The sequence below is a fragment of the Mesorhizobium sp. M0037 genome (assembly GCF_040323635.1).
GTDB lineage: Bacteria > Pseudomonadota > Alphaproteobacteria > Rhizobiales > Rhizobiaceae > Mesorhizobium.
The window spans coordinates 1-174,072 of sequence record NZ_JAMYVB010000014.1 but is presented as its reverse complement, the minus strand read 5'-3'; the positions used below and the strand labels follow the sequence as shown (position 1 = coordinate 174,072).

165 protein-coding genes, 3 tRNA genes and 1 pseudogene are annotated in these 174,072 nt (G+C 63.1%); 69 read left to right on the top strand and 100 right to left on the bottom strand.

All coding sequences use genetic code 11. From position 1 onward, the window contains the following. Positions 1–263: 263 nt before the first annotated feature. From NKJ78_RS21410 to NKJ78_RS21400, 3 genes are all read right to left on the bottom strand, one after another. A complete protein-coding gene (locus tag NKJ78_RS21410; RefSeq protein ID WP_023688243.1) occupies positions 264–932 on the bottom strand; it encodes a DUF2161 domain-containing phosphodiesterase in 669 nt (222 codons plus the stop codon). A 332-nt stretch (positions 933–1,264) separates the two neighbouring features. Continuing rightward, positions 1,265–1,540, bottom strand: coding sequence for a DUF6074 family protein (locus NKJ78_RS21405; RefSeq protein WP_023681621.1), 276 nt, complete (start codon positions 1,538–1,540; stop codon positions 1,265–1,267). A gap of 136 nt (positions 1,541–1,676) precedes the next feature. Further along, positions 1,677–1,973: a DUF982 domain-containing protein gene (locus NKJ78_RS21400; protein WP_023681622.1), complete on the bottom strand. Its 297-nt coding sequence runs from the start codon at positions 1,971–1,973 to the stop codon at positions 1,677–1,679. A gap of 279 nt (positions 1,974–2,252) precedes the next feature. Here NKJ78_RS21400 and map point away from each other — a divergent pair, with 279 nt between their 5' ends. The 4 genes from map (at position 2,253) to NKJ78_RS21380 (ending at position 5,357) form a co-directional block, all read left to right on the top strand. Beyond that, complete coding sequence (gene map / locus NKJ78_RS21395; RefSeq protein ID WP_023695465.1) at positions 2,253–3,086, top strand: type I methionyl aminopeptidase; 834 nt, start codon at positions 2,253–2,255, stop codon at positions 3,084–3,086. 114 nt (positions 3,087–3,200) lie between these two features. Continuing rightward, on the top strand, positions 3,201–3,968 hold the full coding sequence (radC, locus tag NKJ78_RS21390) for a RadC family protein (protein ID WP_023688238.1): 768 nt from the start codon (positions 3,201–3,203) through the stop codon (positions 3,966–3,968). Positions 3,969–4,165: 197 nt separating this feature from the next. Further along, positions 4,166–4,564, top strand: a complete 399-nt coding sequence (locus NKJ78_RS21385; protein WP_023667656.1) for a RidA family protein — start codon at positions 4,166–4,168, stop codon at positions 4,562–4,564. A gap of 172 nt (positions 4,565–4,736) precedes the next feature. Then, on the top strand, positions 4,737–5,357 hold the full coding sequence (locus NKJ78_RS21380) for an isochorismatase family protein (RefSeq protein ID WP_023739001.1): 621 nt from the start codon (positions 4,737–4,739) through the stop codon (positions 5,355–5,357). Between the two features lie 25 nt (positions 5,358–5,382). Here NKJ78_RS21380 and NKJ78_RS21375 read toward each other — a convergent pair whose 3' ends face one another. After that, the gene (locus NKJ78_RS21375) at positions 5,383–6,297 is read right to left on the bottom strand and encodes a LysR family transcriptional regulator (RefSeq protein ID WP_023667658.1); all 915 of its coding nucleotides are present in this window, start codon (positions 6,295–6,297) and stop codon (positions 5,383–5,385) included. A gap of 160 nt (positions 6,298–6,457) precedes the next feature. Here NKJ78_RS21375 and NKJ78_RS21370 point away from each other — a divergent pair, with 160 nt between their 5' ends. The 7 genes from NKJ78_RS21370 (at position 6,458) to NKJ78_RS21340 (ending at position 12,908) form a co-directional block, all read left to right on the top strand. Next, positions 6,458–7,099 carry a glutathione S-transferase family protein gene (locus NKJ78_RS21370; RefSeq protein ID WP_031201796.1) on the top strand — a complete coding sequence of 214 codons (642 nt, stop codon included), beginning with the start codon at positions 6,458–6,460 and terminating at the stop codon, positions 7,097–7,099. A 132-nt stretch (positions 7,100–7,231) separates the two neighbouring features. Then, entirely contained in the window at positions 7,232–8,158 is a 927-nt protein-coding gene (locus NKJ78_RS21365; RefSeq protein WP_023705987.1) for a DMT family transporter, read from the top strand. Between the two features lie 228 nt (positions 8,159–8,386). Then, positions 8,387–9,271 carry a cytochrome c oxidase subunit II gene (locus NKJ78_RS21360; protein ID WP_023667661.1) on the top strand — a complete coding sequence of 295 codons (885 nt, stop codon included), beginning with the start codon at positions 8,387–8,389 and terminating at the stop codon, positions 9,269–9,271. Between the two features lie 22 nt (positions 9,272–9,293). Then, entirely contained in the window at positions 9,294–11,063 is a 1,770-nt protein-coding gene (gene ctaD / locus NKJ78_RS21355; RefSeq protein ID WP_023681631.1) for a cytochrome c oxidase subunit I, read from the top strand. Next, on the top strand, positions 11,060–11,764 hold the full coding sequence (locus tag NKJ78_RS21350) for a cytochrome c oxidase subunit 3 (RefSeq protein WP_023688233.1): 705 nt from the start codon (positions 11,060–11,062) through the stop codon (positions 11,762–11,764). The genes ctaD and NKJ78_RS21350 overlap by 4 nt, the downstream gene beginning before the upstream one ends. A gap of 13 nt (positions 11,765–11,777) precedes the next feature. Then, positions 11,778–12,500, top strand: a complete 723-nt coding sequence (locus tag NKJ78_RS21345; protein WP_023667664.1) for a heme-copper oxidase subunit III family protein — start codon at positions 11,778–11,780, stop codon at positions 12,498–12,500. A 9-nt stretch (positions 12,501–12,509) separates the two neighbouring features. Further along, positions 12,510–12,908 (top strand): cytochrome C oxidase subunit IV family protein, encoded by a 399-nt coding sequence (locus tag NKJ78_RS21340; RefSeq protein WP_023733688.1) that lies wholly within the window; start codon positions 12,510–12,512, stop codon positions 12,906–12,908. A 63-nt stretch (positions 12,909–12,971) separates the two neighbouring features. On the opposite strand, the gene NKJ78_RS21335 is transcribed toward NKJ78_RS21340, so the two are convergent. The 4 genes from NKJ78_RS21335 to tig form a co-directional block, all read right to left on the bottom strand. Next, positions 12,972–13,793: a DUF2189 domain-containing protein gene (locus NKJ78_RS21335; protein WP_023741491.1), complete on the bottom strand. Its 822-nt coding sequence runs from the start codon at positions 13,791–13,793 to the stop codon at positions 12,972–12,974. Positions 13,794–13,972: 179 nt separating this feature from the next. Continuing rightward, entirely contained in the window at positions 13,973–14,905 is a 933-nt protein-coding gene (locus tag NKJ78_RS21330; RefSeq protein ID WP_023688232.1) for a heme o synthase, read from the bottom strand. Between the two features lie 153 nt (positions 14,906–15,058). Beyond that, on the bottom strand, positions 15,059–15,439 hold the full coding sequence (locus NKJ78_RS21325) for a c-type cytochrome (RefSeq protein ID WP_023667668.1): 381 nt from the start codon (positions 15,437–15,439) through the stop codon (positions 15,059–15,061). A 256-nt stretch (positions 15,440–15,695) separates the two neighbouring features. After that, on the bottom strand, positions 15,696–17,168 hold the full coding sequence (gene tig, locus NKJ78_RS21320) for a trigger factor (RefSeq protein ID WP_352444120.1): 1,473 nt from the start codon (positions 17,166–17,168) through the stop codon (positions 15,696–15,698). A gap of 352 nt (positions 17,169–17,520) precedes the next feature. On the opposite strand from tig, the gene NKJ78_RS21315 reads away from it, so the two are divergent. Further along, positions 17,521–17,605, top strand: a tRNA-Leu gene (locus tag NKJ78_RS21315). 101 nt (positions 17,606–17,706) lie between these two features. On the opposite strand, the gene NKJ78_RS21310 is transcribed toward NKJ78_RS21315, so the two are convergent. The 3 genes from NKJ78_RS21310 to NKJ78_RS21300 all read right to left on the bottom strand — a co-directional run bounded on the left by NKJ78_RS21310 (position 17,707) and on the right by NKJ78_RS21300 (position 20,921). Further along, a complete protein-coding gene (locus NKJ78_RS21310) occupies positions 17,707–19,155 on the bottom strand; it encodes an aromatic amino acid lyase (protein WP_352459106.1) in 1,449 nt (482 codons plus the stop codon). Positions 19,156–19,230: 75 nt separating this feature from the next. Further along, positions 19,231–19,812, bottom strand: a complete 582-nt coding sequence (locus NKJ78_RS21305; RefSeq protein ID WP_023697610.1) for a GDYXXLXY domain-containing protein — start codon at positions 19,810–19,812, stop codon at positions 19,231–19,233. Next, positions 19,809–20,921 carry a DUF2157 domain-containing protein gene (locus tag NKJ78_RS21300; protein WP_352562626.1) on the bottom strand — a complete coding sequence of 371 codons (1,113 nt, stop codon included), beginning with the start codon at positions 20,919–20,921 and terminating at the stop codon, positions 19,809–19,811. Before NKJ78_RS21300 ends, NKJ78_RS21305 begins: the two co-directional genes overlap by 4 nt. 235 nt (positions 20,922–21,156) lie before the next feature. Here NKJ78_RS21300 and NKJ78_RS21295 point away from each other — a divergent pair, with 235 nt between their 5' ends. The 3 genes from NKJ78_RS21295 to trmFO all read left to right on the top strand — a co-directional run bounded on the left by NKJ78_RS21295 (position 21,157) and on the right by trmFO (position 23,396). Beyond that, a complete protein-coding gene (locus NKJ78_RS21295; protein WP_006335194.1) occupies positions 21,157–21,297 on the top strand; it encodes a DUF1127 domain-containing protein in 141 nt (46 codons plus the stop codon). 51 nt (positions 21,298–21,348) lie between these two features. Further along, on the top strand, positions 21,349–21,492 hold the full coding sequence (locus NKJ78_RS21290) for a DUF1127 domain-containing protein (RefSeq protein ID WP_023667673.1): 144 nt from the start codon (positions 21,349–21,351) through the stop codon (positions 21,490–21,492). Between the two features lie 491 nt (positions 21,493–21,983). Beyond that, complete coding sequence (trmFO, locus tag NKJ78_RS21285) at positions 21,984–23,396, top strand: methylenetetrahydrofolate--tRNA-(uracil(54)-C(5))-methyltransferase (FADH(2)-oxidizing) TrmFO (protein WP_023739009.1); 1,413 nt, start codon at positions 21,984–21,986, stop codon at positions 23,394–23,396. A gap of 36 nt (positions 23,397–23,432) precedes the next feature. On the opposite strand, the gene NKJ78_RS21280 is transcribed toward trmFO, so the two are convergent. From NKJ78_RS21280 to yajC, 5 genes are all read right to left on the bottom strand, one after another. Further along, a complete protein-coding gene (locus NKJ78_RS21280; RefSeq protein WP_502901610.1) occupies positions 23,433–24,251 on the bottom strand; it encodes a phytoene/squalene synthase family protein in 819 nt (272 codons plus the stop codon). A gap of 25 nt (positions 24,252–24,276) precedes the next feature. After that, positions 24,277–24,666, bottom strand: a complete 390-nt coding sequence (locus NKJ78_RS21275; RefSeq protein WP_023667676.1) for an Mth938-like domain-containing protein — start codon at positions 24,664–24,666, stop codon at positions 24,277–24,279. Between the two features lie 11 nt (positions 24,667–24,677). Then, positions 24,678–27,230 carry a protein translocase subunit SecDF gene (gene secDF, locus NKJ78_RS21270; RefSeq protein ID WP_023667677.1) on the bottom strand — a complete coding sequence of 851 codons (2,553 nt, stop codon included), beginning with the start codon at positions 27,228–27,230 and terminating at the stop codon, positions 24,678–24,680. Between the two features lie 217 nt (positions 27,231–27,447). Next, positions 27,448–28,443, bottom strand: a complete 996-nt coding sequence (locus NKJ78_RS21265; protein ID WP_352459109.1) for a SecDF P1 head subdomain-containing protein — start codon at positions 28,441–28,443, stop codon at positions 27,448–27,450. Positions 28,444–28,497: 54 nt separating this feature from the next. Next, positions 28,498–28,845 carry a preprotein translocase subunit YajC gene (yajC, locus tag NKJ78_RS21260; RefSeq protein ID WP_023667680.1) on the bottom strand — a complete coding sequence of 116 codons (348 nt, stop codon included), beginning with the start codon at positions 28,843–28,845 and terminating at the stop codon, positions 28,498–28,500. 285 nt (positions 28,846–29,130) lie between these two features. Between yajC and NKJ78_RS21255 the strand changes: the two genes are divergently transcribed. Next, complete coding sequence (locus NKJ78_RS21255) at positions 29,131–30,006, top strand: ATP-binding protein (RefSeq protein ID WP_352459110.1); 876 nt, start codon at positions 29,131–29,133, stop codon at positions 30,004–30,006. A 100-nt stretch (positions 30,007–30,106) separates the two neighbouring features. Here the strand turns inward: NKJ78_RS21255 and NKJ78_RS21250 are convergent, their stop codons facing one another. The 13 genes from NKJ78_RS21250 to NKJ78_RS21190 all read right to left on the bottom strand — a co-directional run bounded on the left by NKJ78_RS21250 (position 30,107) and on the right by NKJ78_RS21190 (position 46,333). Continuing rightward, positions 30,107–31,606: a peptidoglycan DD-metalloendopeptidase family protein gene (locus NKJ78_RS21250; protein ID WP_352459111.1), complete on the bottom strand. Its 1,500-nt coding sequence runs from the start codon at positions 31,604–31,606 to the stop codon at positions 30,107–30,109. Positions 31,607–31,962: 356 nt separating this feature from the next. Then, a complete protein-coding gene (locus NKJ78_RS21245) occupies positions 31,963–32,616 on the bottom strand; it encodes a protein-L-isoaspartate(D-aspartate) O-methyltransferase (protein ID WP_023697616.1) in 654 nt (217 codons plus the stop codon). Between the two features lie 26 nt (positions 32,617–32,642). Beyond that, complete coding sequence (surE, locus tag NKJ78_RS21240) at positions 32,643–33,404, bottom strand: 5'/3'-nucleotidase SurE (protein ID WP_023688221.1); 762 nt, start codon at positions 33,402–33,404, stop codon at positions 32,643–32,645. Then, the gene (gene serS, locus NKJ78_RS21235; RefSeq protein WP_352562625.1) at positions 33,404–34,708 is read right to left on the bottom strand and encodes a serine--tRNA ligase; all 1,305 of its coding nucleotides are present in this window, start codon (positions 34,706–34,708) and stop codon (positions 33,404–33,406) included. The genes surE and serS overlap by 1 nt, the downstream gene beginning before the upstream one ends. A gap of 116 nt (positions 34,709–34,824) precedes the next feature. Next, entirely contained in the window at positions 34,825–35,700 is an 876-nt protein-coding gene (gene tatC / locus NKJ78_RS21230) for a twin-arginine translocase subunit TatC (RefSeq protein ID WP_023667686.1), read from the bottom strand. After that, positions 35,697–36,437, bottom strand: coding sequence for a Sec-independent protein translocase protein TatB (gene tatB / locus NKJ78_RS21225; protein ID WP_023688218.1), 741 nt, complete (start codon positions 36,435–36,437; stop codon positions 35,697–35,699). Before tatB ends, tatC begins: the two co-directional genes overlap by 4 nt. A gap of 86 nt (positions 36,438–36,523) precedes the next feature. Continuing rightward, positions 36,524–36,745: a twin-arginine translocase TatA/TatE family subunit gene (locus tag NKJ78_RS21220; RefSeq protein WP_023681650.1), complete on the bottom strand. Its 222-nt coding sequence runs from the start codon at positions 36,743–36,745 to the stop codon at positions 36,524–36,526. Positions 36,746–36,925: 180 nt separating this feature from the next. Then, positions 36,926–37,693 (bottom strand): SMC-Scp complex subunit ScpB, encoded by a 768-nt coding sequence (scpB, locus tag NKJ78_RS21215; RefSeq protein WP_023667689.1) that lies wholly within the window; start codon positions 37,691–37,693, stop codon positions 36,926–36,928. After that, the gene (locus tag NKJ78_RS21210; RefSeq protein WP_023667690.1) at positions 37,690–38,490 is read right to left on the bottom strand and encodes a segregation and condensation protein A; all 801 of its coding nucleotides are present in this window, start codon (positions 38,488–38,490) and stop codon (positions 37,690–37,692) included. The genes scpB and NKJ78_RS21210 overlap by 4 nt, the downstream gene beginning before the upstream one ends. Positions 38,491–38,664: 174 nt before the next feature. Beyond that, positions 38,665–39,684 carry a beta-N-acetylhexosaminidase gene (gene nagZ, locus NKJ78_RS21205; protein ID WP_023681654.1) on the bottom strand — a complete coding sequence of 340 codons (1,020 nt, stop codon included), beginning with the start codon at positions 39,682–39,684 and terminating at the stop codon, positions 38,665–38,667. A gap of 133 nt (positions 39,685–39,817) precedes the next feature. Continuing rightward, positions 39,818–43,189, bottom strand: a complete 3,372-nt coding sequence (locus NKJ78_RS21200; protein ID WP_352459113.1) for an SPOR domain-containing protein — start codon at positions 43,187–43,189, stop codon at positions 39,818–39,820. Between the two features lie 103 nt (positions 43,190–43,292). Next, a complete protein-coding gene (gene argS / locus NKJ78_RS21195) occupies positions 43,293–45,056 on the bottom strand; it encodes an arginine--tRNA ligase (protein WP_352459114.1) in 1,764 nt (587 codons plus the stop codon). 62 nt (positions 45,057–45,118) lie between these two features. Further along, the gene (locus NKJ78_RS21190) at positions 45,119–46,333 is read right to left on the bottom strand and encodes a deoxyguanosinetriphosphate triphosphohydrolase (protein ID WP_023716245.1); all 1,215 of its coding nucleotides are present in this window, start codon (positions 46,331–46,333) and stop codon (positions 45,119–45,121) included. A 76-nt stretch (positions 46,334–46,409) separates the two neighbouring features. Here NKJ78_RS21190 and erpA point away from each other — a divergent pair, with 76 nt between their 5' ends. From erpA to NKJ78_RS21170, 4 genes are all read left to right on the top strand, one after another. Beyond that, positions 46,410–46,757, top strand: coding sequence for an iron-sulfur cluster insertion protein ErpA (gene erpA / locus NKJ78_RS21185; RefSeq protein WP_352459115.1), 348 nt, complete (start codon positions 46,410–46,412; stop codon positions 46,755–46,757). A 4-nt stretch (positions 46,758–46,761) separates the two neighbouring features. Beyond that, positions 46,762–47,154 carry a VOC family protein gene (locus NKJ78_RS21180; protein WP_352459116.1) on the top strand — a complete coding sequence of 131 codons (393 nt, stop codon included), beginning with the start codon at positions 46,762–46,764 and terminating at the stop codon, positions 47,152–47,154. An 8-nt stretch (positions 47,155–47,162) separates the two neighbouring features. Next, positions 47,163–47,957 (top strand): exodeoxyribonuclease III, encoded by a 795-nt coding sequence (gene xth, locus NKJ78_RS21175; protein ID WP_352459117.1) that lies wholly within the window; start codon positions 47,163–47,165, stop codon positions 47,955–47,957. Between the two features lie 71 nt (positions 47,958–48,028). Next, positions 48,029–48,328 (top strand): hypothetical protein, encoded by a 300-nt coding sequence (locus NKJ78_RS21170; protein ID WP_352459118.1) that lies wholly within the window; start codon positions 48,029–48,031, stop codon positions 48,326–48,328. Between the two features lie 201 nt (positions 48,329–48,529). On the opposite strand, the gene NKJ78_RS21165 is transcribed toward NKJ78_RS21170, so the two are convergent. The 5 genes from NKJ78_RS21165 to NKJ78_RS21145 all read right to left on the bottom strand — a co-directional run bounded on the left by NKJ78_RS21165 (position 48,530) and on the right by NKJ78_RS21145 (position 56,861). Beyond that, entirely contained in the window at positions 48,530–49,354 is an 825-nt protein-coding gene (locus tag NKJ78_RS21165) for a tetratricopeptide repeat protein (protein ID WP_023714413.1), read from the bottom strand. After that, complete coding sequence (ilvD, locus tag NKJ78_RS21160; protein WP_352459119.1) at positions 49,341–51,065, bottom strand: dihydroxy-acid dehydratase; 1,725 nt, start codon at positions 51,063–51,065, stop codon at positions 49,341–49,343. The genes NKJ78_RS21165 and ilvD overlap by 14 nt, the downstream gene beginning before the upstream one ends. Positions 51,066–51,354: 289 nt before the next feature. After that, entirely contained in the window at positions 51,355–52,569 is a 1,215-nt protein-coding gene (locus NKJ78_RS21155; protein WP_023701680.1) for an OmpP1/FadL family transporter, read from the bottom strand. A gap of 360 nt (positions 52,570–52,929) precedes the next feature. Continuing rightward, on the bottom strand, positions 52,930–55,713 hold the full coding sequence (locus tag NKJ78_RS21150; protein WP_352459120.1) for a valine--tRNA ligase: 2,784 nt from the start codon (positions 55,711–55,713) through the stop codon (positions 52,930–52,932). Positions 55,714–55,979: 266 nt separating this feature from the next. Next, positions 55,980–56,861 (bottom strand): PopZ family protein, encoded by an 882-nt coding sequence (locus NKJ78_RS21145; protein WP_023833794.1) that lies wholly within the window; start codon positions 56,859–56,861, stop codon positions 55,980–55,982. On the opposite strand from NKJ78_RS21145, the gene NKJ78_RS21140 reads away from it, so the two are divergent. Continuing rightward, entirely contained in the window at positions 56,803–57,042 is a 240-nt protein-coding gene (locus NKJ78_RS21140) for a hypothetical protein (RefSeq protein ID WP_196814986.1), read from the top strand. The genes NKJ78_RS21145 and NKJ78_RS21140 overlap by 59 nt on opposite strands. Before the next feature lie 146 nt (positions 57,043–57,188). Here NKJ78_RS21140 and NKJ78_RS21135 read toward each other — a convergent pair whose 3' ends face one another. The 4 genes from NKJ78_RS21135 to NKJ78_RS21120 form a co-directional block, all read right to left on the bottom strand. Beyond that, positions 57,189–58,574 (bottom strand): TolC family outer membrane protein, encoded by a 1,386-nt coding sequence (locus tag NKJ78_RS21135; protein ID WP_023667706.1) that lies wholly within the window; start codon positions 58,572–58,574, stop codon positions 57,189–57,191. A gap of 184 nt (positions 58,575–58,758) precedes the next feature. Further along, on the bottom strand, positions 58,759–59,433 hold the full coding sequence (locus NKJ78_RS21130) for a protein-L-isoaspartate O-methyltransferase family protein (RefSeq protein ID WP_023744773.1): 675 nt from the start codon (positions 59,431–59,433) through the stop codon (positions 58,759–58,761). 110 nt (positions 59,434–59,543) lie between these two features. Next, positions 59,544–59,617: transfer RNA gene (locus tag NKJ78_RS21125), tRNA-Cys, on the bottom strand. A 334-nt stretch (positions 59,618–59,951) separates the two neighbouring features. After that, complete coding sequence (locus tag NKJ78_RS21120) at positions 59,952–60,212, bottom strand: PGPGW domain-containing protein (protein ID WP_031203994.1); 261 nt, start codon at positions 60,210–60,212, stop codon at positions 59,952–59,954. Positions 60,213–60,443: 231 nt separating this feature from the next. On the opposite strand from NKJ78_RS21120, the gene NKJ78_RS21115 reads away from it, so the two are divergent. From NKJ78_RS21115 to NKJ78_RS21095, 5 genes are all read left to right on the top strand, one after another. Then, a tRNA-Asn gene (locus tag NKJ78_RS21115) sits at positions 60,444–60,518 on the top strand. Positions 60,519–60,689: 171 nt separating this feature from the next. Continuing rightward, the gene (locus NKJ78_RS21110; protein WP_023739022.1) at positions 60,690–61,016 is read left to right on the top strand and encodes a DUF6338 family protein; all 327 of its coding nucleotides are present in this window, start codon (positions 60,690–60,692) and stop codon (positions 61,014–61,016) included. Between the two features lie 20 nt (positions 61,017–61,036). Beyond that, entirely contained in the window at positions 61,037–61,306 is a 270-nt protein-coding gene (locus tag NKJ78_RS21105; protein WP_023739023.1) for a DUF6338 family protein, read from the top strand. Continuing rightward, the gene (locus tag NKJ78_RS21100) at positions 61,299–61,460 is read left to right on the top strand and encodes a hypothetical protein (RefSeq protein WP_023739024.1); all 162 of its coding nucleotides are present in this window, start codon (positions 61,299–61,301) and stop codon (positions 61,458–61,460) included. Before NKJ78_RS21105 ends, NKJ78_RS21100 begins: the two co-directional genes overlap by 8 nt. A gap of 108 nt (positions 61,461–61,568) precedes the next feature. Then, positions 61,569–62,123: a DUF8453 domain-containing protein gene (locus tag NKJ78_RS21095; RefSeq protein ID WP_023749168.1), complete on the top strand. Its 555-nt coding sequence runs from the start codon at positions 61,569–61,571 to the stop codon at positions 62,121–62,123. A 48-nt stretch (positions 62,124–62,171) separates the two neighbouring features. Here the strand turns inward: NKJ78_RS21095 and NKJ78_RS21090 are convergent, their stop codons facing one another. Then, on the bottom strand, positions 62,172–62,447 hold the full coding sequence (locus NKJ78_RS21090) for a hypothetical protein (RefSeq protein ID WP_023739026.1): 276 nt from the start codon (positions 62,445–62,447) through the stop codon (positions 62,172–62,174). A 384-nt stretch (positions 62,448–62,831) separates the two neighbouring features. On the opposite strand from NKJ78_RS21090, the gene NKJ78_RS21085 reads away from it, so the two are divergent. Both NKJ78_RS21085 and NKJ78_RS21080 read left to right on the top strand, forming a co-directional pair. Then, positions 62,832–63,146: a hypothetical protein gene (locus NKJ78_RS21085; RefSeq protein WP_023739027.1), complete on the top strand. Its 315-nt coding sequence runs from the start codon at positions 62,832–62,834 to the stop codon at positions 63,144–63,146. A gap of 29 nt (positions 63,147–63,175) precedes the next feature. Continuing rightward, positions 63,176–63,403: a hypothetical protein gene (locus NKJ78_RS21080; RefSeq protein WP_023739028.1), complete on the top strand. Its 228-nt coding sequence runs from the start codon at positions 63,176–63,178 to the stop codon at positions 63,401–63,403. A gap of 37 nt (positions 63,404–63,440) precedes the next feature. Here NKJ78_RS21080 and NKJ78_RS21075 read toward each other — a convergent pair whose 3' ends face one another. The 3 genes from NKJ78_RS21075 to NKJ78_RS21065 form a co-directional block, all read right to left on the bottom strand. Continuing rightward, entirely contained in the window at positions 63,441–64,508 is a 1,068-nt protein-coding gene (locus tag NKJ78_RS21075) for a glycosyltransferase family 2 protein (protein ID WP_023681671.1), read from the bottom strand. Further along, positions 64,502–65,047 carry a cupin domain-containing protein gene (locus NKJ78_RS21070; RefSeq protein ID WP_023681672.1) on the bottom strand — a complete coding sequence of 182 codons (546 nt, stop codon included), beginning with the start codon at positions 65,045–65,047 and terminating at the stop codon, positions 64,502–64,504. Before NKJ78_RS21070 ends, NKJ78_RS21075 begins: the two co-directional genes overlap by 7 nt. 202 nt (positions 65,048–65,249) lie before the next feature. Then, a complete protein-coding gene (locus NKJ78_RS21065) occupies positions 65,250–65,405 on the bottom strand; it encodes a glycosyl hydrolase 108 family protein (protein ID WP_023739029.1) in 156 nt (51 codons plus the stop codon). Positions 65,406–65,500: 95 nt separating this feature from the next. On the opposite strand from NKJ78_RS21065, the gene NKJ78_RS21060 reads away from it, so the two are divergent. Next, a complete protein-coding gene (locus tag NKJ78_RS21060; RefSeq protein WP_352459121.1) occupies positions 65,501–66,514 on the top strand; it encodes a class I SAM-dependent methyltransferase in 1,014 nt (337 codons plus the stop codon). A 49-nt stretch (positions 66,515–66,563) separates the two neighbouring features. Here NKJ78_RS21060 and NKJ78_RS21055 read toward each other — a convergent pair whose 3' ends face one another. The 4 genes from NKJ78_RS21055 to NKJ78_RS21040 all read right to left on the bottom strand — a co-directional run bounded on the left by NKJ78_RS21055 (position 66,564) and on the right by NKJ78_RS21040 (position 69,513). Then, a complete protein-coding gene (locus tag NKJ78_RS21055) occupies positions 66,564–66,806 on the bottom strand; it encodes a hypothetical protein (protein WP_023818106.1) in 243 nt (80 codons plus the stop codon). Between the two features lie 373 nt (positions 66,807–67,179). Next, positions 67,180–67,374 (bottom strand): helix-turn-helix transcriptional regulator, encoded by a 195-nt coding sequence (locus NKJ78_RS21050; protein ID WP_352562624.1) that lies wholly within the window; start codon positions 67,372–67,374, stop codon positions 67,180–67,182. 105 nt (positions 67,375–67,479) lie between these two features. After that, entirely contained in the window at positions 67,480–67,998 is a 519-nt protein-coding gene (locus tag NKJ78_RS21045; protein ID WP_023749166.1) for a hypothetical protein, read from the bottom strand. A gap of 210 nt (positions 67,999–68,208) precedes the next feature. Then, on the bottom strand, positions 68,209–69,513 hold the full coding sequence (locus NKJ78_RS21040; protein ID WP_023739034.1) for a site-specific integrase: 1,305 nt from the start codon (positions 69,511–69,513) through the stop codon (positions 68,209–68,211). A gap of 414 nt (positions 69,514–69,927) precedes the next feature. Here NKJ78_RS21040 and NKJ78_RS21035 point away from each other — a divergent pair, with 414 nt between their 5' ends. Both NKJ78_RS21035 and dhaL read left to right on the top strand, forming a co-directional pair. Beyond that, positions 69,928–70,935, top strand: a complete 1,008-nt coding sequence (locus NKJ78_RS21035) for a dihydroxyacetone kinase subunit DhaK (RefSeq protein WP_023667709.1) — start codon at positions 69,928–69,930, stop codon at positions 70,933–70,935. A gap of 26 nt (positions 70,936–70,961) precedes the next feature. Continuing rightward, positions 70,962–71,603 carry a dihydroxyacetone kinase subunit DhaL gene (dhaL, locus tag NKJ78_RS21030; RefSeq protein WP_023706016.1) on the top strand — a complete coding sequence of 214 codons (642 nt, stop codon included), beginning with the start codon at positions 70,962–70,964 and terminating at the stop codon, positions 71,601–71,603. Between the two features lie 15 nt (positions 71,604–71,618). On the opposite strand, the gene derI is transcribed toward dhaL, so the two are convergent. From derI to oiaX, 15 genes are all read right to left on the bottom strand, one after another. Next, a complete protein-coding gene (gene derI / locus NKJ78_RS21025; RefSeq protein WP_023672592.1) occupies positions 71,619–72,056 on the bottom strand; it encodes a D-erythrulose-4-phosphate isomerase in 438 nt (145 codons plus the stop codon). A gap of 26 nt (positions 72,057–72,082) precedes the next feature. After that, positions 72,083–72,850 carry a triose-phosphate isomerase gene (locus tag NKJ78_RS21020; protein WP_023701685.1) on the bottom strand — a complete coding sequence of 256 codons (768 nt, stop codon included), beginning with the start codon at positions 72,848–72,850 and terminating at the stop codon, positions 72,083–72,085. 75 nt (positions 72,851–72,925) lie between these two features. Next, entirely contained in the window at positions 72,926–73,864 is a 939-nt protein-coding gene (locus tag NKJ78_RS21015; protein ID WP_352459159.1) for a sugar phosphate isomerase/epimerase family protein, read from the bottom strand. Next, positions 73,864–75,381 carry a glycerol-3-phosphate dehydrogenase gene (locus tag NKJ78_RS21010; protein ID WP_023739038.1) on the bottom strand — a complete coding sequence of 506 codons (1,518 nt, stop codon included), beginning with the start codon at positions 75,379–75,381 and terminating at the stop codon, positions 73,864–73,866. Before NKJ78_RS21010 ends, NKJ78_RS21015 begins: the two co-directional genes overlap by 1 nt. Continuing rightward, a complete protein-coding gene (locus tag NKJ78_RS21005; protein WP_023739039.1) occupies positions 75,378–76,937 on the bottom strand; it encodes an FGGY-family carbohydrate kinase in 1,560 nt (519 codons plus the stop codon). Before NKJ78_RS21005 ends, NKJ78_RS21010 begins: the two co-directional genes overlap by 4 nt. Positions 76,938–77,046: 109 nt before the next feature. After that, on the bottom strand, positions 77,047–77,988 hold the full coding sequence (locus NKJ78_RS21000) for a D-ribose ABC transporter substrate-binding protein (protein ID WP_081725422.1): 942 nt from the start codon (positions 77,986–77,988) through the stop codon (positions 77,047–77,049). A 39-nt stretch (positions 77,989–78,027) separates the two neighbouring features. Continuing rightward, positions 78,028–79,161 (bottom strand): ABC transporter permease, encoded by a 1,134-nt coding sequence (locus NKJ78_RS20995; RefSeq protein ID WP_023739040.1) that lies wholly within the window; start codon positions 79,159–79,161, stop codon positions 78,028–78,030. Positions 79,162–79,184: 23 nt separating this feature from the next. After that, positions 79,185–80,723, bottom strand: coding sequence for a sugar ABC transporter ATP-binding protein (locus NKJ78_RS20990; RefSeq protein WP_023833798.1), 1,539 nt, complete (start codon positions 80,721–80,723; stop codon positions 79,185–79,187). Beyond that, positions 80,720–81,367 carry a DUF2291 domain-containing protein gene (locus NKJ78_RS20985; protein ID WP_023697633.1) on the bottom strand — a complete coding sequence of 216 codons (648 nt, stop codon included), beginning with the start codon at positions 81,365–81,367 and terminating at the stop codon, positions 80,720–80,722. Before NKJ78_RS20985 ends, NKJ78_RS20990 begins: the two co-directional genes overlap by 4 nt. A 33-nt stretch (positions 81,368–81,400) precedes the next feature. Then, a complete protein-coding gene (locus NKJ78_RS20980; protein ID WP_352562623.1) occupies positions 81,401–82,414 on the bottom strand; it encodes a sugar-binding transcriptional regulator in 1,014 nt (337 codons plus the stop codon). 317 nt (positions 82,415–82,731) lie between these two features. Beyond that, entirely contained in the window at positions 82,732–84,444 is a 1,713-nt protein-coding gene (locus tag NKJ78_RS20975) for a glycerol-3-phosphate dehydrogenase/oxidase (protein WP_023739043.1), read from the bottom strand. Beyond that, the gene (locus NKJ78_RS20970; protein ID WP_023672603.1) at positions 84,441–85,217 is read right to left on the bottom strand and encodes a DeoR/GlpR family DNA-binding transcription regulator; all 777 of its coding nucleotides are present in this window, start codon (positions 85,215–85,217) and stop codon (positions 84,441–84,443) included. Before NKJ78_RS20970 ends, NKJ78_RS20975 begins: the two co-directional genes overlap by 4 nt. Continuing rightward, positions 85,214–86,737 (bottom strand): FGGY-family carbohydrate kinase, encoded by a 1,524-nt coding sequence (locus NKJ78_RS20965; protein ID WP_352459123.1) that lies wholly within the window; start codon positions 86,735–86,737, stop codon positions 85,214–85,216. The genes NKJ78_RS20970 and NKJ78_RS20965 overlap by 4 nt, the downstream gene beginning before the upstream one ends. Positions 86,738–86,970: 233 nt before the next feature. Continuing rightward, complete coding sequence (locus NKJ78_RS20960) at positions 86,971–88,305, bottom strand: four-carbon acid sugar kinase family protein (RefSeq protein WP_352459124.1); 1,335 nt, start codon at positions 88,303–88,305, stop codon at positions 86,971–86,973. 4 nt (positions 88,306–88,309) lie between these two features. Further along, positions 88,310–89,560, bottom strand: coding sequence for a 3-oxo-isoapionate-4-phosphate decarboxylase OiaX (gene oiaX, locus NKJ78_RS20955; protein ID WP_023739046.1), 1,251 nt, complete (start codon positions 89,558–89,560; stop codon positions 88,310–88,312). A 186-nt stretch (positions 89,561–89,746) separates the two neighbouring features. Between oiaX and NKJ78_RS20950 the strand changes: the two genes are divergently transcribed. Next, positions 89,747–90,460 carry a transcriptional regulator NanR gene (locus NKJ78_RS20950; protein WP_023733710.1) on the top strand — a complete coding sequence of 238 codons (714 nt, stop codon included), beginning with the start codon at positions 89,747–89,749 and terminating at the stop codon, positions 90,458–90,460. A gap of 1 nt (position 90,461) precedes the next feature. Here the strand turns inward: NKJ78_RS20950 and apnL are convergent. The 8 genes and pseudogenes from apnL to NKJ78_RS20910 form a co-directional block, all read right to left on the bottom strand. Further along, positions 90,462–92,300, bottom strand: a pseudogene (gene apnL / locus NKJ78_RS20945) (D-apionate lactonase). Next, the gene (locus tag NKJ78_RS20940; protein WP_023739047.1) at positions 92,297–93,331 is read right to left on the bottom strand and encodes a Gfo/Idh/MocA family protein; all 1,035 of its coding nucleotides are present in this window, start codon (positions 93,329–93,331) and stop codon (positions 92,297–92,299) included. The pseudogene apnL and the gene NKJ78_RS20940 overlap by 4 nt, the downstream one beginning before the upstream one ends. Before the next feature lie 2 nt (positions 93,332–93,333). Next, a complete protein-coding gene (locus NKJ78_RS20935) occupies positions 93,334–94,398 on the bottom strand; it encodes an ABC transporter permease (protein ID WP_023739048.1) in 1,065 nt (354 codons plus the stop codon). Then, positions 94,395–95,942, bottom strand: coding sequence for a sugar ABC transporter ATP-binding protein (locus tag NKJ78_RS20930; RefSeq protein ID WP_023739049.1), 1,548 nt, complete (start codon positions 95,940–95,942; stop codon positions 94,395–94,397). The genes NKJ78_RS20935 and NKJ78_RS20930 overlap by 4 nt, the downstream gene beginning before the upstream one ends. After that, entirely contained in the window at positions 95,939–96,583 is a 645-nt protein-coding gene (locus tag NKJ78_RS20925; RefSeq protein ID WP_023739050.1) for a DUF2291 family protein, read from the bottom strand. Before NKJ78_RS20925 ends, NKJ78_RS20930 begins: the two co-directional genes overlap by 4 nt. Positions 96,584–96,674: 91 nt before the next feature. After that, the gene (locus NKJ78_RS20920) at positions 96,675–97,616 is read right to left on the bottom strand and encodes a D-ribose ABC transporter substrate-binding protein (RefSeq protein ID WP_023681704.1); all 942 of its coding nucleotides are present in this window, start codon (positions 97,614–97,616) and stop codon (positions 96,675–96,677) included. A gap of 324 nt (positions 97,617–97,940) precedes the next feature. Beyond that, positions 97,941–98,768, bottom strand: coding sequence for a phosphogluconate dehydrogenase C-terminal domain-containing protein (locus tag NKJ78_RS20915; protein WP_023706030.1), 828 nt, complete (start codon positions 98,766–98,768; stop codon positions 97,941–97,943). Between the two features lie 223 nt (positions 98,769–98,991). Beyond that, positions 98,992–99,219: a KTSC domain-containing protein gene (locus NKJ78_RS20910; RefSeq protein WP_023681706.1), complete on the bottom strand. Its 228-nt coding sequence runs from the start codon at positions 99,217–99,219 to the stop codon at positions 98,992–98,994. A 151-nt stretch (positions 99,220–99,370) separates the two neighbouring features. On the opposite strand from NKJ78_RS20910, the gene NKJ78_RS20905 reads away from it, so the two are divergent. From NKJ78_RS20905 to NKJ78_RS20885, 5 genes are all read left to right on the top strand, one after another. Next, entirely contained in the window at positions 99,371–99,967 is a 597-nt protein-coding gene (locus NKJ78_RS20905; RefSeq protein WP_352459126.1) for an alpha-ketoglutarate-dependent dioxygenase AlkB, read from the top strand. Positions 99,968–100,031: 64 nt separating this feature from the next. After that, complete coding sequence (locus NKJ78_RS20900; RefSeq protein WP_352459127.1) at positions 100,032–100,418, top strand: hypothetical protein; 387 nt, start codon at positions 100,032–100,034, stop codon at positions 100,416–100,418. A 77-nt stretch (positions 100,419–100,495) separates the two neighbouring features. Then, positions 100,496–100,930, top strand: a complete 435-nt coding sequence (locus NKJ78_RS20895) for a cupin domain-containing protein (protein ID WP_023739052.1) — start codon at positions 100,496–100,498, stop codon at positions 100,928–100,930. A 109-nt stretch (positions 100,931–101,039) separates the two neighbouring features. Then, entirely contained in the window at positions 101,040–101,810 is a 771-nt protein-coding gene (locus tag NKJ78_RS20890; RefSeq protein WP_031201829.1) for a copper homeostasis protein CutC, read from the top strand. Beyond that, positions 101,810–102,319 (top strand): GNAT family N-acetyltransferase, encoded by a 510-nt coding sequence (locus NKJ78_RS20885; RefSeq protein ID WP_352562627.1) that lies wholly within the window; start codon positions 101,810–101,812, stop codon positions 102,317–102,319. Before NKJ78_RS20890 ends, NKJ78_RS20885 begins: the two co-directional genes overlap by 1 nt. Positions 102,320–102,385: 66 nt before the next feature. On the opposite strand, the gene NKJ78_RS20880 is transcribed toward NKJ78_RS20885, so the two are convergent. The 4 genes from NKJ78_RS20880 to NKJ78_RS20865 all read right to left on the bottom strand — a co-directional run bounded on the left by NKJ78_RS20880 (position 102,386) and on the right by NKJ78_RS20865 (position 107,568). Continuing rightward, positions 102,386–103,408 (bottom strand): acyltransferase family protein, encoded by a 1,023-nt coding sequence (locus NKJ78_RS20880; RefSeq protein WP_023739055.1) that lies wholly within the window; start codon positions 103,406–103,408, stop codon positions 102,386–102,388. A 288-nt stretch (positions 103,409–103,696) separates the two neighbouring features. Beyond that, positions 103,697–104,494, bottom strand: coding sequence for an FAD binding domain-containing protein (locus tag NKJ78_RS20875; protein ID WP_023672622.1), 798 nt, complete (start codon positions 104,492–104,494; stop codon positions 103,697–103,699). Positions 104,495–104,598: 104 nt separating this feature from the next. Then, positions 104,599–106,944, bottom strand: coding sequence for a xanthine dehydrogenase family protein molybdopterin-binding subunit (locus NKJ78_RS20870; RefSeq protein ID WP_023688177.1), 2,346 nt, complete (start codon positions 106,942–106,944; stop codon positions 104,599–104,601). A gap of 123 nt (positions 106,945–107,067) precedes the next feature. Continuing rightward, positions 107,068–107,568: a (2Fe-2S)-binding protein gene (locus NKJ78_RS20865; RefSeq protein ID WP_023725653.1), complete on the bottom strand. Its 501-nt coding sequence runs from the start codon at positions 107,566–107,568 to the stop codon at positions 107,068–107,070. A 296-nt stretch (positions 107,569–107,864) separates the two neighbouring features. Between NKJ78_RS20865 and NKJ78_RS20860 the strand changes: the two genes are divergently transcribed. Then, the gene (locus NKJ78_RS20860) at positions 107,865–109,001 is read left to right on the top strand and encodes an FIST signal transduction protein (RefSeq protein ID WP_031200506.1); all 1,137 of its coding nucleotides are present in this window, start codon (positions 107,865–107,867) and stop codon (positions 108,999–109,001) included. Between the two features lie 3 nt (positions 109,002–109,004). Further along, positions 109,005–110,348, top strand: a complete 1,344-nt coding sequence (locus NKJ78_RS20855) for an ATP-binding response regulator (RefSeq protein ID WP_352459128.1) — start codon at positions 109,005–109,007, stop codon at positions 110,346–110,348. Between the two features lie 123 nt (positions 110,349–110,471). On the opposite strand, the gene NKJ78_RS20850 is transcribed toward NKJ78_RS20855, so the two are convergent. Continuing rightward, a complete protein-coding gene (locus NKJ78_RS20850) occupies positions 110,472–111,155 on the bottom strand; it encodes a response regulator (protein ID WP_023730729.1) in 684 nt (227 codons plus the stop codon). 208 nt (positions 111,156–111,363) lie between these two features. Here NKJ78_RS20850 and NKJ78_RS20845 point away from each other — a divergent pair, with 208 nt between their 5' ends. Genes NKJ78_RS20845 through NKJ78_RS20835 form a run of 3 tightly spaced genes read left to right on the top strand, consistent with a single transcriptional unit; the run spans position 111,364 to position 113,818 of the window. Further along, positions 111,364–112,086: a fumarylacetoacetate hydrolase family protein gene (locus NKJ78_RS20845; RefSeq protein ID WP_023701706.1), complete on the top strand. Its 723-nt coding sequence runs from the start codon at positions 111,364–111,366 to the stop codon at positions 112,084–112,086. 4 nt (positions 112,087–112,090) lie between these two features. Then, positions 112,091–112,741 (top strand): maleylacetoacetate isomerase, encoded by a 651-nt coding sequence (gene maiA / locus NKJ78_RS20840; protein WP_023672629.1) that lies wholly within the window; start codon positions 112,091–112,093, stop codon positions 112,739–112,741. 36 nt (positions 112,742–112,777) lie between these two features. After that, the gene (locus NKJ78_RS20835; RefSeq protein ID WP_023825747.1) at positions 112,778–113,818 is read left to right on the top strand and encodes a zinc-dependent alcohol dehydrogenase family protein; all 1,041 of its coding nucleotides are present in this window, start codon (positions 112,778–112,780) and stop codon (positions 113,816–113,818) included. Between the two features lie 28 nt (positions 113,819–113,846). Here the strand turns inward: NKJ78_RS20835 and NKJ78_RS20830 are convergent, their stop codons facing one another. Beyond that, positions 113,847–114,710 (bottom strand): DMT family transporter, encoded by an 864-nt coding sequence (locus NKJ78_RS20830; RefSeq protein WP_352459129.1) that lies wholly within the window; start codon positions 114,708–114,710, stop codon positions 113,847–113,849. A 106-nt stretch (positions 114,711–114,816) separates the two neighbouring features. Between NKJ78_RS20830 and NKJ78_RS20825 the strand changes: the two genes are divergently transcribed. Beyond that, positions 114,817–116,235: an aminotransferase-like domain-containing protein gene (locus NKJ78_RS20825; RefSeq protein WP_352459130.1), complete on the top strand. Its 1,419-nt coding sequence runs from the start codon at positions 114,817–114,819 to the stop codon at positions 116,233–116,235. A 4-nt stretch (positions 116,236–116,239) separates the two neighbouring features. On the opposite strand, the gene NKJ78_RS20820 is transcribed toward NKJ78_RS20825, so the two are convergent. Further along, positions 116,240–117,133 carry a LysR family transcriptional regulator gene (locus NKJ78_RS20820; RefSeq protein ID WP_352459131.1) on the bottom strand — a complete coding sequence of 298 codons (894 nt, stop codon included), beginning with the start codon at positions 117,131–117,133 and terminating at the stop codon, positions 116,240–116,242. Between the two features lie 121 nt (positions 117,134–117,254). On the opposite strand from NKJ78_RS20820, the gene NKJ78_RS20815 reads away from it, so the two are divergent. Then, on the top strand, positions 117,255–118,724 hold the full coding sequence (locus NKJ78_RS20815; protein WP_023739061.1) for an MFS transporter: 1,470 nt from the start codon (positions 117,255–117,257) through the stop codon (positions 118,722–118,724). Between the two features lie 15 nt (positions 118,725–118,739). On the opposite strand, the gene NKJ78_RS20810 is transcribed toward NKJ78_RS20815, so the two are convergent. The 3 genes from NKJ78_RS20810 to NKJ78_RS20800 form a co-directional block, all read right to left on the bottom strand. Further along, entirely contained in the window at positions 118,740–119,237 is a 498-nt protein-coding gene (locus NKJ78_RS20810) for a MaoC family dehydratase (RefSeq protein WP_023681725.1), read from the bottom strand. A 159-nt stretch (positions 119,238–119,396) separates the two neighbouring features. Next, positions 119,397–119,819 (bottom strand): phasin family protein, encoded by a 423-nt coding sequence (locus tag NKJ78_RS20805; protein WP_023672638.1) that lies wholly within the window; start codon positions 119,817–119,819, stop codon positions 119,397–119,399. Positions 119,820–119,927: 108 nt separating this feature from the next. Continuing rightward, entirely contained in the window at positions 119,928–121,223 is a 1,296-nt protein-coding gene (locus tag NKJ78_RS20800; protein ID WP_023739062.1) for a DUF445 domain-containing protein, read from the bottom strand. 295 nt (positions 121,224–121,518) lie between these two features. Here NKJ78_RS20800 and rirA point away from each other — a divergent pair, with 295 nt between their 5' ends. Further along, on the top strand, positions 121,519–121,980 hold the full coding sequence (gene rirA, locus NKJ78_RS20795; protein ID WP_352459132.1) for an iron-responsive transcriptional regulator RirA: 462 nt from the start codon (positions 121,519–121,521) through the stop codon (positions 121,978–121,980). Positions 121,981–122,089: 109 nt separating this feature from the next. Here the strand turns inward: rirA and NKJ78_RS20790 are convergent, their stop codons facing one another. The 5 genes from NKJ78_RS20790 to hemP are packed head-to-tail and all read right to left on the bottom strand — an operon-like array spanning position 122,090 to position 126,190. Then, complete coding sequence (locus tag NKJ78_RS20790) at positions 122,090–122,878, bottom strand: heme ABC transporter ATP-binding protein (protein ID WP_023681728.1); 789 nt, start codon at positions 122,876–122,878, stop codon at positions 122,090–122,092. Between the two features lie 6 nt (positions 122,879–122,884). Beyond that, positions 122,885–123,979 (bottom strand): FecCD family ABC transporter permease, encoded by a 1,095-nt coding sequence (locus tag NKJ78_RS20785; RefSeq protein WP_286461669.1) that lies wholly within the window; start codon positions 123,977–123,979, stop codon positions 122,885–122,887. 4 nt (positions 123,980–123,983) lie between these two features. Next, the gene (locus NKJ78_RS20780; RefSeq protein WP_031253349.1) at positions 123,984–124,865 is read right to left on the bottom strand and encodes a heme/hemin ABC transporter substrate-binding protein; all 882 of its coding nucleotides are present in this window, start codon (positions 124,863–124,865) and stop codon (positions 123,984–123,986) included. A 10-nt stretch (positions 124,866–124,875) separates the two neighbouring features. Beyond that, positions 124,876–125,934 (bottom strand): hemin-degrading factor, encoded by a 1,059-nt coding sequence (locus tag NKJ78_RS20775; protein WP_352459133.1) that lies wholly within the window; start codon positions 125,932–125,934, stop codon positions 124,876–124,878. Between the two features lie 49 nt (positions 125,935–125,983). Beyond that, positions 125,984–126,190, bottom strand: coding sequence for a hemin uptake protein HemP (gene hemP, locus NKJ78_RS20770; protein WP_023673860.1), 207 nt, complete (start codon positions 126,188–126,190; stop codon positions 125,984–125,986). 273 nt (positions 126,191–126,463) lie between these two features. Between hemP and NKJ78_RS20765 the strand changes: the two genes are divergently transcribed. The 4 genes from NKJ78_RS20765 (at position 126,464) to hmuQ (ending at position 130,490) form a co-directional block, all read left to right on the top strand. Then, a complete protein-coding gene (locus NKJ78_RS20765) occupies positions 126,464–128,593 on the top strand; it encodes a TonB-dependent hemoglobin/transferrin/lactoferrin family receptor (protein WP_352459134.1) in 2,130 nt (709 codons plus the stop codon). A gap of 5 nt (positions 128,594–128,598) precedes the next feature. Further along, entirely contained in the window at positions 128,599–129,033 is a 435-nt protein-coding gene (locus tag NKJ78_RS20760; protein WP_023739066.1) for a hypothetical protein, read from the top strand. A 127-nt stretch (positions 129,034–129,160) separates the two neighbouring features. Then, a complete protein-coding gene (locus tag NKJ78_RS20755) occupies positions 129,161–130,120 on the top strand; it encodes an energy transducer TonB family protein (protein WP_023681733.1) in 960 nt (319 codons plus the stop codon). Between the two features lie 55 nt (positions 130,121–130,175). Next, positions 130,176–130,490: a heme-degrading protein HmuQ gene (hmuQ, locus tag NKJ78_RS20750; RefSeq protein WP_023739067.1), complete on the top strand. Its 315-nt coding sequence runs from the start codon at positions 130,176–130,178 to the stop codon at positions 130,488–130,490. 45 nt (positions 130,491–130,535) lie between these two features. Here hmuQ and NKJ78_RS20745 read toward each other — a convergent pair whose 3' ends face one another. Continuing rightward, entirely contained in the window at positions 130,536–131,600 is a 1,065-nt protein-coding gene (locus NKJ78_RS20745; protein WP_023681735.1) for a glycosyltransferase, read from the bottom strand. A gap of 87 nt (positions 131,601–131,687) precedes the next feature. Then, complete coding sequence (putA, locus tag NKJ78_RS20740; RefSeq protein ID WP_352459137.1) at positions 131,688–135,296, bottom strand: bifunctional proline dehydrogenase/L-glutamate gamma-semialdehyde dehydrogenase PutA; 3,609 nt, start codon at positions 135,294–135,296, stop codon at positions 131,688–131,690. 165 nt (positions 135,297–135,461) lie between these two features. On the opposite strand from putA, the gene NKJ78_RS20735 reads away from it, so the two are divergent. After that, the gene (locus tag NKJ78_RS20735; protein ID WP_023818076.1) at positions 135,462–135,914 is read left to right on the top strand and encodes an Lrp/AsnC family transcriptional regulator; all 453 of its coding nucleotides are present in this window, start codon (positions 135,462–135,464) and stop codon (positions 135,912–135,914) included. Position 135,915: 1 nt separating this feature from the next. On the opposite strand, the gene NKJ78_RS20730 is transcribed toward NKJ78_RS20735, so the two are convergent. Together NKJ78_RS20730 and NKJ78_RS20725 are read right to left on the bottom strand one after the other, a co-directional pair. Next, positions 135,916–137,115, bottom strand: coding sequence for a cytochrome-c peroxidase (locus NKJ78_RS20730; protein WP_352459138.1), 1,200 nt, complete (start codon positions 137,113–137,115; stop codon positions 135,916–135,918). Between the two features lie 4 nt (positions 137,116–137,119). Next, positions 137,120–137,563 carry a FixH family protein gene (locus NKJ78_RS20725; protein ID WP_352459139.1) on the bottom strand — a complete coding sequence of 148 codons (444 nt, stop codon included), beginning with the start codon at positions 137,561–137,563 and terminating at the stop codon, positions 137,120–137,122. 154 nt (positions 137,564–137,717) lie between these two features. Here NKJ78_RS20725 and NKJ78_RS20720 point away from each other — a divergent pair, with 154 nt between their 5' ends. Continuing rightward, entirely contained in the window at positions 137,718–138,638 is a 921-nt protein-coding gene (locus NKJ78_RS20720) for a sugar kinase (RefSeq protein ID WP_023805444.1), read from the top strand. Positions 138,639–138,642: 4 nt separating this feature from the next. On the opposite strand, the gene NKJ78_RS20715 is transcribed toward NKJ78_RS20720, so the two are convergent. From NKJ78_RS20715 to NKJ78_RS20705, 3 genes are all read right to left on the bottom strand, one after another. Next, entirely contained in the window at positions 138,643–139,668 is a 1,026-nt protein-coding gene (locus NKJ78_RS20715; protein WP_023681740.1) for an aldose epimerase family protein, read from the bottom strand. Between the two features lie 193 nt (positions 139,669–139,861). Next, the gene (locus NKJ78_RS20710; protein ID WP_352459140.1) at positions 139,862–141,319 is read right to left on the bottom strand and encodes an NAD-dependent succinate-semialdehyde dehydrogenase; all 1,458 of its coding nucleotides are present in this window, start codon (positions 141,317–141,319) and stop codon (positions 139,862–139,864) included. Between the two features lie 235 nt (positions 141,320–141,554). Beyond that, entirely contained in the window at positions 141,555–142,508 is a 954-nt protein-coding gene (locus tag NKJ78_RS20705; protein ID WP_352459141.1) for an AEC family transporter, read from the bottom strand. A gap of 265 nt (positions 142,509–142,773) precedes the next feature. On the opposite strand from NKJ78_RS20705, the gene NKJ78_RS20700 reads away from it, so the two are divergent. The 7 genes from NKJ78_RS20700 to NKJ78_RS20670 all read left to right on the top strand — a co-directional run bounded on the left by NKJ78_RS20700 (position 142,774) and on the right by NKJ78_RS20670 (position 151,479). After that, positions 142,774–145,704, top strand: a complete 2,931-nt coding sequence (locus tag NKJ78_RS20700) for a caspase family protein (protein WP_352562622.1) — start codon at positions 142,774–142,776, stop codon at positions 145,702–145,704. A 98-nt stretch (positions 145,705–145,802) separates the two neighbouring features. Further along, the gene (locus NKJ78_RS20695; RefSeq protein ID WP_352459143.1) at positions 145,803–146,351 is read left to right on the top strand and encodes a histidine phosphatase family protein; all 549 of its coding nucleotides are present in this window, start codon (positions 145,803–145,805) and stop codon (positions 146,349–146,351) included. A 209-nt stretch (positions 146,352–146,560) separates the two neighbouring features. Continuing rightward, positions 146,561–146,842 carry an acyl carrier protein gene (locus NKJ78_RS20690; protein WP_010909964.1) on the top strand — a complete coding sequence of 94 codons (282 nt, stop codon included), beginning with the start codon at positions 146,561–146,563 and terminating at the stop codon, positions 146,840–146,842. Between the two features lie 55 nt (positions 146,843–146,897). Next, positions 146,898–148,088, top strand: a complete 1,191-nt coding sequence (locus tag NKJ78_RS20685; RefSeq protein WP_023823058.1) for a beta-ketoacyl-ACP synthase — start codon at positions 146,898–146,900, stop codon at positions 148,086–148,088. A gap of 42 nt (positions 148,089–148,130) precedes the next feature. After that, a complete protein-coding gene (locus NKJ78_RS20680) occupies positions 148,131–149,402 on the top strand; it encodes a beta-ketoacyl-ACP synthase (protein ID WP_352459144.1) in 1,272 nt (423 codons plus the stop codon). 36 nt (positions 149,403–149,438) lie between these two features. Next, the gene (locus tag NKJ78_RS20675; protein WP_023681745.1) at positions 149,439–150,467 is read left to right on the top strand and encodes a zinc-binding dehydrogenase; all 1,029 of its coding nucleotides are present in this window, start codon (positions 149,439–149,441) and stop codon (positions 150,465–150,467) included. 4 nt (positions 150,468–150,471) lie between these two features. Next, positions 150,472–151,479: a lipid A biosynthesis lauroyl acyltransferase gene (locus NKJ78_RS20670; protein WP_031203708.1), complete on the top strand. Its 1,008-nt coding sequence runs from the start codon at positions 150,472–150,474 to the stop codon at positions 151,477–151,479. A gap of 13 nt (positions 151,480–151,492) precedes the next feature. Here the strand turns inward: NKJ78_RS20670 and NKJ78_RS20665 are convergent, their stop codons facing one another. Then, complete coding sequence (locus NKJ78_RS20665) at positions 151,493–151,924, bottom strand: L,D-transpeptidase (protein ID WP_023681747.1); 432 nt, start codon at positions 151,922–151,924, stop codon at positions 151,493–151,495. A gap of 223 nt (positions 151,925–152,147) precedes the next feature. Between NKJ78_RS20665 and NKJ78_RS20660 the strand changes: the two genes are divergently transcribed. The 5 genes from NKJ78_RS20660 (at position 152,148) to NKJ78_RS20640 (ending at position 158,702) form a co-directional block, all read left to right on the top strand. Next, the gene (locus NKJ78_RS20660) at positions 152,148–153,428 is read left to right on the top strand and encodes an acetylornithine deacetylase/succinyl-diaminopimelate desuccinylase family protein (protein ID WP_023706064.1); all 1,281 of its coding nucleotides are present in this window, start codon (positions 152,148–152,150) and stop codon (positions 153,426–153,428) included. Between the two features lie 121 nt (positions 153,429–153,549). Continuing rightward, positions 153,550–155,025: an ABC transporter substrate-binding protein gene (locus NKJ78_RS20655; protein ID WP_023706065.1), complete on the top strand. Its 1,476-nt coding sequence runs from the start codon at positions 153,550–153,552 to the stop codon at positions 155,023–155,025. A gap of 244 nt (positions 155,026–155,269) precedes the next feature. Further along, positions 155,270–156,217 (top strand): ABC transporter permease, encoded by a 948-nt coding sequence (locus tag NKJ78_RS20650; RefSeq protein ID WP_023710755.1) that lies wholly within the window; start codon positions 155,270–155,272, stop codon positions 156,215–156,217. Further along, positions 156,214–157,083: an ABC transporter permease gene (locus NKJ78_RS20645; RefSeq protein WP_352562621.1), complete on the top strand. Its 870-nt coding sequence runs from the start codon at positions 156,214–156,216 to the stop codon at positions 157,081–157,083. The genes NKJ78_RS20650 and NKJ78_RS20645 overlap by 4 nt, the downstream gene beginning before the upstream one ends. Next, on the top strand, positions 157,080–158,702 hold the full coding sequence (locus NKJ78_RS20640; RefSeq protein ID WP_023670432.1) for an ABC transporter ATP-binding protein: 1,623 nt from the start codon (positions 157,080–157,082) through the stop codon (positions 158,700–158,702). Before NKJ78_RS20645 ends, NKJ78_RS20640 begins: the two co-directional genes overlap by 4 nt. Positions 158,703–158,817: 115 nt before the next feature. Here the strand turns inward: NKJ78_RS20640 and NKJ78_RS20635 are convergent, their stop codons facing one another. After that, the gene (locus tag NKJ78_RS20635) at positions 158,818–159,249 is read right to left on the bottom strand and encodes a TerB family tellurite resistance protein (protein WP_023688142.1); all 432 of its coding nucleotides are present in this window, start codon (positions 159,247–159,249) and stop codon (positions 158,818–158,820) included. A 196-nt stretch (positions 159,250–159,445) separates the two neighbouring features. Between NKJ78_RS20635 and NKJ78_RS20630 the strand changes: the two genes are divergently transcribed. Beyond that, complete coding sequence (locus tag NKJ78_RS20630) at positions 159,446–160,231, top strand: TSUP family transporter (protein WP_023707858.1); 786 nt, start codon at positions 159,446–159,448, stop codon at positions 160,229–160,231. A 52-nt stretch (positions 160,232–160,283) separates the two neighbouring features. Continuing rightward, positions 160,284–160,454, top strand: a complete 171-nt coding sequence (locus NKJ78_RS20625; protein ID WP_023670429.1) for a hypothetical protein — start codon at positions 160,284–160,286, stop codon at positions 160,452–160,454. Between the two features lie 148 nt (positions 160,455–160,602). On the opposite strand, the gene NKJ78_RS20620 is transcribed toward NKJ78_RS20625, so the two are convergent. Further along, positions 160,603–162,078: a cobyric acid synthase gene (locus NKJ78_RS20620; protein ID WP_352459146.1), complete on the bottom strand. Its 1,476-nt coding sequence runs from the start codon at positions 162,076–162,078 to the stop codon at positions 160,603–160,605. A 2-nt stretch (positions 162,079–162,080) separates the two neighbouring features. Beyond that, positions 162,081–162,689 carry a dimethylsulfonioproprionate lyase family protein gene (locus tag NKJ78_RS20615; RefSeq protein ID WP_352459147.1) on the bottom strand — a complete coding sequence of 203 codons (609 nt, stop codon included), beginning with the start codon at positions 162,687–162,689 and terminating at the stop codon, positions 162,081–162,083. Positions 162,690–162,837: 148 nt separating this feature from the next. On the opposite strand from NKJ78_RS20615, the gene NKJ78_RS20610 reads away from it, so the two are divergent. The 3 genes from NKJ78_RS20610 to mmsB all read left to right on the top strand — a co-directional run bounded on the left by NKJ78_RS20610 (position 162,838) and on the right by mmsB (position 165,380). Further along, positions 162,838–164,007, top strand: a complete 1,170-nt coding sequence (locus NKJ78_RS20610; RefSeq protein WP_023739077.1) for an isobutyryl-CoA dehydrogenase — start codon at positions 162,838–162,840, stop codon at positions 164,005–164,007. Between the two features lie 35 nt (positions 164,008–164,042). Continuing rightward, a complete protein-coding gene (locus NKJ78_RS20605; RefSeq protein WP_023691031.1) occupies positions 164,043–164,411 on the top strand; it encodes a four helix bundle protein in 369 nt (122 codons plus the stop codon). 84 nt (positions 164,412–164,495) lie between these two features. Continuing rightward, complete coding sequence (gene mmsB / locus NKJ78_RS20600; protein ID WP_023739078.1) at positions 164,496–165,380, top strand: 3-hydroxyisobutyrate dehydrogenase; 885 nt, start codon at positions 164,496–164,498, stop codon at positions 165,378–165,380. 425 nt (positions 165,381–165,805) lie between these two features. Here the strand turns inward: mmsB and NKJ78_RS20595 are convergent, their stop codons facing one another. From NKJ78_RS20595 to NKJ78_RS20575, 5 genes are all read right to left on the bottom strand, one after another. Beyond that, positions 165,806–167,185 carry an aspartate aminotransferase family protein gene (locus NKJ78_RS20595; RefSeq protein WP_023739079.1) on the bottom strand — a complete coding sequence of 460 codons (1,380 nt, stop codon included), beginning with the start codon at positions 167,183–167,185 and terminating at the stop codon, positions 165,806–165,808. Between the two features lie 52 nt (positions 167,186–167,237). Next, a complete protein-coding gene (locus tag NKJ78_RS20590) occupies positions 167,238–167,360 on the bottom strand; it encodes a hypothetical protein (RefSeq protein ID WP_023670422.1) in 123 nt (40 codons plus the stop codon). A 32-nt stretch (positions 167,361–167,392) separates the two neighbouring features. Next, positions 167,393–169,462 (bottom strand): prolyl oligopeptidase family serine peptidase, encoded by a 2,070-nt coding sequence (locus tag NKJ78_RS20585; RefSeq protein ID WP_352562620.1) that lies wholly within the window; start codon positions 169,460–169,462, stop codon positions 167,393–167,395. Positions 169,463–169,559: 97 nt separating this feature from the next. Further along, positions 169,560–170,717 carry an MFS transporter gene (locus tag NKJ78_RS20580; RefSeq protein WP_352445985.1) on the bottom strand — a complete coding sequence of 386 codons (1,158 nt, stop codon included), beginning with the start codon at positions 170,715–170,717 and terminating at the stop codon, positions 169,560–169,562. 147 nt (positions 170,718–170,864) lie between these two features. Continuing rightward, a complete protein-coding gene (locus NKJ78_RS20575; RefSeq protein ID WP_023739081.1) occupies positions 170,865–172,040 on the bottom strand; it encodes an MFS transporter in 1,176 nt (391 codons plus the stop codon). A 271-nt stretch (positions 172,041–172,311) separates the two neighbouring features. Here NKJ78_RS20575 and NKJ78_RS20570 point away from each other — a divergent pair, with 271 nt between their 5' ends. Next, positions 172,312–173,889 (top strand): trimethylamine methyltransferase family protein, encoded by a 1,578-nt coding sequence (locus tag NKJ78_RS20570; protein WP_023739082.1) that lies wholly within the window; start codon positions 172,312–172,314, stop codon positions 173,887–173,889. Positions 173,890–174,072: the final 183 nt, after the last annotated feature.

Below are 174,072 nucleotides of genomic sequence, written 5' to 3'. Positions count from 1 at the left end.
TTCCTTGCATGATAAGGCTTTGCCGAGGAAAATACGGGCTAGCGCAGGCTTCCAGAGATACCGAGAAACAGCGCTCTCACGGCGGTAACAGGGGTTCGATTCCCCTTGGGCGTACCAGATCTTTCAGGAAAACAGGAAGCCTCGCGGCAGCCGCCGAACTAGCAGCGGCTGGAAGGGTGGCGCGGCGCATCGGTTGAAACGGCGAACAGCGGCTGCCGTGCCGAGGTTTCCCTCGGCGCCTGCTCGCGGCAATCTCCGGCCACTCACCCTTGGTCGTGCGCTACCTGCGGCCAGCGCTGTAACGCCGCGTGGCCACCCTCGGTCAGCGCGTAGACGCCGCGCTCGGCCCTGGCGAACCAGCCATAGACATTGTCCAATAGGATGCTGGCCGCGCGCGGCGAAATCGCTTTCAGATCGCGCGGGCGTTTCGGCCCGTCGGTCATGGCTGCGGCGCAGGCCAGCGCATCCTGCCGGTAGGCCGTCATGATCGGGGCTCGCGAGCCACCGCCGACCACCGGATCGCCGCGCCGGCGCCGGTGTTCCTCCATCAGCCGCGAGCGCCGCTTTGGATCGCGACGCGGCGGCAGAGCGGCCGGGCTGAGCAGCAATTCGACCTCCCCCTTGCCGCTGACAGCCAGAAGCCCGAAGCCGAGCCGCCGGCACAGCGCGCGAAAACGGCGGTCGTGCTCGCGGCCTTTGCCACGCGCCGACATGCGCGCGGCCAGCCACACTTCGTCGCATGCCGCCGCGCGATCGACACCTTGCAGCACCAGTTCGAGGTTGAACTGCAATTTCAGTTCGCAGATGACCAGCACAGGCGGCTCGCCGTCGCGTACCGCCACGATATCGCAGTGCCCGACTTCGCCCTTGACCGTGAATTCCAGGCTCTCGAGAAACCGCTTCACCGGGATGTAGAGAGACGTTTCCTGCATCGCGCAGGCATAGCCGATTCGGATCGGGTCGGCACAGGGATCGCCGAGAGGCCGACGCCTTGCGCTAAGCCGCCTTGAAACCCACTGTTTGCAAAGGCGGCCGTCAGGCAGGTCTCCGGCATGATAGTCCCGCCATAGCGCTCGACGATTTCCTTGGCGATGACCGACGTCGCCAGGGCCGAGCGCGACCAGTATTTCATCGCCTGTCTCGCGTTCAACAAGGCGCTCGCCGTGGCTGGGACGGCACAATCGACAGCGTAGGACCCGAGATCCGTCGACGCCAAGACCGGTCCACGGTTGGCCACACAATGATGAACGCGTGTGTTTTGAGGCTAGGGGCGGGTGCGCGTCCGGCGCTGCCCTGGTGCGGCATCGTCCGCCTTGAAATGCATCTCGTCCTGGACCGCGGCAAAAAACCGGCGGACATCGTTGGCCGCCGAAGCCGCATCGCAGCCGGCCGCGACCGCCTTGTCGAGGAGTTCGCGCGCCGTGGCCTTCCAGAACGACGTGGCCGTGTCGCCGTGCAGTCTGCCCAGCCTTGCGGCGACCTCGCGCACCAGCACGGTCTGCCGATCTAGCGGGAAGGTACGCACATTGGCTGAAGACATGTTTAGCACCATGAAACCGACGCAACGAATCAGACGCTGCTCTATGGCTCATGCCTAGCTGTGAAGTCGGAAACGGAACCTTAACGCCCGCCGATTGGAACGAGTCGGTTGGCCGGCCTCCAGGGCAAGCAGAACTCTAGACCCTCAGGCCCCTCGCCTCGCCGGCGCGCTTGGCAGTAACCATCATATCCCTGGCCAGCAGGCCACTGACCCGGCAAAACGCCATGAAGGCGCGCCAGGCGTCCTCTGTCCTGACCACATCCACCGTGGCCCCGAAGCAGGCATTGAACGCCGCTTCATAGACCTTGCCCTGTCGCTTCCTTGGCCAGTCATGCAGGATATCCAGCGCCTGTTCGACGCTGTATATTTCCTCTACCGGCAGCCCGGGCGCGGGCGCGATGCGCACCGGCACCTCGAATTGCAATCTGTCCATTCTATATCTCCCGAACTGGCGTCGACCACAGCAACGCCGTTCGTCGTCAAAAGTTGCTTTGGCTGCTTTTGCGCGAAAATGTGTCGTCAGTGCGATCTCGGCATTCGGAGGAGATCGCGCACCTGGATGTCATCTGAGCGGCCGCGCAAGCCAGGAATATGGCCAGTATCAGTCCATTGCCGGCAGTTCTTCCTTGAACCTTGCGGCTTGCAGTGCCAAATCTGGGGAAATTTTCTAACGGGCTGGTATGCGCCGCCCGCTTACAGGCAAACGGACACTATGGTCACCTATCTCGACGCCGCCACGGCACCCCTCAGGAACACCGGCCAGATCCGCCTCTACGGCGAAGAAGGATTTGCCGGCATGCGCAAGGCCTGCGATCTCACCGCGCGCTGCCTCGATGAACTGGTGCCGATGGTCCAGCCGGGTGTCACCACCGAGACCATCGACCGTTTCGTCTTCGAATTCGGCATGGACCAAGGCGCGCTACCGGCGACGCTCAACTACCGCGGCTACACCAAAGCGTCCTGCACCTCGATCAACCACGTCGTCTGCCACGGCATTCCAGACAACAAGCCGTTGAAGGATGGCGACATCGTCAACATCGACGTCACCTACATCCTCGACGGCTGGCACGGCGATTCCTCGCGCATGTATCCCGTCGGCACCATCAAGCGCGCCGCCGAACGCCTGCTCGAAGTAACCCACGAGTGCCTGATGCGCGGCATCGCGGCGGTCCGGCCCGGCGCCCGCACCGGCGCCATCGGCGCCGCCATCCAGACCTATGCCGAGGCCGAGCGCTGCTCGGTGGTGCGCGATTTCTGCGGCCACGGCGTTGGCCAGCTGTTCCACGACGCACCCAACATCCTGCACTATGGCACCGCCTCGGAAGGCGTCGAGATGCGGCCGGGCATGATCTTCACCATCGAGCCCATGATCAATCTTGGCCGGCCGCATGTGAAAGTGCTGTCGGACGGCTGGACGGCGGTGACGCGCGACCGCTCGCTGTCGGCGCAGTACGAACACACGATCGGCGTCACCGAAACTGGCTGCGAGATTTTCACCCTGTCGCCAAACAAGCTCGACCGCCCCGGCCTGCCGCCGGTCAGCTGAAAACAAGATCGCCTCAAGCCGCAGCTTTGAGGCGCCGTCGCCGAAAAAACTCGACCGCGCGCTGCTTACCGCTCTAATCTGCCGTCGAAGCCTTCGGGGAGTGTGGGGGGGTCGATGGGGAAGAGTGGCGACGACGAACGGGGGTTCTTCTCCGAGCGGTGGCTTGAACCACCGGCGAAGGACAAGGCACCAAGAGACAAATCGACGGAGAAGCCACACTATCACGGCCATCGCGACCGTTTGCGCGAGCGCTTCGTTGCCGGCGGCGCGGACGCCCTGCCCGACTACGAACTTCTCGAACTGCTGCTGTTTCGCCTGATCCCGCGCGTCGACACCAAGCCGATCGCCAAGGCGCTTTTGGCGCGCTTCGGCACTTTTGGCGAAGTGCTTGGCGCACCGGTGGCGCTGCTGCAGGAGGTGAAGGGCATCGGCCCCGCCGTGGCCGTCGACCTGAAGGTGATTGCCGCTGCCGCGCAGCGCATGGCGCGGACCGAGGTTCGCGACCGCGAGGTGCTGTCCAACTGGACGCAGCTTCTTGCGTACTGCCGCTCGGCGATGGCGTTCGAGAACCGCGAACATTTCCGCATCCTGTTCCTCGACAAGAAGAACGTGCTGATCGCCGACGAGGTACAGCAGGTCGGCACCGTGGACCACACGCCGGTCTATCCGCGCGAAGTGATCAAGCGCGCGCTGGAACTGTCGGCCAGCGCCGTCATCCTGGTGCATAATCACCCATCAGGCGATCCGACACCATCGCGTGCGGACATCGAAATGACCAAGCAGATCATCGACAGCGCCAAGCCGCTCGGCATCGCCGTCCACGACCACATCATCATCGGCAAGAAAGGCAATGCCTCGATGAAGGGCCTGCTGCTGATCTGAGCCCGACGCTCGCCGGCGCCGTCAACCCAAACGCCACCGCTCGCGAGCCAATCAGCAACATTCCGCTTTGGCCCAAATGCCCACGGTTGCGGTGTAGAAGTGATATTGCGACGGAAGCGCCCGCTTCGGCGACAATGTGGTAGACCCGCGAATACGAAGCAGCCAGTTCCCGACAGCCATTGCAGGAGATCTATTCAATGACGCTCGAATGCATAAATCCAAATGACCTGCCGATTCCGGAAATGTACTCCCAGGTCGTCGTTGCGACAGGAAGCAAGCTGGTGTTCGTCTCGGGCCAGCAGCCAGAAGACATACACGGCAAGCTCGTTGGCCATGGTGATTTCGCAGTCCAGGCGCGCCTGGCGTTCGGGAATCTCGGCCGAGCGCTTGCTGCCGCCGGCGCTCGGCCCGAGCAAGTCTGCAAGATCACGATCTACATCGTCGATTACAAACGCGACGAACACGTGCCGATCATCGAAGCGGCCCAGGTCGAGCTGTTCGGCGATCACAAGCCGGCAAACGTAGTGGTCGGGATAGCAGTGATGTCTCCCGGCTACCTGATAGAGATCGATGCGATCGCGGTCATCGACCCGTAGGCCAAGCGAGGACGCGTCAAGTCGCCCAAACCAATCCCGGAGCTCGCTGCGAGATTGCCACGACTTTGATCTCTCCATCCATCCACGATCACATCGTCATCGGCAGGAATTGCGATGTCTCGATGAAGAGCCTGCTGCTCACCTGATCAGCGTCGGAAACAGGAAACACGCAATGCCCCAGCCCGGCGACGAACCATGGCCGTTCGACAAGCAACGCGCAGCCCTTCTGGTCATCGACATGCAAAGCGACTTTGTCGATGAGGGCGCCGTCATGGAAGTGGCCATGGCCCGCCATCGCATTCCGGCGATGCGGCAGGTGGTCGAGCTTTGCCGCGCGCAAGGCGTCCCGGTTATCTACACCCAGCATGTGCTCAGCGACCATTTCGATATCTCGCCGCTGGAAACCGGCTATCAGCCGAAGCTGAAAACCAAAGGAATGCGGGAAGGCAGCGCCGGCGCCGAAATCGTCGCCGCGCTTGCGCCCTTGCCTGGGGATGTCGTCATCAAGAAGCACCGCTACGATGCCTTCCACAACACGCAGCTCGAGACCGTGTTGCGCAACATCCGTGGCGCAGGCCGGGTCGACACGGTGATCATCATCGGCACCGTGACCAGCATCTGCTGCGAATCCACCGCGCGGAGCGCCTTCATGCGCGACTACAAGGTGGCTTTCATCAGCGACGCCAATGGCGGACTGGACGAGGCATCGCACAATGCAACCCTCGACATCATAGGCAAGGTGTTCGGGCGCGTGGTGACGGTTGCCGAGCTTGGGAACCTGTTGCGGAGTTGAACCCCAGCGTCAGCTGGCGTGCGTCTCAAGCTCCGGCGCCGAGCCTGCCCTCAAGAAGGTCGCGCCGCTGCTGCAATTCGCCGGAGACGAATTTGGTGAAGGCGTGGACGCGCGCCGTGCGGCGCAAATCGTCGTGCACCAGCACCCACAGCGCCGAGCCGATCTCCTCGATCAGCCCTCCGACCCTTACAAGCCCGGGCAGGCTGTCGCCGAGATAACAGGGCAGCGCCGCAACCCCGATTCCGGCGCCCGCCGCATGCGACATCGTCACCAGGGAATCGGCGCGCATGGCGATCTCGACATCGGGCAGCGACGACCGCATCCAGCGGGCGACGCCGGTGTTGGCTAGGCTGTCGTCGGGCGCGATCCAGCGCAGCGCACCCAATCTCGGCTCCGGGGGTAGCGTTTCGGCATAGGAACGTGTCGCGTAGGCGGCGAAGGCGACGCCCGAAATGCGCCGGCCGACCAGGATTTCCTGCGGTTGCGACACCGGCCTGATCGCCACGTCTGCATCCCTTTGCGTCAGGTTGGCGATGGAATTCTGCGTCATCGCCTCGACCCGTATGCCGGGATGGAGCTTATGAAACGCCGCCAGGATCGGCGGCAGCACCGACGCCATCAGCGTATCGGTGGTGGTGACCCGCAACCTGCCTTCGAACCTGAGATCCTGCCCCGACAGTTTGCGCGCCAGTTCATTGACCGTCTCGGCCATTGTGCGTGCCGCGCCCAGCAGTTCCTCGCCGCCCGCGGTGAGGGCATAGCCAGTCGGCAGCCGATCGAAAAGGCGGATACCCAGCCGCGCCTCGAAGGCGTTGACGCGCCGCAGCACAGTCGTGTGGTTCACGCCCAGGATCCGAGCCGCCGCCGCCAGCGAAGCGCCATCGGCGACGGCCAGCACCATGCGCAGATCTTCCCAGTCGATATCGCGTGAGCTGTGCATTCTTGCAGAAAGATAAAAGAAAGCGCTGCGCTCTGCGAGTCAAAATCACGCTTCGCTGTGCAAAAACGCAGAGCAAGCGGGCGAATCGGCATGTCGATCTGCGCATGCACGCGCGCCATATGGAGTCCGACGACAAAAGAAACAGTCGCGGAGAAGAGCCATGACGCCGATAGAACTCTACACCTGCCAGACACCCAACGGGCACAAGGCCTCGATCATGCTGGAAGAGGTCGGCCTGCCCTACTCGGTCCGCTTAGTCGACATCGAAAGGGGCGACCAGACCAAGCCTGATTTCCTGGCGCTCAATCCCAACAACAAGATCCCGGTGATCGTCGACCGGGACGCCGGCCGCACGGTCTTCGAATCCGGCGCCATCCTACACTACCTGGCGCGACGGTCGGGCAAGCTTCAGCCGGTGGGCGCGCAGGAGGCGGACGACACGCTGACCTGGACCTTGTTCCAGGCGGCCCATGTCGGCCCGACGCTTGGCCAATTGTGGAATTACAAAATCTTCGCGCCGGAAAAAATCCCTTACGTGATCGAGCGTTTTGAGCGCGAAACCGGACGTGTCTTCCGCGTTCTCGATAGCCGGCTCAAGAACCATGAGCACATCGTCGGCAAAAGCTACGGCATCGCCGATGTGATGACATGGCCATGGATCAACGCGGCCGTCACCAGGCTCGGCCTCAGCCTCGATGACGCGCCAGACCTGGCGCGTTGGTATGCCGCCATAGGCCGACGCTCCGCAGTTGTCAGAGGCATTGCCGTTCCCGCCCTGCCCGAAGCATCGGCTGCCGCTTAGATCATGATGAGATTTGGTTGAAATCTCATCATGATCTAACCCTTTGTTGGAGCATGATCTTTTCCAAAAACCGGCACCCACTTTTTGGGGTCATGCCCTAGCCGCCGCACCCCGCATTCAAGGAATACGATCGTGGAAATCCTCTTCATCCCTCTGGCGCTTGTCGCCGGTGGCCTGCTCGCAGTGCAGGCTGGCGCCAACGCCCAACTTTCAAAGGCGGTCGGCTCACCCTTTGCCGCGACCACGCTTCAGCTCGCGGTCGGCGCCATCGTGCTGTTGTCGATCACGGCCCTCACCGGAACGACACCGGCTCTGCTTGCCGTTCGGCAAGCCGAATGGTGGCATGCGATCGGCGGCATGGCTTCGGCCTTCTACGTCGTTTCGACCATTCTTCTGTTCCCTCGCCTTGGCGCCGTCGTGTCCGTCGGGCTCTTCATCGCTGGGCAGATGCTTGCATCCTTCGCCCTCGACACGTTCGGCTGGCTCGGGATCCCCGAAGCCGGACTGCGAGCCGGGCCTGCCTTCGGCATGCTCGTCTTGCTTGCCGGGGCTGCCCTCATCGTTCTGGGACAGAAGGGCGCGGCCGACAATACCGCATCCTCAAGACCAGGGTGGATCGGACTGGCGCTGCTGGCAGGCGCCGTGCTTCCGGTGCAAGGCGCTGTAAACGCCTTGCTTCGGCACGACCTTGGCGGCGCGCCGTTTGCGGTCGGCACCATCTCGTTCCTGGTGGCGATGCTGGCCATGGCCGCGGTGCTTCTGATCGCGCTTGCCCTGACGAAGACGCCCCGCCCTCGCCTCGCCGGCCTGTCGTCGATGCCCTGGTGGGGCTGGCTCGGAGGTTTTGCCGGCGCCACCTATGTCACGACCGTGTTCACCGCCATCCCCGTCATCGGAGCGGCAGCTGCCGTCAGCCTGACGGTGGCCGGCCAGCAGGTCGCCGGCATCTTCGTCGACACCTTCGGCTGGTTCCGCCTGCCGCAGCGGCTTGTCTCCGGCATGCGGCTCGCCGGCGTCGTGCTGCTTTTGGCCGGCTGCATCATCATCAAGGCGCTTTGATCCCGCTGGAACAAGGCAAGCCGAATCAAACCAGCCCCTGCCCTCCCTGATTTGGGGGGTCAGGTGTCGCTCCGGCGTCACCAACGAAGCAAGGTCCGGGCGCCGCAGAAGCAATTTTTCGCTCCTTCCACAACCGGCTCTAGAATTTCGATCGCAAATCACGCATGATGCACTTGGTATTTTCCCGGGACGGCTTCGCGCCCCCTGAAATACCGGGAGGAACGGGACATGCCCATAGTGGTTGTACTCGTTTTGATCGTCGTGGGCTCGGTGTTGTTCCACTTCCTGAGCCCATGGTGGTGGACTCCGATTGCCTCGAATTGGGACTATATCGACAACACCATCATCATCACCTTTTGGATCACCGGCGTCGTCTTCGCCGCGGTCGTCCTATTCATGGCCTATTGCGTTTTCCGCTTCCGTCACCGCGAAGGCAACCAGGCGGCCTACGAACCGGAGAACAAGCGGCTCGAATGGTGGCTGACGATCGTCACCGGAGTGGGTGTTACCGCCATGCTGGTTCCCGGCCTGTTTGTCTGGAGCCGGTTCGTCAACGTTCCAAGCGACGCAACCGTGGTCGAAGTCGTCGGCCAGCAATGGCAGTGGAGCTTCCGCCTGCCCGGCAAGGACGGCAAACTCGGCACATCCGACACCCGCGACGTCACCGCTGAAAATCCGCTGGGCGTGATCGCCAAGGATCCCAGCGGCCAGGACGACGTCGTGGTCGAAGCGGCCGACCTGCATCTGCCGGTCGGCAAGCCGGTCAAGATGCTGCTGCGCTCGATCGATGTGTTGCACGATTTCTACGTTCCGGAATTCCGCGCCAAGATGGACATGATACCGGGCTCGGTCACCTATTTCTGGTTCACCCCCACCAAGACCGGAACGTTCCAGGTTTTGTGCGCCGAACTGTGCGGCCAGGGGCATCCGATGATGCATGGCATCGTCATGGTCGATACCGAGCAGGACTATGTGGCCTGGCTCGACCAGCAGCAGACGTTCGCGCAATTGTCGGCGCCGCAGCAGACGGGCTCGGTGGAACAGGCGCCGGGCAACGCGACGGCGTCAGCTCTAGAAGTTGCGGCAAAACTCGAAACTGTCGGGTCCCGCTGAAGGGCACGGAGGTGCTCCGCCTATGGTCGATATCACGCCTGCAGATGCCGTCCCGCCCGCCGAAGTCGCGGAAATGGAGCTTTACCATCCGCACAGCTGGTGGACGAAGTATGTCTTCTCGCAGGACGCCAAGGTCATCGCCATCCAGTATTCGGCGACCGCAACGGCCATCGGCCTGGTCGCGCTGGTGCTGTCCTGGCTGATGCGGCTGCAGCTCGGCTTCCCCGGCACGTTCGATTTCATCACCCCCGAGGCCTACTACCAGTTCATCACCATGCACGGCATGATCATGGTGATCTATCTGCTCACGGCACTCTTCCTCGGCGGCTTCGGCAACTACCTGATCCCGCTGATGGTCGGCGCCCGCGACATGGTCTTTCCCTATGTCAACATGCTGAGCTACTGGATCTACCTCCTTGCCGTGCTGGTGCTGGTGTCGAGCTTCTTTGCGCCCGGCGGACCGACCGGCGCCGGCTGGACGCTCTATCCGCCGCAAGCCATCATGACCGGCACACCTGGTGGCCAGGAATGGGGCATCATCCTGATGCTCGTCTCGCTGATCCTTTTCATCATCGGCTTCACCATGGGCGGTCTGAACTATGTCGTGACGGTGCTGCAGGCCCGCACGCGCGGCATGACGATGATGCGCCTGCCGCTGACCGTCTGGGGCATCTTCACCGCCACCGTCATGGCGCTGCTCGCCTTTCCGGCGCTGTTCGTCGCCTGCGTGATGATGCTGCTTGACCGCGCGCTTGGAACCTCCTTTTTCATGCCCGCAGTCGTCGAGATGGGGGAACAGCTACAGCACAATGGCGGCAGCCCGATCCTGTTCCAGCATCTGTTCTGGTTCTTCGGCCACCCGGAAGTCTACATCGTGGCGCTGCCGGCCTTCGGCATCGTCTCCGATCTGATCAGCACGCATGCGCGCAAGAACATTTTTGGCTACCGAATGATGGTCTGGGCCATCGTTGGCATCGGCGCGCTGAGCTTCGTGGTCTGGGCGCACCACATGTATGTCAGCGGCATGCACCCCTATTTCGGCTTCTTCTTCGCCACCACGACACTGATCATCGCCATCCCGACGGCGATCAAGGTCTACAATTGGGTGCTGACGCTGTGGCGGGGCGACATCCATCTCACCATACCGATGCTGTTTGCCATGGCTTTCATTGTCACCTTCGTCAATGGCGGGTTGACCGGGCTGTTTCTCGGCAACGTCGTCGTCGACGTCCCGCTGTCGGACACGATGTTCGTCGTCGCCCACTTCCATATGGTCATGGGTGTTGCTCCGATCGTCGTCATCTTCGGCGCGATCTACCACTGGTACCCGAAGGTCACCGGCCGGATGCTGAACGAGACGCTCGGCCGGTTCCATTTCTGGGTCACATTTCTCGGCGCCTACCTGATCTTCTTTCCCATGCATTACATCGGCCTGATGGGCGTGCCGCGGCGCTATGCCGAACTGACCGACGTGACGGTCATGACGGAGTCGGCGCATCACCTGAACTCGTTCATCAGCATCATGGCGTTTATCGTCGGCTTCGCCCAGATCGTTTTCCTGTTCAATCTTATCTGGAGCATCCGCCATGGGCGCGAGGCCGGTGGCAATCCATGGCGAGCCACGACACTCGAATGGCAAACGCCGCAGACGCCACCGGCGCATGGCAATTTCGGCAAGGATCTGCCGATCGTCTATCGCTGGGCCTATGACTACAGCGTGCCGGGCGCCAAGGAGGACTTCATTCCGCAAAACATGCCGGGCACGTTCGGTCCCTCCAGGGAGCCGGCATGAGCGTCATCCTGGTCTTCCTTCTCGTGATCGCCGGCTTTGCCGGCTGGTGGCTCTCGCATCAGCGGCTGATGGCGAAACCATGGCTCGAGCAAGGTGTGGCAGGAGATTTTGTCGCCTTCGACCGATCGAGCCTGCCGACCGCCAAGATTGGCCTCGGTGTCTTCCTCGCCGTGGTCGGCTGCCTGTTTGCGCTGTTCACCAGCGCCTACTTCATGCGTATGGCGCTGTCGGACTGGCAGCCGCTGCCCATCCCACGCCTGCTCTGGCTCAACACCGGCATGCTGGTGCTGAGCAGCGTTGCGCTGCAATGCGCCTCGATCGCGGCGCGCAAGCGCCAGATGGACACGGTCAGGCTCGGCCTTGCCGCGGCTGGGCTCACCGCGATCGCCTTCCTCATCGGGCAGCTCATGGCATGGCGGGACCTGACCGCCGATGGCTATTTTCTGGCCTCCAATCCGGCCAACAGTTTTTTCTACCTGATAACCGGGATGCACGGCCTGCATATAGTGGGAGGGCTGGTGGGCCTGGGCAGGACAACCGCCGGCGCCTGGAACGGGGCACGGCCGGAACGGCTTCGCCTCAGCGTCGAATTATGCGCCATGTACTGGCATTTCCTGCTTTTCGTCTGGCTCGCCATCTTCGCTCTTTTAGCCGGCTGGGCCGCGACGTTCATCGATATTTGCCGGCAGTTGCTGACCTAGGAGGTCGAGGAGCATGGCAGAAACGACACTGACGCATACCGGCCAAACGGAGACGCGGCCCGCAGGCTGGCAAGGCATCGCCGCCGACTGGTCCTCGGATCAGCGCGCGTTCAAGAACGTGTCCTGGGGCAAGGCCATGATGTGGATCTTCCTGCTCAGCGACACCTTCATCTTCGGCTGCTTCCTGCTCTCCTACATGACCGCGCGCGTCTCCACACGTGTGCCGTGGCCCAATCCGAGCGAGGTCTTTGCGCTTCGCATCGGCGGTTCGGACATTCCACTGATCCTGATTGCCATCATGACCTTCGTGCTGATATCGAGCAGCGGAACGATGGCCATGGCGGTCAATTTTGGCTATCGCCGCGACCGCCGCAAAACCGCAATCCTCATGCTTCTGACGGCAGCGCTAGGAGCCACCTTCGTCGGCATGCAAGCCTTCGAATGGACCAAGCTGATTACCGAAGGCGTACGGCCGTGGGGCAATCCCTGGGGCGCGGCACAATTCGGTTCGACTTTCTTCATGATCACCGGCTTCCACGGCACGCATGTGACGATCGGCGTGATCTTCCTCATCATCGTGGCGCGAAAGGTCTGGCGTGGAGACTATGACGTCGGACGTCCCGGCTTCTTCACCAGCCGCAGGGGTCGCTACGAGAACGTCGAAATCATGGGGCTCTACTGGCATTTCGTCGACCTGGTCTGGGTGTTCATTTTCGCATTCTTCTATCTTTGGTGAGAGGCTGACATGGCTGAAGCAACCGCAAACGGCCTCGGGCAACACGCGCTGCACTCTGATCATGCGCATGAAGGGCCACCGACCGGCGTCGCGGAGGTTCATCAGGAACATCCGATCAAGCTCTATCTGGTGGTCTGGGCATGGCTGTTCATCCTCAGCGCCTGCTCCTACATGGTCGATTATCTCGGCATCCACGGCTATCTCAGATGGTCTCTGATCCTGATCTTCATGATCCTCAAGGCCGGGCTGATCGTCGCCGTGTTCATGCACATGGCCTGGGAGCGGCTGGCGCTGACCTATGCGATCATCCTGCCGCCACTTCTGATATTGGTGTTCGTGGCGATGATGCTCTTCGAAGCGGACTACACGCTTCTCACCCGGTTGTCCTTCTTCGGACCGGGGCCCTGACGCACAGTCTTCATCTCCGGTCAAAGACCGGAGATGAAGCTTCCCATCAGTTGATCTGCGGGGTCAGAGGCCGACCGTCCTCGCGGACGATGGCGGCTCCACAACCTTGCGGTAGACATGCCAGGTGGCGTGGCCCAGGATCGGCAGCACGACCGCCAGCCCGGCAAACACCGGCAGCGAGCCGATGATCAAGGCGACGGCGACAATCAGTCCCCAGACAGCCATGGGGATCGGGTTCGCCAGCACAACTCGCACCGAGGTGTGGATGGCTTCGTAGGCGCCGACGTCGCGGTCGAGCAACAATGGGAAGGCGACGACCGTCGTGCACAACACCACCACGGCGAAGACGAAGCCGATGGCGTGCCCCAGGACAATCAGAGACCAGCCGCGTCCGGTGGCAAATATTTCATTGATGAAGCCCGAAATCGATGCAGGCGGAGCCGGGCCGAAGAGATATTCGTAGAACACCTGCGCCGCCAAAAGCCAGGCGATGAAGATTGCAACCAGCATGATCCCGACTGCGGCGATGGCTGGCAGGGCCGGAGAATTCCTGACCTCGAACGCGTGCGTCCAGGAGGTGTCGAGCCCGGCTTCTCGTCTGCGGCTGATCTCGTAAAGGCCGATCGCCGCGAATGGACCGATAAGCGCAAAGCCGGACACCAGCGGAAACAACATCGGCAACGCATTGGCGCCCGAAGTCCAGGCAGCGAGCACCACGCCGACAAGCGGATAGATCAGGCAGAGAAAGACGATGTGCGACGGTTTGACCATAAAATCGTCAACACCGCGCTTGAGCGCATCGAAAAGATCGGAAACACTGATTTTTCGGATTTTGGTGTGTTCCAGCGTTTCGCTGGCGCCTGCAATCACGTGAAAACTTGTCATGCCCGTTCCTCCAGACCAGGTCCGGCAAGGTCGCGGTTTCACGGTGCTGCCGTTCTGCATGACTGGCCACGCGAACCGCGACCTGCACCGCAATCAATATACTCCATTGACTGGAGCTTGTCGCCCGTTCTTACAAAAGGCTCCCGGAAGGCGAGGTTTCCGAACACAGCGTCATGCCGTCACCCTCCGGCTGACATGAACGCGCGTATCGCTATGGTGTCGGCAAGCAGCACGGCAAAGATCGCGAAAAGATAGAAGATCGAATAGGCAAACAGCGCCTTGGCCGGCTTCATCTCCTTGTCGAGGATGACCAGGGCGTTCCAGGCATGCCAGATGAAACCCGCGCCCAATGCAGCCGAAACAATCCCATAGACCCCGCTCGTAAATCCGAACGCCCAGGGCAGCACTCCGATCGGTGCCAGGAGCAGTGAATAGGCGAAGATCTGCCTTCTGGTCGAGGCCTGGCCGGCCACGTTCGGCATCATCGGGATGCCGGCAGCGGCATAGTCGCCGGCCTTGAACAGTGCGAGCGCCCAGAAATGCGGCGGCGTCCACAGGAAAATGATCAGGAACAGGATGAGGCTTTCAATGCCGATGGCGCCGGTGGCCGCCGCCCAGCCGATCATCGGAGGAAGGGCACCCGCCGCGCCGCCGATGACGATGTTCTGCGGTGTCGAGCGCTTCAGCCACATCGTATAGATGACGACGTAGAAAAAGATGGTGAAGGCCAGCAGTGACGCGGCAAGCCAGCCCACCAGCACGCCGAGCGTCATGACCGAAAGTGCGGAAAGCACCAGGCCGAAGCCGAGCGCTTCGCCGGCCGTGACGCGGCCCGACGGAACTGGCCGCTTTGACGTGCGCGACATCAGCGCGTCGATGTCGGCGTCGTACCACATGTTGAGCGCGCCGGCCGCTCCCGCTCCAACCGCAATCGCACCTATGGCGATCACGGCGATGACCGGGTTCATCGCGCCGGGCGCCACCATCAGACCGACGAAGGCGGTAAAGACGGCAAGGGCCATGACCCGAGGCTTCAAGAGCGCAAAGAAATCACTGGCCGTCGCTTCCGAGAGGCGGACGCCGGTATCCTTAAGGCTTTCCTTGACCGACATTTGAGACGACCATCGATGGAAACCGGGCAGCCTAGAGCAATTCCAGAAAGAGCGTATGCGGTTTTCCGTCCGGAATTGCGTAAGAACAAAGAGATCGAGCGGATCGCCGTTTCCGTGAGACGGTGAAACGCTCTGGCCGGCCGACGAGCCAGGTTACGGGGAAAATTGCTTCAGATAGGCGATGACGTTGGCGACGTCCTCGTCCTTCTTGAGACCGGGAAACGCCATCTTCGTCCCTTTGACCATTGCCTTGGGGTCGTGAAGATACGTCGTCAGTGTCGGTTCATCCCATTTGACGCCGGATGTGCCGGCCGCGATCATGGCTTCGGAATATTTGAAATCCGGATGCGTGCCGGCCGTCCGGCCGATAACGCCATGCAACGAAGGGCCTATCTTGTTGGTATCTTGGTCTGCGACGTGGCAGACCTTGCATTTGGTGAAGACCTTCTCGCCCGCCGCGGCGTCCTGTGCCCGCGATGGATTGGCGATGAAAGTTGCAACGGAAACGACGGCGAAAAACGCAACCAAGCGCATGGCATTCCTCCCTGATCGTCAAATTTGCCTGAGACGGTCTGCACATGCCGGTAGCACCAGCATGCGCCCTGCACGGCAGAATAGATTCTCCGCTTCTCCCCAGTGGAATTGCGCCACCTGTGTACCACAGAATATCGCCGGCAGGTAGAACAGGTCGACCGTACAAAGGTTCAGGTCGTCTGCAGTGGCTCAAGAGACCGCCACAACGAAAAAGGCCGCCTCGAGGGCGGCCTTTTCTGATCTTGTCGTCAGGCGCTTATTCGGCGTCCTTGGCGGCCTTCTTCTTCGGGGCTGCCTTCTTCTTCGGCTCTTCCGCGTCGTCGGCCTTTTCAGCCTTGTCGGCCTTCTTGGCAGCGGCCTTCTTCGCCGGCTTGGCCTTGGCTGTATCCTCTTCGTCGTCAGCCATCAGCTCTTCCTTGCTGACCTTGACGTCGGTGACCGAGATCTGGCTGAGCAGATGGTCGACGACCTTCTCCTCGAACATCGGCGCGCGCAGCGTGTTCAGGGCTTCCGGATTGCTGCGATAGAACTCGAAGGCTTCCTGCTGCTGGTTGGCCGGGTAGCGGCGCACCTGCTCGAACAGGCCGCGCTGCAGTTCCTCGTCGGAAACGGTGACGCCGGCCTTCTCGCCGATCTCGGCCAAAACCAGGCCGAGACGCACGCGGCGCTCGGCAAGCCGCAGATATTCGGCGCGTGCCTCTTCTTCCGTCGTCTCCTCGTCGGCGAAGGTACGGCCGGCGGCTTCGAGATCGCGGTTGACCTGGGTCCAGATGTTGTTGAACTCGGCATCGACGAGCTTCGACGGCGCCTCGAACGAATAGGCCGCGTCAAGCTGGTCGAGCAGCTGGCGCTTGACCTTCTGGCGGGTCATCGAACCGAACTGGTTCTCGATCTGGCCGCGCACCACGTCGCGCAGGCGCTCCAGCGATTCCAGGCCGAGGTTCTTGGCCATCTCGTCGTTGATTTCCAGCGCGCCGGGCTTGGACACTTCCTTGACGGTGACGTCGAAGGTGGCTTCCTTGCCGGCCAGATGCGCTGCCTGGTAGTTTTCCGGGAAAGTGACCGTGACCTGCTTCTCGTCGCCGGCCTTGGCGCCGATCAGCTGGTCCTCGAAGCCCGGGATGAATTCCTTGGAACCCAGAACCAGCGGCTGGTCGGTGCCGGCGCCGCCGGAAAAGGCCTCGCCGTCGATCTTCCCGAGATAGTCGATCAAAACGCGGTCGCCTTCGGCGGCCTTGCCGGTCTTCGGCTCGAAGCTGCGCGCCGATTCGGCAACGCGCTGGACCTGCTCGTCGATCTCGCTGTCCGGCACTTCGAATACCTGGCGCGTCACCTTGATGTCGGAGAAATCCTTGATCTCGATCGCCGGGATGACCTCGTAGTTGAGGCGGAATTCGAAGTCGGCGCCGCCGGCCAGGATCTTCTCGGCCTCTTTCTCATCTTCCGTCATGATCACTTCAGGTTGCATGGCGGCCTTTTCGCCGCGCCCCGTGATGATCGAACGGGTCGAATCGTTGAGGATCTCATTGACCACTTCGGCCATGAACGACTTGCCGTAGACCTTGCGCAAATGCTGCACAGGCACCTTGCCGGGACGGAAGCCGTTGATGCGGACCTTGTTCCTGGCGTCGGACAGCCGCGCCATCAGCTTGGCTTCCATATCACCGGCCGGCACGGTGATCTTGATCTCGCGCTTGAGACCGGAGTTGAGCGTTTCGGTGACCTGCATCGTAAAACCTTTATCTTCACCAAAGAGGCTGCCACGGCGTCTTGCCGTTCACAGCCTGCCGGTACAATCTTGCCGGGAATGGCTTTTGGTACGGAACCTGGCGATTTGACCGAAATTACGGCTCAAATTGTTCCAAACTGCGTTCCAAGATGTGAATAAGTTCTTGTTTTTCCTACTTCTTATCACATTCTGCAGAAGCGGATCGGCGCGTCCCGTCACATTTGACACGCCTTTTGTCACAGGCGAGGCCAATTTTCAACCATCTTCGCGTTGCAGCGAATGACCGCCCCAACGGCAGACATTTTCGCCCCGACATTGACAGAATGATGGCTACATGGGATTGCCGACAAATGCGGATGTGGCGGAACTGGTAGACGCCCTGGATTTAGGTTCCAGTGCCGAAAGGCGTGGGGGTTCGAGTCCCTTCATCCGCACCACCCTTCGCTCTATCGAGCTTCGGGTGGCAGGCCACCCAGGAGCTTGATAAAGCGAAGGGTGTCCTCCGAAGCCGTGGCGTAGGAGGACTGGCGGCGACGGCCTACACTTCAAACACTTGACCGGTAAACCACTCCGCCAATTTCGCCAGCTCCGGCCCCAGCACCCGGTCGGCGTCGACCGGCGGCACGATCTTCCTGATATCCGCGACAAAATCCTGCAATGCCGGCGGCGCGGCGCGTTCAGTCACGTACAGGGCCTGCGAGGCGATCATCGCCAGCATCGCCATTGCCGCATCGAGGCAGCGGCCGGCCGTCGCTTCCTTGGTCCAGGCGAAGAATGCGGTGGTGGCGACGTCGTCCTGGCCGGCGCCGGCCGATTCGGTGCCCGGAATGAAGGTGCGCTGCGCCGCGAGTTTGGCCTGTTCGAGATAGCCGGTGATCGCCATCGGCACATAGCCGACATTGCCGTGCCCGTCGCTGTCGGCCCAATGCCGCCCGGTCATCAACAGGTCGGGCAGCAGCGACACCTTGCCGTTCAGCAGCTTTGAGGCGTGGCGGTCGCAGAGCAGGCAGAGATCGGCCCAGATCGCCGCCAGATCGTCGAGCGCCGGCGTCGCCATGGCATTGTGATAGCCGCCGGTCGAGATGCAGCGCCCCAGCGGGTGCGCCGCGTCGGGCGGGATATAGACTGGATTGTCCGAGATCGAGGCCAGCGATACGGTCGCCGCCTGCTCGGCGCCGGCCAGCGCCCGATGCGCATGGCCGAGCACACGCGGCACGATGCGGTAGCTGACCGGCGCCTGATAATTGCGCCGTCCATCCCCTGCGCCGACCAGAAACTGCCGCAACCCTTGCAAGGCGGCCGCTTCGTGTTCGTCGCCCCAGAGCCCGTCGAGCGCTGCATCATAATGCTCGAGCGGCGCACGAAACGCTTCGATCGACAGCGCGAACACCTTGTGCGCCATGGCGAGGCGACGACGCGCGGCAAGTGCTGCGTCCGCCACCAGTGCCGCCGCGCAGGGCGAGCCGTTGATCAGCGAACCGCGCTCCTTCACCTCAAGCTCAAGGCTGGCGGTAAGCGCAGCAAACAGCGGATAGAGCGCCAGGATCTCGCCGGCGCCACCCTGCCCTTGCGACGGCACCACCGGCATCGGGCCGCCGTCGAGCATCGCCGCGACCGCCCGTGCGATGCGCGGCGTGGTCGCGGCATTGCCATCGATAAAGTTGGTCAGCCGCGCCAACACGATCGCCCTTACGACGCGCTCAGGCAATGGCTCACCGAACGATGTGGCGGCAGCAAAAGCCTTGATGCGCGCATGGCGGTCGCGCTCGTCAAGTTCGAGCTTGCGGCTTGCCAGCTCGCCCATCGCGGTGGTGACGCCGTAGATGACCGGCGGCGGATCGGACTCAATGAGTTTCAGGAACGAGGCGCGGCATTCGGCAATGCGTTGCAAGGCCTTGTCGCCGATTTCGACCGTGTCGTTTCTCCAGGCGACGCGCAAAACGGCATCGAGATTGATATCTTCGCGCGTCGTCACCGTAATCGGCATTGTCTTCGCCCGTCTGGTTTGCATGAGGGCGAAGCGATCGATCGTTGCCGAAATCCATGCCCTGGGTAATGTCTTCTAGTAGAGCGGTTCCTCAAACAATGTCTTGTCGCCGTCCATCAGCGCCTTGATCTGTGCCTGGCCACTGGCGGCGAGCGCGATGCGCACGCCGAATGGCCGCACCCGCATGTCGTTCTGGATCGCCATGCCCTGGCCCTCAGGTAGGTAGAAGCGGTCGATGCCGTATTGCGGTGCGATCGTGGATTCAGGATCAAGCGTCCAGCCCGGCGCGACCTGGCCGACAATATCGGCTTCGTCGGCGGTCGCCGGCGTCGGAGCCTTGCCGAACCAGGCCGTGGTCGCATGCCAATAGCCGTCGGCACCCGGCTTCAGCCGGACCACGATCGGCGTGTTCTCGCTCACGAGCTGGCCGGCCGGGATGTTGGCGATCAGCTTCACCGGCAAGCGCGATATTTCATAGCCGAGGATAATATAGTCGCCGCGCAGCAGATCGCGCGGATCGACCGGCTCGACTTTCAGCAAGACCTCCTTGCCGTTGCGCAGGATCGCCGCGCGGCCGGCGATGATCCAGCTCAGGAAGCCGATCTGGACGAGCGCCAGGACCAGCGCCGAGATGACAAGTTTCTTTCCCGACATCATGCTGCCGCTCCTTCCGGGGCCTTCATGCGTTTTTCCACACGGATGATGACGAGAGCCAGGATGCCGAACAGCACTGCGGCAGCCAGGAAGAAGCCGGCCGTGCCGAGCATCGTCTGCAAGGTCACGACATAGATAATGGCGAGCTCGAAGGCAAAGCCGGCATAGGCAACCCAGCGCAGCCCCCTGCTCTCGCGCCCGCCCAGCATGATCGCCGCGGCAATGCCGGCCAGTGCGATGACCGACGCAATGGCAAAGCCGTTGCTGAAGGCGTTGTCATCGCCCAGTTCGATCTGCATCATCGCCAGCCCGGTGAGAAAGCCGATCAAGGCGTGCAAAGGCAACCGCCCGCCGAGCTGCAAGATCCGGTCGGCCGGCCCAGCGGCGAAGATCGAAACCGCAAACAGCAGCGCCGACACCACGACGAGAGGAATAGCCAGGGCGAGCGTGTTCTGGTGCAGGCCGCGCACCGCGATATAGAAAATGACCGAGAGAATGATCAGGTGGCGTGCCGGCTGGCTGCGCGTCCACAACGAGACGACAAAAAGCACCGGCGCCATGATAACGAAGAAATCCGGAAATACGGGGCGGTCATAAAAGTCGAACGCGCGCACGAACAGCCAGGCAACGGATATGCCGACGGCAGCGACCGTCAGCGGGTTCGAGCGCAACGCCACCGCGGCTAATGCCGTGCCGATGCCCCAAGTGACGATGGCCGAGGCTTCGTCACCCGTGAGATGGTACATCTGGCCGATCAGCGCGATCGATCCGCCGAAGGCCGCGGCGGCCACGATCCACAGCGCCTCGCCGATCGCCGCATGGTCGCGCATCTTCAACACCGCGCCGCCGACATAGCCGGCGAGAATGACGGCAAACAGCGCCGCGACCCGCACCAGCCGCGGGATCGCGTCCCAGTTGGCGGCGACGAAGAGCAGGATCGCGGCGCCGAACAGCAGCGCTGCCATCATGGCCAATATAGTGCCGAAGCTCAGCGATTTGCGCTCGTTTGCGTCGATGTCGCACTTAAGCGCATCGGCCGTCTTGGCGTCGATCAGGCCGGCCTGCAGCCACCGCCCGATATCGGCCCTCGCCCGTGACGAATAACTCGCCATGCCGCTTCTCCCCCAGCTTGGTCTTTCTGACAGCCGATCCGCCCAAATCGTTGACGCAACGTCATTTTCCGATTCGGGTTTCTTCATGACGAAGCCGTGAACGCGCGTTGATGGTGCATTGCACAATTTGCATTGCTGCCATGCGCCAACAGCACTTTTAAATCGATATTACCCAGCCTATTTACTGTTCGTACACAAACGGAATGATCCGAAGAAAGACGAAACGAGCACTACCATGAACCTGATCCGCAACTACCGCAACTGGCGCCGCTACCGGGACACCGTCTCCGAGCTGAGCCGCCTGTCGAACCGTGAACTGACCGACCTCGGCATCAGCCGCAGCGACATCCACTACGTCGCCCGCAAGGCGGTCTAATCCTCTTCGGATCGCAAATGATCCGAACCAGTTTTGAAAAAGAGAACGACAATGAACCTGATCCGCAACTATCGTAACTGGCGCGTTTACCGCGACACCGTTACCGAGCTGGGTCGCCTTTCGAACCGTCAGCTCCATGATCTCGGCATCGTCCGCGACGAGATCAAGATCATCGCCCGCAGGGCGACGATCTAACCAGAATTTCGCCAGGGTCGACCTCCTCCCCGACCCTGACGGATACGGTCAGCCTTCACCTCCTCCCGAGGGTTGACCACCAAAACGGCGCCCGCCGCACCTCCTCCCGCGGCGGGCGCTGTTTCCAAAGCGAACGCAGTTCGTCTCCAAAGTGAACGCAGGTCGTCTTCCAGGGATTTCGCCTCCCTCGATCCGGCGAAAAGAATTTCGTCAAAGCCGACCTCCTCCCCGGCAATGGCGAATACGGCCGATCCCCACCTCCTCCCGAGGATCGGCCCCAAAAACGACACCCGCCGCACCTCCTCCCGCGGCGGGTGTTGTTGTTTTTGGGCAGGCTTTTCAATTGCGCATGCAGTCGATCGAGGCGCTTTACGCCGCCATCAGACCGTCGCTGCGGACATAAGAAAGTCGAGCTCCGTCGTTGCACGACAATGACCCACGCTCGCACCGGCCAATTGCAAACGGCGCGCCAAGCGATTATTCCGGCGCTCATGAGCAAAAATCCTATCCACATCGTCGGCGGCGGCCTCGCCGGCTCCGAAGCCGCCTGGCAGGCAGCACAAGCCGGTGTTCCCGTCATTTTGCATGAGATGCGCCCGGTGCGCGGCACCGATGCGCACAAGACCGATGGGCTTGCCGAACTTGTCTGTTCCAATTCCTTCCGCTCCGACGATGCCGAGAACAACGCCGTCGGCCTGCTGCATGCCGAACTGCGGCTGGCCGGCTCGCTGATCATGAGTGCCGGCGACGCCAACCAGGTGCCGGCAGGCGGCGCGCTGGCCGTGGATCGCGACGGTTTCTCCGACGCGGTGACGAAAAAGCTTGAAGCGCACCCGCTGATCACCATCGAGCGCGAGGAAGTGCCGGGCCTGCCGCCGGCGGAGTGGGACCAGGCGATCATCGCCACGGGACCGCTGACCGCGCCGTCGCTCGCCCAGTCGATCGTCGAGGCAACCGGCGCCGATGCGCTGGCCTTCTTCGACGCGATTGCCCCGATCATCCATTTCGACACGATCGACATGGACATTTGCTGGTTCCAGTCGCGCTACGACAAGGTTGGGCCCGGCGGCACCGGCAAGGACTACATCAACTGCCCGATGGACAAGGACCAGTATCTCGCCTTCGTACAGGCGCTGGTCGACGGCCAGAAGACCGAATTCAAGCAGTGGGAAGGCACGCCCTATTTCGACGGCTGCCTGCCGATCGAAATCATGGCCGAGCGCGGCGTCGAGACGCTGCGCTACGGGCCGATGAAGCCGATGGGGCTGACCAATGCCCACAATCCGACGGTAAAAGCCTATGCCGTGGTGCAGCTGCGCCAGGACAATGCGCTGGGCACGCTCTACAACATGGTCGGTTTCCAGACCAAGCTGAAGCATGCCGAGCAGGTGCGCGTCTTCCGCACCATTCCGGGCCTGGAAAACGCCGAGTTCGCCCGTCTTGGCGGCCTGCACCGCAACACCTACATCAATTCGCCGACCTTGCTCGACGCCTCGCTGCAGCTGAAGTCGCGGCCGGGCCTGCGCTTTGCCGGCCAGATCACCGGCTGCGAGGGCTATGTCGAGAGCGCGGCGATCGGCCTGCTCGCCGGCCGCTTCGCCGCCGCCGAGCGGCTCGGCCACGCGCCATCGCTGCCACCGCTCACCACCGCCTTCGGCGCCTTGCTCAACCACATCACCGGCGGCCACATCGTTTCCGACGACGAGCCGGGCAAACGCTCGTTCCAGCCGATGAACGTCAATTTCGGCCTGTTCCCGCCGGTGGAAGCACCGAAGACCGAAGGCAAACGCCTGCGCGGCAAGGACAAGACGGTGGCCAAGCGCCACGCGATCACCTCACGCGCGCGGGCAGATTGTCGGGAGTGGCTAGGGCTGCCGGCGCAAACATCGGAAGCTGCTGAATAGCCAAGTCTCAGAGTCCTAACGCGATTGACGTTTACGTCAACTCGCTGGCCAACCCCGCGTTGCGCGCCTGAGCAACAGCCAATGCCGGCGCAGAGCCGAAAGCCGGGCTGCGCCACCAAGCGGCGAGCGGCCATTGGCCATCTTGCCGAGATAGGCGCTGGTCAGCGCCAGCGGCAGGAACGCCGGACGCAGCGTTTCCGGAAGTGCGGACGCCCCTTGCTCGAAAGCGCGGAGATGCTCCTGCGCCAATGCAATCATCGCAGCCACCGCGCGCTGAGCGCCGGGGCCGTCGTCGCCGCCGACGAACTCTTCCGGCGATGAGCCGGCCGCTGCAAGGATATCCGCCGGCACGAAGCATTGCCCGCGTCGGCGATGCAGCGGCAACAGCAGCAACAGGCCGGTCATCGCCTGGGCGCAGCCGGCCCTGCCCGCCAGTTCGGCAAAGCGCGGCGCCTGATTGGGATCGAGCACCATCGCCGCCAGCTGGATCAGCGCGGCCGCCGTCTCGCCGCAATATCCCTCGAGATCGGTGCGCGACGGCATCGGATCGTCATAGAGGTCGAAGATGCGGGCCTCGAGCATGTTGTCGAAGGCAGTTTTGGGCAGGCCATGGGCAGAAATCGTCGCCTTCAGCGCATCGGCGAGCGGGTTGCCTGTGGCTGCGGCTTCAGCAGCGATGACATCGCGCCACCATTGCAGCCTCACTTCGCCCGGCAATGCCTCGTGGATGCGGTCTCGGACAGACGCAATCTCGGCATTGAAGGCGTAAAGCGAAAACAGCGCCGCGCGCTTGTCGGCCGGTGCATAGAGTGCGCTGACATAGCGGTCATGGTCGCCGGCGCGCACCGCCTCCATGACGATGTCAGCTGTATCGGTCACGTCAGTCGACGGCGATCAGCGCCGCGGCCACGGCGCGGTCTTCGGCAAGCAGAACATTGTAGGTCCGCACCGCTGCCCCCGTCGACATCGGGTCGGAGCCAATGCCAGCCGCCTTCAGCGCCGCCCGAAGTGCTGCCGGCAAGGGCCGCAAATCCTTGCCTGTGCCGACCAGCAGGATCTCGACCTTGTCGGCCTCGGCCAGCAGCAGGTCGAAATCCGCCGCCGTCAGGGCCAGCGGATCGGCCGGCTCCCAGCCATGGATGCCGGAGGGCAGGCAAAGAAGCGAGCCGCGATGCGACATGTCGGCGAAGCGGAAGCCGCCATTGCCGTAGGCTTCGATCGGCGCCCGTCCGGGGAAATGCGCCTCGCGGATGACGATACCTTTTGCCACCAGCGCAGCCGTCAGGTCGCCATGGCCTTGCCGCCACCAACCGGCTTCTCCTCATCGGCGCTCGCTCCCTGCGGCCTGAGCCTGAACAGGATCAGCAAGGGCGCTGCGATGAAGATCGACGAATAGGTACCGAAGACGACGCCGAACAGCATCGCCATGGTGAACGAGCGGATCACCTCGCCGCCGAACAGCACCAGGGCCAGCAGCGCCAGGATGGTCGTCACCGAAGTCAGCGTCGTTCTCGACAGAGTCTCGTTGATGGCGTTGTTCAACAATTGCGGGAGCGGCATTCGTTTGTATTTTCGCAAATCTTCTCGAACACGGTCATAGACGACGATCGTGTCGTTGAGCGAATAGCCGATAATGGTCAGGATCGCCGCCAGCGAAGACTGGTTGAATTCGAGCCCGGTGATGACGAAGAAGCCCAGCGTCATCACCACATCGTGTACCGTCGCCACGATCGCGCCGACCGCGAACTGCCATTCGAAGCGGAACCAGACATAGACCAGGATGCCGATCAGCGCGATGATCATGGCGATCGTGCCTTGCTTGGCCAGTTCGCCCGAAACGGTGGGACCCACTACCTCCACGCGGCGGAAATCGTAATTGTCCTGGAGCTCGCCGCGCACCTTGTCGATGACGGTCTGCTCGGCGTTCTCACCGCCATCCTGGGTGCCGACGCGGATCAGCACGTCGTTCGGCGCGCCGAATTGCTGGACCTGCACTTCACCGATGTTTAGCTCCGACAGCCGGCTTCTGATATCGCCAATATCGGCGTCGCCTTGCTTGGACTGCACCTCGATGATCGAGCCGCCCTTGAAGTCGATGCCGTAGTTGATGTCGATGGTCAGGAATCCGATAACCGACGCGATCGACAGCAGGCTGGACAGTGCAAAGGTCCAGCGGCGGATGCCCATGAACGGGATTTTCGTGCCGGCCGGAACGAAGGTCACCGGCGCACGCGGCAATTCCTTCGGACGCGCGCGGCGCAGCCAGATCGACACCAGCAGACGGGTGAAGGTGAAGGCGGTGAACACCGTGGTCAGGATGCCGATGGCATAGGTGATGGCGAAGCCCTTCACCGGTCCGGTGCCGAGATAGAACAGCACGACCGTGGCAATCAGCGACGTCACGTTGGAATCCACGATGGTCGCCAACGCCTTGGTGAAGCCGGTGTCGATCGACTGGATGACCGAACGGCCGGCCCGTCGCTCCTCGCGGATGCGCTCATAGATCAGCACGTTGGAATCGACCGCCATGCCGATGGTCAGCACGATACCGGCAATGCCGGGCAAGGTCAGCGTCGCGCCAAGCAGCGACAAGACCCCGACGATCATCGCCACGTGCACGGCGAGCGCAATGTTGGCGAGGAAGCCGAGAAGTCCGTACGCGACGAACATGAAGGCGACGACGAGAATGGAGCCGATGATGCCGGCGACCTTGCCGGCATGGATCGAATCCTGGCCGAGGCCCGGGCCCACCGTGCGTTCTTCGATCACGGTCAGCTTTGCCGGCAGCGCACCGGCGCGCAGCAGCACGGCGAGGTCGTTGGCGCTTTCGGCGGTGAAATTGCCTGAAATCTGGCCGCTGCCGCCGAGGATCGGTTCGCGGATCACCGGCGCCGAAATCACCTGATTGTCGAGGATGATGGCGAACGGCTTGCCGACATTCTGCTGCGTCGCCTGGCCGAACCGTGTCGCACCGCGCGAGTTGAAGACGAACGAAACCACTGGCTCGTTGTTTCGGGAATCATAAGTTGCGGTGGCCTTGGCAAGATCCTCGCCGGACACGATGACGCGATTTTCCACCAGATACGGAACCGGCGGATCGTCCTGCGAATAAAGCACCGAGGAGCCTGCCGGCGGGCGGCCGTTCAGCGCATCCTGCACCGACATCGAGGTATCGACCATCTGGAAGGTCATCTTGGCGGTCTGGCCAATGATCTCCTTCAGCCTTTGCGGATCCTGCAGGCCCGGCACCTGGACGAGCACACGGTCGTCGCCCTGCCGCTGCACGATCGGCTCGGTGGTGCCGAGTTCGTTGACGCGACGCTCGACGACTTCGATCGACTGCGCCAATGCGGCTGAGGTGCGGTATTTGATGCCGGCGTCGGTGACGGTGAATTTGAGCAGCCCGGCTTCGGAATCATCCAGGGACATTTCCTGGATGGAGCCACCGGTGAACAGGCCGGCGGCGACCGGATCGGTCAGCGGCTTAAGCGCCGCCTTGGCGGCATCGATCTGGGTTGGATCGGTGATGCGCACTTGTACGGTCCTGCCGGTGCCGCCAAGGCCGGTATAGCCCACCTTGGCATCGCGCAGCAGCGTGCGGATCTCGTCTCGCGTCGTTTCCAGCTGCGCCTTGACGAGATCATTCTGGTCCATCTGCAAGAGGATGTGCGAACCGCCCTGCAGATCGAGACCAAGCGTCATCTGCCGCTTCGGCACCCAGTTGGGCAATTGCGCCAATGTGCTGGCCGGGAAGAGATTTGGCGCGGCAAGGATGAATGTGACGGCCACGGCGATCCAGATCAGGATCATCTTCAGGCGCGAAAAATACAGCATATGGCGTTGTCCGTCAGGGCGTACTGGCGGATCGTTCCGCCGACAATTCGGTTATTTCTTGGCGTTCTTATTTGCCACCGGCTCGCCCTTAACCCGCACTTCGCCGATTGTCGAGCGCGCTGAGGTCAATTTGGCGCTGCCGCCGGCAGCGGTTTCGGCGTCAATCGCCTCTGTCGGTTCCATTCTAATTCTGATCACCGCCGGGCGCTATCGTGCGCTACTCGACTATTTTCAATTGTGCAGGCATCGGTCCGGAACGCAAAAGCAAGGCCAGATCATCGGCGTTCTCCTTTGTAAGGTTGCCCGATATCTGGCCGCGGCCGTTAAGAATTGGCTCGCGGACGACTGGCACCGAAAGCACTTGGTTGTCGAGGATCATCGCAAATAGCTTGCCGACATTCTGCGAGGTCGCCTGCGCAACGCGTGCCGTTGCCCTGGAATCGAAGGTGAACGAAACCGCCGGCTCATTTGTGACGGAGTTGGGAGTCGCCTGAGCATTGACAATGTCGTCACTGGAAACGATCGTTCGGCTCTCAACCAGATAGGGAACCGGTGGATCGTCCTTCGAATAAACCACCACCGAGCCAGCGGGCGTCCGGCCATTGATCGCATCAGCGACCGGCATCGACTCATCAACCCACTGAAAAGTCAGCATTCCGGTTCGGGTGAGAATTCTCCTCAGCCTTTGCAAATCCGCAACGCCCGAGGTCCGGACCAGCATACCGTCTTCGCCCTCTGGCCGCACTACTGGGTCGGCTACACCAAGATCACGCAGGCGATTCTTAATGACCACGATCGACTGCGCAAGCGCGATCGACATCCGATACTTGATACCTGTGTCTGTTACCGTGAACCTGAGCAACGCTGCTCCGGTATCATCCAGGATCACTTCCTGGACCGGACCAGCGCTGCCAAGGACAGGATCAGTCACCGCCTCCAATGCCATCTTGGCCGCGCCGACCTGAGCGGCGTCGGTGATATGCACCTGAACGGCCCGACCCGACTTAGCAAGACCAGTATAGCCGATCCTTGCATCGCGCAGCAGCGTCCTGATTTCGTCACGCGTCGCCTCCAACCGGCGATCGATCACATCGGTCGCGTCCAATCGAAGCAGCACGTCCGCGCCGGCAGCGTGAAGACTGGGCGCGTCGACGAGCATTGTGGCCATAGCAAGCCAGATCAGGATCATTTTCAGGCGCGAAAAATGGACCATACGCCGTCTTTTGTCAGAGCTCTGCCCGCGGATCGCTCCGCTTGGGAAACTGGCTTACTTCTTGGCGTTCTGGTTGGCCACCGGCTCGCCCTTGACCCGCACATCGGCGATCGTCGAGCGCAGCGCCGTCACCTTGGTGCCGCCGCCGAGGTCGATCTCAAGCTCATTGTCGTCGATCACCTTGGTCACCTTGCCGACGAAGCCGCCGCCGGTGATGACCGTGTCGCCCCGGCGCACAGCCGAGATCATCTCCTGGCGCTTCTTCAGCTGCGCGCGCTGCGGCCGGATGATGAGAAAATACATGATCACGAAGATCAGCACGAACGGCAGGATCATGCCGATGTCCCCGAACGGACCAAGTGGAGTTCCGGTAGCTTGGGCATATGCCGGTGTGACGAACATCAAGAACTCCTGGGATATGAACTGGGATACGAAAAAGGGCCACGAGACGGCCCCGCCAAATTTGGCCGGAATATAGTGGGTAAAGTTGCCAATGCAACTGCGAGGCCTGGCTTTCGGCTGCTTTTCCGGCCGGTTGACCCGTGTTAGAGCATGCTCCCGGAAAGCCGGCGTGGTTTTCGCAAAAGATCATGCTCAAACAAAAGCTTGGAAGCGGTTTTCATGCAGCTTCCACCAGGACGATTTCCGCCCCTACGCACGTTCGTGCAGAAACATAAAAGACGAGACATGACCGACAGCACCATCGAGGCCCTGAACCAAAAGCTCGACCGCCTGATCGAGGCGGTCACCCGCCTCGCCCCGCCGCCGGTGCCGCAGACCGATCTTGCCGTGGCCGATTGCTTCGTCTGGCAGGCCGACCCCGGCTATCTCGAGGCGGTGCGCAAGGTCAATCGCGTCGACATCGGCCTGATCCGCGGCGTCGACCGCGTGCGCGACATTCTGGTCGAAAACACCGAGCGCTTCGCCGCCGGCCACGCCGCCAACAACGTGTTGCTGTGGGGTGCGCGCGGCATGGGCAAATCCTCGCTGGTCAAGGCCGTGCATGCGCAGATCAACGCCCAGGCCAAATCCGACCTGCCGCTCAAACTGATCGAGATCCACCGCGAGGATATCGACACGCTGCCCAGGCTGATGGGCCTGCTGAAGGCGGCGCCGTTTCGCTTCATCCTGTTTTGCGACGACCTCTCCTTCGACCATGACGACACCTCCTACAAGTCGCTGAAGGCAGCCCTTGAAGGCGGCGTCGAGGGCCGCCCGGCCAATGTCATCTTCTACGCCACGTCGAACCGCCGGCACCTGTTGCCGCGGGACATGATCGACAATGAGCGCTCGACCGCCATCAACCCGTCCGAGGCGGTCGAGGAAAAGGTTTCGCTGTCCGACCGCTTCGGCCTGTGGCTCGGCTTCCACAAATGTTCGCAGGACGAATATCTCGATATGGTCAACGGCTATGCCACCCATCATGGACTGAAGATCGACCCGGAGCAGCTGCGCGCCGACGCCCTGGAATGGGCAACGACGCGCGGCAGCCGCTCGGGCCGCGTCGCCTGGCAGTTCACCCAGGATCTGGCCGGCCGGCTCGGCAAGCCGCTGAACGACTGATTGATTTGCGTCAGGTCACTGAAAAAGCCCGCCCCTTGCGGAGCGGGCTGAGCCGGCGGGCCGGACTGGAGGTCAGACGGCCTGCAAAACGTTTATTGTTCTATTCGAGATAGCCAGAGGGGTCGACCGGGGCCGAGTTCTTGCGCACTTCGAAGTGCAGTTTCGGCGAGTCGGTGGTCCCGCTCATGCCCGACAGCGCGATTTCCTGGCCGCGCTTGACCTTCTGGCCGCGCTGCACTTCGATCGACCTGGCGTGACCATAGACGGTGACCAGCCCGTTTTCGTGGCGCACCAGAACCGTATTGCCGAATTCCTTGAGGCCGTCGCCGGCATAGATGACCACGCCGTTTTCGGCCGCCTTGACCGGCGTCCCCTCAGGCACGGCGATGTCGACACCATCCTTGCCGCCACCAAAATTGGAGATGACGCGGCCACGCACCGGCCAACGCATCTTGCCGATGCCGGTGGCATCGGGCGCAACAGCGTCGTCGTCCTCGGCCTGCTGGATAACCTTGGCGTCCTTCTTCGGCGGCGTGTAGGTGGCGAGCGTCTCCGTCAGCTTTGCCGCCGGTTGGGTGGTCGCGGTCGTCACCGGATCAACTTTGGCCGGCTTGGCGCTGGCGACCGTTGCGGTGCCACCTGCCGGAACCTTCAGCGTCTGGCCGATCTTGAGCAGGCCGTCTTGCATGCCGTTCGCCTGCTTCAGCGCCACGATGCCAACGCCGGTCTTCATGGCGATGGAGGACAGGCTGTCGCCCGACTGGACCGTGTAGGTGCCCGCGCCGGCTTTTGGCGCGGCCGAGGCAGTCTGCGCCGGCTTGTCGGTCTTCGGCTTGTTCGCTGCCGAAGCGTCAACCTGCGCGGCGGACTTGCCGTCCTTGAGTTTCGGCTGCTGCGGCAGTACGGCGATCTTCTCCGGCGCCGGCGCCTTGGGGCTGTTTGCCGGCTTGCCGTCGGCAAGTTTCGGCTCTGTCCCCTTGCTTGAATAGGCATAGGCCGGGATGACCAGTTTCTGACCGGTCTTCAGCCCCTTGGTGGCGCTCAAGCCGTTGACCTTCATGATCACGTCGGCGGGCACATGATAGCGATGAGCGATGCCGGAAATGGTCTCGCCGTCGCTGACCACGATCTCGGTCGCATGCGGCGTACCAGCCGCAACTGGTTTCGGATCGGAGTCACCGGCATTCTTGAACGGCCTCGCCGGCTGGACGGTGCCGGTAGTCGTTCTGTCGACATGCGGTGCCGGTGCAAGCGCCGGCGCGGAAGCGGTGCGCATCGGAGCAGCTTTGGGCGCGCTCGGCGGCGGCAGCTGCTGGACGGTGACTGGCTCCAGGCTGGAGCGGCTGACCGACTCGTTATGGCTGCCATCGACAGGTGCCGCAGCGATCGGCTCGGCCGCCACATCGCCCGGATAGGGCTGCGCAGTGCTCTGCTTGTCGATGATGGCGCGCTGATTGTTGGTCGAGGAGGTGAAGACGTCGTCGACACCATTGAACCGCGAGACTTGGGAGCTACACCCCGCCGCCACTCCGGCTAGCATGAGGACAGCGCAGCCCCGCGACAGAGTACGCCCGTTTGCCTTCAAAACACTGAATTGCATCGCACTAACCCGCACAGACCCGGTACACACTGGTCATGATTAAAGCGCGTTAATGTTACTGGCGGGTTAACCCCATAGAATCAGACGCAAATTTTCTTAAAACATTTTGTAAGGCGCCTTCACCAACGTCGTCATCCCTGGGCGAAGCAGGCGCGAAGCGCCGTCGCGGAGACCCTGGGATCCATTCCGTGACATTGGCCGAAGAATGCAGCAGAGCAGAATTCTGCGCCGTAGCAACGCCTTGATGGCGCGGCATGGATCCTCGGGTCTGCGCTACGTCGCTACGCTCCTTGCTTCGCCCGTGATGACGAAACGATCGGCTTCGGCTTACCTTCGAAGCGCGTGACAGGCAGAATTCAGATAACCGCCGCGACGCTGCGCAGGATCGGCTGCAGGCGCACGGTGCCGATATCCTCGCGCTCGAAGCGGCTGCCGACCTTGGTCAGCTTGGCCAGCACCTGCTCGCCCTCCTCCGGCCCGATCGGGGCAATGACGATGCCGCCGCTCGACAATTGGTCGAGCAGGAAGCGCGGCAGGCTGTCGAAAGCCGCCCAGGCTACGATGCGGTCGAACGGCGCTTCGTTGGCAAGGCCGGTGGAACCATCGGCCTGGCGCACGATGACATTGCCGATGCCGAGCGCCTCGAAGCGTTGCCTGGCCTGCTCGGCCAGCGTCTTGTAGCGGTCGACGCTGACGATGCGAGCCGCGAGCCGCGACATCACCGCTGCCGTGTAGCCCGAGCCGGTGCCGATCTCGAGCACCCGGTTGCCGGGCTCTATTGCCAGGGCCGCAATCACCGCCGCCTGCAGGTCGGCGCCCTCGATCGCCTCGCCGCACTCGATCGGCAGCATCCCGTCCGACCAGGCGATCGAATGGAACTGGCCGTTGAGGAAGCCGCGCCGCGGCGTCGCCTCGAAGGCTGCGATCAGCGCCTTCGGCACCGCGCCTTGGCCGCGCAGGCGCAGCAGGAAAGCGGCAAAACCCTCGCGATCGTCGAGCGGCATGTTCATGCAGAAACCTTGTTCATGCCAAAACCTTAATCAGACAGCGCTTTGGTCAGTTGGTCACGGATTTCATGCGCGGTGAGGTCGAGCTGCAGCGGCGTCACCGACACCAGCCGGTTGTGCAGAGCATGGAGATCGGTGCCTTGCTTGCCCTCGACCGGCTCGCGGCCGAAGCGCAGCCAGTAATAAGGCAGGCCGCGCCCATCGCGGCGCTCGTCGACCCAAAGGCTGTGCACCAGCTTGCCCTGCGACGTCACGACGGTGCCGGCAACCTCGTCAGGCAGGCAGTTGGGAAAGTTGGCGTTGAGCAGCACGCCGTCCGGCAGCGGCATGGCGACGAGCTTTTTCAGCAACGCCGGCGCCAGCGCCTCGGTGGTCTCATAGGGAACGACGCGGTCCTCGCCGACATAGGAATAACCCTGGCTGAGTGCGATCGAGCGGATGCCGAGCAGCGCGCCTTCCATGGCGCCGGCGACGGTGCCGGAATAGGTGACGTCGTCAGCGATGTTGGCGCCGGAATTGACACCGGACAGGATCAGGTCCGGCGCGCCAGGCAGGATCTTCTTGACGCCCATGATGACGCAGTCGGTCGGCGTGCCGCGCACGGCGTAGTGTTTCTCGCCGATCTTGCGCAGCCGGAGCGGCTCCGAGATCGACAGCGAGTGCGCGTAGCCGGACTGGTCCTGCTCCGGCGCCACGACCCAGACATCGTCCGACAGCGTGCGGGCGATGCGTTCGAGCGACGCCAGGCCCTCGGCATGGATGCCGTCATCATTGGTCAGAAGGATGCGCATTACTTCGATTCGATCTTCGCCAGACCGCCCATATAAGGCCGCAGCACTTCAGGAATGGTTACGCTGCCATCCTCATTCTGGTAGTTTTCGATGACGGCAATCAGCGCACGGCCGACAGCGGTGCCCGAACCGTTCAGCGTGTGCACAAAGCGGTTGCCCTTGCCATCCCGGTCCTTGTAGCGGGCATCCATGCGCCTGGCCTGGAAGTCGCCGCAGACCGAGCAGGACGAGATTTCGCGATAGGCGTTCTGGCCGGGCAGCCAGACCTCGATGTCGTAGGTCTTGCGCGCGCCAAACCCCATGTCGCCCGTGCACAGGACCATGGTGCGGAACGGCAGCTCCAGTCGCTTCAGCACCTCTTCCGCGCACTGCGTCATCCGCTCGTGCTCGGCGAGCGAAGACTCCTGGTCGATGACCGAGACCAGCTCGACCTTGTAGAACTGGTGCTGGCGCAACATGCCGCGCGTGTCGCGGCCGGCGGAGCCCGCTTCCGAGCGGAAACACGGCGTCAGCGCCGTATAGCGCAGCGGCAGCTTTTCATGGGCCGTGATTTCTTCGCGCACCAGGTTGGTGAGCGGGACCTCGGCGGTTGGAATCAACCCGAGCCGGCCATCGCCATGCTGCACGAAGAACAGGTCGTCCTCGAATTTCGGCAGCTGGTTGGTCCCGAAAAGCACTTCGTCGCGCACCATCAGTGGCGGGATGACTTCTTCATAGCCATGCTCGGTCGTGTGCAGATCGAGCATGAACTGGCCGATGGCGCGCTCCATCCGCGCCAGCCCGCTCTTCAGCACGGTGAAGCGTGATCCCGACAGCTTTGCCGCCCGCTCGAAATCCATCATGCCGAGCGCTTCGCCGATCTCGAAATGCTCCTTCACCCAGTTCGGCCGAGTCGGCACCTCGCCGACGATATGCTTGACGACATTGTCGTGCTCGTCCTTGCCGACCGGCACGTCGTCGAGCGGCACATTCGGCAGCACCGCCAGCGCATCGTTCAGCGTCTTGTCGAGCTCGCGCTCGCGCGCCTCGCCATTCTGGATGAAGGTCTTGATATCGCCGACTTCGGCCTTGAGCTTTTCGGCAAGTGCCGTGTCGCCCGAACGCATGGCGTTGCCGATCTCCTTCGAGGCGGCGTTGCGGCGTTCCTGCTTGGTCTGCAGCTCGGTGACGTGCTCGCGCCGCGCTTCGTCCTTCTTGATCAGCTCATCGACCGTGGACTGCGCCTCGTCAACCGACCACGAGCGCTTGGCCAGCGCCTCGACAAGGGCCTTCGGGTTGTCGCGAATCCATTTGATATCAAGCATGGTTGGTTCGTCCTCAGAATAAGGCTGAGGGGGTAAACCGCATCCTTCATCGATGCAAGATGAGGGTCAGCGGCTGTCGCGTTTTTCCGCTAACGCGGATACCCGAACGCGACAGCCTATGAACGAGCCTGCTTTGAGGACGCGTCCGCCGCCTTTTCGGCCACGGCTTCGGCGGCTTCCTGCTTCTCGCGCGCCAGCTTCTGCTTGACCTGATCGCGCTCGATCAGCCGGGCCGCCCAGATCGACACCTCGTAGAGCAGGATGGTCGGGATGGCCAAACCGATCTGGCTCATCGGATCAGGCGGCGTCAGCACCGCCGCGACGACGAAGGCGATGACGATCGCCCATTTGCGCTTCTCGGCCAGCGCCTTCGACGACAGCATGCCGACGCGCGTCATCAGGCTGGTCACCACCGGCAGCTGGAACACCAGGCCGAAAGAGAAGATCAGCGTCATGATCAGGCTGAGATATTCCGACACTTTCGGCAGCAGCGAAATCTGCACCTGGTCGTCGGTGCCGGCCTGCTGCATGGCGAGGAAGAACCACATCACCATCGGCGTGAAGAAGAAATAGACCAGCGACGCTCCCATCAGGAACAGGATCGGCGATGCGATCAGGAACGGCAGGAAGGCGTTGCGTTCGTTCTTGTAGAGGCCTGGCGCGATGAATTTGTAGATCTGCGTGGCGATCAGCGGAAAGGCGATGACCATGCCGCCGAACATGGCGAGCTTGACTTGGGTGAAGAAGAATTCCTGCGGCGCCGTATAGATCAGCTCGACCTTGTGCGGATCGAGCCCGGCCCACTGCGTGGCCCATTTGAACGGAACGACCAAAAGATTGAACAGCTTCTTGGCAAAGAAGAAGCAGACGAGGAAGGCGACGAAGAAACCGCCGATCGACCAGATCAGCCGCCGGCGCAGTTCGATCAGATGCTCCATCAGCGGAGCCGACGACTTCTCGATCTCGTCCTTTTCGCTGTCCGTAATGCTCACTTGGCGGCCCCCGCCGTCTTCTTGGACGCGGGCTTCGTGGCCGGCGCAGGCTTCGGCTCAGCCTTTGTGACTGCCTTCGGTGCAGCAGCCGGCTTGGTGGCGGCTTTTCCGGGTGCAGCCTTGGCGGGCGCCGCTGACGGCTTGGCCGCAACCTTCGCCGCAGGCGCCGGCTTTGCCGGTGCTGCCTTGGCTGCCGCTGTTTTGGTTGCCGGGGCCTTTGATATCGCAGCCCCCTTGGCGCGCGCGTTTCGTGGCGCTGCTGTTGCTGCAGCCGGTGTCACCACCGCCTCGTCGGTCATCGCCGGAAGGATCGGCGCCGCCGGCGCTGTTTCCGGTCCGTTGACGCCGGGCATCACCGTCGCGCCGTTCTTGAGCGGCTCGGCCGCCTGTGGTGTTTCTGCCGCCGGCGTTGCGGGGTCGACGGCGGGCTTCGGCTTCATCACCGCATCGACGCCGGAGCGAACCTCGGCTGCCGCCTGTTCGAACGGATTGAGCTGCTTGCGGATTTCGGCCGCCGGATTGAGGCCGCGCAGCGTATCGACAGACTTCTTGACGTCGTCGAGCTCGGCTTCCTTCAACGCCTCGTTGAACTGCTTCTGGAAGTCGGAGGCCATGGCACGCAGCTTCGCCGTCGTGCGGCCGAAGGTGCGCAGCATATTGGGCAAATCCTTGGGTCCGACGACCACGATCATGACGATCGCGATCACCAGCATTTCGGTCCAGCCGACTTCAAACATGGCAATCAGTTCCGACTAGTGCTTGTCGCCCAAAAGTGCGAAGCGGTTTTGGGACAACGACTTGCACAAAAGCAACAACCTTCGGCTCAGCTCTTGCTGGCCTTTTCCTTCACTGCCGAAACGGTCTCGTCCGGGCGGTGCTCGACGGTGCGCTTGTCTTCGGCGGTATCGTCGTCGGCCATGCCCTTCTTGAAGCTCTTGATGCCCTTGGCCATGTCGCCCATCAGCTCGGGTATCTTGCCGCGGCCGAACACCAGCAGCACGATCACCAGCACGATCATCCAGTGCCAAATCGAAAATGAACCCATTGTAACTCTCTCTCGAATGTTTTCCCTGGCGATGATCTATGCGTTTTCGCGTTGGGATTCAAACACAACAGCGACAAAGTTTATGAAGGCGCGGCTTATGTCACGCATTTTCGGCAAAGCTGCCCGCTACCAATCGGCGCATCTACCGCAGCAATGCAGCTTTTTGACAGCGGCTTGCGGTCAATCTTCCGTGACGCGCGGCGTCAGCAGGCCGAGTTCCTCGAGATCGATGTCGGTCAACGCATCCTCGTCCTCGGTCAGCGCGTCCGGATCGGCCGGCGGCAACGGGATGGCGAAATTCGACGGCATGCGGCCGGAGAGCAGCCCTGCCCCCTTCAGTTCGTCCATCCCAGGAAGATCGCGGATCTCCTCCAGTGCGAAATGGTCGAGGAAAGTGTCTGTCGTGCCGTAGGTGACGGGACGGCCGGGCGTGCGGCGGCGGCCGCGCATGCGCACCCATTCCGTTTCGAGCAGCGTATCCAGCGTGCCCTTCGAGGTCTCGACGCCTCTGATGTCCTCGATCTCGGCGCGCGTCACCGGCTGGTGGTAGGCGATGATCGCCAGCACTTCGAGCGCGGCGCGCGACAGCTTGCGCTGCTGCACCGTGTCGCGGCTCATCAGGAAGGCGAGATCGCCGGCGGTACGGAAAGCCCAGGCATCGCCGACCCGAACCAGATTGACGCCGCGCCGCGCATAGATCTGCTGCAGCTCAGCCATGGCAGCGGCAATGCTGATGCCATCGGGCAATCTGGCTGCGAGCTGCTTTTCGCTGACCGGCTCGGCGCTGGCGAACACGATCGCCTCGGCCATGCGTATGGCTTCGGCCATATGCAGCCGTTCGCCAGGATTCAGAAGCAGGGTATCAGTCGGGTCCTGGGCGATAATGCCCTCCTCGGTCTCTTCTTCGACCTTGAACGGAATGACCGAAGCGTTGGCGCGTTCGCTCATGATGCCACCTCGACTGCCTTGATTGGTTGCGCGCGGCCGCGCAGATAGAGCGGCGCGAACACCTGGTCCTGTCGCATCTCGATGCTGCCTTCGCGCACCAGTTCCAGCGACGCCGCAAACGAGCTGGCAATCGCGGTACGCCGTTCGTCCGGGCTGGTCAGGTAATTGATCAGATAGCTGTCCAGCGCCGTCCAGTCGCGCAGCGAGCCGATCAGCCGGGTCAGGATATCGCGCGCATCCTTGAGCGACCACACGCCACGCCGGGCAATTGTCACATTGGTGATCGCCTGTTTCTGGCGCTGCTGCGCATAGGCGGTGAGCAAATCGTAGAGCGAGGCCGAATAGGCGTTACGCTTCTCGACGATGACCATCTCAGGCATGCCGCGTGCAAACACGTCGCGGCCGAGCCGGTTGCGGTTGACCAGCCTTGCCGAGGCGTCGCGCATGGCCTCCAGACGCTTCAGCCGGAACTGCAGCACCGCGGCCAGTTCCTCGCCGCTTTCGCCTTCCTCGCCGGGCTGCTTGGGGATGAGGAGCTTCGACTTGAGGAAGGCCAGCCACGCCGCCATCACCAGGTAGTCGGCGGCAAGCTCAAGCCTCAGCGCCCTCGCCGTCTCGACGAAGGTCAGATATTGCTCGACCAGCGCCAAGATGGAAATCCGCGACAGATCGACCTTTTGGTTGCGGGCGAGATGCAGCAAGAGGTCGAGCGGACCTTCGAACCCGGCGACGTCGACGACAAGCGACGGGTCGCCGGTGACCCGTGAATCGTCGTTCTCGGCCCACAGACGGTCCATCGGTGCGGCCTTCGCAGCCTTGCTGTCCAATGTTTCCGCCACTTGTTCCTTTACCTCTGGTTAGAGCATGATGCCGAAAAGTGTGAAGCGGTTTTCGGACGACATCATGCTCTCTCTATCTAATTTAGAGACGGATTCAGATTTCAGGTCGAGCAGACCTGAAATCATCCGTCTCTAGGCCACCGCATCGAAATAGGTGGCAAACTCGGCGCGTATCTCGGTTTCGTCGGCCCGGTCGCGATCCCTTATATAGGTCAGCGCCCGCTTGGCGCGCTCCAGCGATGTCCCTTCAAGTCCCGTGGTTCGCGATGCGATGCCCGCCATCTCCTCGAAAACGCCATTGCAGTGAAGGACCAGATCGCAGCCCGCCGCAAGGATCGAGGCCGCCTTTGTCGGGAAATCCCCAGAAAGTGCCTTCATCGAGGTGTCGTCGCTCATCAACAGCCCGTCGAAGCCGATCTCGCGGCGGATGATCTCGTCGATGACCTTGCCTGAGGTGGTCGCTGGGTTGTTCGGATCGATGGCGCTGTAGACGACATGCGCCGTCATCGCCATCGGCAGATGGCTAAGCTCGCGGAACGGGGCGAAATCATGCCGCTGCAGGTCGCTCAGCGAGGCATCGACCACAGGCAGTTCGAAATGCGTGTCGGCAAAGGCGCGCCCGTGACCCGGAATGTGCTTCATGACCGGCAGCACGCCGCCCGACATCAGCCCTTCCGCCGCCGCGCGGCCGAGTTCGATGACCGGGCGCGGCTCCTTGCCATAGGCGCGCGCGCCGATGACGTCGCTGGCGCCCTCGATCGGCACGTCCAGCACCGGCAGGCAATCGGCAGAGATACCGTAGCGTAACAGGTCGAAGGCGTGCAGCCGCGCCATCAGCCAGGCAGCGCGGGTGCCGGCATCATGGTCCTTGCGCCACAATGCACCGAGCGCGCCGCCGGCGGGATAGTTCGGCGCCAGCGGGGGCCGCAGGCGCTGCACCCGGCCACCTTCCTGGTCGATGAACACCAGCGCATCGGGGCGCCCGATACAGTCGCGCATTTCGGCGACCAGATCGCGGATCTGCTCGGTTTCGCCGATGTTGCGCGCAAACAGGATGAAGCCCCACGGGCATTCATTGCGATAGAAACGGATTTCTTCGCGGGTCAGCGATTTCCCGGCACAGCCGAGGATCATGGATTTTGATTCGGTCATTCCACCAGTTTAGGGCTTCGCGCCGGCAAAGGGAATCTCCCCGGACGGCAAGCGCCTCAACCTCTCGCCCATCCACATGAAAAAGCCGGCGCGACCCTTGGGAACGCACCGGCTCTGATAATTGGATCCGGCCTTACCGAGACACGAAGCAGTTGCCGCCGGCAGCCTTGTAGCTGGTGCACAGATTGATCGCATCGTTGCGCGATTGCGCAGGCACCCGGACACGGTAGAAGGTGCCCTTGCCGGCGATCTCCGCCTTGACGATGTTGGCGGTGCGACCGGCGAGCACATTTCCATAGCGGCGCTGCAGGTCGGCGTAGTTGGCCTGGGCGCTTTCGACCGTCGGCTGCGAAGCGATCTGCATCGACCACGAACCGCCCGATGTCGAAGCCGTCGCCGGGATGGAGGCAACCTGGTCGGGCTTGACCTCGCCGACCACGTCGACCGGCTGGTCGGACGGGCGCTGCGGCGCTACGGCAACCGTCTGCGGCGTGTTGGCGGACTGGGTCTCAGCCTTCGGCGTGGCCGCCGGCTTCACCGGCTTGACCGGCTTGGCGGTCTCGGCACTTGCCTGGTCGCTATTTGCCTGATCGGCAGGCGCCACGGTGCCGGTCTGCTCGGCATCGGCCGAAGGGGCGACGTGCTGCGGCGCCGGGTCAAGCGGCTCAGTCGCCGCAACCTGTGGCGCGGCCGGCGTCGAGTCCTCGCGGGCCACCAACGAGCCGTCGGGCTTGACCACCATGGTCCGCACCTTGCGCGGGGCAACGGCGACCGTATCGGAGTTCTTGTCGGCTTCCTGCAGCACCTGAGCGATGCGGTCCTCGGACTTTGGCGCCGGCGCGACAGCCGCGTCGGGGTTGACGGCAGCTTCGGGGTTGCCGGCAGCGTCGGGGCCTGGGGCAGCGTCGGTATCGTCGGGCGACAGATCGACGACGCGGCTTTCAGGCTCCTGCGCCTTCACATCGACCGGCTCTTCGGTGTTGGTGACCAGCTTCTCCTGAACCGGCTCGGCCGGCTTGGTGCCCTTGGCGACCGCATCATAAACCTTGTTGTCCTGGTTCGGCACCACGGCGCCGCCCGGATTTTCGGGCTTGACCTTGATCGGCCTGTTGTCGGCTTTGACAATGACCGGCCCATCGCTGCCGCCCTTTCCGCCGAACGACAAGGCGAAGGCGCCAAGGCCGCCGGCAATCGCAACCGCAGCAACGACCCCCGCGACCAGCAGGCCGCTCCTGCGCGGCCGTGCGGCTTCCTGCTCGGCGAGGCCCGGCACCGCCATTGCCTCGTCCAGATCCGGATCGTAGTCGAGTTCGTCGACCGCGAAATCGTCGGCCTGCGAAACCGGCTGGCTGCCGGGCAGATCGTCCAGGTCGAAGCCGCCGGCGGCATCGGCGTGGTGAGCTTGCGTGGCTGCAAGCACTTCGGCTGGCCGCGCCGCATAGGCGCGCTGGTCGAGCTCGTGGCCCGAACTGAAGCCGGAACTGTAGGAATCGTCATCATAGCCGGCACTGCGTGCGGCAGTGGGCGGCGCCACTTCCACCGCGTTCATCTCGTTGAGCATGCCGGCGAATTCGGCGTCGATGTCGTCATAGGCGGCCGGCTCGTCTTGCTCGAAGCTGAGTTCTGGAATGTCGAGGTCGTCGGCAATCGCCACCACACGCTCCGGCACATCGACCGTCTCGACATCCGGCATCTCGTCATAGGCCTGAGGCGGCGCCTGGCGCGATGGCGTCGGCGCCACATAGGCAGCAGCTGCAACCGGCTGGTCGCGATAGCTTGGCGCTGCCGCCGGCGGCATGGACGGCTTTTCTGCAAAAGAAGGTTGCGGCTGCGCTGCAAAGGAAGGCTGGGCCGGGGTGGGAGTCACGCGGCTCCACGAACGCGCCGGCTCCGGCGGCGTCGAGCGCCAATCGCCAGCGACCGGTGCTGCCGTGTCATTACCGAGATCGATGCCCTTGGCGAGCGCCGCATCGAAGGCATGATCATCGAACTCGATCTCGGGCTCATGGCCCTCGAGTTCGCCGGCAAGCAGATCGTCGAAATCGGCATCGTCCGCCCGGGCCTCCTGAGGAGCCGGCGCGTGTTCGTCCAGGTCCCAGTCGAGATTATCGACCGGAGCGACCGGCGTCGCGACGGACCGCTGCACCGGGGCAACCGGCTCATAAGTCCTGGTGGGCTCGATGGCGGCAGCCCTGGTGGGCTCGGTGACCACCGGAATCGGGGCGACTGGCGCCGGGCGTGGTGTGGTCATGGCGCCAAGCAACGCGTTGAGTTCATCTTCCAACGTCCGTTCGTCAGCGACCGGAGCGGCCGGGGTCGCCATATTGGTAGGCGCCACATAGGCTGGTGCGACCGGAGTTGGCTGAACCGGAGCGGGTGCGGTCTCGGCCACCGGCTCGTGATCGGCAAGCGCATCATCGATGCTCAGATCGAAATCGTCGAATGCTTCGTGCGCAGTCTCATGAGAGGGGCTGGCCTCCACGGTCCAGGCCGGCGTCTCGTCCACTTCCGGCGCATCCATCTCAACCGGCGCGCTGACCTGCAGATCGCTGACATCCAGATCGCGCTCTTCCGGATCCTCGGCCTCAACAGGCTGAGCCTCGAAAGCCTGAGGCTCGAAATGCTCGGCTGCAAAATCCTGAGCTGCAAATTCCATGTCGACATCGGCCATCGCGTCATCGAAATGAACCGCAAAATCCTCGTCGGCAACAGCGTGGTCGGCGGCGCCGACGACCGGCGCCTCGGCTACTGGCGCGGCATACTGGTCCTGCGCCGGCGCAGGACCGTCCAGCGTCAGCTCGTCTTCCAGCGACATCGAGACGGCATTGTCGAAATCATCGTCGAACGCGAGATCGTCGGCAGGCGCAGCAGCAACCTGCGCGACATCTGCGGCATGGGCGACGGTCGCGCCGTCATCGAGCAGCAACCCCTGCTCGAGCGAAGCGGCAAGGTCGTCATCCATCGGCAGGTCGTCTTCGAGCGGCGACACGTTTTCCAGCGAGCTGGCGACGGCATTGTCGAAATCATCGTCGAATGCAGCTTCGTCGAATGCGGGCTCGGCAAACGAAGGTTCGGCAAACGAGGGTTCAACGGGAGCAGCCGCAGCCTGCGGGGCAGCGCCGAAATCCAGATCGGCGGCATCGTCGAAGACGAAATCATATTCCAGCGAAGCAGCCAGCGCATCGTCCATCGCGGCATCGGTGGTTTCGAAAGCCGGCTCGCGAATCTCGGCAGCAGGTTCGTAGGGTTCAGCGGCAGGCTGGTGAACCTCGGGAGCTGGCTGGCTGGCCTCCATGGAACCGACTTCATCGCCGAATTCGCCCATCAACTCCTTCTCGAGGTCGATGTCGAAATCGCCCTCGTCCGCAGCCGTCTCGACGGCTGGCGCCTGCGGCTTGACCGGCTGGCGCGGATCGAAACCCATGATCCTGGTCAGTTCAGCGAACGGATCATCTTCGGCGATGTCGTTGTTGTCGGCTACTCTCAGCTGGGTTCTGTCTGCCATTATTGTTCCCGAACTCGCACTCATTCGGACGCCATGGACGTCGCGTAGGGTTGGCCCTTACCAGCGCAATGTGGGCAAATGGTGACAGGTGTTTTAGTTAAACCTAACGCATCTCAGTGGGCGCATCAGCCCCAATCAGCGTCAGGCCGGAGGTCAAAACATCCGAAACAGCCTGCACCAGCCCTAGTCTGGCATGAGTCAATTGTCGGTCGTTAACCTTAACAAAACGTAAGTCGGCATTCTCGGTGCCCCGATTCCAGTGTCCATGGAAGCTGGAAGCCAGATCATAGAGGTAGAATGCCAGCCGGTGCGGCTCCAGCGCAAGGGCCGCAGATTCGACCAGCCGGGGATATTCAGCCAGCTTCCGGATCAGGCCGATCTCGCCCTCATCGGTGAGCGACGCCGAGGCCGCGGCCAGGCTGTTGCGGTCGAAATTGGCCTCGCCCAGTTGCTCGCTCGCCTGCCGGAACACCGAATGACAGCGCGCCGAAGCGTACTGCACGTAGAACACGGGATTGTCCTTGGACTGTTCGGTGACCTTGGCGAAATCGAAGTCGAGCGGCGCGTCGCTCTTGCGGTAGAGCATCATGAAGCGGATCGCATCGCGGCCCACCTCCTCCACCGCTTCGCGCAAGGTCACGAAGTCGCCCGACCGCTTCGACATCCGAACCGGTTCGCCATCGCGAAACAGCTTCACCAGATTGCACAGCAGCACCGTGAGTTGCAGCTTCAGATCATCGCCTGCAATCGCCCGCGCCAGCGCTTCCAGCCGCTTGACGTAGCCGCCATGGTCGGCGCCCAGCACATAGATCAGGCCGACGAAACCGCGGTCGACCTTGTCCTTGAGATAGGCGACGTCGGCGGCGAAATAGGTGAACGAGCCGTCGGACTTGACCAGCGCCCGGTCCATGTCGTCGCCGACCGCCGTCGAGCGAAACAGCGTCTGCTCGCGGTCTTCCCAGTCGTCCGGCTTCTCGCCCTTGGGCGGCGGTAGCTTGCCCTTGTAGATATGGCCTTTCAGCGTCAGATCGTTGATCGCCGAGCGGATTTTTTTGGCATTGTCGGCATGCAGCGTGCGCTCGGAGAAGAAAACGTCGTGATGCACATTGAGCAACGCCAGATCCTTGCGGATCATCACCATCATGGCGTCGATCGTGCGGTCCTTGACGATTGCCAGCGACTCATCGTCGGGCATCTGCAAGAGCTTGCGGCCAAATTCGGCAGCCAGCGCCTGACCGACCGGCACAAGGTAATCGCCGGGATAGAGGCCGGCCGGTATCTCGCCAATGTCGTCGCCCAGCGCTTCGCGGTAGCGCAGGAAGGCCGAACGCCCGAGCACGTCGATCTGCGCGCCGGCGTCGTTGATGATGTATTCCTTGGTGACGTCATAGCCGGCGAAGGCCATCAGATTGGCGAGCGTGTCGCCGACAACCGCGCCCCGGCAATGGCCGACATGCATCGGCCCGGTCGGATTGGCCGAGACATATTCGACATTGGTCTTCTTGCCGCCACCAATGGTCGAGCGGCCGTAGTTTTGCCCCTCGCCGAGCAGCGCAGTCAGATGTGCCTGCCAGAAAGCGTCCTTGAGCCGGAGATTGACGAAGCCGGGACCGGCGACGTCGGCTTCGGCAACATCGGCGTCGCTGCGCAGCACTTCCACCAGCCGCTCGGCCAGCGCGCGCGGGTTCTGCCCGGTGGGCTTGGCCAGTACCATCGCCGCATTGGTGGCGAGATCGCCATGGCTGGCGTCGCGCGGCGGCTCGACGGCGATGCGCGACAGGTCGGGCGAAACGCCATTACTGTCTTTCAAATCAAGCGCTTCGACGGCTTTTGTGATTCGCGCGCTGAAATCGGCGAAGATGTTCATGGGTCTTGCTCTGGCGGACTGTGCAGGGGAACCGGCTCATTGGCCGGCAAATCGCGCCCGCCCTAGCTTAAATCGGGCGTATGGTCAAACAGACGGCGGTGTTCCTTCAAGGCGTAGGTATCCGTCATCCCCGCCAGGAAATCGGCGACGCTGCGCGCCTTGATGCGGTCCTCCGCCCGGTCGAGCCCCTCCCGCCAGCCGTCCGGCATGGCGCGCGGATCGGCGAAATAGACATCGAACAGGTCGCGCACGATCTGCTCGGCCTCAGTGCGAACGCGCATCACCTCGTCATGCCGGTAGAGATGCTTGTAGAGAAAGGTCTTCAATTCCTTCTCGGTCGCCGCCACGTCAGCGGAAAAGGTCACCATCGTTTCGCCCGCCGCCCGCACCGCTTCGGCGCTGTCAGGCTTGATGCGCTCAAGATTGGCGGTGGTGGAAACAATGACGTCCTCGACCATCATCGTGATCTGCCGGCGCATCAGCTCATGGCCGGTGCGCACATCGTCCAGGCCCGGATAGCGCGCGCGCACGCTTGCCAGGATCGATCCCGGCAGCGCCACCGTTTCCAGCATGTCCAAGGTCAGGAAGCCGGAGCGCAGGCCGTCGTCGATGTCATGGGTGTTGTAGGCGATATCGTCGGCGATCGCAGCACATTGCGCCTCGATGCCGGCGAAATGGTCGAGTTCGAGGTCGTGCAGCTCGGAATAGTCGCGGATCGCCTGCGGCACCGGGCCTTTGAGCCCTTTTCCCTTGGCATCTGTCAGCGGCCCATTGTGCTTGACCAGCCCTTCCAGCGTTTCCCAGGTCAGGTTTAGCCCGTCGAACTCGGCATAGCGCCGCTCCAGCCGCGTCACCACGCGCAGCGACTGCGCATTGTGGTCGAAGCCGCCCCATTGGGCCATCCGCTCGTTCAGCGCGTCCTCGCCGGTATGGCCGAACGGCGTGTGACCGAAATCGTGCACCAAGGCGACCGCCTCGGCCAGATCCTCGTCGCCGCGCAGCGCTCGCGCCAGAGCCCGCGCAATCTGCGCGACCTCGATCGAATGCGTCAGCCGGGTGCGATAGTGGTCGCCTTCATGGGCGACGAACACCTGCGTCTTGTGCTTCAGGCGGCGGAAGGCGGTGGAATGGATGATGCGGTCGCGGTCGCGCTGGAATGGCGTGCGAGTCGGGCTCTCGACCTCGTCATAGAGCCGCCCGCGCGACCTGGCTGGGTCGCTGGCATAGGCCGCGCGCGGCCGATAGCCGAACCCAATGTCGCCAAGCTCATTTGTCATGGCTGATGCCGCCGCAGTTGACTTGCCCCTTCCCGCTTCATACCTATCATGTGAAACCGAAAGCAAGGTGACGCCCATGTGCGCTGATGCCAAGACTGCCATGAAAGTCGAGATGACCGAGTCCGCCGCCAGGCGGATCGCGAAAATCGTCTCTGGCGAGGCCGGCAAGACGGCGCTGCGCGTCTCCGTCGAAGGCGGCGGCTGCTCCGGCTTTTCCTACAAGTTCGACCTGGTCGATACGCGCAACGACGACGACGTCGCCATCGAAAAGGACGGCGCCACCGTGCTGATCGACGATTTGTCGCTGGTCTATATGGGCGGCTCGGTGATCGACTTCGTCGACGATCTGATGGGCCAGTCGTTCCAGATCCGCAACCCCAATGCAGTCGCCTCCTGCGGCTGCGGCACCAGTTTCTCCATCTAGGCAGATGTCCGGCGTCGGCGCGGTCCGTCAGGTCGCACTGTCGGCCGGGCGCGACCTCGACGTCACGCTGGCCTTCTGGCACGATGTGCTCGGCCTCAGCGTTCATGCCCGCTACGATCCGCCGGGCATCGCCTTCATCATGGCCGGTGATATCAGGTTGCTGTTCACCGATGGCGTTCCGGCCGGCACCGTCTATCTCGATATAGCCGGGCTCGAAGCCTTCCACGCCGAGGCGAAAGCGTCCGGCATCCCCTTCACCGCACCGCCGGCGCTCGTCCACAACGACACCGAAGGCACGTTCGGAACGGCGGGGGAAAGCGAGTGGATGGCCTTTCTAAAGGACCCGGCAGGCAATACGATCGGGCTTGTCGAACGTCTTTCGCCCGAACATCCCTGAGGCCGCCCATGAAAATCGTCACCTGGAACATAAACGGCATTCGCGCCCGCATCGGCAACCTCAACCACTGGCTGAGCGAAAGCCAGCCCGACATCGTCTGCCTGCAGGAGATCAAATCGGTCGACGAGCAGTTCCCGCGCGCCGAGATCGAGGCGCTTGGCTACAACGTGGAAACCCATGGCCAGAAGGGCTTTAACGGCGTCGCCCTGCTGTCGAAACTTCCGTTCGACGAGGTTATCAGAGGCCTGCCAGGCGACGAGACTGATGAGCAGGCGCGCTTCATCGAGGGCGTGTTCTCGACCGACCAGGGCGCGCTGCGCGTCGCCTCGCTCTATCTGCCCAACGGCAACCCGGTCGATGACGAGAAGAAGTTTCCCTACAAGCTGGCCTGGATGGAACGGCTGCATCGCTGGGCCGAGCAGCGGCTGCTTCTGGAGGAGGCGCTGGTGCTGGCCGGCGACTACAATGTCATCCCCGAGCCGGTCGATGCGCGCTTCCCCGAGAACTGGCTTGGCGATGCGCTGTTCCAGCCGCAGACCCGGCAGGCCTTCCGGCGGCTGAAGAATCTCGGCTTTACAGAGGCGGTGCGCGCCGTCACCGATGCGGCCGACGTCTACACCTTCTGGGACTACCAGGCCGGCGCCTGGCAGAAGAACAACGGCATCCGCATCGACCATCTGCTGTTGTCGCCCGAAGCGGCCAACCGCTTTTCCTCGGCCTCGATCGAAAAGCATGTGCGCGCCTGGGAAAAACCTTCCGACCACGTGCCGGTGGCGATCGATCTGGCGCTGCTGCCGGCCTGATATCAGCCGAAACCCTGATATCGCCACAATCGCGCCATTCAGTCAGAGATCAGCATGGCGGCTGGGGTTCCATGGCACTACGATTCCTCCTTTGCCCGATCGGCCTGGCATTTGCCATGGCCTCCCCTGCAGCGGCACTTGCCGACCAGCAGTGCCTGGCCAATGGCAAGTCCTACCAGGTCGGCCAGGTCACCTGCCTGACGGTTTCAGACCAGAGCCATATGGCCCGCTGCGACCTGGTGCTCAACAACACCTCATGGACCAAGATCGACGACAGCTGCCCCGACACCACGATTAAGCCGCATCTGCACGTCACGCCGATCTCGATGCCGGTGTACAGAGCGGTGCCGGCGGAACTCACCGAGAACTGATGGATGTGAGCTAATCTCCCCCCTTGAGGGGGAGATGGCCGGCAGGCCAGAGGGGGGCGCGAAGAAAGGCGACCTTTCGGTCAAACAAGCTCACCCTTTCAGTCCAACCCGGGCAAACTTTAGTCAACTGAAATGCCAGCGGGACAGCGCCCCCCTCTGCCCTGCCGGGCATCCCCCCCTCAAGGGGGGAGATTGGCAATTTCACTGGTCGTCACCACCCTTGGTGAGAAGATCGTCGGCAAGCGAAATCGCCGTGCGGCGGTCGGCTTCGCCGGCGGCGGCAAATGCCTCTTCCTGCATGCCGCGGATCCACGGCTGGTCGCTCGGCGAGGCGCGTTCGAGCGCGGCGGTCATCATGGCCAGCCCGCGCACGATCTTGCCGCTCTGGAACAGAAGATTGCCGAGCGTCGCCTGGGCGCCGGCATGGCCTTTTTCGGCGGCGAGTTGGAACCAGCGGCCGGCCTGCTTGACGCTGGCCTTGACGCCGCCCTCGCCCTTCAAAAACATCTGGCCCATCTCGAACTGGGCGTTCGGGTTGCGGTAGTTGGCGGCCGCGCGCATGTAATATTCCTGCGCCGCGACCTCGTTTTCCTCGACCGGGCTGCCGGGGATACCTGTCCGGAGATAGTCGCCCAGCGCCACCAGCGCGTCGGAGACATAGCTTTCCTCCGGCGATCCCGGCTCGACATCCTGATCGACGATCTCGGAGAAGAATTTGAAGGCCGCATAGTCGTCGCGCGTCACGCCGTCGCCTTCGGCGTACATGCGCGCGAGCTTCCAGGTGGCGCCGATCTGGCCGTTCTCGGCGGCGTATTTATAGGCCTCGACCGCCTGTTCCTTGTGGCCGCTCTTGTAAGCGGAGAAGCCGAACTGGAACACGGCCCATGGGCTCGATTGCGGCTTCACGCCGGTCTTGTCGTCGAACACCTTGTCGTCGAAGGCCATGGCCTGGCCCACGGCGCCAAAGATCGCAACAGCGACCAGTGCCGGAAGGACAGACGACCTCAACAACTCAGATATCCGCATAGCAATGTGTTTCTTTGGCACCGCCCGGATGGGTGACCGCGCCGTCGCGGGCAGGCCCTACCGTTTGTGCGTATTTCCAGATCGCGCCCGACTGATAGTCGGTCGTGCGCGCCTTCCAGGCCTTCGCCCGCGTTGCCAGTTCGGCCTCGGACAGGTCGACCTCGATCGTGCCTTTGGTTGCATCGATCGAAATCACATCGCCGTCTTTCAAGAGCCCGATCGGGCCGCCAACGGCAGCTTCGGGCCCGACATGACCGATGCAGAAACCGCGCGTCGCGCCCGAGAAACGACCGTCGGTGATGAGAGCGACCTTGCCGCCCATGCCCTGGCCGTAGAGCGCCGCCGTCGTCGACAGCATCTCGCGCATGCCCGGGCCGCCGCGCGGACCTTCGTAACGGATGACGAGAACCTCGCCTTCCCGGTAGTTGCGGTGCGTGACCGCCTCGAAACATTCCTCTTCCGAATCGAAACACCGTGCCGGACCTGAGAATTTCAGCTCCGTCATGCCCGCGACCTTCACGATCGCGCCTTCGGGGGCAAGGTTGCCCTTCAAGCCCACGACACCGCCGGTTTGGGTGATTGGTAGGTTGGCGGGACGGACCACATCCTGGCTATCATTCCAGGCAACATGCTCCATGTTTTCGGCCAAAGTACGGCCAGTCACGGTCATGCAGTCGCCATGGAGATAGCCGTGGTCGAGCAGCGTCTTCATCAACAGCGGAATGCCGCCGGCCTCGAACATGTCCTTGGCGACATATTTGCCGCCCGGCTTGAGGTCGGCGATGTAGGGCGTCTTCTCGAAAATCGCGGCAACGTCGAACAGGTCGAACTTGATGCCTGCCTCATGCGCGATCGCCGGCAGGTGCAAAGCCGCATTGGTCGAGCCGCCGGTGGCCGAGACCACGGTCGCCGCATTCTCCAGCGCCTTCAGCGTGACGACGTCGCGCGGCCGGATGTTCTTGGCGATCAGCTCCATGATCTTTTCGCCGGAGGCGAAATTGAAGCGGTCGCGCATCTCGTAGGGCGCCGGCGCGCCGCAGGAGTACGGCAGCGCCAGGCCGATCGCCTCGGCGACGGTGGCCATAGTGTTGGCTGTGAACTGGGCCCCGCAGGAGCCGGCGGACGGACACGCCGCCTGCTCGATCTCGAGCAGTTCGGCATCGCTGACCGTGCCGACCGAATGCTGGCCGACCGCCTCGAACACGTCCTGCACGGTGATCTGGCGGCCGCGATAGGAGCCCGGCAGGATCGAGCCGCCATAGATGAAGATCGACGGCACGTTGAGCCGCACCATGGCCATCATCATGCCGGGCAGCGACTTGTCGCAGCCGGCAAGGCCGACCAGCGCATCGTAGCAATGTCCGCGCATGGTGAGTTCGACCGAATCGGCGATGACATCGCGCGACACCAGCGACGACTTCATGCCCTGGTGGCCCATGGCGATGCCGTCGGTGACGGTGATGGTGCAGAATTCGCGCGGCGTGCCGTTGGCGGCCGCGACGCCTTTCTTGACCACTTGCGCCTGGCGCATCAGCGAGATGTTGCAAGGCGCCGCCTCGTTCCAGCAGGAGGCAACGCCGACCAGCGGCTGCGCGATCTCGGCGGCAGACAGGCCCATGGCATAGAGATACGAACGGTGCGGCGCACGCGCCGGACCGACGGTCACATGGCGGCTAGGCAGCTTGGCCTTGGAAATGACTTTGGCGTCCATTCTCTTCCTTGCCGCGGGCGGTGCGGCCTGCCTCATCGCCGAGCCTTGTGGCGCGTGTCCCGAGACGAATTCGAGGTGCGCCGGGTTTATGGCGGGAAATGGGCAATTTCTTCGGGCGAGGCTGTAGCGCGGGGGTTGGTCGGGAACTGTTGCCAAAACGTCACAATTGCGAGAGGTGAAAGTGATGCGACGGATTTGCAACACCAAGTTTTCCGTCATCGCTCGATGGTCCACCCACAAAACAAAAAGGCCGGGCTATACCCGGCCTTTCGTTATAATTTTCAGAGCCTTAGAACTTGATCTTGACGCCGCCCGAAATTGCCGTGACCAGATCGTTGCCGAAGTCGTAGCTGACGTCGGTACCGGCCTCATAGCCATTCTCGTCAGTCAACGTGCCTGAGTGACCACTGGTCAGTACACCAACCGCGCCGGCCAACCGCACTTCGATGTTGGCGGTTGGCGTGTAAGCGACGCCGCCACCGAGCGTCCAGGTATCGGTCTGCGAGCCAACACCGTGCGACGTGCCGCGATCCCAAGATAGCTGGGCGGCACCACTCCACTGCTCATTGAACTTGTGGCCGATGCCGGAGGTCACCGTCCAGCCATCGCGGTACATCAGGTCGAGCGAGGTTAGCCTAACTGGAAATGGGGAAATCGTCGTGCAAGGTGCAAGGCCCTTGGTTGCTTGCGAGCAGATCGGAATGCTCTGCAGCACACTCCAGTTGACCCATTTGATCGAGCCGAAAGCGAGCCAGCCAGGCGCGATGCCTGACTGAAGCTTCAATTCCACCGAATCCGGCATAGACGCGGAACCGTAGATGTCAGGTTTACCCTGGCCGACTTGCGATAGGTCGAGCGTACCCTCAAGATTGTCCAACTTGACCTGCGAGTTATAAACGAGGCTGGCACGCAGCGCGATTTCGGGGATCTCATAAGCAAGGCCGGCGCGCCAGCCCCAGCCGGTACCCTTTAGGTCAACGCGGCCAACGGCGCCAGGCGCCAGCGGCGTGATGAAGCTTTCCTTGAAACCATAGACTTCTTGGTAAAAGACACCGCCGATAAAACGTAGCTGGCCCTTGCCGGCATCCATTTTGTAGGAGCAGGTGGCTGCGTAATTATTGCTCTTGATATCGGTTTCGATGTTGGAGAAAGAGCCGTTCCAGATGCCAGGATTCGTATGCGCGCCCCAAGGCTGCGAATAGTCAGCCATGCAGTCGACGTCTTTAACCACCTCGGCCTTGAAGCCTATGCGCGGCACCCAGTAGCCTTCGCTGTCATCAGCTGTGCTTTTGAAGTTGAGCGTCGCGTTGCCGTCGACGGCATTCTTGAGCTTGCGCTCAGGCATCACGTAGGTCGCCTCGGCTTCGGTGGCGAAGCGCGCCGGATCGAACAGAAGGTCGATGTCGTAGCCACCGCGCTCGATGCCGCCGGCATGTACGGAACCGATCAAGCCCAGCGAAAAACACCCCGCCCCCAGCAGTGTTTTAAAACGCAGATTGTTCATGGATATCCTCCCCGAAATACTAGTGGGTCAAGCTAGAACCAATTCGGGTTAACGGCGCAACAATGAATTCACATAGCGTACATGTACACCTGAGCCGGCTGCCTTTCCGGCACAGCGGCTGGTTCCGAAGCAAGGCCGAAAAACGACTTTCCGGGGGCAGATCAGCGAAAGAATTCTGTGAAACCCGTCACAAAAAGCTCAAAAACAAGCCCTTTCGGAGCTATTTGGCCCGATTGTTACATTATGGCAACAATGGGGCTGAAACTTTCCGTTTACGTCAATATTAACCTTACGGAATGCCTGTTGTTCGAGCAAAAGAACCGCCGCCAAGCACTTGCCGGCGCCTTGCGAATCCAGCGCTCAACCAGCGTCGCGCACCCTGGTCAACGCCACCGAAAGCTTCTCCTGCTGATCGCGGTATTCGTCGAGTTTTTCGCGCTCGGCCGCGACGATCTCTTCCGGCGCGCTGGCGACGAACCGTTCATTCGACAGCTTCTTGTGCAACCGCGCGATTTCCTCGGTCACCTTGGCCAGTTCTTTCTGCAGCCGCGCCGCCTCGGCGGAGAGATCGATCAGGCTGCCGAGCGGCAGGCAGACCGTCGCCTCGTTGACCACGATCTGGGCCGAGCCCTTGGGTGCCGCGTCCTCCAGCGAGATATCGCCGACCCGCGCCAGCAGCTTGATGGCGGACGCATGGCGGTCGAGCCTCTGCCGGGTCTCGACGCTGGCGCCAACCACCACCAACGGTGCGATCGCCGCCGGCGGCACGTTCATTTCGGAGCGCACGGAGCGGATGCCGGACACCAGATCGACCAGCCAGTTGATGTCGGCGGCCGCGTCCGCGTCCTCGAAGTCCGGCGACGGCCAGGCGGCGTGGCAAAGCAGCGTTGCGCGCGTCCGGCCCTCGCCCGCCGTCTGCGCCCACAACTCCTCGGTCATGAACGGCATCATCGGGTGAAGCAGCTTGTAGATCTCGTCGAGCACGAAGGCGACGCAGGCGCGGCTTTCGGCTTTGGCCGCCTCGTCAGTGCCCATGAACACCGGCTTGAGCAGTTCGAGATACCAGTCGCAAAACAGGTTCCAGACGAAGCGGTAGGCAGCCCCTGCCGCCTCGTTGAAGCGGTATGAGGTGATGCCCTCGGTGATCGCGTGCGACGCCCGGGTCAATTCGGTCAGGATCCAGCGGTTGACCGGCAACTTGGCGTCGTTCAGCCAAAAATCGTCATTGCGCGCGACCTCGTTCATCTCGGCAAAGCGTGTCGCGTTCCACAGCTTGGTGCCGAAATTGCGGTAGCCGGCGATGCGCGCCGGATCGAGTTTTACGTCGCGCCCCTGCGCCGCCATCACCGTCAGCGTGAAGCGCAGTGCGTCAGCACCAAACTCGTCGATGAGGTCGAGCGGATCGATGACGTTGCCTTTCGACTTCGACATCTTCTGCCCGTTCTTGTCGCGCACCAGCGCATGCACATAGACGGTGTGGAACGGCTCCTCGTGCATGAAATGCAGGCCCATCATCATCATCCGGGCGACCCAGAAGAAGATGATGTCGAAACCGGTCACCAGCACGTCGGTCTGGTAATAGGTTTTCAGCTCCGGCGTGTGATCCGGCCAGCCCAGTGTCGAGAACGGCCAAAGCGCCGACGAGAACCAGGTGTCGAGCACGTCCTCGTCGCGGGTCAGGATCTCGCCCGGCTTGAAGGTCTCGAGCTTGTCCTCGACCCAGGCCTTCCATGGACCTTCCAGCGCCAGATAATATTCGATCGCGGCGCCCAGCGCCTCTTCCTCGGTCTTCTCGACGAAGACCCGGCCGTCCGGCCCGTACCAGGCCGGGATCTGGTGACCCCACCATAGCTGGCGTGAAATACACCAGGGCTGGATGTTCTCCATCCAGTCGAAATAGGTCTTTTCCCAGTTCTTGGGCACGAAGTTGGTACGGCCTTCGCGCACCGATGCGATCGCCGGCTTGGCCAGCTCGGCGGCGTTTGCATACCACTGCTCGGTCAGAAACGGCTCGATCGGCACGCCGCCGCGGTCGCCATGCGGCACGGCGTGGCGATGCGGCTCGATCTTGTCGAGGAAGCCGCCGGCCTCCATCAGCTCGACGATTTTCTTGCGCGCGACGAAACGGTCGAGACCGTCGAGCTCGTCCCAGACGGCCTGGCGCTCCGGCGTCACGTCGAGCCCGGCGAGAAAATCCTCGTTATCCCTGAGCGTTATTGCCGCCTCGATGGTCAGGATGTTGATCGCCGGCAGCTTGTGGCGCTTGCCAACCTCGAAATCGTTGAAGTCGTGCGCCGGCGTGATCTTGACGGCGCCGGAACCCTTTTCCGGGTCGGAATACTCGTCAGCCACAACCGGAATTTTCCGGCCGACGATCGGCAACACGACATTCTTGCCGACCAGATGCCGGTAGCGCTCGTCGTCCGGGTGCACGGCGACTGCCGTATCGCCCAGCATCGTCTCGGGCCGTGTCGTCGCCACGGTGATGAATGTCCCAGGATTTTCCGGATCGAAAATCTCGCCCTCGATCGGATAGCGGAAGTGCCAGAGATTGCCATTGACCTCCTGCGGCTCGACCTCCAGGTCGGAGATCGCCGTCAACAGCTTCGGGTCCCAGTTCACAAGGCGCTTGTCCTTGTAGATCAGCCCTTCCTTGTAGAGGCTGACAAAAACTTCGAGCACGGCCTTGGACAGGCCTTCATCCATGGTGAAGCGTTCGCGCGACCAGTCCGCCGAGGCGCCGAGCCGCTTCAGCTGGTTGAAAATGGCGCCGCCGGACTCGGCCTTCCACTCCCAGACCTTGTCGATGAACTGTTCGCGGGTGAGATCGCGGCGATGTATCTGCTTTTCCATCAGCTGGCGTTCGACCACCATCTGCGTGGCGATGCCGGCATGATCCATGCCGGGCTGCCACAGCACGTTTTTGCCGCGCATGCGCTCGAAGCGCACGAGTATGTCCTGCAGCGTGTTGTTGAGTGCATGGCCCATATGCAGCGAGCCGGTGACGTTGGGCGGCGGGATGACGATGGTGAAGGCCTCCGCCCCCTCCTCGGCGCCGGCGCCGGCGCGAAATGCGTCCGCCTCTTCCCAGATTTTGGCGATCCTGGGCTCGACGGTCTTGGCGTCGTAGGTCTTTTCAAGCATGGGAAAATGGTCCGCGCGGTCGGGAGTTTTGCTGACCCGGTGTAAATCGGAAGGTTTTGGCCAAGTCAACCGCGAGGGCGGCCTCAGTCCTTCAACGCAAATAGGCGGGGCCCTGGTCATTTCAACGGGAAGGCCATGCCTGCACCTTCATCGTCAGCGATCCCGACGGTAACCTGATCGTGTTCGCGACATCGGCCGGAAGCTGACCTGCAGCGAAAGCGTCGCCCGAAGGCGGCGCCTTAATCCGGAACGGGCTATGGTGATGTCTACTGCGCGCCGCGCGCGACGCGCTCGATTTCTTCGCGTACCAGGCGCTCGACCAGCGTCGGCAGATTGTTGTCCAGCCAGTCCTGCAACATCGGCCGCAGCATCTCCTCGGCCATCTCGTCGACGGTCTTCTTGCTGCGGCTGGCGAAGGCGTCGGAGAGCTCGCCGAAGGCGGCTGCGACCTGCCGTCCCGTATGTTCCGAAACGATCGCCGACCGAACCGGAGTTGTATCGGCCGGGCGCGCGTGCTCGCTGCGCGAAGGATGAGCCTCGAAAGCCGGCTCGGCAGCGAGATCGTCTTCGAAAGCCTCGACCTCCGCGATTGCTGCCTGCCGATTTTCAGTCTCTGGCTGCCTGATCTCCGGCTGCCGTACTGTCTCAGCCGGTTTTGTCTGATTGCCAACCGCCGCGATTTCGCGGCGCCAATCCGTGACGATCGAGTCGGTGGTTTCCGCCTTTGCCCGCACTGCAGCTTCTGCCCTGACGGCGGGAGCAGGCTCGCTGGCTATCCTGGCGCTCACTTCCGCCAGGGTCATCGGAGCATGCGCGGGTGGCGCGGCGGTCGTGGCATTTGCCGCAATGGCAGGCTTCACTGGCGACGGCTCGGAGCGCGGCTCCGGCCGCGCAACCACCGGCTCGGCCAGTTGGGCCTGCACCTCGGCCAGCGTCACCGGCTTCTTGCTTTCGGTCGAGCTGTGCAATTCGCTGCGGAATGCCTCGACATCCGAAACAGGCCCGGCGGCCGGCACAAGGTCCTGGCGCAACTCATCGGCGTCGCCCGGCAGCTTGCGGCCGGTGTCGCTGTCTTCGATGATCCTCCTGATGGAAGCCAGTATTTCTTCCATGGAAGGTTCGCGCTGTGCGCTGCTTGCCGTCGCCATCGTCACATCCGCCGCCCCCGCGCATGATCCCGAAAATCGATTTTCGATTTTCGAAGAGGATCAGGCGCAAATCAAAGTTCTACAGCGTCCTTTGCGCATCCATCGGACGCGTGGCGCTGTAGTGACCCGTTCCTGGATTCCTGTCCGGCAAAGCCGGATACGAATCATGGCGACAGCGTAGCCGACGGATCGCCATCCGAGAATCCCCAATCTCGGAAGACGCCGGATTTCAACAATTTAGGCTACAAAAGACAAACGCCGCGCATCCATGGGAAGCGCGGCGTGAAATGCTTCAACCCTGGCGGGATTTGAGCCGCCCAGGTGGGCTCAACGACCGTCCGGCGTACGCAGCCCGATCCATTTGTCCTTGACGGCTCTGTAGTGCTCTTCAGGCTTGTACTTCACCACATTCAACGCCAGGCGATCGGCCGACAGGCGGCCCATGGCCGACAGGATGGCGTAGCTGGCTACAACCACATCGCGCTCGGAGCTGGCGAGGTCGATCTTTGCCGAGATGACGGCGTTCTGGGCATTCAACACGTCGAGCGTGGTGCGCTGTCCGACATTGCGCTCCTCGATGACGCCGTTGAGCGCCAACTGTGCGGCCGCGATCACCTGCCGATTAGCGTCGACGCTTTCCCGCGCTGCGATGTATTGCGTCCATGCCGAGGTCACGGCCTGGCGCACCGAGTCACGGCTGACATCCACCTCGATGCGAGCCTGGCTGAGCGATTCCTTCGACTGACGAACGAGTGCGGAGGTACGGCCGCCCGAATAGATCGGAACGGTCAGCGTCGCGCCGACCGTGGCGGCATTGGAGTCGCCGTCCGAATTCCCCGCGCCAGGTACAGTATTTTGATAGGCATGGGAAAGGCCGGCACTGGCAGTCAACTGCGGCAGCAACGCACCTTCCTGCGTCTTTACATCAAATCCCGCTGCATCGACGGAATGTAGGGCGGCCAGGATGGCCGGATGCTCGTTCGATGCAATGCCGATCGCCGCCTCGAGACTCCTCGGCAACAGCTTCGCCAACGGCGACGCGGCCTTGAGCTTGCCCGGCTCGTCACCGACGATCTGATGATAGGTTGCTGCACTGGCCAGAGCCTGCGCACGGGCAGCACTCAATTGCGCCACCGCGGCCGAACGAGACGCGTCGGCCTGCGCCACATCGGTGCGCGTGCCCTCGCCGACCTCGAAGCGCGAGCGTGCCGCGCGCGCCTGCTCGGTCAGGAACTGCAGATTCTGTTCGGTCAGCACCGCCACCTGGCGGTCGCGAATCACGTCCATATAGGCGCTCGCCGCGTTGAACAGCGTGTTCTCTTCGGTGTTGCGCAGGCCCTCGACCGAGGCCCTCACCTGTGCAGCGGCCGACGCGACCCTGTTCTTGGTCTGGAAGCCGTCGAACAGCGTCTGGTCAATCCGAACGCCGAAGCTGCCGGTGGTCAATGCCAGGCTCGCGTTCCTGCCGTTTAGGTGCCTGGAGGTGTAATCGATGTCAGCCGAACCAGTGATCACCGGGCGATAGCCCGACTTGGCGATCGCCACGCCCTCATCGGTGACGCGCACGCCGGCACGGGCCGAATTCAGCGAGGAATTGTTCTGGTAGGCCTTGGAAAGCGCGCCGAGAATGGTTTCCGCCGAGGCGGCTATCGGCGAAAGCGCTGTCGCGGAAATGAGGACGGTAACAAACAGACTCTTGGCTAAGGACGGCACTTTATATCCCTCATTCGTTTTGCACGGGAACCACGCCACGCCAGCCCATCCCTAGGGATCGGCCAGCGCCGCGTCGATCTATCGTTCCCCCGCTGACAGCTCCCGAAACCCCGGTTAACCAATCAGCAACGATTGTTCAATCGTAAGCCAACATGACAGAGTCTTTGCTGCAAGGCAAAATCACTTAGAACTCGAAGGCATGAATGCGTTCAAATCCGGGTAGTGGCTTAATTGCCGCATTAAATGCCCGTCTTCCGGTTACAACCCCCCCTGCGTTGAAAAAGAGCCGGGCTACGCCCGCATTGCCCTGCCCTTCCACAGCCACCAGCCGGCCGCCTTCGGCAAGCTGGTCAAGCAGCGCCGCAGGCACTTTCTCGACGCTGCCGCCGATGAGAATCACATTGTAGGGCGCCTTGGCGGCATGACCTTGCGGCAGTGGGCCGGTGACCACCGTGACGTTATCGCAGCCCTGCGCCGAAAGCGCCGCTTTGGCTGCTTCCGCCAGTGCTGTATCGCTTTCCAGCGCCACGACGGATTTGGCCAACCTGGACAGCAGCGCCGCGGAATACCCGGTGCCGCAGCCGACATCGAGCACCGAATCGCCAGCGTCGATCTCGGCCAACTGCAAAAGCTTGGCCAATGGCGACGGCTCCATGAGGTAGCGCGCACCGCTGCCATTGGTGCCGTCGGAGATGCGGATATCCTCGTCAATATAGGCGAGAGCCTGTTGGCCGGCCCCGACAAAGGCCTCGCGCGGCACGGCAAGCATGGCATCGAGCAATGCTGCGTCGGTCACATCCGTGGTGCGGACCTGGCCGTCGACCATCTTGACGCGAAGTTCGGAAAAATCAGCGCTCATGTCCCAACCAATCCGTCAAAAAGCCAATGCGCTGAAATGCGCTTGTCGCGCCGACACTGCGGCGCATTCGCCCGGAACTCAAGCCCCCGACATGCGGGAGCTGAAGCGACTGGAGGCCTCGCCCGGAATCGAACCGGGGTGCAAGGATTTGCAGTCCTCTGCGTAACCACTCCGCCACGAGGCCTCATCGCTCCCGGCGAGCGAACTCAATATGGTGGCAGCGAAAGGTCGTCAAGCGTGCGCGCGGCATTCCGGCGTGCTTTCCTCATCAGCCTCCGCAACGTGGTTCCCGAGCGGTTTCAGCGGCTGGCGCCGGCATATTGGCCGCTCGTCAAGCATGGCTGCGCGACCGGCGAAACTCGAACCCGCAGCTTTACGCAGCGGGTGCAAACCGGCTTTCACCGCATATCGCGCGCGGCTGGCACCAGCAGTTGCCGTTCTCAAGGAGATCTTGAGGGGGAAATCTGCGACGGGCTGGAAAAGCGAAGCGGCCGCTCCGGGATCGCGCGCCATCGCTTTCAACTTGGCCGGCGACGCCGTTCCCACCAGACGACGAACCGGCGCCGCAGGCGGCGCACCGCGGCAAATTCGTAGGAAAGCACCAAAAGGCCGAGCGGAATCATCCAAAAGCCGAGAATCGGCAGGAAGCCGAGAAGGCCGAAAAACACCAGAACGATACCGATGGCGATCCTCAGCCCGCGCGAGCGCGGCATGGTGAACTCGCGCCCGAACACCGAGATTTTCCGCGCCGGTGCCTGGTTTTCGTCTGCTGCAGTCATGTCGAAAGTCGATCCGGTTGCCTTCGATAAAGCCATATGCGCTAAAGGCTGCAATCGCCGTTCAGGTTCCGCCGACCAAGGTCCGACGGCGCCCAAGACGGCTCATATGTGGTGTCATCCGGCGATTGCCAGAAACCATTGGGTGAAAATGCGCTAAAAAATGCGAAATGCTTCTTTGCAAAGCCGAAAAGGGTTTGCTATAGGCTGCGCCACTCACATGAGAGCCTCTATTCCCCGGTAGCTCAGTGGTAGAGCAACCGGCTGTTAACCGGTTGGTCGCTGGTTCGAATCCGGCCCGGGGAGCCAACATTTCCAAACACTTACTGAAGTTAGCGGCTCGACCGATTTGGCAACCCAAGATCCAGGGCAACAATTGGGGCAACAATCTTCCCTGTGATTAATCACGAAGGCTCATTGAACTCCTGCAATTTCGCGCGCGAAAGTCCGCCGCCCGACAAACAGGAGTGATTCGCGACAATGGGGTTCGAGGTGGAAGACCTGTCTAAGGTCGCCAATGGCCTCGCCCTGCTCGTCCCGGGTTTGCTCATTCTCTACGTGCGTGCACAATTCCTCACTGGACGCACCCCCTCTCATACCGAAGCCCTGCTCTCCTACTTGGTAGTGACCGTCATTTATTATGCGGCGGTCCTGCCGCTGTTCGCCCTAGGCATTCATAAGGACTCAGCGCCGTGGTGGGTCTGGATTGGATGGGCCGGCCTGATCATCATCGTGCCCATGGCCATCGGCCTTCTACTCGGACTAGGGCACAAAAGGGATGGTATGGAACAATTTGTGAGAAACTGAACCTTGAGGTCGTCCACACCATGCCGACCGCATGGGACTGGAAGTTTGCCCAGCGGACCGAGCATTGGCTCATCATCACGTTGAAAGACGGCACTGTCTTCCATGGATATTACGGGCGCCGGTCGTTCGCTTCCTCCGACAACGACCGCGACATTTACGTCGAGCAAATTTTCAGTCGGGGCAGAGGCGGCAGCTGGGTGCCGATGCCAAATGGCCTTTGGGTCCAGGCATCAGAGGTGAGCACCCTTGAGTTCTTAGACATTGATCGAACGGAGGAAGGAAATGACTGACAAGAAAGGGACGACCAAGACGGTACAACAGGCTGCCGTCAAGAAGGGCTACTCCCCGACCAAAAGCAATGTGCAGGGCGGGTATAAGCCGGTTTCTGGCGGCGGCGCGCCGAAGGTGACGCCCACCACCAGCAGTGGCGGGAAAAAGAAATAGGCGCAAGCGTTTCGGGTACGAAATGATACACCCGGCCGCCAGGGAAAGGCAGCGGCGATGCGGGTGAATTGGTTCTTGCTACTGTTGAGGTTACGGAAAAGGGCAATAATGGGCGTATACGCAGACTTGCTCAATCTTGCAGTCGCAGCCGTTGCACTGGTTGTCTCGGCGGTGGCCTTAGGTTTTTCCATCTTCTTTTGGTACCGTCAGTTTCGGCCGATTGTAACGGCAATGGTTGAGACGCACCACGGCGGCACTGAAGGGATCGCGTATGACCTGGTCATCCTTAACTCCGGATCGATCCCTGCAAAGAACATAAGGCTCCTTGTTACCGATCAGGCAGCGCTGCGGGCGGCGTTGGGCGCCGGCGCCAATGACGAGAACAAGGGCCGATGGTTGGCTTGTTTCGAGCCTTCCAGCGTGATCCGTCTCCTCCAGAACGGTGCTAGGACCTCATGTTCCTTTGGTCTAACCCATAGAGATCCGCGTCAGAGCTTTTGGATTGCACAGGCCGAGTTCCTAATTCAGATCGAGTATGAAGGTTGGTTCGGAGAAAAATATAGAAGAGACCGGCCGAACATGTTGCAGATCGCCGATTCTGAAAGTTTTACAGGCGGAATGTGGGGACCGGTCAAGACAGTCGCAGTAAGCCGGCGCGCCTAAAAGGCCCGCCACCGTGAGGCAGCGGGCCAAATGTAACATTGTTACGGTTCAAGCACCTTCGTGCGCTCGGCCGCCGCCTTCCCCGCCGCCCCATATGAAGCCGGGCCAGTCACAGTCTACGGCGTCTTGCTCATACTCGTTATCGTCGTGCGGCTCGTCGTTGATGTCGCCGCCGTGCTCGTTCTCCTCCTCGCGCTCGCCGTCCTGGGCGTGCAACTCCAGTTGGCTGCCATATCCCCATCCGAGGCTTTCCTCGAGGTCAGGATCCGGGCTCATGGCGTCGAGCAGGTCAATCAGCCGCTCGATCGAGGTGGCGATTGCCACGGCGCATTTCAGGTTGATGGATGGTCATGATGTAGGCTCTCTGGTTTCGGCTTCTCACGGCCGGTTGCCAATGGACAGCACTGGCGCCGGGAGGGTGAGAACATGGCCAGAGACCATGCGCGAACGGCCTTTCCCTTTCGGGTCTTGTATAGCCGCCGCTCTCCCCGCATAGTGCTGCCGTTCGCTCCGACGGCTAAGTCGGCTCGTTCTACCCGTTGGCAATATCAATCCTTGCAGGGATCGCCCCGCCAACGCTCTGGGTGCAAATAGCCCGGCAGGGCCATCCGCGGGAGTTCTCACGCTCCGCCGATGATGATGCGCCGACATCCTTAAAAATTCAAGCACGCCCTTGCGGGGGCGCAGCTTGCGCGCGATGCTTCAGCCATGAAAGCGATGCTTTGTTCGTTGGTGATGGGTGCGACGATCTGCACCGCGGGCGCCGAAACTACTAAGCGGGAGGCGTTCGAAGCCTGCCTTGGCGCCGGGATCGACCGGTTCAAAGGCCTCTGCGAGCCGGCCGACCTACTGGCCAGGGCAATCCTCTTCGAGTGCAACCCGCAACTCACCGACCTCCTGATATCGATGCCGCTGGGGCCTAGCAATGATAGAGTCGCTTTGGCAGAGAAGCACCGGCGGGACAAAACCGAAGAGGTCTTAACCCTCTTGCTAGAGCACCGGCTGCAACATCCCTGTCGGTAGCAACAGTCCGCGAAAAGGGGAATTATCCCATGGTCGATGATGTATATCTGCAAGCCTACCGAGACGGCGGCTTGAATGCCGTCAACGATCTTCTCAAGGAGCATTTCCCGACCGACCGCGATCGGGTGATGGTCATGGAGGGTCTTCAGGACACCGGCTATTGGGCGATCACCTGGCATGAGAAGAAACACCCGGACGGCGGAATGTACCGCGATTTCGGACGTGTGAAGGCGTACCTCGGCGACGGGGACGAATAGGATTATCCGGCCGCTTCATGCCCTTTGGCGCCGGCTCCTATCGGCCGATATGCCTTCGCAATTGCCTTAAAGGGGCAGTCCAACGCCAACTCTTCGAGCGCTTGAGCGCCTCCATCTCCATCTTCATAGCGTCCCTTTCAATCGCGAGAGCCTGTACTTCTACCGCAAGCGCCTCGGCTCGGCCGTCATCTGGGGCAGCGGGGGGAGGAGGTGGTGTGGGCGGCGAGTCGGGTGTAGCCAGGTTTTCGAGACGGTCGAGCGCAAGTCGGTTCACGGCGTCGGCTGCGGCTTCCCGAATGAGCGCGGTCCAGCCATCGGGATCGACACACATGATGTCCCAGAAGACCTTTTGTTCCAGGTGTCCTGTCGGAATGGCGACCCGTAGCGGCGCCGGAAACCAGATCGACGTCTCACACGCTTTGATGAAGCCCGTCAGCCTCGCGAATCCGGAGTCTCTGAGGTTTTTCCACTTAGCGGAGAAATGCAGGCACGTAGGAAGGCGAAGGTAGCGCACGGCGGCGAAGCCCTTTGTGAGCACGATCCGACGCCAGATCTCCCAGTCTCCCGCCCCGTTCACATCTTCTGGCCACACCGTCCGCTCTGCAAGAGCGCTGGCGCGATATACGACGCCTGAGGCCGCTATCGTGTTCCCTCTCGCCATGAATTGGCGCCGCTCTTCGGGAAAAAACAGGTTGGTAAGATCAGGACCGCAAATGCCGTCGGTCGAGACCCAGAGGACCTGGCCGTAGACAAGTGCCACCGACGGATCGACGAACTGGCCGCGCATGAGTGCAAGATGATCCGGCATCATCAGGTCATCGTCGGCGGCGAAGGCTATCAATTCCCCGCGTGACGATCGAAGCGCCAGATTTCGATTGGCATAGCCAAAGTGAGGCGCCTTGGGGAAATCAAACCAACGAATGCGCGGGTCGGAAAAGCTTTTCACGACCGCTTCGGTCTCCGGTGCTGCACCGTCGCCAACGACCAGAAGCTCGAACGATTGCTCCGTCTGCGCCAGCACCGACTGGATCGCATAGGCAAGAGAGTCGGGACGATTATGGGTCGGCATCAGAACGCTGAAGAGCGGCGGAGCGTCGTCTACCATCCCTTGAGGCCGCCAAAGTCGACCGGGATCAAATCGGTATCCAGCGGCAGCCGGTATTTGTCGGGATTGGCGTGGTCATATTGCATTGTAGGAAAATTGATTGCTCTAACGTCCCTCGCGCCGATGTTGTGGTCCGCGTGCCAGACGAATCTGGGGATGTTCATCAGGCGTGGCCGGGCTGAAGACAGAACAATCCGAAATACCTGTCCGCAGGTGCTCGACTCGGGCCTTGGGTCATACAGGACGACCTCCATCTCGCCATCGACAACGAAGTATCGATCCTCGTGAAGCTTATGCAGCGCCCAACCCTTCACCGTTCTCGGTCGTATGGTAAACATGTAGCAAAAAACAAGCGGATCGGGATGCCAATTCCAGCGAGGGTCGTAGACCTCGGTGACGCTTCCCCTGTCGTCGAGGTGAGCGGTCATGTCGTGAAACGTCACGCCGTCGGGGACCTTGCCGATCGGCTCGCCGGATCGAACCGTCTCCTGATCCTTCTGGGCCCCTGCCAATGTCTTATCGAGAATGCTCTGCGTCATAGGACTCATCCAATCTAACTAGCTTTGGCAGCGCTCCTCATGCCCTTCTTTTAACTGTCTTTCAACGGCAGCGTGGAAGGCCACGCAATCAAAGAGGACGGCACTGTAGCCAATTTCTCCGATTGGAGAGTGGAGCGGAACTGCCGTTTGACTTTCGGTTCGACGACATCACCCGGCTGCGCCAACCGCTGCCGGCGTCTTGCTATACCGCAAGCGCAAGGCCCTTGCGCTTGCGGTAGCCGTCATAAACACGCTGGGTCACGCCCTTCATGGTCGGGCCGTCGGCAGGATGGTTGGAGTAGCCGCGTTCGTGCACCAGCACGAGGTCAAGGCTTTGCTTCTCGCGAGAAACAGCCATGCGAGTTCCTTTCCGCCAACTGGCGGGCTGGACGAAGCGCGCGCGAGCAAATATCAGACGGCCGGGCGGGGTATTACTTTGCGGAGGAAACAACTTTGGACCGTCTCGAACAGTTGCGGAGAAATATCGACAAAACCAGCATGTCGATAATTGAAATCGGGCCGTTCTTCAGCCCGATCGCTCCGAGGGCGGACGGCTGGGATACGACAATAGTGGACTTCCAGGACGGCGATGCTTTGCGCGAGATGGCCCGTGGTCACACGGCCGAAGTCATCCGCAACAAGGTTGACGAGATTGAAAATGTCGACATCGTCTGGACCGGCCAGCCCTTGGACGAAGCCGCCCTGGCCGTCCGGTCGGATGGTTTTGATTGCCTCATCGCCAGCCACGTGATCGAGCATACGCCGGACCTTATTCGCTTCCTGCAGCAATGCTCCCGCCTGTTGAAGCCGGACGGCATCATTTCGCTGGCCGTTCCCGATATGCGAAAATGCTTCGACCTGCTCAAGTCTCCCACCAGCCTGCGCGAAATTCTCACCGCCTACCGGGAAGGCCGCATCAGGCATTCACCGGAAGCGCTGTTTGAGGGGCGATGCTCGGCGGCGACACGGGGCGGAAAGTCGGCGTGGATCAAAGGCGATCACTCGCCGCTCGGCTACGCCCACAGCCTTGAAGCGGCATGGACGGAATATCAGGGCGACCTTAAAGGCGACATGTCCGACAGCAGGCCCTATGTCGACAACCACGCATGGTTCTTCACGCCGGCGATGTTCGAGCTGGCGATTTTCGAGTTGAACGCGCTCAAGCTTGTCAACTTTAAGATCGCCTTCATCGAAGAGAATATCGGTTCGGAGTTCGTGGTGCAGCTGCGCCGCAGCGACACCCATGCGGCGCTTTCCAACGACGCCCTAAACGCCGTCCGCATCAAGCTCGCTCTGCGGCATCACGCGGAATTCGATGCCGAAGTCGGGCCGGATTATCGCGAAATCCAGCCGGTGAAGATCGAGCGGGAAATCGTCAAGGTGCCGGCCGCCAGAGACACCATCCCCACGCGGGAACTGGTTAGCCTGCTGGCAACACGCATCCGGCGCAGGGTCGGCCTGGACTAGTTGATCAGGCCGTGCGTCCGCAGAGCGTCTTCTAGCGTCTATTTCGGGTTCATCGGGAACCAGGCGTCGAGGTTTTCCCCGGCTGCCTTGCAAACCGGATGGCACGTTCCGGGTTCTCCCGGATCGCCTTCGAAATCGCGTCGACGCTTCGAATTTTGCCCTTCACAGGGGTCAGCGTGTCGGCACCGCCGAGCGCCTGGGCGAACATGTCGACAAGCTCCTGCCGGCGGCGCCACTCGCGCGTGCGGCGGTCCAGCATGCCTTGAGCAAGGCCGCCATGCTTGCGGGCCATGTCAGGCGCTTGAGCGGGGTTGATGGCTAGCACTTTCGTTGCCCTTGCGTTGCCCCAGATAAATTATCGACGCAGACGATGCGGCAAGAATGGCTGATTTGCAAGGGTTCGACGGGTGAGAACAACCGGTTTGAAGCCGGATGGGCGCTAGTGTGCGCTATTTTTTGACGCTTAGCAGCGGGTGAGAAAAAGTCGCGTTCCGAGCAGGAGCATTGGGCGGTTTTCTCAGAACTCAGTTTCAATGCAAACAGGGGCAATGAGGAGCCTCGCGCGCGGTGGGGGATAATTGGCCGGCTGATGCGCTCCCGGCTGTCAGATCGCAGCCAGGCTGCAGCCTCATCGATAGCGGCGCTATGTTCGTGATCAGTGGTCATTAGGCCACCGCGTCTCGCTGGTCGACGCGGGCCTTCACCCAAGCATCTAAATCAACCTCGACAAAGGCGCGCCGACGGGGCGAAAGGAACACCGGCTTAGGAAACCGGTGCTCCTTGATCATGCGGTCGATGTAATTTCGAGAGTACACGATCCCCTTTGAGGGGCGTTCACTGAAGGCGACAAGAGTTTGCATTGGAGTGCCTTACGTTGCTATCGAAGGCCTCATAGCGTAGTCATTTCAGCGTCGGGAAATACACTTCTTTGAAGAAATTTTGTGCGAACAAACCCGCGTGCTGGTTTAGAGCGCAATCAGCACTGGCAAATCAGGATAGCTTGCTTTTCTCTTCATCCCTATAAGCGATGATGCGAGTGACGATCGACTTGCGAGGCGGCGCGGCGCCAAGGAATAGCTTGGCACCGGTCTCAATGAAATTGGCAGTAGGGCTGCCGGCGCTCCCCGATATCTTATATGAGCAATCGGCACTTTAAACGCCGCGCACCAGAGCCGAGCAAGGCCACGTATGAGCCCATCGATCTCGGGCTGCTCGTTTTTCGTCGGTCGACCTTCCAACCATTTTTCCATGCCGTCAGCCATAGCGGTCACGCTCGCAAGCAGGCGGTGAAGCACCCGTTTAGCGATCTCGACGTCACCCTCGGTGAACTCAGCCGGAACGAGGCATGCGTTTAGTTCTTCTTCCGACATGGGGACCGGAGCTGCGTCGTCCCAACTATCAGGCAGGCGCACACCCGCCCCAAACTCGGTAGCCGTCGACAACTCGAGCTTTTGGCTATCCGAATACTGCACGGTGGACGACACCGCCTCCTGGAGCCTTTTCCATTCATCGACGGTCCCTTGATGTGTCCTTTTTCCGCCGCTCGGCCGACCAATGAAACGTATTTGCAATGTCGTGCAGCTTCGTTCTCAGCCAATCGCCATGAGGCATGGAAAACCCTTGGGATTCCAGCATTGAAAGGATCTCTCGTTCGGCTCGCTCCGAGAAATCGTGCTGATAGTTGAAATTGAGGGTCATTGACCGGCCGCCTTTATCTGGATGACATTGTTGGCCGTCTTGCGGCCTGTCAGCGCCACAAGCGCGCCCTCCCAGCGCGTCAGGGCGTCTCGCTTCACCTTGAGGCGGTCAGACTGGTTGTACGTCCTGACTAGCGCCGTAGGCACATGCCCGATGACAGCCTCGGCAACCTCGCCCATCACGTCGAGCTCGGACAGCCGGGTGCGAACCGTCCGGCGGATGTCATGATTGACCCACGCCGGCAGCTTGGCCTCTTGATCGTCTTTCCGAAGCGCTGCGAGCATGGCGGCGTCAATCCGCAGCTTGACCTTATGGCCGATCGTCACCGGTCCCGCGCCGTCGAGCGAGCAAAGCCAGTTGCATTTCTTTAACCGCGGCAACTTGGCGATGATGCCGAGCGCTTCGTCAGTGAGAGGCACAACGTGATCGCGGCCGGACTTGAAGCGCGCCGCCGGCACAGTCAGCGTCTTGCGGTCAACGTCGACTTCGGTCCATGACGCCTGGGCGATATCGTTGAGGCGCTGGCCGGTCAGCAGCAGCAGCCGATAGACGGCGCTGTAGACGTCGCCAGCGGCCGTGGCAGTCCAGAGCGCCCCAATCTCAGCATCGGTCAGGACGCGGTCCCTTGATCCCTTCTCGCCGATGGTGGTGCGCACCTTCTTTGCCCGGAAGGGTGAGGCGGTGATCAGGTCGTCATCGACACACCAGCCGAAGAACGTCCCGATCTTCTGGGCGATGTTGAGCGCCTGCCGCTGCGCGCCGCGCGCATAGATCGGTTCGACCACTTCCATGATGTCGGCATTGGTGAGGGTGGCGACGTCCCTGCCCTTCCACTTCGGCAGGCATTCCCGGTTGAGGTCGCGCTCGTCCTCGTCGGCCTTGCGGATGCCATCGCGGCGCCGGGCTTTGATGAACCGTTCAAGGATGGTTTCGAAAGACCGGTCACGGCTCTCTGTCGCTGCCCTCGCCGCCGCCTGCCGCTCCTCGTCAGCCTGGACCTTCGGGTCAATGCCGCGATCAATGAGCGCTGCCCACTGCCTCGCCTTGGTGCGTGCCGCTTCAAGCGACATGACGTCGTACTCTCCCAGCGCGCGGCGGGCTGGCTGAGTTGCAACACCGAAACGGGCGATGTAGACAAAGCTGACTTGTCCGGCCTTAAGCTTTGAACCGTTGGACGGCTCCTTGTCGGTTACGCGGACGCCCATGCTCGGGACTTGGGCATCCATGATCACGTATCGCTTGCCAGGAGCAGCCGGCTTCAAAGCCTTCAGGCGGTTGTCGGTCAGGGTCTCGCGGGGCATTAGGGCTCTCCGGGGCAACGTCGGGGCAACAGGATGCAACTGCTGCCTATGTTGCCCTGTGTGCTCTAATGTGCAACAGGAAAGCTGAAATCGTTATGAAACAAGGGGTTTTTCAGGAGTGGAACAACCGGGATATGGCGCTGGTGGGCTATCCCGAGAGCGGCTGTTAACCGGTTGGTCGCTGGTTCGAATCCGGCCCGGGGAGCCACCGCCTTTTCTAAGCCGTGGTGCGATCTTGTACACTACAGCGCCATTGTCCGCGCACTTCGGTCCGCTTAGCTTCTGCCAGAACGGCTTTAACAGCTACGAAGCCGATCGAGGCAGTTTGGTGGGCATCGCGCCCCTGCCCTCGCCCGAAGGCAGCCTGATAACGCCCGGTATCATCTATGAAAATACCAAATCGGGAGGACGTTGGTGCAAACCAAGAAGATCATCAATGACGGCAATCGGGCCGTCGACGAGATGCTGGAAGGCATCCTGGCTGCGCATCCCCGCCATCTCAAAGCCGTTGACGGAAGCCCGCGCTCGATCATCGCCCGCGATGGACCGCGCCAAGGCAAGGTAGGCCTCGTCATTGGTGGCGGCTCGGGCCACGAGCCGAGTTTTCTCGGCTTCGTCGGCAAGGGGCTGGCCGACGCGGCGGCGATCGGCAATGTCTTCGCCTCTCCGCCGCCCGACCCGATCCTCGAATGCGCCAAGGCGGCGAGCGGCGGCGCCGGTGTGCTGTTCATGTACGGCAACTATGCCGGCGACGTCATGAATTTCGACATGGCGGCCGAGATGGCCGCGATGGACGACATCGAGGTGCGCACGGTGCTGAGCACCGACGACGTCGCTTCCGCGCCCGTTGGCGACAGGCACAAGCGGCGCGGTGTCGCAGGGAACTTCTTCATCTTCAAGGCGGCAGGCGCCGCCTGCGACCGCATGTTGTCTTTCGATGAATGCGAACGCATTGCCGGGAAAGCCAACGACCACACCTTTACCATGGGCGTCGCATTGGCGCCCTGTTCGTTGCCGCAAACCCGCCGGCCGAATTTCGAAATCGGACCCGACGAGATGGAGATCGGCATGGGCATCCATGGCGAACCCGGCATCGCACGCGGAAAACTCAAAACGGCCGACGAGATCACTGACGAAATGCTGGACAGGATTCTCGCCGAGATGGCGCCGGCACGCGGCGAGAAGGTCGCCGTGCTGGTCAATTCGCTGGGTTCGACGCCGCTGATGGAACTCTACATCATGAACCGGCGCGTGAAGCAGAGGCTTGACGATATCGGTGTATCCATTCACGCAAGCTGGGTCGGCAATTACTGCACCTCGCTCGAAATGGCCGGCGCTTCGATTACGCTGCACCACCTCGACGACGAGTTGCAAACGATGCTCGACCACCCTTGCGACTGCGCCATGTTTCGCGCCGGGTAAACTTGGCGAACGGCAAGGAACAAGAGATGACGACAATCGACACCACCCGCCTTGCCGCGATGTTCGCGGCCATCGCCGACGCTATGTCAGCCGACCGGGATCGGTTGTGCGCGCTTGACGGGGTAATCGGCGATGCCGACCACGGCATTGCGATGGAGCTTGGATTTTCCGCGGCACGCGATGCGGTGGCCGCATTGGATACCGGCACCACCGATCCGACCATCTTGCTGAACACGGCGGCGAAGTCGTTCCTCAATGCCGTCGGCGCCTCCTCGGGCCCGCTCTATGCCACGGCATTCATGCGCGGCGCGGCCGCCGTCAAGGGCAAGGCGACGCTCGACGACGCCGACGCGGTCGCTATGTTCCAAGCGATGGCCAGAGGCATTCAGGATCGCGGCAAGGCCGAGCCTGGCGAAAAGACGATGATCGATGCGTGGGCGCCGGCCGCGACGGCTGCGGGCGAGGCACTGGCCGCCGGCAAGGGGCTGGCCGGCAGCCTCGCGGCTGCAGCCGAGGCGGCAAAGGCCGGCGCGGAGGCCACCAAGGCGATGATCGCCACCAAGGGCCGGGCCTCCCGCCTCGGCGAACGCTCGCTTGGCCATATGGATCCAGGCGCGGCGTCCGCCGTAACCGTCATCGAGGCGATGCGGATCGCCTTGACCGGCTAGGTCGGGAGCGGATCCTCAGCGCTTCGCGTCGAGCTTGTCGACAGCCTGCACGTTAGCGGCAGAGGGACCGTTCGGATCGAACTCCGAGGCCAGCCAGGCGTCGGCGATCGATTTGGCCAGTTCGGGGCCGATGACGCGCGCACCCATGGTGATGATCTGGGCATTGTTGGATTTCGCAGCGCGTTCCGCCGAATAGGTGTCGTGGGTTAGCGCGGCACGGATTCCGGGCACCTTGTTGGCCGAGATGCTGACGCCGATGCCGGTGCCGCAAAACAGGATGGCGCGGTCGTAATTGCCGTCGACAATTTCGTGGCCGACCGCAGCGGCAATATCGGCGTAGAATCCGGCCTGGCTGAGATCGACGACCTGCAGTTCTGGCTTGGTGGCGAGATGCTTGGCGATGACATCGAGCAGCGGCTTGCCGGCGCTGTCGGCTCCGAGTGCGATCTTCATGGCAATTAACTCCTTCGTTTTCGTGGTCAGCGCGCGATGGCGGCCGACGCCTTTTTGAGAATGTCGATATAGCCTTCCGCTTGCCATGCCGAGCGGCCGATGAACAGCCCATCGATATGCGGCTGGCCGATCAGTTCGGCCGCGTTGCCGGGATTGACGCTGCCGCCGTAGAGCACAAGCGGGGCGGTCGGCAACCGGGTTGCTGCGACCTGCTTGATCAGCGCCTGCTGCTTGTCGGCATAGTCGGCGCTGGCCGGAATGCCTTTCTCGCCGATCGCCCACACCGGTTCATAGGCAAAGAGTATCTCTGCCGACAACTCATTGTTTGCGAGACCCTGCAGCGCGCCCAAAACCTGCGCGGTCAGGATTTCGTCGGCGCGGCCGCCCTCGCGCTCGGCCAGCGTCTCGCCGACACAAATCAAGGGTACGAAGCCGTGCTTGACTGCCGCTGCGGTTTTCAGTCCCACGATCTTGTCCGTCTCGCCAAAATGCTCACGGCGCTCGCTATGGCCGAGTTCGATCAGGTCGAGCCCACAATCCCTCAGCATCACCGGCGAAATCTCGCCCGTCCAGGCACCGGCATCGGCCCAATGCATGTTCTGGGCGCCGACCTTGACGCGGGTGTTGGCGAGCGCCGCCTTGACCTGCCGCACCGCGGTGAAGGGGGGAATGACGAAAGGCTGTATCGCCGGATCGAAGCCCGGCACGAACGCCGCCAATGCCTCGGCGAACTGCAGCGCCTCCGCCAGCGTCTTGTTCATCTTCCAGCTCGTGCCGACCCAATATGGGGCCATTCTTCTCTCCTTCGATCCGAAATTCGAATGATGCGTGTTTCCGGGTCTGCGCCGCCTTCGGGCCGGCGGTTTGCCTCAAGCGCGAGGCTTGAGACTTTCGCGGCCGCTGTCGATGTAAGGCGCCCAGAAATCCACCGACTCACGGATCATTGCAATAACCTGATGATCGACCGGTTCCCTCTCCCGGAAGGAAAGTTCAAGGCAGATTTCATTGTCGGTTCCGCCACCCGCCCGCACGGCGTCGAGCAGCTTCTGCGGGATGATGCGGCCATCCTTGTTGTAGGCGGCGGTGAACGGCCAGTGCCCGCCCTTGTTCATCGACGATTGCTTGATGTGGATGATCGGCGATTGCAACGGGAACGCTTTCGCCCAGGCATAGGGATCAGTGTCGTCAGGATTGGGCGAGGTCACGTCGCCATGGTCGATGTCGACCATCATCTGCATCGGGATCGGCAGCTTGGCCGCATCGACGGCGCCTTGCAATTCGACGCAGCTTTCGATCGTGTGGCCAAACTCGCGGCCGACCGACATCGGTTCCCAGAAAAGGTAGGTCAGGCCCGCCGCCTTGGCGTGCTCGGCCACTTCGCGCCAGCATTCGAGCGCGATGTCGAGAAGCGCCGCGCGCCGCTGCGGATCGTCAAAATCCTTGTAGGTGAATATGGCGAACTGCGTGCCCATGCCCGACGCGCCGAGTTCGGCGGAGATGTCGGCGAAGGTCTTGAACCAATCGACATAATAGCGGCGCACATCCGCGTCCGGATGGCCGAAATGATTGAGCCGGCCATAGGGACCGGTCATACCCGAAGTGATCCGCACGCCGGTCCGCGCCAGGGCGCTGTTGAACAGGCGAACGAACTTGGCGATCGTTGCCGCCGGCCAGCCCGGATTGACGAATTCATGCGTCAGCTGCACGTCGCGGATGCCGATGCCATAGGCAATGGCGTCGATCAGATCGTCGGGATCGGCGAAGCGATTGACCAGCGGGTTGGTGTTCAGCGAAAGCGTGAAGGTCATCAGTTCACCGCCGCCATTGTCTTTGTGCACCAGTCTTCGAATGTTTTCCGCTCGGCCGCATTGATATGCAGCCCGTGTTTGGTCCGGCGCTCGAGAACGTCGGCGGCGGTCATCGCCCATTCGGTCTCGAACAGGAAGACAGCTTCGAGCTCGTAGAAATCCGGGCCGAAACGACGGCCGAGATCCGCTTCGTCTTTGACCCCTTTCAGCAAAGCGCGTGTGCGCGTGCCGTAGCTTCGAGCATAGTGCTTCACCAGCGACGGGCTAAGCCACGAAAACTCGGCGTGCAGATCACCCAGGAACTGCTCGAAATCCGCGTTGGGCAGGTCGCCTCCCGGCAGGGGAATTTTGGCCGTCCAGGCCTTCTTCATGGTCGGAAAGAAGGGCTGTATTTTTTCGAGCGCATGTTCGGACAGTTTGCGGAAGGTGGTGATCTTGCCGCCGAACACAGAAAGCAGCGGCGCGCCACCGTTCGGGGCGTCGAGTTCGAAGATGTAGTCGCGCGTCACCGCGCTCGGGTTGTCGGCATTGTCGTCATAGAGCGGACGCACGCCCGAGAAACTGTAGACCACGTCTTGCGCGGTCAGCTGCCGCTTGAAGTAGCGATTGACCACCTTGATCAGATAATTGATCTCGCTTGCCTCGGCGGCCACTTCTTCGGGCCGACCTTCATAAGGAATGTCGGTGGTGCCGATCAGCGCCAGATCGTTCTCATACGGGTTGACGAAGATCACCCGCTTGTCGTTGTTCTGGATGAGATAGGCCTGCCGTCCCTCCCAGAATTTCGGCACGACGATATGGCTTCCTTTCACCAAGCGAACGTTGCGGGTGGAATTCTGTCCAGCGACGCGGCTGACGATGTCATTCACCCATGGCCCGGCCGCGTTGACCAACCCGCGTGCGCGGGCCCTCGTCACAGCACCCGTGCGGCCATCCTGCATGTCGATCGACCACAGGCCGCCTTCGCGCCTGGCGGCAATACAGGCCGTGCGCGTGAAGACTTTTGCGCCACGCTGACTGGCGTCGAGCGCATTGAGCAACACCAGCCGTGCATCATCGACCCAGCAGTCCGAATATTCGAAGCCTCGTTTGAATTCATCCTTGATCGGCGCTCCTTCCGGCGCGGTTCTCAAATTCAGCGTCCTCGTTCCCGGCAGGCGCTTGCGGCCGCCAAGATGGTCGTAGAGAAACAGCCCGAGCCGGACCAGCCATGCCGGCCTGTCTTCGGGGCTGTGCGGCAGCACGAAGCGCATCGGCCAGATGATGTGCGGCGCCGCCTCAAGCAGCACCTCGCGCTCGATCAGCGCCTCGCGCACCAGCCGGAACTCGTAGTACTCGAGATAGCGCAGGCCCCCATGCACCAGCTTGCCGGAACGCGAGCTGGTGCCTTGCGCCAGATCGTCCTTCTCGCACAGGATGACCGACAGCCCGCGACCCGCGGCATCGCGCGCTATACCGGCGCCGTTGACGCCACCGCCGATCACGAAGAGATCGACAATATCCGTTGTATCGCTCAAGACTTAGCTCCTGTGCGGTGCGCCATCGATTTCCACACCGGATGCAGCGCCTGACGCGCCGCGACAAAGGACGGAAACAGCGCATCGTAGGTTTGCGAAAGCGCCTCGTCATAGGCGTCGCATTCGCCCAGCAGCGGCGTCACCCACTCGGCGCAGCAAACATCCATCGAGCGATAGACGCCAAGCCCGACCGCGGCCATCATCGCCGCACCCGCGGCGCCGGCTTCCTGGCGGCTGCTGGTCCTGACTTGCGCGCGGGTCGCCGCAGCGATGATACGGCGCAGCGACGGGCTGCGCGCGGCGCCGCCAGACAGGCGGATTTCGCTGGGCATGCTGCCCATTGCCTGGTAGCAATCGCGGGCCGCGAAGGCCAATCCTTCGAGAACTGCGCGCGCCAGATCGCCAAAACCGTGCTTGACGGAAAGCCCGATGAAGCCGGCGCGCGCGTCTGGATCGACGAACGGTCCGCGTTCGCCGGCAAGCGAGATGTAGGGCTGATAGACCAGCGACCCCGGTTCCGATCCTTCGACCCAGACATCGAGCGCTTTCAGCAATTCGTCGCGCGAAGGCTTGGCGCCGCTGGCGGTCAGCACGTCGCGCGCCAGGCCAAGCAGCCAGTCGATGTTGAGCGTCGCCGCCATGTTGGATTGCAGTTGCGCATACGCGCCAGGAACCGGCATGGCGATCGTGTAGCCTGATGCATCGTCGTTGAGAACGACGTCGTCGGCAGTGCGCGCCAGGCGTGTGTGGATGCCGGTCGAGCCGATTACCGTGCAGCCGACATTGCCGCTTGGATCATAGAGGCCGGCGCCAAGCGCGGTGCTGACCATGTCGACATAGCCCAGCACCACCGGCGTGCCCTCAAGCAGGCCGGTCTCATTTGCTGCCGACGCAGAAAGCGGATGATGGTCGGTCGTGCCTTCGAGCATTGGCGGCAGCAGCCGGCGGTGCGACGTCAGATCGAGAATGTCGAGCACCTCGTCGGAATAGCTGCGCGAGCGGAAATCGCCGAAGGTGAATGTTCCCTCCGAAGGATCGGTGGCGAGCTCGCCGGTCATCTTGAAATAGAGCCAATCCTTGCAGTGAAAGGCATTGGCGGCGCGCTCCAGGATTTCCGGGCTGTTTTTCTTCAGCCAGCTGAGCTGAGCGCCCTGCTGGCAGGCGTTGAGCCCGGTGCCGGTGATCGCGAACCGCGTGCGATCCCGGGGATCGCCGCGCATCTCGTCCACCAGATGTCCGGCGCGCGCATCGAGCCAGAGCCAGGCGCGCCCGACCGGCATGCCGTCGCCATCGATCAGCCAGGTGCCGTCGCCCTGCCCGGTGACCGCGACGGCCGCGGTTCGCCGCGCGAGGTCTGGAATTTTCGTCGCCAGATCGAGAACGGTCAGCACCATGTCGCGCCAGGTCTGATTAAGGTCCTGCTCGGCGCCGCCGCCTTCCAGCGTGACGAAGCTGTTGGTCACCGACGCCATGGCAAGCTGCCGCCCCGACAGATCGAAAGCGACCGATTTGATCACGGACGTTCCCGCGTCGATCCCGATCAGCAGGTCTTTCATGCCGCACGTTCCGGATGGTTATGAAGGCAATTCACAAGGAGCAGTCTTTATTGTCTGGAGCCGTGGAAGAGCCAGGGAGTGTCCGCAAAGGACACCCCCTGAGCACGTTTTATTCCGACAGCACGAAGGGTGCGGTGTACTTGTCCACATTGTCCTTGGTGATGAGCAGGCAATCGAACAGCTGCTTCTCGCTGGTGGCGCCAGTAGCGCCCGACTTGATGAACGAGTCGGCCTGCTGCACAGCCTTGGCCGAGAAGATGGCCACCGGCTGAAGCACGGTGTACTGCAGTTCGCCGGACTTGATGGCCGCAACCGCATCCGGGGAACCGTCAAAGCCGCCGACCTTGATGCCGGCGAGCTTGCCAGCTTCCTTCAGCGCCGCAACCGCGCCAAGCGCCATTTCATCGTTGCCGCTAATCACGGCGATGATGTCGGGATTGGCTTGCAGCATGCTCTGCATCTTGTCGTGTCCCTGGGTACGATCCCAGTTGGCGACCTGCGAAGCGGCCTTTTCGAGATCCGGATACTGGCTCAGCACGGTCGCGTAGCCGTTCGAGCGCGTGGCCGCGTTGTTGTCCGACGGGGCGCCGAGCAGTTCGACATACTTGCCCTTTTCACCGACCGCCTGCACCCACTGCTGGGCACCGAGAGCCGCACCCTGGGCGTTGTTGGAGACGAGCTGGCCCTTGGCAAGACCTTCCTGGTTGATCTCGGCATTGACGAGGAAAACCGGGATGTTGGCGGCAATCGCCTTCTTCACCGCGCCGACCGAACCATCGGCATTGGCCGGGTCGAGGATGATCGCCACCGACTTGTTGGTGATGGCGGTGTCGATCAGATTGCTTTCGGTATTGGTGTCGCCCTTGTGGGCGGCGACGTTGGCTGTATAGCCAAGCTTTTCGGCTTCGGCCTTGGCGACGTTGCCTTCGGTCAGCCAGTAGGGGTTGGCCGGATCGTTGACGATGATCGAGATCAGGCCTGCGGCCGATGCGGCTGCGCTAAACCCGACCACCATCGCGGCGGCAAGCAAACTTCTAAGCACGATTTTCATGTACATTCCTCCAATGATTTTACGCGGTCTTGCTGCCAGTCAGCTGGCAGTCTTCCCTTGGGCAGGATTGGCCGGTTCGGCCTTCCCCCGTTTCTGAGAAGTCGGTTGGCCGCCCGTCGAAGCTGGAAGCTTGCTACGGCGGCGATACTGAACGGCATTGAGGAGCACGGCGAGCACGATGACGGCGCCGGTGAACACTGTCTGCCAGTAGGATGAGATGCCGATGATCACCAGACCATCGGACAGGAAGCCGATGACGAAGGCTCCGAGCAAGGTGCCGCGAATGTTGCCGCGCCCGCCGGTGAGTGCGGCGCCGCCGATGACCACGGCGGCAATGGCCGTCAGTTCGTAGGTGGTGCCGGCGGTCGGCCCGGCCGAGGTCAGCTGCGAGGACAGGATCAGGCCGGCAATGGCGGCGCAGATGCCCGACAGCACATAGACCGAAATCTGCACGGTCTTGACCGGAACGCCGGAGAGTTCGGCGGCGCGCTCATTGCCGCCCGAGGCGTAGAGCCAGCGTCCAAAGGCGGTGCGGTTCAGGACGATGCTGCCGATCAGCGCGATGACCGCCAGCACCACCACGCCGGTCGGCACGCCGAACAGGCGGTTGAAGCCGAGAGCATCGAAACCGGTGTTGCCCAACTCCGGCTTGCCGCCGAGATTGTTGTAGGTCAGGCCGCTGGTCATCAGCAGTGCCAGGCCGCGCGCCATGTACATGACGCCGAGCGTGGCGACGAAGGCCGGAACCTTGAACCGCGCGATCAGCACGCCGTTGATAAGCCCGACGGCCGCACCCAGCATACAGGCCAGCACCGCGACCACCCAGACCGGCGGGTAGAGAACGACGCCAACCCAGGTCAGCGTCACGCCCTGCATCAGAAACCCGGCGACGACGCCGGCAAGCCCGAGCGTCGACCCCACCGACAGATCGATGCCGCCATTGAGGATGACGAGCAGCATGCCGACGGCGAGAATCCCGAAGATGGCGACATGCGAGGCCATGGTCAGGAAATTCGCCACCGAAAGGTAATAGGGCGACAGGATCGAGAAGACGACGATGATGACGATCAGGGCAAAGAAGGCCCGGCCTTCGAGCAGCAGCTTGGCCACGTCGAAGCCCTCGCCGCCCGCATTGGGGCTGGACTGTTTGCTGGCCTGGCTGACATCGCTCATGATCGGGGCTCCGGAATCTACGATCAGGCGACCACGGCTTCGCCGGAGGCGGCCATGATCTGCTCTTTGGTGGCGTTGGCGCCGAATTCGGCGGAAATCTTGCCGCGCCGCATGACGACTATGCGGTGGGCGATGCTGAGGCACTCATTGACCTCCGAGGTCGAGAAGACGACCGCCAGGCCTTGCGCGGCACGCTCGCTGAGCAAGCGAAAGACTTCGGCCTTCGCGCCGACGTCGATGCCGCGGCTCGGCTCGTCGAGAAGGATGACCTTGGGATTCGTCGTCAGCATCTTGCCTATGACGACCTTCTGCTGGTTGCCGCCCGACAGCGATCCGATCATGGCGTTTCCGCCCGCGGTCTTGATGGTCACCTTGCGGATCGAATCGTCGATCAGTGCGCGCTCCCTCTGCCGGGAGAGGAAGAGCCCCTTGGCGAATGCCTCGATGCTGGCAAGCGACAGGTTGCGGCCGACGGTCATGGTCTGAACCAGGCCATCGCGCTGGCGATCCTCGGGGACCAGAACCAGACCTCGGGCGATGCGCTGGGCAATGGTCAGTCCCGAAACGTCCTCACCCTCCAGCAGCGCCCGCCCGCCCGCCATGGGCACACGGCCGGCGACGGCCTCCAGCAATTCCGTGCGGCCCGCGCCCATCAGCCCATAGATGCAGACGATCTCGCCCGCTTTGACATCCAGCGACAGATGATCGACGACGTAGCCTGAACCCGAAGCGTCGGTGACGCTGACATCCTCGATCGACAGCGCCACCGCGCCGAACTCGTGGCCGGTCGGCGGCGAGCCGAGATCGAAATTCTCGCCCACCATGTTGCGGACGATCCATTCGAGGTCGATGTCCTTGGCCTCGGCCGTCGCCGTGATCGCCCCGTCACGCAGCACGACGGCGTAGTCGGTGATCTGCAGCGCCTCTTCGAGGTGATGCGAGATGTAGACGATGGAGACGCCGCGGCTGGTCAGGTCGCGGATCACCTTGAACAGCACTTCGACCTCCGTGGCGCTCAGCGCGGAGGTCGGCTCGTCCATGATCAGGATGCGGGAATCGACCGACAGCGCGCGTGCGATCTCGACGATCTGCTGCTGCCCCAGGCGCAGGTCCTCGACCAGGGTCATCGGATCGATGTCTTCTTCGAGGTCGGCCATCAGCGCCCGCGCCTGGCGCGCCTCCTCGGCGAAGTCGAGGCCGGTTCTGGTGCGCAGTTCGCGGCCCATGAAGATGTTGTCGCGAACGCTCAGGTTCGGCGCCAGGCTGAGCTCCTGGTGGATGATCGAAATGCCGCGATCGCGCGCGTCCGAAGACGAGGCAAAGCTGACGAGATTGCCGTCGAGCACGATGTCGCCGGATGTCGGCGTCACCACGCCGGACAGGATCTTCATCAGCGTCGATTTGCCGGCGCCATTCTCTCCGAACAGGGTGGTGACCTTGCCGCGATGGATGTCGAAGTTGACGCCCTTGAGCGCGTGGACGCCGCCATACGACATGACGACATTGCGCGCCGAAAGCACGGCATCGCCAGTCGCGGGTTCTGTGCCGGCAGTCATTGTCATTTGACGTCCAGCCTCACCGGTGTGACCAGCCAGCTCTTCGGATTGACCAGCTTGAAGACGCCGACCACCGCTATTGTCTTGCCGGTCAAGGCGCTGGTATCGACTTTCGCCAGCACCTCCTTCTTCATCTCGTTGTTCAGCGCCGAGCCGGCGTCCTGATACTCGATCTGGTTGGTGAACTGACCAAAGGTGATCTTGCCGGTGGCGTCGCGAAGCTCGGTTCCGTTGATCGCCGGCCCAGTCTGCACGCGGACCGTCAAAGTGTCGGGCAAACCGTCGACGGCGACCTTGTAGATGCCCGATTTTCCCTCGCCGACGACGCCGGTGAACTTGACCGAAATGACCGGTCCGACACCCGCCGGCACGCCATATTCCTTTTCGGCCGTCGCCCTGTCCTTGGCGATCGCCGTCGCCACCGTCGCGGCGTCGGCGGCACGCGCTTCGACATCGGCTTGCACCTTGGGGAATTCAGATTTGCCGTAGTCGGCTGCCGAAAACACGGCGTTGCGAACATCGCCGGCAGAGCCGATCTTGATCACCTTGGTGTCGAGCGCCATGGCGCCGAGCAGAACCAGAGCCGCGGCGCCGGCAAGCACCCGGCGCAGGCCGGGCGAAGCTTGCCGGGCGGTGGCTTTCGCGCTCATGATGCAACCACCAGCGGTGCGGATTGTGCGTTGTCACGCATTCGAAGTTCCTCCGTTCACGCGGCGCTTCGCGGCCCCGGCTGCATCGTCGAGCTCGACCAGGGCGCGGGCCGTGCATTCGTCGGTGATCAGGCCGCTGAGATAACGGCTTTCGAGTACTGCCTTGATGGCGCGCACCTTCACCTTGCCGCCGGCAACGGCAACGATCCTGCGGCCCTTCAACTGATCGCGCGGAAGCGCCAGTATTCTTTCCGACAGGGCCGTTTCGACCGGACGCCCCTTGTCGTCGAAGAAATGCGCCAGCAATTCACCAACGCCGCCGTCACGCTTGACCTCGTCGATTTCGGAAGGCTCGATCATGCCGGTGGCGACCAGAGACGCCTCCCGCTCGGCCGTGCCTATTCCGACGAACATCAGGTCGGACCGGCTGGCGAGAGCGAACACATCGCTGATGCCGCGCTGGCCAAGCAGCACTTCGCGGTCCTCGGCGGTATTGGCGACAAAAGGCACCGGCATGACGAAAGCCTGCGCGCCGGTCCGCTCTGCCAGGCGATGCATGACGTCGTGCGGGTTGGCGGCGAATTTGCGCGTCACGCCGCCAAGCAGCGAGACGAAACGGATGTGAGCAGCAGTTGCGCGCGTCAGATATTCGACGCTGGCGGCAAGCGTGCGGCCATGGCCGACGCCGATCAGCATGTCTTCGCCGCGATCGATTTCGCGCCTCAGGAACTGGGCGCCGGCAATGCCCAGCCCCTTGAGCGGCAGTTCGTCCTGATCGAGATCGGGAACCACCTCGCAATAGTGGAGCCCATAGGCGGCGATCAGGCGCTGTTCCAGGTCGACGCATTCGGCGACGTCGCCGTCGATGAAGACCCTGACCAGACCTTCCTGGTTGGCCTTGGTGATCAGCCTATGCGCCTTGAGACTGGTCAGGCCAAGCCGCTTGGCCACCTGGGCCTGGGTCAGACCACCGGCATAGTGCAGCCAGGCCGCGCGCGTGGCGAGACTGGACTCATGGCCGCGGTTCGCGGATCCGCCGGAATTCAAGCCATTCCCTCCCCAGGGTGATAATATTATCTTTGTGTGCAAAAATTTTCATACCTTTGTATCGCTGTCAATCCCTCCGCAGATGGTAGCCTCCAGCCGACGTTCGGCAGCCAACGCGCCTATTAGAAGGTAAGCATATAATATGACCATATGGCAGCGTTATATTAACGTCAATTTGTGTTATCCATCCCGGTGGTGGCACCCGTAGGCGCGGGCAAAATCCTGGGTTTAAGATGGGAAGTTTGGAGCAACACGGCCCAACGAGGGCAAACCGATGGGTTGCCTCAGGAAAGCTATCGGCGTCAGCGATCAAGCGATCAGTCCAGCCGCATCAGGTTCCTGCCCTCGAGCTCGACAACAGCGGCTTCGACCTCCCGCGCGAGGCGCTCGGTGCTCCACCCCAACACCCGCCCGGCGATCGCGGCAATCTCCGTCAGGTCGCGGCTCGTCAACGAGCCGCCTATCGCCAACGTGCTGCGGCGCATGACGACATCGGCCAGATGTTCGACGAATTCGTTGCGCACGATGTAGTCGATTTCCGCCTTGCCGTAGCCGTCCGAGTCCGGCAGACGACCCTCATCATTCGACCCGTGCCTGGCGATCTCAACGGCTCTGGTCCCATAGCGCGACAGCAATTGGTCGAGGCGCCCTTCCCCGGCGCCTGCTGCCTGCTGTGCCTCAGCCAGCCAGTTCGCGCGCGCCGCGGCGTTGGCCGGAAAATCCCGGCCACCCCCGATCGGCATCGATCGTGTCGACACCTTGCGGCTGCGCTGCAAGCGCTTGAGTACGGTATCAGTGACTTCCTCGGCAAAGCCGCGGAACGTCGTCCATTTGCCGCCGACCAGCGAAATGACTGCAAAGGGCCTGTTGCCGTCCGGCTCGGCGACCGGCGCCGAATGATCGCGGCTGATCAGTCCGGGCGTCGCTGCTTCAGACGTCGGCAGCGGCCGGATGCCGCTATAGGCGTAGACGATCTGGTCGCGCTCGAACGCCATGCCCGGCAGCAGCGTTCGCACGCTGTCGAGCAGATAGTCGGCTTCTTCGGGTTCGCAGCGGACCGCGTCCGGATTGTCGGCCTTGATGTCGGTCGAGCCGACCAGCGCCAGGCCGAGATAGTCGTAGACCAGGCAGATGCGGCCGTCATCGGCCTCGAAATAGAGCATGCGCCCGGCGAGGCTTTTGACCAGTTCGTCATGCCTTAACAGGATATGCGAGCCCTTGGTGCCGCCGATCATCTTCGATGGAGCACCAAGCAGCGCGTTGACGTCGTCGATCCACGGACCGGCGGCGTTCACCACCAGCTTCGGCCGCACCGAAAAGGCCGCGCCGTTTTCCGGCTGGAAGGTGAGCACGCCATTGGCTGAAGCCGCCAGTGTCGTGTAGTTGGCACCGGCAGACGCCGCGTGAGCCTGCAAGCCGTCGAGGATCAGTTCCAGCACCAGCCTTTCCGGGTGACTTATCTTGGCGTCGTAGTAGGTGCCGGTGGCGACGATCGCCGGATTGAGCGCCGGCATCTCAACAAGCGCCTGCCGCCGCCCGACCATGCGGTGGCGCGGCATGACCTGGTTTCGTGAACCGTAGAAATCGTAGATCATCAAGCCGATCTTGATCAGTATGGCGCCGCGGCTGCGCGGCGCGCTGGTCGAGCCGAACAGCGTTCGCAACGCCGCGAGCATGCCCTTGCTCCACGAGAAGATCGGGATGACGGTCGGCAGCGGGCTGACATAGTGCGGCGCGTTTTGAAGAAGCAGATTGCGTTCGAGCGTCGACTGCGCCACCAGCCCGAACTCGCCGGTCTCGAGATATTTCAAGCCGCCGTGGATGAGCCTCGACGGCGCGGCACTGGTGCCCGAGCCGAAATCCGCCTTTTCGACGATCAGGCAGCTGACACCTTGCGCGCACAGATCGCGAAACAGCCCAGCCCCGTTGATGCCGGCGCCAAGAATGACGACGTCGACTTCGCCGGTCCCGGCCATCGCGGCGAGACGCCCTGCGGGATTGTCCGCCCCGGCTCCATCTGCTGGGTTCATGGCGCCTTCGTCTTGACGATGCGCAACTTCACCCCCGCCCGTTCGAGGCTCTGCGCCTGCGCATCGCCCAGGCCCTCGGTCACCAGCACGGCGTCGAAACTGGTCAGATCGTCGAAGACATGCAGCGCGATCCGGTCGAATTTTGCGTGGTCGACCAAAAGGATGCGCTTCACGGAGGCGGTCATCATCGCCTGCTTGACCCGCACGACATTCGGATCCTGGATGAAAGCAGTGGTTCCGGTGACGGCCGAAGCCGAACAGATCAGCACATTGGCGCGCAACTGCGCCACGGCGTTCTCGCAGACAATGCCGATATAGGCGTTGTAAGTGGGATGATACTGGCCGCCGAGGCAGATGAAATCGATATCGTCCACATTGATCAATTGGCCCGCCGTCGAGACGCTGTTGGAAATGACGGTCAGCGGCTTGACGTCGAGCAGCAGCGTCGCGACCGCGTTTGCCGTCGATGAATCGTCCAGCATCACCACCTGGCCGGCCTCGATATAATCCAGTGCCGCCCGCGCCAGTGCATCCTTCTCGGCTCGATTGACGGTCACCCGGTAGCGGAAAGCGCTCTCGTAGAGGCCGGAAGGCTGGACCGTCACCGCACCGTGCAGCTTGCGCAGCACGCCCTGCTGCGCAAGCCGGTCGATATGCCGGTGGATGGTCATGCGCGACACGCCGAAATGCTCGACCAGATCATCGATGCGCACCTGGCCGAGCTTGATCACATAATCGGCGATCTCTTCGCGTCGTTCGTCGGCCTTGATCATGCGTTTACCCCCGCCAGCCTTTCGATATCAGGCCAATGCGACTTCAGCTGCTCGGCTATGCGGCAGTAGAGCGAAAACCGCTCATTGAACACAGCACTGGAGGCGGGCACGGTTTGGTACGTCCGCTCCGTCATGCCGACCTGCCTGGCGCCCTCTTGCGGCGTCTTGAACAAGCCGACCGCAGCACCTGCGCAAAGCGCGGCACCGAGGGCCGCGGTCTCATCCGTCGAGGTGACGGTGACCGGGGCGTTCAGCACGTCGGCAAACATCTGGACGAAAGCAGGATTGCGCGAACCGCCGCCGGTCAGGCGGATCTCGCTGACGGCAAAGCCGTCGCGCAAAGCCTCGACATGGGTGCGGTGATTGAAGGCGATGCCTTCCAGAACCGCCTTCAGCATGTCGCCGCGATTGTGCCAGCCATGCAGGCCGACAAAGCTGCCGCTGGCCAAATCGCCATAGGGAGAGCCGAACAGATAGGGATGAAACAGGATGGTCGAAGGCTTCTTCAACGCCGCGTCGATCTCTCCCGCCAGCAATTCGTGGAGCGAGCCGCCATCCGCGTTTGTCCTGTCTTGCTCCAAGCGACAGAAAGTGTCGAGAAACCAGTCGTAGTTCGCGGTCGAGGCCGGCGAGATCGACATGTTGTTCCAACGCCCCGCATCGATGGCGTTGCGGCAGAACCAACGTCGGTCGACGCGCGGTTGCGAAGAGACGACTTCGTTGATGGAATACGTGCCGGCGACGATGGCGAGCACGCCGTCTTCATGGCCGCCCATGCCAAGCGCCGAGGCGGCCACGTCGTGCAGGCCGCAGGCGACCGGTGTTCCCCTGCGAAGGCCGGTCCTTTCGGCGGCATCGGCTGTGACTTGACCGGCGATGTCAGCGGAATGCGCCACCGGCGGCAGCGCGTTGAACAGATCCTTCAACCCGAAGATGCGCAGCGCTTCAGGCGCATAGGCTTGCGTGCGAAAATCCGTGAATGAAGTGCTGGCCTCCGTGCGGTCGGTCCCGATCGTGCCGGTCAGGCAAAAGCGCAGCCAGTCCTTGCAGGCCAGCACATGGCCGATGCGGCCATAGCGATCAGGATCGTTCTGCTTAAGCCACGCCAGCAGCGCCGACGGCGCCGAAACATGCGGCGTCTGGCCTGTCGTCGCCAGTGCATCGGTGAAAACGGTACCGGCGGACCACCTTTCGACAATGTCGCCGGCGCGGCTGTCGAGCGACAGGATGCCTGGTCCCAAAGGCTGACGATCATGATCGAGCAGATAGAGACCATCGCCATGCGCGGTCGCCGCCACCGCCTTGATGTCTTCCGCCGGCCTGCCGGAGAGCGCGATCGCCTCCTTGATGGCGTCGGCTGTTGCTTGCCACAGGCCTGACATGTCGCGCTCCACCCAGCGCGCGTGGGGCATCGATTGCGGCACCCGGCGACGGGCCACGGACAATTGCGCGCCGTCGGCATCGAAGATGACCGCCTTGGTGACCGTGAGGCCGTTATCGATTCCGAGCAGGCTGGGCATGATCACCGCCTCTTTCAGCAACTGGCGATTGCTACAGGGCGATCCTGCAGTCTGATGCAAGGGCGAAACACATGGCGACAACCCCGATTGAGCAAGGGGGACAAACGGCAAAAGCACCTCGCCGCAACGAAGAACTCATATCTTTATGTGAATTTAACGTCAACATACGCGACAAAAAGGCTTCGGCGCCAGGGAGCCACGGATGGATCTCGCGGTTGCCAGGCGACGCGTAATCAGCTGCTAAGGCCGTCACGGATGGCGCTGAAATAGCGGTCGGTTCCAACCTGCCCGCCCTTGAGTGCCACCTCCAGCCCATCGATCGCCTTGACGCGCGAGTGAGCGACGCAAAGCGGCGAGCCCGGCGACGCCGGCAACGGCATCCGCACGGTCAGCGCATCGACACCCATCTGGCCGAGCGCGTGGCTCGACGTATCGCCGCCGGCAACGACCACGCGCTGCAACTTCTGCTCGATGGTCAGCGCGCGAAGCAGTTCGCCGAGGCCCCGCCCGAGCTTGTGGCGGGCGCCTTCCTGGCGGTCGATTTCGCCCCCCCTGTCGGCCGTGGGTCCAAGGGCCGTGTAGAGAACGACGCTGCGTCCGCCTTCCAGGCTGGCGCGACCGGCTGCTGCTGCGCGTGCGATCGCATCTCCGGAAGCTTCGGAGACCAGTTCGACGGGATCGACCTCGATGCCGTCGAAGCCGTCAGTCAAAGCGTGACGGATCTGTCGTTCGGTCGTCGACGAACAACTGCCCGAGACGACCGCGATCCGGTCGGCGGCACCCGGCGGCGAAAATTCTGGTTCAGCTCTGACTGTCCCGTTCGACACCCATTCGGCCAGCAGCGCATATTCGATCCCCGACGAGCCGACGACGAACGAACCGCCCGGCTTGCGGGCGCGCCATATCTCCTTGCCGGCAAGCGCCTGCGTCTCGAGGCTGTCGACATCGACAAGTACGATGTCGGTGCCCTTTGCGATCAAGCGGTCGAAGGCTTCCGAGCGCGACGCCGACTGCAACGTCGCGAGATCGACCAGCCCCGACGTGAGCTCCGTCTGCCGCGACAGATGGATCAGCAGGTCGGATTCATCCATCGGCGTCGTCGGGTGGCGGCTCATCACCGGATGGCGGTCGATGCGGAAATACTTTTCACGATAGGCCGCGAATAGATGACCGAAGGCAGTGTAACGCTTGAGTTGCGGCGCCCCGACCAGCAGCGGCACGCTGTCCTGCGCGAAGACCGAGCGGCCGATCTCGATCGCCCGGCCGATGCTGCCGATCGCCGGGCTGGAATCGAAGGTCGAGCAGACCTTGTAGTGACAGATCGCGGCATTCAGCGTCTTCAGCCAAGCGAAGGCATCGCTCAGATGCGTGTCCATCCATTGTGGCGTCTCGCTGCGGCTGGTGCCGGCCAATCCAATGGCGCGGCAGTGGCTGAACTGCGCAAGTATGGCCGCGTCCGGCTGGCTCATAAATAGCGCGGTCGGCACGCCGCCGAGTTCGAGCGCTTCCATGACGTCGGTCGAGCCGGTGAGGTCGTCGCCATAATAGCTGAGAAGCAGGTCTTGCATTGCTTCAGGCCGCTTTGCCGTCGCCGAACTTTTCGATCGACCGCGCCAGTTCGGGATGGCTCAAGGCGAATTCCGCCAGCGGAATGCCGTCGACCGCCGCCTGCCAGGCTTGCTGCACGGCACGCACCCCGGCGCCCGGTCCATCCGGATGGCTGACGATGCCGCCGCCGCACAGATAGAGCAGATCGACCGTGCGGCCGGTCCGTTCATAGGTCTCGGGCGCTTGCCCGCCCCATTGGCCGGAGCCCGCCACAGGCAAGGCGCAATCCTCAGGCGCAAAAATCGGCGTCGTCACCGCCCTGAAGGACTCGACGAAAGACGCGTCCGGCTCCCAGTATTTCGATTGGATGCCGTTGATCTGGAACTGGTCGACGCCGAGCAGCCGCCAGAACTGTTGCCAGACCTTGAAGTCCATGCCGAGGCCGGGATGGCGAGTAAGAATGTCCCAGCCGTTGCGATGGGCATGCAGCACCAGGCTGGAGCGTTTTCTAAGAAACGCCATGCCACCGAAGCCTATCGAATTGATGTTGACCACCGCGCAATTGCCGCCCGCCTTGGCCACCAGATCGTGGTTGCGCATCATCTCGTCCGGGTCGGCATGCGAGATGCCGAAGGCATACATCACCTTCTTGCCGGTCCTCTGCTCGTGGTCGAGGATCAGCGGCATGATTGCCTTCACCCGCTCCGCCAGCGGCGAATAGGCCGGGCTCATCAGCTTCTCGTCGTCCTTGATGAAATCGACGCCGGCGGCGATCAGCTCCCCCACCATTGCGGCGGTCTCGTGTGGCCGAAGCCCCAGCGCCGGCTTGACGATGGTGCCGATAATCGGTCGGTCCGTGACACCTGTCAGCCTGCGGCTGCCGGCGACGCCGAATTGCGGCCCTGGATGCGCGCCGCGGAATTGCTCCGGCAGCTTCATGTCGACAACGCGAATGCCGGACAGGCCCTTGATCGAATAGGCGCCGCCGATGGCAATGGTCATCAGAGCCGACAGGTCGTGGCCGATGGCATCGAATGGAAAGGCGATGTCGACATCCGCGCGCTTGAACGGCCCGTTACCGGCCTCGGGAATGGAGGGGCGAAGTGCGTCCGGCAGGTGCCGGATGGCCAGGACGCGCGCGGCCACCCGGGCCTTTAGTTCCTCGGTTTCGCCGGGCAGCGCGACGAAGGTTCCAGTCGACTGGTCGCTGGCGATCTTGGTCGCCAGCGCCTCGATGCTACCTGACGTTTCGATGCGGTAGGTGAGCGTGATCATGGTTCGTTGTCTGAGGCCGCGGAGGTTCGAAATGAGTTCCTTGATCGTCAGAATCTGGTATAATGAGTACATAAGCTTTGCAAGCAATATCCTGTCTTGCGGCTATGGCCGATCGGGGCGACGGCCATTCCGGGAATGGCTGTGGCAATGCTAGATAGAGACAGGTCAAGGGAGTGATTCGCGACGATGAACCGTTCGGAGCCGATCATCCGGCGCAAACTTTCCGACGAAGTGTTTTTGCGGCTGAAGCGCCTGATCACCAGCGGAGAATTGACGCCGGGCGACGACATGCCGTCGGAGCGCGAGTTGATGGAGCGCTTCGAGGTCGGCCGTCCCGCGATCCGCGAGGCGATGCAGGCGCTGAGCAATATGGGCCTCGTCGCGATCTCGCATGGGGAACGCGCCAAGGTGCTGCAGCTGACCGCCAAGTCGATCATCAAGCAGGTCGATGGCGCAGCCAAGATCATCCTGTCGTCGTCGAAGGACACGTTGGAACACCTGAAAACGGCGCGCATCTTCTTCGAGCGCGGTATGGTCAGGGAAGCCGCCGAAAACGCCACTGCCGAGGACGTTGAGCAACTGCGGGCCACAATTGCCGAACAGCGTGGCTTTCGCGGCGATTCCGAGGCTTTCATTTCAGCCGACATGAAGTTTCACACCCAGATCGCGGCCATTTCAGGCAACCCGATCTATATCGCCGTCAGCGAGGCGATGCTCGGTTGGCTGAAGGAATATCATACCGAAATGCTGATCTGGACCGGCAAGGAACAGTTCACGCTGACCGAGCATGAAGAGATCATCGGCCGCATCGAGAAGAAGGATGCCGACGGCGCCGAGAAGGCGATGATCAAGCATCTCGAGCGCTCGCGCGCGCTCTATGTGATGAATACCGAAAAATAGTTCAGCCGAACCGGGCAATCGCATAGGGCGCCATCACCAGTTGGCCTCGGCCAAACGCTGAGATGTCGACCGTCACGTCGTTCGCTGTCAGGTTCGCCAGCCACGCGAAGGTCTTGCCCGAAGCGGAGCGGCCGGCCAGCGCCAGCACCTTGGTCTGATCGCTCGTCCTTGCCGCCACATACGCAAGGCCGGCCATTTCGCAAAGCCCCTTGATGGCATCGAAGATCGGCCGGGGCGATCCTTCCGCGACGGGTTCGCCGGATGCTGCCAGCACGCCGAACGGCCCGGCGAAGCCGGAGAGCGTGAGCAGTTCCAGCCCAGCCGGCGCCACGCGCGCGGCATAGCCGATCGTCCATGCGGCAGCGAACAGGCCGGCATGACGAGGGTCGCGATCGGCCATGGCGATGCGCTGTCCCCCGGGATTGCCCTTCGTCGCGCCGCCATAGGGGTTCTGGCGCATGGCGATCGTCGACGGACCGATGCGGTAGGGCTTTGCCCCGAAGATCGCCCGCGTCGACGGGGTGATGAAGGGCAGCGCCTCCAGCGACTGCATGACGCTGAGATCGTCGGCAGCGTGCACGATCGGGCACGTGCAGTGAGTGACGAAATCGAGCAGGCCCCCCGGCACGCGCTTGCGGTTGAGCTCGGTGAAATAGCTGAACATGCCGCCGCCGAGCCGGATATCGGGAAAGGCGCGACGGGCCGCGGCATAGACGTCTTCGAGCGGCGGACAGTCCGGCCACGCGCTGCCCGGCGGTGTCGACTGCCGGTCAACCGAAGGCGAGACGGCAATGGCCGAAAGCTTCAACCCGGCTTGACGCACCATGTCGGCAACGCCTGACAGCTCGGCATCGAGGTCGCCCGCGCAGGCAACGACGCATTCCAGCGTCGTCTGCACCGGATAGGCGGCGGTGAGCCTTGCATAAGACTGCAATGCTTCGAGACCGTGGCCGCGCGTCGGATCGTAGTGGAAGACAAGTTGCTGCGGGCCGAGCTCGGTCAATGTCGAAAGATTTGCGAGCGCTGCTTCGACCTCATCCGGGTAGATGATCACGCCGAGATCCGGCAGCCTCTGCCCGGTCTCGCCGAGTTCGACGCTGACCGGTTCGGCGGCAGATGCTGCGGCCGGCATTCCCCCCTCGCCGGTGATGCGAAGGCTGACCGTCTGGCTTACAGTTTGGCCGGCCGGCAGCACATAGGGCCATGGCAGCGCCAGCGGCCGCACATAGGTCTTGTATGACGCGTCCGACCAGTTGCGCTGGTCCTCCATCTCGAAAGTGTCGCCTTCCATCCGGCATTCGGCAGTGATGCCCGGCCGGACTTCATGGGTGATCGAGCGCAAATCCTTGAAAGGCTGCCAGGGATCGATCAACAGCGGCAGCTTCGCCGCCACCAAGCTGCCGTCCGTATGCTCGACCGTCACCGGGCTTCCGGAGAGGCCGGCGATCGGATGCAGGATGCAGAAGCCGCAGCGATTGGTCTCGAAATCGCTTTCAGGGACCGCGCTGACGTCGAAGACCAGGTGACCGTTGGCGGAGCCCTTGATCGTAGCGCGAAGGTCGAGCCGGCTTCCGCCCGGCGCTAAGCAACTTGCGGAGTAGCTGACGGAGAAGCTGTCGGCGTCCTAATCGACGGCAAGGTCGGTCAGTTCAGGCTCGTAAGTGCCCCAGTCGCGGTCGCGCACGATGTAGGCGATGGCGCGCAGCACTTCGATGCCGCCGTAACGGATGGTGCGCAGATTGCCGTTGACGAAGTCGGCGCTGAGCAGGCCCGCACTCAGCCTGACCGGCTCGGCCTCGACCACGCGTGCGCCGTATAGGAGGAAGGCGTCGGCTGTCATGTCAGCAAGCCATCCAGGTGGACAGGTTCGTGGCTCGCGGCGCCCAGATAGGCCGCCTCGACCAGCGCGAATGTCTTGAGATTGTCGGCGCCCGAGGTCGCCGGCTCGGTTCCCTCTGCCAGGCAGTCGACCCAGTGCTGCTGGATGGCGACGACACTCTCCTGGATGTTGTGCCATGGGCGCGATGCCCAGGCGAGTACGGGCGGCGAAACGTCGGTGATCTTCGTGCCGCGCCTGCCGGTCACGGTGAGCCGATATCCCTGCGCCAGGCGGATTGTGCCGTCGCTGCCGTCGATCTCGATAAGCGTTTCGGGAAACGGCTCCACGGCAAGCTTCGTCGCGTAGCTGCAGTCGACGACTGAGGTGGCGCCGCTCTTGTGATCCATCAGCATCGTTACGACGTCCTCGCCGGCGATATCGGGGTTGATGCGCGCCGTTCGCGTCGTGATCGTCGACACGTCGCCCAGTAGAAAACGGGCGATGTCGAGACTGTGGATACCGAGGTCCTCGATGATGAAGCGCTTTCCCTTGGCGAGATAGGGCTGGCCGGAAAACACGTCATAGGCAGAGCGGAAGGAGATGCGCCCGAAGAACGGCGTGCCGATCTCGCCGCTGTCGAGCACGGCACGCACCGCCTGGATCGCCGACTGCCAGCGAAAATTCTCATGCACCATCAGCGGTACGCCGGCTTCCACGCAGGCCCTCACCATCGCCTTGGCGTCGGCAAGCGTCGGCGCGAACGGCTTTTGGCAAATCACCGGCACACGGTGCAGCGCCGCCATCTCGACCAGCGGACGATGGCTGGGAACGGTAGTGGCGATATCGACGAAGTCGAGGCTTTCGCTTGCAAACATCTCTGCCGCGTCGGTGTAGCGCTTCGCAATGCCGAACTGGTCGCCGATGATGCGCAGCCGCTCCGGGTCGCGGTCGCAAATGGCGACCATCGCGGCGCCTTCAATGTCGCGCCAGGCATGCATCTGGTTGATGGCAAAGAAGCCGCAGCCGATGAGCCCTCCCCGCAACTCCGCCATGCTCAGCCTGCCTTTGCCATCTGCATCAACGTCACCCGGCTCTGCAGCCGGCGCTGCGCCTGGTCGACGACGACGGCGACGATGATGACAAGGCCCTTGATCACCATCTGCCAGAAGGAACTCACGCCCATCATCACCAACCCGTCCGAAAGAATGCCGATGACGAAGGCGCCGACAATGGTGCCGCCGATCGTGCCGCGCCCACCCGACATCGAGGTGCCGCCGAGCACCGCCGCCGCAATGGCGTTGAGCTCGAAACTTTCGCCTGTTGCCGGGTGCGAGGCCATCAGTTCGGACGAGATGATCAGGCCGACGATCGCCGCGCAGAAGCCGGAGAACATGTAGACGAATATTTTCACCATGTTGACACGAACGCCCGAAATTCGCGACGCCCGTTCATTGCCGCCGACGGCGAAGATGTGGCGGCCGAGCGGGGTGTATTTGGCGAGGTAGGCCGCCGCCAGCGCAACGACGATCAGTGTCCAGATCGCCACCGGCAGGCCGAGCAGCCGCCCGGCGCCGAGGAAACCAAACCCGGTGGTGCCAAGCTCCGGCTTGCCGACGAGGTTGGGGAAGGTGCGGCCGTCCGACGACAGCAACGCCAGGCCGCGCGCGACATAGAGCACGCCGAGCGTGGCGATGAACGGCGCTACATTCAACCTGGTGATCAGCAATCCGTTGACGGCGCCGATCAATATGCCGACCGCCAGCGTGATCAGCGCGATCTCGACGACGTTGAAATAGACGGTGTAGCCGAATTGCAGGTCGATGCCGTTCAGCACGAGGTAGCCGGCGACCATGCCGCACAGGCCGACGATCGAGCCGACTGAGAGATCGATGCCGCCGGTGATGATGACGAAGGTCATGCCCATGGCGAGGAAGGCGTTCAGCGCCACATGTTTCGACATCAGGATCAGATTGGCTGTCGACAGGAAATTCGGCGCCGCGATCGAGAAGAAGATCAAGACGGCGATCAGCGCGATGAAGGTCCTCGCCTTCATCAGCGTCAGCAGCAGCGAGCCGCTCGAAACGGAGGAGACAGCCGCCTTGGCCGGGATGTCAGTCATGGGTTCTCCGTGTGCGGGGCCGGTCCGTGGCCAAGTGCCGAGGCGGCGACAAGGGCTGCCTCCGTCGCCTCGGCGCGATCGAACATGCCCGTCAGTTTTCCATTGCTCATCACCGCGATGCGGTCGGACAGCGCCATCACCTCATCGAGATCCGAGGTGGCGAACAGAATGCCCAGCCCGTCGCGCGACAGTTTGCGCATGGTGCGGAAGACGTCGGCCTTGGCGCCGACATCGATACCGCGGCTGGGCTCGTCCATCAGCAGCACCTTAGGCCCGGTGAGCAGCGCCTTGCCGATCACCACCTTTTGCTGGTTGCCGCCTGACAGCGATGAGACCTCCTGCGCCGGGTCGGCGACTTTGATCGCCAGTTCCCGCACCATCTGCGTCACCGCCTGCTTCTCCTGGCCGCCACTGATGTGGAACAGGCGGACAAAGCGCGACAGGCTGGCCAGCGTCAGATTGCTGGCGACGGAGAGGATCGACACCAGCCCTTCGCGCTGGCGGTCTTCGGGGATCAGCGCCAGCCCGCGCCGGATACGCCGCGTCGTGTCGCGCTCCTTGACCTTTTTGCCGGCGATGAAGATTGCGCCGGTAGCCTGGCCATGGCGGCCCATGATGCAGTCGAACAGCTCGCTCCGCCCGGCGCCCATCAGGCCGTATATGCCGAGGATCTCGCCGGCGCGCAGCGACAGCGAGACGTGATCGACCGCCAGCCCGCCGGTGGCGCGCGGCAGGCAGATGTCCTCGGCGCGGAATATCTCTTCGCCGGGAAAATGGCCGTCGGCCTTGGCGAAATCCTTGGCGTCGGAGCCGATCATCTGCCGCACGATCCACCGCGTGTCGACGTTTTTCATCTCTTCCTGGCCGGTGATGTGTCCATCGCGCAGCACGGTGATGTAGTCGCCGATGCGGATCAGCTCTTCCAGCCGGTGCGAGATATAGACGATGGCCACGCCGCGCGCCTTGAGGTCGGCGATCACCTTGAACAGGATCTCGACTTCCGCCGCACTCAGCGCCGAGGTCGGCTCGTCCATGATCAGGATGCGTGCATCGAGCGAGACCGCCTTGGCGATCTCGACCAGCTGCTGCTGGCCGATGCGCAGATCCTCGACCAGCATGTCCGGCCTTATCCCGGCCTGCAGCCGTTCGAGAAATTGCGCCGCGCGACGCTCCTGTTCCTTGCGGTCGATCTTGCGGAACCGGTTGGTGATCTCGCGCGTGGCGAAGATGTTCTCGGCGACGGTCATATTGCCAAACAGGTTCAGCTCCTGGAACACCATGCCGATGCCGCGGTTCACCGCGTCGCCCGAGGACGAGAAGGAGACCTCCTCCCTTTCCAGGAGGATCCGGCCGAGCGTCGGCTGTTCGACGCCGGCGATAATCTTCATCAGCGTCGATTTGCCGGCGCCGTTTTCGCCGACCAGCACATTGACCGCCCCCTTGCGTACCTCGAAATTCGCGCGCTTGACCGCGACGGTGCCGGAATAGACCTTCGAGACGTCTTCCAGCTTCAGGATGACATCGTGAGCGGCGGCGGCACTCATGGCTTCGGCCCGATCTCTGCCTCCGCCGGCGTCACCAGCGGCAGGTCCTGGCCGCTCTCGAGCGTATAGGCGCCGAGAACCTTGGCGGTCCGGCCTTCCAGCGCGTCACGCGGCAGTTTGGCAAGCACGGCCTTGACGGCATAGGCGTTGAACGCCTTGCCGAACTGGGCGAAGTCGATCTGGTTGGTAAAATCGTTGAACTGGATGAAATCGAGACTGTCGCGCAGCGCGGTTCCCCGCATCGCCGGTCCGATTTGCACACGCGCATCGGCCTTGCCGTCGCCGTCGACATCGATATCCATCGTTGCCGCGCGTGACGCCGTGTTGGCTGCGATGATCTTGCCCTCGGCGCGAACCGCGAAGGTCCATGGCGAATTCGCCTGCTTGTTCGGATTGCCATATTTGGCGCCAGCGGAAGCAGGATCGGTTTTCGCCAGAGCGTGGACCTCGGCAAACGGCCCGGCCTTCTGCTGGAGGTAAGGCACGACCTTCGCGGCCCAGATCTCCTCGACCATCTTGTCCGGATTGAAGACGGCGGCATTGCCGCTGTCCCCCGAAGGGGTCGGGAGGATCTTGCAGGCGGTCAAGCTGATGCCGAGTATCACGGCAAGGATCGGCCAGATCGGCTTGTTGTTCAGCATGATGGCTTGTTGAGCATGTGATCAATACCCACGGAAAGGGGCGACGAGGGACGACCCTTGGGTAGCCCCTCGCTGTTCATGTCACGCCGGCTCAGTTGGTCAGCGCAAACGTTTCCAGCTTGGCAGCATTGTCGCCATTGACCAGAACGCAGTCCATCAGCTGCTTTTCCTTGGCCGGCGACTTCTTGTTCTTGATGAAGTCGTTGGCCTGCTCGACCGCCATCTGCGCCTGCGCATAGGCCGGCTGCAGGACGGTTGCCTTGATGCCGCCCGCGGTGATGGAGTCGCGCACGTCGTTCGATCCGTCGAAGCCGACGACGATGACGTCCTTGCGGTTTGCCGCGACCAGCGCCGCATAGGCGCCCATCGCCATCGTGTCATTGCCGGAGATGACGCCCTTGATGTCAGGGTTGGCCTGCAGGATCGATTCCATCTTGGAATAGGCTTCCGTCTGGCTCCAGTTGGCCGATTGCTGGGCGACCATCTTCAGATCCGGATAATCGTCGATGACGTCATGATAGCCCTTCGAGCGAATGCCGGCATTGGTGTCGGATTCCTTGCCGACCAGCTCGACGAAATTGCCCTTCTCGCCCATCAGCTTGACGAACTCCTGCGCGCCGAGCTGGGCGCCCTGGTAGTTGTTGGAGACGATCTGAGCCACGGCGACGCCGGTGGCGTTGATCTCGCGATCGATCAGGAACGACGGCACGCCCGCGTCCTTGGCCTTCTGCACGGCAGCGACAGTGGCGTCGGCGCCGGCATTGTCGAGGATGATCGCCTTGGCGCCGCGACCGATCGCCGTATCGATCAATTCGGATTGCTTGTTGGCGTCGTCGTCATGGACGAGCACAAGCGCTTCGTAGCCGAGTTCCTTGGCCTTGGCTTCGGCGCCGACGGCTTCCGCCTTGAAGAACGGATTGTCGTGCGAGGGCGTGATGATGGCAATGAGGTCGGCCGCATAGGCGGGTACCGCCGTGCCAAGCGCCAGCATGCCGGCGAACGCCGCAAGTGTCATTCTGCGTGTGAGTTTCATGATGTCCTCCCGTTTGAAAAATTGCCTTGATAAATCAAGGCCTCTGCATTCGAATTCATCGCGCAACGCGGGCCGCCCGATCGGTTCAGGCTGAATGCCGGTGCCGGCTTCCCAAACGATCGCTGCTCCCCCGCCGTCCCTCCACTCGCCCAGGCTTCGTACTTCCCGCGAACCCTTGCCCAAGCCATCAACAGCTAAGCCAACTGGTATGATGAGTCAATCACTAATTGAGGTGACATGTTCGCACTGAGCAAAACATCTGTTCGTCATGGCGGGTGTGTCGAGCCATCGAGGCGCTCCGGCAAGCGCCCGACTCGGCCTGTCTCAGGTAATGCGCCGAATGCTCGCGGCGATCTCTTCCGGCTCGAACACCCGCTTCCAGTCGTCGCGCATCAGCACCGGCTTGCCGAATTCGATCGCCTTGTTGCAGGCATCCGAGAATACGCCCTTGGTCTCGCCGAAAATCACGGCGCCGAGCACGTTCATGTGGCCGAGCAGGAAGTCGAGCGCCGCCTGTTGGTCGACGCCACGCGCGACGACCTCGTCGACGGCTTCCTTCATGACGACAAGCAGTGACGCGCACACCGTCTCCGATAGACCGGGCTCCAGCAGCGCCATCTGTTCGACAGTGACACGGTGCGAGCGCATGACCGGCGCCCAGATGATTTTCGCGACCGCCTCGCCCTTGGCGTAATCCGCTTCCGGTCCCTGCATCAGCGCGCTGACCATATGCTGCTTGGCCTTGACGCCGCCAAAATAGTCCTTCTTGGCCGCCATGTCGGTCTCGTCGTTGAAGATCGGCGGATGACAGGGATGGGTGACGAAATAGGTCAGGTCCGGCCGGTTGGGCAGATGGCCGGCGAAGGGTGCGGCCGCATCGAGCACTATCACCATTGTGCCCGGCGCCAGTTTGCTCTCGATATCAGCCGCCACCTTGCCGATATGCGTGTCGGGAACGGCCAGGATGACGATGTCCGCCCCGTCCAGCGCCGCATCGGCACTGACCGCGTCAAAGCCCAGTCCGGTCTTCAGCCGCTCGCGGCCGGCCTCGCTCACCTCGACATGGCGTACCGTGTAGAGCGATCCGCGAAAATTGGTCGACAGGCGGTAACCCATTTTGCCGCCGGCACCGAGTAGCGCAATCGTCGTCATGTAATCCCTACTCCCGATTTTGAACGACGGTCGCGCCCATCGTCATGTTATCAACTGGTATAATCACCTTACCACGAATTGAGGAGTTGAACAGGGCTTTGATGAGCGGCTACACGGGCGCCCGTTTGGCATTCCACTCGCACTTGGCGGGCCTATAGCTGCCTGGGTCCCTGGTCTTCTCAGCCCGAAAACTATCCCTGCGCTGCGACTCCTGGTAGCGCCTTCAGGATCCAGTCACGCGCCGGCGCCCTTCTTCAACCAGGTGAAACCGGTAGCGATCGCGTATGAACTCGTTGAAAAATTGCCCCTTCGAGAAGGCGGCGCGGAACGCCGCATAGGTCTCGGGTTCGACCTCTTCATAGTCGTAGCGGGCTCCGCTCGGGACGAACCAGACCGAGAGGATTTTCGTCGACGGGTCGTAGTGGGTGTTGCGAATGGCAGTGGACGGCATGTCGAAAATCCTGCTTCGTCCCCAAATCTTTCGCCCCAAATCCTGCTTCGAGCATGCGTAATGCCGCAACGATGCGGAGGTTCCGTCAGGGAGGCGCACCACAACGCCGAAAATCTTGCCCGGGCCGCGAGGCTTCCTATCTCTCCGTCAGATGTCACAGACGAAATCCAGTACAACAGCGTATGCCAGCCAGGGCGATCTCTTCGGCGCGGCCGACACGCTGCCGGAAGGATTTTCCTACCGGCCGGGCCTGATCACAACGGATGAAGAGGCGGAACTGGTCCGTCACCTCAATGAACTGTCCTTCAAGCCCTTCGATTTCCACGGCCATCTTGCCAACCGGCAAGTGGCCGGTTTCGGCCTGCGCTACGACTACGACCGGCGCCAGGTCGTCGAAGCGCCGCCCATACCTCAATTCCTGCTGCCGCTCCGCGACAAGGTCGCGGACTTTGCCGGCCGGTCCGCCACAGAGTTCGCGCAGGTGCTGATCAACGAGTATCGGCCGGGCGCGGGCATAGGTTGGCATCGCGACAAGCCGCATTTCGATCTCGTCGCCGGCGTCTCGCTGCTGGCGCCCTGCAGCTTTCGGCTGCGCCGCAAAAACGGCTCGAAATGGGATCGCGAGACGATCGAGGTCGAACCGAGGTCCCTCTATCTCATGGACGGTCCGGCGCGCCACGAGTGGGAGCACAGCATTCCGCCGGTCGCCGGGCACCGCTATTCGATCACGCTGCGCACTCTGAAATAGGCGATACTCCAAGCCACGCAGCAGCCGCTCTGGAAGGCAGCACGCAGTTGTGCTTCGATTGTATATGAGCGTTGATCGCAGCAAAATCCTGGCCATCCGCGTGGCGCTCTTTCTGTGGGCATGCCTGTCCTGCGTTCTGGCTCTGCAGTGGCTCGTCGACCTCGGCATGGTCGGCGTTCCCGACGGATACATAACGCCCTATGCCCGAGCAACGAGCACGCTGTTGCATGTCCTTGTCTGGCCATGCCTGGCTCAAAGTCTCTACTTCGCTTGCCGAGCCTTGCTTGGCAAACGCTTCGAGCCTGCTCCTCTCTTCCTGCAAATCCTGATCGCCGCCGCACTGACTGTCGTGCCGGCATTCATCGTAAAACACTGTCCGCGGTCTCAGGTATGCAGCAACATCTATGAAGCGCTCACGAATACGGTGATGGACGACGGCACCGGCGGATGACGTTGTGTCTCCAGTAACTGACGAGAGTTAGAACTTTGGCGTCGCGCCGCGCGGTGGCGGTAAAACCTGGAGGAACCATGCGAAAGATCCTGGCATCGATGCTGCTGTTCGCGGCAGCGCTATTTGCAAACCCCGCTCGGGCGCTGGACAGTACCATCCCGCCGGTTGTCGTCACACCGCTTGCGGATCGCAGCCAGACGGCGTCCGGTCAGCCGATCGTGCTGCCGCAGAAAAATGTCCAGGTCCTGGTTTCAACCTATGACATTGCGGTCGGCGCCACTCTGCCGGTGCACAAGCACCCGTTTGCCCGCTACGCCTATGTCGAGGCCGGGACACTCAAAGTGACGAATGTCGAGACCGGCAACAGCAACACCTACAAGACGGGCGATTTCATCATCGAGATGATCGGCCAATGGCACCAGGCCACCAACATCGGCGACGCCCCGGTCAAGCTGCTGGTCATCGACCAGGTCGAACAAGGCGCCAAGAACACGGCGCTGCAGAAACAATAGATCTCTCGCTACGGACCTAGGCAGGGTTGCCGGGCTGGCCCAAGCAGCGACTGGCTGTTCCGGCTTCCCCACCAACCGAGCCGATGCTAGGGCTGGCCGTCATGCAATCATGAAGGATCGCCCCTTGGCAGGAAATGCTCGCCCCCTGATCGAAATCTGCGTCGAAGGCATCGATGGACTGCTGGCCGCGCAGGCCGCCGGCGCCGACCGGGTCGAGCTCTGCGCCAGCCTGGTCGAAGGCGGCATCACGCCCAGCCTCGGCACGGTGCGCGCCGCACTCGAGAGCGCGACCATTCCCTTCCATGTCATCGTGCGGCCGCGCGGCGGCGATTTCCTCTACAGCGAGGCCGAATACAGCTCGATGCTCGCCGATGTCGCAGCGCTTCGTGACCTCGGCGTCGCCGGTGTCGTCGTCGGTTGCCTCAATGCCGACGGCACCATCGATGAAACCCGCATGGGCGCGCTGGTCGATGCCGCCGGTCCGCTCGCCGTCACCTGCCACCGCGCCTTCGACATGACGCGCGACCCAGCCGAGGCGCTGGAAGCGCTGATCCGCTGCAAGGTCGGCCGCGTGCTGACCAGCGGCCAGAGGGACACCGCGGTGGAAGGCGCCGGCCTGTTGGCGGATCTCGTCCGCCAGGCCGACGGCCGCATCATCATCCTCGGCTGCGGCGCGCTGGACCCCGAAAACATCGCCGGGGTGCTGGCATCAACCGGGCTGACGGAAATGCATTTCGCCGCGCTCAAGGACGTACCGAGCGCCATGGCCTACCGCAACCCGCAAGTCGGCATGGGGGGCACCGATCTCGACCGCGAGTATCGCACCACAGTCACCGATGGGGCGCTGGTTGCGGCGACGATTGCGGCGGCCAGAGCATGATGAGCAAAGCCGTGACTGGGCGGCCATCGCCGATCAGCCGCGTCCTGCCTCAGGACGAAGCCGCCATCCTCGCGCTCAACAATGAGCACGCCGCCGAACTGTCATGGCTCGAGCCGGAACGGCTGTCCTTCCTGCTTGGCGAAGCGTTTTACATCAGGCGCATCGGCGCGCTCGAAGCCTTCATCATGACGTTCGACCAGAATGCGGCCTACGACAGCCCGAATTTCCTCTGGTTCCGCGAGCGCTATCCACGCTTCGTCTATGTCGACCGCGTCGTCGTCGCGGCGCAAGCGCGCGGCCGCGGCCATGCCCGCCGGCTCTACGAGGATCTGTTCGGGGAAGTCGCCCGCGCGGGCCACAGCATCGTCACCTGCGAGGTCATTGTCGAACCGCCCAATCCGGCTTCGGACGCCTTCCATGCGGCGCTTGGCTTTGCCGAGGTCGGTGACGCGGTGATCCATGGCGACAAGAAGGCGGTGCGCTACTACCTCAAGGAGATCGCCGGCTGATGGGTCGCTGGCTGATGATCGGCAAGCAGATCGCCACGGCGGCATAAGATTAGGAGTCCGTAGCCCTCACCAATTCCGGTTCAGCCAGGCCCGCGCGGGCTTCTCGACCAGATAGTAGCTGCATAGTGCACAGGCGAAGACAGCCGCCAGCATCGGGATCGGCGCACTGCCCTGCTCGGCGACGAATTTGTAGAAGGGCTGTTGCCAGAGATAGAGCGAGTATGACCACAGCCCGATCATCACCATCGGCCTGGACGATAGCAGGCCGGTCAGGTGCCGGCTGCTGGTGTCCAGCGTATTGACGGCAAGCGCCAGCAACGGCACCGCCAGTAGGTAATGGATCGGCGTCGGCACCGGATCGAGGAACAGCAATATAGCCGCCGCCGCCGACACGAGGCTGACATAGGGGCTCTTCAGGAATGCCGGCAGCCGGTCATCGTGCTTGAGCAGGCAGATCGATGCCGACAGCAGGATCGAGGCGATATGCACATCGGTGCGCCAATAGCTGTGCTCGTAATCCATGCCGAGTGCCCAGTACGAAATGGCGCCATTGGCCATCGCCAGCAGCGACAGCGTCACCAGCAGCCGAACGACATTACCCCGCCCGGTCACCACCACGCTGATCAGCGCCAGGATGATGTAGGCATGCTCTTCCACGCATAGCGACCAGATGTGGTCGAGCGCGCCGGCGCGGGTGATGAGAATTCCGGCATAGTTGTAGGTGAATGTCAGCGCCGTCAGCGCCGCCTTCCATTTGAAGCCGATAAAGGTGCCGGAGAGCCCGATCATGGCTGATGTCACGAACACCAGCAGCGCGGGATAGATGCGCGAAAAGCGGCGCTTGAAGAATTTTTTCAGCGGAAAGCGTTCGATGAACAGTATCTCGCCCATCAGCCGGCCTGAGAGCACGAAGAAGAACTCGACGCCGAGCACGCCGAGATTGATCCCGGGAACGGGGAAGAAATGGCCGATCAGCACCAGTGCGATCGAAAGCCCGCGCCAGCCATCGAGATAGGCCAGTCTTGCTCTGGCTGCTTTGTCGGCTGTGGCCCGCGGCAGGGCAACAGACGCTGCGGAGATGTCGGCCATGCCGATCCTCTACGACCCAAGATCTTGGCGCAGCTCACACCGCCGCGCGCAGAATCCACCCCGTGTTCCGCCAAGCTATACATATTGCAGTGCAATATCAGATTGTGCAAGTGCGAGAATGGGGCTGGGCAGTCCCTTGGGAAGTATGCGCCTGTTCTTGCACGGGAATTACCTGAAACAACGGATTTGCGCGTGGCAGCGAACCCGCAAGGACTGGGCAGTTACAGCCCGCCGCAGACGAACAAAGGGGCCGCGATGGCCCCTTTCCATGTCAGTAGCTTTATGATGTCAGGCGTTGGCTGCCGCCACCGCGCGCTTGGCCATCACGGCGATCAAATTGGCACGGTATTCGGCCGAAGCGTGGAGGTCGGTCATCAAATTCTTCGCCGGCACTTTCACGCCGTCGAGCGCCGATGCGGCAAAATTTTTCGCCAGTGCGGCTTCGATCTCCTTCGAGCGGAACACGCCGTCATCGCCGGCACCGGTAACGGCAACGCTGACCCCGTCCTTGCCCTTGGCCACGAACACGCCGACAATCGCATAGCGCGAGGCCGGGTTGCGGAATTTTTCGTAAGCAGCCTTGGCCGGCGCGGTAAAACTCACCGCGGTGATGATCTCGCCTTCTTTCAGCGCCGTTTCGAACAGGCCGGTGAAGAATTTCGCGGCTGAAATCTCGCGCTTGTTGGTGACGATGGTGGCGCCCAGCGCCAAGAGCGCCGCCGGATAATCGGCGGCTGGGTCGTTGTTGGCGACCGAGCCGCCGATCGTGCCCTTGTGGCGCACCGCCGGATCGCCAATCAGCGACGCAAGGTGCGCAAGCGCCGGACAGGCCTTCCGCAGCTTCTCGTCATTGGCGACGTCGTAATGGGTTGTGGCGGCGCCGATGGTGACGGTCTTGCCCGACACCTTGACGCCTTGCAGTTCCTTGATCCGCGACAGGTCGATCAGGTCGGAGGGTGCGGCGAGCCGCGTCTTCATCGCCGGGATCAGCGTCATGCCGCCTGACAAAAGCCTGGCGTCGCCGCTCTTCACCAGCTTGGCGGCGTCGGCGACCGAGGCGGCGCGGTGGTAGTTGACTGCGTACATGGGATCCTCCCTGAAGTGGTTAGGCAGTAGTGAGTAGGGAGTAGGGAATAGGGACGCTGTCATCTCCGGTAATGCCCATTCCCTACTCACTACTCCCTACTCACTCATTTCTTCGCCCTAATCGCCGCCCACACCGTCGACGGCGAGGCCGGCATGGCGATGTCCACAATCCCCAAAGCGTCGGTGATGGCGTTGATGACCGCCGGCGGCGAGCCGATGGCGCCGGCCTCGCCACAGCCCTTGATGCCAAGCGGATTGCTCGGACACGGCGTGTTCGAGGTCGACACCTTGAATGACGGCAGGTCGTCCGCGCGCGGCATGGTGTAGTCCATGTAGCTCGCCGTCAGCAGCTGCCCGCTATCGTCATAGTGCGCGCCTTCCAGCAGCGCCTGGCCGATGCCTTGCGCGATGCCGCCATGGACCTGGCCTTCGACGATCATCGGGTTGATGATGTTGCCGAAATCGTCCGCCGCAACGAACTGGACGATCTCGGTCGTGCCGGTTTCCGGATCGATCTCGACCTCGCAGATGTAGCAGCCCGCCGGGAAAGTAAAGTTCGCCGGATCGTAGAAGGCGGTTTCCTTCAGTCCCGGCTCCATGCCTGCCGGCAGATTGTGAGCGGTGTAGGCGGCAAGCGCCACCTGGAACCAGGGCAGGCTCTTGTCGGTGCCGGCAACCTTGACCTCGCCATTCTCGATGACGATGTCGCCCTCGTCGGCCTCGAGCAGATGGGCGGCGATTTTCTTGGCCTTGGCCTCGACCTTGTCGAGCGCCTTGGCAATTGCCGACATGCCGACCGCGCCCGAGCGCGAGCCGTAGGTGCCCATACCCATCTGCACCTTGTCGGTATCTCCATGGACGATCGAGACCGAGTCCAGTGGCACGCCAAAACGCTGGTTGACGAGTTGCGCGAAGGTCGTCTCATGGCCCTGGCCGTGGCTGTGCGAGCCGGTCAGCACCTCGATCGTGCCGACGGCATTGACCCGCACCTCGGCCGATTCCCACAGACCGACGCCGGCGCCGAGCGAACCGACCGCCGCCGACGGCGCGATGCCGCAGGCCTCGATATAGCAGCTCATGCCGATGCCGCGCAGTCTGCCCTGGCTGGCGGCCGCCGCTTTGCGCTTGGCAAAGCCGGCATAGTCGGACGCCTGTGTCGCCGCATCGAGTGAAGCTCCATAGTCGCCGGCGTCATAGTTCATGATGACCGGCGTCTGGTGCGGAAACTCGGTGATGAAATTGATGCGCCGCAACTCCGCCGGAGAGACCCCAAGTTCACGCGCGGCGGTCTCCATTGTCCGTTCGAGCAGATACGTGGCTTCCGGCCGCCCTGCCCCGCGATAGGCATCGACGGGTGCCGTGTTGGTGTAGACGGTGCGCACATTGGCGTGGATCGTCGGGATGTTGTACTGGCCCGACAGCAGCGTCGCGTAGAGATAGGTCGGCACGCAAGACGAGAACAGCGACATGTAGGCGCCGAGATTGGCGATGGTGTCGACTTTGAAGCCGGTGATCTTGTTGTTCTTGTCGAACGCCATTTCGACCGTCGAGACATGGTCGCGGCCATGTGCGTCGGTGAGGAAGCTTTCGGTGCGGTCGGCGACCCATTTGACCGGGACGCCGGTTTTCTTGGACGCCCACAGGCAGACGATCTCTTCGGGATAGATGTAGATCTTCGAGCCGAAGCCGCCGCCGACATCGGGCGCAATGACGCGCAGCTTGTTTTCCGGCGCGACATTGTAGAAGGCGCTCATCACTAGCCGCGCGACATGCGGGTTCTGCGACGTCGTCCAGCAGGTAAAATGGTCCTCGGCCTTGTCGTAATGGCCAAGGGCCGCGCGCGGCTCCATGGCGTTGGGAACCAGCCGGTTGTTGACGATCTTCATGCGGGTGACATGGGCCGCCGCCTGGATCGCCGCGTCGGTCGCCTTGGCATCGCCGATCTCCCAGTCGAAGATAAGATTGTCCTCGGCTTCGGCATGGACCTGCGGCGCACCTTTTTGCAGCGCCTTGGTGGCATCGACCACCGCCTTCAATTCCTTGTAGGTGATCTCGACCGCTTCGGCCGCGTCGCGGGCCTGGCCCTTGGTTTCCGCCACCACGATGACGACCGCGTCGCCGACATAGCGCACCTTGTCGACGGCCAGCGGCGACCACGCGCCCATCTTCATCGGCGAGCCGTCCTTGGAATGGATCATCCAGCCGCAGATCAGGTTGCCGATGCCGTCGGCCTTGAGCTCCTTGCCGGTCAAGACGCCGATGACGCCGGGCATCGCCTGCGCTCGTCTGACGTCGATCTTCTTGATCTGAGCATGCGCGTGCGGGCTGCGCACGAAAGCGGCATGCTTCATGCCGGGAACCACCATGTCGTCGACATAGCGGCCGGCGCCGGTGATGAACCGTTTGTCTTCCTTGCGCACGACCCGAGCGCCGATGCCTTCAATGCCCATAGGAATTCCTCCGGAATAGCGAATAGTGAGTAGCGAATAGTGAACAGTGAGTAGGGAATTGTGCTCGGAGCGGTTCGGCTAAACCGACTACTCGCTATTCACTATTCACTACTCGCTTCTTTCTTACGCTGCCTGTTTCGCCCTGCCCTTCGGCACCTTCGCCATCGTCTGCGATGCGGCGAGGATCGCCTTGACGATGTTGTGGTAGCCGGTGCAGCGGCAGATGTTGCCTTCGAGCTCGGCGCGCACCGTCGCCTCGTCAAGGCCTTCGGGATGGCGCGCGATCATGTCGGTCGCCGTCATGATCATGCCCGGCGTGCAGAAGCCGCATTGCAGCCCATGATGTTCCTTGAACGCGGCCTGCATCGGATGCAGGTCGCCGCCATTGGCAAGCCCCTCGATCGTCACCACGGTCGACCCGGAGGCCTGCACGGCCAGCATCGAACAGGACTTCACTGCCCTGCCGTCGACATGCACGACGCAGGCGCCGCATTGAGAGGTGTCACAACCGACATGCGTTCCGGTGAGACCAAGATTTTCGCGCAGGAAATGAACCAGAAGCGTTCGGTCCTCGGCAGCGCCGCTGATCCGTTTTCCGTTCACGACAAACGAAACGTCCGACATGCATCCTCCCTGGGTATGACCTTGGTAGTCATGCTGCCGATGCGGCTTTGGCGCTCGGCCATGCGCTATTGGTACACTGCACAAAGCGCAAAAAACACACGGCGCTCATTGTACTTTCGGTCATGGAGAAAACGAAAATCACGGGCCTGTCCGCCCCATTGCCAAAGAGCGAATAGGGGGCAACAATGCCCTCGACGCCAGCGCGCCGAGAGACATAAAACGGGCGCGCGCAGGAAGCGTCGGAGGATATCGGGAGGAAGCCTCTGGCCAGTTCACGGACGAGCTATGCATCCGGTTTGTCGGCGCTCACCACCGACGAGCCCGACGCCGATGCATTCGCCCTGGCGGTCGCCGTCGAGGCCGCAGCCATCGATGCCGGCTTTGCCCTGCTGTTCTTCTCCCAGAGCTTGTTTGACGCGAGCGTCCTTTCGCAAGGGCTGAAGACCCACGCGCCGACGCTGGCCTACGCCGCTTGCTCGACCGCCGGCGAGATCACCCCCCAGGGCCTGGAGGAAGGCCATGTGCTGGCGCTGCTCTTTCCCTCCGCGTCGTTTTCGGCGGTCAGCACCATGGTCGACAATCTCTCCTCGTCGGGAATGGACAGGATCACTGATGAAGTCGAGGGCTTGCGGCGGTTGCTGCGCGGACGCACCGGCAGTTGCCATGCCAAAAGCACCTTCGCGCTCTGCTTCATCGACGGCCTGTCCTTTGCCGAGGAAGCTGTAACCTCGGCCATCCATTGGGGGCTGGACGACATCCCGCTGATCGGCGGTTCGGCGGGCGACGATTTGAAATTCGAAACCACCAGGCTGATTTCGAACGGCAAGGTTGCGTCCGACAGCGCCATCATTGTGCTGATCGCCACCGAGATCCCGTTCCATGTCTTCAAGACCGACAATTTCATCCCAACCGACGAGAAGCTGGTGGTGACGGCATCCGATCCGGACCACCGCACCGTGCGCGAATTCAACGCCACCAACGCGGCTGAGGAATATGCAGCCTCGGTCGGCATCGTTGCGCAGAACCTGACGCCGATGAGCTTCGCCTCGCACCCGGTGGTGGTGAAAGTGGGCGGCGAATATTACTGCCGCTCGATCCAGAAGATGCATGCCGACGGTTCCCTGTCTTTCTTTTGCGCCATAGACGACGGCGTCGTGCTGTCCATCGCCCAGCCCAAGGACATGGTGGAATCGACGCGCGCCGCACTGCGCGACGTCGAGCAACGGCTCGGCGGCATCGACATGATCCTCGGCTTCGATTGCGTGCTGCGCCGGCTCGACGCCCGCAACCGCCAGGTGTTCCGCGACATTTCGGAGCTCTACCGGGTCAACAATGTCATCGGCTTCGGCACCTATGGCGAACAGTACCGTTCGATGCATCTGAACCAAACCTTCACCGGCATCGCCTTCGGCGAACGCCAGGCGGCGGAATAGCGCATGCCGCTCAGGGACATCAACGACGTCGACAGGCTGAAGAAGATCAACGCCGCTCTGGTCAGCCGCGTCGAGCGCTCGATGGACCAGCAGGGCAACGCCTTCTCGCTGTTCCAGACCGCAATTTCACTGGAAAACCGCGTGCGCATGCGCACCGAGGAACTACACTCGACCTTGCGCCGGCTGGAACAGTCGAACATCGACCTCAGCGCCGCCAAGGAAAACGCCGAACTGGCAAACCTGTCCAAGACCAGGTTCCTGGCCGCCGCCAGCCATGACGTGCTGCAGCCGCTGAACGCCGCCCACCTCTCCGTCTCGGCGCTGGCCGAAGTGCAGACCAGCGACGAGGGCAAGAAACTTGTCCGTCAGGTCGAGCGCTCGCTGGAGACCATGGAAGACCTGTTGCGCACGCTGCTGGACATTTCCAAGCTCGATGCCGGTGTGGTGCAGCCCGACATCGGCGATGTCAATCTGGAGACGCTGTTTTCCTCGCTGCGGTCGGATTTCCTGCCCGTGGCCGAGATGAAGGGGCTGGCGCTGAAGTTCCGCCCGGTCAGCGCCGTGGTGCGTTCGGACCGCACGCTCTTGCGCCGCATCCTGCAAAACATCCTGTCCAATGCGCTGCGCTATACCCCTTCGGGCGGCGTGCTTGTCGGCACAAGGCATCGCGGCGATACCATCCGCATCGATGTCGCCGACACCGGCTGCGGCATTCCCGACGACCAGCGCGAGGCGGTGTTCGAGGAGTTCCATCGCGGCTCCGCCATTCCAGCCGACACCGGAATCTCCGGCGGCGGGCTGGGCCTGGGCCTTGCCATCGTGCGGCGCATGGCCGCCGCGCTCGGTCATCCCGTGACGTTCTCCTCGAGGGTTGGGCGCGGCACCATCTTCCACATCGACGTGCCGGTCGGCATCGGCGCCAGCGCCGACGCCATCGCCAGCCTTGCCGAAATGGAGCGGCCGCGCGGCTACGGCCTGTTCGGCACCAAGGTGCTGCTGGTCGAAAACGACGCCGACGTGCTGCAGGCGATGACTTTCCTGCTCGAGCGCTGGCAGTGCCTGGTGCGCGCCGCGACCTCGACCGAGGCTGCGGTCAGCCTGCTTGGCGACACCGACTGGGTGCCCGACATCGTCATTGCCGACCAGCATCTCGACGACGGCGACCTCGGCACCGCCACCATCGCCGAAGTCCGCGATTATCTCGGCCGCGCCGTGCCGGCGCTGATCGTCACCGCCGACGGATCGGAGGCCGTCGCCAAAGCCGCCCGCGCCGCCGGCATCGAACTGATGCGCAAGCCGCTGAAACCGGCGCAGCTAAGGGCGCTGCTGGCGCATTTGCTGGCTTGAGCCCCATACCCTCCCCTCGATGGGGAGGGTCGGCGCGCAACGCCGGGGCGGGGTGCAGCGCCAAGGTCCCCCACCCCGCTCCGCTTCGCGGATCGACCCTCCCCACAAGGGGGAGGGTAAAGATCAAAACCCGGCCTGATCGCGAAACAGCTCCGCATTGTCCAGCTTCGACACCTCGATCACCGCCTGCGTGCGGCTGTAGACGTTGAGCTTGCGCAGGATCTCCGAGACATGCGCCTTGACCGTGGTCTCGCCGACCTGCAGCTCGTAGGCGATCTGCTTGTTGAGCAGGCCCTGGCGCAGCATCTGCAGCACCCGCAGCTGCTGCGGCGTCAGTTTCGCCAGCCGCTGCACCATGTCGGCGCGGTCAGTGCTGTCGGCGTCCGGCGGCTGTCCCTCATAGTTTTCCGGCACGTAGATCGCGCCTTCCATCACCGAGCGTATGGCGGCGGCGAGATCGCTCTTGCGCGCCGATTTCGGGATGAAGCCGGCAGCGCCATAGGACAGCGCCTCTGAAATGATCTTCGGCTCCTCATAGCCCGAGACGACGACCACCGGCAGCCGCGGATGGCGGGTCCTGAGTTGCAGCAACCCGTCAAAGCCATGCACATCGGGCATATTGAGATCGAGCAGCGCCAGATCGAATGGCTTTATCCCACCCAGGAGATCAAGCGCTTCGGCGATCGAGCGCGCCTCCACCGTGTCGACTTCCGGGTACGCCATCTGCACGGCGCTGTGCAGCGCCTCGCGAAACAGCGGATGGTCGTCGATGATCAGAAACCGGGCGCGATCGTTGACTGCGGTCATGGTGTTCGTTTCAGTCCTCCCTGGGCACGATACTCCCGCTGGTATGGCCAGCTTATTGGCAAATAGTCTATCGCCATCTTAACCCCAGGAGGCGAAGCCGACTTTATCAGACAATCAAGGCGCAGCCGACGCTTTTGCGGAGGCTCCTGCCTTGCCCGGCGGTCCAAATCGGTCAAATGTGCCGGCAGTTGAAGCAGAAAGACCTGGCATGACAGACTTCGTCCTCCCCTTGCCCGCAACCCCATCGGTCGCCATAGAAGGCTCGGCCCAGCGTTTTGCGGTGCGCCGCATCTTCTGCGTCGGCCGCAACTACGCCGCGCACGCGCGCGAACTCGGCAATGACGAGCGCGACCCGCCCTTCTTCTTCACCAAGCCGGCCGATGCGGTGGTCGATAGCGGCACCACGGTCCCCTACCCGCCTTTGACCCAAAACCTGCACCATGAGATCGAGCTGGTGGCGGCGATCGGCAAGGCCGGCTTCCGCATCCCCCGCGCTGAAGCCCTCGAGCATGTCTGGGGCTACGGCGTCGGCATCGACCTCACCCGCCGCGACCTGCAGGACGAGGCCAAGAAAGCGGCGCGGCCCTGGGACTGGTCGAAGGCCTTCGACCGATCGGCGCCCTGCGGCCCGTTGGTATCAGCCGCCAAATCCGGCCACCCGCAAAAGGGCCGCATCTGGCTCGCCGTCGACGGCACGGTGAAACAGGAGGGCGACCTCGCCGAACTGATCTGGCCGATCGCCGATATCGTTTCGATCTGCAGCGGTGCGGTTGTACTACAACCGGGCGACCTGATCTTCACCGGCACGCCGGCCGGCGTCGGCGCGGTGGCGCCGGGTCAGACGATGACCGGCGGTGTCGACGGCATCGGCACCATCGAGATCACTGTCGGCCAAGATTCGATCGGCCAAAATTCCACCGACAAGCCGTGATCCAATGAGCGACCTCGTCCTCCACAACTACTACCGCTCCTCCACCTCCTACCGCGTGCGCATCGCGCTCGAGATGAAGGGGCTGGGCTACGACTACGTGCCGCATCATCTGCGGCATGGCGACCATCTGGAGCCGGCCTATCGCGCGGTCAATCCGCAGGGGCTGGTGCCGGCGCTGATCCTGGGCGACGGCACGCTTTTGACGCAGTCGCTGGCAATCATCGAATATCTCGACGAGACCCACCCCGAACCGTCGCTGCTGCCGAAGGACGCGCTCGGCCGGGCGCGCGTGCGAATGCTAGCGCAGATGATCGCCTGCGACATCCACCCGGTGAACAATCTGCGCGTGCTGACCTCGCTGCGCACTTTGTTCGGCGCCGGCGACCAGGATGTCATCCACTGGTTTCGCCACTGGGTGAACGAAGGGTTCCAGCCGCTTGAAAAGATTCTGGCTTCATCGGATGAGACCGGCACATTTTGCCATGGCGACGCACCGGGCCTCGCCGACATCTGCCTGGTCGCCCAGATCGCCAGCAACGCCCGCTTCGGCGTCGACCTGACACCCTACCCCGAGATCTCGCGCATCCACGCCGCCTGCATGGCGCTGCCGGCCTTTCAGAAGGCGGCGCCGGAGAATCAGATAGATGCCGAATAGGCTCACAATGCCGGAGCAGAGCACGGAGAGTTGCCGATGAAAGCCGTCGTCTTCGAAAGATTCGGCGAGGCGCCGAGAATCCAGACCGTGCCGGATCCGAAACCGGCCGCAGACGGTGTGGTCATCAAGGTCGAGGCGACCGGGCTCTGCCGCAGCGACTGGCATGGCTGGATGGGTCATGATGACGGCATCACGCTGCCGCATGTGCCGGGCCATGAACTGGCCGGCATCGTCGTCGCCGTCGGCAAGCGGGTGACCCGCTGGAAGGCCGGCGAGCGCGTCACCGTGCCGTTCTGCGTCGGCTGCGGCCGCTGCTTCGAATGCAATTCGGGCAATCATCAGGTCTGCGAACACCAGACGCAGCCCGGCTTCACCGCCTGGGGATCGTTTGCCGAATATGTCGCCATCGAGCATGCCGACACCAATCTCGTGCGCCTGCCCGAGGAGATGGAGTTCGCCACCGCCGCCAGCCTCGGATGCCGCTTCGTCACCTCGTTTCGCGCCATTGTCGACCAGGGCCGGGTGACGCCGGGCGAATGGGTGGCGGTGCATGGCTGCGGCGGCGTCGGCCTGTCGGCGATCATGATCGCCAGTTCCATGGGCGCCAATGTCATCGCCATCGACCTCACCGACGAGAAACTGGACTTCGCCAGAAAGATCGGCGCCGTGGCGACCATCAACGCCTCGACCACGCCGAACGTGGTCAAGGCGATCAAGCAGATCACCAATGGCGGCGCGCATATGTCGATGGACGCGCTCGGCCACCCCACGACATCGTTCAACTCGATTGCCAATCTGCGCCGGCGCGGCCGCCATGTGCAGGTCGGCCTGATGCTGGGCGAACACGCCCGCCCGCAAGTGCCGATGGACAAGGTGATCGCCTTCGAGCTGGAAATCCTCGGCAGCCACGGCATGCAGGCCCACCGCTACCCCGCCATGATGGAGATGATCCGCACCGGCAAGCTCAAGCCCGAACTGCTGGTCGGCAAGAAGATCAGCCTTGATGAGGCGCCTGCGGCGCTGGTGGCAATGGGCGGGTTCGAGGGGATTGGCATTGGGGTGGTGACGAAGTTCTAGGGCGGAGTCGCCCTCCACCACCAAACTCCTAGCGCGCAAATTTCTTCGCCCCGAACACGCAAGCCACCACGCCGAGCGTCACGACCACCATCAGCGGGCTGACCTGCTCGTGCAGCAGCGACGCTGCCAGCGCCAGGCCGAAAAAGGGCTGCAGCAACTGCAACTGCCCGACGGCAGCGATGCCGCCTTGGGCGAGGCCGCGGTACCAGAACACGAAGCCGATCAGCATGCTGAACAGCGAGACATAGGCGAGACCCATCCAGGCGTGAGAGCCGATGCCGGCGAAGGACGAGGGCAGCGTCGCAAAGGTCAGAACCAGCATGATCGGCAGCGAGATCGCCAGCGCCCAGCAGATCACCTGCCAGCCGCCCAGCCTGCGCGACAATGCCGCCCCCTCGGCATAGCCCAGGCCGCAGACGATGACGGCGGCCAGCATCAGGCCGTCGCCGACAGGTGAGGCCGTCACGCCTTGCATCAGGGCAAAACCGGCGACCAGCGCGCTGCCGATGCAGGAAAACAGCCAGAAGGCCGGGCGCGGACGCTCGCCACCGCGCAGCACGCCGAAGATCGCGGTGGCCAGCGGCAGCAGGCCGACGAAGATGATAGAGTGGGCAGAGGTGACGTGCTTGAGCGCCAGAGCGGTGAGCAAGGGAAAGCCGACAACCACCCCAAGGGCGACGATCACCAGCGACAGAAAATCGCTGCGCGCCGGGCGCTTCTGCTGGAACAGGACGAGCATCGCGAGACCAAGCAGCCCGGCAATCGCGGCGCGGGCCGAGGTCAGGAATGTCGGATCGAACTCCGCCACTGCGACGCGCGTCGCCGGCAGCGAGCCTGAGAAGATCAGCACGCCGACGAATCCGTTCAGCCAGCCGCTCGCGGTCTTGTCCATTCCAGGCTCCATTGCTTTCGACCTCTATCGGGCAAGTGCCTATGGTGCAGCCAGAGACAATGCAGTACAATTCCGCAAAACTGTAATGGCAGGTCGAGCAGTACGGATGAAGGAACTCGCTTTGGAAGCGGACGGCGCGCGCACCGTTCTCGCGATCACTCTGGTCGAAACTGTGATGGCGACCATCCGCCAGCGGATATCGGCGCGCAGCCTGACGCCGGGCGCGCGGCTGCCCTCGATCCGCGCCTTCGCCAAGGCCATGCAGGTGTCGAAATCCACCGTCGTCGAAGCTTATGAACGGCTTGCCGCCGAAGGCGCGATTCGCTCCCGGCCGGGTTCGGGTTTTTATGCCGCCGGATCGCTGGCGCCACTGTCGCTGGCCGAGATTGGACCCCGGCTCGATCGCGCCATCGATCCGCTGTGGGTCTCGCGCCAGTCGCTGGAAGCCGGCGACGAGATGCTGAAACCAGGCTGCGGCTGGATGCCGGCCTCATGGATGCCGCAGGCGGCCTTGCGCCGGGCGCTGCGCACCGTGGCGCGCGCCGACGATGTCGACCTAGCCGATTACGGCACGCCGCTCGGCCTGCCGCCGCTCAGGCAATTGCTCGCGCGGCGCATGGCTGGCCACGGCATCGAGGTCTCGCCCGAACAGATCATGCTGACCGAATCGGGCACGCAGGCCATCGATCTTCTGTGCCGCTTCCTGATCGAACCCGGCGATACCGTGCTGGTCGACGACCCCTGCTATTTCAATTTCCACGCGCTGCTGCGCGCCCACCGCGCCAAGGTCGTCAGCGTGCCCTACACGCCATCCGGGCCTGATATCGAGCTGTTCGCCCAGGCGCTCGCCGAGCACAGGCCGCGCCTCTACATCACCAATTCCGCCATCCACAACCCGACCGGCGCGATCCTGTCGCCGGTGACCGCGCACCGGCTGCTGAAGCTCGCCGACCAGTCGGACCTGACCATCATCGAGGACGATATCTTCGCCGATTTCGAGCACAGCCCAGCGCCCCGGCTGGCGGCGTTCGACGGCCTCAACCGCGTCGTCCATATCGGCAGCTTCTCCAAGACGCTATCGGCATCGGTTCGCTGCGGCTTCATCGCGGCACCGCGCGACTGGATCGAGCAACTCACCGACCTCAAGATTGCCACCACCTTCGGCGGCGGCCGGCTGGCCGCCGAACTGGTGCTGGCGCTGCTTAGGGACGGCAGCTACCGAAAGCACATGGAATTGCTGCGCGCGCGGCTTTCCCGCGCCATGGGCGAGACGGGCGCGCGCCTGAAGGCGATCGGCATCACGCCCTGGATCGACCAACCGGCCGGCTTGTTCCTGTGGTGCAGCCTGCCGGATGGCGTGGACGCGGCTGAAATGGCACGCCGCGCGCTGGCCGACAACATCGTGCTGGCGCCCGGCAATGCATTCAGCCTGTCGGGAACCGCCAGCCGGTTCCTGCGCTTCAACGTTGCCCAATGCCAAGACGAGCGGATTTTCAGGGTGCTCAAGGCGGCAATGGCGCGCTGAGCGCTCAGCGGTAGGCCGCGCAGACCTCCCGAACGCAATCTCGCAGCCAGCGTTGCGCCGGATCGGCATCGAGCCGTGGATGCCAGAGCATCGAGATGGTGACCTCCACCGTGGCGACCGGCAGCGGAAAGCTGACCATGCCGGCGCGTGCGCCTTGCGTGTGCCGTTCGGGCACGCTGGCGATCAGGTCCGAAGCGCGCGCCATGGCGAGTGCAGCCGAAAAGCCGGAGACCATGCACACCACGGTTCGCTGCAGGCCAAGCAGCGCCAAAGTCTGATCGATCGGCCCTCTTTCCCGGCCCCGCCGTGAAACGCTGATGTGCCGCCCTGCCGCATAACGCTCGGGCGTCACCGCGCCTTCGCTTAAGGGATGGCCGGCTCCTACGGCGCCGACGAAGCGGTCGCGAAACAGCGCCTGTATCAGCACTTCCGGTCCGGCCTCGCCGGCAACGCCGATTTCGAGGTCGATGTCGGCGTCGCGCAACGAGGCGACATCCTTGTCGGCTTTCGGCGCAAAGCGCAGCCGCAGGCCCGGCGCCTCGGCCTGGATGCGGGCGACAAGACGCGGCCCGAATTCCTCGACGAACCCTTCATTGGTGCGCAGCGTGAAGATCTGTTCCAGCTTTGCCAGATCGAGCAGCCTGGCGGGACGCAATAGCGTTTCCGCATCGTGGACGACACGGCCGGCCTGCTGCCGCAATGCCTCCGCGCGCGGCGTCGGGACCAGGCCGCGGCCGGCGCGGACCAGCAGCGGATCACCGGTCGCTTCCCGCAGCCGCGCCAGCGTGCGGCTCATCGCCGACGGGCTGAGTCGTAGCCGGCTGGCGGCGCGCGCCACGCTGCCTTCGGCGAGCAAAACGTCGAGCGCGAACAGCAGATTGAGATCGGGCGATGCCATCGGCGGATTGTAGCACATGCCATGGCGTTTGGCGCACGAATAAGATGCAAATGCTGCACCTTCCGCCATTCCACCCTGACGACTAGATCTCGGTTGCGGGACTGACAAGGAGGAAATCGCCATGGCAACTGCCGAGCAGAACGAGTGCGCATCGGCGCCGCAGAAAACCCGGTCCGCAGGCCTGGCCCACTCTCCTGTCTTGGCATTGGCCAGCCTGTCGCTCGCCACGCTGCTGTCCTCGCTTGGAACCAGCATTGCCAGCGTTGGACTGCCTTCCCTCATGCAGGCGTTCGGTGCGTCCTTCCAGTCCGTGCAATGGGTGGTTCTCGCCTATCTGCTCGCCATCACCGCCCTGATCGTCAGCGCCGGGCGCCTGGCTGACATGGTCGGCCGCCGGCCGTTGCTGCTCGGCGGCATCGCGCTGTTCACACTGGCCTCGGTGCTCTGCGGCCTGGCGCCGACGCTCTGGCTGCTGATTGCGGCGCGCGCCGTACAAGGACTGGGTGCCGCGCTGATGATGGCGTTGACGCTGGCCTTTGTCGCGGAGACCGTGACCAGGGAGAGAACCGGCAGCGCCATGGGCCTGCTCGGCGCCATGTCGGCGATCGGCACGACGCTCGGACCCTCGCTCGGCGGCTTGCTGATCGCTGGCTTTGGCTGGCGGGCGATCTTCCTCGTCAATGTGCCGCTCGGCCTCCTGACCTTTGCCCTCGCCTGGCTGGCCCTGCCTGCCCGCGGCAAGGCTGCGGGCGTTCAAGGCGGGTTCGACGCGATCGGGACGGTCTTGCTAGGCCTGACGCTCGCCGCCTATGCACTGGCCATGACGCTTGGCCGCGGCCATTTCGGCGCCCTCAACACCGGCCTGCTGGTTGCCGCCGGCATCGGCGTCGTTCTGTTCGGCGTCGCGGAGAAGAGGGCGAAGAATCCCTTGATCCGGCTTGCCCGGTTGTACGACATCCGGCTCAGCGCCAGCCTCGCCACGAACCTCGTCGTCGCCACAGTGATGATGGCGACCCTGGTGGTCGCTCCATTCTATCTGTCGCGAGCGCTGGGGCTCAATGCTGCGATGGTCGGCGTGGTCCTGTCGACAGGTCCGCTGGTCTCCGCGCTCTCGGCGCTTATCGCCGGCCGCCTCACCGATCGCTTCGGCGCGCACAGGATGATGGTCGTCGGACTGTTCAGTCTTGCCGTCGGAACCTCATTGTTGTCGCTCGCCGCAACAAAACTCGGCATTGCCAGCTATATCGTGCCGATCGCCGTCACCTGCTTCGGGTACGCCCTGTTCCAGACATCCAACAATGCCGCCGTCATGAGCGGTGTCGCTGCCGGCGAGCGCGGCATGGTGTCCGGCCTGCTCAATCTGTCGCGCAATCTCGGCCTGATCACCGGCGCATCGCTTATGGGGGCCATTTTTGCAGCTGCCTCGACGGCAGAACGGCAAAGCCAGGACATGCTGACCTCAGCGGCAGCCGCGCGCGGCATGCAGGTTACCTTTCAGACGGCAACGGTCCTGGCGGTGGCTGCGCTGTTGCTGGCACTGCTCTCGACCCGCGCCGGCGGCAGGCTGTCGGTGCGGCAACAGCCATCATGACCGAAGATAGGGAGCTTACGCTCCCGCCCGCTTGCGCCGCTCATAAAGCATGACCAGCGTTTCGGCGGTCAGCGCCGGCCTCTGTTCGCCCTCGATCTCGACCGTATTGGCGGCCTTCATCAGATACTGGCCCGGCCCCTTGTCCTCCACCGACAACAGCGTCGTGCGCAGCCGGATGCGTGCGCCGACCCTGACGGGCGCCAGGAACCGCACCTTGTCGAAGCCGTAATTGAAGGCGGCTTGCGTGTTTTCGGGGACGATGCCCATGCCCAGCGCCAGCGCGCCGATGATCGACAGCGTCAGATAGCCATGCGCGATCGTGGTGCGAAATGGGCTCTGCCGCTTCGCCCGCTCCGGATCGACGTGGATCCACTGATGGTCGCCTGTGCATTCGGCAAACTGGTTGATGCGGTTCTGGTCGACGGTCGTCCATTCCGACACGCCGAGCTCCTGCCCGGCCATCGCCCTTAACTGCTCGAAGGTCGGCGGCGTTTTCGGCCGTAGTTCCGTCATTCCTGCTTTCCCGGTGGCTCCCAGTGCCTCGGACCACGAACGGACGGCTCCTGTCAATTCGCCCGTTGCGATTCCGTTCCGCCATTTTCCGCCAAACAGCGTCCCTCGTCCATGCTCATGCGCCGCAACCGGCCACTCCTCTCATGGTTGCGTTGAGAGTCACTTCTTGTCATAGCCCGAGCGGATTTCCTCCATCGCTTCCTTGATGCGGCTGCGCAGGATTTCGATCGATTCGGTGCCGGATTTCTTGACCAGCTCGGCCACTTCGCCGGCATTTTTCAGGGCGGCTTCGAAGGATTTCCTGGCGAACTCCGCCTGTTTTGTCATCAGTTCCTGGGGATTGCCCGGCGCCTTGTAGCTCTGCGCCATGTCGCTGACTTCACGCAGCGTGTCCTGCAGCATCTCGCGCTGTCTGGACAACAATGAGGTCGCGCCGGCAGCTCCCGCCCGCGCGGATCTTTCCAGCGCCTCGAGGTTCTTGCGGTGATGCGCGAGGATCGCCTCGACATTCGGCACCTTCAGGTCACGGCCGAACCGGCTGAACATGTCCAGGAACGAATCGGAGTCGGGTTGTTTGGCCATTGCTCGTGCTCCCCAGTTGTCGCAAATGCTGAACCCTGTTCTGGACAATAGCACTCGCGCGCCGTGTGTCCATTCGCACGCCCAAGCAATTCAGCGGCAAATGCAGCATCAGCCAGCGAGAAACAGCCTCTCCGCCGTGTAGAGCACGATACCCGCCAATCCGCCGATAATCATGCCGTTGAAGCGGATATATTGCAGGTCCTTGCCGATGTTCATCTCGATCAGCCTCGTCAGCTGGGCGAGGTCCCAGCGCTTGACCTGGTCGGCGATGAATGTCGACACACCGCTCTTCTGGCTCTCCACGAACGACGACAGCGCCACGACAAAGCCCCGGTTCATGTCGGCCCTGATCTGCGGATCGCCTGAGAGATGGCGGCCGACCTCGACGAACATGTTGGCGAGATGCGCGCGAACAATCGAATTCTCCGCCTTGGCGTCCTGTTCGATGAACACGCTGAGGCTCTGCCACATGTCGCCGGCGAGCGACTTCACTTCCGGCCGCGCCAGGAAATCGCGCTTCAGCTTCTCGGCCCGTTTGGCGTATTGCTTCGAGGTTCTGAGCCGCTCGATGAAGCTGTGCGCGAAACGGTCGAATTCGGCGCGCATCGGATGGTCGGGGTCGGCCCGCACCTCGTCAAGCAGCGAACCGGCGGAAGCGACGATCTTTTTCAGCAGATAGGCGTCGGCTCTGAACAGGTTGAACAGCGACGGCAATTCCTCGCGGATTTTCTCGCGCATGGTCGCCAGCGCCTCTTCATCGTTCAGGAACCGGCCGATCACCCTGGTGAATTCGTCGAAGAGTTTCTGGTGGCGGCGGTCGTCGGTCAGTGCCGACAGCAATTCGGCCGCGAGCGGCGCCAGCGGCACCTTGTCGATCTGCTCCAGCATGCGGCTGGTGACGAAGCCGCGCAGGCCGGATTGCTCGATCGCCGCAAGCGTCTGCGGGACCAGCCGTACGACGAAGCGTGACAGGCCGGCAGAGCGTTCGGCGTCAGTCAGCCAGTCGGCGACGAGTGCTGCAAAATCGACCTCGGCCAGCTTTTCCCGCACCGGCTCCGGCGCCAGAAAATTGACCTCGATGAAGCGGCCCAGATTATCGGCGATGCGGTTCTGGTTCGCTGGGATGATGGCGGTGTGCGGGATCGGCAGGCCCAGCGGCCGCTTGAACAGCGCCACCACCGCGTACCAGTCGGCCAGGCCGCCAATGGTCGCCGCCTCGGCGAAGGCCGCCACGAAGCCCAGCCACGGATACTTGGCCTCGAACGATTTGGCCACGGCAAAAACCACGACGCAAAGCACCAGCGCAGCCGTGGCGAGGAACTTTGTCCGCCGCAACGCGAAAAGCTTGGCGCCCGTCTCGGCATCAAAACCGCCAGGCGCCAGGGACGAAGCCGATTGGGACATGATACGCCGCTCCTCATCGATCTCTTGGCTATCTGGCATGGGCTATTTAGGGGGTGTTTGGGCCCGTAGCATGATCGGATGGGCCGATTTCGTCCGGGAATTGCCGGTTTCGCACGCAAAGTTGACAAGAATGTTCATCTATCATGCAATCCCAGTCTGGAATTGTTCCAAGGTATAGGCCATATTCCGATCGGGCCAGTGTGGGCGAATCCGAAACTCCGGGTGAGAAAGCCGCACCAGCACAATCTAAAATCTGGTGCAGTTCCAGCGCGCCAGCACTCGGGTGAGGAATTAAATGCGGCTGACGCGCCAGACCAACTACGCCATGCGCATCCTGATGTATTGCGCCGCCAACAACGATCGCCTGAGCCGCATCCCCGAGATTGCGGCCGCCTATTCGGTGTCGGAGCTTTTCCTGTTCAAGATCCTGCAGCCGCTGGTCGAGCATGGCCTGGTCGAGACGGTGCGCGGCAGGAATGGCGGCGTGAGGATCGGCCGCCCCGCCGAGCAGATCAGCCTGTTCGACGTCGTACGGGTGACCGAAGAGAGCTTCGCCATGGCCGAGTGCTTCGAAAACGACGGCGCCGAATGCCCGCTGGTCGACAGCTGCCAGCTGAATTCGGCGCTGCGCGAGGCGCTCAACGCCTTCTTTGCCGTACTCTCCCGCTACACCATCGCCGATATGGTAGCGGCGCGCCCGAATGTGCGTCATTTGCTCGGCATCGACATGCTGGTCCAGCGAGCTCCGGCCGCCTGAGTTTTCTAGTGCATGTCGCTCAAAAGTGGCCCCGGTTTTGAGACAACGACATGCATAAAAACAAAGACCTAAAGCGCGTCGCCTGAGTCCGTTCAAACGCGACGCGCTTTTAGGCGGCTGACTGCGGCAAGACGAACGGCATGCTCGCCGCCGGCAACACACCGACCCTTAGCCGACAATCGAACACCTTTTCGATCAGATCGTCGCTCAGCACCTCCTGCGGTGAACCGTCGGCGGCGAGCCGGCCGCGATGCATCACGAAAATCCGGTCGGCATACATGGCCGTCAGATTGAGGTCGTGCAGGATGGCGATCACACCGCCGCCGCGCCGGGCGAAATCGCGGGCGATGTTCATGATGATCAGCTGGTGCTTGATATCGAGGCTGGAGACCGGCTCGTCGAGATAGAGATAGCGCGGCTTGCCGTCGAGCACCGGCGCCCAGACCTGGCACAGCACGCGCGCCAGTTGCACACGCTGTTGTTCGCCGCCCGAAAGCTCCTGATAGAAGCGGCCGGCAAAGCCGTCGAGGTCGACCCGCACCAGCGCCCGCTCGGGCAGACGATCATCTTCGCCCGGCAGAACGCCGGAACGGCCGCCGATAAGGCCGAGCCTGACCACTTCGTGCACGGTGAAGGGAAAGGACAGCGTCGCGGCCTGCGGCAGCACGGCACGCACAGTCGCGGCCTCCACCGGCTTCATCGCGGAGAGGTCGCGCCCGTTGACGGCCACTGTCCCCGCAAACGCCAGATCGCCCGACAACGCCTTCAAAAACGTCGTCTTGCCCGAGCCGTTGGGTCCGACGATTGCCGCAATTTCGCCCGGCCGCGCGACGAAATCGACATTGGCAACAATGCGCTTGCCGCCGATCGCCACCGAGACATCGCGTGCTTCGATCATGCCGCCTCACAAGTCGATTACGCCGCGCTTGCGCAGCAGGATCCAGAGGAAGAACGGCGCGCCGGCGATCGCCGTGACGATGCCGATTGGCAATTCGGCCGGCGCCACGATGACGCGGGCAACTGCGTCGGCAAGAAGCAGCATCGAGGCGCCGAGCAGCGCCGATGCGAGCAAAAGATAGCGATTGTCCGGACCGATCAGCAGCCGCAGCAGATGCGGCACGACGATGCCGACAAAACCGATGCCTCCGCTGACTGCGACAGAGGCGCCGACCGCTGCCGAGACGCCGACGATCGCGGTGTATTTCAGCCGCTGTACCGGGATGCCGAGATGTCCGGCCGTCGCCTCGCCGAGCGCCAGGGCGTTGAGGCCTTTGGCCAGGAACGGCATTGCCGCAAGCGCCAGGATGATGATCGGACCGACGGAAGCGATCTTCGGCCAGGTCGCGCCGCCCAGCGAGCCCAGTTGCCAGAAGGTCAGGTCGCGCAACTGCCGGTCGTCGGCCATGAAAATCAGGATACCGGTCAGCGCCATGGCAAGGGCTGCGAGCGCAATGCCGGCAAGCAGCATGGTAGCGACCGATGTGCGCCCCTGCCGCGTGGCGACGCGGTAGAGCACCAGCGTGACCGCAAGGCCGCCGCAGAAAGCGGCGAGCGGCAAGGCCAGCCCGCCGAGCGCCAGAGTGAGCGGCGCCAGCCACGTCGTGCCGAGCACGATGACGGCGACCGCGCCGAGGCTCGACCCGGCGGAAACGCCGATCAGGCCGGGATCGGCGAGCGGGTTGCGAAACAGGCCTTGCATGACCGCACCCGATACGGCCAGTGCCGCCCCGATGAGCACACCGAGCAGTACGCGCGGCATGCGGATATCGTAGACGATCAACCGGTCGCGGGCACCAAGCGCGGCGTCGTCCGGCGTGGCGCCGGTCAGCCAGTCACGAATGACACCAACGGCCGATGCATCGGAAGCGCCCGACCTCAGCGACAGGAACATCGAAAGGGCAAGCGCCACACACAGGAGCACAATAACCAGGCGAGCGCGCCCGGAACGATCGCCCTCGGCCACCTTGCCCGCCGCGCCGGCGATCGACTGATCCACCATCGGCTCAGTCCGTGACCTGGCTGCCATAGAGCGAGGCGGCCAGATCGTGGATGGCATCGGCCGTGCGCGGCCCGAAGCCGAGGAGATAGCTGCCATCCATCAGGGTCAGCTTGCGGCCTTCGCCCGCCGGCGTCGAGGTGATCGACGGGATGGCGAACAGCTCGGCCTCCGCAATCGGCGGGCCGGCATTCTTCATGGCCAGGATCACGTCCGGCCTGGCAGTGACGATCGCCTCGTCGGACATCTGCTTGTAGCCGGAAAAACCTTCGACCGCATTGACGGCACCGGCGAGCTTGATGATGCCGTCACCGGCGGTGTCGGTGCCGGCGGCCAGGATCTTGCCGCCCTGGATCGACAGCACGAACAGGATGCGCTTGCGCTGCTTGATCGACGCCGTCTGCTTCTCGGCCGCCTTCAGCTTGGCGTCGGTCTCAGCCACCAGCGTCTCGGCCTTGGCGTCGACGCCAAGCGCCTTGCCGACGATGCGGATCTTTTCCAGGATGCCGTCATGGCTGTAATGCTCGGGCACGTCGATGAACGGAACGCTCGACTTTTTCAGCACATCGACCGCTTCCTTCGGCCCACTGCCATGCAGCGCCAGAATGCCCGAAGGATTGACCGACAACACGCCTTCCGGCGACAGCTGGCGCATATAGCCGACGTCGGGCAGCGCGACCGCGGCGGCGGGGTAGCGGCTGGTCGAATCGCGGGAGACGAGATGACCTTCCTCGCCAAGCGCGTAGACGATCTCGGTGATCGAACCGCCGATCGCCACGATCCGCGACGTGTCGGCCAACACGGCCACGTTCTCGCTGGCCGGCACTGGGGCGGCAATAAACAGCGACAGGCCCATGGCCGCGGCAAGCGTCCTGAACAGTGAAATCATCGTCGTTTCCTCAGGCTGCGGTCGGGCTTGGAATGCGCGGCAGGTTCTCGGCAAGGAACCGCCAGTCGTCGCGCTCGCCCTCGCCTTCATGGCGCTTGCCGAAGAACTGGATGATCATCTTGCCGTCGGCGCCATAGGCTTCGAGCGAGGTGACATGACCGTCCTTGGTCGGTTTGCGCACCGCCCACACCTCCTGGATGTGGTCGGTGCGCAGATGCAGGTGGAACGTCTCGTCCATGACGTTGATCCACGGCCCCATCGGCTTGATCGACTTGACGGGACCGGAATGGATCTGGATGCAGCCTCGGTTTCCGACAAAACACATGATCGGCATGCCGTCGGCGGCGGCATGGTGGAACATGGCGACGATGGCGTCATTGTCGAGCAGCCAGGCATAGTCCTGGCCGACCATGCGCACGGCCTGGCGGCGGGTGAGCTTCAGCGTTTTCAACATGCCAAAGAACTGGTGGACGTCGGTCAGCCGGCTCCAGCGGTCGCGCAGATCATCGATGTCTGCGGCAATGCCCGACGTCTCCGCGTCGTCGTCGGCCAGGCCTTCGATAGACACGGTTGCCTCCTGGTTCGGCGATTCGAGTGCGGCCACGAGCTTCTGGTAGGCATAGAGATTGGACGCCGGCCGCAGATGCACCTTGTGCACCGCATCGCCGGCCGCGTCGAAGAATTGCAGGCTGCGGCGGATGTCGCCACCGTCGCGCTTTTCCACGGCAAAGCCATGCGCCCAGACCTTTGGAAAGATACGCAGGTCGATGTTTTCGCCCAGCACCATGGCATTGTGCGTGCCTGTGACAACCTTGTTGTAGACGCCGATCTTCTCGTGCACCGCGCTTTCGTTGCGGGTCAGCGCCATCACTTCGCCGACGGCGTCGAGGCCGGTCAGAAGATCGTTGACCCTGGGCTCGACGCGCACGACACCGTCGCCGCAATGCGCGGCCACCAGCTCGGCTTCGGAAATACCGAGCTCGGCGGCAAGATCGCGCTCGCGCGCTTTCGGATTGTCTGCCCGCGCTCGCCGGATTTCATGCGGTGCGGGTTTTACGCGCTGGTCCATGTCCTGCTTACCTGTCCTGCCTGGCGTTTTGGCCTGCCTGGCTGTTTCGTCACTTGTTGAGGATGAGCTTGCCCTGGCGGGTGATCTTCAGCCGATAGAGCGCCCCATGGTGCTCGATGCCGATCTCGTGCTCGCCCTGGAACAGCGTGTTGGAGGACAGCGTCCGCACCGCCAGCGGCACCCGGTCGAAGCGGGTCGGCGTCTCCTCGGAACGGCGGACGCGGTAACGAAAGTCGTTGGGATTGTGGGTGTTCATCTCTTTCGATCCCTTTCCTGTGCCGGGCAACTGGCTAGGCGTTGCAAAAATGCCGATTCATTTCTTGACTCGAATAATCATGTTTATTAGTCAGTGCAATACCGGACCAAATGAGTCAACATTTAAGACGCCGGACAGAATGAAAAATGCCAGCGAGCACCAAGCCAGCCAGCATCGAACCTGGAATTTTGGAGTTGGGGCATGGGCTTGGGAAATTGTGGACGACTGGGTCTGGCGAACGCCGATCCGGTGCATCGGCCTATGGCAAAGGCAATGGCAGCCTTGCTTGCGGGGGCAGCGACGATCGCGCTGCTGACATCGCCGGCCAGCGCTCAGCCGGCCCCTGACCAGGCCGACCAGACCAGGAAAACCGAGGACACCAAGCCGGCGCCCGCCGGCGCGACCCTGCTGGACAAGATCCTCGTCATCAGCCGCACCGGCGAGACGGCAATCGAATCGCTGGCCTCGGCCAGCCATGTTGACCAGGAACAGCTCGACCGCCGCATGGCGCCGACGCCGAACGAAATGCTGCTCGGTGTGCCTGGTGTCGCCGTGCAGGCCGATGCGCGACGCGTCAGCTCCAGCATCAACATCCGCGGCCTGCAGGATTTCGGTCGCGTCGCGGTCATCGTCGACGGTGCCAGGCAGAATTTCCAGCGCTCAGACCACGGCACGCAGTCGACCTTCTATGTCGATCCCGAGCTCATCAAATCCGTTGACGTCATTCGCGGACCGACCGCCAACACCTACGGCTCCGGCGCCATTGGCGGCGTCGTCTTCTTCGACACCAAGGATGCGGTGGATTTCCTCAGACCGGGCGAAACCTGGGCCGGCTCCGTCACCGGGCGCTATGAAAGCAACGGCAAGGGCTGGACCGCCAGCGCCAGCGGCGCCTACAAATTCAACGACGATTTGGATGTGCTGGGCAACATCGTCTACCGCGACTACGGCGACTACAAGAATGGCAGCGGCGACACCGTCGCCGGTACCGGTTTCGACGTGCTGAGCGGCCTGCTCAAGACCACAATCCGCCCGAGCGAGAACAGCGAATTGAAGCTCGGCTGGGTCGGCTCGAGCGACGGCTGGACGGAAACCAGCGGCGGCGTGCCGGCCAACGACGTCGACCTGAAGTCGAACACCTTCACCGCCCGCTACAACATCACTGACGACGCCAGGAGCTGGCTCGATCTCCACATCAACGCCTCCTACAACAAGACCAATCTCGACCTCACCACGCTGGTCCCGCAGAACCGCTTCGATCCGTCGACCGGCCTTCCCGTGCTGCTGCCCGTCGGTTCGACCTCGACCTTCGACGTTGGCACGGCCGGCGTCGACATCTGGAACACGTCGCGCTTCGAAACAGCCGGTGTTGCGCACGAATTGACCTATGGCGGCGACTGGGTGGGTGACGATGTCGAGACCGGCGGCACCGCCGGCGGCGACAGCTTCTACACCCCATCGGGCAAGCGTAGTGTTTCGGGCGCCTACATCCAGGACAAGCTCACCTGGGACTGGCTCGAGGTCATTGCCGGGCTGCGTTACGACAATTACAGCCTCGAAGACAGCACCCACGAAACGTCAGGTGATCGTCTGTCGCCGCGCATCACCGTTGGTGTCACGCCCTTCGAAAGCGCCAGCCTGGCGGGCCTGCAGTTCTATGGCACCTACGCGGAAGGCTACCGCTCGCCGTCGCTGACCGAAACGCTGATCAGCGGCAACCATCCGGCGGGCGTCACCTTCCCGTTCCTGCCCAATCCGAACCTGCGGCCAGAAACCGGCAAGACGACCGAGTTCGGCGTCAACTACAAGCTGAAGGACCTTATCGAGGCCGGCGACGCGTTCCGGCTCAAGGCCGGCTACTTCCACAACGATGTCGACGACTACATCGAAGGCGTCACGCTGTCGGCATTCGACCCGACCAGCGGCTGCCCGTTCGGCCCCGGGATTCCGATCTGCTTCCAGTACCAGAACGTCGCCCAGGCCAAGATCAACGGCTTCGAACTGGAAAGCGTCTACGATGCCGCCTGGGGTTATGCCGGGCTGTCGGCCTCGATCATCAACGGCCACACCATCTCCGATGAAGGCGAGCGGGCCGACCTTGCCACCATCCCGTCGTCGCAGGTCACCGGGCAGCTCGGCTTCCGTTTCCTTCAGGACAAGCTGACCGTCGGCGGCGAGGTGCAGTACAACGGCAAGCCGAAGGGCAACCCCGTGGCCAAGGATTATACTCTGGTCAACGCCTTCGCCAGTTACCAGGCCACCGACAATCTGAAGGTGGACTTCCGCGCCGACAATTTGTTCGACGTCAAATACACCAACCCGCTGAACGGCGGCACCACCGCCGTCATCTATGAACCCGGCATCACGCTGAAGCTGGCCGCAACCATGCGCTTTGGAGGCTGACACCCATGACAAGTTTGACGGCATCGCTTCGGCTCCTGACCTCGACGTTGGCGATGTCGCTTGGCTTGGCGCCGGCGTGGGCTCAGTCCGCGCCGGCTCCGCAACTCAGCCTCGAGCTCAATGCCGTGCAGCCCTCGGACAAGGGTTGCCGGCTGACCTTCGTCGTCAACAATGCGCTCGGCGCCGATCTGTCCAAGGCGGCTTTCGAAATCGCGCTGTTCAACGAGGCCGGCGTGGTCGGCCGCCTGAGCGTGCTCGACTTCAAGGACCTGCCGGCCGGCAAGACCAAGGTGATCCGCTTCGACCTCGCCGGCACCGACTGCACCAAACTCAGCCGCGTGCTGATCAACAGCGCCACCGAATGCGCCGGCGTCGAACCGGGCGCCTGCATGCGCGGCCTGAAGACGCAGACCAAGACCGGTATCGCATTCGGCGTTTGAGGTGGGTCTGCATCCCGCCTTCCTGCACGACAATGCGACACGACCCGTCGCAGCTCCGCCGTCATGGCCGGCAACCGATCTTGATTTGACAATCCCACCCCGCTCGCGGCAGGTCTCGCCGCGAACCATGCAGGACATCACCCCCCTCCCCGACGCCGGCAACGAACCGGCGATTACGATGGACGAGCTCGCACAGCCGGCAGCCGCGGACCGCAAATGGACTGTGGCGATCGTCGCGTCCTGCCTGCTCCATGCCGCTGCCGCAGCGGCGTTCTTCATCGGACCCGCAGGGACATTCGATTCCAGTAACGCGATACAATCCGAAGGCACCGACCAATCGGGCGCCGAGGTGGTCGGCAGCGCCTTGGACAGCCAGGCTCCCGACGCGGTCGATGTTACCCTGGTAACCGATCCGCAGCCGGCCAAGCCCGAGGCCGTTCGACCCGTGCCGCCGACCGAGGCGCCTCAACCGGTAAAGGAGCCGGCGGCGCCCAAGCCTGCGCCGGAAGCCGCCGAACAGGCGACCGCCGCGCCAGATACACTGACGGCCGCCATCCCGAATGATCAAACTGTCGCCCCAAGCGCTGAGACGTCGACTCCGCCAGGGGTTCAAACGCAAAGTTCAGAGGCACCGCCCGCCGACGAGCCCGCCGTTGATTTGCCTGCTGCCAAACCACCAGTCCCGAGCCCGCGGCCGACCCCTCCAGCCGGATCTGGAGATACCCGCGGTGCGGCAGATGGCGAAGAACGCGACGCACCGGCGGTTGCCAGCAAGGGTAAAAACCAGGACGCGGCTGGCAATGCGATGGAATCTCGTTACGGCGGTGAAATTCAAAAGAAGCTTGCCCGCGCTAACCGGCGCGTTTCGAAGGAAATTCAAGCTAAGGCTCGCAACAATGCCAGGGTCTATTTCGTCGTCATGGCTGACGGCAGCGTCAGCGACTTGCAGCTTGTCGAAAGTTCAGGGTCTGCCGAACTAGACCAATTCGCTTTGAAACTGGTGCGCCAGCAAGCCCCGTTCCCGCCCATTCCACCCGAGATCGGATTATCAAGTTGGGTGTTCAGGGCGCGGATCGGTCCGTTTTAACCAGCTCGCAGACCTTCGCCAAATGTCATCGTCCACCAATTCAAGAGGAAGCCCAATGTACATCGCCATGAACCGCTTCAAGGTCCAGAACGGCTCCGAGACCGCCTTCGAGGATGTCTGGAAGAACCGCGATTCCAGCCTTTCGGAAATGAAAGGCTTCAGAGAGTTCCACTTGCTGCGCGGCCCGGTCAACGAGGCCGAGGGTTACACGCTGTTTGCCTCGCACACGGTGTGGGCAAGCCATGAGGATTTCGTCGCCTGGACCAAATCCGAGAATTTTCGCGCCGCCCACCGCAACACCGGCACCTCGAAGGTGCATTATCTCGGCAATCCGCAGTTCGAAGGCTTTTCGGTCGTCGAAGGGGCCTGATTGAGATTTCACCCGTCGACGAGATCTGACGACGGGCAGATGCCCTCATGTTCCGGTTGAATTCCGGCCGCCCAGTCGCCGAAGCCGCTGGGCAATGTGCAGGCGCAGCCGCCGCCAGGGCTGTCCGCGTGTCAGGTAGCGCGCCAACCGCGGATCACCGGCCAGCTCCGGGAACTGGCGCACATGCTGCGTCAGGAATGCAGGTATGAAATTGCGCCCGTTGAGATCGCTGAGCCAGGCAGAATTCGCCAGCAAATAGTCTGCGGCATCCGCCGCCAACACGCTCCTGTAGCTCCTGTATGCAGGCGTTTGCCGCACATTGCCGCCGGCAAAGGCAGTTCCGGTGGACAGGTTGGAGCCATGCAGGCGATAGAGGCCGAGACCTTCTGACAGGATGAGGCTGCCGCCGGCCTGGTGCGCGAGTGTCGCCGTCAGATAATCGGTCCCGACCTTGGCCTTGAACGGGAAGGACAATACCGGTTCCAGCGCGCCACGCCGGTACATGATCGCCGAGCATGGCGACCACAGCCAGCCCGTCACCGCAGGTGCGAAATAGGTTACCGGATGCTCCGATGCATAGGCGATCCCAGGCGCCATGCCGGCAAGCCGGCCACCGGGCGCGATGGCGACGCCACTCCGATCCGGTCCGGACCGCGGTTTGCGCAAGGCAAGGAAGGTGCCGCCCAGCAAGGTGCCGCCGCCATCGACAAGGAACACATCGGAACTCGACAGTGCGGCCGAATGCGTCGTGTTGAGGTGGGCGGACAGATGCGCCAGGAGAAAATCCGGCAGCCACACGTCATCGGAATCCAGAAACGCGACGAAAGGCGCGTCGGTTGCGGCAAAGCCGTCGCGGAATCCGGCGATCTGCCCGCCATTCTCCGTGCGCGCCATCAGGCGCAGGCGCGGGTCGTCTATATCCCTTAGGAGCTGGCGGACTTGGTCGGCCGAGCCGTCCGTCGAGGCATCGTCGACGATGACGCATTCCCAATTCCGGTAGGTCTGCGCAAGCACCGAGCGGATCGCCTGTTCGACGTACGGCCGATAGTTGAAGCAGGTGATGACCACCGCCACCCGCGGCAGCTCAAACGGCCGGGACGTGTCTTCCATCTGTTCCGCTGCCCCGCTCGAGTTGCTCTCTGTCCCTTGCGCATACCCTTGCAACCCGACGCAGGCAAGCGAGCCGCGAAAAGCCCCCTAGGCCGCCGCGAGCAGGCTGGCATTGCCGCCGGCAGCCGTGGTGTCGACGCAGACAGCGCGTTCATGCGCATAGGCCGCCGGGTTGAGCACCTCGCTGACCAGCGGCACGATCGGCCCGCTGCGGTCGGCAATGACCTTGCGCACGATCCGCGCCGCCTCGGGCCTGCCCGAGAAGGCGACGACATCGACGCGCAGCGAACGCGCTTCGACTGGGTCTGACCGACCGTCTATGGCCGCCAGCGGCAACCCCTTGCCGGTCAGCGCCGACAGTGCTGCCGGCGCGCCCGGCGCCACGGCCAGCACCGCATTGCCGGCGGCCAGCGCCTGGATCGTCTGGGCAAGCAGCGTGTCGGCGTCCGGACCGAGGCACAGCACCCGGCCACGCGGCGACAGCGACAGCGTGTTGGCCTCGCCGGTCGGTCCGGGCAGGTCGACCTGGCCGAAATCGATGGCGGCTGCAGCGCCGATCGCTGCAGCGCCCTTGCCGCGCAAATGCTTTCTCAAAATGGCGATGCGGTCCGGCCTCGTCGACCAGCCGCCAAGCGTCGGATCGGGCAGATTGTCGGCGAGTTCGGTCGCAGTCACCTTGTGGCCCTCGGCAATCTCCGTGCCCGCCTCCGGCCCCTTGCGGAACCGCCGGAGATAATGCGGCCCGCCGGCCTTCGGCCCGGTGCCCGAAAGCCCCTCGCCCCCAAAGGGCTGCGAACCGACGACCGCGCCGATCTGGTTGCGGTTGACATAGATGTTGCCGGCGTGGATGCCGTCGACGAAATGCTGGACGCGGCCTTCTATGCGGGTGTGCAGGCCGAAGGTCAGGCCATAGCCCTTGCGGTTGATGGCGGCGATGACGGCGTCGATCCCGTCGGCGTCGAAGCTGGCGACATGCAGCACCGGGCCGAACACTTCGCGCTCCATCTCCTCGATGCCTTTGACCCGGAACACATGCGGCGCAACGAAGCGGCCGTCCTTCGGTGCTTCGAGCTTGGCAATCAACCGGCCCTGAAGCCCCATCTTGGTGCAATACTCGCGGATCGATTCCTGCGCCTCGTCATCGATGACCGGCCCGACATCGGTCGAAATCTGCCAGGGATCGCCGATGGTGAGCGCTTCCATGGCGCCCTTCAGCATATCCAGCATCTTCTTCTCGACATCCTTCTGCACGTAGAGCACGCGCAGCGCCGAACAGCGCTGACCCGCACTCTGGAAGGCGGACGCCAGGATGTCGCGCACCGCCTGTTCGGGCAGTGCTGTGGAATCGACGATCATGGCATTGAGACCGCCGGTCTCCGCGATCAGCATGGCGTCGGGCGCGGCCGTCTCGGCCAGTTGCTTCTCGATCAGCTTTGCAACCTCGGTCGAGCCGGTGAAGCAGACGCCGGCAATGCGCGGATGCGCGGTCAGCGGTCCGCCGACCGACGGGCCGTCGCCCGGCAGAAGCTGGATCACATCTTCCGGCACGCCGGCCTCGCGCAGCAGCTCGACGGCGCGGAAGGCGATCAGCGGCGTCTGTTCGGCCGGCTTGGCGATGACCGAATTGCCGGTGACGAGCGCTGCCGCGATCTGGCCGGTGAAGATGGCGAGCGGGAAATTCCACGGCGAAATGCACACGATCGCGCCGCGCGCCTCGGTGCCCGCTTCGTTGTTGGCCGCTTCGGCAGCGTAGTAGCGCAGGAAGTCGACGGCTTCGCGCACTTCGGCCACGCCGTCGGCCAGCGACTTGCCGGCTTCCCTGGTGGCGAGCGCGAAAAACTCGACCGCATTGGCCTCATAGAGGTCGGCTGCGCGGTTGAGGATGGCGGCGCGCTCCGCAACGGGACGCTTCGCCCAGGCCGGCTGCGCTTCCACAGCAAAGCGCACCGCGGTCGCGACCTGCTTGACGGTGGCTTCGGCGACCGTGCCGACGATCTCGGCAGGCTTTGCCGGATTGACCACCGGGCGCTGCTTGCCGTAGCCGGCGGCGCGCGTGATCGGCTTGGCATGCCAGCGCTCGGGCCCGGCAAAGGCCGCCTTGGCCTTGTCGATCGCCGCCAGCGTCACCGGATCGGTGATGTCGAACCCCTTCGAGTTGCGCCGACCAGCGCCGAAGATCGTCGCAGGACGAGCGATTGCCGGATTGGCGGCGGGGCCCTGGCTCTCGACCGTCTCGAGCGGATCGCGCGCAATATCCTCCGGCTCGACGTCCTCGTCGGTGAGCTGATGGACGAAGGAGGAGTTGGCGCCATTCTCCAGCAGGCGGCGAACCAGATAGGCCAAGAGGTCGGAGTGCGCGCCGACCGGCGCATAGATGCGGCAGCGCGTGCCTTCGGCCCGGCGCACCGTCTCATGCAGCGCTTCGCCCATGCCGTGCAGGCGCTGGAATTCGAAAGCGTCACGGTTGTCAGCCATCGACAGGATGGCGGCGACGGTATGGGCATTGTGCGTGGCGAATTGCGGATAGATGCGGTCGGTCATCGACAGCAACTTTTTGGCGCAGGCCATGTAGGAAACATCGGTGTTGGCCTTGCGGGTGAAGACGGGGTAGCCGGAAAGCCCGAGCGTCTGTGCCCGCTTGATCTCGGTGTCCCAATAGGCGCCCTTGACCAGCCGCACCATGATGTTGCGGTCGTACTTTTCCGCCAGCGCATAGAGCCAGTCGACGGTGAAGGCCGCGCGCGGGCCGTAGGCCTGGACGACGACGCCAAAGCCATTCCAGCCGGCAAGCTCCGGCTCGGACAACACACGCTCGATCACATCGAGCGACAGGTCGAGCCGGTCGGCCTCCTCGGCGTCGATGTTGAGGCCCATGCGCGAATGGCGTGCGGCCAGCGCCAGCGACAGCAGCCGCTCGGCCATCACCGGCAGCATCTTTTCCTTCTGTGCCTCTTCATAGCGCGGATGCAGCGCCGACAGTTTGACCGAGATGCCGTGGTTCTGGCGGATATCGGGACCGTTGGAGCCTGAATCGAGCGAGGAGATCGCATCGGCATAGGCCTTGAGGTAGCGCAGCGCGTCGGCCTCGGTGCGGGCCGCCTCGCCCAGCATGTCGAAGGAATAGAGATAACCTTTCTGGATCATCGACTTGCCGCGCTTGACGGCTTCCGCAATGGTGCGGCCGAGCACGAACTGCTCGCCCATTTCGCGCATGGCGGCGGCGACCGCCTTGCGGATCACCGGTTCGCCCAGCCGGCGAACCATCGAGCGCAGCGTGCCTTCGATGCCGCCCTCGCCTTCGTCGAGCACACGGCCGGTCAGCATCAGCGCCCAGGTCGAGGCGTTGACGAATATCGAGCTCGAACCGCCCGAATGCGCCGACCAGTCATGCGGTGCGATCTTGTCGGCGATCAGGTCGTCCATGGTCTCGGTGTCGGGCACGCGCAGCAGTGCCTCGGCCAGGCACATCAGCGCCACGCCTTCCTTGGTGGAGAGGCCGTAGGCCGAGAGAAAAACCTCCATCAGCCGCGGGTCGGACGAGCCGCGCACCGCGCGCACCAGATCCGCGGCACGGGCCGAGACGGCTTTGCGGTCATCGGCCGAAAGTTCTGTCGCCGCAGCCAGCCGCTTCACAGCCGCGTCTTCGTCGGGCAGGTAGTTGGCGCGGATCTGCTGGCGGATGGTGTCGAGCGGCATGGCGGTCCCTGCGGAGCAAACGTATGGGAGCGGGCCGGCGGTCGCCGGACCGAATGGCGCAAGCTAGCACAAAGCCGTATTTTCGGCCGGTCCAAAGAAATCGACATGGCAGGCCGATCGGTCTATCATTGCGGTTAAACTGTTATCAGGTGGACTGCGATATCGGTGACAGAAGACCAATTGGACCGCATCGACAAAAATATCCTGTCGGCGCTGGCGCGCGACGGGCGGCTATCCATGTCTGGACTGGCCGGCAAGGTCGGCCTGTCGAAGACGCCGGTGCAGGCGCGGGTGAAGCGCCTGGAGAAGGACGGCTATATCAGGGGCTATCAGGCGATCATCGATCGCGAGCGCATGGGCGAAGGCCATGTCGCCTTCGTCCAGGTCAAACTGTCGGACACACGCTCGGCCGCGCTCGATGCTTTCAATCGCGCGGTGCAGGCCGTGCCGGAGATCGAGCAGTGCCACATGATGGCGTCGAGCTTCGATTATCTCCTGAAAGTCCGTACCACCGACATCGCCGCCTATCGCCGTGTTCTCGGTGAGCGCATCTCGGCGCTCCCCCACGTCGCCCAGACCTCGACCTTCGTGGCCATGGAGACGGTGAAGGATCGCTAGCTCACTCCGACAGCGTCTTCAAAAACGCCACCAGCGCCGCGCGTTCGCGGTCCGACAGCTGCAGCGGGTGGACCTCGGAGGTGCCCTCGACGCTCGCCTCCGCCTTCGCATAGTGCGCCACCACCTCCTCCAGCGTGGAGAACTGTCCGGCATGCATATAGGGCGGCCGCGTTGCCGCGCCCCGCAGCGACGGCGTCTTGTAGGCACGCATCAGTTCGGGTGCTGCCTTGACGATGAAGCGCAGCTCGCCGCAGGCGCCGGCGTCGCCATCGCGGAAGGCGCCGAAGCAGTTGAATGGGTCGGCCTGAACCTGGGCCACCGCATCGAAACGGCCGCGATCCAATGGCAAATCCCTGACCGGCGGCACGCCGGTGTTGTGGAAAGCGTTGTCGGTGAAGCGCGGGCCGTTATGGCAGGTGACGCAATTGGCCTTGCCGATGAACAGTTTCAGTCCGAGCATCTCCTCCGGCGAAAAGGCATCGTCGGCTTTCGGCTTGGCGCCTGACACAAGATCGATGGCAAAGCGGTCAAAGCGTGTCCGTGCCGGTTCGATCGACCGTTCGAAGGCAGCGATCGCCTTGCCGATATTGGAAAAGACGCGGTTGACGCCCTCAGCCTGAGTTGGGGTCATCGCCTTCCAGGCCGCCTGCTCGGCCTCGTTGCCAAGCGGGCTGGCGTTGGCCGGCACGGCGGAAAGATCCGGCAGTGGCCCGAAGATGCGCTCGTAGCGCGCACCAAAGCGCTTCTGGATGTAATGGGCGAAGGCGGCGCGGTTTCCCGCCTGCTCGAGCGGATTTTCCAGCGGCGTCAGCGCCTGCGCCCACAGGCTGTCGCGCCGTCCATCCCAGAAGAACCACGGATTGCGGGCAATGCCGGCCAGCGGCATCGAGCGCCTGTTGGTGCGGCCGACGCCGACGGATTGCGGCAGGTCATCCTGGAACTGCCGGTCGATCTTGTGGCAGGTCGAGCAGGATACGTTGCCGTCACGGCTCATGCCCTGGTCGAAGAACAGAGTGGAGCCCAGGGCGGCGGCGGCTGGCACGTCGGCGAAGCGGTTGGTGGTGTCGGGTTTGAGCGCCGGCAAGGTGTTCAGCGCCAGCGAGGCGATGGTCTTCTTCTCGGCATCGGAAAAATCCGGTTTGCCGCAGCCGGCAACGAGCACGACCGCCGCCAATGCCAGAAGGCGCAACAGGCGGCTCATTCGCTCACAGCACCACGTTGAAGACGACCGTGTCGGAACCGGCCGCCGCCGAAATGGCGAAGCGCAACTGCCACACGCCGCTCATGGTGAATTTCAGCCCCTCGATCCGGTAGCGCCCCTCGCCAAGATAGTCGGTCGCCTGCGGACTGGTCGGCAAGCCGTGATTGTGCTGCGGCATGCCGCCGGACACCGAGATCGCCGCACCTTCCACGGAATCGCCCTTGACCGTCTTCAGGGTCAGCAACCAGGATTGCAGTTCGCCTTGCCGGATAACGCCGCGTTCCGGCTGAATGGTGGCGACAAACAAGCCGTTCGCTGTCTTCTTCGAGCGCGAAACATCGGGGCTCGGCGCCGACTGCGGCGCGGTCAGATAGACGATCGCCAATATGCCAGCCAGCAAGGCGGCCAGACCAACGCCCGCAAGAAGATAACGCCATATCGATGCCAAACCGGTTCCTCTTCTGGGCATAACGTCTCGCGAAGCAATTCGCGTCCCGCCGCTTCTGTGGGAAAACGCTTCTGGCGCAAAAAACCGCCGCCGCCAAGCATGGCGCTGCCGGCCGCAAAAAGCTACAGCAGCGAACTGATCCGGAGACAGATACATGGCAGCAGACGGCGTCGCTTCGATCGGTGAATGCATGCTCGAGCTGTCCGGCCAGGCCGGGCCGAACTGGCGCATGGGCTTTGCCGGCGACACGTTCAACACGTTGTGGGCGCTGCATGCGCTGAGCGGCGAGCGGCCGGCGACCTATGTCTCCGCCTTCGGCGACGATCCCTTCTCGCAGGGCCAGATTTCGTTCTTCGCCGAAAACGGCATCGACATCGGCGCCAGCCCGGTCATCCCAGGCGCGCGGCCCGGCCTCTACGCCATCACCTTGACCGGCGCCGAACGCGCCTTCACCTACTGGCGCAGCGACGCGGCGGCCAGGCGGCTCGCCTCGGACCCGGCCGCCTTGGCAAAAAGCCTTGAAAACCAGGCTCTTGTGTATTTTTCCGGAATCACCTTGGCAATTCTGGATGCCGCCGCGCGCAAGACGTTGCTGGCGGAAGTGTCCAAGGCGCGGGCTGCCGGTTCGCTCGTCGCCTTCGACCCCAACTACCGGCCGCGCCTGTGGCAGAGCCGCGAGGAGGCGCAAGCCGCGATCCTCGACGCGCTTGCCGTCGCCGACATCGCGCTGCCGACCTTTCCCGACGAGCAGATGCTGTTTGGCGACTCGGCACCGCAAGCGACCGCCGAGCGGTTCGGAAAACTGGTCGGCGAAGTCGTCGTCAAGAATGGCGAGGAACCCGCGCTGATCGCCACTGGCGGAGCCCTGCAGCCGGTTCCGGCCCAGCATGTCGCCACCCCGGTCGACACCACCGGCGCCGGCGATTCCTTCAATGGCGGCTATCTCGCCGCCCGGCTGGCCGGCCATGCCCCGGCGGATGCCGTGCAGCGCGCGCATCGCGTCGCCGCCACAGTCGTCCAGGTGCGAGGCGCGCTGGCGCCGTTCGAGGTTCTAAGAACCGCTTTCGAGGGCTAAGACCTTAGGGAAGCCTGAAACGATATTCCGTCACCTGATGATAGATCTGGCCCGGCCACAGCGTGGCCTGTGGGAAATAGGGCCGGTTCGGCGCGTCGGGCCACGTCTGCGCTTCCAGGCAAAAGCCGGAAAACGCCTTGTAGCGCCGTCCGTCCAGGCCGCCCGAGGTCGGCGCGACATACTGGCCGGTGTAAAGCTGCAGGCCCGGCTCGGTGGTCCAGACTTCCATCTCGACGCCGGAATTGGCGCCTTGCGCCCACGCCACCTGGTGAAGCGGGCCCCGGGCTGACGCCAGGCAGAAATTGACGTCGTAGGGAAGCTGCTCGCCTTCCGTTTCCATGCGCAGCGGCCGCGCCTGGCGGAAGTCGAAGGGCGTGCCGTCGACAGGTTTGACCACGCCGGTCGGGATCATCTCGCCATCGACCGGCGTATAGGCGCCGGCATTCAGCATCAGCCGGTGGTCGAGAATGTCACCGGCGCCGCCATCGTCGAGATTGAAATAGGAATGCTGCGCCAGATTGCACAGCGTCGGCTCCTCGCAAGTGGCGGTCAGTTCCATCGAGAGCGTGCCGGGAATCTTCAGCCGGTAGGTGCAGGTGACGTCGAGCGCGCCGGGAAAGCCCATCGTGCCCTCGGGATCGTGCAGGGTCAGGGTGACAAAATCCCGGCCGTGCAGCGAAACCGTCCACGGCCGATGGAAGAAGCCCTCCGAGCCGCCATGCAGCGTGTGCTTGCCGAGGAAATTGCGCTCGGTCTGGTAGCGCTGGCCGGCAATGGTGAAGCGGCCGTCGCGGATGCGGTTGGCATAGCGGCCGACGACCGCGCCGAAGAAGGCCCGGTCGGTCTCGTAAGGCTCGAAGCGATCGTAGCCCAGCACCAGCGGCGCGTCGTGCCCGGCGAGCCGCAGATCCTGGATGATTGCGCCGAGCCCGATGATGTTGGCGCTGACGCCGCCGCCCCGGATGGTGAAACGGCGAACGGGTTCGCCTGCCTGCGTCGTGCCGAAGACTTCGCCGTCCTTCATCGCTATGTCCAAATGCTAATTCATCGATCTGTCGACTTAGAGCAATTCCAGGAAAAGTGTGAAACGGTTTTCCGTCCGGAATTGCAAAAAACAAAGAACTGGAGCGGTTCGGCGTTTCCGTGAAACGCTGAACCGCTCCAGTCCGGCTGAATGTCGTCTGGCAAGGGCAGGCGCGCGGCCTGCCCTGCCCGTGAATGATTTAGAGGCCGAGACCCCCGATGCAGACATATTTGGTGTCGAGATAATCCTCGATGCCCTGATGTCCGCCTTCCTTGCCGAGGCCCGATTCCTTGACGCCGCCGAACGGCGCTTCCGGCGTGGTGATCAGGCCTTCATTGACGCCGACCATGCCGTATTTCAGGCCTTCCATGACCCGGAAGGCGCGGCCGAGGTCGCCGGTGTAGAAATAGGCGGCCAGGCCGAACTCGGTGTCGTTGGCGAGCGCAATGGCTTCCTCCTCGGTCTCGAACTTGAACACCGGGGCGATCGGGCCAAAAATCTCTTCCTTCATGAAGCGCATGTCGGGCTTCGCATCGGCGATGACGGTAGGCTGGAAGAATGAGCCGCCAAGCGCGTGGCGCTTGCCGCCGGCAACGACCTTGCCACCCTTCGACGTGGCGTCGGCGATGAATTCCTCGACCTTCTCGACCGCCTTCACGTCGATCAGCGGTCCCTGCTGCACGCCCTCTTCCAGGCCCGAGCCAACTTTCAGCGCATTGCTGGCAGCGGCCAGCCTCTCGACAAACTTGTCGTAGATGCCGGCCTGCACCAGGAAGCGGTTGGTGCAGACGCAGGTCTGGCCTGAATTGCGGTATTTGGCGGTGATGGCGCCGGCGACGGCGCGATCCAGGTCGGCATCGTCGAAGACCAGAAACGGCGCATTGCCGCCGAGTTCCATCGAGACCTTCTTGACGGTGACGGACGACTTCTGGATCAGCAGCTTGCCGATCTCGGTCGAGCCGGTGAAGGTGATCTTCGACACCAGCGGATTGGCGCAGATCTCGTCGCCGATTTCGCCGGCAGCACCCGTCAGGATGTTGATGACGCCCTTTGGGAAGCCGACTTCCTCGGCGAGCGCGCCCCATGCAAGGCCGGAATACGGCGTCTGCGAGGCCGGCTTGACCACGGCGGTGCAGCCGGCGGCAAGCGCGGGGCCAAGCTTGCGGGCAAGCATCGAGGAGGGGAAATTCCACGGCGTGATGGCGGCAATGACGCCGACCGGCTCCTTGGTCACCAGGATGCGGCGATCGCCCCATGGCGATGGCACGACATCGCCATAGGTGCGGCGGCCTTCCTCGGCAAACCACATGATGTAGGCGGCAGCCGAACCGATCTCGCCCTTGGATTCGGCGAGCGACTTGCCCTGCTCGATGGTGAGCAGTTCGGCCAGCACATCCTGATTATCCATCATCGCGTCATGCAGCTTGCGCAACAGCTTCGAGCGCTCCAGCGCGGTCGTCTTGCGCCAGGTCTTGAAGGCTTCGCTTGCGGCTTCGATGGCGCGGCGGGTTTCCGCCTTGCCCGACTTCGGCACGGTGCCGATCTTGAGACCGGTGGCCGGGTTGTTGACGTCGACCGTCTGGCCGCTGTCGGCCTGCACCCATTCGCCATTGATGAGATTGGCCTGGCGCATGAAATGGCTGGTTTTCTGCAGCATGGTCTAGCCTCCGTTCGGCGCACTGACGGGCCGGTTTCCTGGATCTCTTGAACGAGCGTGCACAATGGCGGCGGAGCCGACACGCTGAAGCCACTGCTCTTTACCTAGGGCAAGCCCGGCAAGCAATTGCAAGATGGCATATAGGCTTTGGGCCAGCCCAACGCCAGAGAAAATTCACATGTAAATTAGTTTGGGCCGCAGCCTTGCCAAAGACCAGCCTTACAGAAGACCAAGCCTACCCAAAGACATGCACCACCACCGTCAGCCAAAAGGCGGTTGTAACAACCGCGCTTGCCGTGGCGATGGTCATCTGGTTCGACGCCAGCGCCTGGCCGGTGTTGAACTGCACGGCGATGAGATAGGAATTAATGCCGGACGGCAGCGCCGCCACCACGACCGCCACTTTGGCCGTCAAGGGCGGCAGGCCAAACAGCCAGACCAGGCCGAGCACCAGCGCCGGCATCAGGAACAGTTTCAGCGTCGACAGCGCCAGCGCCGGTCGGATGTTACCGGAAATGCCGAAACGGCGCAGGCTGAGCCCCATGGCGAACAGCGCCACCGGCCCGGCGGTGTTAGCCAGCGCATCGGCCAGTCGCATGGCAAGGTTCGGCAGCGGCGCGCCGGTGAGGCGCCATGCCAGCCCGGCCAGGATGCCGATGATCAACGGATTGGTGAACAGTCTTCTCAGAAAGCTCTGGATGATGATGCGCAGCGGGTGTACGGGCTCGCTGCCGCCGCGGCCAAATATCTCGAACATGATGATCGAAGCCATCATCATGGTCGGCAGATGCACGGAAACGAGCAGCGACAGCACTTCGAATCCGCTGGACCCGAATACGCCGAGAACGAAGGGAATGCCCAGCAACACCACATTCGAGAAGGATGACGACACTCCACCGACGATGCCGGTGCGCGCGTCCCGCCCAAAGATCCGTGTCGTCACCAGATGGCCGGCGGCCCATGTCATTGCAACCGCCGCGAAATAAGCACCCCACAGCGACCAGGGCGCCACGCCGTGGAAATCGGAATTCACCATCGTCCGAAACAGCAGCAGCGGCATCGCGACGTTGATGGCGAATTCGGAGATGCCGTCCCCGCTGGCCGGTTTCAGATAGCCGGTGAGCCCGGTGACATAGCCGAGCGCGACGAGGCTGAAGACGAAAAGAACGGTTTCGGTGAGCGGAGACATTTTTCAGGGATAGGCGAGCCCGGATTCCAGCGCAATCGCCATGATCTTCAGAAACCGCTCCTCGATCCGCCCGGCGCCTGAATTTGATCATGGTCGGGTGGCAGCGCTATACAGGCTTGGGATCATCAGGGCGGACACACAGCGAATGGTTGCGACGCCGAAACAGCGTCATTTCAGACGGGAGTGGCTGGTCAGACAAGTGTGGCTGGTCAGACAGGGGTGGCTGGCGGCTTTCGTAGCTATGCTGCTTTGCCTTGGCGTATCTGTGGCCCAGGCCGCCGAGACCAAAAGTCTCAAGGGCGTGGCGCTGATCATCGGCCAGTCGAAATACGAACACATCGCAGCCCTTGCCAACCCGGCCAACGACGCCCGCGACATGGCCAAGATGCTGACCGACCTCGGCTTCGACGCCCGCAACGTCACCGATCGCGATGCCGCCAAGCTGAAGCGCGATCTCGGTCGCTTCGTCGAGGATGCCGAAGGCGCCGACGTCGCCTTCATCTATTATTCCGGCCACGGCATCGAGGCCGGCGGCGAGAACTATCTGGTGCCTGTCGACGCCGACGTCTCGTCGCTGAAAAATGCCGGTGAGGCGCTGGTGCCGATTTCAGCCGTCCTGGACGAGCTGAAAAAGACCGTGCCGGTGACGATCGTGCTGCTTGACGCCTGCCGCACCAACCCGTTTCCGCCGGACGCGATCGTGCGCCGCGGGCTGACGGCTTCCGCCGAGTCTGTCGGCGCCAGCGGGCTGGAACCGGTGCGCGGCGCAAAAGCCCTCGCCGATGCCTCAGTGGATGATGCCAGCCTGGGAACCGTGGTCGGCTTCGCCGCCGAGCCGGGCCGACCGGCGCTCGATGGCGCCGCCGGCGAAAACAGCCCCTACGCCGCCGCCCTGCTGCGCCACCTCACCGCGATGAAAGGCACGGAATTCGGCTCGGTCATGCGCATGGTTACCGAGGAGGTCTATCTCGACACCAAGGCAAAGCAGCGCCCCTGGGTCAGCGAGAGCCTGCGTCGCCTGCTCTATTTCGGCGTCGCGCCGCCGGAACCGACTGGCGACGACGGGCTGATCACCGGTGAGCGGCGGCAATTGCTGCTGACCATTTCCGACCTGCCCGATCCCAAACGGGCGCAGGTGGAGCTGGCTTCGCTGCAGGACGGTGTGCCGCTCGATGCGCTCTACGGCGTGCTCAAGGCGCTCGGCACGGAAAAGATCCCGGAGGATCCCAACGACCTGCAGAAGGTGCTGGACAGCCAGGCCGAGCGTCTGAAGAAGATGATGGCCGAGCGCGCCGCATTACGCACCGACGATCCCGAGATCAGTCGCCTGGTCGCATCCGCCGACAAGGCCATAGGCCAGGGCGCCATGGTGACGGCGCGCAAATTCCTCGACGACGCGGTCGGCCGGATCGAGGAAAACAGCGGTGCGGTCGACGAGGCCGAGGACCTGCTCCGGCAAAAGCGCATCGCCGACGCCGCCATCTATGCCAAACGCGCCGACGCCGCCGCGCTGGTCTTCGACTACAAATCCGCCGCCAACGACTATGCCAAGGCGTATTCGTTGGTCGAGAAGTGGGACGAAAAGCTGCGCTGGAACTACAAGAACCAGGAGGCCGAGGCGCTGAACGCTTATGGCTACGCCACCGGCGACCTCGATGCGCTGCAGCACTCCATCGAGGCCTATCGCACCATCTTGAACTTCATCCCCAACGGCGAACAGAATCGCGACTGGGCAATCACCCGCAACAACATGGCGGTGGTGCTGCAGACCATTGGAGAGCGCGAAACCGAGACTGCGCATCTCGAAGAAGCAGCGGTGATTTTCCGCGATTCGCTGGTGGTGTTCGAGCGCGAGAAGGACGACCGCAACTGGGCCGCGGCGCAGAACAACCTGGCCAACGTGCTTCTGAAGATCGGCGAACGCGAGAGCGACCCGCAGCGTCTCAATGAAGCGGTGGCGGCGACGCGCGCCACCCTTGAGAAGCGTCCGCGCGACAAGCTGCCGTTGGACTGGGCCGGTTCGCAGAACAATCTAGGCCTCGCGCTCTATGCACTCTCCGAGCGTGAGCCTGCCGGCGAGCATCTCACCCAGGCGGAAGCAGCCTACCGGCTGGCGCTTGAGGAATACACACGCGAGAAAGCACCCGTGGAATGGGCGATGGTCGAGAACAATCTCGGCAACACGCTTGTAACGCTTGGCATCCAGCTCAACGACAAGGCGAAGATCAACGAGGCGGCCGACGCGTTTCGCGCCGCGCTGGAAGTGCGAACCCGCGAAACTTTCCCGGTGTCCTGGGCGACCAGCCGCCTCAACCTGGGCAATGCGCTGAGCGGTATCGCCCGCTTCGATATGGGCACGGCTACGCTCGAAGAAGCTGCTGCTGCCTATGACGACGCTCTGACGGTGTTTACCCGCAAGCGCTTCCCGATGGACTGGGCGTCAGCCCAGAACAATCTCGGCTCGATCTATCAGACGCTGGGCCAGCGCACGCGTGATGCGGCCAAGCTGGAACAGTCGGCGGCAGCCTTCCAGGCGGCACGGCAGGTCTATGTCAGGCGGAAGTTCCCGCAGGACTGGGCGATGAGCTACTACAATCTCGGCAACACGCTGCAGCTTCTCGGCGGCGTCACCGACAAGCCCGAGCATTACAGCGAGGCGGTCGACGCCTACGGCAATGCGTTGCGCGAGTACAAGCGCGAGACCAACCCGCGGCAATGGGCAATGGCCCAGGCCGGCCTGGGCTCGACGCTGCACTGGTTGAGCATGAGCAATGGCGATGCCAAGACGCTGCAGGATTCGATTGCGGCGCGGCGGGCAGCGCTCGAAATACTCACCATCGAGGCCGCGCCGGTCGACTGGGCCAACGCTCAAAATGGCATCGGTATGAGCCTGCTCAATCTCGGCAATCTCCAGCGGACCGACAAATATCTCAACGACGCCGAAGCGGCGTTCACGGCGGCGCTAAAGGTGTTTACGCGCGAAAGTCAGCCGCTGCAGTGGGCCTTCGAGCAGAACAATATCGGCGACGTCCACTGGAACCGCGCCAGCTATGGCGCGGGCAAGCTGGAATATCTCAAGGCGATCGAATTCTTCGAGAACGCCAAGCAGGGCTTCACCGAAGCCGGCTACACGATCCCTATCCCGCTCACCGATCAGAAGATCGAGCTGGCGAAGAAGCAAATGGCGAAAATGTGAAGCGAACCGAGGGTTCGCCTTTCGCTTGTCTTTGTGCCGGCTTTCCGATCCCTATATCAGAATGACCGGAGCGGCATCCGGCTCCCGGAAAGGTTTCGATGATTCGATTTGTGCTGTCGCTGTTCCTGCTTGCTGTTCCCGCCGTCGCCCACGCGACCGACGCCGGCTGGGCGCTGCTGCGTGACGGCGGCCATGTCGTGCTGCTTCGCCACGCACTGGTCACCGGCACCACCGACCCCGCCAATTTCGACATCGACAACTGCGCCACCCAGGTCAATCTATCGGGGCGCGGCAAGCAGCAGGCGAGCAAGATCGGCGCGCTGTTCGGCGCCCGCGCCGCCCCCATCGAGCGGGTGCTGTCCAGCCGCTATTGCCGCTGCCTCGACACCGCCCGCATCGCCTTCGAGGCGGAGCCGGAGCTTTTTGCGCCGCTCGACCTCCTGAGGAGCGATCCGACCGAGAAGGCCGCGCAGCTCGACGCGGTGATGAAGGAAATCCGCGCCTACACCGGTTCCGACAATCTGGTCATGGTCACGCATCTCGAAAACATCGTCGCGCTGACCGGCGTCTCGCCGCGCGAGGGCGAAGCGGTGGTGGTCGAGCCGCAGGGCGATGGCTTGCGCGTGCTCGGCCGCGTCACGTTCTGAGAAAGCCAGTGGTCAAGCTCCCTAAAAACTGATCTGACGTAACGTCAACTGGAAGGGCCGCCGGCTTGTCGGGCAGCCCTTCTTGTCTTTATGGGAAGGCCATACCATCTGCGCCCCGCGCATCAGGCCTTTTCCTGCCGGGAAAAACCGATTAGACAGCGCCCAAACCAGATGCGGACAGATTCCGCCCGCAACCGAAGGAAGAGCCCTTGTCCACCACGTTCGACAAAGTCGCCAAGATCATTGCCGACACCAGCGAGATCGATATCGACACCATCACTCCCGAGAGCCACACGATCGACGATCTCGGCATCGACAGTCTCGATTTCCTCGATATCGTCTTTGCCATCGACAAGGAATTCGGCATCAAGGTGCCGCTGGAAAAGTGGACCCAGGAAGTCAATGACGGCAAGGCTTCGACCGACGATTACTTCGTCATGAAGAACCTGTGCGCCAAGATCGACGCGCTGGTCGCCGCCAAGACCGCCTGATATCGGCTGGCGCGCGGCCTTGACGGGCTGCGCCGCCTGACCCACAAAGCCGCTCATGAGCAGCCGTCGCGACGTCGTCATCACCGGTATCGGCCTTGTCTCCTCGCTGGGAGAGGGTCCGGATACCCACTGGCAGAAGCTGGCGCAGCCCGGCTTGCAGCCGGTGCTCGAAGCCGCGCGCTTTGCGCCCTACACCGTGCATCCCCTGCCGGAGATCGACTGGAACCTGCAGATCGCCAAGCGCGGCGACCAGCGGCAGATGGAAACCTGGCAGAGGCTGGGCACCTATGCCGCCGGCATGGCGCTGGATGACGCCGGCATCAAGGGCAATGACGAGCTCTGCACGACCATGGACATGGTGGTGGCCGCCGGCGGCGGCGAGCGGGACGAGGCGGTCGATGCCGCCATCCTCGCAGCGTCCGAGAGCCGCAACGACCGCGACGTGCTGCTCAACGAGAAACTGACCACCGAATTGCGGCCGACCCTTTTCCTGGCCCAGCTCTCCAATCTGCTCGCCGGCAACATCTCCATCGTCCACAAGGTGACGGGGTCGTCGAGGACCTTCATGGGCGAGGAAGGTGCCGGCGTCGCCGCCGTCGAGACCGCCGCGGCGCGCATCCGCTCCGGACAGTCGACCCACATACTGGTAGGTGGCGCCTTCCAGACCGAACATTCCGACATGCTGCTCGGCTATGAATTGGCCGGCTATCTGCATCGCGGCCCATGGAAGCCGGTCTGGCAGAGACAGGGCGCCGAGGGCGGTGGCCTGGTCTCCGGCTCCGGCGGCGCGTTCCTGGTGCTGGAGCAGCGCGAACACGCGCAAAGCCGTGGGCGGAAAATCTATGCCGAGCTCGGACCGGTCGTCTCAGGCCGCGCCCGGCGTTCGCGCGGCGAGCTTGACGCCGAGATCGCGGCATTGCTCAAACAGGCGGCTCTCCCGAACGGCAAGTTGCTGGCCCTGTCGGGCGCCTCCGGGGCGCATACCGCAACTTCAGCCGAAAAGTCAGCGCTGGATGCCAATCCGGCGATATCGGCGCGCGGCTTCGCCACGCTGACCGGGCATATGAAGGAAGCGCAGTTTCCATTCGCGGTCGCCCTCGCCGCCCTGGCCGTCGACCGCAAGGCCGCCTACCCCGTATTCGACGCCGCGGCCGAGAAGCCGTTCGAAGGCATTCCCGAAACCGTGCTCGCAACGGCGATCGGCTATCACCAATTCGAGGGCATGGCGCTGGTCAACGCTGCTTGAAGCAGCGCTGCGCGATCATGCTGCAAAGTTAAGAGGTTCCGGATGGCCAATCTCAGAGATCACATGGGCAGGCCGATCGTCGCCGTCACCGGCATCGGCGTGGTAACCTCGCTCGGCGTCGGCAAGGCAGACAATTGGGCGGCACTGACCTCCGGCAAATCGGGCATCCACCCGATCACCCGCTTTCCCGTCGACCACCTCAACACCCGCATCTCCGGCATGGTCGATTTCCTCGACTCAAGCTCGAAAGGCGCTAGCCTGCTGACCTACGAACTGGCCGAAACCGCCGCGAATGAGGCGGTGGCCGAATCCGGCCTCGATTCCTCTGATTTCGGTGGCCCGCTCTTCCTCGCCTCGCCGCCGGTCGAACTCGACTGGCAGGATCGCTTCGCGCTCTACAATTCCGACGGCAAAGGCGCCGGCGCCGAAAGGCTGCTCAGGGTGGCGCGCGGGCTGAAGGAAACAGATACGTTCGCAAGCACGCAGTTCGGCGCGATCGCCGACCGGCTGGCCGACCGCTTTGGCACGCGCGGCCTGCCGATCACGCTGTCGACGGCCTGCGCTTCGGGCGCCACCGCCATCCAGCTCGGCGTCGAAGCGATCCGCCGCGGCGAATGCGACCGGGCGCTGTCCATCGGCGCCGACGGTTCGGCAACCGCCGAGGCGCTGATCCGCTTTTCGTTGCTCTCGGCGCTGTCGACCCACAATGACATCCCTGAAAAGGCGTCAAAACCCTTCTCCAAGGACCGCGACGGCTTTGTGCTGGCCGAAGGCTCCGGCGCTCTTGTGCTGGAATCGCTTGAGGCAGCCCTTGCCCGGGGCGCCAGCGTTCTCGGCATCCTGCGCGGCTGCGGTGAAAAGGCCGACGATTTCCATCGCACCCGTTCCAAGCCCGACGGTTCCCCGGCGATCGCAGCAGTGCGCGCCGCCCTTGCGGATGCCGGCCTGAGCAAGGACGAGATCGACTACGTCAACGCTCACGGCACCTCGACGCCGGAAAACGACAAGATGGAGCATCTGTCGCTGTCGACCGTGTTCGGCGATCGCATCGGCTCGATGCCGGTCTCGTCCAACAAGTCGATGATCGGCCACACGCTGTCGGCGGCCGGCGCCGTCGAAGCAGCGTTTTCGCTGATGACCATGCGCGAAAGCGTCATTCCGCCGACCATCAACTACGACAATCCCGACCCGGCAATCGTGCTCGACGTGGTGCCCAACAAGAAGCGCAATGCCGAAGTCGGCACCGTGCTGTCGAACTCGTTCGGCTTCGGCGGCCAGAACACCTGCCTTGTCATGGCGCGGGAACCGGTCTAAGCGACCTTTTTCAGCCAGACTGAACTGACAGGCTCCATGCGCGCACTGCAACTTATCGAGGACCGCCGTCTTGAAACGGTGGACCTGCCGCCCCCGCCGCCCCCCGCATTGGGCGAAGTCACGCTGCGCATCAAGGCGGTGGCGCTGAACCATATCGACGTCTGGGGCTGGCGTGGCATGGCCTTCGCCAAGCGTAAGCTGCCGCTGGTCGTCGGCGCCGAAGCCTCCGGCGAGGTCGAAGCTGTCGGCCCCGGCGTCTCCAGCCTGCTGCCCGGACAATTGGTGTCGATCTACGGCGCGCGCACCTGCGGCCTTTGCCGCGCCTGCCGCGAAGGCCGTGACAATCTCTGCGAACATGTCTCGGGCGTCCACGGCTTCCATCTCGACGGCTTTGCGCAGGAGAAGATCAACCTGCCGGCGCGCCTGCTGGTCCCGGCCCCTCCAGGCGTGACCGATGTCGGCGCTGCCGTCGCCCCCGTTACCTTCGGCACCGTCGAGCACATGCTGTTCGACAATGCCAAGCTGCAGCCCGGCGAGACCATCCTCATCCATGCCGGCGGCTCCGGCATCGGCTCGGCGGCGATCCAGCTGGCCAGGCGCATGGGTTGCACCATCATCACCACGGTCGGTTCCAACGACAAGATCGACAAGGCCAAGGCCCTCGGCGCCGACCATGTCATCAACTACCGCGACGATCGTTTCGAAGGCGTCGTGCGCAAGCTCACCAGGAAGAAGGGCGTCGACGTCGTCTTCGAACATGTCGGCGCCGACACCTTTGCCGCCTCGATGCTGTGCCTCAAGCGCGGCGGCCGCCTGGTCACCTGCGGCTCGACCTCCGGCGTGTCGACGCAGATCAATCTGATGCAGCTGTTCCAGCAGCAGCTGAAGCTGCTTGGGTCCTTCGGCTGCCGCATGGAGAACATGGCCAACGCCATGCAGAAGATGGCGGCGGGACAGGTCGCACCTGTCATCGACACCGAAGTCGGCTTCGACGGCATCGACGCCGCGTTGAAGCGCATGGAAGGCCGCGACGTGTTCGGCAAGATCATCCTGCGCGTTTCCTAGGACTATGGTCGGCAAGGTGTTCAAGAAAGCCCGCCGGGACTTCATGTTCCGCTATGGCCGAAGACTGCGCCAGATGGAGCACTGGCTGGTGGCGCGCGTGGCGATGACGATCATCTCGCTGCTGCGCCTCTTACCCGCGGACAGGGCGCTCAATTTCGCGGACCGGGCGGCCCGGCGCATCGGTCCGTGGGTCGGGCGCCACCGTGTCGCCATCAACAATCTGCGCCTTGCCTATCCCGAGAAGAGCGATGGCGAGATCGAGGCCATCGCCTCCGACATGTGGGGCAACATGGCCCGGCTCGCCGCCGAATACATCTTTCTTGACGCCCTCTTCGACTATGATCCGAACGCAGCGACGCCCGGCCGCGTCGAAGTTGGCGGCGCCGATCATTTCCATCAGATTGCCGGCGAGGACAAACCGCATATCCTGTTCACCGGCCATCTCGGCAATTTTGAATTGCTGCCGGTCGCGGCCGCGACGTTCGGCATGAAGATCACGGCGCTGTTTCGTCCCCCGAACAATCCTTACCTCGCCGACTATATCCATTCGACGCGGCGTTCGAGCATGGGCGCCTTGCTGCCGTCTTCGACCGGCGCCTCCTTCGCGCTGGCGTCGATTCTGGAGAAAGGCGGCAATATCGGCGTTTTAGTCGACCAGAAATTCTCCAGCGGGCTGGAGACGATCTTCTTTAATCGCCCATGCCAGAGCAATCCGGTTCTGGGCATGCTCGCCCGTCACTATGATTGCGACGTCTATCCGGCGCGATGTGTGCGGCTGCCAGGCAACCGCTTCCGCCTCGAGATCGAGGACAAGCTGACCTTGCCGCGCAATGGAAGCGGCAGCGTCGATGTCGCGGCCACCACCCAACTGCTCGCCGACGTGGTCGAGCGCTGGGTGCGCGAGGATCCGGGACAGTGGATGTGGTTCCACAAAAGGTGGGAAATCTCGGGCCGGCGTCGGCGCCGGCGCGGACAGGCCAACGCCACCGGCCAGCGGCAGCGTCAATCCTAAGGCGTCGATAGCCTCAGTTCGTAACAACGATCCGCGTATTGCCGAAGCCGACTTCGCGCACCATCGCATAGAACATCGCGGCATTGGCGGTGTGCAGTCGCACGCAGCCATGCGATGCCGGACGCCCCAGCTGCCTGACCGCGCCGGTGCCGTGGATGGCGTAGCCGCCATGGAAGAACACCGAGTAAGGCATTGGCGACATGTGGTATTTCTTCGAATACCACATCCGCGCCGTGCGTTGCGGCCGATAGGTGCCGCGCGGCGTGAAATAGCCACTGCGGGCGGTCGACACGCTCCAGCGATAAAGCACCTGGCCGTATTGGCTGACGGTCATGGTCTGCGACGAGACGTCGATGCTGGCCACCAGCGAGGCAGCCCTGCTTTCGATGGACGTGCCGAACAGCATCGCAGCAAAAGCAGCTGCCATGAGAACGATTTTAGTCATGAGATCAAACCCCTTTGATGCCCCTTGCCTGCCCTGTCATCACGCGGTTTTTCATCTTTTTAACGACAGGTGAGTGATCTAACACACACTCCTTGATAAATTCGCCAATCTAAAGCAGCGAATTTGAACGATTTTCCCGCCATAGTTGCCGCTGCGACACGAAGTTTCGGCGCCAGTGCCGCGATGCTTGCAAAACCACCCCCTTGCCTGCTCAAATCCGGGAATGAACAAACGACTCTTCAAAGCGATAGACGCCCGTGTTGATGACCTGGTCGCACTGACCGCCGACCTGATCCGCTTCCCGACCATCAACCCGCCTGGCGAAGCCTATCGCCCCTGCGCCGAATATATCGGTGCGCGCCTAGGCAGGCTTGGCTTCGAAACCGAATTCATCCGCGCCGAAGGCACGCCCGGCGACACCGACCGCTATCCCCGCGTCAATGTCGTCGCCCGCTTCGACGGCCGCTCGCCTGGAGCCTGTGTCCATTTCAACTCGCACATCGATGTGGTCGAAGCCGGCGAAGGCTGGAGCGTCGATCCCTTTGCCGGGGTGGTGAAGGACGGCAAGGTCTACGGCCGCGGCGCCTGCGACATGAAAGGGGGCATGGCCGCCTCGATCATCGCGGCGGAAGCCTTCATGGAGGTATTCCCCGACTTTCCCGGCGCCATCGAAATTTCGGGCACGGTCGATGAGGAGTCCGGCGGCTTCGGCGGCGTCGCCCATCTGGCGAAGCTTGGCTATTTCTCGAAACCCAAGGTCGACCACGTCATCATCCCGGAGCCGCTGAACAAGGACCGCATCTGTCTTGGCCATCGCGGCGTCTGGTGGGCGGAGATCGAGACCAAGGGCGAGATCGCGCATGGCTCGATGCCGTTCCTCGGCGACAATGCGGTGCGCCACATGGGCGCCGTGCTGCAGGCCTTCGAGGATGAACTGTTTCCGGCGCTCGACCGCAAGGTGACGCGCATGCCTGTCGTGCCCCAAGGCGCAAAGCGCTCGACCATGAACATCAACTCGATCCATGGCGGCCAGACCGAGGATTTCCGCCCCGGCCTGCCCTCACCCAACGTGCCCGACGCCTGCCGGCTGACCATCGACCGCCGCTTCCTGCTCGAGGAGGACCTTGCCACGGTCAAGAGCGAGGTGACCGATATCCTCGACCGGCTGAAGCGCGAGCGCAAAAAGTTCGACTACGAGATTCGCGACCTGATGGAGGTGCTGCCGCTGATGACCGAGCGCGACGCGCCGGTGGTCAAGGCGGTGGCGCAAGGCATCATGGCGATCTTCGACCGTGAGCCGGATTATGTCATTTCACCAGGCACTTACGACCAGAAGCACATCGCCCGCATCGGCCACATCTATGATTGCATCGCCTATGGCCCGGGCATTTTGGACCTCGCCCACCGGCCCGACGAATGGGTCGGTATCTCTGATATGGTGGAGTCGGCCAAGGTGATGGCGATCGGGCTGAATGTGCTGCTTAGGGGCACGGCCGCGGACTGAACCATCGACTTCGCTGAAAAAACATTCCTCCCCGCGCCGCTGCGGAGCATGAAACGCAATTTACTCCACCTCGAAATCACGCTTCTATCGCACCAGGGTTCGAGCATTTGGGAGTTGCACGATGAAATTGTGGAAAACCATTCTTGCCGCCGCGGTGCTGGCACTGGCCGGCAGTCAGGCATTTGCCGCACGCACCGACCTGGTGATCGGCATTACGCTCGAGCCGCCACATCTCGATCCGACCGCCGGTGCTGCCGCGGCGATCGACGAAGTGCTCTACGCCAACGTCTTCGAGGGCCTGACCCGCATCGGTCCGAATGGCGAAGTGCTGCCCGACCTTGCCGAGAGCTGGGCCATTTCCGACGATGGCAAGGTCTACACCTTCAAGCTGCACACCGGCGTCAAATTCCATGACGGCAGCGATTTCGACGCCGGCGACGTGAAGTTCTCGCTCGACCGCGCCCGCGCCGACAATTCGGTCAACGCGCAAAAAGCCCTGTTCGCCTCCATCGATACGGTCGAAGTCGTCGATCCGACGACGGTCAAGGTGACGCTGAAGAACCCGCAGGGGTCGTTCCTCTACAATCTGGGCTGGGGCGACGCGGTGATCGTGGCGCCCGAGAGCGCCGACACCAACAAGGAAAAGCCCATCGGCACCGGCCCGTTCAAATTCCAGAGCTGGGCCAAGGGCTCGTCGATCACGCTGGTGAAATCGGACACTTACTGGGGCGCCCCGGTGTTCCTCGACAAGGCCGAGTTCCGCATCGTTCCCGACGCCGCCGCCGCCGTGCCGGCGCTGCTCTCCGGCGACATCCAGGCTTTCCCTTTCTTCGATCCCGACAGCGTCGCGCAGGTCAAGGACGATCCGCGCTTCAAGGTGGTGATCGGCTCGACTGAGGGCGAGACCATTCTGGCGATCAACAACAAGAAGCCGCCTTTCGACAAGCTCGAGGTGCGGCAGGCAATTGCCTTCGCGCTCGACCGCAAGGCGATCATCGACGGCGCCTCGGCCGGCCTCGGCGTGCCGATCGGCTCGCACATGTCGCCCGCCAGCAAGGCCTATGTCGACCTCACCGGCCTGTACCCGCACAATGTCGACAAGGCCAAGGAGCTGCTGAAGCAAGCCGGCTTCGAAAACGGCATTAAGGCGACGCTGAAGCTGCCGCCGCCTTCCTATGCACGGCTTGGCGGCGAGATCATCGCCTCGCAGCTGCGCGATGTCGGCATCGACCTGGAAATCATTCCAGTCGAATGGGCGCAGTGGCTGGATCAGGTGTTCACCAAGAAGGATTACGACCTGACCATCGTCTCCCACACCGAGCCCAACGACATCGATATCTACTCGCGCAAGGACTACTACTTCAACTACGACAACCCCGCCTTCGACAAGATCATCGCCGAGCTGAACCTCACCTCCGACGACGCCAAGCGCAACACGCTGCTCGGCGAAGCACAGAAGATCCTGGCCGACGACGCCGTGGTGGGGTTCCTCTATGAACTGCCGAAGGTCGGCGTCTGGGACGTCAAGCTGCAGGGCCTGTGGGAGAATGCGCCGATCCAGGCGAATGATCTGACCAAGGTGAAGTGGACGGATTGAGGCGGCGGGCCAAAGGGCGGCGTTTGCGCTCCGTCACACCCCCCTCTGCCCTGCCGGGCATCTCCCCCGCAAGGGGGGAGATCGGGCTATCATCTCCGCTTTCGCCTATCGCGAACGTTGAACGCTGGTCGACGACACAGAACCTGCTGATCTCCCCCCTTGCGGGGGAGATGTCCGGCAGGACAGAGGGGGGTGGGCGGGAACTCGACTTTCAAGGCGCAGCCGCACCGGGCGCCCCTCCACCATGACCGCCTACCTCCTCAAACGCCTCGCAATCGCCATCGCAACCTTGATCCTGGCCTCGATGGTCGTCTTCGCCGTGCTCGAAATCCTGCCCGGCGATCCGGCGCGGCTGATGCTTGGCCTCAACGCCAGCGCCGAGCAGGTCGAACTCCTGCGCAACCAGATGGGCCTCAACGCGCCGCTTCTCCTGCGCTACCTCCACTGGGTCGGCGGTCTGCTCAGCCTCGATTTCGGCCGCTCCTACACTTATTCAGTGCCGGTCATCGACCTTGTCCGCGAGCGCATGGCGGTTTCCCTGCCGCTGGCGCTGATCGCGCTGGCGCTGTCCACCATCATTGCCATCCCGGTCGGGCTCTATTCCGCCAGCCGGCGCGGGCGGGCCGGTGATACGATCGCCATGGGCGCCGCCCAGCTCGGCGTCGCCATCCCGAACTTCTGGTTCGCGCTGATGCTGATCTACCTCTTTGCCGTCTGGCTGCGGCTGGTGCCGGCCGGCGGCTTTCCCGGCTGGAGCGCCGGCGCCTGGCCGGCGCTGAAATCGCTGCTGCTGCCGGCCATCGCCCTCGCTCTGCCGCAGGCGGCGATCCTGGCGCGCGTTGCCCGCTCGGCGCTGATCGAGGTGCTGAACGAGGACTATATCCGCACCGCCCGCGCCAAGGGCCTGCCCTATCGCGCCGTGCTGTGGCGGCACGCGCTGCGCAACGCGATGATCCCGGTTCTGACCATTCTGGGCCTGCAATTCGCCTTCCTGCTCGCCGGCACCATCATCATCGAGAACGTCTTTTATCTCCCCGGCCTCGGACGGCTGGTGTTCCAGGCGATCACTCAGCGCGACCTGATCGTCGTCGAAAGCATCGTCATGCTGCTGGTCGTCGCCGTCATTGCGGTCAACCTCGTCGTCGACGTCTCCTACGCCATCGTCGATCCGCGCCTTCGAGGCCGGCAATGACGCTGCACATCGACATCCCGCAGGAGACGTTGGGCAGCATTCTGGCCAAGGCCTTCCGCAACCGCTCCTTCCTCATCGGCTTCGCCATCACGGTGCTGGTGGCTGCAATAGCGGTCATCTCCTACGTCTGGACGCCCTACGACGTGACCAAACTGGTGATCTCGGACAAGACGCTGGCGCCCTCTGCGGCGCACTGGTTCGGCACCGATCATTTCGGCCGCGACATCCTGTCGATGATCATGGTCGGCGCCCGCAACTCGATTGCCGTGGCGCTGGTCGCGGTCGGCATCGGCATGGGCGTCGGCGTGCCGCTCGGCGCCTTCGCCGCGGCGCGCGGCGGGTTGGTCGACGAGGCGCTGATGCGGCTGACCGACCTCGTCTTCGCCTTCCCGGCGCTGCTGTCGGCGATCATGATCACCGCCATCTTCGGACCGGGCGCAATCAACGCCATCATCGCCATCGGCATCTTCAACATCCCGGTGTTTGCGCGCGTCGCCCGCGCCGGCGCGCTGGCGATCTGGCCGCGCGAATTCATCCTCGCCGCCCGCGCCGCCGGCAAGAGCAAAGCGCAGATTACAACCGAGCACGTGCTGCCCAACATCGCCACGCTGCTTCTGGTGCAAGGCACCATCCAGTTCGCGCTTGGCATTTTGGCCGAAGCCGGCCTCTCCTATGTCGGCCTCGGCGTCCAGCCGCCAATGCCGAGCTGGGGCCGCATGCTGTTCGACGCTCAGACGCGCATGGTGGTGGCGCCGTGGATGGCCATCTTCCCCGGCATGGCCATTGTCGTCACCGTGCTTGGGCTCAATCTGCTCGGCGACGGCATCGCCGACATACTCGACCCGAAATCGCGGCGGCAGCGATGAGCCTGCTGCAGATCGAGAACCTGTCGCTGGCCGTCGGCGACACGCCGATCCTGAAAGGGGTCGAGCTCTCCGTCGCGCCCGGCGAGGTGATGGGCCTGGTCGGTGAATCCGGTTCCGGCAAATCGATGACGGCGCTGACCATCATGCAGCTTCTGCCGCATGCGGCGCGCGCCACCGGCCGCGTGACCTTCGACGGCATCGATATTCTGGCCGCAACCGAGGACCAGATGTGCGCGCTGCGCGGCGACGACATCGGCATGGTGTTCCAGGAGCCGATGACGGCGCTCAACCCCGTCAAGACCATCGGCGAGCAGGTCGCCGAAGGCATACGCTGGCACACTAGGGCAAGCCGTGCCGACGCCGAAGACCGCGCGCGCAAAATGCTCGACCGCGTTGGCCTGCCGGAGGCCAAATTCCCGCTGTCGCGCTATCCGCACGAACTGTCGGGCGGCCAGCGCCAGCGCGTCGTCATCGCCATTGCCTGCGCATTGAAACCCAAGCTGCTCATCGCCGACGAGCCGACCACGGCGCTCGACGTGGTGCTGCAGGCGCAGATCCTCGACCTCTTGCGCGGCCTTGTCAGCGAAAACCGAATGGGCCTGCTGTTGATCTCGCACGATCTCGCGGTCGTCACCGAAATGGCCGACCGCATCACCATTCTGCGCCATGGCGAGGTGATGGAAGCCGGCGACACCGCACGCACGCTGTCGGAACAGCTGCATCCCTACACGCGCCAGCTGGCGCTGGCCTCCATGCACGTGCCCGCGCGCGCCAAGGTTCACGCCGCCGGCCAGGGCAAACCGCTGCTTGAGGTCGAAGGCGTGACACGGGACTATCCGGGCCGGCGCACCTCCCTGTTCAAGTCAGCGGCTCCGATCCGCGCCGTCGACGACGTGTCCTTGTCGCTGGCGCCGGGCCAATCGGTGGCGCTGGTCGGCCGCTCCGGCTGCGGCAAGTCAACGCTTGCCCGCATGATCCTGGCGCTCGACAAATCGACATCGGGAACGATCCGCTTTCGCGGCGAGACCATAACCGGCAAAAGCGAGGCGGAGCTCAAAGCCGCGCGGCGCGACATGCAGGTCGTGTTCCAGGATCCCTACGGCTCTTTCGACCCGCGCCAGAAGGTCGTAAAACTGGTCGCCGAGCCGCTGCATGTACTGGAGACGAAGCCGACACCGGCTGAGCGGCGCGAGATGGTGGCGCATGCGCTGCACGAGGTCGGCCTCGGCACCAGCGACATGGACAAATATCCGCATGAGTTTTCCGGCGGCCAGCGCCAGCGCCTGTCGATCGCCCGCGCCATCATCACTAGGCCGAAGCTGGTCGTCGCCGACGAGCCGGTCTCGGCGCTCGACGTCTCGATCCGCGCCCAGATCCTCGACCTGTTCGCAGAGCTCAACCAGAAGCTCGGCATCGGCTATCTCTTCATCACCCACGATTTGACCGTCGCCCGCGCCATCACCGATGAGGTGCTGGTCATGCATGACGGCAGGATCGTCGAGCGCGGCAAGACCGGTGACGTGCTCGATCATCCGCAGTCGGAGGCGGCCAGGGCGCTGGTCGCGGCTGCGCCCGATCTGCATCGGGCGATCGCTCACCGTATGCAGGAACAGGGGTAAGTGACCGGTTCGCGCAGCGAATTCATCGTGCCAGTGGCACGATGAAAGGTCACAAACGCTGGGACGCTGCGAAGCAGCGGGGACCCGGCTGGGCGGCCGTTGCCCCTGGTCTGCCTCACTCCTCCGGCTTCACCACATCGACCGGGCTGATGTCGAGCAAATCGAGCGTGCGGCGCAACAGCCGCACTTCGCTCTCGGCCAGTTTGGAATCGGCTTTGGCGATCTCCGCCATGTGGAGCGCCAGCAACTTGCGCCGTTCGACATCGAGATCGCGGAACAGCGCAATGGCTTGCGAACCGTTGGTCTCGTAGCCGAAATCATTGAGATATTCGATGACCGCGTCGATGCTGGTTTCCGGGATGCCGAAGGCGTCCTTGCAGATGCGCCGGAAGGCGACCATCTCGCTCTCCGAAACCGAGCCGTCGGCCAGGATCATGCGAAACAGCATCAAGAGCTCCGCCGACAGCACAGGGTCGTCGGCAACCTTGCGCACGCCGGGGTCACCATCGAAGATCGAGCGTATCTGGTCGAGCAATGCCATCGCCAACAGTGTCCCTTTCCCGAGCCCGCCCAGCGCACATGACCCAAAACTGCGCAGCGGTACTGAGATAATGACATGCACCACAGGAAATCCAAGCGCAACGCGCTTGGATGGACGTAGCGCGGAATCGGCCTTGCGCAAACCGGATGGCCATGAGAAGGCGCGGCACCACCTTTCCCGCCGGAATGTTCAGAAAATCCCGATGCTCGACCTCGCCACCCAGACCGTCATCATGCTTGCCTTGGCCGCTTTTGCAGCCGGCTTTGTCGATTCGATAGCCGGCGGCGGCGGGCTGATCACCATCCCGGCCCTGCTGCTTGCCGGCTTCCCGCCGGTCGCAGCACTTGGAACCAACAAGCTGCAGGGCATTTTCGGCACCGCTTCGGCGACCATCCACTACGCCATGAATGGCCATGTCGATCTGCGCCGACAGCTGCCATCGGCGCTTCTGGCCCTTGCCGGCAGTGCCGTCGGCGCCTTGCTGGCGGCATTCGTGCCGGGTGATCTCCTGCGAGCGCTGCTGCCGCTGCTTTTGATCGCCATCGCGATCTACTTCGCCGTGAAACCCAACATGAACGATGTCGACCGCGCCGAGCGCCTGTCGCACTTCCTGTTCGGGCTGGTCATCGCCCCTTTGGTCGGCTTCTATGACGGGCTGTTCGGGCCGGGAGCCGGCTCCTTCTATATGCTGGCCTTCGTCAGCCTTGCCGGCTTCGGCGTGCTCAAGGCGACGGCACACACCAAGCTGCTCAATTTCGCCTCCAACATTGGCGGCTTCATCGTCTTTGCCGTCGCCGGCGTCGTCTACTGGAAGATCGGGCTGATGATGGGCGTCGCCCAGTTCCTCGGCGCCCGGCTCGGCGCCAGCCTTGCCATCCGCATCGGCGCCCGGCTGATCAAGCCGCTGCTGGTGATCATCTGCCTGTCGCTGGCGGTGAAGCTGCTGGCCGACCCGGCGAACCCATTGCGCCAGCTGATTGGTGTATAAGCCTCACGCCTGATAGAGTGCCGTTGTACGAATCATGTTGGAGGGACCACACATGAATCTTAGTGCACCCACTCAGCTTGTTTTCATCATATCCCTAGTTATCGCCATCATCGGCGTGCTCGCCGCGCTTGGCGTTCTTGCGTTCATTCCTCTGGCTGCGGTGTGGATTGTCCTCATCGCATACATCGTGCTTGCCGCCGCCTGCCTGATGCGCGGCGCCTAGGCACCCGCGACTTCTGCATTCGAAGCGCCCGGTCAAAGCCGGGCGCTTTTGCTTTGGATGCATGGTCTGTTAGGCTCTTCCGCGCGGAAGGATGACCATGAAGCAAAGCGGACGCGCAGACCCGAGGATGACGAAACGATGGGCGGCCCTACCTCGCTAACCCAAAAATCGCATCGCAATCGAGATGGCGCTCCAGTTCGGCTGCGATCTCGTCCAGAGCGTTTTCCACGTCCGCCCGATAGTCGACGCCGCCGCCTTTCACGCCGAGGCTTTCCAGGAATCTCGCCCGGAAAGCGTCGGCGGAAAACAGGCCGTGCAGATAGCTGCCAAAAACCTTGCCATCGGCGGAAATGGCACCGTCGTCGATGCCGTTGATCACAGCCGACGGCCGCGCCATGTCCGGCCCGGTGGTGCGGCCGAGATGGATTTCGTAGCCCTCGAGCGCCAAGCCGAACGGCACCGAGCGCGCGCTGACATTGCGCACCGTCTTTTCCGGTTCCATCACCGTCTCGATGTCGAGCAGACCAAGACCTTCCGCCTCGGTGACGCTGCCCTCGATGCCATCGGGATCGCGCACCAGGCGGCCGAGCATCTGGAAACCGCCGCAAATGCCGACGATATGGCCGCCGCGTTTGCGGTGCGCGAGGAGATCGCGATCCCAGCCATTCTCGCGGAATTTCATGAGATCCCCGATCGTCGATTTGGAACCGGGAATGACCACCAGGCCGGCATCCTCCGGCAAGCGCTGCCCTGGCGGCACGAACACCACTTCGACCTGCGGCTCGGCCTTGAGCGGGTCGAGGTCGTCGAAATTGGCGATGCGGCCAAGCATCGGCACGGCGACCTTCAACGCCCGCTTCTCGCCCGATGCCAGGCGTTCGAGCACGACCGAATCCTCCGAAGGCAATCGCGCCGCCGCCTTCAGCCACGGCACGACGCCAAAGCAGCGCCAGCCGGTGAAGCTTTCGATCGACCGGATGCCGTCGTCGAACAGCGAGACATCGCCGCGGAACTTATTGATGAGGTAGCCGACGATCATGCGCCTGTCTTCCTCCGGCAGGATCAGATGCGTGCCGGCGACCGAAGCGATGACGCCACCGCGGTCGATGTCGCCGACCAGGATGACCGGCACGTCGGCGCGCGTGGCAAAGCCCATATTGGCGATGTCGCGGCTGCGCAGGTTGATTTCGGCCGGCGATCCGGCGCCCTCGACGACGACCAGATCGGCGCCCTCACCGACCTTCGTCCAGGACTCCAGCACGGCGTCCATCAGCCCCGCTTTCATTGTCTGGTAGTCGCGCGCTCGCGCCTCGCCGAACACCTTGCCCTGCACGATCACCTGCGAACCGATATCGCTCTGGGGTTTGAGCAGCACCGGATTCATATGCACGGTCGGCTGAACACCACACGCCAGCGCTTGCAGCCATTGCCCACGGCCAATCTCGCCGCCGCCGGGGCGGTTGTCGCCCGGAATGTCGGCGACGGCGGCATTGTTCGACATGTTCTGCGGCTTGAACGGCCTGACTTTCAGCCCGCGATTCCTGGCCGCGCGGCAGAGCCCCGCCACCAGCACCGTCTTGCCGACATCCGAACCCGTGCCTTGCAGCATGATCGCCTTGGCCATGCTCAGCCCCTGCCCTGCGCGCCGGAAACGGTCGACTTCTGCGACAGCGGCCCGCCGCGCCAGATGTAGAGCGCCAGCAACGGTTCGCTGCCGGTGCGCATGGCATGGCTGACATTGGAGGCGTGATGGATAATTTCGCCCGCCTGGCGGATGTGAAAGCCGCCCTCGCCCATGCGCCATTCGGTGCCGCCGGTCAGCGGAATGTAGATCTCCTCGGCAATGTGATGATGGTCGGGATAGGTGATGCCGGGTCCCAGGATCAGCAATCCGGCCGCGACCTCTTCATTGGCGAAATGGCCGCGCGTGCCAAACACCTCCAGCCAGCCGTATTTTTGCAAGAACGCTTCACCAAAATCGCTCGCGTTGTAGGTCTGCCCCCAGCACAGATCGTCACGACGCTCCGCCAGCAGTTGCACCAGAGGCTGCGGGTCCGGCGGCGCCAGTTCGACAATGCGGTCGAGCAGACCAAGGCAAGGCAGCGGATGCGCTTCGAGCACGCGCGCCGTCATATTCCAGCCGATCCGGGTCACGGCGTCCCGCACCAGCGCGTTGTCCACGCCCCGGAGATAGGCATGGAAGCGGTCGAGCAATTCGTCGAAATATGTCGGCACGCAATGCTCCGTTGATCCATTCATGCACAGCGGCTGCGCGGCGAGCCGGGTTGCGCGGCGGCATCATTGGTCTAGATTGAGCGGCGCGCAAAGCCAAAAACAACAGGCCAGCAAGCCAACCCCAGCTGGGGAACACAGGGAGCACGCCATGGACGCCGCGGTCGATGCGAGCACCAGCCAGTTCGAGCTCAACGAGGAACAGCGCGCCATCCAGGAGATGGCACAGGCCTTCGCCGCCGATCGCGTTGCGCCCAATGCGCTCGAATGGGACCGGGCAAGACACTTTCCCGCCGATGTAATCCGCGAGACCGGCCCGCTCGGCCTCGGCGGCATCTATGTCAGGGACGATGTCGGCGGCTCGGCGCTCGGCCGGCTCGACGCCGTGCTGATCTTCGAGGCACTGTCGCACGCCGATCCGGCGTTTTCCTCCTTCATCTCGATCCACAATATGGCGGCGTCGATGATCGACCGCTTCGGCGACGACGAGCAGCGCCAACGCTTCCTGCCGAAGCTGACCTCGATGGAATGGCTGGCGAGCTACTGCCTGACCGAGCCGGGCTCAGGCTCGGATGCCGCGGCGCTGAAGACGCGCGCGGTGAAGAGCGGCAACGACTATGTGCTTAACGGCGCCAAGCAGTTCATCTCCGGGGCCGGCGACAGCGACCTCTATGTTGTCATGGCGCGCACCGGCGCCGACGGGCCGAAGGGCATTTCCACCTTCGTCGTGCCGAAGGATGCGCCCGGCCTCTCCTTCGGCGCCAACGAGCACAAGATGGGCTGGCACATGCAGTCGACCCGCCAGGTGATCTTCGAGGACTGCAAGGTGCCGGCTGCAAACCTGCTGTCGGGGGAAGGCGCAGGTTTCGGCATCGCCATGGCCGGCCTTGACGGCGGCCGCCTCAACATCGCTGCCTGTTCGCTCGGCGGCGCGCAATCTGCGCTCGACAAGGCGCTGTCCTATACCGCCGAGCGCAAGGCTTTCGGCTCGAAGATCAACCAGTTCCAGGCGCTGCAGTTCAGGTTGGCCGACATGGAGACCGAATTGCAGGCAGCGCGGATCTTTCTCTACGCCGCCGCCTCGAAACTCGACCGCAAGGCGTCGGATGCCGGCAAATGGTCGGCCATGGCCAAGCGCTTCGTCACCGACATCGGCTTCAACGTCGCCAACGAGGCGCTGCAGCTGCATGGCGGTTATGGCTATCTTCATGATTACGGTATCGAAAAACTGGTGCGCGACCTGCGCGTCCACCAGATCCTCGAAGGCACCAACGAGATCATGCGCGTCATCATCGCGCGGGCGTTGATTGGACGGCAGTAGGCAGTAGGCAGTAGGCAGTAGGCAGTAGGCAAAGGATGACCGGCAAGATCAACTCGTACAAGGATCTTATCGTATGGCAGCAGGCGATGGATCTGGCTGTCAGCACCTACTCATTGACCAAGACATGGCCCAAAGAGGAATTGTATGGGCTGACCAGCCAAATCCGCCGTTCAGCAACCTCTATCCCTGCAAACATCGCGGAAGGCTATGGCCGAGACAACCGAGGCTCCTATCAGCAATTTCTCAGGATAGCCCAAGGCTCGCTGAAGGAGTTCGAGACACACCTCCAAATCGCTCAACGCATTGGCGTTGCCACGCATGGGCAAGCTGAGCACCTGCTTCTGGCGGCCGAGGCCATCGGAAAGATGCTTCGCCAACTTATTATCAAACTCGCACCCGAATAGGTCGCCCTACTGCCTACTGCCTACTGCCTACTGCCTACTGCCTACTGCCTACTGCCTACTGCCTACTCATCATGGAGCACCGCTATGACCACCATCGCCTTCATTGGTCTCGGCAATATGGGCAACCCGATGGCTGCCAATCTCGTCAACGCGGGGCACGCGGTGCACGGCTTTGACCTGATGCCGGAAAACCTCACCGTCGCCCGCGAGCATGGCGTCATTGTCATGGCGAATGCCGTGGCGGCGGTGAAGGACGCCGATGTCGTGATCACCATGCTTCCCGCCGGCAAGCACGTGCTCTCGGTCTACGAGGACATCGCACCCAAGGCCAAACCAGGCGCCCTGTTCATTGATTCCTCGACCATCGATGTCGAGTCGGCCCGCAAGGCGCATGCCGTAGCAAGGAAGCACGGGCTGCATTCGATCGACGCCCCCGTCTCCGGCGGCACCGGCGGTGCTGCTGCGGGAACGCTGACCTTCATGGCCGGCGGCGCCAAGGATGCCTTCGCCAAGGCCGAACCGGTCCTGAAGCCGATGGCAGGCCGCATCGTCCATTGCGGTGACGACGGCGCCGGTCAGGCAGCCAAAATCTGCAACAACATGATGCTCGGCATTTCGATGATCGGCGTCGCAGAGGCCTTCGTGCTGGCCGAAAAGCTCGGCCTCTCGCATCAGGCCCTGTTCGACGTTGCCTCGACCTCGTCGGGCCAGTGCTGGTCGCTGACCACCTACTGCCCGGTGCCGGGTCCCGTGCCGGCCTCACCCGCCAACCGCGACTACAAACCGGGCTTTGCCGCGGCACTCATGCTGAAGGACCTGAAACTGGCGCAGGAAGCCGCCCAAAGCGCCGGCGCGGTGACGCCGATGGGGGCCGAAGCGGCCCAGCTTTATGCGCTGTTCAACGCCCAGGGAAATGGCGGCGACGATTTTTCCGGCATCATAAATTTCCTTCGCGGCAGTTCTCTATAAGTTTCGAATTTGGCAGCGCTTTTCTCGATTTTTATTGCGCGGAAAAATTGCAAATTTAGATTTGCTTAAGCTCTCGATAACCCGGCGGTAACGATGTGCCTATATAACGGATGGCGAGGCGGACACATCGCATCCGCCCGGCGCTCCGGATCAGGTCTCGCGTACCGGAGCCCGTAAGTTTCGCAAGTGTATTGTTGGCGAAATGCCATGCGTATCTGGCAAAGCCGCGTTCCGATGGAGCGCGGTTTTTTGCGTTTTGCAGTCCTATACTGTTCGGTCTGAATTATATTCCGATTGCAGCGTTCGGAATTGCCTGATGGTCTTCATTGACCAGCACGATCGGTGCGCTGACCCCTTCGACCCTGACGATAAGCAGGCGCACAGTCCGGGCGCCCTGATTGCAAGGCGTCCGGCGGTCGTTCCATCTACTTCTTGCGCAAATCCGCTTGCGCCAGATCCAGCGCTTTGGCGATGCGATCGCAAGCCATGTCGATCGTCGCGCGGGTCCAGATCAGCGGCGGCGACAGGATCATCGTGTCGCCGGTGGCGCGCAGCATCAGGCCTTGCGCGATGGCGTGGTCGCGGACGGTGACGGCGGCACTGCCCGCCGGCAGGAAGCGCTCCTTGGTCGCCTTGTCCTTGACGATCTCGACCGCGCCCATCAGCCCGATCGATCGCACCTCGCCGACCAGTTCGTGGCCGGCAATGCGCTCCTGCAGCGCCTGGGCGAAGTAAGGTCCAGTGTCGTTCCTGACCCTGTCGACCAGGCCTTCTCGCTCCATGATCTCGAGATTCTTCAGCGCCACCGCGCAGGCCACCGGGTGACCCGAATAGGTATAGCCGTGGTAGAATTCGCCGCCCTTTTCGACCAGCGTCGCCGCGATACGGTCGCCGACCAGCAGCGCCGACAGCGGCTGATAGCCCGAGGTCAGTGCCTTGGCCGTGGTGATGGTGTCGGCCTCGACGCCGAAGGTCTGCGCCGCAAACCATTCGCCGGTGCGGCCATAGCCGGTGATGACCTCGTCCAGCATCAAAAGCACATCGTATTTGCGGCAGATGCGCTGCACTTCCGGCCAATAGCTCATCGGCGGTATTTTCACCCCGCCCGCGCCCATCACCGGCTCGCCGATGAAGGCCGCCACCTTGTCGGCACCGGCTTCGAGGATGGCGTCCTCGACGGCCTTGGCCGCGCGCAGGCCGAAATCATGGTCGCTTTCGCCAGGCAGCGCCAACTCATAAGCATAGGGCATCATGACATGGACGATGTTGGGAACCGCCCCGCCGAGCTGCTTGTGCATCAAATCCATGCCGCCCAGCGACGTCCCGGCGACGGTCGAGCCGTGATAGGCCGACTTGCGCGAGATGATGCGGTTCTTCTCCGGCTTGCCTTCCAGCACCCAATAGTGGCGCACGAGCCGCAGCGCCGTGTCGTTGGCCTCCGAGCCGGAGGAGCCGTAGAAAACCTGGGCGATGCCCTTGGGCGCCAGCTCGGCCAGCTTCTTCGACAGCAGCACGGGCGTCGGCGTCGAGCATTTGAAGAAGGAATTGTAGTAGGGCAATTCCTTCATCTGCGCGTAAGCGGCGTCGGCCAGCTCGTCGCGGCCATAGCCGACATTGACGCACCACAGCCCGGCCATGCCGTCGAGTATTTCGGTGCCGTCGGCATCGTAGATGAACGGGCCGTTGGCGTGGGTGATGATGCGCGAGCCGGTCTCGCGCAATTCCTTGTGGTCGGTGAAGGGATGCAGATGATGCGCGGCATCAATCTGCTGAAGCTGCTTCAGCGAATAGTTCTGGTAAGTCATGGGTTTGCTCTTTCCTCTGGAATCAAACCGGCAAGCTGCCGGGGCGACTTCGTCAGAGGACGGCGGGCGGCGAATAGCCGATGCGGGCGCACAGCCTGAGCAGTTCGGCGCGCAGCGTGCGCGGCGACGGTGTCACCGCGACCCCGAAGGCGCCGGATGTGCTCATGTAGACCATGGCGGCAGTCTATGCCGCCCGAGGCCCGGAATTCAAGCGGTGCCGCTCAATACCCTTTGCAGGAACACGTATTTCATGGCGGTTTGCGCCGCTTGCGGCCGGCGGTCGCCGCGACCGCCATGGCCGCCTTCCGTCTCCTCGAAGAACAACGTCTTGCCGTGACCTGCTTCCTGCAGCTTCGCCGCCATCTTGCGGACGTGGCCGGGATGGACGCGGTCGTCGGCGGTCGATGTCGTGAGCAGCACCGGGGGATAGACGGCATCGGCCGAGACATGATGGTACGGCGAATAGGCGGCGAGCCACTTGGCTTCTTCCGGTTTTGCCGGATCGCCATATTCGCCGATCCACGAGGCGCCTGGCGGCAGTTCGGTGTAGCGCAGCATGTCGAGCAGCGGCACCTCGATGATGACGGCGCCGAACAGTTCGGGATGCTGCGTCAGGGAAACGCCGGTAAGCAGGCCGCCATTCGAGCCGCCCTGGATGCCGAGGGAAGCAGCCGTGGCTATGCCGCGCCTGACGACGTCCTGCGCCACCGCGGCGAAATCGTCGAAGGCAGTCTGGCGATTGCCCTTCAGCGCGGCCTGATGCCAGGCCGGCCCGAACTCGCCGCCACCGCGGATGCAGGCCTGCACATAGGCGTTGCCCTTTTCCAGCCACAGCCTGCCGCGCACGCCGGCATAGCCGGGCAGCAGCGGTATTTCGAAGCCGCCATAGCCGTAGAGCAGCGTCGGCACCGGACCCTTCTGGTCGCGCCGCCTGACGACGAAATACGGGACCATTGTGCCGTCCTTCGAGCGCGCCTCGAACTGTTCGGAGACCAGCGGCGCGGCGTCGAACCGAGCCGGCTGCGATTTCACGGTGGCCAGCGTCGCCCCGTTATCATCCGACCAGATGATCGAACTCGGCGTCAGGAAATCGGTGAAGGAGAAGGAGACGCTGGAACCGAAATGCTCGGCATGCGCGATGCCGACATTGCCGTTCTCGGGCAGCGCCACCGGCTTCAGCGACCAGCGGTCGCCGCTGCGCTCGGCGACAACGACCTTGCCGCGCACATTGTCCATCAGATTGATGAACAGCCGGTCCTGAGTGCGGGCAATGCCGGCGACCGAAACACGGTGCGCTGGCGCGAGCATGGTTTCAACAGGGCCCAGGTCGCCGGTGTCGATCCAGTGTTCGAAATCGAAGGAATAGAGGCCGTCCGGCAAGCACTCAGTGCCGCCCGGCGCCGTCCATGGGCTGCGCACCCCGAACACCAACCGGCCCTTGAACAGGGTGCTGTCGGTGACATCGTCGGGCAACGGGATGCGGCGGTTTTCGCCCGACGGCAGGCGCAGAAAACTGTGCGAGGAGAAGAAGGCGATCGTGCGGGCCAGAAACAAATACTGCCTGTCGCCATCATGCTCGACCCCCGCGCCGGCCGCGAGATCCTGCTTCTCGGCCTCGAAGATCGGCGTCGCCTCCTCCAACCGGGTACCGCGCTTCCACAGCTTGACGACGCGCGGATAGCCGGACTGGGTCTTGTCGTCTTCATCGAAGGCAACCGAGACAATGACCGTGTCCTTGTCCAGCCAGGAAAAACCGGATTTCGAGGCCGGAGCGCGGAAGCCGCCCTCGATGAATGATTTGGTCTCGATGTCGAATTCCCGCATCTCGCTGGCATCGCCGCCATCCGGCGACATCGCCACCAGGCAAAGGTTGAAATCGGGGTAAAGGCGGCTGGCGCCGCTGAACACCCACTTCACCCCCTCCTTGGCCGACAGCACGTCGAAGTCGATGATCGTCTCCCACACGGGCTTTTCGGTCTTGTAGGAGGCGACCGTCGTGCGGCGCCAGAGGCCGAGCACATTGGTCTTGTCCTGCCAGAAATTATAGACTTGGCCGTTGAGCGCGGCGCCCACAGCGATGTTGTCTTCGGCCGTCATCAGGTCGAGCGCCGTCTCGAACGCCGCCTGGTAGGACGGATCGCCCTGTAGTTCGGCCACGGTGATCTCGTTCTGGCGATGCACCCAGTCGAGCGATTCCTTGCTGGTCCGGTCCTCCAACCAGAGGAACTTGTCCTCCACGGTGGCATCCGTCTGGCGTTTTGTCGTCGATTGGGTCACGCATGGTCTCCAGGCTAGTGGCGGGCAGCCCTGCCTACATCGCGTTGCAAGCGGTTTTATTCAAGATGGTACGTCAGGTCATCGGGGGAATGCGGCCTCAAACCATCCGCCGGCGCAGGACCGTGGCCACAGCCAGTGCCAGACAAATCGTGCCCAGCGTGATCGGCAGGCCGGAGGCGCCGATCACATCCATGACGCCACCCGCCAGCGGCGGCACCACGATGCCGCCGACGCCCCACATCAGGGAGAAGGCGGCATTGCCGGCGACCAGCGCCGAGCCGGTAAAGCGGTCGCCGAGCTCGATGATCGACATGGTGTAGATGCCATAGGAGACCGCGCCCCAGATAAAGACGCAAGGCCAGATCAGCGGCGTCTCGATGAGCAGCGGCAACAGGGCGCAGCCCAGCACCGTCACCACGACGCAGATGAATCGCACCAGCCGCGCCGTCAGCCGTTCCGCCAGCAAGCCGAGCGGCACCTGCATGGCGATGTTGCCTGCGATCATCACCGACAGCAGCGCCGACATGCGCGCTTCCGCGATGCCATAGTGCGTGCCGTAGACCGGCAGCAGCGCCAGCACGCCCTGTTCGAAACCGGCGGCAACGACCACCGCCGACAGCAGTAGCCATGCCAGTGGCACGAAGCCCATGACCGAAACCCTGTGCCCGGCTTCGTCGACCTTCGGCAGTCGCGGCAGCACCAGCGCCAGGCAGGCGCCGCAGAAGATGAAGGCGGCGATCCCCACCAGGAATGGCGGCCATCCCACGGTGCCGACAGCGAGCAGGCAGAGCGGCCCGGCAGCGAAGCCGGCCGAGATGATGGTTGAATAGACACCCATGACGCGACCGCGGCGCGATGGCGGCGCCAGTGCAATGACCCAGATTTCGCTCAAGACATAGAGCGGATTGGTCACCACCCCGATCAAGAAGCGCAGAGGAAACCACAGATAGACATTCTGCGTCCAGCCGATCAGCGCAAGCACAATAGCCGAAAGCGCCGCGCAGGTAAGCGCGGTGCGCCCTGCCCCGAACCGGCGCGCCAGTGCCGGGATCAGCGGCGACGAGACAATGAAGCCGATCGGCGTCATTGCCGCCGAGAGCCCGATGATGGCCGGCGAAACGCCTTGGCGTTGCAGGATGAAGCTCAGCAGCGGATAGGACAGGCCTTGCGCGATGGCGAACACCGAGACGGTCGCGATCACGCCGCTGATCGCCGCCCACTGCATCTTCTCGTTGTCAGCTTCCGCCAGGTTCATCATTGGCACCTAAACCAGGTTCAGGACTAGCTTTTCTGTCCGACGCGGGTAACCCCCGTCCTGGGAAAAACCGTTTGCTCCAGACAAGGCCTGTCAGGAGTTTTTGGGCCTGTCAGGAGTTTTTGGCCTGTCAGGAGTTTTGGGCCGTCAGGAGTTTTGGCGCTTGAACGATCGATAGAGCGCGAAGCTCACCAGCAGCGCGTCGAGGCCGGCGATCACCACCGGCAGACCGAGCGGACCGATGGTCTGCATCAAGGCACCGGCGCCAGGCGGGCCGACAATGCCGCCGGCGCCCCACATCAATGCGAAGGCGGCGTTGCCGGCGACCAGCACGGTTCCCCTGAAGCGGCTGCCGAGCTCCACCAGCGCCATGGTGTAGACGCCGTAGCCGACAGCGCCCATGACGAGAAGGACGAGCCAGATCGCCGGCGTCGTGATCAGCAACGGCAGCAAAACCGCGCAGGTCGTTGTCGCCAACGCACAGAAGATGATCATCGCCCGCCCGCCGAAACGCTCGGCCAGCAGGCCGAGCGGGATTTGCAGGAAGATGTTTCCCAGCGACAGTGCCATCACCAGGGCCGCCAGCGTCCTTTCGGGCAGGCCATAGGCGGCACCGAAGACCGGCATCAAAGCGTAGGTGCCCTGCTGGACCGCCGCCGAAACCAGCACGGCAAACAACAGCGCCGGCGCCAGCCTGGCGAAACCGAAAAAGCCGCCGGGCAATTGGCAGTCATCCTCGAAGCCGGCGAGGCTTGACGAAACAGCACGAAGGATCGCGGCGCACAGGATGAAGCCGGCCATGCCGACCAGGAAAGGAACCCAGCCCGATATCCCTACCGCGGTCAGGACCAAAGGCCCCGCAGCATAGCCAGCGCCCAGCACGGTGTTGAATGCCCCCATCACCCTGCCGCGGCGCGACGGCGGCGCCAGCGACAGCGCCCATACTTCGCCCAGTATATAGAGCGGGTTGATGACGATACCGATGATGAAGCGGATGACGAACCAGCCCACCCAGTCCTGCAGGTAGCCGATGCCGAGGAAGCACAGCGCCCCAATCAATGAGCAACCCACAGCCAGGTTGCGCGCGCCGACCAGCCGAACGGCTGCCGGCACGAACGAGGCCGAAAGGATCAGACCAAGCGGCATCATCGCTGCCGACAAGCCGATCAGCGCCGGCGACATGCCTTGCTTCTGCATCAGCAGCGTAAACAGCGGCGAGCTCAGCCCTTGCGCCGCACCGAACATCGCGAGGGCGGCAGTTACGCCGGCAAGCGCTGCCCATTGCGTCCCTGCTTCGCCATCGCTCGAACCGGTCGCAGCCATGATGCCTTCCACATGAATTGCCGGCCCATCCAGCGGCAAACCACTGAGCTAGCGGTTCGATTTAGGGAAAGGAAGGGCCGCGCCTGAAATCCCCTTGCGCCAAGAGCCGCAGTGGGCGCGTCCTGTCCGCCAATCCCCGGCAATGTTGTCAGCTATCGGACTGCCGTTCGGGCATGTCGCTTCCCTCGTCCTAGTGGTCGCCGCCTCCGCAATGGTCGGACAGCCGCCGGTCCATTATGCCGCCCGCTACCAGCATCGTACGAGGACCATCATGACCGCCGCCCTGCATCCAGCCGAACCGCCTTTGGCAACCGACCGTGCCCGTCGCGGTGGCCGTGCGGGCAAGCGCGCCGGCGGCTCGGCCGCCTTCGAACAGCCGGCTTTTCGGCAACTGAGAAATCCGCTAACGCCGACCAAGCTGGTCTCTGACGACGAGCTGGAATCGATCCACCTCGCCTCGCTGCGCGTCTTGAGGGAAATAGGCGTCGACGTACTGCATGACGAAGCGCGCCGCATCATGAAGGAAAATGGCGCTGATGTCCGCGAGGGCAGCGAGCGCGTGCGCTTCGACAGCGACATGATCCTCGATCTCATCTCCAACTGCCCGTCGGAATTCACGCTCCATGCCCGCAACCCGGCGCACAATGCGCGCTTCGGCGGCAACAATGTGATCCTGTCGATGATGGCGTCGGCACCGAACTGCTCCGACCTCGATCGCGGCCGCCGTCCGGGCAACCAGCAGGACTACCGCAACTTCCTGCGCCTGGCACAGATGCACAACATCCTGAACTGCACCGGCGGCTATCCGGTCGAGCCGACCGACATCCACCCGTCGGTGCGCCACCTCGAATGCATCCGCGACCTCGCCACGCTGACCGACAAGGTGTTCCACATCTATTCGCTCGGCAAGGAGCGCAATGTCGACGGCATCGAGATCGCCAGGATCGCCCGCGGCATCAGCCATGAGCAGATGCTCGAAGAGCCGTCCGTCTTCACCATCATCAACACCAACTCGCCGCTGAAACTGGATGTGCCGATGATGGAAGGCATCATCCAGATGTCGAGCAAGGGTCAGGTCGTCGTCATCACGCCCTTCACTCTGTCCGGCGCGATGGCGCCGGTGACCATCGCCGGTGCGCTGGTGCAGCAAAATGCCGAGGCGCTGTCCGGCATCGCCTTTGCCCAGATGGTGAGAAAGGGCGCGCCGGTTGGCTATGGCGGCTTCACCTCGAATGTCGACATGAAGTCAGGCTCGCCGGCCTTCGGCACGCCTGAATATATGAAGGCGCAGCTTGTCGGCGGCCAGCTTGCCCGCCGTTACAAGATCCCCTACCGCACCTCCAATACCTGCGCCGCCAACACCGTCGACGCGCAGGCAGCCTATGAAAGCGTGTTCTCGCTGTGGGGCGCCATCCAGGGCGGCGGCAATCTGATGATGCACGGCGCCGGCTGGCTCGAAGGCGGCCTGCGCTGTTCCTACGAGAAGACCATCCTGGACATCGACCTGTTGCAGATGGTGGCCGAGTTCCTCACCCCGCTCGACCTGTCCGACGAAGCGCTCGGCTTCGACGCCATCCAGTCGGTCGGCCCCGGCGGCCATTTCTTCGGCACCCAGCACACGCAGGACCGCTACAAGACAGCCTTCTACTCGCCCATCCTCTCCGACTGGCGCAATTTCGAGACCTGGGCCGAAGCCGGATCGCCGACCGCGCTGGAAAAGGCCAACAAGGTCTGGAAGGAGCGGCTGGCATCCTACGAGGAACCTTATATGGACCCGGCGATCCGCGAAGAGCTCAACGACTTCGTCGAAAAGCGCACGTCCGAAGGCGGCGCGCCGACCGATTTTTGATCAATAATGTTGATGAACTGATTATTCGTATGGATCTGATGAACAGTCGAGGCCCCCCCCCCCGCGCTGCGGGGGGCCCCCCACCCCCCCCGCCGGCGGGGGGGGGTAGGGGCGCGGGAAGTGGGGGGGGGGGGCACGCACACACGCGCCCGGGGGGGGGGGGGGGGGCGGGCCGCGGGCCCG

Coding starts and splice junctions, on each gene's coding strand:
- NKJ78_RS20800 (WP_023739062.1), bottom strand. CDS start 121,223: ATGTCCCAATCGGCTTCGTCCCTGGCGCCTGGCGGTTTTGATGCCGAG.
- NKJ78_RS21290 (WP_023667673.1), top strand. CDS start 21,349: ATGAACCTGATCCGCAACTATCGTAACTGGCGCGTTTACCGCGACACC.
- NKJ78_RS21375 (WP_023667658.1), bottom strand. CDS start 6,297: ATGCACAGCTCACGCGATATCGACTGGGAAGATCTGCGCATGGTGCTG.
- NKJ78_RS21405 (WP_023681621.1), bottom strand. CDS start 1,540: ATGTCTTCAGCCAATGTGCGTACCTTCCCGCTAGATCGGCAGACCGTG.
- derI (WP_023672592.1), bottom strand. CDS start 72,056: ATGAAGATCGCACTCGGAGCCGACAGCGCCGGCAAGCCGCTGCTCGAT.
- ilvD (WP_352459119.1), bottom strand. CDS start 51,065: ATGGACGCCAAAGTCATTTCCAAGGCCAAGCTGCCTAGCCGCCATGTG.
- NKJ78_RS21075 (WP_023681671.1), bottom strand. CDS start 64,508: ATGGTAGACGACGCTCCGCCGCTCTTCAGCGTTCTGATGCCGACCCAT.
- NKJ78_RS20765 (WP_352459134.1), top strand. CDS start 126,464: ATGGCAGCCTTGCTTGCGGGGGCAGCGACGATCGCGCTGCTGACATCG.
- NKJ78_RS20680 (WP_352459144.1), top strand. CDS start 148,131: ATGGCCAATCTCAGAGATCACATGGGCAGGCCGATCGTCGCCGTCACC.
- hemP (WP_023673860.1), bottom strand. CDS start 126,190: ATGAACACCCACAATCCCAACGACTTTCGTTACCGCGTCCGCCGTTCC.
- NKJ78_RS20755 (WP_023681733.1), top strand. CDS start 129,161: ATGCAGGACATCACCCCCCTCCCCGACGCCGGCAACGAACCGGCGATT.
- NKJ78_RS20995 (WP_023739040.1), bottom strand. CDS start 79,161: ATGAGCGATGTCAGCCAGGCCAGCAAACAGTCCAGCCCCAATGCGGGC.
- rirA (WP_352459132.1), top strand. CDS start 121,519: ATGCGGCTGACGCGCCAGACCAACTACGCCATGCGCATCCTGATGTAT.
- NKJ78_RS21015 (WP_352459159.1), bottom strand. CDS start 73,864: ATGACCTTCACGCTTTCGCTGAACACCAACCCGCTGGTCAATCGCTTC.
- NKJ78_RS21000 (WP_081725422.1), bottom strand. CDS start 77,988: ATGAAAATCGTGCTTAGAAGTTTGCTTGCCGCCGCGATGGTGGTCGGG.
- NKJ78_RS21265 (WP_352459109.1), bottom strand. CDS start 28,443: ATGGTCCATTTTTCGCGCCTGAAAATGATCCTGATCTGGCTTGCTATG.
- NKJ78_RS20780 (WP_031253349.1), bottom strand. CDS start 124,865: ATGATTTCACTGTTCAGGACGCTTGCCGCGGCCATGGGCCTGTCGCTG.
- NKJ78_RS20625 (WP_023670429.1), top strand. CDS start 160,284: ATGAATCTTAGTGCACCCACTCAGCTTGTTTTCATCATATCCCTAGTT.
- NKJ78_RS21340 (WP_023733688.1), top strand. CDS start 12,510: ATGGCTGAAGCAACCGCAAACGGCCTCGGGCAACACGCGCTGCACTCT.
- NKJ78_RS20935 (WP_023739048.1), bottom strand. CDS start 94,398: ATGACTGACATCCCGGCCAAGGCGGCTGTCTCCTCCGTTTCGAGCGGC.
- NKJ78_RS20885 (WP_352562627.1), top strand. CDS start 101,810: ATGAGCAAAGCCGTGACTGGGCGGCCATCGCCGATCAGCCGCGTCCTG.
- NKJ78_RS21095 (WP_023749168.1), top strand. CDS start 61,569: ATGGGCGTATACGCAGACTTGCTCAATCTTGCAGTCGCAGCCGTTGCA.
- NKJ78_RS21080 (WP_023739028.1), top strand. CDS start 63,176: ATGGTCGATGATGTATATCTGCAAGCCTACCGAGACGGCGGCTTGAAT.
- NKJ78_RS20820 (WP_352459131.1), bottom strand. CDS start 117,133: ATGGCATCGCCCGATCTCAATCTGCTGTTCGCGCTCGACGTTTTGCTC.
- NKJ78_RS21300 (WP_352562626.1), bottom strand. CDS start 20,921: ATGGCGAGTTATTCGTCACGGGCGAGGGCCGATATCGGGCGGTGGCTG.
- NKJ78_RS21165 (WP_023714413.1), bottom strand. CDS start 49,354: ATGCGGATATCTGAGTTGTTGAGGTCGTCTGTCCTTCCGGCACTGGTC.
- NKJ78_RS20790 (WP_023681728.1), bottom strand. CDS start 122,878: ATGATCGAAGCACGCGATGTCTCGGTGGCGATCGGCGGCAAGCGCATT.
- NKJ78_RS20870 (WP_023688177.1), bottom strand. CDS start 106,944: ATGGGCATTGAAGGCATCGGCGCTCGGGTCGTGCGCAAGGAAGACAAA.
- tatB (WP_023688218.1), bottom strand. CDS start 36,437: ATGTTTGAAGTCGGCTGGACCGAAATGCTGGTGATCGCGATCGTCATG.
- NKJ78_RS20570 (WP_023739082.1), top strand. CDS start 172,312: ATGACCGCCGCCCTGCATCCAGCCGAACCGCCTTTGGCAACCGACCGT.
- NKJ78_RS20815 (WP_023739061.1), top strand. CDS start 117,255: ATGGCAACTGCCGAGCAGAACGAGTGCGCATCGGCGCCGCAGAAAACC.
- NKJ78_RS20610 (WP_023739077.1), top strand. CDS start 162,838: ATGGACGCCGCGGTCGATGCGAGCACCAGCCAGTTCGAGCTCAACGAG.
- NKJ78_RS20910 (WP_023681706.1), bottom strand. CDS start 99,219: ATGCCGTCCACTGCCATTCGCAACACCCACTACGACCCGTCGACGAAA.
- NKJ78_RS21140 (WP_196814986.1), top strand. CDS start 56,803: ATGGAAGCCAGTATTTCTTCCATGGAAGGTTCGCGCTGTGCGCTGCTT.
- NKJ78_RS20905 (WP_352459126.1), top strand. CDS start 99,371: ATGTCACAGACGAAATCCAGTACAACAGCGTATGCCAGCCAGGGCGAT.
- putA (WP_352459137.1), bottom strand. CDS start 135,296: ATGCCGCTCGACACCATCCGCCAGCAGATCCGCGCCAACTACCTGCCC.
- NKJ78_RS20900 (WP_352459127.1), top strand. CDS start 100,032: ATGAGCGTTGATCGCAGCAAAATCCTGGCCATCCGCGTGGCGCTCTTT.
- NKJ78_RS21310 (WP_352459106.1), bottom strand. CDS start 19,155: ATGCCGATTACGGTGACGACGCGCGAAGATATCAATCTCGATGCCGTT.
- erpA (WP_352459115.1), top strand. CDS start 46,410: ATGTGCGCTGATGCCAAGACTGCCATGAAAGTCGAGATGACCGAGTCC.
- NKJ78_RS21100 (WP_023739024.1), top strand. CDS start 61,299: ATGACTGACAAGAAAGGGACGACCAAGACGGTACAACAGGCTGCCGTC.
- oiaX (WP_023739046.1), bottom strand. CDS start 89,560: ATGATCACGCTCACCTACCGCATCGAAACGTCAGGTAGCATCGAGGCG.
- NKJ78_RS21255 (WP_352459110.1), top strand. CDS start 29,131: ATGACCGACAGCACCATCGAGGCCCTGAACCAAAAGCTCGACCGCCTG.
- NKJ78_RS21220 (WP_023681650.1), bottom strand. CDS start 36,745: ATGGGTTCATTTTCGATTTGGCACTGGATGATCGTGCTGGTGATCGTG.
- serS (WP_352562625.1), bottom strand. CDS start 34,708: ATGCTTGATATCAAATGGATTCGCGACAACCCGAAGGCCCTTGTCGAG.
- NKJ78_RS20830 (WP_352459129.1), bottom strand. CDS start 114,710: ATGGACAAGACCGCGAGCGGCTGGCTGAACGGATTCGTCGGCGTGCTG.
- NKJ78_RS20645 (WP_352562621.1), top strand. CDS start 156,214: ATGACGCTGCACATCGACATCCCGCAGGAGACGTTGGGCAGCATTCTG.
- NKJ78_RS20940 (WP_023739047.1), bottom strand. CDS start 93,331: ATGGCGGAGTTGCGGGGAGGGCTCATCGGCTGCGGCTTCTTTGCCATC.
- nagZ (WP_023681654.1), bottom strand. CDS start 39,684: ATGACCGAATCAAAATCCATGATCCTCGGCTGTGCCGGGAAATCGCTG.
- NKJ78_RS20640 (WP_023670432.1), top strand. CDS start 157,080: ATGAGCCTGCTGCAGATCGAGAACCTGTCGCTGGCCGTCGGCGACACG.
- NKJ78_RS21325 (WP_023667668.1), bottom strand. CDS start 15,439: ATGCGCTTGGTTGCGTTTTTCGCCGTCGTTTCCGTTGCAACTTTCATC.
- NKJ78_RS21245 (WP_023697616.1), bottom strand. CDS start 32,616: ATGAACATGCCGCTCGACGATCGCGAGGGTTTTGCCGCTTTCCTGCTG.
- NKJ78_RS20720 (WP_023805444.1), top strand. CDS start 137,718: ATGGCAGCAGACGGCGTCGCTTCGATCGGTGAATGCATGCTCGAGCTG.
- NKJ78_RS21410 (WP_023688243.1), bottom strand. CDS start 932: ATGCAGGAAACGTCTCTCTACATCCCGGTGAAGCGGTTTCTCGAGAGC.
- NKJ78_RS21145 (WP_023833794.1), bottom strand. CDS start 56,861: ATGGCGACGGCAAGCAGCGCACAGCGCGAACCTTCCATGGAAGAAATA.
- NKJ78_RS20920 (WP_023681704.1), bottom strand. CDS start 97,616: ATGAAACTCACACGCAGAATGACACTTGCGGCGTTCGCCGGCATGCTG.
- NKJ78_RS21180 (WP_352459116.1), top strand. CDS start 46,762: ATGTCCGGCGTCGGCGCGGTCCGTCAGGTCGCACTGTCGGCCGGGCGC.
- NKJ78_RS21250 (WP_352459111.1), bottom strand. CDS start 31,606: ATGCAATTCAGTGTTTTGAAGGCAAACGGGCGTACTCTGTCGCGGGGC.
- NKJ78_RS20855 (WP_352459128.1), top strand. CDS start 109,005: ATGCCGCTCAGGGACATCAACGACGTCGACAGGCTGAAGAAGATCAAC.
- NKJ78_RS20835 (WP_023825747.1), top strand. CDS start 112,778: ATGAAAGCCGTCGTCTTCGAAAGATTCGGCGAGGCGCCGAGAATCCAG.
- NKJ78_RS20925 (WP_023739050.1), bottom strand. CDS start 96,583: ATGCTGAACAACAAGCCGATCTGGCCGATCCTTGCCGTGATACTCGGC.
- NKJ78_RS20575 (WP_023739081.1), bottom strand. CDS start 172,040: ATGGCTGCGACCGGTTCGAGCGATGGCGAAGCAGGGACGCAATGGGCA.
- NKJ78_RS21385 (WP_023667656.1), top strand. CDS start 4,166: ATGACGCTCGAATGCATAAATCCAAATGACCTGCCGATTCCGGAAATG.
- NKJ78_RS20670 (WP_031203708.1), top strand. CDS start 150,472: ATGGTCGGCAAGGTGTTCAAGAAAGCCCGCCGGGACTTCATGTTCCGC.
- NKJ78_RS21370 (WP_031201796.1), top strand. CDS start 6,458: ATGACGCCGATAGAACTCTACACCTGCCAGACACCCAACGGGCACAAG.
- NKJ78_RS21105 (WP_023739023.1), top strand. CDS start 61,037: ATGCCGACCGCATGGGACTGGAAGTTTGCCCAGCGGACCGAGCATTGG.
- NKJ78_RS21055 (WP_023818106.1), bottom strand. CDS start 66,806: ATGGCCCGCAAGCATGGCGGCCTTGCTCAAGGCATGCTGGACCGCCGC.
- NKJ78_RS21065 (WP_023739029.1), bottom strand. CDS start 65,405: ATGGCTGTTTCTCGCGAGAAGCAAAGCCTTGACCTCGTGCTGGTGCAC.
- NKJ78_RS20650 (WP_023710755.1), top strand. CDS start 155,270: ATGACCGCCTACCTCCTCAAACGCCTCGCAATCGCCATCGCAACCTTG.
- NKJ78_RS20895 (WP_023739052.1), top strand. CDS start 100,496: ATGCGAAAGATCCTGGCATCGATGCTGCTGTTCGCGGCAGCGCTATTT.
- xth (WP_352459117.1), top strand. CDS start 47,163: ATGAAAATCGTCACCTGGAACATAAACGGCATTCGCGCCCGCATCGGC.
- scpB (WP_023667689.1), bottom strand. CDS start 37,693: ATGAGCGAACGCGCCAACGCTTCGGTCATTCCGTTCAAGGTCGAAGAA.
- NKJ78_RS21335 (WP_023741491.1), bottom strand. CDS start 13,793: ATGACAAGTTTTCACGTGATTGCAGGCGCCAGCGAAACGCTGGAACAC.
- NKJ78_RS21070 (WP_023681672.1), bottom strand. CDS start 65,047: ATGACGCAGAGCATTCTCGATAAGACATTGGCAGGGGCCCAGAAGGAT.
- NKJ78_RS21350 (WP_023688233.1), top strand. CDS start 11,060: ATGAGCGTCATCCTGGTCTTCCTTCTCGTGATCGCCGGCTTTGCCGGC.
- NKJ78_RS20915 (WP_023706030.1), bottom strand. CDS start 98,768: ATGACGACGATTGCGCTACTCGGTGCCGGCGGCAAAATGGGTTACCGC.
- NKJ78_RS20775 (WP_352459133.1), bottom strand. CDS start 125,934: ATGGACCAGCGCGTAAAACCCGCACCGCATGAAATCCGGCGAGCGCGG.
- NKJ78_RS21150 (WP_352459120.1), bottom strand. CDS start 55,713: ATGCTTGAAAAGACCTACGACGCCAAGACCGTCGAGCCCAGGATCGCC.
- NKJ78_RS21380 (WP_023739001.1), top strand. CDS start 4,737: ATGCCCCAGCCCGGCGACGAACCATGGCCGTTCGACAAGCAACGCGCA.
- NKJ78_RS20695 (WP_352459143.1), top strand. CDS start 145,803: ATGATTCGATTTGTGCTGTCGCTGTTCCTGCTTGCTGTTCCCGCCGTC.
- NKJ78_RS21200 (WP_352459113.1), bottom strand. CDS start 43,189: ATGGCAGACAGAACCCAGCTGAGAGTAGCCGACAACAACGACATCGCC.
- NKJ78_RS20665 (WP_023681747.1), bottom strand. CDS start 151,924: ATGACTAAAATCGTTCTCATGGCAGCTGCTTTTGCTGCGATGCTGTTC.
- NKJ78_RS21020 (WP_023701685.1), bottom strand. CDS start 72,850: ATGGCCCCATATTGGGTCGGCACGAGCTGGAAGATGAACAAGACGCTG.
- dhaL (WP_023706016.1), top strand. CDS start 70,962: ATGACGACAATCGACACCACCCGCCTTGCCGCGATGTTCGCGGCCATC.
- NKJ78_RS21210 (WP_023667690.1), bottom strand. CDS start 38,490: ATGGACCGTCTGTGGGCCGAGAACGACGATTCACGGGTCACCGGCGAC.
- NKJ78_RS20865 (WP_023725653.1), bottom strand. CDS start 107,568: ATGTCGGACGTTTCGTTTGTCGTGAACGGAAAACGGATCAGCGGCGCT.
- NKJ78_RS20655 (WP_023706065.1), top strand. CDS start 153,550: ATGAAATTGTGGAAAACCATTCTTGCCGCCGCGGTGCTGGCACTGGCC.
- NKJ78_RS20845 (WP_023701706.1), top strand. CDS start 111,364: ATGACAGACTTCGTCCTCCCCTTGCCCGCAACCCCATCGGTCGCCATA.
- NKJ78_RS20990 (WP_023833798.1), bottom strand. CDS start 80,723: ATGACAATGACTGCCGGCACAGAACCCGCGACTGGCGATGCCGTGCTT.
- NKJ78_RS20970 (WP_023672603.1), bottom strand. CDS start 85,217: ATGATCAAGGCCGACGAACGACGCGAAGAGATCGCCGATTATGTGATC.
- NKJ78_RS21130 (WP_023744773.1), bottom strand. CDS start 59,433: ATGAGCGCTGATTTTTCCGAACTTCGCGTCAAGATGGTCGACGGCCAG.
- NKJ78_RS20965 (WP_352459123.1), bottom strand. CDS start 86,737: ATGCCCAGCCTGCTCGGAATCGATAACGGCCTCACGGTCACCAAGGCG.
- trmFO (WP_023739009.1), top strand. CDS start 21,984: ATGAGCAAAAATCCTATCCACATCGTCGGCGGCGGCCTCGCCGGCTCC.
- NKJ78_RS20850 (WP_023730729.1), bottom strand. CDS start 111,155: ATGACCGCAGTCAACGATCGCGCCCGGTTTCTGATCATCGACGACCAT.
- NKJ78_RS20685 (WP_023823058.1), top strand. CDS start 146,898: ATGAGCAGCCGTCGCGACGTCGTCATCACCGGTATCGGCCTTGTCTCC.
- surE (WP_023688221.1), bottom strand. CDS start 33,404: ATGCGCATCCTTCTGACCAATGATGACGGCATCCATGCCGAGGGCCTG.
- hmuQ (WP_023739067.1), top strand. CDS start 130,176: ATGTACATCGCCATGAACCGCTTCAAGGTCCAGAACGGCTCCGAGACC.
- NKJ78_RS20675 (WP_023681745.1), top strand. CDS start 149,439: ATGCGCGCACTGCAACTTATCGAGGACCGCCGTCTTGAAACGGTGGAC.
- radC (WP_023688238.1), top strand. CDS start 3,201: ATGGGGAAGAGTGGCGACGACGAACGGGGGTTCTTCTCCGAGCGGTGG.
- NKJ78_RS20785 (WP_286461669.1), bottom strand. CDS start 123,979: ATGGTGGATCAGTCGATCGCCGGCGCGGCGGGCAAGGTGGCCGAGGGC.
- NKJ78_RS20960 (WP_352459124.1), bottom strand. CDS start 88,305: ATGCAAGACCTGCTTCTCAGCTATTATGGCGACGACCTCACCGGCTCG.
- NKJ78_RS21295 (WP_006335194.1), top strand. CDS start 21,157: ATGAACCTGATCCGCAACTACCGCAACTGGCGCCGCTACCGGGACACC.
- NKJ78_RS20890 (WP_031201829.1), top strand. CDS start 101,040: ATGAAGGATCGCCCCTTGGCAGGAAATGCTCGCCCCCTGATCGAAATC.
- NKJ78_RS21040 (WP_023739034.1), bottom strand. CDS start 69,513: ATGCCCCGCGAGACCCTGACCGACAACCGCCTGAAGGCTTTGAAGCCG.
- NKJ78_RS21120 (WP_031203994.1), bottom strand. CDS start 60,212: ATGACTGCAGCAGACGAAAACCAGGCACCGGCGCGGAAAATCTCGGTG.
- NKJ78_RS20710 (WP_352459140.1), bottom strand. CDS start 141,319: ATGCTGCAGAAAACCAGCCATTTCATGCGCCAGGCCAATCTCATCAAT.
- NKJ78_RS21360 (WP_023667661.1), top strand. CDS start 8,387: ATGCCCATAGTGGTTGTACTCGTTTTGATCGTCGTGGGCTCGGTGTTG.
- NKJ78_RS21050 (WP_352562624.1), bottom strand. CDS start 67,374: ATGCAAACTCTTGTCGCCTTCAGTGAACGCCCCTCAAAGGGGATCGTG.
- yajC (WP_023667680.1), bottom strand. CDS start 28,845: ATGTTCGTCACACCGGCATATGCCCAAGCTACCGGAACTCCACTTGGT.
- NKJ78_RS20705 (WP_352459141.1), bottom strand. CDS start 142,508: ATGTCTCCGCTCACCGAAACCGTTCTTTTCGTCTTCAGCCTCGTCGCG.
- NKJ78_RS20875 (WP_023672622.1), bottom strand. CDS start 104,494: ATGTACGCAGTCAACTACCACCGCGCCGCCTCGGTCGCCGACGCCGCC.
- NKJ78_RS20730 (WP_352459138.1), bottom strand. CDS start 137,115: ATGAGCCGCCTGTTGCGCCTTCTGGCATTGGCGGCGGTCGTGCTCGTT.
- NKJ78_RS20745 (WP_023681735.1), bottom strand. CDS start 131,600: ATGGAAGACACGTCCCGGCCGTTTGAGCTGCCGCGGGTGGCGGTGGTC.
- NKJ78_RS20880 (WP_023739055.1), bottom strand. CDS start 103,408: ATGGCCGACATCTCCGCAGCGTCTGTTGCCCTGCCGCGGGCCACAGCC.
- argS (WP_352459114.1), bottom strand. CDS start 45,056: ATGAACATCTTCGCCGATTTCAGCGCGCGAATCACAAAAGCCGTCGAA.
- NKJ78_RS20630 (WP_023707858.1), top strand. CDS start 159,446: ATGCTCGACCTCGCCACCCAGACCGTCATCATGCTTGCCTTGGCCGCT.
- NKJ78_RS20605 (WP_023691031.1), top strand. CDS start 164,043: ATGACCGGCAAGATCAACTCGTACAAGGATCTTATCGTATGGCAGCAG.
- NKJ78_RS20985 (WP_023697633.1), bottom strand. CDS start 81,367: ATGAGCGCGAAAGCCACCGCCCGGCAAGCTTCGCCCGGCCTGCGCCGG.
- NKJ78_RS20580 (WP_352445985.1), bottom strand. CDS start 170,717: ATGAACCTGGCGGAAGCTGACAACGAGAAGATGCAGTGGGCGGCGATC.
- maiA (WP_023672629.1), top strand. CDS start 112,091: ATGAGCGACCTCGTCCTCCACAACTACTACCGCTCCTCCACCTCCTAC.
- NKJ78_RS21170 (WP_352459118.1), top strand. CDS start 48,029: ATGGCACTACGATTCCTCCTTTGCCCGATCGGCCTGGCATTTGCCATG.
- NKJ78_RS20975 (WP_023739043.1), bottom strand. CDS start 84,444: ATGAACCCAGCAGATGGAGCCGGGGCGGACAATCCCGCAGGGCGTCTC.
- ctaD (WP_023681631.1), top strand. CDS start 9,294: ATGGTCGATATCACGCCTGCAGATGCCGTCCCGCCCGCCGAAGTCGCG.
- NKJ78_RS20810 (WP_023681725.1), bottom strand. CDS start 119,237: ATGACGGAACTACGGCCGAAAACGCCGCCGACCTTCGAGCAGTTAAGG.
- NKJ78_RS21280 (WP_502901610.1), bottom strand. CDS start 24,251: ATGGAGGCGGTGCGCGCCGGCGACCATGACCGCTATGTCAGCGCACTC.
- NKJ78_RS20805 (WP_023672638.1), bottom strand. CDS start 119,819: ATGGCCAAACAACCCGACTCCGATTCGTTCCTGGACATGTTCAGCCGG.
- NKJ78_RS20760 (WP_023739066.1), top strand. CDS start 128,599: ATGACAAGTTTGACGGCATCGCTTCGGCTCCTGACCTCGACGTTGGCG.
- NKJ78_RS21345 (WP_023667664.1), top strand. CDS start 11,778: ATGGCAGAAACGACACTGACGCATACCGGCCAAACGGAGACGCGGCCC.
- mmsB (WP_023739078.1), top strand. CDS start 164,496: ATGACCACCATCGCCTTCATTGGTCTCGGCAATATGGGCAACCCGATG.
- map (WP_023695465.1), top strand. CDS start 2,253: ATGGTCACCTATCTCGACGCCGCCACGGCACCCCTCAGGAACACCGGC.
- NKJ78_RS20595 (WP_023739079.1), bottom strand. CDS start 167,185: ATGACTTACCAGAACTATTCGCTGAAGCAGCTTCAGCAGATTGATGCC.
- NKJ78_RS21005 (WP_023739039.1), bottom strand. CDS start 76,937: ATGAAAGACCTGCTGATCGGGATCGACGCGGGAACGTCCGTGATCAAA.
- NKJ78_RS21110 (WP_023739022.1), top strand. CDS start 60,690: ATGGGGTTCGAGGTGGAAGACCTGTCTAAGGTCGCCAATGGCCTCGCC.
- NKJ78_RS21330 (WP_023688232.1), bottom strand. CDS start 14,905: ATGTCGGTCAAGGAAAGCCTTAAGGATACCGGCGTCCGCCTCTCGGAA.
- secDF (WP_023667677.1), bottom strand. CDS start 27,230: ATGCTGTATTTTTCGCGCCTGAAGATGATCCTGATCTGGATCGCCGTG.
- NKJ78_RS21305 (WP_023697610.1), bottom strand. CDS start 19,812: ATGATGTCGGGAAAGAAACTTGTCATCTCGGCGCTGGTCCTGGCGCTC.
- NKJ78_RS20590 (WP_023670422.1), bottom strand. CDS start 167,360: ATGGTCTACATGAGCACATCCGGCGCCTTCGGGGTCGCGGTGACACCG.
- NKJ78_RS20930 (WP_023739049.1), bottom strand. CDS start 95,942: ATGAGTGCCGCCGCCGCTCACGATGTCATCCTGAAGCTGGAAGACGTC.
- NKJ78_RS20950 (WP_023733710.1), top strand. CDS start 89,747: ATGAACCGTTCGGAGCCGATCATCCGGCGCAAACTTTCCGACGAAGTG.
- NKJ78_RS21400 (WP_023681622.1), bottom strand. CDS start 1,973: ATGGACAGATTGCAATTCGAGGTGCCGGTGCGCATCGCGCCCGCGCCC.
- tig (WP_352444120.1), bottom strand. CDS start 17,168: ATGCAGGTCACCGAAACGCTCAACTCCGGTCTCAAGCGCGAGATCAAG.
- NKJ78_RS21190 (WP_023716245.1), bottom strand. CDS start 46,333: ATGACAAATGAGCTTGGCGACATTGGGTTCGGCTATCGGCCGCGCGCG.
- NKJ78_RS21085 (WP_023739027.1), top strand. CDS start 62,832: ATGAAAGCGATGCTTTGTTCGTTGGTGATGGGTGCGACGATCTGCACC.
- NKJ78_RS20825 (WP_352459130.1), top strand. CDS start 114,817: ATGAAGGAACTCGCTTTGGAAGCGGACGGCGCGCGCACCGTTCTCGCG.
- NKJ78_RS20660 (WP_023706064.1), top strand. CDS start 152,148: ATGAACAAACGACTCTTCAAAGCGATAGACGCCCGTGTTGATGACCTG.
- NKJ78_RS21155 (WP_023701680.1), bottom strand. CDS start 52,569: ATGAACAATCTGCGTTTTAAAACACTGCTGGGGGCGGGGTGTTTTTCG.
- NKJ78_RS20620 (WP_352459146.1), bottom strand. CDS start 162,078: ATGGCCAAGGCGATCATGCTGCAAGGCACGGGTTCGGATGTCGGCAAG.